173 protein-coding genes, 3 tRNA genes and 6 pseudogenes (2 of these 182 only partly in view) are annotated in these 230,686 nt (G+C 45.0%); 82 read left to right on the top strand and 100 right to left on the bottom strand.

From position 1 onward, the window contains the following. Together mobB and NQ518_RS10240 are read right to left on the bottom strand one after the other, a co-directional pair. On the bottom strand, window positions 1–220 hold the 5' portion of the coding sequence (mobB, locus tag NQ518_RS10245) for a conjugal transfer protein MobB (protein ID WP_007173294.1). The gene continues 1,061 nt to the left of window position 1, outside the view; only the first 220 of its 1,281 coding nucleotides appear in the window; it begins with the start codon at window positions 218–220; its stop codon lies off the left edge, out of view. 6 nt (window positions 221–226) lie between these two features. Continuing rightward, window positions 227–640 (bottom strand): plasmid mobilization protein, encoded by a 414-nt coding sequence (locus NQ518_RS10240; RefSeq protein ID WP_227962009.1) that lies wholly within the window; start codon window positions 638–640, stop codon window positions 227–229. Between the two features lie 590 nt (window positions 641–1,230). On the opposite strand from NQ518_RS10240, the gene NQ518_RS10235 reads away from it, so the two are divergent. The 16 genes from NQ518_RS10235 (at window position 1,231) to NQ518_RS10160 (ending at window position 14,366) form a co-directional block, all read left to right on the top strand. Continuing rightward, window positions 1,231–2,034, top strand: a complete 804-nt coding sequence (locus NQ518_RS10235; RefSeq protein ID WP_004358273.1) for a nucleotide-binding protein — start codon at window positions 1,231–1,233, stop codon at window positions 2,032–2,034. Continuing rightward, on the top strand, window positions 2,021–2,545 hold the full coding sequence (locus tag NQ518_RS10230; RefSeq protein WP_004339329.1) for a DUF3408 domain-containing protein: 525 nt from the start codon (window positions 2,021–2,023) through the stop codon (window positions 2,543–2,545). The genes NQ518_RS10235 and NQ518_RS10230 overlap by 14 nt, the downstream gene beginning before the upstream one ends. Next, window positions 2,542–3,315, top strand: coding sequence for a hypothetical protein (locus tag NQ518_RS10225; RefSeq protein WP_227962011.1), 774 nt, complete (start codon window positions 2,542–2,544; stop codon window positions 3,313–3,315). The genes NQ518_RS10230 and NQ518_RS10225 overlap by 4 nt, the downstream gene beginning before the upstream one ends. A gap of 163 nt (window positions 3,316–3,478) precedes the next feature. After that, complete coding sequence (locus NQ518_RS10220) at window positions 3,479–3,781, top strand: DUF4134 domain-containing protein (protein ID WP_004354999.1); 303 nt, start codon at window positions 3,479–3,481, stop codon at window positions 3,779–3,781. Between the two features lie 2 nt (window positions 3,782–3,783). Beyond that, window positions 3,784–4,119: a DUF4133 domain-containing protein gene (locus NQ518_RS10215; RefSeq protein WP_227962012.1), complete on the top strand. Its 336-nt coding sequence runs from the start codon at window positions 3,784–3,786 to the stop codon at window positions 4,117–4,119. Continuing rightward, complete coding sequence (locus NQ518_RS10210) at window positions 4,116–6,629, top strand: TraG family conjugative transposon ATPase (RefSeq protein WP_227962014.1); 2,514 nt, start codon at window positions 4,116–4,118, stop codon at window positions 6,627–6,629. The genes NQ518_RS10215 and NQ518_RS10210 overlap by 4 nt, the downstream gene beginning before the upstream one ends. A 28-nt stretch (window positions 6,630–6,657) precedes the next feature. Further along, on the top strand, window positions 6,658–7,287 hold the full coding sequence (locus NQ518_RS10205) for a DUF4141 domain-containing protein (protein ID WP_036926146.1): 630 nt from the start codon (window positions 6,658–6,660) through the stop codon (window positions 7,285–7,287). A 51-nt stretch (window positions 7,288–7,338) separates the two neighbouring features. Next, window positions 7,339–8,376: a conjugative transposon protein TraJ gene (gene traJ / locus NQ518_RS10200; protein ID WP_004358249.1), complete on the top strand. Its 1,038-nt coding sequence runs from the start codon at window positions 7,339–7,341 to the stop codon at window positions 8,374–8,376. A gap of 50 nt (window positions 8,377–8,426) precedes the next feature. Beyond that, a complete protein-coding gene (gene traK / locus NQ518_RS10195; protein ID WP_036900544.1) occupies window positions 8,427–9,050 on the top strand; it encodes a conjugative transposon protein TraK in 624 nt (207 codons plus the stop codon). A gap of 4 nt (window positions 9,051–9,054) precedes the next feature. Beyond that, window positions 9,055–9,357: a hypothetical protein gene (locus NQ518_RS10190; RefSeq protein ID WP_227962020.1), complete on the top strand. Its 303-nt coding sequence runs from the start codon at window positions 9,055–9,057 to the stop codon at window positions 9,355–9,357. After that, window positions 9,350–10,615: a conjugative transposon protein TraM gene (gene traM / locus NQ518_RS10185; protein WP_227962021.1), complete on the top strand. Its 1,266-nt coding sequence runs from the start codon at window positions 9,350–9,352 to the stop codon at window positions 10,613–10,615. Before NQ518_RS10190 ends, traM begins: the two co-directional genes overlap by 8 nt. A 48-nt stretch (window positions 10,616–10,663) precedes the next feature. Continuing rightward, a complete protein-coding gene (gene traN, locus NQ518_RS10180) occupies window positions 10,664–11,614 on the top strand; it encodes a conjugative transposon protein TraN (RefSeq protein WP_227962023.1) in 951 nt (316 codons plus the stop codon). A gap of 5 nt (window positions 11,615–11,619) precedes the next feature. Further along, entirely contained in the window at window positions 11,620–12,201 is a 582-nt protein-coding gene (locus tag NQ518_RS10175; protein ID WP_227962025.1) for a conjugal transfer protein TraO, read from the top strand. Between the two features lie 12 nt (window positions 12,202–12,213). Beyond that, on the top strand, window positions 12,214–12,699 hold the full coding sequence (locus NQ518_RS10170; RefSeq protein ID WP_227962027.1) for a DUF3872 domain-containing protein: 486 nt from the start codon (window positions 12,214–12,216) through the stop codon (window positions 12,697–12,699). Further along, a complete protein-coding gene (locus NQ518_RS10165) occupies window positions 12,686–13,192 on the top strand; it encodes a glycoside hydrolase family protein (RefSeq protein ID WP_036900558.1) in 507 nt (168 codons plus the stop codon). Before NQ518_RS10170 ends, NQ518_RS10165 begins: the two co-directional genes overlap by 14 nt. Window positions 13,193–13,310: 118 nt before the next feature. Further along, window positions 13,311–14,366, top strand: a complete 1,056-nt coding sequence (locus NQ518_RS10160; protein WP_007173308.1) for a hypothetical protein — start codon at window positions 13,311–13,313, stop codon at window positions 14,364–14,366. A 122-nt stretch (window positions 14,367–14,488) separates the two neighbouring features. Here the strand turns inward: NQ518_RS10160 and NQ518_RS10155 are convergent, their stop codons facing one another. From NQ518_RS10155 to NQ518_RS10120, 8 genes are all read right to left on the bottom strand, one after another. Beyond that, window positions 14,489–14,725: a hypothetical protein gene (locus NQ518_RS10155; protein WP_036864491.1), complete on the bottom strand. Its 237-nt coding sequence runs from the start codon at window positions 14,723–14,725 to the stop codon at window positions 14,489–14,491. Between the two features lie 4 nt (window positions 14,726–14,729). Beyond that, window positions 14,730–14,984, bottom strand: coding sequence for a hypothetical protein (locus NQ518_RS10150; protein ID WP_036864488.1), 255 nt, complete (start codon window positions 14,982–14,984; stop codon window positions 14,730–14,732). A 27-nt stretch (window positions 14,985–15,011) separates the two neighbouring features. Next, on the bottom strand, window positions 15,012–16,286 hold the full coding sequence (locus NQ518_RS10145) for a PcfJ domain-containing protein (RefSeq protein ID WP_227962029.1): 1,275 nt from the start codon (window positions 16,284–16,286) through the stop codon (window positions 15,012–15,014). Between the two features lie 4 nt (window positions 16,287–16,290). Next, entirely contained in the window at window positions 16,291–16,710 is a 420-nt protein-coding gene (locus NQ518_RS10140) for a PcfK-like family protein (protein ID WP_227962031.1), read from the bottom strand. 22 nt (window positions 16,711–16,732) lie between these two features. Then, window positions 16,733–17,164, bottom strand: a complete 432-nt coding sequence (locus NQ518_RS10135) for a hypothetical protein (protein WP_260107736.1) — start codon at window positions 17,162–17,164, stop codon at window positions 16,733–16,735. Window positions 17,165–17,516: 352 nt separating this feature from the next. Next, the gene (locus tag NQ518_RS10130) at window positions 17,517–17,864 is read right to left on the bottom strand and encodes a hypothetical protein (RefSeq protein WP_227962034.1); all 348 of its coding nucleotides are present in this window, start codon (window positions 17,862–17,864) and stop codon (window positions 17,517–17,519) included. 141 nt (window positions 17,865–18,005) lie between these two features. Beyond that, complete coding sequence (locus NQ518_RS10125; protein ID WP_227962036.1) at window positions 18,006–18,473, bottom strand: DUF1896 domain-containing protein; 468 nt, start codon at window positions 18,471–18,473, stop codon at window positions 18,006–18,008. Window positions 18,474–18,498: 25 nt separating this feature from the next. Beyond that, window positions 18,499–19,731, bottom strand: a complete 1,233-nt coding sequence (locus NQ518_RS10120; RefSeq protein ID WP_227962038.1) for a site-specific integrase — start codon at window positions 19,729–19,731, stop codon at window positions 18,499–18,501. Between the two features lie 370 nt (window positions 19,732–20,101). On the opposite strand from NQ518_RS10120, the gene NQ518_RS10115 reads away from it, so the two are divergent. The 4 genes from NQ518_RS10115 (at window position 20,102) to NQ518_RS10100 (ending at window position 23,754) form a co-directional block, all read left to right on the top strand. After that, window positions 20,102–20,518 carry a hypothetical protein gene (locus NQ518_RS10115; protein ID WP_004335668.1) on the top strand — a complete coding sequence of 139 codons (417 nt, stop codon included), beginning with the start codon at window positions 20,102–20,104 and terminating at the stop codon, window positions 20,516–20,518. A 292-nt stretch (window positions 20,519–20,810) separates the two neighbouring features. Continuing rightward, complete coding sequence (locus NQ518_RS10110) at window positions 20,811–22,052, top strand: hypothetical protein (RefSeq protein ID WP_004335666.1); 1,242 nt, start codon at window positions 20,811–20,813, stop codon at window positions 22,050–22,052. Continuing rightward, the gene (locus tag NQ518_RS10105) at window positions 22,049–22,510 is read left to right on the top strand and encodes a hypothetical protein (protein WP_004339658.1); all 462 of its coding nucleotides are present in this window, start codon (window positions 22,049–22,051) and stop codon (window positions 22,508–22,510) included. The genes NQ518_RS10110 and NQ518_RS10105 overlap by 4 nt, the downstream gene beginning before the upstream one ends. Before the next feature lie 8 nt (window positions 22,511–22,518). Next, complete coding sequence (locus NQ518_RS10100) at window positions 22,519–23,754, top strand: C10 family peptidase (RefSeq protein ID WP_227962040.1); 1,236 nt, start codon at window positions 22,519–22,521, stop codon at window positions 23,752–23,754. A 298-nt stretch (window positions 23,755–24,052) separates the two neighbouring features. Here NQ518_RS10100 and NQ518_RS10095 read toward each other — a convergent pair whose 3' ends face one another. Both NQ518_RS10095 and NQ518_RS10090 read right to left on the bottom strand, forming a co-directional pair. Next, the gene (locus NQ518_RS10095) at window positions 24,053–24,334 is read right to left on the bottom strand and encodes a helix-turn-helix domain-containing protein (RefSeq protein ID WP_004339656.1); all 282 of its coding nucleotides are present in this window, start codon (window positions 24,332–24,334) and stop codon (window positions 24,053–24,055) included. A 12-nt stretch (window positions 24,335–24,346) separates the two neighbouring features. Further along, complete coding sequence (locus NQ518_RS10090) at window positions 24,347–24,634, bottom strand: helix-turn-helix domain-containing protein (protein ID WP_004335658.1); 288 nt, start codon at window positions 24,632–24,634, stop codon at window positions 24,347–24,349. Window positions 24,635–25,010: 376 nt separating this feature from the next. On the opposite strand from NQ518_RS10090, the gene NQ518_RS10085 reads away from it, so the two are divergent. From NQ518_RS10085 to NQ518_RS10065, 5 genes are all read left to right on the top strand, one after another. After that, window positions 25,011–26,441 (top strand): virulence-associated E family protein, encoded by a 1,431-nt coding sequence (locus NQ518_RS10085; RefSeq protein ID WP_036875542.1) that lies wholly within the window; start codon window positions 25,011–25,013, stop codon window positions 26,439–26,441. A gap of 193 nt (window positions 26,442–26,634) precedes the next feature. Next, the gene (locus tag NQ518_RS10080) at window positions 26,635–27,639 is read left to right on the top strand and encodes a toprim domain-containing protein (RefSeq protein ID WP_227962042.1); all 1,005 of its coding nucleotides are present in this window, start codon (window positions 26,635–26,637) and stop codon (window positions 27,637–27,639) included. Between the two features lie 4 nt (window positions 27,640–27,643). Further along, window positions 27,644–28,102: a DUF3408 domain-containing protein gene (locus NQ518_RS10075; RefSeq protein WP_004335652.1), complete on the top strand. Its 459-nt coding sequence runs from the start codon at window positions 27,644–27,646 to the stop codon at window positions 28,100–28,102. Between the two features lie 362 nt (window positions 28,103–28,464). Next, complete coding sequence (locus NQ518_RS10070; RefSeq protein WP_004339651.1) at window positions 28,465–28,890, top strand: plasmid mobilization protein; 426 nt, start codon at window positions 28,465–28,467, stop codon at window positions 28,888–28,890. Next, complete coding sequence (locus NQ518_RS10065) at window positions 28,880–29,947, top strand: relaxase/mobilization nuclease domain-containing protein (RefSeq protein WP_227962044.1); 1,068 nt, start codon at window positions 28,880–28,882, stop codon at window positions 29,945–29,947. The genes NQ518_RS10070 and NQ518_RS10065 overlap by 11 nt, the downstream gene beginning before the upstream one ends. Window positions 29,948–30,433: 486 nt before the next feature. Here the strand turns inward: NQ518_RS10065 and upp are convergent, their stop codons facing one another. Continuing rightward, complete coding sequence (gene upp / locus NQ518_RS10060; RefSeq protein ID WP_023057823.1) at window positions 30,434–31,093, bottom strand: uracil phosphoribosyltransferase; 660 nt, start codon at window positions 31,091–31,093, stop codon at window positions 30,434–30,436. Between the two features lie 245 nt (window positions 31,094–31,338). Here upp and pckA point away from each other — a divergent pair, with 245 nt between their 5' ends. The 3 genes from pckA (at window position 31,339) to NQ518_RS10045 (ending at window position 35,815) form a co-directional block, all read left to right on the top strand. Further along, entirely contained in the window at window positions 31,339–32,952 is a 1,614-nt protein-coding gene (gene pckA, locus NQ518_RS10055) for a phosphoenolpyruvate carboxykinase (ATP) (RefSeq protein WP_102696344.1), read from the top strand. A 134-nt stretch (window positions 32,953–33,086) separates the two neighbouring features. After that, window positions 33,087–33,362 (top strand): putative quinol monooxygenase, encoded by a 276-nt coding sequence (locus NQ518_RS10050; RefSeq protein ID WP_004347859.1) that lies wholly within the window; start codon window positions 33,087–33,089, stop codon window positions 33,360–33,362. A 263-nt stretch (window positions 33,363–33,625) separates the two neighbouring features. Continuing rightward, window positions 33,626–35,815, top strand: coding sequence for a glutamine synthetase III family protein (locus tag NQ518_RS10045; RefSeq protein WP_227962051.1), 2,190 nt, complete (start codon window positions 33,626–33,628; stop codon window positions 35,813–35,815). A 131-nt stretch (window positions 35,816–35,946) separates the two neighbouring features. On the opposite strand, the gene NQ518_RS10040 is transcribed toward NQ518_RS10045, so the two are convergent. The 3 genes from NQ518_RS10040 to NQ518_RS10030 all read right to left on the bottom strand — a co-directional run bounded on the left by NQ518_RS10040 (window position 35,947) and on the right by NQ518_RS10030 (window position 40,435). Further along, a complete protein-coding gene (locus NQ518_RS10040; protein WP_227206502.1) occupies window positions 35,947–36,759 on the bottom strand; it encodes a DUF3108 domain-containing protein in 813 nt (270 codons plus the stop codon). A gap of 79 nt (window positions 36,760–36,838) precedes the next feature. Next, window positions 36,839–38,881 carry an Ig-like domain-containing protein gene (locus NQ518_RS10035; RefSeq protein ID WP_374211111.1) on the bottom strand — a complete coding sequence of 681 codons (2,043 nt, stop codon included), beginning with the start codon at window positions 38,879–38,881 and terminating at the stop codon, window positions 36,839–36,841. Window positions 38,882–38,902: 21 nt separating this feature from the next. Beyond that, a complete protein-coding gene (locus NQ518_RS10030) occupies window positions 38,903–40,435 on the bottom strand; it encodes a GH3 auxin-responsive promoter family protein (protein WP_227206497.1) in 1,533 nt (510 codons plus the stop codon). 556 nt (window positions 40,436–40,991) lie between these two features. On the opposite strand from NQ518_RS10030, the gene NQ518_RS10025 reads away from it, so the two are divergent. Then, complete coding sequence (locus NQ518_RS10025; protein ID WP_004347870.1) at window positions 40,992–41,651, top strand: HAD family hydrolase; 660 nt, start codon at window positions 40,992–40,994, stop codon at window positions 41,649–41,651. Window positions 41,652–42,471: 820 nt separating this feature from the next. After that, a tRNA-Leu gene (locus tag NQ518_RS10020) sits at window positions 42,472–42,553 on the top strand. A 181-nt stretch (window positions 42,554–42,734) separates the two neighbouring features. Here the strand turns inward: NQ518_RS10020 and NQ518_RS10015 are convergent. From NQ518_RS10015 to NQ518_RS09955, 14 genes and pseudogenes are all read right to left on the bottom strand, one after another. Next, window positions 42,735–43,166: a hypothetical protein gene (locus NQ518_RS10015; RefSeq protein ID WP_260107735.1), complete on the bottom strand. Its 432-nt coding sequence runs from the start codon at window positions 43,164–43,166 to the stop codon at window positions 42,735–42,737. Window positions 43,167–43,183: 17 nt separating this feature from the next. After that, window positions 43,184–44,221, bottom strand: a complete 1,038-nt coding sequence (locus NQ518_RS10010; protein WP_227208414.1) for a virulence RhuM family protein — start codon at window positions 44,219–44,221, stop codon at window positions 43,184–43,186. A 76-nt stretch (window positions 44,222–44,297) separates the two neighbouring features. Next, window positions 44,298–44,981 carry a DUF4145 domain-containing protein gene (locus tag NQ518_RS10005; protein ID WP_260107734.1) on the bottom strand — a complete coding sequence of 228 codons (684 nt, stop codon included), beginning with the start codon at window positions 44,979–44,981 and terminating at the stop codon, window positions 44,298–44,300. A gap of 15 nt (window positions 44,982–44,996) precedes the next feature. Continuing rightward, window positions 44,997–45,914, bottom strand: a complete 918-nt coding sequence (locus tag NQ518_RS10000) for a toll/interleukin-1 receptor domain-containing protein (protein WP_227208409.1) — start codon at window positions 45,912–45,914, stop codon at window positions 44,997–44,999. Window positions 45,915–45,925: 11 nt separating this feature from the next. Beyond that, the gene (locus tag NQ518_RS09995) at window positions 45,926–46,138 is read right to left on the bottom strand and encodes a hypothetical protein (protein ID WP_227208410.1); all 213 of its coding nucleotides are present in this window, start codon (window positions 46,136–46,138) and stop codon (window positions 45,926–45,928) included. 188 nt (window positions 46,139–46,326) lie between these two features. Then, complete coding sequence (locus NQ518_RS09990; protein WP_004348027.1) at window positions 46,327–46,536, bottom strand: helix-turn-helix transcriptional regulator; 210 nt, start codon at window positions 46,534–46,536, stop codon at window positions 46,327–46,329. Window positions 46,537–46,662: 126 nt separating this feature from the next. Beyond that, window positions 46,663–46,827 (bottom strand): annotated as a pseudogene (locus tag NQ518_RS13645) (site-specific integrase); the annotation flags it as partial. Between the two features lie 69 nt (window positions 46,828–46,896). Continuing rightward, the gene (locus tag NQ518_RS09985) at window positions 46,897–50,850 is read right to left on the bottom strand and encodes a hybrid sensor histidine kinase/response regulator transcription factor (RefSeq protein ID WP_227962055.1); all 3,954 of its coding nucleotides are present in this window, start codon (window positions 50,848–50,850) and stop codon (window positions 46,897–46,899) included. 514 nt (window positions 50,851–51,364) lie between these two features. After that, the gene (locus NQ518_RS09980) at window positions 51,365–53,278 is read right to left on the bottom strand and encodes a RagB/SusD family nutrient uptake outer membrane protein (RefSeq protein WP_227208528.1); all 1,914 of its coding nucleotides are present in this window, start codon (window positions 53,276–53,278) and stop codon (window positions 51,365–51,367) included. Between the two features lie 18 nt (window positions 53,279–53,296). Beyond that, a complete protein-coding gene (locus tag NQ518_RS09975) occupies window positions 53,297–56,470 on the bottom strand; it encodes a SusC/RagA family TonB-linked outer membrane protein (protein ID WP_227208530.1) in 3,174 nt (1,057 codons plus the stop codon). 81 nt (window positions 56,471–56,551) lie between these two features. After that, on the bottom strand, window positions 56,552–57,724 hold the full coding sequence (locus tag NQ518_RS09970; protein ID WP_459554062.1) for a transposase: 1,173 nt from the start codon (window positions 57,722–57,724) through the stop codon (window positions 56,552–56,554). A gap of 352 nt (window positions 57,725–58,076) precedes the next feature. Further along, a complete protein-coding gene (locus NQ518_RS09965; RefSeq protein ID WP_227208619.1) occupies window positions 58,077–58,406 on the bottom strand; it encodes a hypothetical protein in 330 nt (109 codons plus the stop codon). Window positions 58,407–58,499: 93 nt separating this feature from the next. Beyond that, window positions 58,500–58,652: pseudogene (locus tag NQ518_RS09960) on the bottom strand (hypothetical protein); the annotation flags it as partial. Window positions 58,653–58,952: 300 nt separating this feature from the next. After that, window positions 58,953–60,113: pseudogene (locus NQ518_RS09955) on the bottom strand (IS4 family transposase). 1,164 nt (window positions 60,114–61,277) lie between these two features. On the opposite strand from NQ518_RS09955, the gene NQ518_RS09950 reads away from it, so the two are divergent. Next, a complete protein-coding gene (locus NQ518_RS09950; protein ID WP_227962380.1) occupies window positions 61,278–62,441 on the top strand; it encodes an IS4 family transposase in 1,164 nt (387 codons plus the stop codon). A 133-nt stretch (window positions 62,442–62,574) separates the two neighbouring features. On the opposite strand, the gene NQ518_RS09945 is transcribed toward NQ518_RS09950, so the two are convergent. From NQ518_RS09945 to ychF, 19 genes are all read right to left on the bottom strand, one after another. Continuing rightward, on the bottom strand, window positions 62,575–63,090 hold the full coding sequence (locus tag NQ518_RS09945; protein WP_227962057.1) for a GNAT family N-acetyltransferase: 516 nt from the start codon (window positions 63,088–63,090) through the stop codon (window positions 62,575–62,577). Between the two features lie 5 nt (window positions 63,091–63,095). Further along, a complete protein-coding gene (locus tag NQ518_RS09940; RefSeq protein WP_227206051.1) occupies window positions 63,096–65,024 on the bottom strand; it encodes a glycoside hydrolase family 172 protein in 1,929 nt (642 codons plus the stop codon). A 141-nt stretch (window positions 65,025–65,165) separates the two neighbouring features. Then, window positions 65,166–66,866 carry a DUF4886 domain-containing protein gene (locus NQ518_RS09935; protein ID WP_227962059.1) on the bottom strand — a complete coding sequence of 567 codons (1,701 nt, stop codon included), beginning with the start codon at window positions 66,864–66,866 and terminating at the stop codon, window positions 65,166–65,168. An 18-nt stretch (window positions 66,867–66,884) separates the two neighbouring features. Further along, window positions 66,885–68,807, bottom strand: coding sequence for a RagB/SusD family nutrient uptake outer membrane protein (locus NQ518_RS09930; RefSeq protein ID WP_227962061.1), 1,923 nt, complete (start codon window positions 68,805–68,807; stop codon window positions 66,885–66,887). An 18-nt stretch (window positions 68,808–68,825) separates the two neighbouring features. Next, entirely contained in the window at window positions 68,826–71,852 is a 3,027-nt protein-coding gene (locus NQ518_RS09925; protein WP_227962381.1) for a SusC/RagA family TonB-linked outer membrane protein, read from the bottom strand. A 166-nt stretch (window positions 71,853–72,018) separates the two neighbouring features. Beyond that, on the bottom strand, window positions 72,019–73,200 hold the full coding sequence (locus NQ518_RS09920; protein ID WP_374211110.1) for a glycoside hydrolase family 172 protein: 1,182 nt from the start codon (window positions 73,198–73,200) through the stop codon (window positions 72,019–72,021). 34 nt (window positions 73,201–73,234) lie between these two features. After that, the gene (locus NQ518_RS09915) at window positions 73,235–74,881 is read right to left on the bottom strand and encodes a ribulokinase (RefSeq protein ID WP_227962062.1); all 1,647 of its coding nucleotides are present in this window, start codon (window positions 74,879–74,881) and stop codon (window positions 73,235–73,237) included. Next, window positions 74,878–76,323, bottom strand: coding sequence for an L-fucose:H+ symporter permease (fucP, locus tag NQ518_RS09910; RefSeq protein WP_004348042.1), 1,446 nt, complete (start codon window positions 76,321–76,323; stop codon window positions 74,878–74,880). The genes NQ518_RS09915 and fucP overlap by 4 nt, the downstream gene beginning before the upstream one ends. Before the next feature lie 4 nt (window positions 76,324–76,327). Further along, entirely contained in the window at window positions 76,328–79,321 is a 2,994-nt protein-coding gene (locus NQ518_RS09905; protein ID WP_227962063.1) for a GH116 family glycosyl hydrolase, read from the bottom strand. Window positions 79,322–79,349: 28 nt separating this feature from the next. After that, complete coding sequence (locus NQ518_RS09900; protein WP_227962064.1) at window positions 79,350–80,750, bottom strand: DUF4185 domain-containing protein; 1,401 nt, start codon at window positions 80,748–80,750, stop codon at window positions 79,350–79,352. A gap of 120 nt (window positions 80,751–80,870) precedes the next feature. After that, window positions 80,871–81,284, bottom strand: coding sequence for a DUF4945 domain-containing protein (locus NQ518_RS09895; RefSeq protein ID WP_227962065.1), 414 nt, complete (start codon window positions 81,282–81,284; stop codon window positions 80,871–80,873). 16 nt (window positions 81,285–81,300) lie between these two features. Next, on the bottom strand, window positions 81,301–83,109 hold the full coding sequence (locus NQ518_RS09890) for a RagB/SusD family nutrient uptake outer membrane protein (RefSeq protein WP_227962066.1): 1,809 nt from the start codon (window positions 83,107–83,109) through the stop codon (window positions 81,301–81,303). A gap of 9 nt (window positions 83,110–83,118) precedes the next feature. Continuing rightward, a complete protein-coding gene (locus tag NQ518_RS09885) occupies window positions 83,119–86,310 on the bottom strand; it encodes a SusC/RagA family TonB-linked outer membrane protein (protein ID WP_227962068.1) in 3,192 nt (1,063 codons plus the stop codon). Between the two features lie 78 nt (window positions 86,311–86,388). Continuing rightward, window positions 86,389–87,525, bottom strand: coding sequence for a DUF6786 family protein (locus NQ518_RS09880; protein WP_227962069.1), 1,137 nt, complete (start codon window positions 87,523–87,525; stop codon window positions 86,389–86,391). Between the two features lie 135 nt (window positions 87,526–87,660). Continuing rightward, window positions 87,661–89,448: an L-fucose isomerase gene (locus tag NQ518_RS09875; RefSeq protein ID WP_227206073.1), complete on the bottom strand. Its 1,788-nt coding sequence runs from the start codon at window positions 89,446–89,448 to the stop codon at window positions 87,661–87,663. Between the two features lie 85 nt (window positions 89,449–89,533). Beyond that, window positions 89,534–90,568 carry a LacI family DNA-binding transcriptional regulator gene (locus NQ518_RS09870; protein ID WP_227206075.1) on the bottom strand — a complete coding sequence of 345 codons (1,035 nt, stop codon included), beginning with the start codon at window positions 90,566–90,568 and terminating at the stop codon, window positions 89,534–89,536. Between the two features lie 467 nt (window positions 90,569–91,035). After that, a complete protein-coding gene (locus tag NQ518_RS09865) occupies window positions 91,036–93,423 on the bottom strand; it encodes a DUF4982 domain-containing protein (RefSeq protein ID WP_227206077.1) in 2,388 nt (795 codons plus the stop codon). Between the two features lie 103 nt (window positions 93,424–93,526). Continuing rightward, window positions 93,527–94,375, bottom strand: coding sequence for a prolipoprotein diacylglyceryl transferase (gene lgt / locus NQ518_RS09860; RefSeq protein ID WP_227962071.1), 849 nt, complete (start codon window positions 94,373–94,375; stop codon window positions 93,527–93,529). A 67-nt stretch (window positions 94,376–94,442) separates the two neighbouring features. After that, window positions 94,443–95,546 carry a redox-regulated ATPase YchF gene (ychF, locus tag NQ518_RS09855; RefSeq protein WP_023057184.1) on the bottom strand — a complete coding sequence of 368 codons (1,104 nt, stop codon included), beginning with the start codon at window positions 95,544–95,546 and terminating at the stop codon, window positions 94,443–94,445. Window positions 95,547–95,772: 226 nt separating this feature from the next. On the opposite strand from ychF, the gene NQ518_RS09850 reads away from it, so the two are divergent. Together NQ518_RS09850 and NQ518_RS09845 are read left to right on the top strand one after the other, a co-directional pair. Next, window positions 95,773–96,699 (top strand): hypothetical protein, encoded by a 927-nt coding sequence (locus tag NQ518_RS09850; RefSeq protein WP_227962073.1) that lies wholly within the window; start codon window positions 95,773–95,775, stop codon window positions 96,697–96,699. Continuing rightward, complete coding sequence (locus NQ518_RS09845) at window positions 96,674–98,950, top strand: hypothetical protein (protein ID WP_227962074.1); 2,277 nt, start codon at window positions 96,674–96,676, stop codon at window positions 98,948–98,950. Before NQ518_RS09850 ends, NQ518_RS09845 begins: the two co-directional genes overlap by 26 nt. Before the next feature lie 294 nt (window positions 98,951–99,244). On the opposite strand, the gene NQ518_RS09840 is transcribed toward NQ518_RS09845, so the two are convergent. Next, window positions 99,245–100,765 carry a DUF285 domain-containing protein gene (locus NQ518_RS09840; protein WP_227962076.1) on the bottom strand — a complete coding sequence of 507 codons (1,521 nt, stop codon included), beginning with the start codon at window positions 100,763–100,765 and terminating at the stop codon, window positions 99,245–99,247. A gap of 406 nt (window positions 100,766–101,171) precedes the next feature. Between NQ518_RS09840 and NQ518_RS09835 the strand changes: the two genes are divergently transcribed. Further along, window positions 101,172–102,140: a cation diffusion facilitator family transporter gene (locus NQ518_RS09835; RefSeq protein WP_227206087.1), complete on the top strand. Its 969-nt coding sequence runs from the start codon at window positions 101,172–101,174 to the stop codon at window positions 102,138–102,140. A 317-nt stretch (window positions 102,141–102,457) separates the two neighbouring features. On the opposite strand, the gene nadC is transcribed toward NQ518_RS09835, so the two are convergent. From nadC to ruvB, 6 genes are all read right to left on the bottom strand, one after another. After that, window positions 102,458–103,330: a carboxylating nicotinate-nucleotide diphosphorylase gene (gene nadC, locus NQ518_RS09830; RefSeq protein ID WP_227206089.1), complete on the bottom strand. Its 873-nt coding sequence runs from the start codon at window positions 103,328–103,330 to the stop codon at window positions 102,458–102,460. Between the two features lie 65 nt (window positions 103,331–103,395). Beyond that, on the bottom strand, window positions 103,396–104,388 hold the full coding sequence (nadA, locus tag NQ518_RS09825) for a quinolinate synthase NadA (protein WP_227206091.1): 993 nt from the start codon (window positions 104,386–104,388) through the stop codon (window positions 103,396–103,398). A gap of 21 nt (window positions 104,389–104,409) precedes the next feature. Then, window positions 104,410–105,996 carry an L-aspartate oxidase gene (gene nadB, locus NQ518_RS09820; RefSeq protein WP_227206093.1) on the bottom strand — a complete coding sequence of 529 codons (1,587 nt, stop codon included), beginning with the start codon at window positions 105,994–105,996 and terminating at the stop codon, window positions 104,410–104,412. 187 nt (window positions 105,997–106,183) lie between these two features. Next, window positions 106,184–106,609, bottom strand: coding sequence for an rRNA maturation RNase YbeY (gene ybeY, locus NQ518_RS09815; RefSeq protein WP_227206095.1), 426 nt, complete (start codon window positions 106,607–106,609; stop codon window positions 106,184–106,186). Window positions 106,610–106,657: 48 nt separating this feature from the next. After that, window positions 106,658–107,131 carry a pantetheine-phosphate adenylyltransferase gene (coaD, locus tag NQ518_RS09810; protein ID WP_227206097.1) on the bottom strand — a complete coding sequence of 158 codons (474 nt, stop codon included), beginning with the start codon at window positions 107,129–107,131 and terminating at the stop codon, window positions 106,658–106,660. A gap of 16 nt (window positions 107,132–107,147) precedes the next feature. Further along, window positions 107,148–108,182 carry a Holliday junction branch migration DNA helicase RuvB gene (ruvB, locus tag NQ518_RS09805; RefSeq protein ID WP_227206100.1) on the bottom strand — a complete coding sequence of 345 codons (1,035 nt, stop codon included), beginning with the start codon at window positions 108,180–108,182 and terminating at the stop codon, window positions 107,148–107,150. 273 nt (window positions 108,183–108,455) lie between these two features. Here ruvB and NQ518_RS09800 point away from each other — a divergent pair, with 273 nt between their 5' ends. After that, a complete protein-coding gene (locus NQ518_RS09800) occupies window positions 108,456–110,306 on the top strand; it encodes a heavy metal translocating P-type ATPase (protein ID WP_227206102.1) in 1,851 nt (616 codons plus the stop codon). 154 nt (window positions 110,307–110,460) lie between these two features. Here the strand turns inward: NQ518_RS09800 and NQ518_RS09795 are convergent, their stop codons facing one another. Further along, the gene (locus tag NQ518_RS09795) at window positions 110,461–111,258 is read right to left on the bottom strand and encodes an ADP-ribosylglycohydrolase family protein (RefSeq protein WP_227206104.1); all 798 of its coding nucleotides are present in this window, start codon (window positions 111,256–111,258) and stop codon (window positions 110,461–110,463) included. Window positions 111,259–112,198: 940 nt separating this feature from the next. Here NQ518_RS09795 and NQ518_RS09790 point away from each other — a divergent pair. From NQ518_RS09790 to NQ518_RS09780, 3 genes are all read left to right on the top strand, one after another. After that, window positions 112,199–113,185 carry a DNA adenine methylase gene (locus NQ518_RS09790; RefSeq protein ID WP_227962078.1) on the top strand — a complete coding sequence of 329 codons (987 nt, stop codon included), beginning with the start codon at window positions 112,199–112,201 and terminating at the stop codon, window positions 113,183–113,185. 18 nt (window positions 113,186–113,203) lie between these two features. Continuing rightward, entirely contained in the window at window positions 113,204–114,043 is an 840-nt protein-coding gene (locus NQ518_RS09785) for a type II restriction endonuclease (RefSeq protein ID WP_227962085.1), read from the top strand. Window positions 114,044–114,133: 90 nt separating this feature from the next. Beyond that, a complete protein-coding gene (locus tag NQ518_RS09780; protein WP_227962086.1) occupies window positions 114,134–115,012 on the top strand; it encodes a DNA-methyltransferase in 879 nt (292 codons plus the stop codon). Between the two features lie 218 nt (window positions 115,013–115,230). Here NQ518_RS09780 and NQ518_RS09775 read toward each other — a convergent pair whose 3' ends face one another. Continuing rightward, complete coding sequence (locus NQ518_RS09775; RefSeq protein WP_227962087.1) at window positions 115,231–116,088, bottom strand: hypothetical protein; 858 nt, start codon at window positions 116,086–116,088, stop codon at window positions 115,231–115,233. Between the two features lie 197 nt (window positions 116,089–116,285). On the opposite strand from NQ518_RS09775, the gene crcB reads away from it, so the two are divergent. Beyond that, a complete protein-coding gene (crcB, locus tag NQ518_RS09770) occupies window positions 116,286–116,684 on the top strand; it encodes a fluoride efflux transporter CrcB (protein ID WP_227962088.1) in 399 nt (132 codons plus the stop codon). Between the two features lie 161 nt (window positions 116,685–116,845). After that, window positions 116,846–116,919, top strand: a tRNA-Ile gene (locus NQ518_RS09765). 156 nt (window positions 116,920–117,075) lie between these two features. Here NQ518_RS09765 and NQ518_RS09760 read toward each other — a convergent pair. Further along, window positions 117,076–117,981: pseudogene (locus NQ518_RS09760) on the bottom strand (IS982 family transposase). Between the two features lie 466 nt (window positions 117,982–118,447). Between NQ518_RS09760 and NQ518_RS09755 the strand changes: the two are divergent. The 12 genes and pseudogenes from NQ518_RS09755 (at window position 118,448) to NQ518_RS09705 (ending at window position 133,653) form a co-directional block, all read left to right on the top strand. Continuing rightward, entirely contained in the window at window positions 118,448–120,703 is a 2,256-nt protein-coding gene (locus NQ518_RS09755; protein ID WP_227962090.1) for a TonB-dependent receptor family protein, read from the top strand. Between the two features lie 36 nt (window positions 120,704–120,739). Continuing rightward, entirely contained in the window at window positions 120,740–124,129 is a 3,390-nt protein-coding gene (locus tag NQ518_RS09750) for a SusC/RagA family TonB-linked outer membrane protein (RefSeq protein ID WP_374211107.1), read from the top strand. A 1-nt stretch (window position 124,130) separates the two neighbouring features. Then, on the top strand, window positions 124,131–125,660 hold the full coding sequence (locus NQ518_RS09745; protein WP_227206113.1) for a RagB/SusD family nutrient uptake outer membrane protein: 1,530 nt from the start codon (window positions 124,131–124,133) through the stop codon (window positions 125,658–125,660). A 30-nt stretch (window positions 125,661–125,690) separates the two neighbouring features. After that, window positions 125,691–126,644, top strand: coding sequence for a putative zinc-binding metallopeptidase (locus tag NQ518_RS09740; RefSeq protein ID WP_227206115.1), 954 nt, complete (start codon window positions 125,691–125,693; stop codon window positions 126,642–126,644). 1 nt (window position 126,645) lies between these two features. Continuing rightward, window positions 126,646–127,674 carry a DUF4302 domain-containing protein gene (locus tag NQ518_RS09735; RefSeq protein WP_227206117.1) on the top strand — a complete coding sequence of 343 codons (1,029 nt, stop codon included), beginning with the start codon at window positions 126,646–126,648 and terminating at the stop codon, window positions 127,672–127,674. A gap of 19 nt (window positions 127,675–127,693) precedes the next feature. Beyond that, window positions 127,694–128,326: a hypothetical protein gene (locus NQ518_RS09730; protein WP_007173231.1), complete on the top strand. Its 633-nt coding sequence runs from the start codon at window positions 127,694–127,696 to the stop codon at window positions 128,324–128,326. Window positions 128,327–128,344: 18 nt separating this feature from the next. Beyond that, complete coding sequence (locus NQ518_RS09725; protein ID WP_227206137.1) at window positions 128,345–129,520, top strand: DUF4856 domain-containing protein; 1,176 nt, start codon at window positions 128,345–128,347, stop codon at window positions 129,518–129,520. Between the two features lie 41 nt (window positions 129,521–129,561). Next, window positions 129,562–130,665, top strand: coding sequence for a fibronectin type III domain-containing protein (locus tag NQ518_RS09720; RefSeq protein WP_227962091.1), 1,104 nt, complete (start codon window positions 129,562–129,564; stop codon window positions 130,663–130,665). Between the two features lie 10 nt (window positions 130,666–130,675). Continuing rightward, a complete protein-coding gene (locus NQ518_RS09715) occupies window positions 130,676–131,587 on the top strand; it encodes a hypothetical protein (RefSeq protein ID WP_227962093.1) in 912 nt (303 codons plus the stop codon). A gap of 97 nt (window positions 131,588–131,684) precedes the next feature. Beyond that, on the top strand, window positions 131,685–133,124 hold the full coding sequence (locus NQ518_RS09710) for a leucine-rich repeat domain-containing protein (protein WP_227962094.1): 1,440 nt from the start codon (window positions 131,685–131,687) through the stop codon (window positions 133,122–133,124). A gap of 94 nt (window positions 133,125–133,218) precedes the next feature. Further along, window positions 133,219–133,392 (top strand): annotated as a pseudogene (locus NQ518_RS13620) (PKD domain-containing protein); the annotation flags it as partial. A 21-nt stretch (window positions 133,393–133,413) separates the two neighbouring features. Continuing rightward, window positions 133,414–133,653: a PKD domain-containing protein gene (locus NQ518_RS09705; RefSeq protein ID WP_227962096.1), complete on the top strand. Its 240-nt coding sequence runs from the start codon at window positions 133,414–133,416 to the stop codon at window positions 133,651–133,653. 120 nt (window positions 133,654–133,773) lie between these two features. On the opposite strand, the gene NQ518_RS09700 is transcribed toward NQ518_RS09705, so the two are convergent. From NQ518_RS09700 to NQ518_RS09650, 10 genes are all read right to left on the bottom strand, one after another. Continuing rightward, window positions 133,774–134,955 carry an IS4 family transposase gene (locus tag NQ518_RS09700; protein WP_227962098.1) on the bottom strand — a complete coding sequence of 394 codons (1,182 nt, stop codon included), beginning with the start codon at window positions 134,953–134,955 and terminating at the stop codon, window positions 133,774–133,776. A 569-nt stretch (window positions 134,956–135,524) separates the two neighbouring features. After that, window positions 135,525–136,106: a P-loop NTPase family protein gene (locus NQ518_RS09690; protein ID WP_260107732.1), complete on the bottom strand. Its 582-nt coding sequence runs from the start codon at window positions 136,104–136,106 to the stop codon at window positions 135,525–135,527. A gap of 2 nt (window positions 136,107–136,108) precedes the next feature. Beyond that, on the bottom strand, window positions 136,109–136,807 hold the full coding sequence (locus NQ518_RS09685; protein WP_227206127.1) for a DUF6291 domain-containing protein: 699 nt from the start codon (window positions 136,805–136,807) through the stop codon (window positions 136,109–136,111). A gap of 7 nt (window positions 136,808–136,814) precedes the next feature. After that, on the bottom strand, window positions 136,815–137,126 hold the full coding sequence (locus NQ518_RS09680) for a helix-turn-helix transcriptional regulator (RefSeq protein ID WP_227206129.1): 312 nt from the start codon (window positions 137,124–137,126) through the stop codon (window positions 136,815–136,817). Window positions 137,127–137,473: 347 nt separating this feature from the next. Beyond that, window positions 137,474–138,880: a group II intron reverse transcriptase/maturase gene (gene ltrA, locus NQ518_RS09675; RefSeq protein WP_227206131.1), complete on the bottom strand. Its 1,407-nt coding sequence runs from the start codon at window positions 138,878–138,880 to the stop codon at window positions 137,474–137,476. Between the two features lie 482 nt (window positions 138,881–139,362). Beyond that, window positions 139,363–140,034, bottom strand: coding sequence for a hypothetical protein (locus NQ518_RS09670; protein ID WP_227208044.1), 672 nt, complete (start codon window positions 140,032–140,034; stop codon window positions 139,363–139,365). A gap of 263 nt (window positions 140,035–140,297) precedes the next feature. Further along, complete coding sequence (locus NQ518_RS09665) at window positions 140,298–141,860, bottom strand: RNA-binding domain-containing protein (RefSeq protein ID WP_227208043.1); 1,563 nt, start codon at window positions 141,858–141,860, stop codon at window positions 140,298–140,300. Window positions 141,861–141,940: 80 nt separating this feature from the next. Continuing rightward, complete coding sequence (locus tag NQ518_RS09660) at window positions 141,941–143,389, bottom strand: site-specific integrase (RefSeq protein ID WP_227208042.1); 1,449 nt, start codon at window positions 143,387–143,389, stop codon at window positions 141,941–141,943. A 468-nt stretch (window positions 143,390–143,857) separates the two neighbouring features. Beyond that, the gene (locus NQ518_RS09655; protein ID WP_227208040.1) at window positions 143,858–145,606 is read right to left on the bottom strand and encodes a PspC domain-containing protein; all 1,749 of its coding nucleotides are present in this window, start codon (window positions 145,604–145,606) and stop codon (window positions 143,858–143,860) included. 27 nt (window positions 145,607–145,633) lie between these two features. After that, window positions 145,634–145,963 carry a PadR family transcriptional regulator gene (locus NQ518_RS09650; RefSeq protein ID WP_227208038.1) on the bottom strand — a complete coding sequence of 110 codons (330 nt, stop codon included), beginning with the start codon at window positions 145,961–145,963 and terminating at the stop codon, window positions 145,634–145,636. A gap of 487 nt (window positions 145,964–146,450) precedes the next feature. Between NQ518_RS09650 and NQ518_RS09645 the strand changes: the two genes are divergently transcribed. The 3 genes from NQ518_RS09645 (at window position 146,451) to NQ518_RS09635 (ending at window position 152,431) form a co-directional block, all read left to right on the top strand. Further along, the gene (locus NQ518_RS09645) at window positions 146,451–146,867 is read left to right on the top strand and encodes a hypothetical protein (RefSeq protein WP_227962101.1); all 417 of its coding nucleotides are present in this window, start codon (window positions 146,451–146,453) and stop codon (window positions 146,865–146,867) included. Window positions 146,868–146,944: 77 nt separating this feature from the next. Then, window positions 146,945–151,267: a CusA/CzcA family heavy metal efflux RND transporter gene (locus tag NQ518_RS09640; RefSeq protein WP_227962103.1), complete on the top strand. Its 4,323-nt coding sequence runs from the start codon at window positions 146,945–146,947 to the stop codon at window positions 151,265–151,267. A gap of 3 nt (window positions 151,268–151,270) precedes the next feature. Beyond that, complete coding sequence (locus NQ518_RS09635; RefSeq protein ID WP_227962105.1) at window positions 151,271–152,431, top strand: efflux RND transporter periplasmic adaptor subunit; 1,161 nt, start codon at window positions 151,271–151,273, stop codon at window positions 152,429–152,431. Window positions 152,432–152,534: 103 nt separating this feature from the next. On the opposite strand, the gene NQ518_RS09630 is transcribed toward NQ518_RS09635, so the two are convergent. The 5 genes from NQ518_RS09630 to NQ518_RS09610 all read right to left on the bottom strand — a co-directional run bounded on the left by NQ518_RS09630 (window position 152,535) and on the right by NQ518_RS09610 (window position 163,603). Next, window positions 152,535–154,688 (bottom strand): GH92 family glycosyl hydrolase, encoded by a 2,154-nt coding sequence (locus NQ518_RS09630; RefSeq protein ID WP_227962106.1) that lies wholly within the window; start codon window positions 154,686–154,688, stop codon window positions 152,535–152,537. Between the two features lie 82 nt (window positions 154,689–154,770). Then, on the bottom strand, window positions 154,771–156,636 hold the full coding sequence (locus NQ518_RS09625) for a family 43 glycosylhydrolase (protein ID WP_374211105.1): 1,866 nt from the start codon (window positions 156,634–156,636) through the stop codon (window positions 154,771–154,773). Window positions 156,637–156,649: 13 nt separating this feature from the next. Then, window positions 156,650–158,659: a hypothetical protein gene (locus tag NQ518_RS09620; RefSeq protein WP_227962108.1), complete on the bottom strand. Its 2,010-nt coding sequence runs from the start codon at window positions 158,657–158,659 to the stop codon at window positions 156,650–156,652. A 145-nt stretch (window positions 158,660–158,804) separates the two neighbouring features. Continuing rightward, window positions 158,805–160,379, bottom strand: a complete 1,575-nt coding sequence (locus tag NQ518_RS09615; RefSeq protein ID WP_227962110.1) for a RagB/SusD family nutrient uptake outer membrane protein — start codon at window positions 160,377–160,379, stop codon at window positions 158,805–158,807. Window positions 160,380–160,408: 29 nt separating this feature from the next. Continuing rightward, window positions 160,409–163,603, bottom strand: coding sequence for a SusC/RagA family TonB-linked outer membrane protein (locus tag NQ518_RS09610; protein WP_227962112.1), 3,195 nt, complete (start codon window positions 163,601–163,603; stop codon window positions 160,409–160,411). Window positions 163,604–164,041: 438 nt separating this feature from the next. On the opposite strand from NQ518_RS09610, the gene NQ518_RS09605 reads away from it, so the two are divergent. From NQ518_RS09605 to NQ518_RS09595, 3 genes are all read left to right on the top strand, one after another. Further along, a tRNA-Arg gene (locus NQ518_RS09605) sits at window positions 164,042–164,113 on the top strand. 292 nt (window positions 164,114–164,405) lie between these two features. Continuing rightward, window positions 164,406–166,718 (top strand): hypothetical protein, encoded by a 2,313-nt coding sequence (locus NQ518_RS09600; protein ID WP_227962114.1) that lies wholly within the window; start codon window positions 164,406–164,408, stop codon window positions 166,716–166,718. An 8-nt stretch (window positions 166,719–166,726) separates the two neighbouring features. Continuing rightward, complete coding sequence (locus NQ518_RS09595) at window positions 166,727–166,903, top strand: hypothetical protein (protein WP_227962116.1); 177 nt, start codon at window positions 166,727–166,729, stop codon at window positions 166,901–166,903. A gap of 352 nt (window positions 166,904–167,255) precedes the next feature. On the opposite strand, the gene NQ518_RS09590 is transcribed toward NQ518_RS09595, so the two are convergent. From NQ518_RS09590 to NQ518_RS09570, 5 genes are all read right to left on the bottom strand, one after another. Continuing rightward, the gene (locus tag NQ518_RS09590) at window positions 167,256–168,578 is read right to left on the bottom strand and encodes an alpha-L-fucosidase (RefSeq protein ID WP_227962118.1); all 1,323 of its coding nucleotides are present in this window, start codon (window positions 168,576–168,578) and stop codon (window positions 167,256–167,258) included. A 19-nt stretch (window positions 168,579–168,597) separates the two neighbouring features. Beyond that, window positions 168,598–171,261, bottom strand: a complete 2,664-nt coding sequence (gene mutS / locus NQ518_RS09585) for a DNA mismatch repair protein MutS (RefSeq protein ID WP_227962120.1) — start codon at window positions 171,259–171,261, stop codon at window positions 168,598–168,600. 199 nt (window positions 171,262–171,460) lie between these two features. Next, window positions 171,461–172,612 carry a PDDEXK nuclease domain-containing protein gene (locus tag NQ518_RS09580; protein ID WP_227962122.1) on the bottom strand — a complete coding sequence of 384 codons (1,152 nt, stop codon included), beginning with the start codon at window positions 172,610–172,612 and terminating at the stop codon, window positions 171,461–171,463. Window positions 172,613–173,318: 706 nt separating this feature from the next. Continuing rightward, window positions 173,319–175,292 (bottom strand): LTA synthase family protein, encoded by a 1,974-nt coding sequence (locus tag NQ518_RS09575; protein WP_227962386.1) that lies wholly within the window; start codon window positions 175,290–175,292, stop codon window positions 173,319–173,321. Between the two features lie 7 nt (window positions 175,293–175,299). After that, entirely contained in the window at window positions 175,300–177,132 is a 1,833-nt protein-coding gene (locus tag NQ518_RS09570) for an ABC transporter ATP-binding protein (protein WP_227962124.1), read from the bottom strand. A 298-nt stretch (window positions 177,133–177,430) separates the two neighbouring features. Here NQ518_RS09570 and NQ518_RS09565 point away from each other — a divergent pair, with 298 nt between their 5' ends. Together NQ518_RS09565 and NQ518_RS09560 are read left to right on the top strand one after the other, a co-directional pair. Further along, window positions 177,431–177,895, top strand: coding sequence for a MaoC family dehydratase (locus tag NQ518_RS09565; RefSeq protein ID WP_227962126.1), 465 nt, complete (start codon window positions 177,431–177,433; stop codon window positions 177,893–177,895). A gap of 123 nt (window positions 177,896–178,018) precedes the next feature. Then, a complete protein-coding gene (locus NQ518_RS09560; protein WP_336512781.1) occupies window positions 178,019–179,689 on the top strand; it encodes an RluA family pseudouridine synthase in 1,671 nt (556 codons plus the stop codon). An 84-nt stretch (window positions 179,690–179,773) separates the two neighbouring features. Here NQ518_RS09560 and NQ518_RS09555 read toward each other — a convergent pair whose 3' ends face one another. From NQ518_RS09555 to NQ518_RS09535, 5 genes are all read right to left on the bottom strand, one after another. Beyond that, complete coding sequence (locus tag NQ518_RS09555; RefSeq protein ID WP_227962128.1) at window positions 179,774–181,657, bottom strand: LTA synthase family protein; 1,884 nt, start codon at window positions 181,655–181,657, stop codon at window positions 179,774–179,776. 8 nt (window positions 181,658–181,665) lie between these two features. Next, a complete protein-coding gene (locus NQ518_RS09550) occupies window positions 181,666–183,327 on the bottom strand; it encodes a putative transporter (protein WP_227962130.1) in 1,662 nt (553 codons plus the stop codon). Window positions 183,328–183,478: 151 nt separating this feature from the next. Further along, window positions 183,479–184,645: an acylneuraminate cytidylyltransferase gene (locus NQ518_RS09545; protein WP_227962133.1), complete on the bottom strand. Its 1,167-nt coding sequence runs from the start codon at window positions 184,643–184,645 to the stop codon at window positions 183,479–183,481. A 419-nt stretch (window positions 184,646–185,064) separates the two neighbouring features. Beyond that, window positions 185,065–185,898 (bottom strand): helix-turn-helix domain-containing protein, encoded by an 834-nt coding sequence (locus NQ518_RS09540; RefSeq protein WP_227962135.1) that lies wholly within the window; start codon window positions 185,896–185,898, stop codon window positions 185,065–185,067. A 58-nt stretch (window positions 185,899–185,956) separates the two neighbouring features. Further along, entirely contained in the window at window positions 185,957–187,120 is a 1,164-nt protein-coding gene (locus NQ518_RS09535) for an IS4 family transposase (RefSeq protein ID WP_227962380.1), read from the bottom strand. Between the two features lie 438 nt (window positions 187,121–187,558). Between NQ518_RS09535 and NQ518_RS09530 the strand changes: the two genes are divergently transcribed. Together NQ518_RS09530 and NQ518_RS09525 are read left to right on the top strand one after the other, a co-directional pair. Then, window positions 187,559–187,855, top strand: a complete 297-nt coding sequence (locus NQ518_RS09530) for a hypothetical protein (protein WP_227962137.1) — start codon at window positions 187,559–187,561, stop codon at window positions 187,853–187,855. A gap of 38 nt (window positions 187,856–187,893) precedes the next feature. Continuing rightward, window positions 187,894–189,642, top strand: a complete 1,749-nt coding sequence (locus NQ518_RS09525) for a hypothetical protein (protein ID WP_227962138.1) — start codon at window positions 187,894–187,896, stop codon at window positions 189,640–189,642. Window positions 189,643–189,839: 197 nt separating this feature from the next. Here NQ518_RS09525 and NQ518_RS09520 read toward each other — a convergent pair whose 3' ends face one another. From NQ518_RS09520 to NQ518_RS09510, 3 genes are all read right to left on the bottom strand, one after another. Continuing rightward, window positions 189,840–190,703, bottom strand: a complete 864-nt coding sequence (locus NQ518_RS09520) for a DUF559 domain-containing protein (RefSeq protein WP_227962142.1) — start codon at window positions 190,701–190,703, stop codon at window positions 189,840–189,842. A 172-nt stretch (window positions 190,704–190,875) separates the two neighbouring features. Then, window positions 190,876–192,696, bottom strand: a complete 1,821-nt coding sequence (gene argS / locus NQ518_RS09515) for an arginine--tRNA ligase (protein WP_227962143.1) — start codon at window positions 192,694–192,696, stop codon at window positions 190,876–190,878. Window positions 192,697–193,048: 352 nt separating this feature from the next. After that, a complete protein-coding gene (locus tag NQ518_RS09510; RefSeq protein WP_227962144.1) occupies window positions 193,049–193,564 on the bottom strand; it encodes a HutD/Ves family protein in 516 nt (171 codons plus the stop codon). Window positions 193,565–194,342: 778 nt separating this feature from the next. On the opposite strand from NQ518_RS09510, the gene NQ518_RS09505 reads away from it, so the two are divergent. From NQ518_RS09505 to NQ518_RS09495, 3 genes are all read left to right on the top strand, one after another. Beyond that, window positions 194,343–195,572 carry a site-specific integrase gene (locus NQ518_RS09505; RefSeq protein WP_227208543.1) on the top strand — a complete coding sequence of 410 codons (1,230 nt, stop codon included), beginning with the start codon at window positions 194,343–194,345 and terminating at the stop codon, window positions 195,570–195,572. A gap of 65 nt (window positions 195,573–195,637) precedes the next feature. Continuing rightward, a complete protein-coding gene (locus NQ518_RS09500; protein WP_227962388.1) occupies window positions 195,638–196,933 on the top strand; it encodes a site-specific integrase in 1,296 nt (431 codons plus the stop codon). A 23-nt stretch (window positions 196,934–196,956) separates the two neighbouring features. Beyond that, complete coding sequence (locus tag NQ518_RS09495) at window positions 196,957–197,346, top strand: hypothetical protein (protein WP_374211104.1); 390 nt, start codon at window positions 196,957–196,959, stop codon at window positions 197,344–197,346. Between the two features lie 175 nt (window positions 197,347–197,521). On the opposite strand, the gene NQ518_RS09490 is transcribed toward NQ518_RS09495, so the two are convergent. From NQ518_RS09490 to NQ518_RS09470, 5 genes are all read right to left on the bottom strand, one after another. Next, window positions 197,522–198,001: an HlyD family efflux transporter periplasmic adaptor subunit gene (locus tag NQ518_RS09490; protein WP_227208291.1), complete on the bottom strand. Its 480-nt coding sequence runs from the start codon at window positions 197,999–198,001 to the stop codon at window positions 197,522–197,524. A 17-nt stretch (window positions 198,002–198,018) separates the two neighbouring features. Beyond that, the gene (locus NQ518_RS09485; protein WP_374211148.1) at window positions 198,019–200,208 is read right to left on the bottom strand and encodes a peptidase domain-containing ABC transporter; all 2,190 of its coding nucleotides are present in this window, start codon (window positions 200,206–200,208) and stop codon (window positions 198,019–198,021) included. A 4-nt stretch (window positions 200,209–200,212) separates the two neighbouring features. Continuing rightward, window positions 200,213–202,471 (bottom strand): outer membrane beta-barrel protein, encoded by a 2,259-nt coding sequence (locus NQ518_RS09480; protein ID WP_227962146.1) that lies wholly within the window; start codon window positions 202,469–202,471, stop codon window positions 200,213–200,215. 50 nt (window positions 202,472–202,521) lie between these two features. After that, window positions 202,522–204,333: a YcaO-like family protein gene (locus NQ518_RS09475; protein WP_227962147.1), complete on the bottom strand. Its 1,812-nt coding sequence runs from the start codon at window positions 204,331–204,333 to the stop codon at window positions 202,522–202,524. 80 nt (window positions 204,334–204,413) lie between these two features. Further along, window positions 204,414–204,554 carry a hypothetical protein gene (locus NQ518_RS09470; protein WP_156099942.1) on the bottom strand — a complete coding sequence of 47 codons (141 nt, stop codon included), beginning with the start codon at window positions 204,552–204,554 and terminating at the stop codon, window positions 204,414–204,416. A gap of 282 nt (window positions 204,555–204,836) precedes the next feature. On the opposite strand from NQ518_RS09470, the gene NQ518_RS09465 reads away from it, so the two are divergent. The 4 genes and pseudogenes from NQ518_RS09465 (at window position 204,837) to NQ518_RS09450 (ending at window position 207,978) form a co-directional block, all read left to right on the top strand. After that, entirely contained in the window at window positions 204,837–205,229 is a 393-nt protein-coding gene (locus tag NQ518_RS09465; protein ID WP_036873632.1) for a LytTR family DNA-binding domain-containing protein, read from the top strand. A 134-nt stretch (window positions 205,230–205,363) separates the two neighbouring features. After that, window positions 205,364–205,741 (top strand): energy transducer TonB, encoded by a 378-nt coding sequence (locus NQ518_RS09460; protein ID WP_227208336.1) that lies wholly within the window; start codon window positions 205,364–205,366, stop codon window positions 205,739–205,741. An 8-nt stretch (window positions 205,742–205,749) separates the two neighbouring features. Further along, window positions 205,750–206,796, top strand: a complete 1,047-nt coding sequence (locus tag NQ518_RS09455; RefSeq protein WP_227962148.1) for a tetratricopeptide repeat protein — start codon at window positions 205,750–205,752, stop codon at window positions 206,794–206,796. Between the two features lie 253 nt (window positions 206,797–207,049). Then, a pseudogene (locus tag NQ518_RS09450) lies at window positions 207,050–207,978 on the top strand (IS982 family transposase). Between the two features lie 69 nt (window positions 207,979–208,047). On the opposite strand, the gene NQ518_RS09445 reads toward NQ518_RS09450, so the two are convergent. Together NQ518_RS09445 and NQ518_RS09440 are read right to left on the bottom strand one after the other, a co-directional pair. Continuing rightward, a complete protein-coding gene (locus tag NQ518_RS09445; RefSeq protein WP_036873681.1) occupies window positions 208,048–208,338 on the bottom strand; it encodes a helix-turn-helix domain-containing protein in 291 nt (96 codons plus the stop codon). 12 nt (window positions 208,339–208,350) lie between these two features. Continuing rightward, entirely contained in the window at window positions 208,351–208,653 is a 303-nt protein-coding gene (locus tag NQ518_RS09440; protein WP_227208342.1) for a helix-turn-helix domain-containing protein, read from the bottom strand. Between the two features lie 432 nt (window positions 208,654–209,085). Here NQ518_RS09440 and NQ518_RS09435 point away from each other — a divergent pair, with 432 nt between their 5' ends. The 5 genes from NQ518_RS09435 (at window position 209,086) to NQ518_RS09415 (ending at window position 213,968) form a co-directional block, all read left to right on the top strand. After that, complete coding sequence (locus NQ518_RS09435) at window positions 209,086–210,438, top strand: virulence-associated E family protein (RefSeq protein WP_227962149.1); 1,353 nt, start codon at window positions 209,086–209,088, stop codon at window positions 210,436–210,438. A gap of 217 nt (window positions 210,439–210,655) precedes the next feature. Further along, entirely contained in the window at window positions 210,656–211,657 is a 1,002-nt protein-coding gene (locus tag NQ518_RS09430) for a toprim domain-containing protein (protein WP_227208346.1), read from the top strand. Between the two features lie 4 nt (window positions 211,658–211,661). Next, window positions 211,662–212,132, top strand: a complete 471-nt coding sequence (locus NQ518_RS09425; protein ID WP_227208348.1) for a DUF3408 domain-containing protein — start codon at window positions 211,662–211,664, stop codon at window positions 212,130–212,132. 359 nt (window positions 212,133–212,491) lie between these two features. Continuing rightward, the gene (locus NQ518_RS09420) at window positions 212,492–212,917 is read left to right on the top strand and encodes a plasmid mobilization protein (protein WP_227962151.1); all 426 of its coding nucleotides are present in this window, start codon (window positions 212,492–212,494) and stop codon (window positions 212,915–212,917) included. Beyond that, on the top strand, window positions 212,907–213,968 hold the full coding sequence (locus tag NQ518_RS09415; RefSeq protein WP_227962158.1) for a relaxase/mobilization nuclease domain-containing protein: 1,062 nt from the start codon (window positions 212,907–212,909) through the stop codon (window positions 213,966–213,968). Before NQ518_RS09420 ends, NQ518_RS09415 begins: the two co-directional genes overlap by 11 nt. Before the next feature lie 668 nt (window positions 213,969–214,636). Here the strand turns inward: NQ518_RS09415 and NQ518_RS09410 are convergent. Both NQ518_RS09410 and NQ518_RS09405 read right to left on the bottom strand, forming a co-directional pair. Beyond that, window positions 214,637–215,089 carry a DIP1984 family protein gene (locus NQ518_RS09410; protein ID WP_023057791.1) on the bottom strand — a complete coding sequence of 151 codons (453 nt, stop codon included), beginning with the start codon at window positions 215,087–215,089 and terminating at the stop codon, window positions 214,637–214,639. 26 nt (window positions 215,090–215,115) lie between these two features. Further along, complete coding sequence (locus NQ518_RS09405) at window positions 215,116–215,676, bottom strand: NUDIX domain-containing protein (RefSeq protein WP_227962390.1); 561 nt, start codon at window positions 215,674–215,676, stop codon at window positions 215,116–215,118. Between the two features lie 187 nt (window positions 215,677–215,863). Between NQ518_RS09405 and NQ518_RS09400 the strand changes: the two genes are divergently transcribed. From NQ518_RS09400 to NQ518_RS09390, 3 genes are all read left to right on the top strand, one after another. Then, the gene (locus NQ518_RS09400) at window positions 215,864–217,096 is read left to right on the top strand and encodes a nucleoside recognition domain-containing protein (RefSeq protein ID WP_227962161.1); all 1,233 of its coding nucleotides are present in this window, start codon (window positions 215,864–215,866) and stop codon (window positions 217,094–217,096) included. 112 nt (window positions 217,097–217,208) lie between these two features. Beyond that, on the top strand, window positions 217,209–218,702 hold the full coding sequence (locus NQ518_RS09395; protein ID WP_227962163.1) for an oligosaccharide flippase family protein: 1,494 nt from the start codon (window positions 217,209–217,211) through the stop codon (window positions 218,700–218,702). Between the two features lie 15 nt (window positions 218,703–218,717). Then, window positions 218,718–220,829, top strand: coding sequence for a S46 family peptidase (locus tag NQ518_RS09390; protein WP_227962165.1), 2,112 nt, complete (start codon window positions 218,718–218,720; stop codon window positions 220,827–220,829). A gap of 29 nt (window positions 220,830–220,858) precedes the next feature. On the opposite strand, the gene NQ518_RS09385 is transcribed toward NQ518_RS09390, so the two are convergent. Further along, the gene (locus NQ518_RS09385; RefSeq protein ID WP_227207965.1) at window positions 220,859–221,047 is read right to left on the bottom strand and encodes a hypothetical protein; all 189 of its coding nucleotides are present in this window, start codon (window positions 221,045–221,047) and stop codon (window positions 220,859–220,861) included. Between the two features lie 123 nt (window positions 221,048–221,170). Between NQ518_RS09385 and NQ518_RS09380 the strand changes: the two genes are divergently transcribed. From NQ518_RS09380 to NQ518_RS09365, 4 genes are read left to right on the top strand one after another with little or no spacing between them, the layout of a single operon-like run. Then, a complete protein-coding gene (locus NQ518_RS09380) occupies window positions 221,171–221,650 on the top strand; it encodes a DUF4252 domain-containing protein (protein WP_227207963.1) in 480 nt (159 codons plus the stop codon). Window positions 221,651–221,684: 34 nt separating this feature from the next. Then, the gene (locus NQ518_RS09375) at window positions 221,685–222,197 is read left to right on the top strand and encodes an RNA polymerase sigma factor (RefSeq protein WP_227207961.1); all 513 of its coding nucleotides are present in this window, start codon (window positions 221,685–221,687) and stop codon (window positions 222,195–222,197) included. After that, window positions 222,184–222,657 (top strand): anti-sigma factor, encoded by a 474-nt coding sequence (locus tag NQ518_RS09370; RefSeq protein WP_227207959.1) that lies wholly within the window; start codon window positions 222,184–222,186, stop codon window positions 222,655–222,657. Before NQ518_RS09375 ends, NQ518_RS09370 begins: the two co-directional genes overlap by 14 nt. Then, window positions 222,641–223,123, top strand: a complete 483-nt coding sequence (locus NQ518_RS09365) for a DUF4252 domain-containing protein (RefSeq protein WP_227207956.1) — start codon at window positions 222,641–222,643, stop codon at window positions 223,121–223,123. The genes NQ518_RS09370 and NQ518_RS09365 overlap by 17 nt, the downstream gene beginning before the upstream one ends. Before the next feature lie 386 nt (window positions 223,124–223,509). Here the strand turns inward: NQ518_RS09365 and NQ518_RS09360 are convergent, their stop codons facing one another. Further along, entirely contained in the window at window positions 223,510–225,729 is a 2,220-nt protein-coding gene (locus tag NQ518_RS09360; RefSeq protein ID WP_227207954.1) for a putative Ig domain-containing protein, read from the bottom strand. A gap of 297 nt (window positions 225,730–226,026) precedes the next feature. Between NQ518_RS09360 and pnp the strand changes: the two genes are divergently transcribed. Beyond that, a complete protein-coding gene (gene pnp, locus NQ518_RS09355; RefSeq protein WP_227962167.1) occupies window positions 226,027–228,363 on the top strand; it encodes a polyribonucleotide nucleotidyltransferase in 2,337 nt (778 codons plus the stop codon). Window positions 228,364–228,507: 144 nt separating this feature from the next. Here the strand turns inward: pnp and NQ518_RS09350 are convergent, their stop codons facing one another. Further along, the gene (locus tag NQ518_RS09350) at window positions 228,508–229,680 is read right to left on the bottom strand and encodes a GH25 family lysozyme (RefSeq protein ID WP_227962168.1); all 1,173 of its coding nucleotides are present in this window, start codon (window positions 229,678–229,680) and stop codon (window positions 228,508–228,510) included. A gap of 35 nt (window positions 229,681–229,715) precedes the next feature. Next, window positions 229,716–230,686 carry the 3' portion of a hypothetical protein gene (locus NQ518_RS09345; RefSeq protein WP_227962169.1) on the bottom strand. Its footprint extends 40 nt past the window's final position, so 971 of the gene's 1,011 nt are visible here — the last part of the coding sequence; its start codon lies off the right edge, out of view; its stop codon occupies window positions 229,716–229,718.

Raw genomic sequence — 230,686 nt, 5'->3', positions numbered from 1 at the left:
GCGGATTGAGGGAGCAGTGAAAAACCGTTTTCTTTGTCCTGCATTGCTCTGGTATCGTCTTTTGCATATCGGCAAGTACCTTATCCATTTGAAAAGTGCCATCGAAGCCTTTCCGAAGTTCGTTCACGCAGAGGACTACCGCTTCGTTGTGCTGCATCTTTTTGAAGTTATACCCCAATGCTCCTCCAAGGTTCTCGGTAGAAGAAATCTTTGCAATCATATTCCTTTATCGACTATCAAATTGTTCCGTCAGTTGGATGGCTTTCTGTTGTAGCGTGATGATTTGACCAGAGATTTTTTCCAATTTTTCAAGTAAAATCTGTGCAGTTTTCACGCTGTGATAAGAGTTTATTGCGCGTACTGTTTGGTTGTAGAGTACGCCTATCCGATGATTTTCGGCAATCAATTCCGAGAGTTTACGATAATAATCCACAGCGGATTTATCTACTGTTATCACCTTGAACTTCTCCCCAAGAATACAGCCACGCACAAAATCAGACTTCGATTTTGCACCGGATTTATGGAAAAGTTCAATGACTTTTTGCTGGTCTTTGGGGTTGGGCAACCGTACATGCCAGTTGTCCCAACGTGGCTTTTCTGCCGTCTTTTGTTCTGAACCGCGTTCCGTTTCCTTTTTCATATTCGTTTTGGCTTCTAATTACGACTTTGGAGTAATTCATCTCCCCTTCGGGGCAAGGGTATTTGTGGTACAAACGTCGGTTTGTGTTACAAAGACACACCTTGCCAATATCAAGAGATGATGCAATAGAAGCATCCACCTTTCAGGGTGTCTGTTTCAAAGAATACATCTCTATATCTTCTATCTGCCTGCAAAGTTACGGCAGATTTTCAAATATCTCATTATCAGCGACATTCACTCTTTTTCCTTTCATTTCCCTGCATTTCACAGGCGTCATAAAATCAGCCGAAATATCATTTATTTTGCAGTCAGAACGAGCGAACAATGGTATGATGTCACAAGCAAAAGACATATCATATTACTGTCTGCTTGCACCAAAGATAATAAGAAGGAACAATACATATTCATAACAATTTATTGTCATGACAAACTATTGTCAGTACAACAGATTGTAAGAACTCGAAATCGTTCTTTAGGACTATCGTATGAACCAAATGTAGTCAAAACAAACTGTCTGCTAATAACTCTTAAGAATAAAAGAACATCCAAACATCAAATAGACAAATAATATAAACTAAGAAATTATCATTATGGAGAACAAACAACAACACCCCCTCTTTCTGGGGTTCTCCTCGCAAAAGGGAGGAGTGGGAAAAAGTACGCTTGCCGAAATCATAAGTAGCATCCTTTTCTATGAGAAGGATGTCAATCTCTTCGTGGTGGACTGCGACTTGTCACAGGATTCCTTTTACAAGCTCAGGGAGCGAGAGAAGAGTGTCATTCAGAAAAGCGAGGAACTGTCAAGGTCGATGGAAGCGTATTTTCAGACATTCGGTAAACAAGCATACCGAATTTACAAGTCCGCCCCCCGTGATGCGGTCAAAACAGCCAGTAACCATATCGAGAGACTCCATGACGAGGAGTTTCAGGTGGTCGTGTTCGACTTCCCCGGTCATGCAGGAACCTCTGAGCTGATGGAGCTGTCCCTTCAGATGGACTATATCCTTTCTCCGCTTGAAGCCGACATCCAGTCCTTGGTCTCATGTCTGGCATACGCCAAGACTATCACGGACATTGGAGTTTCTATGTCCGATTCCCGGATAAAGGACATCATACTGTTTTGGAACAAGGTGGACAGAAGGGTAAGGAACGTCATCATCGACGAATATACTAAGTTCATCAACGAGCAGCAAATCACGCTCCTTCCCGGCTATGTATATGCCATGCACCGCTTCTCCCACGAACTTTCCACATACGGGCTACGAGGAGTGTTTCGCTCCACCTATCAGCCTCCCGCAAAGGGGTTGAGAAGAGGCACAGGAGTGGATGAGCTCATATCAGATTTGATACAACGTCTCAAACTAAAAACGAAATCAGAAAATGGCAACGATTGAGGAAAGAAAGCAACAGCTGGAAACCAAGCTGAAGAAAATGGCAGAGGACAACGTCGTTGTGGAACCAGCAACGACTCCCAACTCCTTCGACCCGACCGATGAAGCTGCGCCTTTGCCTGAAACATCACGAGAGGAGGAAAGAGTCCCGAAAGAGGCAAAGACGTTAAAAGAGAAATTTGCAGAAGAAACTGAGGAGGAAACTGGGAAGACAAGGGATAAGGAAACAAGAAGAGAAAGTAATCCGAGAATGGAAAAGCCCATCAGGCTATCCCTTTCCATCGAGGAGTACCGTTCCCTGTACTTTCGTCCCGTCCGTTCCCAAATGCGGACAGCCTTCTCCATTAATCTGGAAACGCTGCAGAACCTGCGCAACGTGTTGCAGGACTTGGGGGAGCGTGTTTCCATAGCCGCATATATAGACAACATTCTTCGGGAACACCTGCGTGAACATTTGGAATTGCTCAACAGTGCGGCAGCAAAACAAAGACGCAAGACAACAATAACACTATGATGGAAACAATACTTTTCAGTTTTATACTGATACTCATCATCATTTGGATAATGCTGGGTATCCTGTACTTCTATATGCGGTATGTATCTCCGTATGGCATCCTTATCAAGAAAAATAAAAAGGGCAATGAGCAGACTAAGGAGAATGAAGCGACGAAGAAAAAAGACGGACAAAAAGGAGAAGGAACAGAGGAGCAAGCCGAGTTTGTACTGATTGGCAAAAGCCGTTCCATTTCCCCTATTATCCCACAAGCTCCCTCTGCTTCATCATTAGAAAATTCAAAGCAGAATAGTAATAATTTTGTACCGCAAAACTCCGAAAATAAAGATGATATGAAGGAAGAGGATAACGAGATGGAGGTTAGCTATGAGATGGAAAGAGAGGACGAAAACGAGGTTGCTCGCGAGGAGCTGAGTCTGCCCATTGAGTCCGCATCTGAAGATGGCGAGATATCCAGTCAATCTATCCTCGTACGTGACTTAGGTCGCATGAGAAAGTGGCGTAAGAACAGTGATGAGGTAGATGATGCCGAAGTCAAGGAAATTGTCGGTCAACTTAAAGGCACTGACTTTATGGAGAAATACAAGGAGTATGTCGCCAAAATGCAAGGTGAGCAGTCCATCCTGCTGGATAAAATCCGAAGAGCAGAGGAAGGAGAAGAGCAGACAGATGAATTGTCCACTTTCGATGACTCCAGAAAGAACTCTTCTGACAATATGATGACGGAAACTGACGATATGGGTGATCGTCCACTGTCATATTATCTGTAAACTAATGTTCTTACTCTTATTATAAAATTGTAAAGTGATGCGGGGGTGGCTCAAAAGTAAAACAATCTGCCAATATCTGTCATACGATAAAACCGAGCTACCCCTTGCCACTTTCACCCTAAAAAGAAAATAATTTGTTTAACAACTTAAAATAAAAACAGCAATGAACAACAAAAAAAAAATCACAATGCTGCTCCTGATGGCTGCCGCCACCGTAGGAGCTTATGCGCAGGGCAATGGAATGGCGGGTATCAATGAAGCCACCAAAATGGTAACCTCCTACTTTGACCCGGGTACAAAACTCATCTATGCCATCGGTGCCGTGGTGGGCTTGATAGGAGGAATAAAAGTCTATAACAAGTTCTCTAGTGGCGACCCCGATACGAGCAAGACCGCAGCCTCTTGGTTCGGTGCGTGTATCTTCCTCATCGTGGCTGCCACCATCCTACGTTCTTTCTTCCTGTAACAATGGCTGAGTGGGAAATCAACAAAGGTGTAGGTCGGACGGTGGAGTTCAAGGGCTTGAAGGCGCAGTATCTCTTCCTCTTTGCGGGAGGGTTGCTGGCTGTCTTCATTCTCGTGGTCGTGCTCTATCTCTGTGGAGTCAGCCAAATTACCTGTCTTGTCATAGGTGTAGTGGGTGCCAGCCTTGTGGTATGGCAAACGTTCACCATGAATAGAAAGTACGGGCAATATGGGCTGATGAAAAAGGGAGCCGTGAGAATGCACCCACGCTACCTCGTGAACCGCCGGACGGTCTATCACCTTATCTGTAACCTTCAACCCAAAAGAAAGAAGCAATGAGAAACAACAGTAAGATAAGTACCTTGGAGTCGAAGTTTCCACTGCTCTCCGTAGAGCAGGGGTGCATGGTGAGCAAAGATGCTGACATCACGGTGGCTTTCCGTGTGGAGCTGCCCGAACTCTTTACCGTTACCTCAACAGAATACGAAGCAATGCACTCTGCTTGGCATAAGGCAATCAAGGTACTACCCAATTACAGCATCGTACACAAGCAGGACTGGTTCATCAAGGAGGACTATCAAGGCAAACTCTCCGATGGCGGACTGAGTTTCCTTGCCCGTTCCTCTGAACGGCATTTTAACGAGCGTCCGTATCTATACCACTCGGTCTATCTCTTCCTTACTAAGACGAACAAGCAGCGTATGGCGCAGCAGAGCAACTTCTCTTCACTCTGCCGTGGACACCTCATTCCCAAAGAAATCACCAACAAAGACGAGGTGATGAAGTTTATGGAAGCCGTCGATCAGTTCGAGCGTATCATCAACGATACCGAACAGATAAGGATCATCCGCATGTCAGAAGATGAGTTAGTTGGCACAAATGAAAAGGGTGGCCTGCTTGACAGGTATTTCTCTTTATCTGAAGAAGGGCATGCGTCTTTGGAGGACATCCGTCTGGGCGCAGACCTTGTGCGTGTGGGCGACAATATGCTCTGCTTACATACATTAAGCGATACAGATGATTTGCCCACAAGTGTGAGTACGGATAGCCGATATGAACGGTTATCCACCGACAGGAGCGACTGCCGTCTTTCCTTTGCCGCTCCCGTGGGTCTGATGTTGCCGTGTAACCACATCTATAACCAGTATATCTTCATTGAGGACAGCGATGCCAATCTGGAACGCTTCGAGAAACAGGCACGGAATATGCACTCGCTGGCACGCTACAGCCGTAGCAACCAAATCAACGAGGAGTGGATACAGGAGTATCTCAATATTGCCCATTCACAGGGACTGACCTCCATCCGTGCTCACTTCAACGTATTGGCATGGAGTAGCGATAAGGAAGAACTGCGCCAAATCAAGAATGACGTGGGCTCTGCCCTTGCTTTGATGGAATGCCACCCTCGCCACAATACCATTGATGCGGCAACGCTCTATTGGGCGGGCATTCCCGGCAATGCAGCCGATTTTCCTTCGGAAGAGTCGTTCTATACATTTATAGAGCCTGCGCTCTGCTTTTTTAACGCTGAGACGAACTACAAGGATTCGCTCTCTCCCTTTGGTATCAAGATGGCAGACCGCCTTTCGGGAAAACCAGTTCATCTGGACATATCGGATTTGCCGATGAAAAAGGGAGTCATCACCAACCGTAACAAATTTATCTTGGGTCCTTCGGGTAGTGGTAAGTCTTTCTTTACCAACCACATGGTACGCCAGTATTACGAGCAAGGGGCTCACGTCCTCTTGGTTGATACGGGTAACTCGTATCAAGGCTTGTGTGAACTCATCCACCGCAAAACCAAGGGTGAGGACGGGGTCTATTTCACCTATACTGATGCACATCCTATCTCTTTTAATCCTTTCTATACCGATGACAATTTCTTCGATGTAGAGAAAAGGGAGAGTATCTGCACATTATTACTTACACTTTGGAAAAGTGCTGATGAACATATCACCAAGACCGAAGCAGGCGAACTCGGTTCTGCCGTGAATGCCTATATAGAGTTGATACGCTCGGACAGGAGCATTACTCCCTGCTTCAACACTTTCTATGAGTATCTGCGAGATGTGTACCGCAAGGATATGGAAAAGCGTGACATCAAGGTAACGCTCTCGGACTTCAACATCAACAACCTCTTAACTACATTGAAGCAATACTATCGTGGCGGTCGTTATGATTTCCTGCTGAACTCGGACAAGAACATCGACCTGCTCTCCAAACGCTTCATCGTCTTTGAAATCGATCAAGTGAAGGATAATAAAGACCTTTTCCCAGTGGTAACGATTATCATCATGGAAGCCTTCATCAACAAGATGCGTCGATTAAAGGGTATCCGCAAGATGATACTCATCGAGGAAGCGTGGAAAGCCATCGCTTCGGCAAACATGGCAGATTACATCAAGTATCTCTATAAGACGGTGAGAAAGTATTTCGGGGAAGCCATTGTCGTGACTCAGGAGGTGGACGATATCATCCAGTCGCCCATTGTCAAGGAGAGCATCATCAATAACTCCGACTGCAAGATACTGCTCGACCAGCGCAAGTATATGACCAAGTTCGATGGTATACAGGCGATGCTCGGTCTTTCGGAAAAGGAAAAGAGCCAGATACTCTCCATCAATCAAAACAATGACCCGAACCGACTCTACAAGGAGGTGTGGATAGGTCTGGGCGGTATGCAGAGTGCAGTCTATGCCACAGAAGTGAGCATGGAGGAATACCTGACCTACACCACGGAGGAAACCGAGAAGGTAGAGGTCATGCAGCGTGCGGAACAGATCGGTGGCGACATCGAGACCGCTATCCGACAACTTGCCAACGAGAAAAGAAACAATAAAAAGAAATAAGTAATAAACCATCAAAACTATAGCAACAATGAAAAAGTACATTTTCATGGCTCTCTTAGGATTGAGCCTTTCAGTTCCCAAAGCTCACGCACAGTGGACGGTCTATGATCCCGGTAACTTTGCCGGCAACATTGCCAATACGGTCAAGGAGATAGCAACAGCCTCCAAGACGGTGAAGAACACCTTGGATGGATTCAAGGAAGTAGAAAAACTCTACAACGACACCAAGAAGTATTACGATGCCTTGAAGAAAGTGAATAACCTTATTGGCGATGCCTATAAGGTCAAGGAGTGTATTCTCATGGTGGGCGACATCTCGGAGATTTATGTCACCTCGTATAAGAAGATGCTCTCGGATAAGAACTTCCGCCCGACAGAACTCGCCGCAATAGCTTCGGGCTACACCAAGCTACTCGAGCAAAGTGGTGAAAGCCTGAAGGAACTCAAGTCCATCGTCAAGAGTAATGTCTTCTCCATGAACGACCACGAGCGCATGCAACAGATAGACCGTATCTATACAACACTACGTGAATACCGCTCCTTGGTGTCGTACTATACAAGGAAGAATATCTCCGTGAGTTATGTGCGTGCTCGTGAGAAGAACGACCTTGCCTCTGTCAAGGCACTCTACGGCAACACGGCAAGCAGGTACTGGTAATTCCACAGACTAAAAAGAACTTGAAAAAACTTTCATAAAACACTTTTGCTTATGGATTTTGCCAGTTTACATGAGCTGCTACGCTCCACCTACGATGAGATGATGCCCCTCTGTGCCCAGATGACAGGCATTGCCAAGGGTATTGCGGGTTTGGGTGCACTCTTTTATATTGCTCTTCGGGTATGGGCTTCCATTGCCCGTGCCGAGGCAATAGATGTTTTTCCGCTTCTCCGACCTTTCGTGCTGGGCTTCTGCATCATGTTCTTCCCGACAGTCGTACTGGGTACGATGAATGCCGTTCTCTCGCCTGTAGTGCAGGGAACGGAGATGATGGTACACCAGCAGGAGGGGAACCTTGCAGAACTTACTGCCAAGCGGGACAAGTTGCAGGAGGAAGCCTACCTGCGCAATCCCGAAACGGCCTACTTGGTGTCCAACGAGAAGTTTGACCAGAAGATAGAGGAAATGGGCATTATCGGTCCAGAGGATGCCGTGACGATAGCGGGTATGTATGCCGAGCGTGCCGCCTATCAGACCAAGCAATGGGTCATGAAATTGGTACACGATTTTTTAGAATTGCTGTTCCATGCTTCGGGACTCATCATCGACACGCTTCGCACCTTTATTCTGATTGTCCTTTCGATACTCGGACCTATCGTGTTCGGCATAGCCGTATGGGATGGTCTTGCAGGCTCACTTACGGCATGGTTCTCACGCTATATCTCTGTCTACCTGTGGCTGCCTGTCAGTTCTATCCTCACGGCACTACTCACCAAGATACAGGTGCTAATGATGCAGAAGGACATCGATGCGCTCAGCGACCCTAACTATCTGCCTGATTCAGGAACGTGGTACTACATCGTCTTCTTCCTTATCGGTATTGTAGGCTACTTCTGTGTACCTACCGTGGCAGGGTGGATTATTGAAGCTGGTGGCGGTATCGGCTCCTACGGACGCAATGTCAACCAGACCGCACAGCGTGGCGCTCAAGGTGCATATACTGGTGGCAAGGCTGCAATGGCAGGCGCAGGTGCTGCTGTGGGAAATGTCGGTGGGCGTATCAAAGGTGCACTGCTCAAAGGAAAATAGAAATGGAGCAACTATACTTAATAAATCAACAGATATAAAAGAAAAAAGAAATGGAATTCAAATCACTTGGTAATATCGAGACCTCATTCAGACAGATAAGACTCTATGCCTTTGTCTTTGCTATCGTCTGCGTGGCGGTAAGCGGTTATACCGTCTATGCCTCGTACAGCTTCGCCAAGGAGCAGCGGGAGAAAATCTATGTGCTTGACCAGGGAAAGTCGCTCATGCTGGCTCTCAGTCAGGATGCAAGTCGTAATCGTCCCGTAGAGGCAAGAGAGCATGTGCGTCGTTTTCATGAGCTGTTCTTCACCATTGCACCTGACAAGGACGCCATCGAGAGGAACATGGAGCGTGCCTTCCTGCTATGCGACAAGTCGGCTTTCAATTATTATAAGGACTTGGCGGAGAAAGGCTATTATAACCGTGCCATATCGGGTAATATCAATCAGCGCATAGAGGTGGACTCTATCCGTTGCAACTTTAATACTTACCCCTATGCGGTAACGACCTATGCACGGCAGTTTATCGTCCGTCAGAGTAACATTACAGAGCGCAGTCTTGTTACGACCTGCACGCTACAGAACTCTGTCCGCTCAGACAATAATCCGCAAGGATTTCTAATGGAACACTTCCTCGTCAAGGAGAACAGAGACATACAGACTTATAAACGATAAGGCTATGGCAAGGAAAAGAAACTTTTTACTCTCACGTCACTATCTGCGCTTTCACCTGTGGCTCCGCCATCTGTGTGAAAGGCTCACGATAAGGCAGCGCAAGGCTATCGTCTATGGGCTGAGCTTCATCTATCTGCTCTGCTCGCTTTGGATGATAGCGCAGTTCTTCCTTCCTCCAAAGAAGGAGAAACTGATCATCCCCAAAGGAAAGTTGGTGGACAGTCCGATAGGGACAAACAGCACATTGCATGAGTTACACGACAATTATTACCTACAACATCATCAAAAAATCAACAACAATGGATAATAAACAGAAAGAACAAATGAAGAAAGGCTTAGTCTTCGGAGGATTAGGACTGCTGTTTGCCCTTTCAATGTGGTTTATCTTCGCACCGTCGGATAAGGATAAGACTGCTGCCGAGCAGGGCTTGAACGACAGTATTCCGCAGGCAACGCCCGAGCAGCTTACGGGCAACAAGCTAAAAGCCTACGAATTAGGCGACAAGGCACACGAGGAAGAACAAACCCGTGAAGAGATGGGCAAGCTGTCGGACTACTTCGCACAGAGCACAGCCCCCTCGGAAGCGGAGCGTGCACAAGTGGCTGCATCGACGGCAAAGATAGAAAACTCGATGCACCGCTATGAGGAGAATAATCGGCTGTTGAACTCTTTTTACGCTCCCGACCCGCACGAGCAGGAGCGTGAAGCAATGAGACAGGAGATTGACAACCTCAAAAAGGAATTGGCTTCCAAAGACAGCAGGGAGGACAATGAAGAGAAACGACAGCTTGCCCTGATGGAAAAGAGCTATCAGATGGCAGCAAAGTATCTGCCCAAGACATCATCTGTCCCTCCGTCATTGGAGAATGCTTTTGCGAATGATAAAGGAAACACATCCACAATCACCGATATTGGAACAGAAAAGGGGCAGATGCAAGCAAACGCTCCAGTTATGGAGGTCTTGGCGGAACGTAAACAGGTGGTGTCTTCGCTCGGTCAGCCGATGAGCGATGCAGATTTCATCAAGGAATACGGCACGAAAGCACGCAACATGGGCTTCCATTCGCTAACAAGTACGGCTGCACCCACGATGCGCAACACGCTCAAAGTGGTGGTGGACAGAACGACCACGCTCAAGGAGGGCGACAATGTGGTGCTTCGTCTGCTGGAGACTGCCAAGGTGCAGGGACTGCGCATTCCACGTCAAAGCCGACTCATAGCCATTGCTAAGATTGAGGGCAACCGTATGCACCTGCTCATTAAGAGTATTGAGGTTGGTGGGCATATCATAGCCGTCAAGCTCTCGGCATACGACACGGACGGACAGGAGGGTGTGTATATACCCGGTTCGGAGGACATCAATGCGCTTAAGGAAGTTGGGGCGAACATCGGCGGTTCAATGGGCACATCCTTTACCTTCGCTTCCTCTGCCAAAGACCAAATTATCTCCGAGGCTGCCCGTGGGGTGATGCAAGGTGCAAGTCAGCTGCTTCAGAAGAAACTGCGCACCATCAAGGTAACGCTCAAAGGGGGCTATCGCCTCTTCTTGGTGCAGACAAAATAAACAATCAAGAATAACAAGTAAAACAATAACATCAAATCAACAGCAACAATGAAGAAACTTATTTTATCAATGGCTATGCTTGCCATGGTGGGAGCAACAGCCACAGCACAGGAAAACAATGATGGTCTGACACCAAGCCGTCCGCTTACTTCGGGAGAGCTTTTTCAAGGTATGAGCCGTGCCATACCAACGGGGCGTGTCGTACTGCCGTATGGTCTGGACGTAACCTTTGACAAGACCGTACACCTTATCTTCCCTTCTGCCATTCGCTATGTAGACTTAGGTTCGCAGAACATCATCGCAGGCAAAGCGGAGGATGCAGAGAACGTACTGCGTGTAAAGGCTTCGGTGAAGGACTTTGAGACGGAAACCAATATGAGTGTCATCTGTGAGGACGGCTCTTTCTATGCTTTCAACGTAAAGTATGCTGATGAGCCAGAGAAGCTCAGCATAGAGATGAAAGACTTCTTGTCACCAGCGGACGGAAGACTGCCAAGTAATCGCTCTGACATTTACTTCAAGGAACTCGGTAATGAGTCGCCCGTATTAGTAAAGCTGATGATGCAGACCATCTATCAGAATGACAAGCGTACCATCAAACACATCGGTGCACACCAGTTCGGCATGAAATTCCTGCTTCGTGGCTTGTATGCCCATAACGGCTTGCTGTATTTCCACACTCGTATGGAAAACGGCACGAATATGCCATACTCGGTGGACTTCATCACCTTCAAGGTGGTTGATAAGAAGATGGCAAAGCGTACCGCCATACAAGAACAGGTATTGCAGCCACTTCGTGCCTATCATCAGGTAATGCAGGTGCGTGGCATGGGCAGTGAATACACTGTGTTTGCGCTCGAACAGTTTTCTCTTGCAGAAGACAAGCAGCTTGAAGTGACGCTCTATGAAAGAAATGGCGGTCGTACGCTGACCTTTTATGTAACGGCAGAAGACCTGCAGATAGCAAAGAAGATTGATAACCTCAAACTGAAATGGTAGGCTTTATGAAGAAGAACCTTATTTTATCGGCTTGCGTGGCGGTGGCAATGACTTTCAGTCTGCCGTCGCACGCACAGCGACTCATTCCTAAGCAGAAAGGGATAGAAGTCGTTGGAAGTCTTCCCCTTATCAAAGGCGAGAAACTCTTAGCCAAGGATAACTTCGGCGTTGGCGTATCACTTACCCGCTACTTGAAACGAGAGAACTACTCCTTTGTAGGAGTTGAGTATGAACAGCAGAATATGCCGTATAGGGACTATGGCGTAAAACTCAAAGATGCGCTCCTGCACTTGGGCTATATGCACCCGATACTCTCCGACAATGGCAAGAACGTGCTTCTCTATGGTGGCATATCCGCATTAGGTGGTTATGAGGAAATCAACGAGGATCAGAAACTACTGCCCGATGGGGCTACGCTGCTCGACCGCTCACACTTCGTCTATGGCGGTGCCGTGCATAGCTCGTTGGAAGTATTCCTTACGGACAGGCTTCTGTTTCTTGTCAAGGCACAAGGGCGGTTGCTCTTCGGCTCTGACGTACATCGTTTCCGTCCTGCGCTATCAGCAGGACTTAGGTTTAATATTTAATAGAAAAGAAACATGAAAAAGAAGATATTAAGTTCAATATGGGTAATGGGCGTACTTTCCCTTGCCGTGTTTTGTTTATCTGCTTGTGATAGGGATTTGGATGTTCAGCAGTCTTATCCGTTCACTGTCGAGACGATGCCCGTTCAGAAGGACATTGTCAAGGGACAGACGGCAGAGATACGCTGCACGCTCAAGCGAGGGGGCGACTTTGCTGACACACGCTACACCATCCGATACTTCCAGCCCGACGGCAAGGGAACACTGAAAATGGACGATAGAATAGTGTTCAAGCCCAACGACCGCTATCCGCTCACAAAGGACGTTTTCCGCCTTTATTACACCTCGCTCTCCACCGACCGCCAGACGATTGACGTGTACGTGGAGGACAGTTTCGGTAAGATGCAGCAACTGACTTTCAGTTTCAACAACGAAAAGGCGGAAGAAAAGGGAAAGACCAACGCAGCAGTAACCAAAGCCTCGAACGATGCGAACAGCTAAACGCTTTGCTTTATTCTGTATAATGTGCTTGCTCTGCCAGCCGATCCTTGCCCAGCGCAGGGTACGGTTGGCAGACTTGCCTCCTTTTGAGCGCGCCGTGGTGGTCGTGAAATACTTCGAGGGACTACACAGAGAGAGTTGCTATCCATACGTCGGCTATGGTCATCAACTGCAACCGGGCGAACGTTTCACGGCAGATATGACGGAACGGCAGGCGGACTCGCTCCTCCGTGCCGACCTTTGGAAATGCTTTGAACACTTCAAAGGATATGGCAAGGATGCCCTGCTGCTCAGCCTCCTTGCCTATAATGTGGGCGTGGGGCGATTGCTGGGGTATGGCAAACATCCCAAGAGTAGGCTACTCAAAAAAATAGAAGCTGGAGACAGAAGCTTCTATCGGGAGTATGTTTCATTCTGTCGATATAAGGGCAAGGTTTTGAAAGGTTTGGTCAAGCGCAGACAGGTAGAGTTTGCCTTGTTCTTTCTTCCTTAACCATAGACTGCTATTTTTACTCTTGAATATTATACATTTTAATTTGGTTGTGTAAAATGAAATTAATATCTTTGTAATAATAGCATATTATTAATTAATTTAAATAAAAATCATAATCATGGATAAAACAGATGTAATTTTGCGAGAGCTGACAGAAAAAGAGGTTCTGGAAAGAAAACCTTTTTCACATTTTGGGTGGGAAGGAAATGGAGCATTTTCATTCGTTTCGATATCAGATGGGTATTGGGATTCTGCAAAAATATTACTGGGAAAGATGATTTCTGATAGCCGTAAGATAGCAGTAATTGATACGCTGATATATCCTCTATTTTTCAATTACAGACATTCCATAGAGGCATACTTAAAGGCACTTTTTTTTAACCATGGCAACCATACGGAAGAGGAAAGGCAAAAGTTCTTAAAATGTGGACATAATCTTCAATCTCTATGGAGTAATTTGCGACCGACTTTGGATGCAGGGAAAAAGCATGTAGGAAGCTCTGTCAATTTAGATGCAATAGAACATTATATAAAAGAAATTAATAAATTTGATCCTGACTCTATGGTGATGCGGTATCCTATTAGAAAAGATTTAAAGAATAATAAAGGACGTCAATACCGCGTTGATTTCATTCATTTTGGAGAACGTATGGATGAATTGTGTAATTCTCTGCGACAAATAGATTACGATATCTCTAATCAAATGGATGAATTAGCTACTCCAGAAGAATTAAGCAAATACCTTGAAGTATTCACAAAGTACAAGGATGAAATAGATGAATTTTTATTGCTTTTGGAGAAGGAGTTGAAAGATGAATATAAGGAAGTTGCCATAGACTTTTTCGATTTAGGAACATTGTCAAGTGATGACGAAATGTCAGATGTCGACAAATTCATCCAAGATTGTGCCCCAGATTTGCTAATTCTCCTAAATAATCTATATTATGGTGGACGTTTGGTCAATGAACAAGCTGTTCGATTATCAACCTCTCCAGTTAGAAAGCAGAAAGAATTTGTTCGTTTCTGTAACGAACTATTGAAAAAAGATGGACTCTCTTTTGGAACGGAGCCTTCTGAGGGGCAAATAAATATAGAAGGTAAACTAGCCTCATCCTTGATAGCAGGTATCTCAACATCTATTTCCATTCTAAATTTAGCAGATAAGATACAATAAGAAAGATAGAGTATAAGTCAGATATATTCCTGCGACTTTCTTTTGCTTCTTTTCTTTGGTCGCCTACTCGTTCAAAGAGAAAGAAAAGAAGCCACGCAAACCAAAAATTTGCGTGGCTTTTGCTAGTATTCAGAAGGATATTTTTGCACTTTCGTTATTCTGTCTATTCGTTTGTTGGGATGTCTGTCAAAAGCCCAATTTATTTCATCATCGGGCAGGGTGCTGTGAATGCTTCCACCCATAATCAACCCACAATTTTGCAGGACTTTTTGTCGTGCGTCTTCCTTGCTCTCCGCAACCACATCAAACACTCCATCGAAGATGTATTGTGTCCGAACTCTGTAAACTTTCTTCTTCATAATCTTAAAATTCAACCTTTAATAATCTGTATTCCTTTGGCTCTCCATTGGATAATTTGCGGTGTTTAAGCCAAAAATGATGTGCGCCATAGCCGTATGCAAAGAACTTATCAAGTTCTGTTTCTTCGGCTATTTTGTTGATAGCCGACCTTAACTCCTCTTTGTTGTCGGATAGGGTTATTGCATTAATAACCCTTATGAGAATATGCGGTATCTCATCCACATAGTTGTAGATAATGTTTTCAATCTCTGTTTTCATATCTCTGATAATTTAATGGTTTATACTTTATGCAGTCGCTTTCATTCTTCGACTTATAAGATCTCGATTGGCATTCACAAGGTTTACTATCTGGTCGTGATATTCCGTGTTCTTGTTGCACACGCCACGACTTTGCACCACCTCCAATGATTTCAGTGATACTTCTATTGTTTCTATCCGCTTGCCCTCAATGGTTGCCGATAGGATTAGTGAGTCCTCTTTAAGATAATATTCGTTGGAGAATACGCAATGGTGCATGGTCGCTCCCTCCTCCAAATGTTCCTGCACGCTCTCCAATACATGGACTTGGATAGTGCCGTCCGTGAAATGGATACCGAAAAATTTGGATTTAAGTTCTTTGAAACGCTTTTCATCTTCCATTGCCTTCTTTTGTTTCTGTTCTATTTCCTCCCTTTCACGCAATCTGAGAAGTTCCTCGTGGCTGCGGTCGTGTTCGCCTTTAAGGTCTGTTGGGCAAAGAAATTTTGGGTTGTGAATATCCTTGCCCAACCTGCGGAGTGTGTCTGCATAGTCACTCCAAAGAGAAATGTCTGCTATCTCATAGCCATTACGGACTGCAATCTTGTAGGACTGCCATAGTTCCTCAAAAGTCCTCCTGTTGCCAAGAAAGTAACGTAAATGGTCTGTTCGACCTGCCTTTAGCAATGTTTCCACACGGCTGTCTGTAAGCAATGCAGGAATAAGCTGGGTAGGCACGATGCCATAGAAATTATCCTTAAAACCATTTCTGCGAAGTATGTCTGTAACCTTGAACTTCGGATATATCGGTGAGTAGGCAATATGCTGATAGGCTTCATTATCGTTGCGGATTGCCATAGGACTATAATAGGAAAAGGTATCAACATAGTGTCCCAATACCCTCTGTATGGCAACCACAGCTTTTCGTCCCTGCATATTCCACCAATATTGCCCAATCTCAATTATAGAAGTCTGTGCTTTGTAACCTTTCTCCATACCCACAACAAGTAGGAACATACGCAATACTTGAAACTCTCCACAAGTGGTAAGTATGGTGAAATACTGCTTCTCCTGCAACTTGCGCTCGTAGGTTTCCTTGACCTGCAACTTTGCCCTACAACGAGGGCAAGTGCAAGTTTCTCTATGTTTGTCCATTACCCAATTATGCCCACAATCCATACAAGTGGTGCGACCTTTTGGCAAGCGATAGGCGAAGTGGTCAATACACTCACGGAATGCCCACTTACTTTGTTGCTTGGTTATCGGGCGAAGATGCTTGCTTTGTTCCAAAACCGCTTTTTCAAATTTGTTTCTTGGTTTCATAGGCTTAAAAATCGAATAGTGATGGTTGTACTTGGGTTGCTATGTTCTCAGTCTTTTTAACTCGTGCGTTACGGCTCTGTATCTTGGCAAGTTCCTCACGCTGATATTGCTTAATGGCTTCTTGCCTTGCTTCGGCTTTTTCTTCCTCTGTGAGTTCTACCATGTGATTGACCATTACTTGGCAATTGGTAGGCTTGCCAATCTCTATATTGTCCTCATCATAGTAGTGAACAGCCATAGAGAAGATTTCATCATCATCAAAGCCGTTGCAACCACTTTTCTGCACTTCATTAAGAATGTAGGTGATGCACTCCTCGATATTCTTGTTCGGTTTTATCAAGTTAGGGGCAAATAATGGGTCTGTCATAGCACGCTGATTAAGATACTCGGCTATTGTCCGTGTGAAATGTTCTGTTCCTTTCATTGTCGTATATGTTTTGATGTTGTTAATACTTGGAAATTTCTACTATTTGATTGATACGCCCATATAGGTAGGCTCTTAGGCTTGTTCTGTCGGGTGCGTAATACTCTGTCCATTGTCCGTACTGATTGACAAGGTATTTCTTCAGCACGTCAACGAAGTCAAAGCGATAGCCTTGCAGGGGTACGGCTGTTCGGAAATAGGTGTTTGAGTTCACCGCCTCACATAGCCAATTCTTTTCCTCACGGCTCATACACTCACCACGATTGAGTTTCATACGTAGGAGATATACTTTGCTATTACAAAGGCTCTCCAAAGGGGGAACGTCCCATTGTACAAACTTAATTGCCAACACTTGCTCACTTTTTTCAGCCACAGGGTTAATGCGGTAATGAGAGGAGGAGCTATATCCTTTTCTGTTCATCGAAGATGTTGTATTTATTTTTTGCTTATCCATAGCGACATTTTTTTTATGCGTCCAAAGATCGGAGTATGCTGATTCCTTTTTGTAGCAAAATAGAGGTAGCGGGGCGGGCTTGCACAAGGTTTTGGCGGAAAATACTACCCGTAGGTGTGGAGATTTTCCTGACAAACCAAACGGCACAGACCTTTTGAAAGCCACAAGCCCAGTACTACCTTTGCGGATAAAAAGGGAACAGCATCCGTCTTCTTGTCATCGCATATCGTGGAGCATTGGAAAAGAAGCAAAAGTGCAACGCTCGTAGTGGGAAATAGAAAAGGTGGCTATCTTAAAATGCGAGATAACCACCTAATGAAATAATATGAAAGGTTTTACAGAGCTGTGCTTCTCAAAGCACGCAGAGCAGGATGGCACAGAGAATCGCCAACCAGAAGAGAATGCTCAGCAGCGTAAATGCCACTTTCAGAATTACCCTGACTATAAAGCGTAGTATCAGAAAACCTGCAATAACTGACACGACAGTTGCGACCTGTGGTGTTATTATCTTTGAGATAAGCCAAATGGCGCCGATAACGATGGAAAGCAGGATTGCGAGTTCGATGAAGCGTGTCCAACCGAAGCGGCGGACTTGCTTGGGCAAAGTCGGCTGCTGCTTATCCTTATCGGTTTTGTTCGATGCGTCTGCCTTGATGAAGGCAGGTGTGTGAACGTCTTGATTCATGATGATTGTATTCATAATCGGAGCTTTTAATAGTTTCAAGAGCAGTTACAAGATGCGCAGACTACACAAAGACAAGTGTTTGAAAAAACTCTTGGCGTGTGGAGTGGAGCGTTTATCTTGGCTCTTGAAACTACAAAAACTCCGAATAGTGCTACATCAAGTCATATTCTCACCGCCTATCGTTGGCAGACCATTGACCTCTATGAGCAGAACGATGGTACCTGTCAGTTCGGTGTAGAGTTTCTCATACTCTGGAGTTGCGCCAAAGTCGTCTATCAGTTCATACTTGTCGAAAACGCTTTGCACAGCCTTATTCTTCAGAAGCATTGGTGTTAGTCTTTCGGGGAGCGGAGAGGGCAGTTCTTTCTCGAACTCATTCTCTAAGACAGACACAAGTGTATCATACTTTGAAAAATGCAATCCTCGATGCAACACTTCGCTTGCCATTACCTCTGCTTCGGGATGAGAAAAGCCTTGTGCTATAGCATCGCAGTAAGTTGTCAATGCTTCGTCTGCGCGAGCAGTTATAAACGTATTTTCATTCACTCTCTCTGGAAAATGCTCTCCGAGATACGCTTCCAACTTCAAACGGAAGTAAGAAAGTTCTTTCTTTGTTGTTGTCATAATCTTCCTGGTTTAGGGTTGTACATTATTTTGAGTTGATGCCCATAGCAACATTGAACTTGTCTAACTTGCCAGCCAACTGTTCCATATCGTGTTCTATCTTCTTATTGGTTATACGGGCATAAATTTGTGTAGTTTTAATGTTTGTATGCCCCAACATCTTCGATACACTTTCCATAGGAACACCCTTGCTGAGCGACATGGTTGCAAACGTATGTCGGGCAAGATGGAAGGTCAGATTCTTCTTGATGCCACAAAGATCGGCAATTTCTTTCAAATATGCGTTGGTTTTCTGATTAGTTAAGATGGGAAACAGCTTGCCATTCCGATAGGTCTTATGACTGTATTTGGCGATGATACTCTTGGGAATGTCAAGAAGCAACACATTTGTTTCCACGCTTGTTTTCTGCCTTTTGGTCATAATCCACTGCTTGTCATCAAGCGTAACTATGTTGTCTGGTGTAAGGTTGGATACGTCGATATATGCCAGGCCTGTGAAGCATGAAAAGATGAAAACATCCCTTACTAACTCCAAGCGTTGAATAGCAAAATCCTTGTTGGCTATCTTCATAATTTCCTCATCCGTAAGGAAGCCACGGTTTACCGGCTCCAAGTGAAAACGATGATTGAGGAAGGGGTCGTGAAGAAGATAGCCACGCTTTTGTGCATAGATGGTCACGGTTTTCAGTGCCTTCAATTTCTTGACTGATGTGTTATAGGCACACCCAGCCGCCGTACTCAGGTACAGCTCAAAGTCCTGTACTACGGATGGCGTGAATTCTACCAGTCCAATATCTTTCTTCCCATACTTATAGATAAGGAATTCTGCGAAATGCCTTCTTAAAACGCTGTACTTTTGCAGGCTGTCCTTGCTGATGGTATGTCCGACACGCTGTCTGACATCTTCGTTGAACTTGTCGAATATAGGGAGAAAGGTCGTGTACTCCCTGTCTTTCCCGACAAAGAATGAGCGGATTTTATCCAATGACAAGGATTCATCATCCTCGAATTTGTGGTAAATGTTATTCAGCATTGTGGAAATGGAGTCCAATGCGGCATTAGCGGATAAGGCTTCTGCCGTCCGACCTTTGAGCCTGCTGGTAGTGTTATTCCACAGCGATTTGTCCACGAATATTTTCGTAGATCCGAAATTAGCCATCTCTCCGTTAAGGAATACTCGGAGCATTACAGGCGACTTTCCTTCTTTGTTCTCATAGTTTGAGCGTAGGTAGAAGGACACCTTGAAAGTTGTTCTCATAATGCATCATTCTTTTGTGTAGCACTCGGCTGCAAAGTTAATATATAACACTCTGAAAAAGAAAGAATTAATGCCGTCAATATGGTATTCAAAATCCAGTCACTGCTACATTTTTTACTGCTACAATTTTTGTGTAGCAGTTTATGTAGCAGAATTTGACCGAAAGATGATTGTCAAAACATAGGATTATGCCGTCAGGCGATAGAGGTATATACAAAGAAAAATCGTTGTAAAACCTTGATTTTACAACGATTAGCAAATTTTTGAAGGCTAAATTGACAACCCTTGTGAAGTCCTTTTGAAGCCTATTAGCGGAGAGAGAGGCTTGTGAACCTTCGGATATTGTAATCTGTAAAATGGAGAAAACGGCATGAAGACAAACAACAATCCAAAAATAAGAACAAACACTTCCAATCAGCGTAGTTATTTTGATTGGGGCAGCAAAATGCAAGTCATTCGCAAAGGAAACGGAGAGATAGCCATGACAGAGAGTGAACTTGTGAAGTTCTTCGGGGTAACATGGAGGAAACTCAACCACAGGTTGCAAACGATAATAAAATCCTCCAACCTGCATCCTGAAGAAAGGAGTACAGTTGAGAGGGTAACAGTCAGAGATAAGGAGTTGGCAGGTTATGCATCGCTTTATCCACTCCCAATCATTATTGCCCTGTCTTTCCAATTGGATAGCACAGGAGCCCACTTCTTCAGAAAGTATATCATCAATGAACTACAGCGACCGACAACAACTTTAACACCGGTATTTCTTTTTGGAGATACACAGCATTAAATTATCTATATCTTTTTTCTTTCACCGATATTATCCTACTACATAACTACAAATAGGGTAAAACGGTGAAAGAGAAGATGTTGTGGGACCGTTATTATGTTGCGAATTATCTTACTACCAATCTACTACTAACTATGGTAAAATAGGACTGATTGTTCATTTTGGAAATATTTCAAAGACTTCTTTGCTGGTTAGCTAGATAAAATACCCACTATTGAGTATTTTGTGTATCTTTCTTTTTATGTAACTTTGGTGAAAAATTATAACCTATAAACATTTAACACATAAGGACATGAAAAAAATTTTATTATTACTATCTGTTATTGCTTTCTTCTCTTGCAGTAATGAGGAAATCTACAATGAAAAAGAGAATGTGAGTCAAAAATTGTCCGAAGAAAATTTCAATGTCACACAAAGTGATATTGAGAAGGTTGTCGTTGATTATTTTTATTCGACACGGACAAGGGCAAAAGGAATTTCTTGCGAAATTGCAGAAATTGACACTATTAGTAACGATGCTAACAGTGCAACCAGAGCAACAATTGACAGCCCACATAACTTGTTGTACATTGTGAGAATGTCAGACGGATCAACCGTGGTAGTAGGTGGCGACAAAAGAGCAGAGCCTGTTTATGCACATTTTGACAATCTCAATTTGAAAATAAATGAAAAGGGAGAATTTGTAGGTGATAGTATCCCTGAAATTATTGGTAATCTAATGGAAAATTATATAGTTGATGTAAAAAATAAAACAACAAATAATAACCAAGTAAACAGCTATTACAGTAATAGGCAACAATTAAATACCCGAGCTGGAGATTCCAATGACGAAGTTCTCCCTAAATTAGCCTATAGATTTACAGATGCATATAAATACAACGAGAACCACAAGAACTACAATACTTTTTCTTCACAAGATATAAGACCTTGGACTATTCATGCTCTTTGTATTGCAATACCTGATGGAAAAGAAATTAGAAGTTTTGACAAATACCAACTAAAGGCTTCATGGAAACGAGCAAAGAAATTAGATGTTACGCAATTAAAAGGAGATATGTATACAGATTTCGTTGAGATGTCTAATAGAATTCCACAATTTAAATTAATGCCGAACTCTGAAATATCAGGACTTATGGCTTTTGAAGCTGTAAAGAATTTCTTTTCGGGTGCAGATGGAATTCCAAGTTTGTCTTATGATACAGACTGGTTTAATATGCTTAATAACTTAAGATTGGAAACAGGCATTTCATATATATATGGGTATCGTGATAGAAAACATCCTACCTTTTTTAGGCACACTTCTTACTATAATTTTAGTTTCTTTTTAGCTGACGGATACAAAAAAATCAATGGAGATTATTATATCCATGTAGTAGGTCCCATTGGTAATTATGGAATTGTATCTGGTTATGTATTGGATTTTAACAGGAAAAATGCAGGTCGCTTCCAAGATACACATTGGACAGAATGGTATGGAGCCCCATATAAGACAAGAACTCTTAATATTCACACGACTAAATATTTACCGCAATGATGATAAAAAGGATTCTGCTATTCATAGCCGTTATTATAATGGTTTCCTGCTCTGACGAAGATAGGAATAGAATTCCAAATATTACCCCAAGTAAGATAGAACTATCCACTGCACATCCAGAAGGCTTTTTCCAGTTTATGGAAGGTGATTATGCGATGTATGAGTTTAGGATTGATTATGGGAAGAATGACACTGAAGTATCAAAAAGAATAACCAAAGAGATTTTATCAAAGGAACAGACTGTCGTAGAACTTTCTGATGGGAATAAAGCCACAATTTATTGTAAAAATGGCATACTCCAGAAAATAGAATTTGACTTTATGACAATAAGCAAGGTACAGACAGGAAAATATAAAGTCCAATTGAACAAAAATAGCATCCAGCAAGTACCTGTAGCAATTTCCTTTGGATTTAGTGTTCCTGATGGAATATCCACTATTGGAATAACTTTTAAATAGCAAAAGATATGAAAAAAATATTTTTATTTTTATCCTTAGCACTTCTTGTTTCATGCAATCAAGAAGAGCTTCCTCAAAAACAGACAACTCCGATTGTTAAAGAAAATAGTTTTAAGGTCGGGAAAAGTGATATAGAAAAAGTAGTTAATGGCTATTTACAAGCGGGTAACACAAGATCTACAAATAATGCTTGTATGATTGTTGGTATTGACTCTATTAATGCGCAAGATAATACGACAAGAGGAATACAGAAAGAGAGTAATCCACAGAACTTATTGTATTTTGTCAAAATCTCAGACGGCTCTACTATCGTTATTGCAGGTGACAAGAGAGCCGAACCTATTTATGCGCATTTTAATAACATCGAGTTAAAGTTTCTTCATGGAAAGTTGATAGAGCAAGAAAAATTACCAGAATCTTTTCTTTTTATGCTTGGGACGGCAGCTACATCAGTTTACAACCGAATGACTCCGGATGCGCCCATAAATTCTCATTGGGACCAGCCTGAAACAAGAAGCTCAAAAAGATATGAGGAATCCGTGCCCCAAAAATGTAATGTAAGGTGGGGACAGGGTAATCCTTTCAATTTACAGTCACCTTCATCAAATGGGAAATATGCTTCTAATGGACGAGCTGCTGCGGGCTGTGTACCTATTGCAGTTGTCCAAGCACTGACAGTGCTAAAGAATGATTTTGGTGTATTCAAAGGGTATGGATTAAAGACTTCTTGGAGCAAACTGAAGACAAAGGAGTATGGTTATTACTTTACTTCTCAAAGTGAAAAAGACGACATTTCAAATATTATAAAAAGAATAGCAGAAAATATTGGTACATCATACGATAAGGATGGCTCTGCGGGGACTGACACTAAAAAAGCTATGAAATTCTTAGGCGATTATTTAGGTGGAATGTTCAGCTATGATACTGATTGGAATAATATTAGTAACAATATGAAAAATAATACCTATGGTCTTTCGTTCTTATCGGGCAAAAAGCGCAGTAATGGCTGGTTATGGAAAAAACTGGGAATTGATATGCCAAGTTCTGGACATTGCATGCTTTTGGATGGGTACAAAATAATGAATGGGCAGACCCTATACTATATAAATTTTGGCTGGAACGGATCTGCAAATGGCTATTATCTATATGATGATAAGACATGGAAAGAAGATTCTCCCAGGCAATATGACCTTATGATGAAAGTTTATAATTTCCATATAGATACGGATTATGATGATTTTTAAGTTGTAAAAATATTTATACTGTATTATCGAAAGATTAAGACATATAGTTTCTTATGTTACGACAAATATAGCTTCTTTGATAGATGAGGAAGGATATATCAAGATAAAAATCACCTCATAAATAGTTACAGGTAGTAATGCTAAATCTAACAGAGCCGTATCAAACTTTATAAAAAATATGATACGGCTCTGTTCCCATATTTTGGAGTACTCTCATTTAAGATTAGAGGATTATCCTTTTAAAAGTGGAGTTTTGGCATATATTTATATTATATAGTCATCGTGATATTCCATATAGTTATTTCCTTAATAATATTTTCTCCAAATCCGAAGACTTATAGAGTATCTTCCCAGCAAACTGCGTATAGGGGATAATCTTCCTGTCCCGATAGTCCTGCAAGGTGCGAGGGCTGATGTACAGCCGCTCACACACCTCCTTGCCTGTGAGGAAGTGTTCACCGCCAAACAAGGGTTTGTGTGTCTGTGCTACTTCCTTTATTCGTTTGTTCACACTTCTTATGGCGGACAGCACCACCTGCATCTCGTCCGCATCCATGTTCAAATCTCTTACTGATTCCATTGTCCTCTTATTTTATTTGTTGTTCTTTGATTTCTCCGATTTTGTCTGCAACAACCGCTCCACGTCCTCACGCCTGTAATAGCACTTGTGCCCGATTTGTGTAAACGGTAGCACGCCCGTATCACGGTAGTGCTGCAAGGTGCGCTTGCTGATGTTGAGTAGCTGACATACATCCCCATTGTGCAGCCAATCGGTGTGCTGACTCTGTTCTCCGAAAGCTTTGTGGCAGGTCTGAGCAAGATTGAGTATCTCATCCCTCAGTCTTGCCCAATTTGAATCCGTAATGATAAAATATCCCATAGTTTTATTATTGTTTTGTTTGTATTTCTGTCTTGTTGGTTTAATAAAACCTTTGTCCGTTTTGCGTTTCACCGCATATTTCTGCCTGCAAAAGTAGAGAGTGTTTGCCATACTTCAAAGCACGAGGGAACAGCAGGGAAATAGAGGGAAAAACATGGAAATGGCAAAAGGATTGTCGCTCTCTTTCTTTGTCTCTTTACTCCATTTTATCATATCCTTTTAGCCAACGCAATACGATGCGTATTGTAGCAAATTACCACCTGCCTTTCTTGCATTCTTTACACACTTGTCCTCTTGTTTGGGGCTTAAATCCATACTTTCCAACAGTTTCTTGTCAAAAATCCGTGAGAAATTCATTGCCAATTTGCGCAACATTATGCAAGCACTCTCCGAATGCTTGGAACTTTCCAGTTCTCTTCATAACTTCACTCTCGGAAACCAAACCAAGCATATAATGAAACGAAACGCAGATAAAGGCAATTCAGTGGACGAAAATAATACGCCCAAGCAAAGGAAGACTTCCTCCAAAAATGGTGAGATAGAAACTTATCTCTCCTCTTATTATGAGTTCAGATACAACACGGTGTTGGGGCGAACCGAATACCGAAGCAAGGAAGATGCTCACTTCTCAAAAGTGGGTCGCTATGAAATCAATACACTCCGCAGGGAACTTGACAACGATGTGGGGATTATCACATCTTCCGACAACCTCTATTCCATTATAGAGAGCAGTTTCTCTCCACGTGTCAATCCCATACAGGAATATTTCAATGGATTGCCCTTGGTGGATATTGGTAATAGCAGAGGTAATTATAGTGGCAATAGCGATAGTTGTATTCATGGCAGTAGTGGTAATGGTAATAATGAACACAATAACCATTGTGATACTTCTTCCTTTTCACTGAAAGTCATTCCCGAACTGGCAAGTTGCGTAGTTGTGCGCAACTCTGACAAGTGGCTGCCATACCTTACCAAATGGCTCGTGGCAGTGGTCGCCAACGCCATGGACGACCGTGAATGCCGTAACCATACCTGTCTTGTACTGACAGGCGAGCAGGGCAAGTTCAAGACAACTTTCCTTGACTTGCTCTGCCCACCTGCCCTGCATGGTTACAGCTACACGGGAAAGATATATCCGCAAGAGAAGGACACGCTTACTTATATAGGGCAAAACCTCATCGTAAACATTGACGACCAGCTCAAAGCCCTCAACAAGCGTGATGAGAACGAACTGAAAAACCTCATCACCTGTCCGATGGTCAAGTACCGTATGCCTTACGACAAGTATGTGGAGGAACACCCACACTTGGCGAGTTTCGTTGCATCGGTAAATGGTAACGATTTCCTTACCGACCCCACAGGCAGTAGGCGGTTTCTGCCCTTTGAAGTATTGTCTATTGACATAGAACGAGCAAAGGCAATCTCAATGGATAGTGTCTATACCGAAGCAAAAGCCCTGTTAAAATCTGGTTTCCGCTATTGGTTTGACGATAATGAGATAGTAGAGCTTTACAAAGAGAGTGAGGATTTCCAAGTGCAGACCGCAGAAATGGAACTACTGCTACGCTGCTTTGAGAAGCCAACGGAGGATGAAAACTATTCGTTAATGACCACTACGGAGATACTCACTTATTTGGGAATTTATACTCACCAGCCACTTGTTGCCAAGCGTATGGGTGAAGCCTTGAAGAAAGCAGGATACATAAAGGTGAGCAAACGAAGAAACGGTAGTAGCCCCATCTATGTCTATAAGATTAGGAAAATCTTGCCCTGCCCGCTCCTTCAAACTTGTAGTAGCCAAATGTAGTAGAATGTGTAGTATTGTCTTATACTACAAAGTAACACTGATTATCAATCACTTATCACAAAATAGTATGTAGTAAGAAGAAAGATGAAAAAGTTTGGAGGGGAAAAAGTTAGGAAAAGGGAAATTCATTCAAATGTAATCAAATATAATTCAGACAATCGATTATAACTCAATCACTTAAATTATTCAAGCAATGAAAGAAGAAGATTTATCACTCATCAAGCGATACTCCATCGTAGAGTATCTTGAAAGGAAAGGTATCAAACCCTTGCGCAGAACACCTTCCTATGCGCTGTACCGCTCACCACTCAGAGAGGAAACGCATCCGAGTTTTAAGGTGGACACACAGAAGAACCTCTGGATAGACTATGCCGAAGGTAGGGGCGGAAGTATCATTGACCTCTGTATGCGCTTGGAAGGCTGCACGCTATCGGAAGCCATTTGCCGTTTGGGACAAAACGCTACCGATAATATAACATATAGTTCTCACAAAGACTTCTCACAAAACAATCTCCAACCAACGATGGCTGCAAACGAGACAAGGAAGCTGATAAGTATATCAGACACCCTACTGCCACATTTGCAGGAGTATCTTACAAAGGTACGCTGCATTGATTTGGAAAAGGCAAAGCCTTTCCTCAAATGTATCAGCTATGAGGTAAGGGGCAGGCGCTATCAATCCATCGGCTTTGCCAATCAATCAGGAGGGTATGAACTTCGGGACAATGGCACGTTCAAGGGTACGATAGCACCGAAGGACATTACTCTCATATTCACAGACAAGCAAACAGAATACGCAACAGACAAGACACAGTCCGTATGCATATTTGAGGGCTTTATGGATTTTCTCTCCTTTCTTTCAATGAAAGATGAAATAACGAGTGTCTGTCTTGTGCTAAACTCGGTAAGCAATGTGGCAAGGGCTATTCGATATCTGAGTGACCACAACCTAACGCATATCCGTACCTTCCTTGACAATGACGATGCAGGGCGGAGAACCGTGCAAGAATTTGTAAAGGTAGGTTTCAAGGTGGAGGATATGTCCGTACATTACAAAGGCTTCAAAGACCTCAACGAGTTTCATGTTTACCGTGTCCGTGAGCGACAGAAGCATAAAGGGCAGATACAGATACGGATGTCGGTTACAGAACAAAATCAAAACATGAAATCAAAACAAGTCAAACATAAAATGAGATAAAAACATGGAAAAGCAAAAAGTCAGTAACGAGGGAATGAAGAATACAATCCATTCCGACAAGCAGTATTTTGGACTAAATCAGATAGAAAATTCGTCTGAACATATCATTGCCGAACTTCGGGCAAGGAAAGCAAGACTTATTCAAGAGCCTAACGAACAGGACACAGAGAACACTACGCACTCTGAACCTGCACAGCATACAGAGAATGCAACTGTTCAAAGGCGCATCAGTGCCAAAATGAGAAAGGAAACGCTCGAATCCTACAAGCAGGCCTACCTTGTTCCAACAAAACTAAGCAACCGAAAAGCGGTCTATCTGAGCCGAGAAACGCAGGAGCGTGCCGACTTCATCGTGCGCAGATTGGGCGACAGGGGCAGCAACCTTTCAAGTTTCGTGGAGAACATCGTGCGCATTCATTTGGAGGAGTATGGTGAGGACATAGAGAAGTGGAGAAAGCTGTGAGGCACAGGAAAAGGGGGCGAGGACTTTTGGGAAAAGAGGCTATTATTCCACTCAAAACCCTCAACCCTTTTTTAGAGAACATAACAACAGACATTTGTCAAACATACTGAATGATGGGAACACCACGAACGCAGTTAAACACAGAATGCACGGCATTCACTTTTCGGCAGCAAAACGCCTTGTGCGTAAACGTTTCGTTAGCTGATATTGCAAGACGTCAGTTTGTACCCACAAACTGCTCTTGCTCCCCTCGTCTATCTATCGGGGAGATAAGACCGTAATCACTCCGTTCTCATCGGTCAGTATTCAGGAATTAAGCAACAACAAATCATCTATAATGATAAACTTTCAAAGAAACTTATATGAGCAGATACAAGGGAAAAGCTGCCCGATGGCAGCAACAGGATAAGGAAGAACAGAAGATGAACAAGACAGAGTTCATCAAAGTAAGATGTACCTTAGAGGAAAAACAGCGTATCAAGTCAAGGGCGGAAAGCACGGGACGGAAATTCTCCGATTATTGTCGGGAAATACTCCTTAACGGAGAAGTAACAGCCGTTCCCAAGATGACAGACAATGAGAGGGAAGCCATTGCCATTCTCCAACATACAGGAAGGTACTATGGGCAGATTTCCAATCTCATCAAGCTCAAGGACGAGGATTGGCTACTAATCACCAAGAACCTTTCGCTATGTGCCAAAGAGGCATTTAAGCGGTTTTACGACCCGCATTTTCGGGTAGATGATGAAATATATAAGGTCTTAAATCTAACAAGAAATGATAGGTAAATGCAAGGCGATAGCGCACGGAAGCACAGCTTTGGACTATATTTTCAGGGAAGGCAAACTCGGTAGTCGGCTTGCATTCCACAATCTTTGCAGCAGAGATCCAAAGACTATCTATGAGGAAATGAAAGTGGTCAGTAACTACAACAGCCGTTGCAGGAACAAGTTTCTCCGTATCGAAATTGGCATCGCACCGCAGGACGAGAAAAAGCTGTCTGTGTCCGAATATATGTGGATAGCACATTTGTTTGCCAAACGAATAGGACTTGACAACCACCAATGGGTAGCAGTAACGCACAAGGACACCGACAACAGACACATTCACATCATCGCCAACCGCATCAGTCTGTATGGAGAAGTCTTTGATACCACCTTTGTGAGCAATAGGGCTGCAAGGGTGGCGGAGGAAATAAGCAGAGAGAAAGGCTTGACCATCGCAAAGGAGATTAAGGCGGAAAGGAAATACCAAAAGGCAAAAGTCAGCCAGACGAGAGAGCAAGCAAAGAAAGTGGTGCAACAAATCTGTTATTCCATGCTTGACAAGTACAGAGATACAGGCATCACAGGGCATTCCATGTTCCTTTATGAATTGAACAAAAACGGCATTACCATAGAGCGTATGAAGAATAAGCAGGGCAAGGTATATGGCTTGAAGTTCTCCTTCAATGGACAAAGCTTCAAAGCTTCCGAAATCGGCAGGGAGTTCGGCTACCATTCCTTGCAGAAGAACTTTGAAACAACTAACAAGGAAGAATCAAGGAAACCACATCTAACAGTACAAGAGCCTACAGAAAAGAAAGAACAATCTGATACAGGCTACCAACTTGTACCTCCAAGCCGCTCCTCTATCTCACGAGACAATGATACCTCACAAGTGCAGAATCCCATTGGTGCAGTGGCAGACACCATCGTTAGCGCAGCCGATGAAGCGGTGGAAGGGTTAGGCGATTTAATTACACCAAGTACACAAGGCAATGACTTAACCGAAGCTGCATGGCAGCGCAAACTCAGATACCAAGCTAACAGAAAGAAGAAACGTGGAAGGGGAATATATACATAGCATACAAAAAGTGCATAATAAAGAATATCTCATCAAAAACGCTTGCTATTCGGTAACAAAGTATTATCTTTGCAAACAGAATAACAAGCGTTCTTTGTTAGGCAGAAAACAGCGAAGCCAGGTAGCTCGCTCGTTTCTAAATCGTTACCAGTTTAGTCTTATCAACAAGGTAACTTATTTATTTTCAATCAGTTGTAGTTTAAGAATTATCTTAGGCTGCAAAAGCATGTATATTGCGGGATAAAAGCAATGCTATTGGCTTGAAAAAGATAACAAAAACGTTGCTTCATACATGGATGAAGATGCAATGTATTGAAGCTGAATGAGATACGAAAAACGCTCATTTTTGGCGTATTTGCAACCTTGTGTGATGTTGTTTGCAAATACGCCAAATATAATGAAGTATGTTGTCAATAAAATTCATCATCATTTTGATGTGTGATGATGCCTTTCATCGACGAGTACCATCTTGTGATAGGAGTGTGGTTACAGCTTTTCGCCGTAGCAAAGGTCACCGGCATCCCCGAATCCCGGTACGATGTATTGGTGCTCGTTCAGTCCCGGATCGATGGCAGCGCACCAGATAGTGGTTTTCTCCTCGGGGAAAGTCTTCTTGATGTGTTCGATACCTTCCGGACTGGCGATGACGCATGCTACGTGAATACGCTTGGGCGTGCCCTTGGTGAGGAAAGCCTTGTAGCCCAATTCCATTGAGGCACCGGTGGCCAACATGGGGTCGGCAATAATCAACGTCTTACCATCGATGCTTGGTGTAGCCAAATATTCAACATGAACCCCAATGTTGTGGTGTTCCTCGTCGGTATATTCGCGGTAAGCAGAAACGAAGGCGTTGCCCGCATGGTCGAAGATATTGAGGAATCCGTTGTGAAAGGGAAGACCGGCGCGGAAGATGGTTGCCAAGACAATCTTGTCGGCAGGTACGTTTACTTGTGAAATACCCAATGGGGTAGTAACATCCTTGGTTTCGTAATCCAATTGCTTGGAAATCTCGTAAGCCTCCAGTTCGCCAATTCTCTGGATGTTGTTACGAAACAGCAAGCGGTTCTTTTGGTAGTCTACATCTCTCGTCTCAGCCAAATATTGATTGATGATAGAGTTAGACTCACTTAGGTTGATAATTTTCATTGCGTAGCGTATGTTATGTTTTCACCGTGCAAAAATAGGCATTTTCCGTTTATTTTTGCAAAGTGAAAATTGCAAATATCAGTGCCATGCGTTCTTTTTTCATTTCTTTAACCTAATGAGTACAGCCTATATACATTTTTTACAAGCTAAAATTTGTCAACCTATTTATTTTAGTTAATTTTGTAGTCGTCAAAGAAATGACGTAAAACAGAATAATTATTCACACTTAAATACATTTAAATATAATGGCAAAGTTTGATAAATCGGTACTGGAAAAGTACGGAATTACAGGTACAACAGAAGTTGTTTACAATCCTTCATACGAAGTGTTGTTTGAAGAAGAGACCAAAGAAGGTCTGGAAGGCTTTGAGAAAGGCCAAGAAACCGAACTGGGTGCAGTTTGTGTTCAAACAGGTATTTACACCGGTCGTTCACCTAAGGACAAATTTATCGTTGACGATGCAAACTCTCACGACACTGTTTGGTGGACCTCAGATGAATATAAGAACGACAACCACAAGATGACAGAAGACGCTTGGAAGGTTGTTAATGAGTTGGCTAAAAAAGAACTTTCCAACAAGCGTTTGTTCGTAGTTGACGGTTTCTGCGGTGCCAATAAGGACACTCGCATGAAGATTCGCTTCATCGTTGAGGTGGCATGGCAGGCTCACTTTGTGACCAACATGTTCATCCGTCCTATCAACCAGGAAGAACTCGACCAGGAGCCCGATTTCATTGTTTACAATGCTTCTAAGGCTAAGGTAGAGAACTACAAGGAACTGGGCTTGAACTCTGAAACTTGCGTTGCTTTCAACGTAACGACCAAAGAGCAGGTTATCTTGAACACTTGGTACGGTGGTGAAATGAAGAAGGGTATGTTCTCTATGATGAACTACTACTTGCCATTGAAGGGTATTGCTTCGATGCACTGCTCTGCCAACACTGACATGAACGGTGAGAACACCGCTATCTTCTTTGGATTGTCTGGAACAGGTAAGACAACCTTGTCTACCGACCCCAAACGTTTGTTGATTGGTGACGACGAGCACGGATGGGACGATAAAGGTATCTTCAACTTTGAAGGTGGTTGCTATGCTAAGGTAATCAACCTTGACAAAGAATCAGAGCCTGATATCTACAACGCCATCAAGCGCGACGCTCTGTTGGAGAACGTAATCGTAAACGAGAATGGTAAGATTGACTTTACAGACAAGAGCCGCACCGAGAATACGCGTGTATCTTATCCTATCTACCACATTAAGAACATCGTGAAGCCTATCTCTGCTGGTCCTGCTGCTAAGCAAGTGATCTTCTTGAGTGCTGACGCTTTCGGTGTATTGCCTCCAGTATCTATCTTGAACGAGGAGCAAACTAAGTACTACTTCCTCTCTGGCTTCACCGCTAAATTGGCAGGTACAGAGCGTGGTATTACAGAGCCTACTCCTACATTCTCAGCTTGTTTCGGTCAGGCATTCCTTGAATTGCACCCAACAAAATATGCTGAAGAGTTGGTGAAGAAGATGAAGAAAAATGGCGCTAAGGCTTACTTGGTGAACACAGGTTGGAACGGTACGGGCAAACGTATCTCTATCCGTGACACTCGTGGTATCATCGATGCTATCTTGAACCACTCTATCGACGAGGCTCCTACCAAGACTATCCCTTACTTCAACTTCGTAGTTCCTACCAAGTTGGAAGGTGTTGCTACAGAGATTCTCGATCCTCGTGACACTTACAGTGACGCATCACAGTGGGATGAGAAGGCTAAAGACTTGGCTGCTCGCTTCCAGAAGAACTTCGTGAAGTACACAACTAACGAAGCTGGTAAGGCTCTTGTAGCTGCTGGTCCTCAGCTCTAAATCTGATTAAGACACGATTCATATAGACTGGGGCTTATTCATTGGATATTGATGAATAAGCCCCTTTTTACCTTTGTGTACATAACCTTTTAAAAAAAATCATAATTATAACCATTTAAAACCAAAATTCAATCATGATCAGACTAAACGCATTCTTGAAAGTAAATGAGAAGGATCGTCAACGAGTACTATCACTTGCAAACCAACTCGTAGACAAGTCGCGTCAAGACGAGGGTTGTATCAGTTACGACTTCTTTGAAAGTACAACCATTCCTGGTGTATTTATGTTTTGTGAAACATGGAAAGACCAAGAATCTTTGGACAAACATGCCAATGCTCCACATTTCTTGCATCTGGTACCTGAGATAGAGACTTTTGGCAAGATGAAGTTGGAAAAATTCATGTTCTAAAGCTTATTCATAGAACCACACCATCTATTATTAATAGGTAAGAAGCTTATTATTCATAGATAAGAAGCGACACAAGTCCTAAGAATCGTGGGAGTTGTGTCGCTCTTTTTATCCCTTGTGATTTGAATTACTTACCCCCATTGGATGAAAAGTTAACAATTGGTGTCACTATGCACAAGTTTCATTTCTTTATTGTACCTTTGTAAGGCCTTTCATTGGGGTGATATTAGGCCAATAAAAGCAAAATATAAGTAAGATAGACAATGGAAAATTTCAGATTTCAAGCAGTTACTGAGGCTTCAAAGAAAGCCCCATTGGCTGTGAAGGCTCCTAAGGAACGGCCTTCAGAGTACTTTGGTAAATACGTCTTTAACCGTGCAAAAATGCAGAAATACTTGCCGGAAGACGTGTTCCAGCAACTCACTGATGTGATTGACAATGGTGCCCATTTCAATCGTTCCATTGCAGATGCCGTGGCAACGGGTATGAAACACTGGGCACAAGAAAACGGAGTGACGCATTACACGCACTGGTTTCAACCTTTGACGGAAGGAACTGCAGAGAAACATGACGCCTTTGTGGAGTTTGACGGTAAGGGTGGCATCATTGAAGAGTTTAGTGGAAAGTTATTAGTTCAGCAAGAAGCCGACTCATCTTCGTTTCCCAACGGTGGCATTCGCAACACCTTTGAGGCGCGAGGTTATTCGGCTTGGGATCCAACGTCACCGGTTTTCATCATTGATGATACGCTGTGTATTCCCACTATCTTTATATCGTATACGGGTGAGGCCCTCGATTACAAGGCTCCTCTGTTGCGTTCGCTCCATGCAGTGGATGTGGCAGCAACGCAAGTTTGTCGCTATTTCGATCCCAATGTGAAGAAAGTGCGGGCCAATCTGGGCTGGGAACAGGAATATTTCCTGGTAGACGAGGATTTATACCATGCGCGTCCCGACCTGATGTTGACGGGACGTACGCTCATGGGGCATGATTCTGCCAAGAATCAGCAAATGGATGACCATTATTTGGGTACCATTCCAGATCGTGTGCAGGCGTTCATGAAAGACTTGGAGATACAGGCTCTCGAGCTTGGCATACCGTGTAAGACCCGGCATAACGAGGTGGCACCCAACCAATTTGAGCTAGCTCCCATCTTCGAGGAGTGTAACTTGGCCATTGACCACAACATGTTGCTCATGTCACTGATGAAACGTGTGGCACGCAGACATGGTTTTCGTGTGCTGTTACACGAGAAACCTTTTGCCGGAGTGAACGGCAGTGGCAAGCACAACAACTGGAGCTTGTGCACCGATACGGGCGTGTTGCTTCATGCACCTGGCAAGACAGCCGAGGACAACCTGCGCTTCGTGGTGTTCTTGGTGGAAACGTTGATGAGTGTATACAAACATAACGGACTGCTCAAGGCATCTATTATGAGTGCCACCAACGCACATCGATTGGGCGCAAACGAGGCACCACCCGCCATCATTTCATCGTTCTTGGGTACGCAACTCACCGAGTTGTTGAACCATATTGAGGTGGCTGACAAAGAAGATTTGTTCACCTTGCACGGTAAACAGGGGATGATGTTGGACATTCCAGAGATTCCTGAGCTGTTCATAGACAATACAGACCGCAACAGAACCAGTCCGTTTGCCTTCACAGGTAATCGCTTTGAGTTCCGCGCCGTAGGTTCAGAAGCCAACTGTGCCTGTTCCATGCTGGTGCTCAATGCGGCCATGGCGGAGGCTTTGACTAGCTTCAAGAAGCGCGTGGATGCGCTGATTGAGCAAGGTGAAGACCAAACATCGGCAATCATTGATGTCCTTCGTGAGGACATCAAGACCTGTAAGCCCATCCATTTTGATGGCAATGGGTACAGTGAAGAATGGGTAGAAGAAGCTAAGCGACGTGGTCTTGACTGTGAAAACAGCTGTCCAGTCATCTTTGACCGTTATCTTGACGAAGACAGCATCAAGATGTTTGAAAGCACAGGTGTGATGACACGAAGCGAATTGGTGGCGCGCAATGAGGTGAAATGGGAAATGTACACCAAGAAAATACAGATTGAAGCACGCGTCATGGGTGACCTCACGATGAACCATATCATTCCGGTTGCGACCTATTATCAAAGTCAATTGGCTAACAATGTGGCGCGTATGTTTGAGATTTTTAACCGTGAGGAGGCGGAAAAGCTCATCTGTCGCAATGAAAAACTCATTCTGGAAATAGCTGAACGCACAAAGACAATCGAAACAGGAGTGGAAGAATTGATTAATGCGCGCAAGGTTGCCAACAAGATAGAGAACGAGAGAGAGAAGGCCATCGCCTACCATGATAACGTTGAACCAATGATAGAAACCATACGCTATCATATAGATAAACTCGAACTGATAGTCAGTGATGAGCTTTGGACGTTGCCCAAATACCGCGAACTGATGTTCATCAGATAAGCAAGTATGTCGGCATGTGAACCCAGGCCAAACTTATTGATGTGGAATCGTAGTTTGCTTCAGAACGAAAACAGGCTGACTTGATGTGCAAGGCAGCCTGTTTTCGTTATTTTGTGGATAGTACCTCTTGTTTATCTTACTTGTGAAGCCATGTTATTTCTCACTCCTTTCATACCCACCAAGAATGCTTTGGCCGATCCAAACTTAAGAAACATGTCCAAACGTACAGGCACATGATTGGTGTCATCGCTCACGTAGAAGTCGACAATTCGTTTGTATTTGCCACCATCCTGTTCCATGTACGACAGGTGCAGACATCTATATTTCCTCCCATTGTCGGCCTTAATGGTTGTTTTCCCTCTGTATTTCAGTAGGGCGGGCCTTGACTTATTCCCATCTATCATCGTGAAGTTATAGGCATGTCCTTTCTTCCATTTGGACGGATCGAACGACCTGGCCCGCATGAAGATGTTCAACATATCGTAAACACAGTCTTTTACGTCAGACTGTTTCCACTCGTGAGTGCCTTTGCTGGATATCTGATGTTGCTTGACATGAACGCGTCCGTTGGGATAGGAATAGAATACTTCGTCGACATAGTATCGACCTCCCTCATTGGCAGCCTTGCGATAGTATTGTGGAACGAGATTTAATGAGGTGTATGCTTGTAGGGTATCGCGCAGAATAAACAGGTTGTCGGCCTTGCTATTGCCGCGTGTGATGAGTGAACCACGATAGGCTGGTTGGTTGTTGTACCTCGTCTGTACCACCGACATGGTGGCCGAACCTACCCTGACCCATACAAATTTCCAATTGAAATATAGGTTGTATGACAAGTACTCGCCCGATTTGAAGGCGGTATTGGTCATGTTACACTGTGCATGGGATGTGGTAAACACCCCTAAAAGAAGCGAAAGAATGGCTAAGTTTCTGAATAATTTCATTTTCATGTTCTCGTTTTTATCTCCCAGAAACGCCTGCATGTAGAAGGTTCGCCAGCACTATTTAGCTGGCAACATAGGCTTATTTCATCATTCCGGGAATGTATTCTTTACCCAGGTCGAGTGCGCGTTTCGCATTTCGGCTTTGTATTTTGCGCTGTTTCTCGCCTTTCTGTTTAGTTATTTCTGTTGGTTTCTGTCTGTAAATGGGCGTGCTCGTCAGATTCCATGTCTCGTTAAAGTCCCACTTCGCCCTGCAAGTTATCTTCTTGGGATAATAATACACCTCTTCGGGCTGCACACCCTTGTCGTAATCGCCCGTGTCCCATTTGCCGTTATTGTTAGCGTCTATAAACAGGCGGACATAGTATTCGCGCGGTTCAACGTAGAAGAATTGAGCCATACCATTGGAAGTACGAACCTGTTTGACGGGCTTATCCGAATTGTCCAGCAACTGAACAACCAGCGGTTTGCCATCAGCTCCCGTAATGGTAAGCAAGATGGTGCTGAACTCATCGTTTGACTTCACCTTGAAACCTTGTTTGATTTTGTTCGATGCCTTGCCATAGATGTCCACAAATGCAGCACTGTCCAGTTCAAGACTGTATTCGATGTTGGGACGCCATTCGCCCCTCAACACATAGTTTCTCGTGTTTTTGATGTAGGCATCATTGAACGGTACAATGGATGTGTCGCGTTGTTGCTCTATTTCGAAAGGCGAAACATACCACAGCGTGTCTTGCTTGGAGTAAAGATGTACTTTGGATGTGTCGAGCACGGCCAATGGCGTGGTAAAGCTGAACCCTACATTCTGGTCGGGTGCGAGAGCCGAACTGACACTCAACTTGGCCTCAAGAGCCTCTTTTGGCATGATAGAATCGTAAGGCTCCCCCCGCTTCTTTGCCCGTTCTTGTTTCTTGTTCCATTCTTCCAATCGTTTCTGCGCTTGCTTGAGCCGTTTGGCATAAGGCTGTTTGGCCAGCATCATGAGGGTGTCTGTTTGCAGGTGCAGCTGACCAGTAGAATCGCTGGCTTGGTATTTTAGCTCAATTTCAAGCGAGTCTTGGTTGATGAGTGTGGTGTCACGCAGCCAATAAGTGAGGGTGTCCCCGCGCGGATTCGACTCCATGATGAAGGCGTCTTTGGCATCAAAGTTGAGGCCTTTGATCTGCGGGACCTCTTTGCTGCCATAGCTGAAAAACAGCGAAAAGTTGTTTGGCTCTTTACGTTCGGTCTTGATGAGGTATCGGTCAGATTGTATTTCTGTAAAGGCTCTGAGCGTGATGTCATCGGGCAGAAAGTGCGTGTACTTCACCTGATTGATGGCTTTGATGTGCAACGAGTCGGCCCAAATGGTGTCTTGCCGTACGTCTGGTTTAGAGGTTGTCGTGACAAGTTCGCGCGAGAAGGCCACCTTCTCACTCTTCTGGTTGAAGACATAGTCACCATCGGCATCTTGCAAGGCAAACACTCGGTAGCTTCCGTTGGCGATACCGCGGATGGTGAAGCGCCCTCTGCTGTCGGTTCGTGATACGCGCAGCATGGGTTGCTTGCGGAAGATGCTGTCACTCTGGTCGGCATACAGCCCCACGAGGATTCCCTTGATGGGCTCAAGGTTCTCGGCTTCAAGCACATATCCACTTACTTCCATTGTGTCTATCTTATCGCCTGTGGAGAAACTGTAAGTGTAATTGCCCAGTGGGTTGCCCTCATTGTTGTCAGAGATGGCATCACTGAAGTCGATGGTATAGGTGGCATTGGGCTTTAAGCTGTCTTTCAGTTCCACGAGAATTCGCTTTCCTTGCGATTTTATCTCAGGCGCTTCCAGTTGTGGAGGCGATACTACCACCTTCTCGGTGGCATTCTCCAGCTTGATGAACTCATTGAAATTGATGTAAATTTTCTTGCTCGTCACCTGTGTGGTACCTTCTTTTGGCGAGGTACTGATGACCTTAGGCGGTGTTTCATCATACCATCCGCCATCGGGTTGACCCATTCGAGCGCACGAAACTAATAAAAGAACCAGCATCAACAGGGCAGTCAACTGCATGCCGCGGACATTGTTCGTGGCATGACGAGCCATGAGCGTGTACCTTTTGAAGCGTTTCTGTTGATTGATATTCATATACTTGTGTTTGTTAGCGGGTTATGCCTGTTGGGTTTCCGCAGGCTCTTGGTTCAGCTCGAGCAGCTCTTCAATAACCTTACGACTGTTCGATAGTCGTGGAATCTTATGTTGTCCGCCCAGTTTACCCTTCATCTTCAGCCAGTCGTTGAATAAGTTTGGGCGTGCCACAACAATCTCCAAATGCTGTAACGTGATGTCATGAAAGCGTTTAGCCTCATAGTCACTGTTCAGTTCTTGCAGTCGTTTGTCCAGAATGTTGGCAAACTTTTTTAGGTCATTTGGTGCCTTGGCAAACTCAATGAGCCATTGATGACGACATTTGGCCTTACTGTCCATGTATACAGGTGCGGCCGTGTATTCCTTAATTTCGGCCACTGTCTGCTCGCAAGCGTAGGCCAATCCCTTCTCGGCATTGTCCATGATGAGCTCTTCACCAAAGGCATTGATGAAGTATTTGGTGCGGCCTGTGATGATGAACTTATAGGGTTGGCGCGATGTAAACTTCACCGTGTCGCCAATCATGTATCGCCATAGTCCGCATGAGGTTGAAATGAGCACCGCATAATTCTTGTCCAACTCCACGTCGGCCAGTGGCAATACCGTTGGATGCTCCGTTCCATACTCGTCCATGGGGATGAACTCGTAGAAAACGTCATAGTCGGTCATGAGCAACATCGACGCGTCACCGGGGTCGCTCTGTATGCCGAAGAATCCCTCACTGGCGTTGTAGGTCTCCATGTAGTGCATGTTTGGCGACGTGATAAGCTGCTCATATTGTGGGCGATAGGGCGTGAAAGCGATGCCACCATGGAAGAATACTTCCAGGTTAGGCCACACTTCTTCGAGGTGTTTCTTGCCACTCAGTTCCATGACGCGCACCAACACCGACAGCATCCATGACGGAACGCCAGAGAGGTTGGTGACGTTTTGGTTCAATGTCTCGCGGGCTATGCGGTCACGCTTCACCTCAAAATCCTGCAACAGTGCGGTTGATTTCTTGGGAACGCGCACCAAGTTGACCAATGGGTTGATGTTTTCGATGAGAATGGCGCTCAAATCACCCACCAAAGAGTTGTGCAGATTATAATTAGGAGAGTGGCTTCCGCCCAATATCAGACCCTTTCCGTCGAACATCCTACTGTCGGGATTGTTGCGAAGGTAAAGCGCCACGGTGTCTTTTCCACCTTGGTAATGAATTCGGTTGAGCCCCTCGTTGGAAACAGGAATAAACTTACTCTTGTCGTTGGTTGTTCCCGATGACTTGGCATACCATTTCACTTGCCCCGGCCAAAGCACGTTTTCTTCGCCGTGGCGCATGCGGTCGATGTCACCTTTCAGTTCTTCGTAGGTGTTAACAGGTACGTTTTTGGCAAAATCTTCGTAGGTTTTGGTGCTGCCAAAGAGATGATTTCGGCCATATTCCGTGTCCTTCGCCCGTTCAAGAAGATGCTGCAGCACCTGCTGTTGCGTTAAGTCAGCTTGTTTGGCGTGTCGCTCAATCTCCTTTTGTCGTGATGAAAAGAAGTGAGCCGCGATACGTGTTAACCCCATTTTTTATTCCTGTCGTTTATCTATTTTATGTGAAAGATAGTGCGAGCCGAAAGCAAAGGAAGTTTACTTACTTTGCTAAGGCGATGCCTATCTTATGCAAAGATAGTGCAAGCCGAATGCAATCAAGCTTGTTTGTAATTGCTAAGGCGCAGCCTGTTTCATGCAAAGATAGTGCGAGCCGAATGCAAAGGAAGTTTACTTTCTTTGCTAAGACGATGCCTATCTTATGCAAAATTAGCCTAAACTTTTGTAACACAGGCATAATTTACTAATTTTAATAAACAAGAATGCGGGGATGTTACCTCCCTGAAAATCTCCACATACCATCGTAGAAAGCGTATCTTGCAACGCGCAACACGATGAATCCAGTGGGTATGGCAGCTGATGAAAAGGCGTACCATCAATAAAATACAACAAACAAGCTAACTACTCCCCTCCCTTTCGGGGAGGGGATGGGGGAGGGGCTATTCTTATTATTCATCGAAAAGTAACAGGTAGGCAAGGTCTGTTTGTTTCTTTTTCGTTACCTTTGCAACTCGATAAAAAAGATAACTCAATGAAAATCAAAGCAATTATCCTGGATTTTGACGGCACGTTGGCTGATACACAAACTCTCATTACCAATACCATGCTCGAGGTAATCAACCGATTGGGACTTGAGCAGCGCAGTCGTGAGGAGTGCAGTCGAATGATTGGCTTGCCCTTGAAGCAGACGTTTACAGACTTGATACCCATGACTGACGAGATGGGCGACCGCTGTGTGGAAGCCTATAATCAAGTGTTTCATGAGAACAACGTCCCGGGGGCGGTTCCATTGTTTCCCCATGTATTGGAAACCATGCGTGAGTTACATCGTTTGGGGTATGTGCTCACCATTGCCAGCAGTCGTTCCCGCCACTCGCTGATGGACTTTGTGGAGACGTTTGGTTTAGAGGAAATCATCACGCATGTGGTCAGTGCCAACGACGTGACGCATGCAAAGCCACATCCCGAGGCGGTGAATCAAACGCTTGAGCATTTAGGCATTCAGCCAGGGGAGGCACTTGTCGTGGGCGACACGGTGTATGATATCGAGATGGGGCAGAATGCCAGCATCCATACCTGTGGCGTGACGTATGGCAATGGCACACGTTGCCAACTGGAAGAGATTCATACCGAGTTCATCATAGACGATTTCAGTCAGCTTCTCCAAGTTGTCAAAACGCTTGAGGCATGATGCCCTGACCAAGCTGGTAGCACCAAACATCGAAGGGTGGGGTGGACTTGATTATCTTTCTGTCGTCCAGACAGACGCCAATGAGTTTATCCTAAGTTTTTTTATAATTGTACATATTTTTGGTATTTTCAAAACAATCATTTTAGAAAAAATCAGCTCTTTTTGGATGCTTTTTGGCACCTTGTTTTGCAATTGAAAGTCAGTTTTAATTCAATAGCATGCAGTTTACCATTCTATAACATGTGGTTTGCCCTTCAAAGTCAAGGCCTTGATACCCCAATCTCAATGCCTTTGCAGCCTTAAAGCATTGCTTTTGCAAGTGCACCGATGCGCCTATGTGATGTAAGTAGTTGAAAAATGGATAGATAGAAAAATCGCCTATTTTCGACCAATCACTCGTTTGGTTGCAAATATGCGAGTATTTGGCACGGTTGTCAAAATATTTCGTATGCCAAACACCGTGTTTTCAACCATTGAGTTTTCTGTTTTCACTCGTTCTGTCTTTTGTTTTCATCCGTTCGATTTTCTGTTTTCATCCGTTGAGCCTTTTGTTTTCATCCGTTCAGTTTGCTGATTTCACCAACTGTTTGATGTCGTTTTCCTTTTGCAGCATCATTTTTTTGCTTTTGACGATATGGATGTCAGGCTGTGTGATGCTGGTAACGGCCTATCCTCATCGCCTCAACTCCCTTTTGGCTTGTTGTGATAGGTCATGTCAGTGTGGAGAAAATTGTTTTCTCCGAGTACGCTGCGTGAGCAACTTTTTTGTAAAATGTTTGGCGCATTAGAAAAAACACCGTATCTTTGCATCCGCAATTAAGCCCAGATGGCGGAATAGGTAGACGCGCTGGTCTCAAACACCAGTGGGGCAACCCATCCCGGTTCGAGCCCGGGTCTGGGTACGCATAACGGTTGATAACTCATTGAGTATCAACCGTTATTATTTTCTAGGTAGAAACAGGGTAGCAAAAAGCAACAGTACCCCTTTAGTTATCCCCTCTCTTTGAATACTTTTGCAATCAAATGTCTGCTTCCTAATGGGTTATTCTATCTTGTAGGGTCATTGTGAATTTAATAATGTAATCATTTTTGTTTATAATCAAGATTAGTTTTAAATGCATAAAGGCTGCTACGTTCGGTTACGCCAACAAACAAAATTCTGTCTGATTTTTGGCAAACCCATTTATTCCTCATCATTGCTGTGTCCTTTGACTGACGTGCTGCATTGCTTACAGAAACTATCAATAATCGGTTTTGGGCTAACGCTTCTTGTAATTCCTTGGGGATAACTTTATACATTCGTCGGGCAAGAACAAGAATAATCGGTTGGTTGCCTTTCAGCAGGAAGTGAAGCACGTCTTGTTCCAATTTACTGTTAAATCCACTGATGACACACTCTCCCCGACTACGCATCTCTGTAGCCCAATCATACACCCGCAACACCTCCTCGGAAGCGATATTGCCCGATGCGAGGAATGCTGTCTTTTGTAGTTTCAACAATTCCTGATTTCCCAAATATTGTGTATGGACTATCATTGATTATTCTCTTCGTTGTCTTCCTTCTTTTTATTGTTCTTTCGTGGTGCGATACGCTTCAGGTCTTGGTCGAGCTGCTTAATACTTTCAAGACGTTCAATTTTCCGTTGTTGTTCTTTGTAAGCAATATATTCCTTTGTAGCTTTGGCTACTGCCGCTTCGTGAGAAATGGTGCCAGCATGCTCAAGAATGTTCTTCTCGTTCATGGTGAGTACAAGTCGAAGTTTCTGCACCCAGTCGCTCATGTACATTGGTTTTTCGGCTAATGCCTGCGCCTCAGCATAGGCAAGGAACTGTTCTACGATAAGTTTTAGTTGACCAATCTCTTTCTCATTCAGGTAGTTTTTACCTATCAAGACATCATTCTTGGTAACTTTTCCTTCTTTTTCCGTGGAAGTAAGTCCCATCATTGGCAGTGAGGCATTGGCACGATAGTACATGAGTTCTGCGGCTGTCTTTCCGCTGACAGCCCAGAGCAGTTTGTTCTGTACTTCCTTGAAGAAAGCCAATGTCACCTCAGCCGATGGATTATAGTCGATACTTGTTGCATATATATCCTTTATCTGCTGATAAAAAACCTTCTCAGATAGACGTATCTCACGAATGCGGTCTAAGAGTTCCTTGAAATAATTGTAGGAAGACCCCGTTTTGAATCGTTCATCGTTTAATGCAAAGCCTTTGATAATATATTCTCTTAGCCGCTGGGTAGCCCAGATGCGAAACTGTGTGCCTTGTTGTGACTTAACCCGATAGCCTACCGAGATGATTACGTCAAGGTTATAATAATCCACCTGATAAGTCTTTCCATCCATTGCAGTTGTTGCATAATTTGCAACAACTGAAGGAGCTTGCAATTCTCCTTCCTCAAATATATTCTTAATATGTCGTGAAATGGTAGATTTGTCACGTCCAAATAAGATTGCCATTTGGTCTAATGACAGCCACACCGTCTCGTTTTCAAATCTGACATCTATCTTTATCTTCCCATCTTCCGACTGATAGATGAGCATGTTATCGTTGTTGCTTGCTTCCATCATTCTACATTTAATTTATCGTATTATACAATACGCATCTTGTACTCCTTAAACAGTTTTATTGCTAACGTTTTAGTCATATTATCCTATTATTTTTTCTGTGTGGCATATCGTTCAGTAGGTTTTCTGTTTTAACATTATATTCAATCCACGAGATTGTTAGGTCTATTGTTTGAACTAGATCCAAAATATCTTTATCTGACCATTCCTTCAAGTAGTGTGTTTCATCGTTTCCTAACCAAGTAGCTCTTCTTGCAACTTCTTTAATTTGAGGATTTTCGATATTATCATTAATACATTGGGCTAATAACTTCTTCTTAATAGAATCACGTTGACTTTCATCTATCTTTGACATTATATAGTCTTTAATAAGAAACTCAAGTGATTTACGATATCCAGGACCACATATCTGTGTTAACTCTAATTGTTGTGCTTTATATGCTTGATTATAAATTTCACAAAATGCGGGTGACAGTGTTTTAATAATAGGACTAAACTCAATATTATCCAGTTTGGAGTTGGGTTCAATTCCTGAAAAAGAAAGATTGCGATATCCCCTATATGAAACAAATCTACTAATAAAGGTGCGTTTACATTGTGGATTTGTGCATTGGCAAAAGACATGAGCATCTAATGTGTTATCTATACTTGCAGCATATAGATATTGAGGAATCATTTGTATTTTACAAAGAGGGCAAATAATTGATGTATTTTCTATATATGTAATAGAATCTTTCATTTGTACTTGTATTAGATCCATGCTTTATACAATTTATTAAACGTCTTCAAATTCTTTATATATTTTGTACTCAAACTCTAAAAGATGATTGATGTCTTCTTTTTGTCTGATAACTTTAGTAACCTTAAGTGCCGCAAACTTGTGGCTATAATTTTCCAGTAAGACTACTTCACCAACATTTACAGACTTTGTCCGTGAACTAAAATCAAAATTAATAAATTCACTTGGGGAAGGGAAGTGATTATATTTTGGATTATAACCTAATCTATACACATAGTCTCTATAACAATGGATAGAATTATATCCACATTCACTCCAAAGAGTAACAAACTCATGGTTTCCTTCGCCAATAACATACGACCCACTATTTCGTTTATAGTCGAAACTCACCTTTCCTGCCATACCTGGATTCTGAAATTCTATCTTCTCTACATTTAGTTTTGTCATTATTCGATCAGATATGGCTGTAGAAACAAATGGATTTTTCCCCAATGGCGGCTTTTTCTTTTTGTCTTCATCGTATATACGTTCGAGAAGTTCTTGATAACAATCAAAATATTCTCCATTGTCAAAATCAACATACTTTAATCCTGATAAAAATAGAGGTACTTTTCGTGCCTGGTTACAATCTTTAATTATAGGAATGATAAAACGTTTATCCCCATCATTCAATATTTCTGCAGCCAATATTCGTTTCTCATATCCGGCACCACCTGAACCACCATCCGCTTTTGCAATATATTTATCGCTGCATACACATATAACAAGGTGAGACTCTGTCAATCCTTGCTCCATAAAGAATGGGAGGTCGTCACCTAATCTCACATCCCATTGATCTAATATTGCATCTACACCATGATGACGTAGATTTGTTGCGAGTTTCAAAACCCACTTCTTATGCTCTTCATTATTCCAAGCATATGAAACGAATATTTTTTTAGTTACAGATTCCATATTTTGCACATCTATTTTTCTTCGTTTAACTCGTCCCCCATACGATATTTGATGTCGTAGTTGATGATAAAATCCAACTCTTCTTCGGTGAAGCCATAATGGCGGGCAAGGACTTTGTCTATCTCGTCAATGATGGGTTTAGAAAGTTTCTTCTTGTAAACATACGATTCAACAATTCCTCTTGTTTTGCTATTGACAACTAATATGTTCTTCTTTTTATTCATATCCTCCTCGAGGGATAATGACAATTCTATTAATGACTTGTTAATATCATATGTCAATCTAAAAGAGAATATCATATAATCTTTTAAATTAAACATATCAAAATTCAGAGAATAATACCACCAAAATAGGTTAGAGCTTTCTATATTATCATAAATTTTTGCCATAATATCATTCTTTCAATAGGAAATTACAATTCGTCTGTCCACAATAAATCATCTACTCTCACTCCCAATATCTTTGCCAACAGAATGAACATTTCAAAATTGGGCTGTGCGACATTCGTTACCCACTTTGATATAACGGCAAGGTCTTTATCAAGGATTTCTACCAATTGTTTATTTGTCATTCCTTTCTCGGCGAGAACCACTTTCAGGCGATTGATTTTCTTACGTCGCATGCTTATGTAACTTGATTACGCTATAAAATTACTCATTATTTCTTAAAGCACATGTTTTTCCAAGCATAAATACTATCCTGTTGAGTCAAAAAATAGTTTTTTCAATTCATTTTTCATCTTAAAGTTTCAATTCGGAAAAGTATTTATTGCTACAAACTTCAACTTATCCACGTCACGAGTATATTTCTTGGTGTGCTTCAATCCACTTGGTTACAACAAGTAGGTGTCGGTATTGTTGTTGGTTCCGTTATCGAGGATATTCACAGCAAAGCAGTGACGAACAAAATGCCAGACCCTAGTCAACCTGTTTTAGGGAAAGACAAGATTGAATAAATAGATTTAAAGTTGAGATGTTATTTTTTAAAGTGCGACGATAAATTCAGTGGGGCTTTTTCCATAAAACTTTTTAAAGACTTTGGAGAAATAGTTGGGGTCTGAAAACCCGGAACGGTAAGCAGTCTCGGAAACAGAAAATCCTTTCATGAGCAATTCGGAGGCCAGCGCAAGTCTTTTGTGACGGATGTATTCACCAATAGACATGTTCAGAAGGTTTTTCATCTTGGTGTGCAGCAGACTTCGACTGATAGCCATTGCTTGCGTGATGTCGGTCACAGCGAACTCGTTGTTGCCGATATTCTTGTCAATCAGTTGGTTGATTTGCAAGATAAATTTTTTGTCGATGTCATTGAGTGAGCTGGCTTCAATGTCTTCGGTCTTGGTATTTTGAATCTCGGTCTGACGTGTCTTGACCAGTTGGATGATGTTCTTAACTTGCAGATCGAGCACCTGTGGGTCGAAGGGTTTGGACACATAGGCTTCAGCTCCGCTCTTGTAGCCCGCCACCACATCTTCCTGCTCGTTTTTGGCCGTCAGGAGAATAACGGGAATGTGAGATGTGGTGACGTCCGATTTGAGCTTGGAGCAGAAAGTGACTCCGTCCATGATGGGCATCATCACATCGCTGATGACGAGTTGGATAGATTCGTTTTGAGCAACTTCAATTCCTTCTTTTCCGTTGGTAGCAATGTAAACGTTGTATTTGGGAGAAAAGTAATTGGTAAGGAAAGTAAGCATGTCGGTGTTGTCTTCGACGATTAAGATAGACATTTTGCTGTCTTCTTCCATCACAATATCTTTTGAGGCATTGTTGATGTCTGTCATCGAAGGTGAGAAATGATAGTCGGTCAGCGGAACAATGACTTTGTCATCGGTGATGAGAGATTGCCGGTCGAAAGCCTTAGCGTCTACATTCAGCAATATCCGGAAGGTGGATCCGTGCTGCAGCTCGCTCTTCAACTTTATGGTTCCCTTGTGTATGGTTACCAGTCGTTGGACAAGAGAAAGTCCGATGCCCCATCCCTTGTTGTTGGTATTGTATCCTTGTTTGGTTTGATAGAACTTCTGAAAGATTTTTTTCTGTTCTTCCTGAGCAATGCCTATGCCCGTGTCGGCCACTCTCACGTCGAGATAGGTGTAGTTGTCTTCTTGTCCTGTGATGATAGAGGCCTTGACCTTTACCTCTCCATTTTCTGGAGTGAACTTGATGGCATTGGACAACAGATTGTTCATGATGCGTTCAAGATAGGAAGGTGAAAACCATACGATTTCATCGTTGTTTTCACAATCAACGCTCAAGTTTAAATGTTTTTCAGCAGCACTTCTGCGGAACAGGTTTGTGAGAATTTTGATGAACTCCAAGGGGTTGCCTTGCTGAATGTAGAACGGGAAATTATCCGACTCGACCTTGTTGAACGTTACCAGTTCGTTGATAAGTTCCTCCATCTTGTTGGTATTCTTGAGAGCTGTTTCCAGATGACGTTGCTCCGTTTTGTTCAATTTATCTTTATGGATACTTTTAAGCGGTGCAATGATTAGAGAAAGTGGTGTTTTCAGTTCATGGGACACGGTGGTAAAGAAGTCGAATTTGGCACGGTTTACCTCTTCTATCTTGTTCTTCTCCATCATGGCCATCTTGACTTTGTTCTTTTCGTTCAGTCTTATTTTATAGTAATGCTGAATGTAGTAAACGATGATAGCGACGAGCAAGAGGTAGAACAGATAAGCCCAAGTAGAGCGATAGAAAGGTGGTGCAACGATAATTTTAATTGCTTTTTCAGGTTGGTTTTCCCAACCGGTATTTGAATTATTGGCTCGTATTCGCAGTATGTAGGTGCCGGGTTCCATGTTGTAGCTCACAAAGGTATGGCCGTTGCCCATCTCTTGCCATTGATTGTCTATACCGTCTACTTTGGTTTTGTAAATGATAGACTCTGTTTGTCCTGGAGAAATAACACCATAATCAATCATGATGGAATGTCCCTGACGATAGGAGAGCCTGATTTCGTGTGTGGCATCCAGCTCTTTTGTAAGTGGCGAGTTTTCAGATGCAGCGTTGATATCCTCGCCGTTGATCCTCAAGGATTTGAGATGAACGTTTAGATTGGTGCTTTTGCAAACCATGTCTTCAGAACGAAACATAATCAGTCCGTTCACCGTTCCAAAATACATTCTGCCATCTTGTGTCAACAGCGTTGAAGAGAAGTTAAACTGGTTGGTGGGCAAGCCGTCGTCGGTGGTGTATCGGTTAATGGTCCGGGTCTTGGGAATATATTGGAATAACCCTTGACTTGTGCTAATCCAGACACGGCCTTGTGTATCGGCATTGATGCCGCATATCGTGCTTCTGGATAAGGTTATGCCGTTCTGAATCTCAGAAAACTTACCAGTTTTGGGATTGAGCACCTGCAATCCGTTGTTGTTGGTCCCCACCCATACCTTACCATCCTGGGCAGGATAAATGTATGTGATGTTGTTGTCTTTCAGCCCTTGTGCCTGTTGGGTGGCTTTCCAATGAATGAGTTGATTTGTTTTGGTGTTGAGCTTATAAACTCCGTAGGCTACAGTACCAATCCACAGATTGTCTTCATGATCGACAGCGAGCGCATAGATGAAGGCATGATTGAGCGAGGAGTGGTTTATCCTCCTGAATTTTTGGGCTTGCGGATCGTACCAATGGAGGCCTTGCGTGGTCCCTACCCAAAGTTTTCCGGAGCTTTGCCGGGCAAAGTCAAAGATGGACACGGCAGACAGATTCATTGATAGTTCAAACCGTTTGACACTTCCGGAATTCAGATTATATCGGAACAACCCGTTTCTAAAGGTCCCAATCCAAATAATGCCGGCGGACTTGTCATGTAACAGACAATGCACGTTGGAGCCGAGTTGAGGAATGGAATTGAAAGGAGAGAATGTTCCCCGCATGGGATTATAGATATTCAGTCCGCCATCTTCGGTTGCTATCCAGAGTTCATTAGGATTTCTTTCAATGATTTGCCGCACAACCTTTCCCTGTAGTTTGTTGGGGCTGTAACTCGGTCCTTCCCATGAGAAGGGGCTGCTATTCTTTATCATATCTACGCCACCAAAATAGGATCCAATCCAAATGTTATGGTTGGAGTCTGACAGGATGGAATAAATAGCATTGTCGGACAACTGATTGATATTGCCAAATTGTTGTTTCAGCGTTTTGATACTCCCGTCCTGCCCAATAATGGTTACGCCTTGTTCGGTGCCCAACCATATATTGTGTTTGTGGTCTTCGGTGATCACTCTCACCGTTCCGTCAGAAAGCTGATTGGCCTCATACACGCGCGTATTGCCTGTTTTCACGTCCAACGCCATAACTCCCTTCCCGTTCCGTCCTATCCATAGCCTGCCGGCATGGTCGAAAGTCATGGGCATGATGCCGTCGGAACTGGTGATGAAGTCCTTGTAGATACTGGAGTCTAACTTGGAGATTTGGTTGAGCTTGGTGTTGTAGGTATAGATGCAGGAATTGGTAGCGACGTAGAGTTGGTCATCCTGGTCTATGGCGAGTGAAAGAATGAAGCCTCCGCCTAACGAAGGGAGAGGCGTGAACTTCCTGGCTTTCTCATCAAAGACACACAATTTCATGCCACCACTGATAATTTTTCCATCGGATGTTTCGACAATTGATTCTATATAATATCCCGGCAGAATGAAGTTTTCAAAGTCGTCTGTAGCCGGTCTGTATATGCTGACGCCCTTCGAATGGGCCACCCAGACTCTGTGTTTTCGGTCGAGAAAAAGCGATTTCACAAAATTGTGGCTCAGCGAGGAGGGTTTGTGGGGTTCGTTAAAATAGTTTTTAATGGAATAGCCGTCGTAGCGGGCAAGTCCGTTTCGCGTTCCCATCCAGATGTTTCCATGGTAGTCCTGTACCAATGCTTGTACCTGTTGATGTGGCAGTCCCTGCTGACTGGAAATGTGGAAAAACTTGTAATTGTTCGCCATTCCTGTACATAGAAATAGAAGCGATAAAATGAGACAGTGGATTATTCTTGCCATAATGATGTTGCGGATGTTGTAGGGCCATAATGAAGTATGCGTTTCCGCATGGCAACACTATGGACGGATTTGATATGTAAGTGCAAAGTTATACTATTTTTGCCTTAATCGTGTCTCTTGGCTTTATAAATGCTGTTTCCTCTGATAGTGAGTTATTCTATTTCTGGATAATGCTCTTGATGTACGTTCTTGACATTCCCGTTGCATAGGCTTGGGGCTATATATCACCTGATGACTCTATTCATATTTTCTATAGTTCCCTTTTACACGAATGGTATATATGGGCAAAGTAAAACATATCCATATTGGCTGTTTCCATTATTATGGGGGCTGCCCAAAGCAATATTTGTAGAATACAACTATTCAGCCTCCAAATGTTTAGTAAAAACAATATCTCCCCACACCTTTAAGCAAAGGAGTGGGGAGATAGAGCTGTAACTATATATTAATTCTATAGAAATTAATATCCTGGATTTTGTACCAAGTTGGGGTCTATCTGAATTTGGTCAATCGGAATAGCAAGCCAGTAGCACTTGGGTGCTTCGATGGTAGAGCGATCAACGTAATCACCATCATTCATCTCGGTGAGTCGGTAATATTCTTTTGCTGTCCTTCCGGCAGTATTCCAAGACTTTTCCTTAGGTCTCAACACCTTCTCGAGAATCTTCCAACGGCGAATGTCGTGAAATCTTCTACCCTCCATGGCCAATTCGTTAGAGCGTTCGTCTCGAATCACTTGTCTCAGCTTGGCTATGTCTGTCGGTATGCCTCCAGCGTAGCTCCACGACTCCTGGAATGTGGGAAGTCCGCTACGCGTGCGCACCTTGTTGAGGTATTCCAAACTCTTGGCACTCAACTTGTGATTATATTCCATATCTGCTTCCACGTAGCTCAGGTACAACTCGGCCAAGCGCAGGTAAGGGAAGACCCAATTATTAAACGTGAATTTATTAGTTCTGGGATTGTAAGTATCTTTGGTGGACACCCATTTTTGGCAAAAATAGCCGTTGTCGCTTTGATACTCGTTGCCCCTTATGCCATCTTCCTGTTGAGGCTCACCCCTGCGACACTTCAGCATAATCGTGCCATTGTTGACTTCAAACGGTCCACGGTCGAATCCGATAGAAGCATAGAATCTCGGCTCTCTAAACGCATGGTAGGCAGAGGTCTGCTCTTTGGGAAAGAAAGGAGACTGCACAATGTCAGTGGGCTTAAGGTTTTTTGTGTCTGGGTCGTCTTCCCAGGGCAAACCCTTCAATGTAAAGTATCGGGTTACGCAACTCCATGTGGGGAATACATATCCTCTAAAACCATTGCGGTTGTATTTGTCAAAGCCTACTCGCGGTGCGAAATTCTTGATGCAATAGCTAATCTCTCCTTGATTGGCTATGCCGAAGAGTATCTCGTCCCAGTTGTTAAAGCTACCCGTCTTTGGACCAACAAAGGCCTCGTGATAGTTTGTGCCGCCCTTAAACCAGTCGGTTGTGCTACCGCCATACAACTTGTAACCATTAGCCTCGCATAGTTTGATAGCATCCTCAGCTGCATCCATGGCTTTCTTCCACTTCTCTCGGTCGTATGTCAAATTCATCAATGGCTTACCATCTGGATTTTTGAAATTGGCATAAAACTCTGTGTTGCCATTGACCAATGGTGATGCAGCATATAAAAGCAAGCGTGCTTTGAAACCAAGTGCGGTGGCTGAGGTTGCTCTGTTTTTCTCGCCATTGGTTCGAATGGCAGGAAGCAACTTGGCAGCCTCATCGTATTTCTCGGCAATAAATTCCACGCACTCATCGTATGGTACGCGCATTTGATTGTTTTCAACATTCTGCGAGTACTCCTCTTTGGCCAAGAATATTGGGCCATAAAACTCCAACAAAATCTGATGGTAATAACCTATGAGGAAGAGCGCCTCACCTTTCCATAGATTTATGTTCTCTTTGGTGATGTCCGGCACCTTGTCAAGGTTGTTCAACACGTTGTAGCACTTGCGAATGGCACCCCAAATATCTTTCTTCTGTGCGTCTACCGGATAGCTGTTCGCTGTATTGCTCCACAGCGCAAAGTAGGTGCTGGACGACGATTCATCACCGTTCATCAAGCTCTTATAGTGGAACCAGCGTGTCGTTCCGCGGTGTCCCACGACCATTTCATCCGATCCCATCAAGCCGGGAAACCCCTTTTGCGGTTGCATGAAATCGGGTATCTCGCTATAACAGCCCACCACCATACGCTCTGCTTGGGTTTGTGTCTTGTAAATATCGGCTTCGGTGGCGTTGCCTGTAGGCACCACGTCAAGGAAATCGCATGCCGACAGCGTTCCCGCCAGAATGGTGGCGAGCATTATTTTAATATATGATTTAGTTTTCATTGTTCTGTATTTTTTCAATTAATAATGAAATTGTACGCCAATCTTGAATGTTCGCTGCAATGGGTAGCTCAAACCGCTACCACTTCCCATTTCCGGATCCCACGTCTTGAATGGTGAGAAGGTGAGAAGGTTGGTTCCGGCTACATAAACTCGCATCCACTTTGTAGGCGTGAATCCCACTTCCATCGTTTTGAGTCGCAGGTAGCTGCCATCCCGCAGGTAGAATGTACTGGGCTCCACATTGTTGTTCACAAATGATTGAGTTAGGCGTGGATAGGCCGCATTGGCGTTGTTGTTGGCCTCTGACCAGTGGTTGTCTACGATATATTGGGCTATACCCAGTCCGTCTCCATCCTTGTCTACAAAGGGGTGAATGTTTCTCATCATCAGGCTCACGCGCCCAGCTCCTTGGAACATCATAGACATATCCCACTTCTTGTAGGTGATGGTGGTTCCAAAACCATAGATTATTTCGGGCAATTCTGGATTGCCGATGGTTGTCACATCGTTTTGGTCTATCTTGTTGTCTCCGTTGAGATCCTTATATTTGATGTCACCCACAGTGTATGCGCTTAGCTCTTGTTTGGGCGAGTTATCGATTTCCTCTTGTGAGGTAAACAATCCTTCGGCCACGAAACCGCGAATACTATTGATGGGATGCCCCAAACGAGAGTAGTAGGCGGGCACGTTTTGTGGCTCATCTACATCGGTCATTTCGTTGTGGGCGTATGTCAGGCTACCGTTTGCTTTGACAGTAAAGTCGCGGTTAAACACCTTTGTATAGGCCAGGCTCATATCAAAGCCCTTGTTTTTAACTGCTCCGATGTTGGCCCAAGGTTTGTTTCTTCCAAATCCTGACATTGAAATCACGGAGTTTCTCTGCATGAAGATACCTGTACGCGACTCGTTGAAATAGTCGAAGGTGATATCCAGACAGCCCATCAGGTTCATATCCACACCCACATTGAGCTTCTTCGATTTTTCCCATGTTGCCAATGGGTTACCATAGGTAGTGATATTGGGTACACTGATGTTTTCGTAGCCATTGCCTATCCACCAACCACCTCTGGAGAACATGTTCACCGTGGTGATGTATGGGAAACGGTTTCGCAAGGCATCGTTACCCACAAGGCCATACGATCCACGTACCTTCAAGTTGTGAATATAGGCTTTGGCTGGTTTAAAGAAGGCTTCATTAGAGATGGTCCAACCCGCTGCGACAGCTGGGAAGAAACCAAACCGCTTGCCACTCATAAAGTTTTCCGAACCGTTGTAGCCAAATGTGGCCTCCAACAGATAGCGGTGGTCGTAGTTATAAGCAAATCTACCAGCTAAGCCTTGCTCTCTGTAAGGCAACAGATCGTATTCACCGCCGCCGTTTTTAACTTTCTTGGTTTCTTTCATGTGGTACACCAAAGTGGCGTTCACGTCGTGCTTGCCAAACAGTCTTTGGTAATCCACTTTTCCTTGCAATGACCATACAGTTGTGGTAGGGTCTCTGCCAGAGTTGGATTGCAGGTAAGGCTGGCCTGGATCGCCAATGGTGGTGCTGTCAAAAATGTATTGTCCGTTCTCGTCCACTGTGTAATCATCGGACACTTTGTAGTAAAACGGTACTGTCCAATGATCCAACCAGTTGAAACTGTAATTATAGAACGATGCCAATCCGCTGGCTTTAAGTCCTGGTGTTACAAAGTCCAAATCTTGGTCTATATTGAATGCCGTTGTGGAATACACATAGTTGCGGTCAGTATAACCTGAGCTCAAGCGAGCGTATGGGTTAATTTGCAAACCGCCTACACCTTGACGGGCATTCATACCATAGCGCACGAAAGTGTCACCTTCTTGTGCGGGGAGCACGGGTGGGAAACTAACGGGTGACACGCGCATAGTGTAATAAAACAGGTCGTTGACCTGCTCTTTGGGTGCATGATAGTAGAACAGCTGCGTATTCATGTTCAAACCAATCTTTGTCGTACGTGTAAGGCGGGCCGTAACGTTGCTTTGGAACAAGTATTTACGGCTTCGCATGCCTACATCTAATGCTTGTGTCTCCTTGGGCTGACGTATGATACCGTTCTCATAGAATATGCCGGCATTCAGGAAGTATGTCAGTATCTTGCTACCGCCCCTAACATTGAGGTTCAAGTTCTGGTTCATGGTCATCTTCTTGAACAACAGATCATGCCAGTCGTTGTTCGGGAACAGGTATGGGTTGGCTCCCTCGCGTGTCTTGGCAATGCGGTCTTCGCTGTAATAAGGGGTATATGCGTTGCCCACAGCCTTAGCCTCGTTGTAGGCTGCTTCATTGAACATTTGCATATAAGTAGGTCCGTCAGCCATTGGCTGTACTATTGTGGGAGAAGAGAACGTGTTGTCCAACCGAACTTTCACCTGCATCTTCTCCGACAGCTCACCTTGCTTAGTGTTCACTATGATAACGCCATTGGCACCGCGCGAACCATATAAGGAAGTTGCAGTAGCGTCCTTGAGCACAGAGAACGACTCGATTGACTCTGGCGGAATGTTGTTCAACATGGTTGTGTTGATTTCTACACCATCAAGAATCACCAAAGGACTCTTGTTCACACCAAAGGTTGAGATGCCACGAATGTAGAATTCGGCATTATCGTAACCAGGCTCACCGCTCTGTTGACGAGCGATGATACCAGGAATGTTTCCTGCAAATGATGTCGTCAAGCTGCTCGATGTCATTTTTAGGTCTTCCGGCTTTACAGCCTGTACAGCACCAACTAGTGATTCTTTCTTCTGCTTTCCGAATCCCACAACAACCACCTCGTCCAACTCATTGTGTGCTGGATACAGTGAGATAGCAATGAACGTGCGGTTTTTCAGGCTGATTTCCTTTTCCTGATATCCGATGTAGGCGATGTCAAGAATAGCGTTTGGTACGGCATGTATAATAAATGTACCGTCGCTGTTTGTAATGGCTGCGTCCGAAGTGCCACGCACCCGAACAGTTGCACCAATGATAGGTTCACCATTCTCATCACCGATGAATCCTTTAACTTCTCGTTTGTCGTTTTGTCCTAAGCTGCTGGCATTATGTGCATGTGCTGTTCGCGGTAAGGCACCATTAGATGCCAAAGCAGATAGCGACATCAGATTTGTCCCTAATAGGAACAATGACGCCAAAAGCAACCTTGGTTTAAGACCTTGATTCCTTTTCATTTGTTATAAGTGTTTAGAAGGTTAAAAATATTTATACTACAATTTGAAAGATCAATAGTTCGTTAAAATTTGCGTATATGGCTACGCAGCCTTAGGCTGCCAGCCAATGAGTTCTTTGACAATCTTACTAATTAAAGTTCGGTTCGGTCGGCATCGGGATATGTCGAAAATTAATTTCGTATAGTTCGCATTGAACATCAACGACTTAACTTTTGCCATGGAATTGTCCATACCATTGTCTTTCATGAAGACCTTGGCGGCATTCAGTGAGGCGAACGATGCGTTGAACGCAAAGTCCAACTGTCTCTTGTGTCTTGCCTGACAATCTATAAGTCCCGTAAACTGCTTGCTGTCGCGATAGCAGAACTCTATCTGGAAACGAGTGCGGTATGTCTTCAATACTTCCTCACCCGTCATTGAGAGTTTTGTCGAGAAGAACAACTTGCACTTTCCACCGGGCATTCGCCAGATGACAAGTCGCACCCTCTTCTTCAGAGCCTTGGCATAAGCCTCGAGGGTGTACACCTTTCCGTTCAGTCCATCAATGTGCAGTTCTTCCATGCATGAGAGGTTGAGGTTTGCCAAGTCAATCTTGTCTCCCTTGACTCTTGGTCGTCCACGCCTCTTTTCCTTCTTGGGAATGTAATGCAGACAAGCGTTGTCACGGAAGCGGCTGACCAGATAGAAGCCAAGCTCCGACATGCCCTTCTCGAACGTGGATGTAGAGAAGAATGCATCAGCCACTACTATATCAGTGATACTTAGCAGTTTCTTTGAATACCGCTTCATAACACTGATGTAATATTCGACGAGTGTCTTGTTCCTCATCTTCAGCGCGGAGTTCCCTATTGTCTGATGGGCACGCAGCATCATGCACTTGTTGTTGGCAACATCCAGCAAGCCGACGCCCATGATTTCAAGTCCGTGCTTCACCGCCCCTGCACATCCCGACCAGAACCGTCCGATATGAGGAGTCTTCTTCCCAGCCTTGCTGATATAGCATGGGTCTATGGCAATGGCAAGTAAGCCATCCATGTCCAACACATGCTCTGCAAGAGACAGGTTCAACAGAAACCAATCGATGCAGTCTTTCTTCTTGCGGTTGAAATTCTGACGATAGGTCTGCTCGCCGTGCTTGCCGTAGCGAGCCATCTGTGTGAAGTTTATCTTTCTAGGTAGAATCATATATAAAGTCAGTATCTCGATGAGCAGAGTCTGGAAAGTTTTTGCTAACTTTGCACCAGATTCTTTCATTGATGTACGGATTGCATCCTTGAGGATCTCCTCATATTGGCTAAGTGGCTCTGAAATCATCATACTTTTAAAGTCTTGTATCAACTATAAAGGTACTGAAAATCAGACACTTAGCCAAATTTATTTAGTTATGTTTTGTTAATCAACTCGCTCATTTTCAAACAATTATGTGATTATTAACAGAGTATTGAAAGATAATTCATTTCTATATTTTTATGTTCTTTAAGTAAAGCAAACATTCAGATCATTTATAATAAGGTAGGTTTTTATCATTCGTCCTTGCCTACAAGGCAAATCTTTGCGGTGGTTTTCTCTTTTTTCTACACGGTAAGATTTGCATTTCTAATTGGAATTAGTGTTTTTTCAGCATGTCGGCAACTTCCTTTTTGGCCTGTTCGCGGCTCTTGGAGAAGATGTTTTTGATGCGGTCCATGTCAAATTTCCGTTCCCAGTCGTAGGTGTAGATACCGTTTTTTCCAATTCCTTTGGAGTTGAACAGCTTGTTTTCCATTCCGCTTTTTCCAAAATCAAATTGATAGGTCCATGCGTCACCATTGAGGTTGATCCATTCCGTCCGCTCAAACTGTGGGCGTGGGTATTCCGGTCTTGGCTGTATTGCGGCACTAAGATTTAGTGAAAGGATAAGTGCCAAAGATGACAGGTAGAATTTTGTCTTTCTCATAAATTCAGGCTTTCGGCTTATTTGCATCATGCAAAGTTAGAGTATTATTCAGGCTTGTATGGGTAATATTGTGTTTTTGTTCTGTAATATTGTTTATAACTGACAAATTTCAAAAATCACATGAGTACTACGTAGTAGACCCTTAAATAGACGAGATAGCATTTTTGAGGTTCGACTAAGTATAAGTGTTTCCTGCAAATGATACAGTGTACCATACTGGTTCTGTGTGTATGGAGGATCAAGATATAAAACATCACATTTAACATCTTAAATGATATTTTCAATTTTATCGTTTTGGCTTTCTATTCTTTCGAAGATACCATTATTGGAATCATTCCTGCTGAAAATTATACACTTTAGGGCTTGTTTATCCCAATGCTTATGAAAAGTGCCATATACACCTACGGTATTTGACACATCAGAAACAGATTCTAATAAACATGCTAATAACCTGAGTTCGGGATAAATCAGAATAGAGTTTTGAACGTATGACATTATGCTACTATTACTTTTATATATACCCAAACACTACTGTCCGGTTAAATTTCACCAAAGCGAAAGTTGGCGGTCATTTTCTGGATTTTGATTAATAATTGTTTTATCAAAGGGTTCATTCAACGGAGTCCTCTCAAAGAGAACTTGTCCGATGACGCTAGAGAATATGTAAAGATTTTGCTTAATATGATACATCTTCAAAGCAATAATAAGAAGCAGATAATCGCAGATGGCTATCCATATTTGCGTAAAGACTGCATTCTGGGTTGTTCCATAGAACGACTTGATATGCAAGTGCTGCTTGATCCATTTGAAGAACGTCTCTATAGTCTAACGCTCTCGGTAGAGTTCTGCAATGGTAATTGCTGGAAGGATGAAATCATTAGTCAAGAATCGATACACAACGTTCTGAGCATAGTCTTCATATGTAACCAATCGCAACACGTCTGGATATTTCTTGGCAGTCAAGAGACCAGTGAGACTGATAGTTTCATCAGAGATGACACCAGTCTGCCTATCAACCACTCTTGTCTCGAAAACATTGTACTTCATATTATCCTTTGCTCGGGTAACAAAGTATGCATGTTGTTGTTGAAAGATTCGGAACAGCCGATCAAAATCGACATATCCTTTATCCATAAGGTAATAGGCGCCTGTTTCGATTGGCAGCATATCCATAGCTTGGCTATCATGTACATTGCCGGGAGTAAGGAGAACAAAGTTAGGTATACTGTTCTTAACATCAACCAAGGTATGCATTTTGAACGCCCCTTTATCATGATGGAATTTTGCCCAAGGACAAAGCTGCAGACAAAGATTAATGGTACTACTGTCAAAAGCATAGACCATGTTGTCGATGTTCAGACGGTAATAATTATCCTTATAAAGGGTCTTAGCTCTATCGACAAGTATCATTGCATAGTCTTGATAAATACGCCAGTTTTTCTTTTCGTTCATATCAGCAAGAGTAGATTTTGGCATGATTTTCAACCCCGCATGGTACAATTTGGAGTTGAATGCGGTAAGTTGAGCTTCTATACTTCGAAGACTTGCACTGCTAGTAAATTGAGCATAACTCATGACAAGAAACTGATCACGGCAAGTGAAACGTCTTGCATGAAAATCCCCTCGATATTTGTCAACACATTTCCTGAGCTCGTAATCAGGGATGAGAGACATCAGTTGCGAGAGTACAGTGTTTCCGACATTCATATCCTGTGCTATCTTATATATGAGACAGTACAAAGATAAGAAATCAAATCGGAAAATTTTTAAATCGATGTATCTCATTGAATATTAACGAAATAAATGATAGTCTGGAAATTTTAACCGGACACTAGTGATACCCAAATATTAAAATGTACATCGATTTATAAAAATAGATTTTGAATCTTCAGGCGATACAAAGAAAGATAAATTCACGTTGATGAAGCGTTATGGTACCATTGTAAGCAGAGATACACAACGAATTTCAATCGCAGCCAGGCATGTGCATCAACTGGGTTAGTCTGCGGGCTTTTGGGTTGCCAGCCTGTGGCAAAGTGCCGTGCTTGCTGTGCTTGCTGCAACTCAAAAGGTTTACACTGGCACGCCAATCTGTTGAATATTTTATCAAAAAATGGCCCCAAAAACGGCACTTCAAAACTTTCAATATAGAAAAAAACAATAGGCAAACGTACCGCAAACAAGCGGTTATTTTATACGTAATCTCGATTATTTACACAAAAAAGAGGTTTTCAAGCGATAAAAGCCATCATTTTGCCTGCTTACCAACATGCCTTTGACCCGTAAAGGCATACACATTAGGCACTTTAAGCAATGCTTTTGGCAAAGAAAGACGTCATAAAAGATTGAAAAACAACGAAGGAGATTTATAAAAACCTGTTTATCAATCACATGCAAAAATCCTTTATATTTGGCGTATTTGCGCCCAAGATCAAGGTTGTTCACAAATACGCCAAGGAGAGAGGGGTATGTTGTCAAGAAAATTCTTTATATCTGATTGGCAGTAACTCCATATCATCTACAAAACAGATAGGACAAATTATAGTGCATCAGGTTTGTTAATAAAGCGCAAAAACAAATCTACTTCATTATTGATAGATAAAAGTATGAGAAGTATTTCATATATTGGATTCCATCTTTTTAAATTTCAGTAATTCCTTTTTATCTTGCATTATGTTTAACAAAATGGCATCACGATTTATCTTTGTTTTCCCACACATATCTTTCCTAATCAACAACATGACATCACTAATGTCCCGTTAAGGTGGGCTAATCGCTCTTTGAATTAATTGAAATACAGTCTATTAGGTGGTGTTTTGAAATGAAACGGACTTGATTTCGTAACTTTGCAGTCAAATTTAAATGACTGTTATGTTCCAAGACAAATACGTTTTTGCCCAGCTCACCGCTTTTTTGAACAGAACTCAGTTTAACAACTATGTTCGCAAGTATGATGGAAACCGCTATGTGAAGCATTTCACTTGTTGGAATCAGTTGCTTGCTATGATGTTTGGTCAACTGAGTAATCGAGAGAGTTTGCGAGATTTGATAGTTGCTTTTGAAGCACATAGAGCAAAGCAATACCATCTTGGATTAGGGCGTAAGCCTATTGCGAAAACGACATTTGCTTCAGCCAATCAGAATCGTGACTACCGTATCTTTGAAGACTTTGCTTTCTATATGATGGAGCAAGCCAGAAAGAAACGGGTAACGGATATCTTCAAGTTGAAAGGCAATGTGTATGCCTTCGACTCAACGACAATTCCTTTGTGTTTGTCAGTCTTCTGGTGGGCAAAGTTCCGTAAGAAGAAGGGAGGGATAAAAGCACATGTGTTATATGACCTCGAATCTCAGGTTCCTGCTTTCTTCCATATCTCTACAGCATCCGTTTACGACTCAAATTCCATGAAGGAAATTCCTTATGAATCAGGTTCTTACTATGTATTCGACCGTGGATATAATGCATTCAAGGAACTTTTCAAAATACATCAGCAGGAATCGTTCTTTGTTGTGCGAGCCAAGAAGAATCTGCAATACAAATGCTGTAAATGGAGGCGCAGGTTGCCAAAGAATATATTGACAGATGCTGTGATTGAATTCACTGAATACAATTCATACCGAAAGTATCCGGAGAAACTCAGACTCGTCAAATTCTATGATGAAGAACAAGACAGGGAGTTTGCTTTCCTAACCAATGCCTTTCATCTTACAGCACCTGAAATCGCCAATCTTTACAAGAATAGATGGCAGATAGAGCTGTTCTTCAAATGGCTAAAGCAGCACCTCAAGATCAAGAAGTTTTGGGGTACAACAGAGAATGCTGTGAGAATCCAAATTTCATCGGCAATCATAGCCTATTGCCTTGTTGCTATCATACAACATGATTTTCAACTTAAGCGATCGACTTATGAGGTTCTTCAGATTCTAAGTATTTCGCTTATGGATAAGACACCACTCGTAGATCTCTTCGAAAGGACTGATTTCAATAATGTCAAAGAACTCGATTGTCCCCTCTTTCCGGGGTTATTTGATTAATATTTAACTGGTCCCGATTTTAACGGGACACTAATGACATGACATCTAAAAAACAATCCAATTGCCTATATGTATTTGCTCCTGTAAGGGAACTTTAGTAATTGTTATATCCTAGTTTGTTGCTACAGTTTGTTCAGATTAGTTTCTCAAAAGCCTTTCTGTCGCCTTTGGCACCATAGTGTATTTGACCACAATAGGTGTAGCCCAGGTGTGGAAGGATGTTCAGCATCTCAACGTTGTCATAGTTGGTATCTACCTTGATGCTGTGAACGCCTTGCGAGGCAGCCCATTTCTCCGCTTCGTGGAAGAGGCGTTTGGACAATCCATGTCCTCGGTGACGGGGGCTAACGGCAAGCCTGTGAATCACCACATAGTCTTGTTCGCTGAGCCAAGAACCTTCGAGATGAGAATATTCGGGTTCGCCGTTCACGGCAAGTTTGGCGTATGCGGCTACCTCTCCATCGACGGTAAGAATGTAAGCGTCTCCTCCGATGATGTCATCCTCAATCAGTTCTCGTGAGGGATAGTCCTTTGTCCACTGTTTCCTGCCGTTGGTCAGCATGAGGTTGCGAGCTGTGTCCAAGAGCGTCCACGCCTCTTCCAAATCTGCGGTTGTAGCTTTTCGGAATGCAATTTGTGTGGTATGCATGTTTGTTAATTTACTCGCTCGAGCGTAATCAATCTGAGACCGAACTTACTGGTTCCGCCATTCTTCCTCACGCGGAAGGTGATGGAGTTGGTTTGTTGTGTCAGATCGATGTCACCCACATGCAGGCGATTCTTTTCTTCACGTTCAGCAGTTTTGGCCGAAATCCAGTCAGAAAGCTGTTTCTGGCGTTGCCACACTTGGAAATCCGCACCATCGGGGAACGTAGTGTAATCGATTAAGACCTTGTATTTACCGTCTGGTACGTGCGAAAGCATGATGCGCGTTTCACCTTGGTTGTTGGTTGTCATCACAGTTCCGTGGTCGGACGAAATATTCATATCGCCTCCGATGGTCATCTCGAAGAGCTGCGGGAAATAGATGTGAGTGGTAGGTTTATATACCTTCAGCAGTTCACCTTGCGGCTCTTGCTTCGTGGTGAGCGGACGGTCTGCGTAGAACATGGCCACCGATATATAGTCTACTGGAAAATCGTTATTCTGTCCACCATGTTCCATGCCATGATAGATTTCTTTCTCGAACGACATCTTGTCGCTGATGTGGAAACGGTATCCTCCTGTTCGAGCCATGGGCAGCGAATAGTCGAGCGAACCGTGAATTGGAAGGCTGATGCCACGATCCCACCTGTCGAGCAGTGCATACCAGCCACCGTTGAAATAGTCTTCAGAACCAGTTCCGTGCAAGCGCATCTTACCATCTACATGGGTGCTGTCGTCACCTTCGAAGAAGAGGGTCATGCCAGGTCTGAGTCCTTGTGACTGCAAGATGGTACCAACATAATGTCCCTTAGCCTTTGTATGCAAGAATGTGTGATAGGTTCCAATCGGTGTCTTTTGACGGCTCCAAACACTGTAGAACTTTCCTTCATCCTTGGCTCTGCCTTGTTGGTTGTAATGAATTTTGACCTTTGCGATAATGGTAGGTTGGTACTCGTTGCGTTTTTTGTATATCAAGTTCACCTTAGCCGAACGGTCAAAGGGCATGGGCAGGAAACAATAGTTGTTGTTACCTTGCTTACCCATGAGTAAGCTGCGCATGGCACCTCGTCCAAAGGCGTAGCCAAAGAAATCTTGCAAGGGTGAGTAGATGGCCTCGATGGATTCGCCGTCCCATGAAGCTGAGAGGATGACATCTTTGTTATCACCCTCTAAGGCTGTTCCGCCATCAATCTCCATGCCGACGATGCGGCCCGGCGTGTCAAGGGAGAAACAATTGACTGTTTCGCCTGGCTGGAGGGTAATTTCTTTCTCCATGGTCTTGATGTCAGACGATTTACCTTGTGTGAAAAGACTCATTTTGTATTCATTGGCATTCCATAGGTCGCAAACCTCTTGCAAGAGTTGTTTGTCCTGCTGTGTAAACTGACCGTTATAGGTTTCCACCTTCTTGGTTGTCAGGTTGCGGTAGCCTATCTGAATGAACTCCAGCTTGGGCCCGTCGTATACTATCTTGCACGATTTTTTGTATGTGATGGGTACGTAGCAATAATATCCACCCACCTCATTTCCGCAGACAGGCTTGACAAATGGATAAACCTTGCCAGAGAAGAGATCTGAGAATTTTATTTGAAGTCCAGGTTTCTTGTTGCCGTCAAAATAGAAATAAAGCATGGTCTCATTGGGCGTAGGAGTCCAAATGCGGTCAATGACTCCCGGTCCTTTCATCTCTGCAATAACCAGCTTGTCGCCCTCTTTGCGAAGAAACGAATAGGTTCCTGCAAATCCATCATCGTTTCCGTGGGTACGGTCGTAGCTGGAGAAGGATTCAACGTAAGATCCTGTGCGATATTGCGGTAGCTTATCGATGCTTTTTAACAAGGATAGTTCGTCCGCCCAGCGATATTTTTCCTGTGAGAAGACAGTCAATGGAGCGAACAATAGCCACGCAAGGCTGAATAGTTTGAATAATTTAGTCATGTTTTGAAATTATAAATCAATAATGTTATTTTGGAAAATAAAAACACCGTCGACATATATAAGCTTGTCGCTGTTACAAGAACGTAATCAGTGGCAAAATATTGCCGACGGTGCAACCAATCCTATCCAATCAATGAAGATTTAGTAGGAGCCTGAATAGCCTTCTGGAACAATAATCATAGCATTAACACCGAAGAATCCGCCCCACTGCGTATTGAATGGTGCCATGGTCAGTTCGATGTCTACCGTACCATCTTGTCTGGGCTGGATGTTCTCAATGATGGCCAGTTTATCCTTATTGTAGTCGTTAGACAAGTCCATCTGACCTTCATTGACGCCTCTCACTTTGAAGCGGGTACCTGTGTTCTTATCATTGATGGCACCATAGAAAACAAAGGTATACTTCTTGGTGGTATTCATGTTGCTTACTTTGAACGAACCTATTCCCTGTCCTGGTTTTCTGCCGTCACGGAAGAACATGTCCTGACATACACTTTCAGGGAATCCCAGCGTGTTAGAGATTTCTCTTCTGTTTAGCTTTCCGAAAGCGCTTGTCGCTTCGATGTTAAAATAGGTGCTATTTCCTGCTTTATCAATCAAGTTGCTCACTGGCTTTTCCGGATCAATAAAACTATTGAATGGTAATGGAGTAGCTTTCTCACCAAAGTCAATATAGATAGGATGATCCAAGATGAATGGGTTTGCCGACTTGAAGTCTACCATGTCTGTCACCTGCTTGTTGTGAATGATAGCATTGTGAGCAGACAACTTGTACAGGTTATTGACATATTCAGACATTTGGGGAATCATCAAAGGAGATGCACTCACGTCAATGCCAAATAACACTTCTATCCATGTCATGGCAGCAATGTATTGTCCAGAGGTAGCGTTTAACTCAATGTCGCCATTAATCACACTTTCTCCCAGATAGGTAGTTCGTGCGTTCTGGATAGCAGTTCCCACAGGAACAATCCGAGTGACTTGATTGGTTGCAGATTGGGTTGCTGTAACAATGCTGTTAAACATCTTCAATTGGTCATTATCAAACTGTTTGAATCCCGGAGTAGTGGCCGTAGAGCTGTAAGCCCAAGGTTGATGAATGAGAATCTTCAAATTTGGATTTGTTGACCACTCCTTGAGTTGCTTGATCAACTCTGGCAAAACCTCCTTGTAGCCTTTTTGAAATCCTGCTGAATCGGCACTTTCTTCAATGGCAATGTAATCCCAATTTTCATTGTTTACAACATCTCTTAGTGATTGATTGCGTTGATTGTTGGCATTGAGCCTTTCGTCAATACGTTTGTAGTCGTACGCATTGGCATTGTTGGCAATGTTTCTCAAGTGTTTGGATAAGGATGCTTTGTCTTCAAAGATATTGCATACCACCATAGGATGGCCTGCTGCTTTAGCCATCTGTACCAAGGCTTCGTTTGCAGATTGATTGGCAAGGCCACTTCCAATGGTCAAAAGTTTTAAGGAGGGTGCACCTTCCAAGACTGTCAAATCTGCAAAATACATCAATTTGTGATCGTCAGTTTCCACCTTGATGGTTGTCGTTCCAGGCTGAAGGCCTCTGATCAGACCCATTTGCTGGTCGCTTTTTTCTATCGACGCCAAACTGCTGTTGCCCACAGACCATACGAGTTGATAGTTTTTTCCTGCTAATGTATCTACGGATGCTTTGAGCAAATATTCCTCTCCGACATTGATCGTTATCGATGTGTGTTGCAGTCGGAGAAATCTGTCTACATTTGGCCTTACGTCCTCGCTGTCAGAGCAAGAGCTGAAGACTGCTATCAATAGCAAACAGATTGTTGTCAAATGATAATATAAATGTTTCATAACTGTTTTTCTAAAAGATTAATAACCAGGGGCTTGAACTAAGTTAGTATTGATGTCCATTTGTGTCTGTGGAACAGGCATCATGTACATCTTCTTGGTGAAGATACGTGGTTTCCAATACCAGCGTTTATAGTATGCCTTGGGATTGTTGGGGTCGTCACTTGCTACAGATCCCGTTCGGTTCATTCCGTAAACCGGTGCATTCAAATATTTTTCCGCTAATTTCCATCGACGCAAGTCTTCAATGCGTACGCCTTCACAGTTGAACTCTATGCGGCGCTCGTGCTGGATAGCCTCTCGCATCTGCTCCTTAGAAAGTCCTTCTTTCAAGCCTGGCAAACCAGCCCGTTCTCTGATGAGATTAACATACTTGTATACTTCTGCCGAAGGTTTGCCTTGGGTTTCGTTTAGGCATTCAGCGTAGCTGAGATAAGCATCAGCCATACGATAGAGAATTCCTGGCTGGTATCTGTGCTTGTTTTCTTTTGGGTAAATATCCAAAGGAATTTGTTTCCTGATATTATATCCTGTCCAAGGAGAATCGAAACTATTTGCTGCATCCTGACCTGCGCCCATCAAGTTGTTTACCTGACGGTTGATCACTCCCATCCATTCGTGGTTGAAAATGACGGATACATAGAATCGAGGTTCGCGGTTGCAGTACATATTGTAAGTACCAACCAAGGTCACAGGACTTTCGCCTGTATCAGCCTTGAACTTGTTTACCGGCCCTCCACCTGGCCATTTGGTACGGCGCATCTCATCTTTAGCCGAGAAGCCCCTTTCTGTATATCCTGATTTCTCGTTAATAATGGGAGATCCGTCCTCGTGGTAACCTAGGATTGGTTTTTCTCCATTCGCCATGAAGAAAGCATCGACCAGCTCTTGAGTAATATTCATGGCAGCATTGCCTCGAACGCCTTTGGGCAGATGGTGAGCCTGCCAACTATTGAGGTCTTTATTCTCTGGGCGCCCAAATACAATCTCTTTGTTACCGTCCGAGAATCGTTTGAGTGACATATTGTAGTATGACATGAAAGGATCAATAGAGCCACCGGCGTTGTATTCGTAATACAAGCCATATCCGCTTGCTTCTGCTAAGTCAATCATTTCTTTGAAAGCCTGAGCCGCACGCTGCCATTTTTCGGAAGAGTAAGTTTGGTTAATTAAATTCTCACCACTCTTATTTTTCCAGTCAGCATAGTCTGTATTTCCATTGAAAAGAGGACTAGCTGCAAACAGTAAAGTCTTGGCGCGCATGGCCAGAGCCATCACAGACGTGGCGCGTCCCCAATCTTGGTCACTTTCGTAAACGGCGGGTAGATGTTTAGAAACCTCTAAAAGTTCTTTGTCTATCCAATCTACAATGACGTCAGCTGGGGTTTGTTCGGTCATCATTTCCTCAGAAGGTGAGTATATAGAATAGAGTTTGTCTGGATTGAAAGGGACAGCACCATAGGTCTCAACCATTAACGAGTAGTAATAGGCAATGAGAAAACGCGCCTCGTACTTCAATTGGTTGACATAGTTCTCTGTCAATCCATCTGAGGGGATGACACGTACATTTTCCAGGAACTGCAAAGCTGTTCTGATACGTTTTGGCAGTTCTACCCAATAATTGGCATTCCAACCTGAAGTAGGACTCCAGTTTCCTGTTGTAAACGCATACACATTGGCCCACCCATAGGGAGTCCATTCATTTGGAATCACAATGTCATCGCCCATGATGTTGTAGCCTTGATCTTTCATGTACCCCCATATAGGGCTTGGTATCGATGAGTAAACACTGGCCAGCCAATCTTCTGTGCGGATCTTGTCCGAGAAAATCATATCCATTGTTAATTGATCGTCAGGTTGCTTGTCAAGATAATCACAGCTTGACGTTGCCAACAGACAAACCAAAACAACAGAAGCCTTGAAAATATATTTCTTTATATTCATAGTAACTATTCTGTTTGATTAATTGTTAAAGTTAAAGGTGATGCCCACAGATACGGCTTTCATCATTGGATACTTCAAACCGTCGGTGGTTCCTACTTCTGGATCCCACATCTTAAAACTAGAGAAGGTAAGAAGGTTGCTTCCTCTTAAGAAGATGCGGCAATCCTTCATGGCAATCTTTTCACTCCAATGGCGTGGGAGAGTATAACCCAATTCAACATTCTTTAGGCGGAGAAAACTCATATTTTTCAACCACCATGTTGATGCTTGCTTGTTGTTGTCTATGGTCAACTCGTTCATGCGCGGCCAGAATACATCCTGTCTGGGATTACTCTTGGTCCATCTGTCGTCTATATTTGACCAGATGTTGCCCGCACCGATGGAAGAAGCCGGCAACCAGGTCTCTCCCCCCAAAATACGATATTGTTTACCAACGCCAGAAAAGAAGCATCCGAAATCGAATTGTTTATATCTGAGTGTAGCTCCAAAACCGTATACGATTTGTGGGTCAATGGTTCCGCCAATCGCAGTCTGATCAATGGCAGTAATCTCACCATCACCATTCTGGTCTACATATTTGATGTCTCCAGGTCCGAGCGAACTCTCGGCACTGAATTTCTGTGTAGGAATACCTTCTTTCAGCTTTCCGTTCTCATCAAAATCGCTTTCTTCAAACAGACGTTCTGCCACAAGACCGAACAATTGGCCAACAGGTTTTCCTGTCCTGGCACGGTAAGTACCTTTCATGGCCTCTGGCTCGTCATATTCGGTAATTTTGTTGTGTGCATAGGTGAAGTTAGCCAACGCCGTCAGTTGAAAGTCTCTGTTGAACCGGTGGTTAATGTTCAGGGAACAATCAATACCACTGTTTTCTACCTTACCAAAGTTTGCCCACACCGCACGGTTGAATCCAGCAGATGCAGGGATGTTCTTTCGTTTCATGAAGATATCCTTGCGCCATTCCTTGAACACGTCGAAGCTTAAAGATATGCTGTTGTTGAAAAGACCGAGGTCTATACCAAGATTGGTTTTTGTCACTTTTTCCCAAGTCAAATCCGGCACACCAATATCACCTTCTGCTCTGCCCAAACGATGGAACTGCCCATCTGTTCCATAATAGTAATAACCTGTGTTTTCTATTGTTGAGATGTAAGCAAAGCGTCGGCCGCTGATATCGCTATTTCCAGCCTTACCCCAACTGGCTCTTAATTTCAAGAGGGATATCGTCTTGGAAAGAGATTCCATCCAGGGTTCCTGTGAGACAATCCAGCCAGTTGCGAGTGCCGGGAAGAATCCGAATCGCTTACCGGGGGCGAAGTTCTCAGAGCCGTTGTATCCAAAGTTGAATTCTGCAATATAGCGATCTTCGAATGTATAAGAAGCTCGTCCTGCAAAACCCTGTGTCCTGAATGGTAGAAAAGAACCATCATCGTAATTTTTTTGGTTGTACAGAGCCATGAGGTTGACAGCGTGTTTATTGTTGAATGTTCTGTTATAATTAAGCATGCCTTCCAAGTATGTACTTTGGTTGCCCCAGTCGGCCTTTTTTGAATAGCCTAAGAATTGCTCGCCATTTGATAAGATGCTTGTCACGATGTTTCCATTATAATCTCTACTGGAAGCAGGATTGTAGTAGTCGGGGTTCTTTGATCTGTCCACAGAGTTGCTTGCGAATTTGTCGAAAGAGAAGGTCAATCTTGCACTCAATCCTGGGGTGATAGCTTTCAAATCCTGTTCAACTGAGGTGAGTGCTTCAATTTTACTATGGTTTAGTTTTGCGAATCCTCTTTGTGTGGCCCAGGCCCAGGGATTCTGCTTGTATTGTACACGTGGAATGCGTCCGTCAGCATAGATGGCAGGGTGTACATACGGTGGAATGCGCATGGCTTGATAGAACATCTCAAAATCAGTGATGTCTCCGGGAGGTGCATTACGAGTTTGTAGGAATCCACCGATGTTGACCCGTACCACTGTTGTGTTCGTGACGTTAATGTCGACATTTGAGCGGACGGTGTATCGGTTTACTTTCAAAGAAGAGTCCCAGGCCTGTCTCTTGTCACGCTCCAGAATACCGTTTTCATTGAAGTAGCCTGCAACCAATGCATAGCGTAAAAGTTTGGATCCGCCCGAAATATTCAATGTGGCACGTGTGTTGTCTGCGTAGTCTTTTGCAATGGTATCCCACCAATTAACGTCTGGATACAACTCTGGGTCCGTGCGATTTCTGTAGTTTTCCAAAACAGCTTCGGATACCATTGGAGCCTTTCCTTCATCTCGATACATCTCGTTCATTAGTTCGAGGTATTTCACGCTCCCTACATATTCTGGTAGTTTGACGGGCTGTGTGAATGAGTGTTCAAATCGTAAGTTAACTTGCGGTTTGCCTATCTCACCGCGTTTGGTTTCAATCATGATCACACCATTGGCACCACGTACACCGTAAACAGCACTGGCAGCAGCGTCTTTCAAAATGGAGAACGACGCTACTTCATCAGGATCAATGTCATTGAGTGAGCGTTCGATACCATCAATCAGAACAAGAGGACGCGTGTTGCCAGCAAAACTACTGATACCTCTAATCCAGAAATCTGAGTTATTGTACCAAGGGTCACCGCTGCGCTGTACTGCTATTACGCCAGGACTTAAGCCGGCCAGACTGTTGCTGAGTGAACGGCTGGGCATCATGTTTAGTTTCTCGGGCTGAATGTTGGCAATGGAACCGACAACAGACGCTTTCTTCTGGGTACCATAGCCTACTACGACTACTTCTTCCAAAGAGGAAATGTCTTCTTCCAAGGCAACATCAATGACGTTGTCTGCTCCTACATTGACGGTCTTCTCCTTGAAGCCAATGTAGTTGAATTTCAAAATAGGTTTTGCCGTGGTGAGGCTGATACGGTAAGTACCTGTGACATCGGTCACGACAGAGTTGGTTGTATTTCCTTCTTCTGCTACAGTGACACCAATGAGGGTCTCTCCTTTTGTATCAAGGACTCGACCACTGACAAGTCGTGGCTTCTGTGCTAACGCTATTCCTTGCACCATGAAGAAGCCAAGGAGTAACACGAACAGCCGCTTGCAATAATGATTTAGATTTAAATGTCGCATATGACAGTTTAATTTATTATAAATAGATTATTATCTCCACTTTCTCTTAGCTGTGGAGCGTTAATGTTGGCATTTGTAATTGCTTGTTGATAGTAGCTTCCGATTATAGTGGTCCTGCTATTTCGAGACGGTTAGTAGCGGGAAGCGTTGGAAACTTAGCATGAGGTTCAGCTTGGTACCAGAAGGCCACGGTCGATATGAACGACTTCTGATCGAGATAGGTACCGTCGTTGCGCCACCCCAGGTCTTGGATGGTTACCTTTAGGTCTTTCTCAAAACGTATGGGGTCAAGGATGTGCCATCGGTACAAGCCGTAGCGTTGTTGCGAGATGTACACGCCGTTGGGACGAATCACCTGATGCATGCCCGCGTAGGGTGTGCAGAACTCCTCAAACTGGTGCGTCTTCTGGTTCTCGAAGTTGTACGAGCCGCAGAAATAGTCTTCAGTTCCGGTTCCGCAAATGGTGGGGTAGGTCTTGTCCCCGTCCATGAAGAACTTGATTTCTCCTTCTCCCCACCAGCCGTTGTTAGTGGGCTGTATGGCCATGTAGGTACCTACATATTGTCCACGTCCCTTGACGCCATCGAGGATTGTATGCTCTGCTTTAACTGTTGGGTCAGACAGACGATACTGTGCATGGAAGTAAGCCGCATCTTCAGGTACCTCTGTCAGCGTGTAGTTGATTTGATAGTAAAGGCGCATAGGCTTCTTATCCCGATTCTCCATTGTTATCTTGCAATGCTTTCTGAATGGCATCTGCCAATAACAGTTGAAAGCACTGCCTGGATTGACACAAACAGCCATAGATGATAGTGGCGCATACACTCCCCAACCAGCGCAGAAGAAATCACCAACTGGCACCTCTACAGAAGGGTTGTTCTCACCATCCCAATACATACGGATAATGGTTTTACGCCATTCACCAGTGGGTGTCATCCAAATCTGTTGGATAGCTCCGGGACCATCGATATCGGCAATAACCATTGTCTCACCAGCATCAATGTCAATGCATGGGTTTACCTTCCAGCCTTTTCCCAATGTTGATGCAGCATGGGCACTAACAGCCTTGTTGCGTACATCTCTGTCTTTAACGGGGTCAGCCATGCCACCAGCACCTTTCGCGCCATTAAAGTTCTCAGGACTCAGTGAGCGAGTTTTTGCCTTTGACATACGGAAGAGGTTGCCCATTCCCATGTTGAGGCCATTAAAATCTTGTGCACCAGCACTTATACAAAAAAGTAAAGTGAAAAGCAATGCTTTTGTTCTTGTGATGTTGGTTTTCATTTTGATTTAGTCTTTTATTATTGATAATATAATTCTAAATTAATTGTTCTGCTGTATGACCTAATTCTAAGTATTTTTGGTAGAGCTGGTCATAGATTGGTTTCAACATGGGATTCGGAGTATACTCATTCTCAACCTCAGACCTCATGTGTTTCTCTGCCTCTTCAATCGTTGGGTAAATGCCAGATACGACAGCTGCAAACATGGCAGAGCCAAGGGCACAGGCATTTTCTGACTTAATAATCTTGATGGGCATTTCTGTGACATCGGAGAGGATTTGCATGACAAATGGTGACTTCTTACTTATACCCCCGACAGCATTCATGGATTTGATATCAAGTCCTTGCTCGCGCATGTGTTCTATGATACGTTTCAGACCAAAAGCAGTAGATTCTACCAATGCGCGATAGATTTCAGGAGCCGATGTTCCTAAGGTAATGTTTGCTATAGCACCTTTGAGATTTTGGTCTGCGTTAGGTGTACGGCGTCCATTCATCCAGTCGAGTGCCACTAGTCCTGCAGCATGTGGTTTTATCTTAGCTGCTTCCTGGGTCAACCGAGTCAGAATCTGTCTTTTCATGCTTTCGGCTTCATTCTTATTAGATGCGGCTGAGAGTGTCCACGACATTATCGACTTGAACCAAGCAAATATGTCACCGAAAGCTGCTTGTCCCGCTTCAATACCAATATATCCTGGTAGTACGGAACCGTCTACCTGACCGCTGATGCCTTGAATGTAGGGATTTTTAAGTGATTCTTTCGGTGATACCATAATGTCGCATGTGGAAGTGCCAATGATGCTCACAAGCACTCCTGGCGCAACAGAAGCTCCAACTGCTCCCATGTGTGCATCAATAGTACCTACACCAATTGCAATACCAGGAGTTAGTCCTAAGCGGGTGGCCCATTCTTCTGTTAGTTTGCCTGCTATTTGTGCGCAAGTATAGGTGTTCTGATAAAGATGTTCACGCATCTCACCTAATTGAGGATGTAACTTCTTTAGATATTCTTTCGACGGTAGTCCCCAATCTTCATGCCACATGGCTTTGTGCCCCGCTGCACATCGGCTTCTAAGCATCATTTCTGGTTTTATGTGACCAGCAAGCAGTCCCGATATCCAATCACAATGTTCCACCCATGAGTAGGCGTCCTGGCAAAGTGGCGTTTCTTTTTTTAAAATATGTAGAACCTTGGCCCATACCCATTCAGATGAATAGGTACCACCAGAGTATTGATTGAAGTTTAGATTCAGCTTAGCAATTAGTTCATTAATTTGTTCCGCTTCCTTGACAGCAGTGTGGTCTTTCCATAGAATAAACATTGCATCAGGATTCTCGGCATACTGTTTTGATAGTGCCAGTGGCTGTCCTTGCTCATCGGTAATGGCAGGCGTACTGCCAGTAGTGTCGACGGTGATGCCAACGATAGCCTGACGTTCAGTCTCTGACAATCCTGCCGTGGCTTCATGAACAGCAGTTTCTAAGGATTCAATATAATCGAGTGGGTGCTGTCTGTATTGATTAAGTTTAGGCTGACAGTATAATCCCTGCTTCCATCTGGGATATTCTGCTACTCCTACAGCTATTTCTTTTCCATTGCTGGCATCTACCACGAGTGCCCTGCATGAGTCGGTACCAAAGTCGATACCTAGTACATATTGATATTTTTTGTTTTCCATCATCTTTGTGATATTTCTTGTTTGCGTGCAATAAAGTAACTATAATAAGCTATTACGGAAAAGGCTACAGCTGGTACAATATAGGCAGTCATAATGCTTCCTGTCTCATCAGAAATGATGCCCTGTATCTGTGTTAGTATGGCAGCACCTGCGATAGACATCACCATGCCAGATCCTCCAATTTTGGTATCTTCACCCAGACCTTTCAATCCATATCCATAGATAGTTGGGAACATGAGTGATAGACATCCAGATATCCCCATGAGACAATAGACACCAAAGCGACCTGTTCCTAAAATAGCTCCAAAACAGCATACAACCGCTGTGAGTGACATGAACAAAAGTATCTTGTAGGCCTTGAAATATCGCATGAGCCATGTGCAAACAAAGCGCATACATACAAATAGGATGAGAGACATAATATAATAGGTAGCCGCAGCCTGTTCAGCGGTATGTGGCAACAATCCGTCAAGTCCAACTGTTTCACAAATATTGTAGAAGCCTGCAGCGATAGGTTCTAATTCGCGCAATGCTTGACAAACCATATCAGCAGAAGGATTATTACCTAATGCCGCAATTACACCATCAAAATCGAGCTGCTGCATGGCATATCTAATAATGAAAGACCACACAGCGATTTGGGCACCAATATCAAAAAATTGTGCAACGACACCCCACACATAATTCTTGTTGTGAGACAACCGTTTAAGGGTTGCTTTAAGATCAACCTTTCCGTTGCCTTCAGATAGTTGGGGCATTTTTGTGAAGTAAATAGCCAAGAAAAAAGCAATCATGACGAAACCAAGAACAACGTATGCCATAGTTACAGCGTTCAGCTCACTATCTTGAATAGCTTGAAGGCTTTCTGCTGGAAGCTGAGCACGTTCTGAGGCAGTGAGTCCATTCAGTTGAGACAAAATGAATATCTGACTAAGAACTACGCCCGTAATTGCACCAAAGGGATTGAACGACTGTGAAAGGTTGAGCCTTCGTGTGGCCGTACTTTCTGGACCAAGTGCCAAGACGTACGAGTTGGTAGATGTTTCCAGTATCGAAAGACCAGCAAATAATACAAAAATGGCAAGTAGGTACATGTAGAAGCTAAACTCCATGTTGACAACGGAGGTAATTTTAGCAGGGTAGAACATTAGTGCACCAAATGCATACAGTCCCAGTCCAAGTAATACGCCAGACTTGTAGGTAAATCTCTTGATGAATAATGCGCCAGGAAGTGCGCAACAGCCATAGCCAAGTAAATAACAAACTACTTGAATCCACGCAGTTTTAGAATCAGAAAGACTCATGATGCGCTTAAAAGCGGCAAGCATGGTGTCTGTCAAGTTGTTAGGAATGGCCCATGCGAAAAAGAGCGTGGTCAGTAGTATATAGGGAAAGAGTATCCCTTTTCCCAATACTTTTTCTTTTTTTTGATTAGGTTGGTTCATTTTATTAGTGGTTGTTGTTATGTTCTATCTGATATTTTTTCACATCTATTTGTCCGTAAACTACATGTAATAAGGGTTGGTTGTTTTTCAGTTCTATGGTTCCAAAACCAGTATCAGTACTGATAAATGATTTGAAATCACCAATTTGTGAGTTAATGTACATGGTCTTAGTAACCGCATCGTACCTTACACCTGTTAAGGCTTGAAGTATGCTGTAGCTCGACATGGCGCGTGCATACCAGTGTCCACATTCTATTTCATCAAATGGGTTGCGACGTCTGCCATCGTATCTGTTGCGGCACAGCCTGACTATTTCGAGTCCTTTTTCTACTTCACCTTTCATGATCAGATGTGAAGCAACCTGATATTCAATACCCGTCCACACTTCGTTGCTGTATACGAAAGGTAATGTAGGTTTTGCGCCCTTGGGCCATGTGCAGAGTAGCAAGCCTCCGTCACCTCCCATGGCATAAGAGGGTCGTTGAGTATTATAGTGGTTGTACATGTTTTTGCGCAGGTTGTATTGGTATACGGCGTTCAAATGGCTTTTCACATGTGTTTGGTTCAGCGGTTCTGGTAGTCCGCAAACCGATGCCATCCACATGCCGAGGATGCCGTCAGAGAGACAACCGGTATCATATTGATATTTAGGTCCTTCAGTTTTCAACAACTCCTGGGCTTCTGCATGGCGGTAGTTACTTCCAAATGATGGAATCTCGGTGGGACTTTTAGCCTCCAACCCTGTCCATTGTGTTTTTTGGAAATAATATTCACCATTGAAAAGCTCTTTATCCATGCAAGAAATGCTTCTCTTCAAGAGCTTCTTGTACTTTCCTGCTTGTTTGTTAAGATGTTCACTCATATGTACAAATGCCTCCAAAGCTCCTGTATAAAAACTGGTGCACATGCCGTCGGCTCCCCAGAACTCTATGTCGTAAGTATTGTGATGAGGCTCTGTGAGGCTTCCCTTTTCATGGGGATCCCATGTCCGAATGCAATAGTCTAAACTGGCTTTTACAGCTGGGTACAAACTCTTGAGCCATTCATCATTGCCAGAGATGCGCCAATCACGATATACTTTCATGATACCTCCCAGTTGACCGTCGGCAGCTGCATGGAAGTCGTGTGACGGACGTGAAATAGGCATGTTCGTCCTGAAGTTCTGGTGTCCCTCCGCATTCTGGTTGACCAGGAATTCGGTTTCGCGCATGGTTCGTTCCATTGCAGGGAACAAGTGGGGCAGTGCCTGTGCATAATTCCATACATGCGTACAGCTGCCGTGACATGATCCTACCTCATCTTCAGATCCTTCCCAGGCCCAGAAGCGTCCGTCGTGCTGTCTCAACACGGTGGTAGACTTGAGGATTGACAGGTTACTCGATATAGCTTCGAGAACCTCAGCGGGTAGGGTGGAATCGAAGAAGGCATCACGGAAAAGTTCGGTCGAAGTCCTTAGCTGTTCTTTGTGTTGATTCCAGTAATGGATAACAGCCTGTAAATCCTTGAATTTGCTGGCGTACCATGGCCGGTAAGCGTAGATACCATCCGTTATTCCAGAGTCTTCAATAGGTTTGTTTGGCTTTTGAAAGGTCCAACCCTCTAAAGTTGGTTTTTCAAAATTTTCTAAGACGAACGCTTGACTTGAGGGTGACGAAAGGTTTTCATCTTTATTGTCTGTCAAGACAAATTGATCGACCATGATGTGTCCCCATGGGTAGGCACTCAAGTCAACGATCTTGATTTTTGCCGTCTTTCCTTGATAAGCCTGCAAATCCCATGTCCTCTCAGACATAGCTTCAGAGTTGATACCCGCCGCTGTTTCAATCGTCTTTCCATCAATAATCAAGTTGACGGATGTCTTTTCGGGTTGATTTCCACCTCCGACCAGAAATTTCAGAAAGCGTCTGTTGATTTTGAATTCGTCTGATACGAGTTCTCCAACAACAGCATCACCGCCGCCACGGAAAGAGTTGAGCAGTTGTCGGCCCATAAAACCTGTCACGTCGTTCTGATAGGGTTCGGTACCCTGAGAAGGCCCTTTTACAAAAGCCTCGCCAGTAACAGTTGCGACGCCTCGTGTCAGGTTAGAGTTGGGAAAGTACCAGCAAAAGTTGAGGCTGATGGTTCTTGTTTCTCCTGGTTGAAGCGTCATGGGAACAAAAATGGATGCACCTGGAGATACTCCTTCAATAGGCATGTTCGTTGTGATGTGGTCAGAAGAAACTCTGTCCCATGCAATCGACTGTGCGTCAAACCAATCGCCTCTGAACCAGCAATAGTCAACTTGTGCATTCGCATCATCTACATAGATGGCCATTCCATGATCTTCGTTGATGTCTCGGGGGACTAACTTAAAGCCTCCTTTTGTTGCTTTGATGTTACCTTTGGAATCAATAAAATTTTTTGCGTTATACGAAAATGTTGTTTCTAATATATTGGTAGATGTGTTGGTAAATTTATATTCTATCAATCCCAGCGGTAAACTTGAGTTGTCTTCATCTGTTGGGATGAAAGGACTCCAGCCTGTAATCTTGACAGCAAGAGGTATTTCATTGTCTTTCAATTGGATGGTAGAGAAAGGAAATTTTGCTTGAAAGGATGCGTGTTGAAACCTTGGCAAGCCGTATGTCTTATCTCCTTGTCCCATACCACTCTGTGTAGGTCCAAAAACTTTCCAAAAAGGAACTTGGCCCTCCAGCACCTTTGTCCCATGCTTCACTCCTTTGACGTGAATGGCAGCATAGGTATAAGGTGTGTTGTGAAAGTCGGGATGATTTTGAACAGATAGATGTGAAATAGAGCCTGTTCCATCCAGGCAAAACATTCCTGCTCCCATTCCCCCAATGGGAAATGCGATGTAATTGAGTACTTCTCCTGTATATACGCCATTGTATTCTTTCTCCTCCCAACTCAGATGTATAGCATATGTTGGGCCACTTTGAATGGCCAGAATGAACACAAAAGTGATGGAGTATAGATATTTTAATATCTTTAGCATTTTCCTTCCTGTCCTATAAATTATATTTCTAGTTGCCCATGCCTCCCAGTTCCACCTTCATGAGGAAGGTGTTGTACGGTAGCCACATAGACATGGTAAAATATAGATTGCGCCCTTTTGAAGAAAGAGGGTGAAAGAATGAACCATAGAGTTGAGCATAGTTTCTGCCGCTAGCTAGTTCGATAGGCTCTGTCCAAGGACCTGTGATATTGTCAGCAGATCTTAATGTAATGTTATAGAGTGCCTCATTGAAATATGCAATGATCCATTTCTTGAATGATTCGTTATAGATGAGTGAAGCTTCACCAACGGTTCCTGGAATCAATACGGTGGCACTACTCTCGTCACCACGGACCCATTGTTTGGTTTTACCATTCCAATATTCATATGCAGCCTGTGTTTCTATGTCAGTTTCTTTGAACCTGGCAAGATAAGCAGCATGATTCCTTCCTGTTTGAGTTCCAACCATGTACACATAGCCGTCTTTTTTGAAATAGGCAGCTTGTCCAAAGTTACTGTTTTCTGAAAATCGTACGCTAGTACACCTACGCCATGTTTGCCCGTTGTCGTTAGATTTGTAGAGACTGGAGTAATTGGTTATCCAACCAGCCCAGTTCTTAATATTCATGTAATGTACGTAGTCGGTTCCATTTGCCCTGATAGCAGCAGTAGGAATAGAGGTCCAGTCACCAAATCCAGACCCATCTTTACCTCCATATACAATTTCCCGGGCTCTACCGTTTCGATCGGCTGCCATACTACTGATTGTCAGCCCATCGTCGAGTTGGGTATCTTCAGAGAAAGCCAAAACGTTGCTTCGCCAAGATGTGCCATTCGGACCGGGAGCGGTCGGGTTCGGCTTAAAATCTGCACCGAAGGTGTCTCCAAAGAAAAGTCCGTATTTTCCAGGCGACATTTCCCAAATAATACCGAGGTCTGTCCCTCCTACATTCCACCTAGAAGAGGTCTTGTTGGGTGAAGGGAACGTCTCTCCAGACATGGGAGTGCCTGTCACACGTGCGATACGAGTGACGCTGTTGATAAACATTCCTTTCCTGTTGTCTATTTTTAGGAAAAGGGGATGTGTCCTACTCCCATCTTTAGAATAAGCTACTACAGCAAGAGAAAACTGTTCAGGGTCATTTTCTGTTAATTGGTACGTATACCGGAAAGGAGAAGTCAACTTGTGCCCCTCTATTCGATCTGTGTATGCGTCTGCACCCACTTTAGATATTTCCAGATAATCGATAGCGTCTGTTGGTTCGATCTGTATAGTAGCGGTAACTTCTTTTGTTTCGATGGAGGGTATAAGGGTGGACTCTACCGTTGATACTTTCACCTCAGACCATTTCAACGTGTCAAATTCAGAATTTCCGCACGAAACTAGAAAGAGGGCGATACCAAATGTAAGGTGTATGAATTTTTTCATATTCGTATAATCGTTTATATTTTAGTAAAAAAGATTTGGACAAATGTTTTTCTCTATAGTGGATAGCCTATCTCACGTCTAGGCTATCCACCTAACTCTGCACACGGCAATATTCGGTGATTATCTCGATACAATGACACCTTTTGAATAGATTTGATCTGATTCTCCTTTCACTCTATTTTCATTTTTGATAGAACTGACCATTTTAATGATGAAGCGGTATGGTTTTCCGGCTTCAACTTTGATGTCAGCATGGCTCGGATCCGTTTCACTCAAAGTGACCTTTTGTCTATAGATACCATTTTCAACTACTTGTATTTCAATTCTTGCTGGTCTTACAATGTCTTCTGGAATATCTTTAGGGACAGTCCATGAGAGCGTTACACTGTTGTCTGCATTTTGAAGGGTTACATTTTCAACAGGTGGCATAAAGTGATTAAATTCTTTACTGTCAATGATATCCCTGTCATAACAACTCGCCATCAGTAAGATTGCAAACAAGGCACACAGATATTTTATTATTTTATCTTTCATAATTTTACCTTTTAAATTAATAACCAGGATTTTGAACATAGTTCCCTTTTGCCCATTTCATTTGTGGTTGAGGGATAGGGAAGTATTCATCCCGACCAGCGGTGAATCTTGCATTTTGCATCCAAGAGAATCTGTTCTTCTCAATGGCAAAATATTTATTCATTGTACTTTCTAAGATTCCCCAACGCTGTAAGTCGAAAAATCTGCGTCCTTCACAAGCCATTTCTAGACGGTTTTCCCATTGCAAAGCTTTCCACGCAAAGTCTTTGTCCCAAGTGCAGTTCACCCCGGGCTTATATGTCTCACATTTGTAATTAAGAATGTATCTTCCATTTGCATCTTTCAAATGACTTGTACTGTTGGCTGCACGTGTTCTGATTTTGTTAATCAGGGGGAGTGCTTCATCCCATCTGTCTAGTTGAATCAGCACTTCTGCTTTCCATAGGATAATCTCGTCATATCTAATCATACGCTTGTTCATGGAATTGAACTGCCAGCCATCATACAGCAAGCATTCACATTTAGGATTTGGCAACTCTTTCAGTGATTTCAAATAGCCATATTCAGCTCCGTTTCTGATACCTTGACTCTTAAATATCAAGTTAGGATCATATTTCCAGGGCTGCCCTGGTGCACAGATTGTATGACTAAACCGAGGGTCGAAAGTATACTTGTCAAAGTAGGCTTTATTGCCACGGTCTATTTTGGTCTTGTCATCTTCACCGTTTGCCCCCTTGATGTAGTCACCATACGAGTCATTGTTGTAGGTATCAAACATGGGCAGACCATCAGACCCTGTCTTAAATGCATTGCCCATGGTATAGCTCACATGATGGAAATCACAACATTGGAATCCGCCCCATTGCCATGGATGGTTCAATCCTTCGCTGCGGTTAATCTTGCCTCCAGTTCTACTGTCATCATTGATGGAATATTGAATTTCCCAAATAGATTCTTTGGTTAAATTGTCAGATTCTGAAACAAAATTTGTTCCGAAGTCATTGCACAAGTCCAATGCCCCTCCTTCTTGGTCTGTCAATTTATTCAGATAGGTGAGTGCTTCTTGCAAACGTTCCTTGTTGATGTTAACGACCTGGTGTCTGTCGTCTTGCTCATAGGCCATAAACATCAAGATTCTAGCCACCATTGCCGTAGCTGCATTTTTGGTGATGCGCCCTTTGTCTTCTTGTGTCATTGGGAGCAGTTCTTCTGCTTTTTTGAAGTCCGTCAAGATATGTTCCCACAGGTATTGATCGTTTCCTTTTGCTTTGTCTCTGTTGGAAATGGCCTCAAAGTCTGCAGTGGTTCCTTTCACACTCTCATCGATATAAGGTATATACTTGAAGAATTCTTTTAGTCTGAAATAGACAAATGAGCGTAAGAATAACATTTCACCCCTACGGCTGTCTACAGCAGGAAAGACATCGGCAGTAACTCCTTCCAACTTCTGTAAAGCGGTGTTGCATCGCTGGATAATTTGATATGAGACATACCATGGATAATCGAGTGGCCACCCATTGGGCGTGAGGTTTACAAAGGTTTCCATGTATCCCCAGCCGTTTCCTCCGTCCCAAGTGCCGCCACCACCTTTGTAGGAGTCGTCAGAGCGCATGGAGCCAGACCACCATGGGGCAAAAGGAGAGTCCCAAGAAGGAATATCCGTTATTCTGGCGTAGGCAGCGGTTACAAAACCATCGACATCTTCGGGCTTGTTTAGCAGGTTGTCGTCCAATACCTGTTTGGGATTGACATCCAGATAATCGGTACAACTACAGAGTCCAATTATGCAGGGTATCATTGCTATCATGAAGATTATTTTTTTCATATTGCTTTATTAGAATTTTAAGTTAATGCCAAATGTAAGAGAAAATGGCTGTAGATAGCCATAGCCAGGCATCTCTGGGTCAAAGCTGGTATAACGATCATTTCCCCAAGATTTCTTCAATGTAAAGACATTCCGTGCATTGGCATAAAGTCTCAGTTCTTTGACGAAAAGTTTTTGTAATGCATGACGAGGTATTGTATATCCCATTTCTATATTCCTTAATTTGAGATACGACCCATTTTCAACGTAATAGGTAGAAAATCTGTTCTCGTTGTTTACCGTTTGGTTGGTGATGGCTGGTATATCTGAGTCTGGATTGTCGAATGACCATGCGTCCAGTAGCCTTACAGGATGGTTCTTTCCCTTAGGTACTGAGATATTCCAAAGGTCGCTCTCTCGTTTCCAAACGTTGTCTACCATGTTACCGAATACGCCTTGGAAGAACACGTTCAGGTCAAAGCCGTGGTAACGCAGGTCAACATTCAGCCCACCGAAGAAGTCTGGGTCTGCAATGCCGATATAGGTTCTGTCATAGAGTTCGTTGATGACACCATCACCATCTAAATCCTTGTATCTAATTCTACCAATGGCTTTTCCTGGTTGTTCGGCATGTCTGTCAACTTCTTCCTGTGTCTTGAATATACCATCGGCTACCATACCGTAGAAGATGTTGGGAGTCTTGTCCAATACGAAATCTCTCATGCCGTCACCAGGATACTTGTTGATAACATTTGATGGAAGGCTTGTGAGCTTTGTTTTATAGGTGCCTATGTTGGCAGAAATCTCGTATTCGAAAGCAGAACCTTGTTTGTTTCTGAACGTGAGCTCCATTTCTATTCCTTGGTTGTTCATGCTGGCACCGTTAATCCATGGCTCACCGCCTTCTCCCATTGCTGCAATATAGGGAGTCTGAACCAAGATATCCTTCGTTTTCTTGAAATAGTATTCCAGCGACCCCGTTAACCTTTGATTGAAAAACCCGAAATCAATGCCCAGATCAGTCTGCGTAGTGGTTTCCCATTTTAAGTCAGGATTACCTAACCAAAGTCTCCTGTAACCCGATTCCAAATGTCCGTTCTCATTTCCTTTGATTGGATAAGAGGTATCAAAATAGTCGGGTGTGAACGGTGTTGTCGTATATCCTCTAGGAAGTCCTTGCACGCTACCATTGGTACCATAACTGGCACGAAGTTTCAGGTTAGAAACAAACGTTGCGTTTTCCATGAACTTTTCGTCTTTCAGTCGCCATCCCAAAGAGAATGCTGGGAAGGTTCCCCAACGATTTGACGCACCGAACAAGGAAGAACCGTCACGACGAATAGTGGCAGAAGCGAGATATTTGCCTGCATAGACGTAGTTGATTTTACCAAAATAAGATAGGTAGGTATATTCGTCTGCCGAACTTCCTAGTGAATATTTTTTGCCAGTTGTCACACCGATATGCGCAAAGTCACGGTCCTCTAGATAAACGCCTTCTCGGCGAGCCGAAAATCCCTCTTGTACGTATCTTGTGCTTTCCTGTCCTAAAAGAACTGTCAAATCGTGTTGATTGTTGGCATAGTTATATGTCAGCGTGTTGGTCCACACATAGTTGAGTGGATGCGACTGGCTATTGCCCACATAGTTCTCGCCATTGCTACTTCTTCCACCTGTCTCCGACCAGATACCATCAATGGTCCTGCTGTAAGCGTTACCATAGTCTATGCCAAACTGAGTCCTGGCAGACAAGCCTTTCCATAGATTGAGGTCAAGGAAAATGTTTCCGATAATTTTGACGTAGTTGTTGACGTTGTTTTTGTTCATTTCCAATAAGCGAACGGGATTGCTGAAATCGTCAAAGCCAGCAGCTCCAGCCCAGTTTCCGTCTTTGTCATAGACTGGGACTGCAGGGGGATTGATCATAGCCCAGCGTGTCTCGTTTTGGCCTCGGTACTGTAGATACGACACCGCCAGATTTTCTCCAATCTTCAAACGGTTTTGCAATAAGTTATATTCAGAGTTGGCTCTGATAGAATATTTCTTGAAGAATGTATGAATTTGTGTTCCCTGGTTATTAAAATAACCCAATGAGAACAAGCTGCGACTCTTGTCGTTACCTGATGAAATGGTCAGTTGATGGTTTGTTGAAACTGCAGTCCTAAAAATTTCATTCATCCAGTCCGTATTTGCGCCGGCTACTTTCTTGTTGGGCGTGAGCCATTCTGCCGGTGTAGCAGCATCGAGACAGGCATAACCGTTCGCATCTCTGTGCCATAGAAAGTCATAAGTTGTAGGTAACGACATGGCGGTTCCGTACACTTTCTCGTCGTAGGCCTGTGCCCTGAATTCGGCTGTACCATATTCTACAGCATTCATCAGCTTTGGTTTGTTGATGACGGTGTTGGAAGAAACACTTCCATGATATTCTATCGTTGTTTTGCCTTGCTTGCCTTTCTTGGTTTGAATCAGAACAACACCGCCAGAAGCTCTTGCCCCATAGATGCTGGCTGAAGCTGCATCTTTTAATACTTGAATAGACTCAATGTCACCTGCATTAATGTCACGAAGGTTTAGCCCCTCTGTTGGCATTCCGTCCAAGACGATGAGGGGCTTGATACCTCCCGACAGTGACGAAAGTCCTCTGATCTGGATGTTGACACTTTCAGCAGGATTGCCACCATTGGTCGTAATCTGTACGCCAGCCATTTTCCCCTGAAGTCCTTTCATGGCATTCGCTGAGTTTCCTCTAGCAATATCAGCTTGATTGGCAATGGCTACAGACCCCGTCAAATCGGCTTTCTTCTGGGTTAGATATCCCGTGTAAATTACGACATCAGAGAGTGTATTTTCATCATTCTCCATCACTACATCCAACCTTGCCCTGCCATTGGTGCGTATCTCAACTGTTTTTTTTCCGATATAGGAGAAGATCAAGATGTCTTGGCTTGTTCGAAGTTGTATCTGGTAATGCCCGTTTGCGTCAGTGATTGCAGCGATGTTCGTTCCTTTTATTTTGATGCTAACGCCAATGAGAGGTTCTTGTGTTTCTGCATCTGTTACGTTTCCGCTAACAAATTTTTGTTGTTGGTTCGTCTGCTGGCTCGCATTTCCTGGTTGAGAACCATCTAGTGTGCCGGTAGCCCCCACTGTCATACTGTTTGGCAGGAACAAACCTGTCAAAATAAGAATTGCAATGACTCCGCTTCTTTTTATATATCTCATATTGTGTTGGTATTATTTGATTTGATGAAGCTTTTTAGAGAAGGACTCTTTGTCCGGAAGAGCCCTTCTATAACATAGTTATTGAAATTGACTTTTGATGGTTTCCAGATTGACACCAAAGAGCTTTTCGACAATCGGGTTAAGGATGTCTTCTTCTGCTTGGATGTGGAAGGTTTCCTGCTTGTGAAGAAGCGATTCGTTCACAGCCAGTTCTGCACCAGGCGATGAGGTCTCAATTTCGTAGAAGGGCCCCATGATAGAACCATCTTCTACAGGACCGTCGTTATAAGCATTCAGCATGTCTCCAGCAAAGGGGTCGTCTTGTTTTCCCCACTGTCCGTTGAGATAGGCTCCTGGCTTTTCTGGCATGTTGCAACGCAAGATGGTCAGCACTTTCTTTTCTGAGTCGTAACTGCAGCACAAACCCTTTGAGCGCATCGGGGGAATGCCCAGCTTCGAGCGCAACTTGCCGTCTATTTTAAAATAGAGTATGCCATCTTGTGTTTTCAAACGGTCGGCCGGAATCTTACCAAAATATTCATCGTTGACAATCTTGCCTTCGGCATTTTCATGGTATGGAATGAATACCGTTGTTGTTGGGGTTGGATTGAAGTGACTTAACATCCAGATGGATATCAATCCATTCTTCTTCGTCCATGCTTCCTTGCCGGTATTGGTAATCTTATTCAGACTCTCGTATGCTACAAGTTTGGCATCAGTCGGAAACGTAATACCCAACCGTTGTTCGATTGATGTTTTGGATAACAGCGAAACTTTTCGGTTGATGTCTAGGTCAAAAACAGCCCCAGAAGCATTCTTGACCGACGTACTTTTCTTGAACTGAATGACCGTATCATTGCTCTCTACGACGTCAAAGGTTTCGGTGTCGATGACGGCAGGAACTTTCCAGTTGTCATAAACCTGCTCTTTGCCATTCGCAAAATACAGGGAGTATGGTCCGCCTTCAGGACCCAGCCAGAAGCGTTCTTCACCACCCACAGGGTTGAACTGGTCGCTTTGTTTCCCAGCCTCAATGAAACGGTAGTTGATCCAACCGTAACTGTTGCCTTCATCACCAGCAGCAGACGTGGTTACCACACGGCCTTGCCAAGAGGGAACGACCATTACTTTTGCACTTCCATCTTTTGATTTTAACTCCACGTATTTGATGCCGTGATCTTTTAAGAACTGGGCATCGTATGCATAGCTTCCCATCTTTATTTCTTTTTGTTCATTGCATGCTGTTAATCCTGTAAGGATCATGCACGCCAGCAATATGTGTTTTTTCATCATGCATGTATTTAGGTAGACAAGTGCTTGCCCTGTCAAACAAGCACTTGTCCAGGTGTTTTATTTGTATAAGGGTCCGAAGTTTTTGCATGCACGGAAGTCGCTGCCTTCCATGTCTTCACCAAATGCAGTCCAAGTACTGGGTCGGAAAATCTGTTCTTCGGGAACATTGTGCATGCATACGGGGATGCGCAGCATCGACGCCAATGTAATGAGGTCGGCACCGATGTGTCCGTAGCTGATGGCTCCATGGTTAGCTCCCCAATTATTCATGACGGAGTATACATCTTTAAAGTATCCCTTGCCTGTCAGGCGTGGAGCGAAGAAGGTAGATGGCCAAATGGCGTCAGTACGCTCGTTGATGGCGGCAAAGGATTTGTCGTTTAATTCCACACTCCATCCCTCGGCTATCTGTAAAACAGGTCCCTGACCTTTAATCAGGTTCAGACGGCACATAGTGAGCGGCATTCCACCTTTGGTTTGGAACTGTGCAGAAAAACCGCCACCCCGCATATAGTCACGGTTTGATGGATACCATGTTGTAGCTTGGAGGCATGCCTCAGCTTCTTTTTCCTGGATTTCCCAGAAAGGTTTCATGGCAGGCTTGCCGTTTTCTGTTTGTCTTCCAGAACCGTCGAGTGTGCAAGAGCCGGAATTGATCAGGTGGATGAATCCGTTGGCTGCATCGCCTTCCAACTTCTGGCCCGTCACGCGCTCGTAGGCAGCGGGACTCCAGTATGTCCTGACGTCCGCAAAGATCTGTGCGCGGTTGCTCAATAGCTTGTTGAACAGCATTGAAACACCATTCAGCGTGTCATTTTCGGTAGCGAACGTAAAGGCCTCACGAATACCATTCCAGTCGAAAGAACTATTCAAGATGGTTTCTGAAAAATCACCGTCTGGCTTGAAGTCCGTCCATTGTCTCTGTCCTTGGAATCCACCCACCAAAGCGTAGTGACCGTTGGACTCTTCTTTGAATCCCATTTCAGCCAACTTGGGGTTACCAATCATCAGGTCACGGAAAATCATGGTCATCTTGACAACATATTCCCAAACTGCATCTTTTTCTTCCCGTGAATAGATAAGGTGTTTGGGGTTGTGATCCTTTCCTTCGTTAGTTTTGCAATACTTCTCGGTCCAAGCCATGGCTTTGTCAAATTCCTCGTGGTCGTAGATGCCGAGTTTGATACGTCGTTCAATTTCGCTGGCATCGACATATTCGTTGCGCATGCCGAGATAATCCTGGAAGAAATCTGGGTTGGGAATAGAGCCACCGATACCCATTGACACGCTTCCGATGGATAAGTATGCTTTTCCGCGCATGGTGGCAACTGCCAAACCTGCCTTTGCGAAACGCAGCAACTTTTCTTTCACATCTTCGGGAATCTCCTCGCTATCCACATCCTGTACGTCACGACCGTAGATGCCGAATGTAGGCAGACCTTTCTGATTGTGAACGGCTAGTGCCGCTGCAAGGTAAACAGCTCCTGGCCGTTCTGTACCATTGAAGCCCCAAATGGCTCTTGGCAAATCCCCGTCCATGTTGATGGTCTCAAAACCATAGCACCAGCAGGGAGAAACCGATAAAATTACACCAACTCCCTGTTTTTTCAATTGTTCGTCAACACGTGCTGCTTCTGCCACACCGCCAATGGTAGTGTCTGCAATAACACATTCCACAGGGTCACCGTTACTGTAGCGCAATGACGATGCGTACAGGTCGGCCACTCGTTTGGCCATGTTCATGGTCATGTCTTCCAATGATTCTCGGATGCCACCTCGGCGACCGTCAATGATAGGACGAATTCCAATTTTTGGATTCTCACTATTCAATCTTGTTTTTCCCATAGTTATATTTTTATGTTAGGTAATTAAATATTAGCTGAAACCTTTTAGTTTTTTGTTTTGCATCCAACGACACCTCCTATTTGGTTTACGTTATAACGTCTTCTGCATGAGGCAATCCTTTGCCACCTGTTACAGCGAGTTTTCCATCAATCAACATGGACGGTGCCTCTTTTCCGTTAATCTTATCCATTAGCGCCTCTAGCGTGTATTTCACCAGTTGATCCATGGGTTGTTTAACATAGGCTATAGGTCGCTCATAAAAGTCGAATACTGGGTTGCCGTCGAACCCCACCAGTCCTATCTTACTCGTTTCATTTTCGTTGAGTGTCCGAATGGCATACAGGCACGAAAGTGAAATGAGGTTTGTGGCGAACATAAGTGAGTCGAAACCTGCTGATAACACGCGTTTCATCAGTTCGTTAGCCTGGTCTACTACAACTTTTTGTTGTAGATAGAACACTTTGCTCACCGATTCCTTCCCTGCGTTCTTCATACTTTCGCAGTATCCACGTGTACGTTCTTTCATGTGGATCAGGTTTAGGTCGTAGGCAATAAACGCTGGCCTCTGGTAGCCTGAATTGAGCAGATAGTTGGTTGCGTCGTAGGTAGCTTTGTAATTGTTCAATCCCACATAACTAATGTCTGTATCAGGGAAGTAGCGGTCTATGAGTACCAACGGGACATCATTTTTGGCCACGTTGACAAGGTAGCTTTCCGTATCTTCACAGGGGGCTACAATCAGACCGTCCACGCCGCGGTTGATTAGGTTTCCAACTGTTTTCCGCATGCGGTCTGGACGTTCGTCTGAACTACCGAAAAAGACAGTGTAGCCAAAATTGGCAGACATGTCTTCAAACAGACGTGCCAAAGAAGAGAAGAAAGGGTTGGATATGTCTGGTAATACGATACCGACGACACGCGAACGCCCACCGCGCAGGCTCTGTGCCACAATGTTGGGTCGATAGCGCATGCTCTCGGCCGTATCCATGATGCGTTTCGCCGTGTCAGCGTTGATGCGGTATTCCTCAGCTTTTCCGTTGAGTACGAACGAAACCAGGGTCGTGGAAACGCCCGCAGCCTCTGCAATATCTTTGATCGATACTTTCTTAATCAGTGGCATTAGCTATAACGATTTAGGTGGTAATTATACTTTTGCAAAAATATGAAAAATAATCGATATTATTGAAATATATTTTGAAAATCAAACTAATATTTACGATTTATTAACACAAATCCCCTTCATGTCGGATTCCAAAAGTAAGTGTGATTGCCATGATTGCAGGTCTGTGTTTCAAGGAAGTTGCACAACCAGATTGCAATCTACCGATATGAGAAGTTCTCTTGTCAGACTTGATGAGGTAGCTCAAATCAGTGGTTATGGCTATAATGGAACCATATTCGAAGGATTAAAGACTGAAGGCTGCGAGAATGATTAGCGTTCAATATTACCAAAAGATATGGCCCTTGTTTTTATGTAGTAAGGTTAAGCATAATGACGCAGTGCGTCCAAAACGCACTGCGTCATCTTAAATATAGGGGAAATATGTTGAAGTGTGGTGAACCACTTTAACAATCTCTCTCTTCCATTTACAGCGTGTGTCGTGCGCCGTATCCTAATTTAGGGGCTTTGACGGTTAAATGCACTTGTCCTTTCAGTCCGTTGCTTTGCACTGTTACCACCAATTTGCCGTGGAAAAGGTGCATATTGGGGAGGTGGAACGGCTCTAATGACGTGGCGTCGCCATTGCAGACAGCCTTGAAACGGGCAGCGCCAGACACTTCGAAGAGCAACAGGTCGTTGGCATCGGGACAGAGGTTGCCGTCTTTGTCTACCATACTAATAGTGTAATACAGCAAGTCCTTGCCGTCGTTTGCGAGCTGTTGCTTATCTACTTCAATCTTGAGTGCATGAGGCGCACCAGCGGTGTGAACGGTTTGTTGAGCCACTTCCTTGCCCTTCTCGTCGTATGCCACCACCTTCAGTTCGCCCGGCTCATACACCACGTTGTTCCAGCGCAAGCGGTAGCGGTCTAATTTGGATGCCTTGTTCTTCTTGATGCGTCCTTGACTCTTGCCATTAACAAAGAGTTCAGCCTCGGGATAACTCGTATAACAGTACACGGGTGTTACCTTTCCCTCACGTCCATGCCATGTCCAATGTGGCAAAAGGTGTAGGGTGGGAGAGGAAGTGTTCCACACCGAGCGATATAGGTAATAGCGATCTTTGGGCAAGCCTGCCAAGTCGACTGGCGCAAAGTAGCTGCTTCGTGAGGGCCAATAACTGTAATAAGGAGTGGGTTCACCGATGTAATCGATGCCTGTCCACACGAATTGACCGATAGAGTAGGGCAGGTCGTCTTGTTTGGCAAAGTCTTCATCGGGGTAACTGCCCCAGCTCACCTTCTCCACGTCGTACGATGAGCATTGTCCGTCATCGTAAGTCGCCATGTTTTTCTCTTCTACAGGGAATTTATATACCCCCCTTGAACTCACTGCTGACGATGTTTCAGAACCCAACAAGAACCCTTGTGGCAGCTTGTCAATGAGTTTTTCGTAAAGGAACACACGATAATTAAAGCCCGGCACGTCTGTGGCAGCATAGAAACCGCAATCGACGCTGCCCTCTGGATTGTCCACACCGCAAGTGACGGTGCGTGTAGAATCGAGGCTATGGCAAAACTTTACCATGGCTTTGGCGCGCTCCGTACCCTGCTGGTTGGCTTGTTCGGGTATCTCGTTGCCAATGCTCCACATCACGATAGATGGGTGATTGCGATGCCCTAAAATCAGATTTGTAAGGTCTTTGCGCCACCATTCATCGTAAAACCGGTTGTAACCATTCTTTACCTTTGGTTCTTTCCATGCGTCAAAACTCTCTGCCATGACCATCATCCCCATGGAGTCGCACACCTGCATCTGCATTTGCGAAGGCATGTTGTGCGCAGTACGGATGGCATCTACACCCATATCTTTCATGATGCGTATCTGCCGAATCATGGCAGCCTTGTTGGCAGCCGCACCAAGAGGTCCTAAATCGTGGTGCAGACATACGCCCTTGAACTTTCGTGTGATGCCATTGAGCTGAAAACCGTGTTCTTTCGTAATGGCTATGGTGCGGATTCCCACCTGTTGTGAGGTGGCATCCAAAGTTTTGCTGCCTCGTTTCACGCAGATTTGTAACGTGTAGAGATAGGGATGTTCGGGACTCCAAAGTTGTGGATTCTTGATGTTGAACGTCGTTGCCACATCACCTTTCGCATCGTTTTCCACCGTATTCTGTGCCACTGTCCTACCGTCTTTGTCTTTTAGGATAATGTGCGTCTTGAGCTTGTCGTTCTCTCTGAGTCCCTTTGCTTGTGCATTCACGGCAATTTCCGCTCCTTGTTGCGAAACGGAGAGGGTGCGGAAATACGTTTGCCAAGGGTCTATATAGGTTTTGTTGGTCGTAATCAGCGTCACTGGGCGATATAGTCCAGCTCCCGGATACCACCTGCTGCTCTCCTCCAAGTTGTTCAGTTTGACCAGTATCTTATTGTCCCCCCGTTTTAAGTAGGGCGTGATATCAATGCGAAAAGCGTTGTATCCATACGCCCACCGACCCGCTTCAGTGCCATTGACATAGACAACAGGTTCGCTCATGGCACCATCGAAATAAAGTTCGGTGCGTGCATCGAGGTTGTTTACGTTGATGGTGGTGCGATATTCGCCACGTCCCAACCAAGGCAGTCCACCCGAACGTCCAGTATGCCATATTGGGGTGCGCTGTCCGTCTTGCGTGATACCCAAGAATTGGCGATCCCACTGCTTGTCAAATGGTCCCTTGATTGCCCAGTCGTGTGGCACTGTTACTGGTTGCCACGCATCGCCATTGCGAGAGAATTGCCATGAGGAAAGTTCTTTTTCCACTCTTTTTTGTGCCATACAAGCACCACTCAAGGCTAAGAAAGCCAATAAAGTAAAGGTTTTGTTAGTCATGAATAAAAGGTATGTTGATTGTTATTTTGTTCATCAGCATCCACCTTCCTTCTTTCAAAGTAGGGTGGATGCCGCAGTAAGTCTTAGCGTAGGGGAGAAAATATCATTTCGCTCCCAACTTTTTCATCCATTTTCCACCCCTCATGCAAGCAATGCCAAGGATGATGAAAGGAATGCTCAGCAGTTGTCCCATGTTGAAAATCATGCCCGACTCGAAGTCAACTTGTATATCCTTGGTGTATTCTATGAAGAAGCGGAACGTGAAAATGAGGGTCAGGCACAAGCCGAAATAGAAGCCAGTACCCACCTTTTTGGAGGTTCGCTTGTAGAAATGCAGCATGACGAAGAAGAAGAAAAAGTAGGCAATCGCTTCGTACAACTGTCCTGGGTGGCGTGGCGTCATGTCTACCCGCTCAAAGATAAAAGCCCAAGGCACATTGGTTGGTGTGCCGATAATCTCGCTGTTCATGAGGTTGCCCAAGCGGATAAAGCACGCAGTGATAGGAGTGGCGATAGCAATGTCGTCGAGTACATGCCACAAGTTCATGCCTGTTTTGCGATTGTATAGATAGAGTGCCACCATGAGTCCTATCGTACCACCGTGCGAAGCCAATCCCTCGTACCCCGTAAACTTCCATGAACCGTCCGCCATCTGGTGAATAGGCAGGAACATTTCGACGACATGCGTCCACGAAGACAAAAAGTATTCGGGCTGATAGAACAAGCAGTGTCCCAATCGGGCACCGATTAAAATGCCCAAAAAACAATATATAAACAGCGGATCGAAATACGCATCCTTCACCTTTTGGTCCTTATAGAGCCATTTCACGATGAAGTATGCCAAGGCAAGTCCTATCAACCAGCAGGTTGAATACCAACGAATGGCAAAATTGCCGATGCGGAATATCTCTAAATCAGGATTCCACAAAATGTAAAGTAGATGGTCTATCATATTGTTTTGTTATTGGGCTTATTGGGCTAATTCGCCTAATCAGGCTTATTAGCCCAATTGTCGATTGTTAAACATTAAATCTAAAGTGCATGATGTCACCGTCTTGCACCACATATTCCTTGCCCTCAATACCTAATTTTCCAGCTTCACGGACGGCACTCTCGCTGCCATATTTGATGTAATCATCGTATTTGATGACCTCTGCTCGGATAAAACCTTTCTCGAAATCGGTATGGATGACGCCAGCACATTGTGGTGCTTTCCAACCTTTGTGGTATGTCCACGCCTTTACTTCCATTTCGCCAGCCGTGATGAAGGTTTGCAGATTGAGCAGCGAATAAGCCTTTTTGATGAGGCGGTTCACGCCACTTTCGGTCAATCCCAACTCTTCTAAAAACATTTGCTTGTCCTCGTAGGTCTCCAAAGACGCAATATCTTCTTCTGTCTTGGCGGCAATCACCATGGCTTCGGCGCCCTCTTCTTGGGCAATTTTCTCTATTTGGGCACTATAAGCGTTGCCCTCTTTGGCACTTGCCTCGTCCACATTGCACACATACAGTACGGGCTTGGTGGTCAGCAGAAACAAGTTGTGCGCTGCCTCCTCTTCCTCTTTGGTGTCGAACGAAACCGTCCGTGCGTTCTTTCCTTGCTCCAGCACCTCTTTGTAGGCTTCTAATACGGTAACAAGCGTCTTGGCTTCCTTGTTGCCCGAAGCAGCTATTTTTTGCTGTTTGGATAGTTGTGCCTCAATGGTTTCCAAGTCTTTGAGTTGCAATTCGGTGTCAATCACCTCTTTGTCGCTGACGGGATTCACCGCCATACCGCCTTCTCGTACCACGTTGTCATCGTCGAAACAGCGGATAACGTGTATCAGCGCATCACATTCGCGTATGTTTCCCAAGAATTTGTTGCCCAAGCCTTCGCCTTTGGACGCCCCCTTTACCAATCCTGCAATATCTACTATCTCGCATGTGGCAGGCACAATGCGCCCCGGATGCACAATCTCTGCCAGTTTGGTGAGCCGTTCATCGGGTACTGTTATCACGCCCACGTTGGGCTCAATCGTACAAAAAGGAAAATTTGCTGCCTGTGCCTTGGCACTCGACAAGCAGTTGAATAGGGTAGACTTGCCCACGTTTGGCAACCCTACAATACCACATTTTAATGACATGTCGTTATGATAAACGTTTATATTATAATGTGCAAATTTACGAAAAAGATTGGGAAACGAGCGAGGAAAAGTGTATAAAAGTGCTGGCCGAAAAGGAATCCATCATGCCGCGACTCGTGTGTTCTGGCTCGAATATGGTGTTTTTTTGCCTTCCTTGCCAATATTTGTTCTCATTGTTTTTGTTGTTAGTCAATATTTTTATAATTTTATTCAAAAATTCCGGAGAATGACTAAACTTTGGATATCACTCTTTTGTACTTTGCTCCTTGCAGCTTGTGGTGGCAGGCAACCAAACGAAGTTGCCACCCGCAGCATATATTACTGGCGCACCACTTTCCGACTTGATTCTTCCGAGCGTGCCTTCCTTCGCATGCACCATGTGAAAAAACTCTACGTCAGATATTTCGACGTGACACCAGACGACGAGATGCACCCCATGCCCAATGCCACAATCACCTTTGCCGACACCCTGCCGCAAGGTGTCGAGATTGTGCCCGTAGTGTTTATCGTCAATCGTTTCCAAGCGGGAAGCATTGATGACATAGCCGACCAAGTGTTTCGCCGTATTCTACAGATGAACGAAACGCACGACATCAAGGGCATCAGGGAAATCCAAATAGACTGCGACTGGACCATGAGCACGCAGAAACGCTATTTCAGTATGCTCCGACGTATGCGCGATCTCTGCCACGAGCATAAGTTGACACTGTCGGCTACCATCCGTCTGCATCAGTTGTCGCTCGAAGTTCCGCCTGTGGACAAGGGCACCTTGATGATGTACAACACCGGTGATTTTACCCAACTCTCTGTCCATAAGCCCATTCTCGACATGAAAGACGTGAGACCTTATCTGCACAGTTTGTCCCGATACAAATTGCCTCTCAATGTCGCTTACCCGCTATTCACGTGGCGTGTGCTGTTCCGCGATGGCAAATATGTGGGTATTATGCATGGTGATGACGATTTTCCCGTGTTGCAGGGCGACAGCGTAGCCACGCGCCAGCCTGAACTTGATGACATCATGGCTGCCCGGCGGGCTGTTGACAGTCTGCGTCCGGATGCCAACAGTGAGGTGATACTCTATCATCTCAACAATAAGAATATCAACCGTTTTACTCCCAACGACTATGAAAATATCTATCAGCAGCATTAATTTTCGGACAGGATTAGTTACCCTGATCCTGGCCCTGATGCCCTGTCTCGGTGCAATGGCATGCGCATTTGAGGGGCCTACCCACAACTATTACCTTTTCAGCGTGTTTCATCGCAGCTTGATGGGAGATCGTTTCGCAACCGAGACCGACGTGTTTTGGAACAAATACGTTGACAACGATCCCCGTTTTTCTTCCTATCGATGGAGCAGGGAGGTGGTGATGGATGTGGCCAAGCGCAGGGGAGACACCGAGATGATGGGCTACCTGAGGCTGCTCAATTCCTACATCGATGCCTCTGTCTTTTACGACGCTTGGGAATATCCGTCGAAGGAGAAAATTGCCCAGAGCCAGGTCACCATGCGAGAACTTCAGGCTGAGGCCCGAAAATACAAGGGAAGAAGGTTTCGGGCGCAGTATATGCTGATGGTAATGCGCACGCATTTCGCCCTGAAACAATATCGCGAGGCCATGAACTGTTGGACGCGGCAGGGACAAAAACTGCCACAAAGCGTCTACCGAGACCTGATGCAAAACCTCTATGCGGGTTGTCTCCTGCGCCTTGGGCAACGTCGTGAGGCAGTGGAAATCTATGCTGCGCAGGAAGACTTTGCAAGTTTGCAATACAGCGTGCGCAACTATCGCAACCTTGCCGGTATCAGCAAGGTGTTTGCCGAAAATCCCAATTCGCCCACGTTGCTCTATCTTGTGCAGGACTTTGTGAACAACTTACAGGAAACGCAGGATGTCTACGCCAACGAATGGCTCTCGAAAGAAGTTTATCCGGAGGATTCCGACAAGGTGAACTGGATTAAGGAGATAGGTGCGCAGCCCATTTATAAGCCCGAAGCTCGGCAGTTTATCGATTTTGCCCGTAAGGTGCTGGCCGGTGGAAAGAGCCGTACGCCCTGCCTCTGGATGTCGGCCATAGGTTGTCTGGAGCACCAAATGGGCGACTATCAACAGGCTAAAATCGACCTCGCCAAAGCGCTTACCCTCAACGGAACGCCCCGCATGAAGGACAATGCGCGCGCCATCTACGCGGCCAACTCTGTGTTTGTGGAGCCGATGAAAAGGAAGTATCGCCAATGGATGGCGGCCGAATTGCAGTGGCTCGATGCTAAGTCGAAGCAGGATATAACCGACAGTGTGCTGACCGACGACCACTATCGCGACGTGAAAGAACGCATCGTGTACAACGGATTGGTGCCCCGCTATTTCAAATCGGGCGACCGCACGATGGCCATGGCAATGCTCTGCATGATGAATAACGAGTCCAATCACATTTGGGGTATGCCCAACTGGCGACATCCTGACTTCAAGGCCGCCTACAAGCCATGGAACTCAGACTATTTGGGCGAGTATTTCGAGGCTCTCGACAGCGTTAATGTGGAGCAGCTCAAGCATTATGCGCATTTTCTCAGCAAGAAGCCCAAGGATGCTTTGCAACGCTATGTGTGGGGTAAATGCTATCGCGATGCCGATTATTACAACGACCTTATCGGCACCAAACTCATGGTACGAGGGAGGTTTTCCGAGGCTATTCCCTATCTTGAAAAGGTGAGTATGGCCTTTCTCAATACCCAGAACATCGTGCCTTATGTCCGTCATCGCAGCTATGAGACGGAGCGGTGGCTGACCAAACAGAAAGCGGAGGACGAGTTTGAGGGTTACATGCCCCTGCTTACCACAAACCGGAAAGTAGAGTTTTGCCGTCGTATTCTTGCTGTGCAGCATCTCTATCGCAACATGCGGCCATCGGAGCAGCGTCTCGAAAAGGCCTACGAACTGGCCTCGCTCTATTATCAGGCCAGTTATTTGGGCGACTGCTGGTGGCTCACGCAGTATGGTCTCAGCTCTGCGCAAGACAGCACTAAGACCAGCAACATGGACTTCGTGGGCCATGCCATCAACCTGTTGGAAGAGAGTGCGCGCTCGTCAGACTTCTCGTTGAAGCAGAAAAGCCTTTACGCCCTAGCTTTTATCCCGCAGGATTCGTGGTATGAGAAAGGGTGGGACGGCACCATCGGGGTATATCACGACCTTAGCAACCCTTCCGTGCGTCCTGCTTCGCGACAATACCGAGCCATGATGCGACTCGCGGAATTTGCACACGACAATGCCGAGCGCATCGCCCCATACATCTCCCGTTGTGAGGAACTCAAAGCTTTCGAGAGAACCAGACTGATGACACCCTTCGCATTTCTCCCCTACGATGGTTGTTTCTTAGAAGAATTTACTTACCCCTACTGAATTAAGGATAATCGGTGTCACCCGTAGGGGCGAGATTTATCACGCTCCGAAACATATTTGGAAAATGGTGTGATGCTCCTGAAATTTATCTCCAGTCGTTGTTTGAACCATTCGAAGCACTCCACTCCGTCTCTCCTATAGGAGGGTGGAGTGGAGTGTTTTGTTAGGTTGGGATAAAACTTCTATTTCTGAATATATTTCTTTCCGTTTTTAATGACAATGCCTTTATAGCTCTCGTTCACACGACTGCCACTGAGGTCGTATATTTTCCCTCGACTTCCTGGTTGTAAGTCTTCAATGGTCAATACCTGTGGTTTTGCTTGTGAAGTAACCCGTGGTGGGGTTAGCCATCTCAATGCCGATTTTGTTTGCGTTGAACGAAGTGTAGGTACCTTTCAGCTTCGTACAGTTTTCAAACATAGATTTATCATTAACAGGACGACCAACATTCCAGTTACTGTTGCAGAAAATAGTGGTCAGGGACTCGCAGTCATAGAACATCCATCTCATGTCGGTGACGTTTTCTGCTTTGAATTTGCTCAGGTCGAGCGATGTCAATGCCTTGCAACCAATGAACATCCATCTCATGTCGGTGACGTTTTCTGTTTTGAATTTGCTTACATCGAGCGATGTCAATGCCTCGCAGCCAGAGAACATCCACGCCATGTTGGTGACGTTTTCGGTGTTGAATTTACTCACATCGAGCGATGTCAATGCCTTGCAGCCAGAGAACATGCTGCCCATGCTGGTGACGTTTTCGGTGTTAAAGTTGCTTAGGTCGAGTGATGTCAATGCCTCGCAGTGAGAGAACATCCACGCCATGTTGGTGACGTTTTCGGTGTTGAATTTACTCACATCGAGCGATGTCAATGCCTTGCAGCCAGAGAATATACTGCCCATGCTGGTGACGTTTTGGGTGTTAAAGTTGCTTAGGTCGAGCGATATCAATGCCTCGCATCTAGAGAACATGCTGCCCATGTCAGTGACGTTTTGGGTATTGAATTTGCTCACATCGAGCGATGTCAATGCCTCGCAGCCTTCGAACATGCCGCTCATGCTGGTTACGTTTTGGGTATTGAATTTGCTCACATCAAGCGATGTCAATGCCTCGCAACCAGAGAACATCAACGCCATGTTGGTGACATTTTGGGTTTTGAAGTTGCTCACATTGAGTGATGTCAATGCCTTGCAGAAAGAGAACATGAAGCCCATGTTGGTGACATTTTGGGTTTTGAAGTTGCTCACATCAAGCGATGCCAATTCCTCGCAACCAGAGAACATCAACGCCATGTTGGTGACATTTTGGGTTTTGAATTTGCTCACATCGAGCGATGTCAATGCCTTGCAGAAAGAGAACATGAAGCTCATGTTGGTGACGTTTTTGGTATTGAAGTTGCTCACATCGAGCGATGCCAATGCCTCGCAGCCAGTGAACATGCGGCTCATGTCAGTGACGTTTTCGGTATTAAGGTTCCGTATGCCCTCGATGTCCTGCAAATTGATGCAATATGCGAACCAAGAGCGGGTGCTGATGGGACGGTACTCGGAAAAGGAAATGTCGAACACAACATGCTTGATATTTTCCTGGTATAGGCGTGCATAATTATCACCTGCCCAAATGGGTTTCTCCCCGGGTTTGGGCATATCGTAGATGCGTTCGTGATTCTGAAGGAAGTGGGTGTACTGATTGTCATAATAGAAAGTGAGCGTCCCGTCGTCAGGTGTTAATACGGCATAAGCCTCTTGTGCTGCCACAGGCAGGCTACCCGTGACCGCCAAAAGAGCAACGAGGAGTGAAAGTAGATAATTTCTCATGATGATGGTTTTGAATGAATAAGAAGGTCTTGTTTCCCAAAGGGAGGGGCTTGGGCAAACTCGTGACCGTGAATAACTATCAATTGCGGATTGCAGTACACATTCATCTTTTCGTGAACAGATGATGTTCCTGCATCGAAAATCTCACCTCAGCCATACCAGTTGCGTGTCGCAGAAGGTGAATACGAATACAAAATTAAATATAAAAACCAGAAAAACAACGGGTTACCCTAAAAAAAAATAAACGATCAATCGTTTAAAGTGAGTTTCAAGTGAGTGAGCCTCCACCTACATCAGAACATAAGATTGAGCATCATGTTATTTTGCAGATATTCTAAAGGTGTACACAGCGTGTAGTTAAAAATCACTATATTTGCCGGAGCAACCCTTTATTTTTAAAACATTGATGGAAAAATCCGATTCCGACCGTCAGCGAGAACAGTCCATTTACCGTGTCACCATTGCCGGCAGCATCATCAATGCTGTGTTGCTGGCGCTCAAGTTCACGGCTGGAATCTTGGGCGGATCGGCTGCCATGATAGCTGATGCCGTGCACTCGCTGTCTGACTTCATGACCGACATCGTGGTGTTGCTGTTCGTTAAGCTCGGCAACAAGCCGCAAGACGAGGACCACGACTATGGGCATGGCAAATACGAGACGCTGGCCACCGCCCTCATCGGCATAGCCTTGATGGGCGTGGGGGCGATGATTTGCTACAACGGCTTAACCAAAACGTGGGCTGTCATCAACGGTGAGCAACTGAAGTCGCCGGGAATGATAGCCTTCATTGCGGCCATCGTGAGTATCGCGCTGAAGGAGTGGGCCTATCGGTTTACCGAAAAGATAGGGCGCGAGGTAGGCTCCCAGGCCGTGCGGGCCAATGCCTGGCACCATCGGTCGGATGCCCTGTCGTCCATCGGAACGGCCTTCGGTATTGGTGGCGCCATTCTCTTGGGTGCGCAGTGGGCGGTACTAGACCCGCTCGCGGCCATCATCGTGAGCTTCTTCATCTTGAAAGCGGCCTACGGACTAATTGTTCAGGCCACCAATGAACTGTTGGAGAGTAGTTTGCCCGAAGACGTTGAGGCGCAAATGGTGGCACTGGCGGCCGAGGAGGAGGGTGTGGCGGACATCCACAACCTGCGCACGCGCCGGCTTGGTAACAAGATAGCCATTGAGATGCACGTGCGAATGCCGGGCGAGATGTCGCTCTATGAGGCGCATGAGAAGGCCACCCGCATCGAAAAACGGTTGCGCGAGCAATTTGGTGAGCATACCCACATCGCTTTGCATCTGGAGCCTTTAAAGGTGAATGGCTGTTATGTGAGTCCGAAAGAAATGAACCAACACAGCCGCACGTCAACACTGTCTTGAATGCGGGTGTAATGAATTATGAGTCAAAATATTAAGAAAAGCCTTTCAAAGGCAATGCCATTGAGTGGAAAAGTCATTGACTTTGAAAGGCAAAAGCCATGTGGATTGGATGTCAAAGTGATTGAGATCGAAAATCAAAGGGTGCGGTCGTTGATTTTACCGGCTGCGCCCTTTGGTTTCTGCAATTGAGGTGTTTGGTTTCAACAGCTGGGATATTTGATTTCATCAGCTGCGAAACCAATCGGCTTCCACCAGTGTTTTTAGATACAAATCATCAGCTCAAAATCTGCTGAGGCTGGCGCTTCAAGTCAGTTTTGTTAGATTTTGAGCTTGTCACTTCCAGCGGCTTTCAGGCTCATGTCCAGTCCCTTCACGCTGTGAGTGAGTGCGCCAAAGGAGATGAAGTCAACCCCCGCTTTGGCGTATGGAATCATGGTGTCGAACGTGATGCCGCCACTCGATTCGGTTTCGCAGCGTCCGTTGACCTTTTCTACGGCCTGGCGGGTCTGCTCGGGCGTGAAGTTGTCGAACATGATGCGGTCGCATCCCTCGGCTAATGCCTCGTCCAACTCTTGGAAATTGCGCACCTCACACTCTATCTTCAGGTCCTTTCCATGCTCTTTGCAGTACTTCTTGGCACGCGAGATGGCGTTGCGAACGCCCCCACAAAAGTCAATATGGTTGTCTTTGAGCAGAATCATGTCGAACAGTCCGATACGATGATTCATGCCCCCGCCTATCTTCACCGCCTCTTTCTCGAGCATGCGCATGCCCGGTGTGGTTTTTCTTGTATCCAGCACGCGTGTCTTTGTGCCAGCCTCAATCAAGGCTTGCTGGTAGCGGTGCGTCATGGTGGCGATGCCGCTCATGCGTTGCAGGATGTTCAACACCAATCGCTCGGTCTGCAAGAGGCTCCGCTCGCGCCCTTTAACCGTCAGCACGATGTCGCCAGGGTGGACGTGCGAGCCATCCGGAATGTGTATCTCGACCTCCAAGTTGGGATCAAAACGATGGAACACCTCTTGGGCTATGTCTGCGCCAGCCAATATTCCTTCCTCTTTGATGAGTAGCTTACATTCGCCCATGGCATCGGCGGGGATGCAGCACAGCGTGGTGTGATCGCCGTCACCAATGTCTTCACTGAAGGCGAGGTCAAACAATTTGTCGTTCAATTCTTGTACGGAGAGCATGATTTCTTGATTTTGTGATGATGAAAAATGATGAGTTGACTGGCATATAGTCGTGTGAAAAACGGTCAGAGTCCCAACTTCTTGGATATCTCCAACATGCGGTTGATGGGGCGAATGGCCTTTCGGGCCACGTCAGCGGGAACCTCTATGGTGGGCCATTCATACTTCAAACAGTTGTATAGCTTGCGCATGTTGATGAGTTTCATGTAGTTGCACTCGTTGCAAGCGCAGGTGCTGTCGTTGGGAGGAGCTGGTATGAATGTTTTCTGCGGAGCCGATTTCTGCATCTCATGCAGGATTCCGCTCTCGGTGGCCACGATAAATTCTTTCGCATCATCGGTGATGCTGTATTTCAACAAGGCCGCCGTGCTGCCCACTTTGTCGGCCAATTTAACCACAGGTCCTTTGCATTCGGGGTGTGCTAAGATTTTGGCACCGGGATGTTCGGCCTTGAGTTGGAGAATCTTTTCCACCGAAAACTTCTCGTGCACATGGCAGGCACCCTTCCAAAGCAGCATGTTACGGCCGGTCAGACTGTTGATGTATCCGCCCAAATTCTCGTCGGGACCGAAGATAATCGGGGTGTCTTTGGGGAATGATTCAACGATTTGGCGTGCGTTGCTGCTGGTTACCACTACGTCGGTGACGGCCTTTGTGGCAGCGGTGGTGTTGACATAACTAATCACGGTGTGGTCGGGATGCGCCTCAACAAACTGCTTGAACTCGTCGGCCGGACAACTCTCGGCCAGTGAACACGAGGCGTTGAGGTCGGGAACCAGCACTTTCTTGTCGGGACAGAGTATCTTATTGGTCTCGCCCATGAAGTGAACGCCGCACATGACGATAATCTCAGCATCAGTGGTGGCAGCCTTTTGCGCCAGTGCCAAGCTGTCTCCCACGAAGTCGGCGATGTCTTGAACGTCGCTCTCTGTGTAATAGTGCGCCATGATGATGGCATTCTTTTCTTTGCACATCCGGCGTATCTCAGCCTTGATGTCTGTTCCTTCTGGGATAGGCTCGTTGACAAAGCCTTTTTCCTTCCATTCTTGTTTAATCATAATGTATTGTATAAGTGCCTATCAGAGGTCGTAGGCATGTTTGGGATAGTCTACCGTATAGTGCAGTCCTCGGCTCTCTTTGCGCTCGATGGCCTGCCGTGTAATGAGGTAACCCACGTTGATGATGTTGCGCAGCTCGCAGATATCTCTGGTGGCTTTGACGCGTTTGAACAGCTCTTCGGTCTCCTCGTAGAGCAGGTCGAGGCGTTTCCAAGCACGATGTAGGCGCAGGTCGCTCCGCACGATGCCCACATAGTTGGACATGATTTGTCCCACTTCGCGCTCGTCTTGGGCGATAAGCACCTTCTCTTCGTTGCTCATTGTGCCTTCATCATTCCATTCTGGCACCTTGTCGTTGAACTGATAGTCGTCGATGACACGCACGGCATGCTCGGCAGCCGACTTAGCATAGACCACAGCCTCGATGAGTGAGTTGCTGGCCAAGCGGTTTCCACCATGCAAACCGGTGCATGAGCATTCGCCTACTGCATAGAGCCGGTGTATGGAACTCTCGCCGTTGAGGTCAACCTTGATGCCTCCACACATGTAATGTGCGCTGGGACAGACGGGGATGTACTCCTTGGTGATGTCGACACCTATGGTGAGACACTTGGCATAGATGTGCGGAAAGTGCTTTTTGGTCTCCTCCGCATCTTTGTGAGTGACGTCCAAACAAACGTGATTAAGGCCGTGAAGCTTCATCTCTCTGTCAATGGCGCGGGCCACAATGTCACGCGGAGCCAGTGACAATCGTTTGTCGTACTTCTGCATAAACTCCTCACCATTGGGCAAACGCAGCACGCCACCGTAACCTCGCATGGCCTCGGTGATGAGAAAGGCGGGGTGAGTTTCGGCCGGATTGTAAAGCACCGTGGGGTGAAACTGCACGAACTCCATGTCCTTGACCGTTCCCTTGGCCCGATAAACCATGGCAATGCCATCGCCCGTGGCGATGTTTGGATTGGACGTGGTGGCATACACGGCGCCCGTTCCGCCCGTTGCCATCAAGGTGACGCGGCTCAAGAAGGTGTCTATCTTATGGGTGTCGGGATCCAAGACGTATGCGCCGTAGCACTCGATGTCGGGCGTTTTGCGCGTCACCTCAATGCCCAAATGGTGCTGGGTGATGATTTCAACAGCGAAATGGTTTTCCAACACGGTGATATTCTTGTTGGCTCTCACGGCATCCATCAATCCTCTTTGAATTTCAAAGCCCGTGTCATCCTTGTGGTGTAATATTCTGAATTCGCTGTGTCCGCCCTCCCGATGCAAGTCGAATTGGCCTTCTGGGGTCTTGTCGAAGTTGACTCCCCACTTCACCAAGTCGTCAATGGCCTTGGGAGCGTTGCGCACAACATGTTCAACCGCCTTGCGGTCGGAGATGAAATCGCCTGCAATCATCGTGTCCTCGATGTGTTTGTCGAAGTTGTCTACCTTCAAATTGGTCACCGAAGCGATGCCACCTTGTGCTTTGGACGTGTTGGTTTCGTCCAGCGTAGTCTTGCATACCAAGGCCACTTTACCTTTCCCACTGTTGGCAACTTTAAGTGCAAAGCTCATGCCTGCTACTCCGCCGCCTATAATGAGGAAATCAAATTTGCGTATCATGATGTGCTATATGATGTTCATTTACCGTTTGATGCAAAGATAGTGCAAACCGAAAATAGAGAAAGTTTACTTTCTATATTGAGGTGCCGCCTATCTTATGCAAAAGTACTGAAAAACTTTTATATTTGTTACCTGCGTTACAAAAAGCCAAAGAGAGAGACCGTAGCCTACCTCCTGATAGCTCATTTTATGTCGTTTTCTGCTTTCTCATGGCCAAAGCCTTATCTTCCGCAGCCTCCATAATCTCGCGTTCGCCCGGTCCTTTGTCGTTGATGCCGCAGAGATGCAGGATGCCATGGATAATCACGCGATAGAGTTCTTCCTCGTAAGGCTTGCCGAAACGTTCTGCGTTGGTGCGCACCGTGTCCAGACTGATGACGATGTCACCGTTGATGATGTCGCCCTCGTCGTAATCAAAGGTGATGATATCGGTGTAATAGTCGTGTCCCAAGTACTCGTTGTTCACTTCCAGAATCTTCTCGTCGTCAACGAACATATAGCCCACCTCTCCTATTTTGCGTCCGTAGGTGGCTGCCACGGCCTTGATCCAAGCGGATGTTTCGCGCTTTTTAATCTTCGGCATCTTCACGCCGTCTGTGTTATAGGTAATCATATAAAAACCATTTTTCGGTTTCCACTCGCATGAGTGTGTCTGTTAGATCTATTTTGTATGATCTGTTTTTCGTTGGGGAAGAAACATGGATGCATCGGCACCATAGTGTAAAAGCTCGCGCACGAGGGACGAACTCACGCTGGCCATCCCTGGGTCGGCAAAGAGCAGGATTGTGTCGATGCCGCCGATTTGCCGATTGATGTCGGCTTGTTCGCGCTCGTACTCAAAGTCTTTCACCGATCGTACGCCTTTGATGAGATATTTGGCACCCTCTCGTTTGGCGAAATCCACGGCCAAGTCGTGATACGACTTCACGCTGATGCGCGGCTCATCGGCATACAAATCGCCAATGGCCTTGATGCGTTCTTCCTCGCTGTATCTATATTTTTTTTGCATGTTCACACCCACACCGATGACCAAGCGGTCAAACAGGGGCAAGATGCGACGCACGATGGAGTCGTGTCCGATGGTGTAGGGATCGAAACTGCCTACGAAAATGCCGATTCTGGGATTGCTGTCCATGTTTTCTTCCTTGTCGTTAAGTAAACAGTCCGGGTTCCATCAAGTTGCCTTTGTAAAGATCTCTGCCCAGATGTTCGTAGGCCAAATGAGTGGCCATGCGCCCTCTTGGCGTTCGCTTGATGAATCCTTCCATGATGAGGAAAGGCTCGTACACCTCTTCCACCGTACCCGTATCTTCGCCAATGGCGGTCGCAATGGTGCTTAGTCCTACGGGACCGCCCCGGAACTTGTCGATGATGGTGAGCAAGATTTTGTTGTCTATCTCGTCCAGGCCATATTGGTCGATGTTCAATGCCTGCAAGGCAAACTGTGCGATGCGGGTGTTGATGCTGCCATTTCCCTTGACTTGTGCGAAATCGCGCACCCTTCTCAGCAGTGCGTTGGCGATACGAGGCGTTCCTCTGGAGCGGCGTGCAATCTCGTAAGCGGCGTCCTCGTCAATGGGTACGTTTAGGATGTTTGCGCTGCGCCTGATGATTTTCTGCAATGTTTCGGGCGCATAGTACTCCAAGTGCATGTTGATGCCGAAACGAGCACGCAGCGGTGCCGTGAGCAGTCCGCTTCTCGTGGTGGCTCCCACCAAGGTAAACGGGTTCAAGTCTATTTGGATAGAGCGCGCCGACGGGCCCTTGTCGATCATGATGTCGATGCGATAGTCTTCCATGGCCGAGTACAGATACTCTTCGACTACTGCCGACAGACGGTGGATCTCATCAATGAACAGCACGTCGTTTGGCTCGAGCGAGGTCAAGATGCCAGCCAAGTCGCCTGGTTTGTCGAGCACTGGTCCGCTGGTCAGTTTGAACCCTACGCCCAGTTCGTTGGCAATAATGTTGCTCAAGGTGGTCTTTCCCAGTCCGGGAGGCCCGTGCAAGAGGGTGTGATCGAGCGGTTCGCCACGGTATTTGGCAGCCTCTACGAAGATCTGAAGATTCTCCACAACCTTAGGCTGCCCGCTGAAATCGTTGAATTTCAGGGGCCTCAACGCATTCTCAAACTCTTTTTCTGCCGATGAAATGCGTTCATCTCTGATGTCGAAATCTTCTTCCATACTTGTCGGGACAGTCGTTTTTAATTTATGCAAAGATAGTGCAAACCGAATACAAAGCAAACTTGTTTGTTTTGTTGAGGTGCCGCCTATCTTATGCAAAGATAATCATTTTTAATTGATAATGCTTGCAACAGATGTTATTTAACGCATGCCGAGACAAAGAATGGCGTGTGACAAGTGGCTCTTTTCCTTGATGCAAGGTGTACTTTGCAACCCGGTTGCATCTTCTTTTTCGTACTTTTGCACCAGTAAAATTTTAATATATACAAAGATATGGAAGACATTCATGAAGAAGAGCAGATGGCTTGGTGGAAGATTATCCTGTCGGGCGTGATGCTTGTTGTGGGCATAGCAGCCCCATATATTGGGTTAACGATTCTCGATGACCAATGGATATCCTTGGCATGGTACGTTGTTGCGTTTGCCTTTGTGGGCCTGCCGGTGATGAAAGAAGCGTGGGAATGCGCCGCGAAAGGCGACGTATTCAGTGAGTTCATGCTCATGACGATAGCTTGTATCGGTGCTTTCGCCATCGGTGAATATCCCGAAGCGGTTGCCGTGATGCTGTTGTACTGCATTGGTGAGGCGTTGCAAGACCGTGCTGTAGACCGTGCCAGAGACAACATTCGCGCGCTGGTGGCTTTCAGACCAACCCTGGCTCGCGTGGTCGTTGATGGCACAACCGTGGAGAAACAGCCCGCTGAAGTGGCCGTGGGCGATGTGATAGAGGTGAAGGCTGGCGAGCGAGTGCCACTTGATGGAACGCTGTTGTCAGATTCAGCCTCACTGAACACCGCAGCTCTGACGGGCGAATCGATGCCCCGAACGATGGAGAAAGGCGAGGAAGTGATGGCGGGCATGATAGCCGTTGACCAAGTTTTACGCCTCAAGGTGACCCGTCCTGAAAGCCAATCAGCCATCTCGCGCATCTTGAAAATGGTGGAAGATGCTGCCGATCGCAAGGCTCCTACCGAACTGTTCATTCGTCGCTTCGCCCGCATTTATACCCCCATTGTCGTCATGCTGGCGGCCTTGACCATTCTGCTACCTTATCTATATAGTTTGTTCGACGCCAACTTTACCTACGTTTTCAGCGAGTGGTTCCGCCGTGCGTTGGTCTTCCTGGTTATCTCTTGCCCCTGTGCACTGGTCATCAGCGTGCCGCTGGGCTATTTTGCCGGCATCGGTTCGGCCTCCAAGCGGGGCATTCTGTTCAAGGGGAGCAACTACCTGGATGCCATTACCGAGGTTGATTTGGTGATGTTCGACAAGACCGGCACGCTCACTACGGGCGAATTTGCCGTGCAAAGTGTGGAGGGACTGGATGAGGAAGCACTCAAAACGGTGTCGGCTATCGAGAAGTCGAGCAATCATCCCATCGCTAAAGCCATCGTGCGTTATTGTCCGACGGACGAGAAGATCGATGCTAAAGACATTGCCGGGCATGGCTTGCAGACCGATGAGTGGCTGGTGGGCAACCTGAAACTGCTGGAACGTGAAAACGTGTTCTTTCCTGATGCGTTGCGCAATATTCCCGAAACTGTGGTTTGTGTGGCCCATCTCGGTCGCTATGTGGGGCATATCATCCTGGCTGACAAGGTGAAAGATGATGCCAAACAGGCTGTTGAATCGCTGCCCGTGCGTGTGGAGATGCTGTCGGGCGATCGTCAAGAGCTGGTTTCAAAGGTGGCTTCGAGCCTCGGCATACGCAAGGCTTACGGTGACTTGCTGCCCGAAGGCAAGGTGAAACACATAGAGCAGGCCAAACACATGGGTCAGCGAGTGGCCTTTGTGGGCGATGGTATCAACGACGCACCGGTGCTGGCACTGAGCGATGTGGGCATTGCCATGGGTGGTTTGGGTTCTGACATGGCCATCGAAACCGCCGATATCATCATCCAGACCGATCAACCTTCGAAGGTGGCCGATGCCATCCGTATCGGTAAATACACGCGCCGAATCGTCAATCAGAACATCTGGCTGGCCCTCATCATCAAGGCTCTGGTGATGCTGTTGGGCTTGTTGGGCCTGGCTAACCTGTGGATGGCCGTGTTTGCCGATTCGGGTGTGGCACTATTGGCGGTGCTCAATTCGTCACGCATCTTCTTGAAGAACAACAAATAGCAAGCGTCCCATCATGACATCCGTAGGCCTGATGCCCGTCTGTCATGGTCATGGAGCATGATTGTAAATTCAACATCAATCGAAACGGCCACCTATCGTATGAAGATCGATGGGTGGCCGTGTCGTTGTTGTTTGTGGGTTATGCTGCGTGATGCTACGAATCGATCCTCCTTCCCACGTGATCGTAGAAACGATCAATGACGCGTAGCATGTCGCTGGGCAGGTATTCGTAAGCCTGTTCAATCAGTTCTTCCGGCACTTCATAATATGCCTCGGCAATGCTCCCGCAGATGGCAGCCTTGGTGTCGGTATCGCCACCAGCCCCAACGGCAATTCGAATGGCGTCTTCAAAGCTCTCACTTTCCAAGAAACAGCGGATGGCCCATGGAACCGTTTCTTGACATGTGCTGTCAAAGTGTCCCTGACTGCCTATTCTGTAGATGTCTTTCAAGGGTGGAATGTCATACCCGAATTTGCTTTTGACGGCGCTTTCTATTTCGTCTTTCGTGATGCGACAGGTGCGTAGCCAATACACCAGCGTGGCGATGCACTGCGCTCCCCTGATGCCTTCGCTGTGGCAATGGCTTACCTCGGTGCAGCGTTTGCTTTCGCGAAGCACGTCGTGAAAGTCGTCGAAGAGCCATCCTATCGGACTAACGCGCATGGCTGCGCCATTGCCAAACGAACTTTGTGGGAGTGGGTTCTTCTCTTGTAGCCAAGTTTGATACATGTTGCCATACCCGTTCATGGGGTTGGGATAGCGGTGACACCAGTCGAGGAGCGACTCTTGATAAGGGCGCATCCGGAGTATGGCATCGGCTATGGCCACCGTACAGATGGTGTCGTCGGTGTAACTGCATTCTTCCGCAAAGAGGGTAAAACCTGCTTTTGGCGCAGATTGCTCAAATTCGTATGGCGAACCTACAATGTCGCCGATGATGGCTCCTAACATATAACAATATAATAGAATTTAAGGTGTTTGACAAATTTATAAAATACTTTTCATACTTTTATCTATCAATCATAAAGTAGGTTCTTTTTTTACGCTTTATTAACAAACTGGATGCGCTAAAATTTGTCCTATCTGTTTTGTAGATGATGTGGAGTGACTGCCAATCAGACATAAAGAATTTTCTTGACAGCATACCCTTCTCTCCTTGGCGTATTTGCGAACAACCTTGATCTTGGACACAAATACGCCAAGCATGAGCTACTTTTGTATCTCATTAATACGCACAGCGTTACGAATTTTCACCAATAATTGGCTCTCGAAAGTCATGCGCTTTTCTGCCAAAAGCATTGCTTGAAGTGCCTAATGTGTATGCTTTTGCGGGGCAAAGGCATGTTGGTAAGCAGGCAAAATGATGCCTTTTATCGTTTAAAACCCGCTTTTTTGTGTAAATAATCGACATGACGCACCAAATAACCGCTTGTTTGCAGTACGTTTGCCTATTGTTTTTTTCTAGATTGAAAGTTTTGAAGAGCCGTTTTTGGGGCCATTTTTTGATAAAATATTCAACAAATTGGCGTGCTGGTGGATAGTTCCTGATTATGAATTGGTTATGAAAGAATGACGGTGTAGAGAGAATGTAAAAAAGATGTAAAATAATTTGAGGCGTGAAACTTGGTCTACATTTGTGTATATTCAAATGTAAAATTTGGGTAATCAGAGTTTTTTATGTACTTTCGCAAGAGAGATCGAAAGATGTTAGACAAGGCTAATCTGAGACGAGTAAGAGGCGTATCACGCAATTGCTCCTTGAAAACTGTGAGAGGCTTGATGTGTCACCCTATAAAAAGGTTTTAATTTTCTTTCAAACCAAAAATAACGACTACTATCCTTGCATTTAATCACTCTTTGCAGAAAGGAAGATCGCTTGTAAAAACAGTATATGATAAGTAAATCCCTAAAGGCAAAACCTTTTATCAAATGGGTTGGAGGTAAAACTCAATTGATAGACCAAATAGATAAGCAACTCCCTGTTGATTTTGACAGTTGGGCTCATGTAACGTACATAGAACCTTTTATAGGTGGAGGGGCTATGCTTTTTTTTATGCTTCAACGTTATCCAAATATTGAGCGTGCGGTTATCAATGACATCAACTCAGATTTGTGCAAATGCTATCAGGCGGTGAGAGACATGCCTGAACAGTTGATAGACTCATTGCGAGCTATGGAAAGAAACTATCAAAGCCTTGGAACAGAAGAAGAAAGAAAATCTTTTTTTATGAAAGTGCGCGAGCATTACAACGAAAAAAGCATGGACATTGTTGAAAATACTACACTATTTATATTTCTTAATAAAACCTGTTTTAATGGATTGTATCGCGTAAATAAAAAAGGTAAGTTTAATGTTCCCTTTGGAAAATATACAAACCCAACCATTTGTGATGCCGAGACCATTCGTTTGGATAGTAAATTGTTGCAAGGAGTGGAAATCCTTAATGGTGACTTTGAATCAACTTTTGATTATGCACATGGTAATACGCTTTTTTATTTTGATCCGCCATATCGCCCATTAAGTGATACGTCAAGTTTCAATGATTATACAAAAGAGGCTTTTAATGATAATTCGCAGATAAGATTGAAAAACTACTGTGACAAAATTCATAAGGCAGGTTATAAGTTGATGCTTAGCAATTCTGACGGTAAGGGAAAAAATGAAAGCGACAATTTCTTTGATCAGCTTTATAGTTCGTATCATATAGAACGTTTATGGGCTTCGCGAAGCGTTAATTCTAATCCACAAAAGAGGGGTAAGCTAACAGAAATATTGATGCGAAATTATCGGGCAACCAAAGCAAATGCAGTGAGAGAAAATTTGCTATTTACTCCTGTTGCTATTTCAGAAGAAAATGTATTGACACGTATGGTTTGATTAAAATGTGAGATAGAAATGAAAACTAATTTTGAAATATTTATGTCTCAATTGCAAGAGACAAATCAAACATTGGATTTCTTCTGCAATTTTGGGAAAATCTCGAAGAATGTCGAAGACATAAAGTTAAGCCTTTGTATTTTGAATAGTCTTATAGGTTCTACAAACCTTCGCAAGAGTGTAGAGACTATTTGGCTTCGTGACAAAACAGCCTTTAGTATCATGGATGTTCTTATTGCAGTGCGAGGTGGAGGGCAGAAGAAAGTTCTTAATTCCAAGGGCGAAACCACAGTCCTGAATAGATTTTTTGAAAGCGTTGATGGAGTTGTTGAATACTTGGAGACCACTGGACTTGCGGACATCCTTACAAATGGAAAAATTAAAAATCTTGTTGATTATGTTTTTGGTATAGAGACAGGTCTTGATAGTAATGCTCGTAAGAATAGAAGTGGATATATAATGGAAAATATGGTATCAAGAATTTTTGATGAAAACCATATCGCTTATAAAAGAGAAGTCAAATCTGCCACATGGAGCGAAATTAAAACTGTTTTAGGAGATGACGAAAAACGTTTTGATTTCGTTGTAGAGACACAGAACACAATTTATCTTATAGAGGTTAACTTTTATAGTGGGGGAGGTTCGAAACTCAATGAAGTTGCGCGTTCATATTCAGATATCGCACCAAAGGTAAACTCTGTTTCAGGATTTGAGTTTGTGTGGATTACTGACGGACTTGGTTGGAAGAGTGCAAAAAATAAACTTCAAGAAGCCTACAACATTATTCCCCACATTTATAATTTAACCAGTATAGACGAATTTATTGGTCTTGTAAAAAGCAAGGAGCATCAACTGTGAACATAGCTTTCATATAGCTGTAAACTTGATAATGATTCATCGGAACAGTTAGAATAATTGCATTAGATAAGCACCAAAAACTTGTTCAAAATGATACCCTCATATTACAAGTCTTCATCAAAGGATTTTACTCTTATTCAAGGAGATTGTGTTGAAACGCTATCGAAGTTTAAGTTTGGCTTCGATATGGTTTTTGCAGATCCTCCTTACTTCTTATCTGGAGGAGGCATTAGCTACCAAAGTGGAAAAGTAGTGTGTGTGAATAAGGGAGATTGGGACAAGCCTGTTACTTCTGAAGAGTTAGATGCATTTAATTTGCGTTGGTTGACGGCTGTCCGTGAACACATGAAAGACAATGCTACCATCTGGATTTCTGGAACTCACCATAATATTTTCAGTGTGCAGCAGCAATTGTTAAAATTGGGCTTCAAGGTGTTGAATATCATTACATGGGCGAAAACAAATCCGCCGCCCAACATTTCTTGCCGTTACTTTACATTCTCAACAGAGTTTATTATTTGGGCTCGCAAATCTCCTAAGGTACCCCATTATTTTAATTATGCCTTGATGAAAAAGTTGAATGGCGACAAACAGATGACTGACGTGTGGCAACTACCTTCTATAGGAAAGTGGGAAAAATCGTGCGGTAAGCATCCTACTCAGAAGCCTTTGGGTGTATTGGCTAGAATTATTCAGGCGAGCTCTGAGCCTAATTCGTGGATTCTCGATCCGTTTAGTGGTAGTGGTACTACGGGTATTGCTGCAAATCTATTGGGGAGAAACTATCTTGGTTTGGAAAAGGATAAAGACTTTTTGCTCATGAGTAAAAAACGAAGAGAAGAATTGGAAAATCCGAGTGTCCGAATTAATTATCTAAAGCATTTAGAGAAAAATGGAATGATATCTCAATCAGAAGATTCTTTTTTGTCGGACAGTTTTGTATTACAATATGGAATCCCTTGGCTATAAAAAGGCTCTATTCCAAGTTTCACTCCTTATTTTTTACAATCCCTTTGCTGTCGCCGTTTCAGCATATTGATGATGGACTTTGTGCCCTATATTTTTTTTTATTTTCTTGAATGGTTCATGTTTCAAGTATAATTTGTCATATATTTCCATGGTCTGCTTGGAAGGCCTGAATAGTGAGTCTAATAGTATGTGAAGAATCAGGACTAATTGGTACCTGTCTAACTTTCTTTCACACTCACGGTGATGGTAACATGCAGGCCATCGCTGTTCTCAAGTTTGTAGATTAATTGTCCTGAGGCATCCTTTGGAATTCCTAGTTGTAGCCAATCGTATAGATAAGTGCTGTCGTCATTTGTTCCTTTTGGTATCAGGACGTTGAAAGGTGTTTCAACAGCTGCCGACACCAGTTTCCATCCACCGTTACCATATTTGATTAAGAAATTCAGCAGTTCACCTTGTTGACATTCTACATCAAGTGTACTACCAGTAACGTCCCAGCCTTTGTTGACGCTCACGTTGACGTAGCGGACGACACCTCGGGTATCGGCGAGCTGGAATGAATGTCTTCCCGGCTTGATGCTTTCGATGACCAGCACGCCATCTGGGTCGATGCCAACTTTGGCCACACCATTTTCCTGGGTGTCACGCAGTATCTTTATCTTTCCTGTTCCGAACTTGAGGCTTGGATATCTCTGTCTCACCCCATACGATTGGTGCAGGTCGTAGATAGTGGGAGTTAAGTCAGGGTGTGTGGATTGTATTTTGATGTGTTGTGACAATCCACTCTCGTCCGTAACCTTCAGAAAGGTATAGTCAGCGATGAGTTCTACTGTCACATGGTGGTCTTTGATGGTGATTTTGGGTGCAGTAGGTGATTGGGTATCCGCACTTTCTACTGTGAACTTGCCCTTGCATTTGATTACGTCAAACGAAAATGTGAGCTGGTCTGTTGTTACCTCCTCGGCTACAGAAATCTCTGGTGGTGTAGGGTCGCCTTCCTCAAAAGTGTCGCTGCAAGCGGCGAGGCATGCCACCACGCATCCGATGAGGAACATTCTAAATATCTTCTGGTTCATATCTCGTGATTTATGGGTTCAGTGTATTTTTTGCTTCTTTGATGATTGCCAGGCATTCTTGACATCGGTTGGTGATGTCAGTCTTACTTTACAAAGTTAGTATTTTTGACTAAACCAGACAAATTATCAACCTAAAAACCATTTGAAGTTGAATCTACCCAATGATATTTGTCTTTGCCCGTGAAGGGACATTCAAAATGATTTCATATCTTTGCACCATGAATTTTCTACGCAGTATGTTGATGGTAGCCATGGGTGGAGCTGTGGGTTCGGCCATGAGGTATCTTACGTCTAAAGTCATACAAGATTGGCTACCCAATGCCTTTCCCTATGGTACGTTTGTAGTCAATCTTTTGGGTTGTCTGGTCATTGGAATCCTCTATGGCCTGGTCGACCAGAACATACTTGGTAACAGCCATCTCAAACTACTCTTGATAACAGGTTTTTGTGGAGGCTTTACCACCTTTTCCACTTTCTCTCATGAGAGTTTGTTTCTCGTACAACAAGGTCACCTTTCGTATGCCGTTCTGTATGTGGGAGGGAGTGTTTGCCTCGGAATGATCATGGTATTGATTGGTATCAAACTGGCAGGCTAGCCTCCGTGGCGTCTTTTTCTGTAGTTCCTGCCATGCAGTGTCTGGATGAGGTTTTTGTGAAAAAATGCGTTAAATAAAAGTTTTTCTCATATCTTCCTCCGATTATCAATTTTATTTTTTACCTTTGCAGCCATAAACTTATTCGCTTTCTGCAATAAGTCGGACTTGTAGCTCAGTTGGTTAGAGCAACAGACTCATAATCTGGAGGTCCCTGGTTCAAGCCCAGGCTGGTCCACATTGAAAATCAAGGAGTTACGCCATTAGCGCAACTCCTTTTTCTTTTGCTTGCGAACACATTGCGAACACGGGATATCACAGAATACATGCAATTCTAATTATCCATTATCTATTTGTCCTTTGTTTTTCCTATTTTAACGTGAGTTCGACGAATTTAGAACAGAGCAAGCTGTGTGTCAATAGTCCTTTGTACATTGATACACGGCTTCTTGGGGAACAGGCAATAGCCTGCAATAGCGCCTAATAAATTGACGATAAAATTGTCAAAGCATCTATGTCTGGAATGCTCCACTTGTGCAATATTCTTAAGCTCATCATTCACAGTTTCTATAATGGCTCTTTTTCTGAGTAAGTGTCTGTCAGAAACGCTCATCAAAGCTCCTTTCATGCTGCTTTTCAGCTTGGTAATAAGTTGTATTCCATCTACAAACAGCCTTTGGAAGAGATTCTTGCCGATGTACCCCTTGTCTCCTACCAGCTTGCCATATATGAAATCTACAAATGCTTTGTACTCCAATGGCTTACGATCATCAACATCTCCCGGTGTTATCATAAAGTTGAGAAGTTCTCCTTTCTCATTACAAATCAAATGTAATTTGAAACCGAAGAACCTACCCATGGAGCATTTTCCTCTTTGGGCTATACCTTTGAAAACCTTATGAATATGTATTCTTTGGTTCTTGCAGACACGCAGTGATGTGCTGTCAACAAAACTTATGCCCGTGCATTTTTCCAACAAGACTTTCTTGATAAACAAAGCAAGCGTAATGGCAACCTCCTTTTCCAATTCTACCATACGGTTGTATGAGACAACTTTAGGAAACAAATGACGCAGATGCTTACATACTTTTTCAAGATAGAAATGTTTAAAGCAGCGATAACCAGAGTCGTGAAAAAGAATCATTATTAGCATGACTTCTGCCTTTGACATCGTGGAATCTCGATGATACTTTCATTTTCCTGTAGGCTTTAGCGTATATTTTGCCACCATTGCATCAAAAAACTTGCAGAAATCATCTGCCATACAAAACATTTCAGTAACTTTGTCCTCGGTGATCATAGCAATTTTTTGTTTGTAATTGTTTATAAATCACCACCTTAAAGTTACAACAAATTTTGCTAATCACCAAATTTATAGACACTTATAATTCGTCGAACTCACGTTATTTATAAATTTCCTAAAATTGCAGATTTAGATTTGATAGTTTGATAGTTGATTCTTTCGTAAAAAAATTGGGTTTTTCTATATATCAAGGAAAACGAATAAGTTAGATGTGATAAGAATATTATTGGAACCTCTAAAACCATGTGCAAGAATACGATCTGAAGTCCAAGATCTTCCTAAGAGAGGATGACAGCAACTTTATATACAAAAAATACCCAATAATAGGTATTGCGTGATATTTTTTAACATTGTAATTTTGCATCCGAAAATACCCAATATAAGAAATAAATCTCACATATCATTTATATACAGGTATTTGAAGAGGAAAATTAGTATAATAAAAGTTTAGATTTATCCCCACATGTATGTTAAAATAAAAATGCTGTCTCTGCTGCTTGTCACACTGACTCCATGGATTGGGTATGCCCAAAAAAACGAAGGCACACCTAAAACGTCTAATGCCATGACCGACTCTTTACATCAGATTAATGAAGTAGTAGTAAGAGCCAACCAGATGTTAGGCAGTCAGTTTGAAGCACGTAACCGTACTGGCTCGGCTTATTACCTTTCACCCAAAGAATTGGGAAAATTTGATTATACCGATATAAATCGTATGCTGAAAAGTGTACCTGGCGTAAATATTTATGAAGAAGATGGTTTTGGATTGCGCCCCAATATCAGTTTACGCGGAACACAAGCTGAGCGTAGTGAACGTATCACGCTAATGGAAGATGGTATATTGGCTGCTCCTGCACCATACGCAGCCCCTGCAGCCTATTACTTTCCTAATGCGGCACGTATGTATGCCATAGAAGTATTAAAGGGTAGCAGTCAGGTACAATATGGGCCATTTACAACAGGAGGTGCCATTAACTTAGTGTCAACCCCCATCCCGCAGGACCGATTAATAAAGTGCAGCATGTCGGCAGGTAGTTTTGGTAGTCTAAAACTACAAACGGCTATAGGTAAAAGCTTTAAGCATACGGGCTTTCTCATAGAATATTTGCGCTATCAGGCTCGCGGTTTCAGACATGATGACGCCGACGAGCGTACAGGATTTAAGCGCAATGACGTAATAGCTAAGTGGATGGTACGCACAAACAAAGAAGATGGCATAAATCACAGATTAGAATTAAAGTATGGATTTGCTAACGAAACTTCCGACGAAACATATCTTGGGCTTACTGATCAGGACTTTAACGCTAAACCATATTTTAGATATGCAGGAGCGCAAAAAGATAATTTGGTGACACGCCACTCCCAGTTTTCTGCTACATACATCATGAAAGGTGTTCGCTCATGGGATATAACCACGCAAGCCTATTACAATTATTTTTTCAGAAACTGGTACAAGCTTAACGAGGTGCGTACCGGCTACACCAAGGCTGAACGTCGTTCGATAGGCGATGTACTTGCCGACCCTATGACCAATCAATCGTACTTCGATATTGTTTCAGGTAAGGCTAACTATATAGGAGAGGCACTAATGCTGCGTGCTAACCACCGTAAGTACCATTCGCGTGGTATTCAGATAAAAGGGGAATATAAAACAATGCTATACGGTGGATACTTCACTGCAGAGGCTGGCATGCGTTACCATGCCGACAGCGAGGATCGCTACCAGCAGGACGATGGATACTCTATGAATAATGGTCGCATGGAGCTTTTTTCAAGAGGACTCCCAGGCAGTCAGGCCAACCGCATTACTACAGCGCATGCCTTATCGGCTTATACTTTGGCAAAATGGGCAAAAGGTATGTTTACCCTTACTGCAGGAATGCGTTATGAAGATGTAAAGCTATTAAATCGCGATTATACTAAAGCTGATTGGCGACGTACGGGTATGGTGCGTATAGAAGTGCCAAATAGTGCAAGAGCAATTATGCCAGGAATAGGGATCAACTGTAAGTTGATGCCCCAGCTGTCATTATTCTCAGGAATACATAAAGGTTTTGCACCGCCCAGTGCTTCCCTTGGACAAAAAGCCGAGAGCAGTATCAATATAGAGGCTGGTTTGCGCTATGCTAATCAATGGTTCAAAGGAGAACTGATAGGTTTCAACAACAACTATTCAAACATGTTGGGCAGCGACCTTGCCGCACAAGGCGGATTAGGCACCTTAGACCAGTTTAACGTAGGACGGGCATTGGTACGAGGTGTAGAACTGCTTTTACAATGCCAGCCATTACCTACCCATTGGAAAATCCAACTTCCCATGCAACTATCTTATACCTTTACAGATACAAAGATGAAAAACTCGTTTACAAGTGCATCGTGGGGACATGTTTTATATGGCGATGAAATCCCTTATATCTTTCGTCATGCACTTAATGGTCAGATAGGTGTGGAAAGCAAATGGGCTGACATAAACTTTAACATGCGATACAATGGCAACATGCGTACGGTTCCGGGACAAGGCAAGATAGCTCAACGCGAAAAAATTCCAGCCAACTTTATTATAGATGTTACCACCAAGGTGCATGTAATTAAAAATGTAGACCTTACTATGAACATGGTCAACCTTACCAACAAAGTGTATATGGTTTCACGGCACCCATCTGGTGTCAGAGCAGGCTTACCTTTTGGTATTTATGGGGGGATACAGTGGAAACTTTGATAAAATGGCATATCGCTAATAATATATAATATGAAAATGAGAAAATCTGTATATATACAATCCATAGCTATCAAAAGAATGCTATGCCTATTGATCATGCTATGCACTTTACCAAGGCTCATGGCACAAGAAAATGGGTGGATAACAGGCTCTGTTACAGATACACAAGGTGAACCCATTGTAGGGGCAGTTGTTGGTATTGTAGAAAACAAGCAAAAGACGGTTACGGACATAGATGGTAATTTTAAGATAGAGGGCACCAAGGGGCAAACCATTACTGTCTCGTTTATAGGCATGCATGACTATAGGGGAAGTATTAAGGCAACATCCTTAAAAATAGAGTTGCAGAGTAATAGCAGCATGATTGACGAAGTTGTCGTAACAGGATACCAAAACATAAGAAACCGTGTTTACACGGGTGCTGCCACAGCTGTGAAAATGACCGACATCAAACTTGAAGGTATTGGCGATGTTTCGCGTATGCTGGAGGGTCGCGTGCCTGGATTGTCCATTCAAAACATATCCGGAACATTTGGTGCTGCACCACGCATCAATATTCGTGGGGGTGCTTCCATCATGGGAAATGTTCAGCCATTGTGGGTAATCGACGGTGCTGTTTACGAGGACATGGTACATGTTTCTCCTGAAGCCTTGGCGTCTGGTGATGCCGTTACGCTCATTAGTTCGGCAGTTGCTGGGCTAAATCCTGCTGACATACAAGACATTCAAGTACTAAAAGATGCCTCAGCCACATCAGTATACGGCGCACGGGCTGCCAATGGCGTTATTGTCATTACGACAAAAAGTGGTAAAAGGGAAACGCCATTGCAAATTAATTATTCAACAGAAAACACATGGCGCCCACGTCCAGATTACAGTCACTTCGACTTGCTGAACTCTCAAGAGACGATGGCTCTGTATCAGGAAATGCAAGAGAAAGGATATTTTGATCCAGCTACATCGTTATATGGACGTAGAGGCGGGGTTTATCATCAAATGTACAAACAGCTCACCACTTATGATGACAAATCACACAACTGGATATTGCCAAACACTTATGAAGCCCGACAAAACTTCTTACGACAAAGAGAATATGCCAATACGGATTGGTTTAGGCTTTTGTTTACAAACAACCTGATGACAAACCATACAGTAAGTTTGTCGGCAGGTGGAAAGAATGTAGCATCTTATGCCTCAATAGGCTATTATCACGATGCTGGTTGGACTATTGCCGATCAGGTACAGCGACTGACAACCAACATTAAGAACACATTTTACATCAACAACCGCCTTACTGCCAAATTATCGTTACAGGCCAATATGCGCATGCAAAATGCGCCAGGCACCTTGCCACAGAAAAAGAACACCATATCGGGAGCATTTGAACGTGATTTTGACATCAACCCGTTTGCATACGCTTTAGGAACAAGCCGAACGCTTCGCCCCTATGATGAGCATGGGCAACGCGAATATTATCGTAATAACTGGGCTCCTTTTAACATATTGAACGAGTATGATAACAATCAATTAAAAATACAGGTGGTCGACTTTAAGTTGCAAACCGAAGCGACCTATAAGTTTACTGATGCTCTTAACCTTAAAGCAATGTTTTCATACAGAAGAGCACATACAAGCAGACGACATGAAATAGGTGAAAAATCCAACATGATAGGAGCTTACCGTGCTTGTGAAACACCATGGGTAGCAAAACAAAATATATACCTTGTAAAAGACATCTATCATCCAGAACTCCTGCCTAAACCTGGCATACAACAAGGTGGTGTACTTTTCCTAAACAATGCCAACATGCAAAGTATGCTGGCACGCATAGCTGTTGATTACGACAAGCAAATAGGAGCACATGACCTGAAAGGATTTGCTTTTGGTGAAATAAGGACTCTGCAGCAAACTACAAATTCTTTTCAAGGATATGGCATTAGTTATCAACGCGGTAATGAGGTGCAAAGCGCACCTGGTATTTTTGAGAAAATGTTTCAAGAAAACACCCCTTACTTTGCATTGCGTAATAGAAACGAAAGAGGCATAACGTTCTCAGGCAATGCCACCTATGGCTATCAGGGCAAGTACATTTTTAATACAGTGGTGAATATTGAAGGCTCTAACGCAGCAGGAAAGGGGGCTACTGCTTTATGGTTGCCGACATGGAATGTTGGAGCAAAATGGAACGTGGATAAGGAGAATTTTATGCAAGGTAATGATGTCATTTCAAAATTAGCATTTCGTATAAGTTATGGATTAACAGCCAAAATGAACGAAGCGGCAGCTAATGCATCGGCTATCTATAGAGGTGGTATAGTCCATAGGTTAAATCTAAATGACAGAGAAAACAAATTAAATTTGCTTTCGTTGGAAAACAGAGATCTTACCTGGGAAAAAATGTACGAGCTGAATATTGGTGCAGAGGTGGCGTTCCTGAAAAATCGCATTTCGGCCACAGTAGATGTATACCAACGCAACACATTCGATTTGATAGACTTGGTGCGCACATCTGGAGTTGGTGGACAATATTATAAATACGCCAACTTTGGCGACATGGTTGCTCGTGGTATTGAATTCGGATTGCATACCATCAACGTGAATACCAACGCATGGAAATGGACAACAGATCTTACATTCAGTGCCATTCATCAACAAATAACCCGCATGCTCAATTCACCAAACGCATTTGACATGGTGGCAGGTAGAGGTCGTGGCAACGTTGTTGGTTATCCTAAAGGCTCGCTGTTCTCGTTTAATTTCCAACGATTGGACAAAAATGGGCTGCCAAACTTTAATTTTGGGCGATATCCATTACCACAAAACGAGTTGAAAGATATCGTGGGAGCTGACTTCAACGATACACAATACACTAAAACTTATTTATTGTATCACGGTCCTATTGAGCCTAATATAATGGGCGGACTGGCAAATACCGTGAAATGGCGCAACTGGGAATTGTCTTGCTTCATAACCATGCAGGCAGGCAACAAGATTAGGCTAAATCCAACATTTGACACCCAGTTTGCCGATTTGAATGTATTTTCCAAAAATTATCTCAATCGTTGGCTAAATCCTGGCGATGAATATCATACTGACGTACCCACACTGCCTTCGAAGGAGATAATAGACGTGATAGGAATGGAAAATATAGAAAAAGCATACAACACCTACAACTACTCGCAATTGCGTGTGGCCGACGGAAGCTTTGTCAGACTAAAAAATATTGCTCTATCCTATTATTTAAAACCAAGTTGGATGAAAGCAGTAGGCCTAAAAAGTGGAAGTGTTCGCTTAAATGTTACAAATCCACTATTGATTTATGCCGATTCCAAACTACATGGACAAGATCCTGAATATTATCAAACTGGAGGCGTTTCACTGCCTACGCCTCGACAATATACTTTTACTTTAAATGTGGGCTTTTAATATGAAATACTATCTATATAAATATGTCTTAGTTTTTGCCACTTTAGCTCTATGTGGCTGTAACGACTATTTGGACAAAATTCCCGATTCGGACATTGATGTAAACATAGACAATGAAGAAGGAATTGCCCAATTACTTGCAGGAGCTTATCCAGAGGCAAGCTACATTCCTTTTTTAGAGCCTCGTACTGATAATGTAGACATCAGAGCAAATGGCACACATACACAACTGAACGAAGAAATGTTTTATTGGGAGGATGATACCCAAGAAGACATTGACACACCCTTAAATTATTGGAATAGTTGTTATAAAGGGATTGCGCAGGCCAACAAGGCTTTGGAGCTGCTCAAAAAATATCCTAAGACTGAACGTGTCAAGGCTCTATATGGCGAAGCTTTTTTGTTAAGGGCTTACCTCCACTTCATGCTGGTCAATATCTGGGCAGAGCCTTATGGCAATGCAGAGCAATCTCCTGGTATACCTTATGTTAACAAACCCGAGAAACATGCGTTGACAAATTATAACAGAGGTACTGTCAACGAAGTATACGACAGCATTGAAAGCGACTTGAAGCGTGGTGTCACCTTGGTCACTGACAGATATTATAAGCAACCTAAATATCATTTCAACAAAAAAGCGGCTTACACGTTCGCCTCACGTTTTTATCTGATGAAAGGTGAATGGCAACAAGTAGTGGAATATGCTAATTATGTGTTAGGTGCTGACCCCAAAACTATGCTAAGGAATTGGATAGGATATTCACGGCAGTTTGAGTTTAAACGTCAGCGTTTGTTTACACGCTACACATCTCCCGATGAGGCTTCCAACTTATTGATCTGTACCACCGAGTCTCGGTGGGCGAGACAAATGCCTACAGATCGTTATGGGGCTACCAAACAAACTGTTGACGAAATATTCAATAAAAGGGGCATCGAAGGTGGAGGCGATTTCTCCAAAATGACTTTTGACGGTACATATCCTTTTGTTTATTCACCTTCACCTATAGTAAGTGGTAAATATATCGCCAAGTTTGACGAATTGTCTACCACTGAAAGCATTGGATTAAGACCTCGAGGAATTTACGTGAGCAATGTGTTGTTTACTGCAGACGAAGCTTTGCTTAATCGGATGGAAGCCTATGCGATGCTAAAACAATATGATAAAGCCATTAATGATTACCTGCAATATATGCAGGGTAAGTTTGGCTTTATGCCTACTGTTGAAAGGGATATTTATATGCGTACAAGTGAGAATAATTATGATGTATACACCCCCTTCTATGGCATGACATTAAAACAGCTTGCATTGGTAAAGTTGTTTGCCGATTTCAGGCAAAAAGAGTTTTTTGCTGAGGGGCTACGCTGGTTAGACATTAGAAGGTTTCATTTGAGTGTGAAGCGTAACACAAAGTCTAAATATTATTTCCCCTTAGAGAAAGACGACCCACGAAAAGTATTGCAAATTCCCATAGAAGCACAAAACAGAGGACTGGCTCCTAATCCCCGTGAACGCAAAGAACCCATTAGATAAAACATGGTAGGTAATTTATAACGCAACAAAATGAACATACAGAAATATTTTTTAGCATATATAGGCCTATGGGCATTACTGGCAACGTCTTGCCAACATGACACGCTATCAGATGACAGTGTTGTGGACAGCAATGCCACTCAAACGCAAACGGCACAATGGATAGAACAGCATTTTACCAAGGTGTATGGTCCAGAGGTGGTATATCAGTGGCAAAAAAATAATAGTCAGAAAGGAGTCTATGTGTATCCTCCTGACACTACAAACATAAAGCAAGTTCTTAACGCTATTAGCTCTTTATGCTTTGATACCTTTAGGGATATTCAAATAGAAGGCAAAGGCAGCCTGCTTAACTACTGTTTGCCAGTACGCATTACATTATATGGTGGTGGAAACCCAGACAAAAATGGTGTTGAACGCATGTACAACATTGCGTCACAGCCGGTAGAGATGAGTATATACCATGTTAATGATTTTGATGCAAACGACAAGCAGAAAGTTCATAGACTTGTTCGCAGCGTATATCACCAGATGATGAAACGAGTGTTAGAGCAGATGCCCTACAATAGAGCTAAATTTGCCGCCATCAGTGAAGGAAAATATATCACCGACACTCAACTCCTCTCCGAGATAAATGGTGCGAACAACGATATTGGGTTAGTGGGATATGCCAACAAGCGTGGATTCTATACCTATCTTTCCATGCTAAATCCTGAGGACGACATGGCAGAGATGTTAAGCGTTATCTTGACATCTACACCTGCAAGACTTAAGCAAGCAGAAGATGAAGCACGTACACCAGACGAAGACTCTGACCCCGAGGTGAATAAACGCTATGAACAAGAGGCCGATCGTGCCTATCATGATTTTATGGCAAAAAAAATGTTTGTCGAGCAGTATGCTTGGAATAACTGGCACGTTAAATTGCTCACATTGCAACTTAAAAGTGTCAGGACCTTGAATAAATATCTAAATACAAAATAAGATGAAGTATCTTTCATATATACTCCTCACTATACTTGGTTGCGTTTTCTACAGCTGCCATGATGAAGATAGAGAATTTGTGAACACGCCTACCCAACGCAAGAGGCAAGCCATTGAGGCGTTGAACACTGAGCTGGTTAACAACAAAGCTGGATGGTTGGTTATGTATTTCCCTAAAACAGACTCTTTGTTGTTTTCTAACATCAGTGATAAAATAAAAGCCGAATACCAATACAGTACTGACAGATATGGTTATGGAGGTGTTTGTTTTACCATGCGTTTTTTACAACATGGGAAAGTAGAGATGCGTGCCGACTTTGACCCCCAAAGTGTTACTACTTCCATAATGGGCGAATACAAAATAGGGGCGAACAGTTGCACCCAACTTACTTTTCTTACCACAAACTATATACACAAGCTGGTTAATGATAGTTATGGAGGCGCATGCGACTGGTTATACCAAGGACGTGATGAAGACGGATTACTGGTATTCAAAACAGCCTCGTACCTTAAGCCAGCATGCGAATATATTTTGATGAAGCCCTTGCAAGATGTGCATGAGTTTACCGATGCAGTAAAACAAGCATACGATAACAGGCGAGTGTTTGAGCAAATGAAAAATCCACAGTTATATATACACAGAGGCGGCCGTGTTTATTTTCAGAGCGATTACTATCTTGGCAGAAACGGTGGACGCGTGGCCACTACCGAGAAACAGAGATATTATCTGTTTATGGAGGTGACGAAACCTAATCCTATCCCAGACTATCCACCTAAAGAATTTTCCGTGTTGGGTTCTGGATATTGTGGCACGCCTAAAGGTATTACTTTTAGAGCAGGTCTGCGATTGAACAACAAACAGGTGTTTGCCGATTTTCAGCGTGTTGACAACCATTTCGAAGCCGAATTGGTAGAAGTGTATCATCCCGAATGGAGAAGCATTAGGTTAGTAAGTAAGCATTTGCACCCAGAAGGAAAAATAACAGGCTTAAAAGCGGTTATTCAAGACGTTCCTACCAATGAAATATAAACAGATAACAACAAGCAGTATGAAAATGAAATTATATATAACACTCTCTGCCTTTGCCATGATATTATTCTCAGCATGTTCGCCTGCCGTAAACGACGATGCCGATGAAGACTACGACAAATTATTTCCATTTAAGGGAATAGAAAAGCCAATGATATCGTACGATGATCAAGCCTTGCAATTGGCAAGCATCGATATGAATGAGCATAGCTACGTCTACCCGGGGGTGGAGATTAGCGGTGAGAAGCGTACTTATACGGTAACCCTGATCTGTTCTTTTTTTGAAAAGGAATTACAAGGCAGCTTAGTGCCTGATGGTGAACTTTCCTCAACTTATACTATCAGATACATTGATGCTGACAAGACGTTGAAAACCATTTTCACCAAAAGCTATGGTTTTGATGATAGCGAGGTAAAATTGCTTAAAAATGGAGAGGAGCAAAAAATTACTTTTCAAGCCATGTCAGGCTTCCCCATGTTTTTGCAAGTAAAGGGCGGAGGTCCAAGCAACTCATCTGTGCGCGCCACCATTTCGGCAGTATCCAATGATGGACTTACCATTGTGCGTCCTTTACATGTAGAGCAATTTCAAAATGAAGAGGGTATCAATTTAATTAAAAATCCATTTTGTGGATATATCATATTGCCATAAAGAAAAAGGGATAAAATGATGAAGAATAAACGTAACAAACCTTTTTGTATGCTCATGCTGTGGTTGACACTGTGTTCCTCCATAACATCATGCACAACATGGCAAGACGAAACCATTGAGTCATCGTACATCATGCCTACATGGCCCGACCCAGAATATAAGTTTGTCAGGAATGATGAAAGCAGTGTTAATACATTAGAGTGTGAGCTGTTAAAAGAGCCTGCTGATATTGTATATCACTCGTTCATGAAAGAAGCTCGTATATCAAGTTTCGTACAGCAAGAGCGGATGAACGAATATTTCAAGCAAGGAGTGTATGGTAAAGCGCCATTTGATGAAATAGCTACATCTATGGTTCACCGTGTTGACAGGGAGCGCATCCTCGCAGTCTTTCAACAATTATTCGATGAGTCGAGAGCATTGAGTGGTTATGGCTACCCTCGTCCTGCCGATATTCGCAACACCAAGGCACAAATGGGCCAAGGAGGATATTTAGGCTATAATATTGGCGATGAAAACTTAGCGTTTGTTAATGCCAAAGGTGTAGCCGTGGCCGAAGTGTACAATGAGATGATTAGGGGAAGCATTTATTTGGATAAAATCCTGAATGTACACCTTAACCCTGAGTTATACAGCGACCAACAGCTTTTGAAAGATCAGGCAGCTTCTAATCTGGTAAACGGACATAATTACACAGAGCTGGAACATCATTGGGACTTGGCCTATGGTTATTACCAATACTGGTTGCCCATTGTGCAAAAAAATGAACGCAGTGCGCTAAAGGGAAGTCGTATTAAACTTTACAACGCCTTTGCGGCAGGACGATTGGCCATGACCGAGTATAGGTTTGACGAGGTGAGAACATGTCTTCATACCATTAGGCAAGAACTGTCTAAAGTGGTCGCTGTACATGCCATACAGTTATTGTCAGGCGAAGTGACAAATGCGAATTTACACGAGGACATAAGCAATGCCTTGGTATTCCTGTCACGTGCCTATGGTGCCGTGTTCTCGTTGCAGTTTGCCGTGAATTCAGAAGGTAAACCATTATATACCTTTGATGAGGTACAAACGCTTTTAGATGCACTTACCCAAAACTCTGGGTTGTGGGATAAGCAGCGACTGGAAGGCGATTCCACTACCCCTGGATCCATTGCCTATACTGTAGCACAAATCAAGCAGCGCATAAAATGATAAGCATATATGCAATAATCGTTAAAAGAAAAAAGGAAACTATGAACTTATATAAATTATTATTGTTGGCGTTCCTATGTTGTACGTTAGACGTAACAGCTCAAACACATCCCAACTTGATATTGAACGGTGGGTTTGAAGAGTGGCGCACCGCCGGTATCTATGAGAAACCTGTGTGTTGGTATTTTTCAGTGGGTAGTATTGAAAAGTCAAATCAATCGCATGGTGGCAGTCACGCTGTCAAGTTAGTAGCAATCCCGCATACGCTATCTATAATTGACCGAGCAAATAACTATTATTATATGAACATTGAGGGCGGAGCAACTTATCGCCTTACCTATTGGTATAAAGGGACGTTACAGCGTGCCAATTGTGTTTCCACCGTGATATGGTGCAAAGAAAAGCGCAAAGTTAAAACGACTGCAAAGAGAACTTCAAGGGATATGGTCACAGATGCATCCCCTACTGAATGGAAACAAAAAACTATAGATTTTGTTGCTCCGCAAGGAGTGGATTGCGCGGGATTTTGTTTTGAAATGAAAGAAGAAAATTCCGATGCCAATAACTATCTATTGATTGACGATGTGGTTTTTAAGAAAATAAAAAGTAGCACTATTACCGAGGATGTACCGAAGCCTTATGATGTGAAAGTTTCTGCACAACAACGCGAAATTTTTATGTCGTGGCATCCTGTGCAAGGCAGTGGCATCAAATACAATATTTTGCTCAATGGAAGACAGGTGTCTACAATAAGCACCACCGACTATATCTTGCAAAAACTGCAGCCTAACACTACTTACGAAATAGGCGTGCAGACGATTATGCCTGACGGAAAGAAGTCGAAAGTGACTAAAAAAAACATTACCACAGAATTAATGATGACAGGCAGGGAGGATGAAAATCGCATTCCGTACATCTATCAAATCAAGAACTATGGCGATTGCCCACGAAGCATAGAGCTGTTTTTCAACGATTTGTATGATGTCAACGCTCAAATTAAATATACGCTTGACGGCATTCCCTTCGTCCCTGTCGACGGATATAAATTAGATTTCAACAAAACGGGTAAACACATATTGGTTGTGGACATCATTGAGAGTGATGGCAAGGCTTGGACCTTGGAATATAACTTAAATGTGAAATAAGCTAATCAACATGAAGCATATATATATTTGGCTATCAGTGATAATACTTGGCATGTCGTTAACCGCATGCCACAATGAGTCGGATTTAGAACCGTCTAAAATATTGATAGGGGATAACAATTTATCATCTATTGATGTGTTTACGCACACGACACGCATATTAATCTTAAAGGGTGGGACTGGTAAATACAAGTGCAATGTCAACAACTCAAAATTGGCTGCCGTCAGCATCAACGAAGATACATTACGTGTTACAGGTATATTGGAGGGTGAAACGTATGCCTCTGTTTGGTCGGGCGATGAGTGTCGCAAGTTGAATATAAATGTTACAGTGCCCAACATTACCTCTACCGAGGATGTCATACGATTGTTCCCTCGGGATGAGAGCCGATCAGTAAGCGTCAATGGTGGAGGCGGCATGGCACAAATGAGCGTGGAAGACCCTATGCGTGTTCTGAAGAAGGTTAAGTGGAACGCCAAGACCAACATCATAGAAATAGATACCTATTGCGAGGGCGACGCTTATCTCCACATCACAGGGCAGGATCATCAAACCAAAACAATAAAAGTAGAAGTGCGATGCAAGGGCGAGGCTGATGAGTCGGGAGTATACAGCACCACTTCAAGAAGTCTAAGCGTTTTGATGCGCAACACGTTGGTGGTACATCGCAAAGGTGTGGGTGTATGGATATTTAATGAGGCCAACCCAACAGCCTCCAAGAAAACCATCAAGATTACGCCTGCTATCATAAATCCCCAGCAAGGTACCTATGTTGATGTTGAGCTCGGTTTTCGCTATCCGGACGAATTCAGTTCTCTAAAAGAGGGCAAGTGCAAATTATACGTCCAAGAAGTCAGGGCGAACCATGTAGTACTTGCTGGGCGTGGATTTAAATTTTTAATACCTTACGAGAAAAAATAATACATCTAATTTTCAATATATGTTTGCCATCTATCCTATATAACTGTTGGCAATAGAAAGACGTATTCAAATTATTAATTAAATATAACAATACAACATGCAAATCTCAACAATTAGAAAAAGCATAACAACCTTGGCGTTGTTACTGGTGTTTAGTGTGTCTCATGCGCAGAAAGTAATAAAAGTTGAAAAGCCCGGTGAACTTTCAAAACAAATCACCTCGTCCGAAAAGTTCTCCATTACAGATCTTACCATATCGGGTAGTATTAATGGTGCCGATATCTTGTGCCTTCGCGAGATGGCTGGCAGGGACATAGAGGGGAAACCTACAGAGGGGAAACTTTCCACACTTGACCTCTCTGGGGCTAAAATTGTTGCTAACGGTGGCAATTATTATCAGGTAAAGAGAGGTATGTTTACCAAATACTACGCACCTGCCTATGATGACGAGGTGAGTGCCTACATGTTCTACCAATGCCAGGCACTGATAACACTAAAATTGCCTACAACGACAAAGAGTATTGAGCAAAACGCTTTCAGCGGTTGCACTTCGCTTACTGAATGCGTCATTCCGCAAAGCGTTGCTATCATGAGGGAGAATGCCTTTAAGGATTGTGGCAAATTAGCGTCAATTGCACTTCCCAACTCGCTCAAGGAAATAAGCAAGTGTGCCTTTGCTGGATGCAAATCACTTACTTCGGTGACTTTTCCATCACAGTTGGAGAAAATAGGTGCACAAGCTTTTGAGAATTGCACCTCGCTTGCTACCCTTTCCGAACTTCCATCATTATTGTCCGAAATAGAGGAAAAAGCTTTTTACAATACTGCTGTTACGGCATACACGGTGGCAGAAGATAATGACTATTATTGTGCCAGCAATGGAGTGCTTTACGATGCCGATAAAATATCAATACAACTGTATCCTGCAGGCAGCAGTGCGACTTCGTTTGAGATACCTGGAAGTGTTGGAGAAATAGACGAGTATGCCTTTGCTTATGCCAAAAACCTGAAGAACATCAGTCTTCCGGAAGGACTCACCAACGTAAGCAAATATGCTTTTGAGCATGCTGGACTTGAGCAATTTACTTCACTTGCCTCTAATCTTTCTATCGGAGAGTCGGCATTCAGCGACTGTGTCGAGTTGCAAACTGTTGACTTCAAAGGGGCAATTGGTGGAATAGGAAGTTATGCATTCAAAAACAACAAAAAACTTTCTGTCGTGCAGTTTACTGGTTCAGCCATGCCTGAGTTTGGCCAGTATGTATTTACACCTAAGGCCGTAAAACTTAAAGTCTATGTAGAAAAAAACTTGATTGACAAATTTAAAGATGCTTTTACCTCAAAAAAAGTAGCGTTAGGTACAATGTACGAAATCTTTGACATCACAACCTCTGGAATTGCGAAGCAGTCTGTCTATGAGTCGAACATAGATAAAGTACACTTCGACGTATGTGGTAGAAAGATAAGCAAGTATGACAAAGGACTTCACATTATTCAGTATTCTGATGGACGTGTTGTCAAGCGTATGGTAAAATAAGTTTAGAACCCGAACGCTGCCACTCGGCAGATTAAAGTAATTTTATTGGAAATAACTGCCATAAAAACCTGGAATTATTTAGTAGACCCTAACTATTCAACTAAAAAACAAGAGTTATGGGGCAAATGAGTATGAATGGACATTTGAAGGAGGACAGCCTGGTAGTTCTACGGACAAAAGTCCGGGTAAGGTTATATTCACACAGGCAGGTGAGCACAAAATAATCTTGCGAGTCAGGAATACTGTAGAGGAAAGAACAAGTCAGCAAACCATAAGGGTTGATTCCGCCATGACTATAGACTTAGATTTTTCAATCGCCCTCAACGACATTGCCCCGGGCGTGGTATCCATTACCAATAAGAGTAAGGGCGGAAGTCAATACGAGTGGACCTTTGAAGGTGGAATCCCCTCTACATCCAGCCTACAGCATCCAGGCACGATAACCTTTGCGGACGGTGGTGAGCATAAGATTCGCCTAAGAGTATTCAATGGCAGTTATTGCTGTCCGGTAAAACTCAAAAGAGCATAAATATCCTCCCCGAAGCCCAGTAAAATTGCACTTCGGGGTTTATTTTTTCAAAAGTAAGCCCCCTCTTAATCGAAAAGACTTGGTTCTGGCGGCGCTTTTTGCATCTCCTTTGCAAGGAAATCATTCCAAGTTTTTTCGGGATTTTCCATAAATGCGATAAAATCGACGTAGTACATAAGCATAAGCCGTACCATGGTAACAACTTGCGAAAATGCACAATGCCTCTTGATGCTTCTTGACAGGACTGTTATCAGCAAATTCGCAATCAAGACTACCCCATGTCTGTATTTGTATGGCATTGACGCTGTCCCCATAGAAGAAATGAAGCGGGAAGTTCTGTTTAAGCTGTTTGTACAACGACTCGATAGCCCATCTTAGGCGGTAGATTTCAGCAATGTCCTCAACAGTAAAGTCAAAGTTGTTGGTCAATAGTACAACAGGTCTCTTTGTCTCGTAAAATATCTCCACCCTTTGTGTCTCGTGGGTGAGCTCTCCTCTTGTAAAAAGCACTTTCTGATCAATATGCGTTACGAGGCCCTCTGCATTGACATACGTAACGGATGCAAGTACCTCATACTTAAGGTTTTTCTTCATTTTTGTCACGTAGCAAACGCCTTCTTCTGTAAGACGTTGGAATTGTGCTATGTCGACATAACCACGATCCATTGCCAAAGTGGAGTCTTTTGGCAGATGCACCTCTTTTAGCAGGTAATGGTCGTGTTTAGCGGCGGATGTGAGCTGCACCACCATCGGCACGCCGACATGATACTTCATAACCGTATGCACTTTCATGCCACCTTTCTTCTTGCCTGATTTCGGATGCCGCCCAACCCCTTTGAGTATGTTGTCGAAGAGCGTTATTGTGGTGGAATCCATCATGTAAAGCAGCTTCTCCCAGTCTTTAGGCTCGTGCGTCTGCCCCTTATAACTCTTGGCAGGGCGGCTGTCCGCTAAAAACTTGGCATACTTCTCCAGTAGATATGCATAGACACTTGCAAAGAACTCCTGAGGACGGCGTATATTGGCCTCAGCAAGCGTGCTGCGACGAACCAAATAGCTCATTCCGAGGTGTGCGAGCTTGTGAGCCTCCGCCTTCATGCCTATCTCAAGTTCGCGCAGAGAATCAAAGTGTTTGAGGATGCCGAACAACATTACGACAAGATGTTGGTAACCGTCAAAACGCTTCACATAAGCCTCGCTTCCTTTCGTTTCGCGGCTTATTTGAAGAATTTTCTCCTTGTCGAGTAACTTTAATACTTGACTATAGACCGGCTGTCCGGTAAAATGACTATCTTTGCTCATGGTTATGTTTTATTTTAGTAAAAACAAAGATAACCAAAAGGGCTGACACCTCGTGAGAAGTGTCAGCCCTAAATTATTTTGTTTAATAAAGTTTTACCGGACAGCAATAATTTCAAATCGTTGGTTTTCAACAGTTTGCTTGTCACTACTTACTCTAATGTAACCGTAAATCATATTCAGATAGAATTAAAAATACTTTGAAATTTAAGAATATATCGTATTTTCTAATAACACCAAATATGGTCCAAATCTGAGTTTGATCTGTTTTATTTATCTTGTCTACCTTTTGGCGATATTGTGCCGCTCATTTTTCCATGGATTTTGATAATACGAGTTGCGAGCATTATCCTCCAGCAGGAACCGCTGGCAAGTCACTTTTGCAGGATAGGGCGTTTCCCAGAAACGATTTGTCCGCACAAAAGTACAACTTGCTAATCAAATTCTGTAAGAGTAACATGCTCCTCAGTATGTAAAAATCGTGATTTTACAAAATAATGATTTACTAATCTTTATTTCACTAAATCGGTATTTCACTATCTCTCGGACTTGTGAATTCTCGTTCTAGTAACTTACCGACGTAGGCTTTCACCCTCAAAGTGCACGACATGTGTAATAGCTTTTAAGCGGTCGAGCGTCCTTGCACCATACTTTGCCGACAGTTCTGCCGTAGTGAGATTGGTAGTAATCAGCAATAACTTCCCTTTCTTCTCTGCCAAGTCAACCAATTCTGCAAATGGCACTTTCCGTTCACCATACCTGATAGCCTCATTTTCCACGCCTACATCATCAATGCAAAGGATATGGCGTTGTTTCAACTCCTCATGTTTTACGTTGAATTCGGTGGCATCTGCCACATTAACTATTAGATGGCAGTAGTAATTGAGGATCACTGGAAGAATTTTAGCACAGATTACCGTTTTTCCACGTCCTACATGGCCAATACAAAGCAATCCTCTGCCATGATTATCTGACAGCCAATCTGCTATCAAATCGTATTCCGGCAGCCATTGTGGATTTGCAACAAAACGTTTTAATCCAATAGCCAATGCCTGCTTTGCCTCTGGGATATGGAAATACACGTTTGAGGCATCCGGGCTGAATCCCGTATTGCGTAACCTTTCCACTGTCGCATTAAAAGTATCTATATTCATTGTTACCATGATTCATCGTTTTGGTATTTATTGGGGGCATTGTCTTGCAGCACAATACCCACTTTTATGTTAGCATTTCGGATAGGCTCGGTTTCCCATATTCTTTGGGAGAGAAAGTTCTCAAAGTTCTTGCGGTATTGCACTTCTGGGCGGGAAGCTACATACTGCGGGACATACTGCATGATTTTCGTCCTGTCATCATCAGTTAGCTGCATCCACTTTTCCCTCAAGGCCAAAATATTTCCCACAGGCTTACCATACATCTTCCATATCATCTCAAACGAGTCCATCATATCACCAACATTGATGACAGAAGTTACAGCTTCTTCATCAATGTTATTCATATCCTTACTCTTAGTCTTATTCTTATCCTGCGACGGATTGCCATCGCTAACGATGGCCGACGATGGTTGTATTTGGTTCTCTACCTTACTTGTAACCAGTCGAGACGCCTGACGTTTCAGGGCATTGGCCCTATTCGCCCGACATCTCTTCTCGTATGAGCTTTGGCTACGATCAATCTGAATACGAAGCATGCAAAAGAGGGACATCAAAGCCTTGTCCTCAAACGTTGGTCTTACCCCATTGGCAGCATAGCCATAAAGAGCCTTGAAGAGGATTCCTGCCTCTGCATCGTCCAAACAGCAGATGGCCTCCTTTTGGTCTGTAAACAGCATAAAGCCCTTGATTTCCTTTTCCATAGCTGTATTATTTGGATTCGTTCAATAGAGACAGAACCTCTGCATAGTTGTACATCACCCTGCGGGGGCCTACTTTTCTTGCGCATAAAACCTTTGTCTTGTTCCACCGCCACAAAGTACTCAAATCCACATGAAGAAGTCGGGAGGCTTCCTCACGTGTAATAAAGCGTTCCTCATTGGGTATAGCAGGTTCTTCTGCACCGTTGCTATCAGAAGATGGGTCTTCCGTTTTGTACGCAGCCTTATGAATTAACTCGTCTAAATCTGATTTTGTCATCACGATGAGCTGGGTACCAATAATCGAATTGTGATTTTCCATTGTTCTATCATTGAATAGTTTGACATGACCAACCTCACTGCTACCTTCCATAGCATTTGTTGGCATTGCATTTCAGATTACGGTGGAAGGTTCCGTCCCTTAAAGCACAATGCAAAATTATGCTATCCAATGACACAAAGGCTAAGATAAAAGGCTATAAATCAACTATTCACAATAAGGTTCTTAGACATTCCATCATGTTCTGCAAGATGTACCATATCGTCCCAAGCAGTTCTCCCTGATTCAATCGAGTAGGAGGTAAACACTAATCATAGGTGTTTATTTCCTACTTTCGTGTTCACCGACCTCTCACACCACCGTACATGCGGTTCCGCATACGGCGGTTCCTATTTTGGGTGCCATTCGAGATACGCCCCCATTAAAGTTGCATACCCTGCTGAGCGTAGTCTATAGTTATCTATCGCCCTTGTTAAAATAGGACTATCAGCTATTCGCCAATAACCCTTGCGAGTATTACCCCATTCGTATGCTTTGTATTTATCAATACCACATCTGATGAGGTTTGCCACTTTTGTCTCGACTTTCTTCCAAGCCTTCCATATACACATGCGTATTCTACGTCTTAACCATTCGTCTGTTTCAAGCATGAGACGTTTCATATTGGCAAGGTGATAATAACCTACCCAACCTCTTATATATTCTTTCAGCTTTTGCTTTCTCTTGGCATATCCCCATCCATTGCTGCGACTTGTCAATTCTTTTAGCCTTGACTTCAGCTTGGTTTTGGACTTTGGGTGTACCGTAAGTTGGCATTTGCCGTTCATTACATAAAAGGAATAGCCGAGGTATTTCACTCCTCGCACATACGACACTACGGTCTTTTCCTTGTTGACTTTGAGATATAGAGTATTCTCTATAAATCGGGTTATAGACTCCTTCACTCGCATTGCAGCCCTTTTGGACTTGCAGAATATCATCGAGTCATCGGCATAGCGTACAAAGGGGAGTCCTCTGCGTTCGAGTTCTTTGTCCAATTCATTGAGCATGATGTTACTCAACAACGGACTTAGCGGTCCTCCTTGGGGAGTTCCTTCTTCGCTCGCTTCAAACAAACCTTTGTTCATTACACCGCTTCGGAGATATTTGTGTATAAGACTGACCACTCTGCCGTCTTTTATCGTACGACTGAGAATTTCTATGAGTTTGCTATGGCTCACAGTGTCGAAGAAACGTTCGAGGTCAAGGTCAACTACATAAATGTAGCCTTCGTTGATTATCCTCTGCGCTCCACGAAGTGCGTCATGGCAGCCTCTTCTCGGACGGAAGCCGTAGCTTGTCTTGGAGAATTGGTTCTCATAAATAGGAGTCAGTACTTGGTTAATGGCTTGTTGCACCAAGCGGTCTACTACTGTAGGTATGCCCAAAAGGCGCATCTTGCCGTTGTCTTTGGGTATCTCTACCCTCTTGACTGGGTTCGGACGGTAAGAGCCGTCCAGCAAGGAACTCATGAGTTCATCCTTATTGGTCAAGAGCCATGGGAGCAGTTGCTCGCACGACATCTTGTCGATACCACCACATCCCTTGTTTCTCATCACTGCCTTGTAGGCTCGATTGAGATTTGCAGGACTAAGGATTTGCTCAAGGAGGTGTTCCTTGTCAAATGGTACTTCCACGATGTTGTCTTCACACATCCACATGAAGGTCTGCACTCCCCCATACCATTCGGTTTCCGACCTATTTCTTTGGGGACAGCCATTAACTTGGGATAATGTTTTCTGCATTCTTTCCTTCATAAGGTATGTTTCAATTACTATCGCTTGATATATAGGTTCAGCCCTTCATGGAGCGTTATCGAGTACTCCACTACTATGGCGTCTGCTGACTTCTCACGGCAAGCTTTACTCCGCTTCTTTCGTAAAAACAACTATTTGAAACGTCCGTGAGACCTCCTCGGATAAGAACATTATCTTTCCATCTTATACCTACTTCATTTACACCAACCATTCCGAATAGCTATAGGACTTTGATTTGTTATGCAATCTTATCCATGGTTATATGCCTTATATGAAGTTTCTGTTCGTTAGGTCAGATGTTTGCCGCCAGCTTCCTTCAGATTTCATCTCACGATGAACACCCTTGCTCTTGGCTATGTAATTCCCGCTATTAGGGCTTACTCGGGACTTCTACCCGTTAGATAATGCTCATGCCGAGCGTACATCAAAAAACCTCCAGCAGAACAAACTGTTGGAGGTTATTTTTCTTATCTTCTGTAGTCTTACGCTTGCTCTTGCAAGTCTGCCAATATCTTTTTCATCAATAGCTTCATGGCCCTTATTTCTGAGAGTTTCTTATCATCAAGATTTCCAGGAGTGAAATTACCTTTCTGCACACTATAATTATTCTTGCTACCAACTGTCTCTTCCCCGAATATCCTAACAGCTTCGGCATGGGTCGGGATGGATATTAACCAATTCATATTTGTATCTGCACCGCAATAGAAAGCCAGGACAACATTCTTTCCTCCGTTCTTTTCCTTAAACAACTCCTGATAGGTTTCAAAAACAGGCTGATTAACATAATCCTTATTGACAAATTGTCGAACAAAGTATGATTTCAAGGGATTTTCTTCCTTAATCTTCTCACTGGTTGAAATCTTGTGATCTTCTATTTCTTTCTTGTCTAAGGCAGCTTGAACTTCCGAAGTGTGATGATAAGTTCTTATTTTATTCGCCAGTCTATCTACTGGTAAGAAATCACATAAAATCCGAATCAAAGCCATAACCATTATGATTAAGGAAACCAAAGCTACCAACCACAACCAGAACTTAGCCTCTGTAGATATATGATATCCGGCGAGCAGCATGCCAAGCGTCACCACCAGAATAGGGCAGGCCACACCAAACCCTGAATACACAAACACCTTAAAGGCTTTGTCGCTTATCTTCATAACTTTTATTGCTTTATTTCTTGGTTACTTCCCTTATTATCTTGATTACTTACTTGGTTACTTTTAATTGCATCTTGGTTACTTTCCGTCCATCCTCGATCACTTCTTCAACATCTTGGTTACTTTTAAGCATGAACTATATGGGCTTTATTATCCTACCGAACAACGCATAAAGCCACTATCTTGCTAAAGAATTTATAATCATTAATTATCAGCTAATTGCTAACAGGCGTTGCTGAATTTTTGCTAAAAATCTGCTGAATTTATAAACATTCAGCAATGGGCAAAGTGGGATTGTCGCCAGACCTTATCTTACGATACTTCTGATTCTTATCGTTCGGGTGTTCTGGAATGGTCATTTCCAGCATCCCCATCTCCAAGAGGGGAGTGATATGCTTCTTTCTATTCCTTGTTTGATTGGTAATTCGCAGCCTGTCCATTATTTCCTGAGCTGTACGGGGTACGCTGCAGAAGTTGAGTAAATCAATTTGTTTCTTGGTTAGTTTTCCATAACTCCTTTGAACTGAATGATCGGCTTCTTGGTTACTTTTCGCCTTATCTTGGTTACTTTTATCTATTTCTTGGCTACTTTCCAGATTAGTATGACGATAAATTGTGACCAGGAACTCCCGTGATTTCTCATTATTCTCAAACTGCACATCAAGTCCCGTTTCCAAAGAACGCTGAATACCACTACCAACACCTGTGTAGGGTAGTAAGTAATTCGCATTATTAAAAAGGAACACGTTTCGAGGCATAGAGGTACCTGCTTTGATGTCATCTACAGTCAGCCCATCAGGAAGTGTTCCGGGACTATGGATTTCCAATCTGTCATCAAAGATAAAGATACGGATAGGAGCTCTCCAGTTAAGTGAACGGTGTACCAGAGCATTAACGGTAAATTCTACAAGACTAACATAAGGAATTTCCAGTTCACCTTTAGAATTAAACTCATCATTAGTTTGTACTGTGCGGAGATTACGTGTATAGAATGCCATGATGGTATCAAACTGATGGAGCAAGTTTCCTTCCATATCAGCATCATCTACCTTGTCACGAAACTGTGTTCCACCAACAGAATTGCCTACGAAACAGATACATTTTGCTGTTATCACTGGCAACCATCGTTGAGTATATGAGGCAAACAGAAGAACTGCAGCCACCGTAAGCCTACCGGTAGGCAGTATAAAATGTAGATTACGCAGCAACTGACTAATATCATGATTTTTGGCTATGGCATTAGCTATCTCATCGAGCGAGGCCTTCTTGTATTTATCACCAACAAACCCTTTCAGACCTAACACTTTTGTAAAACGGTTCTGAAGATAAATCTTCAGCGTCCTCTCGTCAAGGTCATCAACGGTTATATCATTGACAGCTGCCACATCGGGAAAGAATGCTCCACAACCTGTCATCATCTCTGCAATTTCAGCATTATCAAAGATCTTTCGCCTATCGGTACCATTCTTTACCCAAATAACCCCTTTGTTATCATGGTAGGGCTTATTCTTTCCTTCAGGGATTGTAGCCACGACAACAGCACCGCCTTTTACCGGGACATTCTCTATATCAATAAGTATGCCAGGGAGAACATTCTCTGAAGCCATACTGGTCAACATATTTGTTGTCTCCTGAAGTTCCTTGTAAGACAAAGCATTGATATTGCCCGTCTTATCATTGATACCAATGACCAATCGACCACCATGGCTATTGCTAAAAGCAACAAGTTCGCAGCCTATATCGTATTTATCATTGATTCGCTCCTTAAACTGGGCACTTCCAACCTCAGCCAGATCACGCAATGCAATCACGTCTTGTTCTGTCATAACCTTTAATATTGATGCTACAAATTTAGTAAAAAAGAAAGAATTTCATTTGTTCTTGAAGAATATTCGCATTAGCTGTACTATTTCTGTCCTAATATTGCCTTCAGCATCTCCTTTGCTTGCTCTGGCGTCATACTATCAATATCAACAGCCTGAGGACTCGGTACAAGATTCAGCAACTTTGAGTTATTATCGAATCTGGTCTCCAATGGATACATATCCTGATACCCGGCCGTAATATTATTACCCATAGAATGTCCCATGCTCTCCGATATGTACAACTCTTCCACTCCCGCCAACTTGAGATTCGTGGCAAAAGAATGCCTCGCCCATGTTCCCGAAGGCTCTTTGTCCCACTTCAACACTTCCTTGCAAACTCTGATTACCCGATCTTTAATATTTGAATTCTCTTGTACTGTGAGCTTTCTTCGTTTCAACTCATCCTCTTCACCTTGAAATATCTGTGGAAACACATATGCATCTTTCTTAGGCTTGGCTGCTATCCCGTCCAAGATGAATTGCAAAGGCTGAATAATAGGCACTACTACCACCGACATACTATTACTTCGTGCCGATGTTTTCTTTCGCATAAATTCAAAAGCCCTACCGCCCTCAGCAAAATAGGTTCGATTATAAGTTAGTCTACCTGCGTCGGCAAGATTGAAGCCATTGCACAAATATTGCGCAAGAAACAATCCTAAGGAAACGTGTACACGTTTCGTATATTCTTTGTCCCACATTTCTGGGTATCGTTTCTCCTCAAAGACATGATAGAGTTCCGTCATTTCAGCGATTGACAAGTAGGATTGTTGTCTTCTTTTCCCTCTTGGAATGGAAATGAGGTCATTGTCTTTATTTGAGAATGGGTATTTGTCAGCCGGAAGAAAGCCTCGTTTAATACATTCATTCCAAACAACACGACAAGTTCTTAAATACATTCCCCGTGTTGCATCAGCTATTTTCCCAACCAGCATACCATCAATCATTATGCCGTTCTTCATTCCATCATTCCACTTGGCTATAACATCCTTGTCCACCTTGAAGCCTTCTGTCCGACCAACTATCTTCAGAAAAGAGTTAAGAGCCCACTGGTAATTTTCGGCACAGCCCACTCTATTATCATCCCGATACCTTGCAATAAGCCCTTCCCACATGCCGATAAACGACAAAGAATGCTCGTCTTGATATTCCACTCCAGAAAGCATTGTCTTAATCAGCCCAATAGTCAGTTCATGCGACTTACTAAGTTTCACGACCTTATCACGAAAGTCCTCTAATATCCCTTGCCATTCTTTATAAACATCCATAAGAGAACTTCGAGAACTTGTTACACTACAAACACTATTGAAGTACTTTTCCGTTTGAAATGGCATATCGGTCAGCTTATGATAGTACCGCTTTCGTTCTATGGTGAAGCAGATAGCCATTGGATATTCCATCGTCTCTTTATTAGTACGCTTATCCAACACAAGAGTAAGAGAACAGTTACCCACCCGATTACAGTTGATTGATGTTTTTGAAGTCTTCATTTTTCCTCAGCTATTTCATGTAATCTTGCGAACATTTTGCGAACACCGTGCGAACACCGTGCGAACACCAACGCTTATTTAATACCATTTCGCAAGATTTCATATTTTTGAAGCAAAGATAGCAAATAGTTGAATATCAAGCAAATATATCAAAAATAAAAATTTTATAAAATCTTATAAAACTATATTTCAACAGACTCATAATCTGGAGGTCCCTGGTTCAAGCCCAGGCTGGTCCACAATCAAAATAAAGGAGTTACGAAGTTCGTAACTCCTTTATTTGTTTGCATTTCAATTAAAATCTTCGCCTAACAAAAACAGCCTGCTATATGAGCCATACACGCTAATTGGTGCATGCTTATTCCATTACGCTCAATGCCCATCAGTCATCATAGGGTGGGGATGAACCGCGATAGCCGTTGTGTGCTGATACCATGTCGTTCGTCAAAACAGGCTTGATTGCCCTGTCTATTTCAGGTTAAAGTCTGCTGCTGACACCCATTGTCCTGCGAACGTAGTGCCGGTGAAGCTCGATTTTGTGGAAATGCCGTAGCGAACGGTGCCTTTGGTGCTGCGTATGTTGTTGATTTCTATGCGGTTCCATCCGTATCCATTGCCGTCGTTAGCGTCAACGATATTCTGATAATAGGTCCTGTCCGGATCGGATGACAGCGAGTCTGCGATGCTCAAACTGCGTTTCGCCTCTGCCCAGATATCCCCGCCCGTATTGCCATTGGCTGGTATCTCCACCAAATATTTACGTCCATCCGCAATGGCATATACATAAGCTCCCTTGCCATTGGTGCGAGCGGCCACGCTCAAGGTATATGTGCCAGGTGTAACATCAGTTTTCTCACGCTCCACCTGATAGCCCAACCCCCATTCAGAGTATCCGCTCAGATAGCGCATACCCTGGTTGCCAGTATAATATTCTCCACTTGAGGTGTAGTGGTTCTCACGATTTGACGGAGCAACCAGCAGATACCATCCGCCCTGATTCAGGAAATCCCAATCGGTTTCGTTGATGAATACGCCATTGTGGGTGTTCTCCTTGATGTAGGCTTCGTGCCTTATATCATCCATTTTCCTCTCGGCAATAGTCATTCTTGCGCCAATGGCGATACCACTGACGATGGCCACAATGAGGCTCACGGTCCACAGTCCCGCCCACATCAGGCGTTGCGGAGTACCCATTGGCGTGAGTTTTTGGGTGTTGCTAAGTATTGCGTGGATGCCGCAATAAAGGGGAATGAAAAGCACTCCTGCCATACCCACAACACATACGATGCCCAATGCCGGACTAACCGCGTGTGAATAAAGCTTAGCAAACTCAACATCGCCAAATAGATCGGGCATGGTCAGCAGCACGATGAGGGTGGCCAATGCAGCCACCAAAACCAGTCCGGCAACAATACAGGCAAGAATAAAGACGCCTTTTATCAACAGCAGGATAATCTTGAAAAAGCCAGCTACGCATCCCGACACTCCAGTCCGGCGAGGTTGAGTGGTGTCGGCCTGAACGTGTTCTTCGGTCACTTCCTGCGCCAAGTTTTGTGGTGTCACATCCTTGCCTTTCATTTTCAGTCGGTCTTCGGGATTCTGTGCCACGGGTGTGATGATTGAGACCATGAAATAGATGAGCACGAGCCAAAGCGGTGTCCACGTGAATGGCGTTACATGGAAGAACCTGCCAGAAGACAATGATGTATTAAAAGTGATAAATACGAGTAACACGCAAGCCAGTCGCCACCACAAGGGGTCGCCACCAAAGTAGCGGGCACATCCAGCCAGCAGTCCGGTTATCTTCTTGTCGGTGGGATCTCGGTATAGACGTTTGCCCGATTTTCTCAATCGTTCGATATAAGCCACAACTTCTTCCTTCAGTCGGTTGCCCATACTCTTTTCTTCTGCCTGCTCCTCCTCTTGCACCGCCGTCTCCTCGTCTAAGGGTTCTTCCTCGACCATCTCTTTGGGATCTCCGATTCGTGTGATGATGTTCTGCACGTGCTGAATGTTAATCGCCTCGATGCCTTGTGTCTTGAGGTCGTCAAACAGTTCCGCAATGCGAGCCTCAATGTCGTCGGCAATCTCTTTTCCATCGGGCTTATGCGCAAAATAGCTGCGCAGCGTGTCGATATATTGTTGCAACAGTCCGTAGGCGTCTTCATCAATGGCGTAAAGCCTGCCTAACATATTGATGGTGATATTCTTTTTCATAATGACTGGTTGAATAATAAATAGAACTTACTTAGGTTGTTTCAGATAGTTGACGGTGGCGGCAATCTCACTCCACGCCTTGTCCAATTCGCGGAGGAAGACTGCTCCTTTCTCAGTGAGCATATAGTATTTTCGCGGAGGCCCCTGCGTACTTTCCTTCCATTTGTAACTCAGCAAATGGTCGTTTTTCAGTCGCGTAAGCAGCGGGTACAACGTTCCCTCCACCACCAGCAGTTCGGCCTCCTTGAGCCGCTGAATGATGTCCGACGTGTAGGCCGACTGCTTTTCCAGCAGCAACAGAATGCAGTATTCCAGCATTCCCTTGCGCATTTGCGATTTTACATTGTCTACATTCATAATCATCAATTTTTCAAGTTGATGTCACAAAAGTAGGTAAAATATAAGTACCTTGCAAAACATAGTACTATAAGTAATTACTATATTAACTTTATTTAACTGAAAAGGCGTAGTGAATATTTATTCAGAGGTCACAGCTCTTCCACTCAAGCGGTTGCTTTTTAGCAAAAAAAATCATTTGCTGCTCAATACAAGAACCCTTAAATGAAATGGCCATGTTATGCGAATGTGCTGGTGGCAAAGCCTATTTTTTTATTCGAGAACACGGTTAGTGTGTTGACAATCAGTACGTTCTATGAATATCTGTATAAGAGAGTGCTCAAGCGCATCTACTTTGAAAACCAAAGTCAATGATATTGGCACCCAAAGTCATTGACTTTGGTGTCCAATTCACATGACTTTGGCGTTCAAAGTCAATGCTATTGAAAAACAGTGTAAATGAGCACTTTGCAACTGAGTTGCAACAATCTTTCGCTACCTTTGCATCATGATACGGGGAAAAGCGCTCATAGCAAGTCTTTGGCTGGCAATGCTCATGGTGTTGCTGGTGTTGGCCGTGCCCCATTATCACCACCTGGGCAAGGTTTGTTTCGTGGAAGAGAGGTGCGAGACTGACGGTCAAATCAATGACCGCCACACGCACCATCATTCTTCCGGACAGGAATCGCAGGCAGACAACTGTCCCGTAGAGCAAATCAGGCACATTGTTAAGGGCGACGAGCATGCGCAGCCCATCATCCAAGTGGCGCAGCAGCAACCTCATTGGCTGTGCGCCCACGCTGCCGACGCATACCCGCACGTGCAGATAGTCTCGCCAGTTGGCGAAACGCCCGAATCCATCGCCCGGTTGCTTGAGGCACATGTAACCTCGAGTGGACGAAGGGGACCTCCCACCTTATCATAACCCATTGTTTTTATCGAGTGGCAGAGCAGTTGTTAACAACTGTTCCGCTGTAAGTCGTACATGTTCATACCAAGGTTATGATTAACAAGATTATCTATTTTTCCATTCAACATAAATTTCTGGTGGTACTCCTGTTGGCGGCCATCATCGGCGGCGGAGTGTATTCATTGCGAACCATTAACGTAGACTCCACGCCCGACATCACGAACAACCAGGTGCAGGTCATCACGGTTTCTGAAAATCTCTCGACGGCCGACATCGAGCAGTTTGTCACCTATCCCGTAGAGTTGGCCATGTCCAACCTGCCCGGCGTTGAAGACATCCGTTCCATCTCACGCTTCGGCCTGTCTGTGGTCACCATCGTTTTCAAAGAGGATATGGGCACTTACCTGCCCCGCCAGCTGGTGCAAGAGAAGCTCGAAGAGGTGCGCGAGGACATTCCAGAGGGATTCGGAACGCCCGCGATGGGTCCCATCAGCACGGGACTGGGCGAGATTTTACAGTACACCCTTGTTCCCAAAGACACCGCCCGTTACAGTACGCAGGAGCTGCGCACCATTCAAGACTGGATTGTGAAGCGCCAGCTGTCCATGATTCCGGGCGTGGTGGAGGTCAACTCGTTCGGCGGAAGCATCAAGCAATACGAGGTGGCCCTCAACCCCCAGCGGCTCAACGCCATGCGCGTGAGCGTGGGCGAGGTGTACGAAGCCCTGAAAAAGAATAACGTCAACACGGGCGGCGCCTACATAGAGCGCGACCACATGGCCAGCTTCATCCGGGGCGAAGGACTGGTGAAGTCGGTTGACGACATTGAGAACATCGTGGTGAAGAATGTCAGCGGCACCCCTGTTCTTGTGCGCGACGTCGCCGACAAGGTGGGCTTTGGCTCGCAAGTGAGGTACGGCGCTTTCACGCAAGACGGTCATGAGGCCGTCGGGGGCATGATCATGATGCTTAAGGGTGCCAACTCTGACAAGGTGGTCAGGGCGGTGAAGGAGCGCATGGAGAGTGTCAGAAAATCGCTGCCCGACGGCATCGACATCAAACCTTTTCTCGATCGGTCCGACCTTATCGAGCGTACAACGAGCACCATCGCACGCAATTTGACAGAAGGCGCGCTCATCGTGATATTCGTGTTGGTGCTGTTGTTGGGAAGTTTGCGCGGAGGTGTCATCGCCGCATCGGTCATTCCACTGTCCTTGCTGTTCGCCCTCATCATGATGCGGCTCTTCGGCGTGAGCGCCAACTTGATGAGCCTGGGGGCCATCGATTTTGGAATTATCGTCGATGGGGCGGTGATTATCGTAGAAGGAACGGTGTTCGAAATGGAGAAAAGAATCAAGAAGCACAATCAACTGGGACGAGGCGGCATGAACGCCGTTGCCTTCGAGGCCGCCTCTTCGATGATGCATTCGGCCTTCTTCGGTCAGCTGATTATCCTCATCGTGTTCACCCCCATCATCTTTCTGTCTGGTGTCAGCGGAAAAATGTTCTCCCCCATGGCCTACACTTTCTCGTTCGCCGTACTGGGAGCCATCATTCTGTGTCTGACGTATGTGCCGATGATTTCATCTTTGCTCATTCGTCCACTGAGCAACCAGGGTGGAAGGATGGCGCGGATGGAACGCCGCTTGCAGCGCGTGGGCTACCGTGTGACGAGCCGCATCATACATGTTTATCACCCGCTGCTGCTGTATGCCCTGCGTCATAAAAAGATGGTACTTGCTTCTGCCGCTGCCCTGTTTCTGGCTGCCGCATTCGCTTTCACGCGGATGGGAGGCGAATTTGTGCCTGAACTCGATGAGGGCGACATCGCCATGCAAACCTTCCTCCGCCCCGGTAGTTCGCTCTCGGAAACCATCAAGCGCGAGGGAGAGGTGGAACGCCTGCTGCTTCAGAGCTTTCCGGAAATCAAAACCGTGTGCGCACGCATTGGGGTGGCCGACATACCCACCGACCCGATGGGGTTCGACTACACGGACAGCTTCATCATCCTGGAAAAGGATCGCAGCAAATGGACATCGGCCAAGACCAAAGAAGAATTGATAGAAAAGATTAAAGACAAATTGCAAATCCTGCCGGGGCTCAACTTCTCGTTCTCACAACCGGTGGCCCTCCGTTTCAACGAGCTGCTCACGGGTGTGCGCGAGGATGTGGCCGTGAAACTTTATGGCGACGATCTCGACAAACTCGGCGAACTGGGTGAGCGGATGGTGAGCATCATCAGTAGGATAGAGGGAGCCGAGGACGTAACCCTTGAGCGCACAGACGGACTGCCGCAGATTACGGTGAAGTACGACAGGCAGCGGGTGGCGCAATACGGTTTGCACATAGATGACCTCAATGCCTATGTCAGCAGCGCATTTGCCGGAAGTTCGGCAGGGTCGGTGTTTGAGGGTGAGAAACGTTTTGACCTGGTCATCAGGCTCTCTGACGCTTACCGGAAGAGTATCAACGACCTGCGCCAACTTTACATACCGCTGCCCAGCGGGGCACAGATACCCTTGAGCGAGGTGGCACAAATTGATTATGAGTCGGGGCCCATGCAGATTTCCCGCGAGCAAACCTCGCGCAACATCTATGTCGGCGTGAACGTCAGAGGGCGGGATGTGCAGTCGGTTGTGGATGAGATACAGGACAAACTCGATCAGCAACTGCGCCTGCCGGCTGGCTATCGGTTGGCGTATGGCGGTGAATTCCAGAAACTTCAGGAGGCCAAGAATCGCTTGATGATTGTCTTGCCCATCGCCCTGCTCCTGATCTTCGTGCTACTTTATTTCGCCTTGAAATCGCTCAAGCAGAGTCTTATGATTTACATGGCGGTTCCGCTGGCCACGGTCGGCGGCGTATTGGCCTTGCTGTTGCGTGGCATGCCCTTCTCCATCTCGGCCGGAGTGGGCTTCATCGTCCTCTTCGGAGTGGCCGTACTCAACGGTCTGGTACTCATCAATCGTTTCAACTCGTTAAAGAAAGAAGGTATGAACAACATCAACCGCAGAATCATCAAGGGTACGCAAGAGCGCATCCGCCCCATCCTTCTCACGGCCACGGCTGCCATGTTGGGTTTCCTGCCCATGGCAGTGTCGGGGTCGGCAGGTGCTGAAGTGCAGCGACCTTTGGCCACTGTGGTCATCGGCGGACTGTTCACGGCCACGCTGCTTACCTTGCTTGTCGTTCCTTTATTGTACGCCTTGGAAGAGAAAGCGCAGCGAAAAACGGCCAATAGGTTACCCAAAGCGGCCTTTGCCCTGATGCTGACGCTGCTGGCACCATGCGGTATGCAGGCCCAACAGCCAGTGAGTTTGCAACAAGCCCTGCAACTGGCTGAGCAATATCATCCAAGCATTCGTCTGGCGCGGATGGGTGTCAGTCGTGAAGAGACCATGGTCAAAGGCGTGAGCGAGGTGGGGCTTACTGAGCTGTCGGCCGGGGTAGAAGAGCTTGGAAGAGGCAATGATGCCACCTTTACCCTGTTGTCTGTCAGGCAAAACATTGACGTGCTGGGGAACAGACAGCGCGTGCGCACCCAGCACCAAATGGTGAATGTGGCTCGTGCGGAGATGAATCTCACCGAACATCAATTGCGCAAAGCCGTTTACCGCGATTATGCGCAAGCTTATATTCTAAGGCAAAGGATGAACGTACATGCCATGATAGACTCTATCTATCAGAACTTTGAGCATGCGGCGAAAGTGCGTTATGAGGCCAGGGAAACGTCGAAGTTGGCTTATCTGGCCGCCAAGAAGAAGGCTGTTGAAACCAAAGAAAACTTCAAGCAGTCGGTGTTTGATTACCAAGTGGCACTGAAAGCCTTGTCACGGTGGCTGGGAGAGGGACTCTATGAACCCACTACGGCTCCAGACGAGACGCTTGGAGAGGCAGCAGGCAGTGCAAGTCCCGTATTGATTTGTCAGTCGGAGAGGGTTAAATTGGCCGAAGAAAACATCCGACTGGAAAGGTCCAAAGGGCTTCCGGCATTCTTCGTGGAGGGTGGTACACAGCGCATTGGCGACAAAAACGGCTACTGGACATTCGACGTTGGCGTGAGTGTTCCGCTGTTCAGACGTTCGTACAAGGCCCGACAAAAGGCTGCCGCCCTGGACAGGGACATCGAAAACACGCAGCTTGACTTGCTGAAAAAGCAACTGGGTGACAACCAAGCACGCTTGCAGACGGCGTATCAGAAGTGGCGTCACAAACTGCAATATTACCGAGAAACAGCTCTTCCCACGGCCAGGGCGCAGCAACGTGGCGCGTCTTCTGCGTACAAACTGGGCGCAACCGATTACATTGGGTTCATTCAGACCATGGGTGATGCCGTGCAAACCGAGCTTGATTATTGGGAAGCATACGAACAATTCATCGACACAATCATCAATTTACAATATCCAACCATTTAAAAAATGAAAACAAAAGCATATCTCATCCTTTCGCTCATCGTCTTTCTGGCAGCTTGTGGCAAGCAAAATAAGGACGCTGGCGAACAAGAAAAACAGTCATCGGACAGCATGACAAAGGTGGAACTCACCGATGAACAGGTGAAAAAGTTAGGCATCAAGGTGGGGAACATCGCCGACACGATGCTCATCAGCAGCGTGGATGTCAATGGAAAGCTGGCCGTTGACCCCCAGAGCGAGGCAACCATAACCCCGCAAATGGGCGGTAACGTCAAACAAATATTGGTTCATGAAGGGCAATCTGTGTCCAAAGGGATGGTGGTGGCCTATCTGTCTCATCCTGATTTGGTAAATCTTCAGACGGATTATTTCTCGGCATTGAACCGACAGAGATACCTGAAAAAGGAGTTTGACCGCCAGACCATGATGCTGAACGAAGGCGTAGGAGCTGGCAAAGACTACGACCGCACGAAGTCGGAGCTGCAAACTGTGAGCGGTCAGGTGCAGATGCTTGCCGCACAACTCAAACAACTGGGCATCAGTACGTCTGCCCTTCGCAAGGGAAAACCAATGCTGGCCATTGCATTGAGAAGTCCCATCAACGGCACGGTGGAACAAATCAACGTGCAAACGGGGCAATATGTTTCGCCCGAGATGGCCATGATGAAGATTGCCAACACAAGTAATATGTATGCAGAATTGCAGGTCTTTCAACGCGACGTGCCGAAAATTAAGGTGGGACAGGATGTAGCACTGAAGATTGTTCATGCTGACGGAACCGCCTGCAAGGGAAAAGTGTACTCCATAGGCAAGACTTTCAGAGCCGAAACACAAACGGTTGACGTGCGTGTTCGTTTGGATGGGCAGCACACGGGACTGATTGTAGGGATGTATGTTCAGGCGAAGATTGCGACAAGCAGCGAAAGGACGAGAGCCGTTTCGTCTGATGCTATCGTTGAAGTGGATGGAAAATCCTATATCTTCACGGCGGAAAAGGAAGGGAACAACTGGCATTTTGTCCCAACGATGGTCAAGAAGGTGAAGGAAGAAGGCGACCTCGTGGCCATAGAGACCAAGGAGTCGGCAGACCGTCTTTCACGCATTGTGCAGTCGGGTGCTTACTATCTGCTTTCAGAGATGAAGAAAGACGAGACGGGAGAGGAATAAAACACGACCGAAACATAATGGATGTTTGGCAGGCGGGAAATTGCCACGCTACCAAACATCCATCACGTTTTCAATATCAAAAGAACAAGAATGCAGTTGAATTTTATGGACGACGGTCGGTCATGAAGAACTCCAGCGTGCCGCCGGCCATGATATCTTTGTAATCAATGTACAGCTTGTTGTAGAGTTTGCCGTTGAGCTTGATATGGCTGACATACATGTTCTTCGGACTGTTGCCATGCGCCAGGATGGTAAACGTCTTGCCATGGCCCACATTCACCTCAGCCTTGTCAAACAAAGGCGAGCCAAACATATACTTTCCGCCAGAGGGTTCCACCTGATAGATGCCCATGGACGAAAGAATATACCAGGCCGACATCTGTCCAACATCCTCGTTTCCGCTCAGACCATCGAAGTCGTTATGGTACATAGTTTTCAGTACCTCACGCACCTTCTCAGCCGTTTTGTAGTGCTGGTTCACGTAGTTGTACATATATATAATGTGGTGGCTGGGTTCGTTGCCATGCGCATACTGGCCAATGAGTCCCGAGATGTCAGGCGAGGCATCGGCACCGAGGTCGCCAACGACCGTGAACAGCGAGTCAAGTTTAGTGACAAACTTCCGCTTACCGCCGAAAAGTTTGATCAAACCAGGCACGTCATGAGGCACGAGCCATGTGTATTGCCAGGCATTTCCCTCGGTATAGTCGTCGTTGCGGTGGGAGGAATGGAACGGATTGAACGGCTCGCGGAACTTACCATTGGCCACGCCACGCATGAAACCGGTCTTCTTGTCAAAGTAATATTTATACGATTGGCTTCGTTTCAGGAAGTAGCGATAATCTTTCTTGGCACCAACCAGCTTGGCTACCTTGGCCACAGAGGCGTCTGCCAAGGCGTATTCCAGCCCTTTGGCGACCGTTTCGTAGGTAGAATCGCTGTTCCATGGAATGTAACCATACTTCTTCAGGTTGTCCAGGGAGCGTTCATCGAGCAGGGCAGAGGTACGCATGGCCTTGAAAGCGGCCTGCTTGTCCACGTCAAATCCTTTGAGAACGATGTCGGCCAACACGGGAATGCCTGGGTTGCCCACCATACAGTCGGTCTCGTTGCCAACGAGATGCCACACGGGCAGCTTGCCTTGCTGTTCAAAGATGTGCAGGAAGGTCTGCGCGATGTCACGCTGTTTCTCGGGATGGATGATGGTCATCAGTGGATGAGCCGCACGATAGGTGTCCCAAAGCGATAGAGTGGTGTAGTTGGTAAAATTGCCTTTGTAAATCTTACCATCACTGCCCCGGTACTCACCATTGACATCCGAGAAGACGGAAGGAGCCGTCATGGTGTGAAAGAGCGCCGTGTAGAAAATGGTTTTGTCATTGAGATCGGCGGTTTCTACCTTGATTTTGCCAAGTTCTTTGTTCCAGGCAGCATCGGCATTGTCGACAACTCGGTCAAAATCCCAGTCCTTGATTTCGGCACGCAGGTTGGCTTTGGCATTGTCAATGCTCACGGCCGAGATGCCAACGCGCGCCAACAGTGGCTTCATGTTCTGCCCTACGGAGAAGACGCCCACGCTGTCGCCCTGCATTTCCTTGAGCTTCAAAGGCTGCGAAAACTCGGCAAAGAAATAAATGCGCTGGTCTTTTGCCCAGCCTTCTGAGTAACGATAACCACTCACCGTCGTGCTGTTTTCCTGCGTCAACTGGCATTTGGTCATTTTATCCCAACCAATGCCTTGTTTAAGATTAATCTTCAAGAGAGGCTCTTTACCGCTGAGCGGGAAGGTATAACGATGCATACCGGCACGCTGGGTAGCCGTCAATTCGACCAGTATCTTGCTGTCGGCCAGGCGAACGGTGTAATAACCGGGGCGCACATACTCGCCATCGTGCGAGAAACGCTCGGTGTAGGTCTTGGCATCGAATGTTGGCAAGAAGGCAATGTCGCCCAAATCGCCAATGCCGGTACCACTCAAATGGGTGTGACCAAAGCCAATGATGAGCGAGTCGCTGTAATGATAGCCCGAGCACCAGTCCCACCCGCGTGTGATTTGCGTGGGGCCTAACTGCACGGCACCAAAGGGAACATTAGCACCGAGGAACACATGTCCGTGTCCACCCGTGCCGATGTAAGGATTGACATAGCGCGTCAATTGCGCTGAAACGTCTTGAGACTGAGCCATCATGCCATGGGCAGGTAACAACAAAAACGCCGTGGCAACGATGAAAGATTTGAACAATTTAGTATAGGTCATAAGATTTATGGATTAAAGTTTCTATGAATGTACTCCGTGCTATCTTGCGATGGAGCGAAGATGATAATGAGAATTTTAGGCGTTACCGTTTATCTTGTTTCAGGAAATGGAACGAACCGTTGACCAAACTGAAACCACGATCGGTATGACGGAGCTTCACCAAAGCTACCTTTCGGGGTGTTGGCTGGGTAGTACTGCGGTGAGTATGCAAGACATACTGCCACTCGCCGGCCGCATTCTTGAATAAATCGCCATGGCCAGTGCCGTTATAACCCGTCAGACGCGGACTGATAAGAGGTTCTTTGTGCTTGGTCCAAGGTCCCAAAGGCGAGCTGGCCGTGGCATAACCAACAGCATAATCGGGATTACGGAAATCGTTACAGGAGAAGAACAGGTAATAGGTTCCGTCTATCTTGACAACCGTTGGCCCTTCACATACTTTCCAATCGGCATTCCAAGTATCCTCCCATCCCTTCTCGGCTGCAACACATTCGCGTGCAGTATTCTCCTTGACCGACTTGAGGTTCTTATTCATCTCGGTCACAAAGATGCGGTTGCCGTTGATGAGGCGTACATGGTAGAGGTAAATCTTGCCATCATCGTCGAAGAACACGAAGGGGTCAATCTGACGCATCTTGGCGGGAAGCATTTGTTTTTTCTTTTGTTTGAAAGGTCCCAGTGGGCTATCAGCCTCGGCAATGGCCATTTGCTCATCGGCCGTATAGGCCATGTAATACTTGCTGCCACGCTTGAATACCTGTGGAGCCCAAAAGCCCTTGGTGCCAAATACGTCGCCCTTAGATAGAGCCATGCCATCGTCGTTTGCACCGACAGGGCCTGTCCACGTTTCCAAATCCTTTGAGGTGTAGACATCGAACCCTTCGCCAGGCGATGTACCATAGAGGTAATAGGTACCGTTATCAAAGAAGATGGTAGGATCGGCCAGCGTGATTTCGTCGAAAACAGGACGCGCTGCGACTTTCGAAGGTTGACTGCCTTGCATGTGCGGCCAGCCATCTATCCACTCCACCTTGTCGAGCCACACCTTACGTCCGGCATCGGGATCGTTGCGACTGAAGCCGTGATACAGCATCCAGTCGTCTCCGTTGTCATCGGTAACCAGCTCGGCATGGTGTCCAGGTCCTGCCACCAGCTCATTGCCATGCAGCACTTCCTCGTAGTGATTGTCCAATAACGACCGTCCTTGCTTGTCGACATACGGCCCCAAAAGATTCTTAGAGCGGCCAACCGTGACATGATAGGTGCTGCGATTGCCTTCGCAACAGCTGCCTGCGGAGCCAAACAAATAGTAATAGTCGCCACGCTTATGAACGTAAACCGCTTCCATGAACGTGCCAGCCACTTGCTGTTTGCGTGCGCCTTCCTTGATTTTCAGACCGTCATCGGTCAGCTCGATGGCATAAATGCCGCGGAAACTTCCCCAGAAGAGGTACTTGTGCCCTCCGTCTTCGTAGTAGAATGGGTCGATGCTGTTTTGCACACCTATTTCTTTACTGATGAGAATGGCGCCATGGTCGCTGAAAGGTCCTTCGGGTTTGTCGGCAGTTGCCACGCCAACACCGCAGGTCCACTCGCCTCCCCACTCTGATTTGGCGTAGTGGAGGACATACTTGTCTTGTATAAAACTAATGTCGGGTGCCCAAATGTTCCCTTTCGGATTCCACTGCGGACGCGTCTCGTCCGTGAAAGCCGTACCCACGAATGACCAATCTACAAGGTTGGATGAGCGGTAGATAGGCAGATTGCGGATGTTTTCAGTACCATAAAGATAGAAATAACCATCCTTTGCACGAATAACAGTGGGGTCGGGTACGCTGACATCGATAATGGGATTGCGGTATACTTGCGCATCATTCTGTGCAGCATGGATGGGCATGACCGCTGCCATGCACAACCATAACCATAAAATTGTTTTTATCTTCATCATAAACGGGATGGAATTACTTTTTCAACAAGAAATCAGATGTTCGGGTAGGAGAATACAGTTCCCAGAGAGAAGCCACGGTCCAGCCCGGTGCGAAGATGTCGTTGTAGAAACCTTTGCCATTGCGTCCGTAATCCCATGCGGTGTGCTGAACCACTTCAGGATAAAAGCCCTCCATGCCAATGCCGCACATACGGTTGGTGGTTGGCAAGAGTTGGTTCAGTGAAGAATAGATTACGTCGTACATGCTACCAAACCGAGGCTCGTTGATTTGTGTGCCCAGCCATTTCATGATGTGCGGGAACTCGAAGACGAAGACATCGATATGATTGTTCTCTGCCGACACATTGCCCCATCCGCGACTGCGGAAACCTAAGTCGCCGAGCATCTGACCTTCGGCAAATGGCACGTCCCAAAGATAATACCACGACAAGGCGAAATAGGTAGCCTTGCGACATAGGTCGATATAATGCTGGCGTTCTTTGCCTTTGGTCACCATGGCCAGGTAGTAAGTAGAGGTAACTGCGGCGATAGCAGCTTCCTTATCTTCACAGTTGGCATCGAGGGTTGATGAGAAATAGTCAGCGGGGGCGATGATGTTCTTTTCCACATAATCCACCGTCCGCTTGGCTGATTTGAGATAGTTCTTGTTGCCGAAATATCGATATCCCATGACCAACGTTGACGTAGCTGATGGTGTGCTGCCGCCACTGGCATCTACGTCAGAACCATCGTCGTTGAATTTGCGGGCAAAGTGACCGTCCGTCTTCTGCAACTTGATAAGGTTGTCGAGCAGCGCGCGCGTCTTCGTTTCCCAAGTCTTGTGCTTGCGTCCTTGGCTCTTTTCGTATTTCAGATAATGAAGAATGGCATAAACCGCCTCAGACTGTTGACGAATGGAGTGCACCTCCTGGGCGTTAAGTCCCTCGCGATCGAAGTTAACGAAGTCGCGCAGATAGCCATTTTGCGTAAAGCCATGCTCGAGATAACTGTCAAAGATGGCCTGTCCCTGCCGAACCAAATCACTCTGTCCATTCTTTTCACCATATTCTATCTGGTTGAACGCATTCAACAGCACGCGACCCACGAAGCCCAACTGAACCTCACCTACCGGTGTACAACGGTCGATGTGCAGCGTCATGCCTGAATTAAACTTCAAAGGATATTTGGAAACATACGACCTGCGGAAGTAATTGCACAGGGTCGACTTCATTTCTTCAGCGGTATATAAGGCACGAAGCGGCTTCGGTTGCATGCGGTCGAACGTACTTGTCCATGTGTTGGCCAAGAACTCACTGAAGTCGGCGGCCTGCTCCTTGCGCACAACCCATGTCAGGGTGCGGCTTTCACCTTTCTCCAACTTCATGAAAGCCTCGATGGCAGGTGCCAAGGTCAATTTACGAATATAGCGTTTCGGCGTTTCCACGTATGGGAAACCAAAGGTCAACTTGGCCACGCCGCTCTCGTTATCAAAGCCAACATAGCCGATAGAGGTCTTACCCGACACGATAACCTCACCTTCTTGTGCCGTGGTCAGTGCTTCGGCAGGCTCATCCAACTGGCGCAAGATGGTCATTCCGTGGCCTGATTTCAGGTTGAAAGCACCACTCAGTGGCGACGACAAGCGGTCTTCCCGAACGTTCCAACTCTTCGAAGTGTGGAAGGATGGAGCCTCCTTGGGCGACCGCAAATTCTTATGATACCAAAATCCTGGCAGGTAGAAGTCGCAGTCGTTGGTGTTGAATCCCGTACTAACCGCCCCGCCAAAGTTGAAGTACACTTTCTCGTTGGCACGGATGGTCACGGCAATCACCTCATCTTCTCCATGACGACTCACCGTCTTGGTGAGGGTTAAAGGCAATGGAGCGGAGGCTTCGAGCTTCCCATTGCGATCGATTAAGGTATAAGTAACGGCCTTGTTTCCCGGTTGTTTCAAACTGATATGGCTCTCCACATCAGTAGCATAGGTCATTTGTGATGCCAAAAGGACACAGGTCAAGAGTAAACTCTTCAATGATTTCTTCATAAAAATTATTAGTAATAGTTTAATAACCAGTTTAACTTTTTGCAAAGTTAATCATTTCAGCGCATTTATAAGAATTTAAAAAACAAAAAAGGAGGGTTTCTTACTCCCTCCTTTCTCAATGATGATAAATTCCTTCAACCACAGGTTAGTATTGATACCCCTCTGTTGGTTTCAATTTAGGATTACGCTGAATCTCGTTTTCAGAGATGGGCCATACCAAGTCTGATTGCTTGAATGTTTTACCCGAACCGTTGGTAGCCCCGATAAGGTCAACATAGGTAACTTGTCTCTTAGTGCTTGAAATGACAGGGAACTTCATGGTACGGACGCAATCGTCCCAAATCTTGAACTCTAAGGGGAACTCTCGCAGCCGCTCTGTCCAACAAGCCTCGATAAACTTCTCTTTGGAAAGGGCTTGCAAAACAGTGGTTAATTCAGCAACGGTCTTACCTAATGCGCGACTTTGCACTTGTGCAAGATAACCCGCAGCCTCAGCATTTACGCCCGAACTCTGTGCAATAGCTTCGGCAGCATCAAGCAAGGTTTCTGCGTAGCGATAAACATTCCAGTCTTTCGTTCCACGACCTGTAACCTCCATGGCTTCTTGGTCGAAATAGTACCACGCGCCAAATTCATCTGCCGACGCAGCTTTCCATGTCTTATTATCCACTTGGTTGGTGTATTCCCACACGAAGAACTGCTGATTTTCCGCACGAAGATCTCCTTCATCATAAATGTTTAAGAAGGAAGCTTTCAATGGACCAAACACGCGTTCGAAAATAGAATACTTGCTGAACACGCTGGTGGCACTACCGCTAAAGGCATAGGTTGGCCACCAACCGCTGGTCGAAACCGTGTTATCATACTCTTGTGCATAAATCACCTCATCCAGGTCGTCCGTGGTACGCAGCTTGTTGTATGCGCTACCAAGGGCCAGGTCGTCGTTCGTTGTCAACGAATAACCACCATTGTTGATGATGTCTCTCGCGGTAGAGGCTGCCTCAGCATACTTTCCCAGATACATGTAGACATCTGTCAAAGCCATTTCTGCCACATATTTGGTAATGCGGTGATTCGCATCTTGCCACTTGTTTGCTACCAATGAGGCTACAGCGTCTTTCAAATCGTTTACAACCAGCTCCATAATCGTTGCTTTGGCAGTTCGTTCATAATTCATATTTGCCGCACCGTCGGTAAAAGGTTCTGTTGACAAAGGCACGTCACCGAAGGTTTTGACTAGGAAGAAATAGTTGAATCCACGAAAGAACTTGGCTTCACCTACATATTGTTTTTTATTTGCTGCCGAAAGGGTTACGCCTTCACCATCGACACCTTTTATCACGCTGTTGGCAACATTAATCGCATCGTAGCATCCATCCCATACGCCATCAACAACACCCGACACCGTGTTCACTTGGCTCTGGCGTGTCAATTCGCGCGCATATTGGCAGGTTCGCTCCTGTCCTTCGTATGAATTTCTAAAGTATCCAGTCAGCATGCTGTTCAAGGTTGCGAACGAACCTATATAGGCACTGTTGGCCGATGCAATCTGGCGGATAGCGCCACTACGGTACAAATAGTTTACTTGTCCCAGAAAATGAGCATCCGTTTTGTTGAAGTCTTGGTTCGTGAGAATAGAGCCGGGACTCTCTTTCAGGAAGTCTTCGCAAGAAGTTAGCGTCAGCCCGGCACAAGCCAAAATAATAAATATCTTTTTCATATTTCAATTTTTCTTTGAGTATTGTTTAATTAGAAAGTTACATTCATGCCAAGTGTAAAGGTCCGGGCTCTCGGATAGGAGAAGAAAGTCATGTTTTGTCCGAAGTGATTGCCTTGCGAAGTCGCTTCAGGATCATAGCCCTTGAAATCTTTCGAGCAAAGCAACCAAAGATTCTGACCACTTACATACAGTCTCAACGCATCAATGCCCAGCTTGCCACATGCTTCTTTACCAAAGGTATAACCTAACTGCAACATGTTCAGGCGCAGGTAAGAACCATCCGTAATCCATGCCGAGTCAATGGTGGTATCTTGTCCAGCATGACCGTTGTTAGCCATACGAATCATTTGTTGCATCGTTTCTGGATTCGTTCCGTCGTAAGCACCATACAGGATATCCTTTAACCCATTGGTCAATCCAAAGCGGTCGTACGTAGAGTGGAAGAACTGTTGCATGGTCTCAACGCCAGCCACAAACTGCCAATCCATCGTAAAGTCCCAGTTACGGTATTTCAGGTTGTTAATCCAGCTGCCTGTCCAGTTGGGGAATCCCTTACCCAACACCTCTTTCTTGGCCGAACGGTTGGGGCGTCCAATCTGATCTACCGAATAGCGTTTCTTGCCCACGGCATCTTTCGAGCATAGATTGTTATTGAAGTCTTCGGCGGTCCATACCACGTTCTCTTGCATCTCTTTCGTTATCATGCCATAGCGACGGTAACCATAGAAGCTTCCCATACTTTCGCCTACACGAAGAATCGACTCTGATCCGCCTACCCAGTACATCAACTCGATATCCTCGTCATTGTCTCCGAGGTGGAGTATCTTGTTCTTGTTGTAGTTCGTGTTGAGGGTGGTCTGCCATGTGAAGTCATTCGTGCGGACAGGATAAGCAGAAATCATGATGTCGAGTCCGGAGTTCTTTACAGAACCGATGTTCTTGTAGATTGATGAGAAACCCGTGAAATGAGGAACTGGGCAATCCAACAACAAGTTTGTCGTCTTCTTGGTATACCATGATAAATCAAGATTCAGCGCATTGTTGAACAAACCTAATTCGAAACCAATGTCAAACTGTGCTGTCTTCTCCCATTTCAACTCAGTATTGGCCATCGAACTCAGTCGATAGTAGGAGGAACGGGCACCGTTCAGGAGTAGTGTTCCTGCATTAGTACGAGCCAACGAACGGTACGTACCAATCTCAGAGTTACCGGTCAATCCATAACTTGTATGGAATTTCAAGTTGCTCACGGCTGTGACGTCTTTTAAGAAGTCTTCCTCAGAGGCAATCCATGCTAAACCGGCAGAGGGGAAGAAAGCGTATTTGTTGTTCTCACCGAATTTGGACGAACCATCATAACGCCCCGTCACCGTTGCTGAATAACGATCCATGTAGGTATAAGCCAAACGGAGGAAATACGAGTTCATGGCCCACTCATCAATGTTCGATCTTGGTGACTCTGGGTTGGTTCCAACGCCCATGTTGTTATCTTCAAAGAAGTCGTCGGTGAAACCTTCTGTTACCGCACCGTTGGCCCGCGAGGTGTAGCCAGTCCAAGAAAGACCCAGCATACCGTTGAAACGATGACGGTCAACGGTCTTGTTGTAGGTTAGGTATGTTTCCTCCTGCCAGTACAGGTTGCTGTAATGTGAGTATTCAGCTCGGCCATTAGGCATGGAGATATTGTTCAGCGTTGTGGCGGCATAGCGACGGTAGTCAATGCCGTGCCAGTCGATACCCAACTGTGTTTTCAAATCCAGGTTAGGCAACAGATGGAATGTTAAAGCCGCATTGCCAAAGATTTGTGTGTTATAGTACATACGTTTTTGCTGTTCCAGAATCATGGCAGGGTTTGACATTCCTTCAAATCCATAGTTCATCTTAGGTGACGTGGCCGTGGTATAGTTGCCCGTGTCAGGTTCTCTTAACGGCAGCCACGGCAGCATTTCAATCATGGTGCGGCGCGCTTCCTGACCACCACCGTATGCATCGGTGAAACGACCCCACATGTGGTTCACCAACAAGTTGACACCTGTGGTCAGCCAATTGGTAGGATTGGCATCATAAGCCATCTTGGCGCTCACACGCTTGTTCCATGTATTGTTCATGATGCCTTGATAATCAGAGTAGTTCAGGAATGCACCCATCGACGATTTGGCCCCAGCTTGCTGAATGTTCACCTGGTGGTTGTGCGAAATGGTCGTGCGGGTGGCTTCGTCCTGCCAATCGGTATCATACAACGGATTACCATTGGCGTCGAAATAGTTGCGGTCGGTAAACCAGTCGGTACGATTCAGTGACCACTTCTTGCCATTGTAAGTGTTTTCGTTCTCCAGACCTTTCATCCAAGCGTCGGTCCACTCTTGAGCATTCAGCAAGTCCATCTTGCGTGCGATGCTGCGCATGCTTACCGAGCCCTGGTAACTAATCTTCGTACCGGTATCGCCTTTCAGGCCTCGCTTGGTGGTCACCATAATCACGCCATTAGCACCACGCGCACCGTAAATGGCGGTGGCCGAAGCATCTTTCAGTACTTCCATCGACTCGATGTCGTTAGGGTTTACCAGGGCGAAGTCGCTCATCACCACGCCATCAACCACATACAACGGGTCCGAACTGGCATTGATGGTGGCCATGCCTCGGATAATCACGCGGGGCTTGGAGGTAGCTATGTCTTCTGAATTGGAGAACACGTTCACACCAGAGGCCTTGCCGCGAAGGTTGTCCAATGCAGAGAAATTCTGCGACTTGGTGAGCTCTTCACCCTTTGCAACAGCGATGGAGCCCGTCACGTCCGACTTCTTCATCACGCCATAGCCTACCACAACAACATCGTCCAGCATCTGACGGTCTTCCACCAGTACCACGCGGAGAGTAGAAGATTGACCCGCATTGATGGTTTGTGTCTGATAACCAATGTATGACACTTGTATCTGGCTTCCTGCAGGTACATCCACAACACATTGACCATTGATGTCAGTAGACCCGCCCGACTTGGTTTCCATCACCAATACACTGGCACCGATGATAGGTTCGTTGGCGTCATCGACTACCGATACCGTCACCTTTCGCATGTTTTGCTGTAACAGAGAAGCGTTGCCGCTTGGGGTGTCAGCGGCAGACACGGTCTCAAATGGCACGGCACAGATTGAAAGCGTGCAGACTGAGAATAAGATCAGCGAACGATACTTCGCTTTTCTTAAGATTCTGTTTTCTTTAATCATTGTAAATTTAGGTTTTAGTTTTTAATATAGGCCGCATATCCATTCAAGTAACCTGCTGAGCACGTACATGCCTCACATGAAGAAAAGTTTGAATGGGGCTGTTTGGGTGTAGCATGATTTACTGTAATAGATGAATTAGCCAAAGCAAAATTAACGAATAATCTCATCAATAGCGCTGGATATAGTCATTTCTTGAATAAATTTTACTTAAATTAACTAGTTGGTTGCGTATTTCAGCATGCCACACCGGTATGAATGTTCTTGATAACCTACCGCTTCTTTTTTTTTCGCTTATTTCACCGAATACCTATTGTATAACGAACGCAATGCTGGTATGGCCATTGCCTGTCAAATAGAAAAGTGGGGCTTTTATTTGGGTCGAACTAATAAAATGTTTATCTTTGCACACCCACACAATGCTGCGGCAGACGCAGATTCGCTCCCATAGTTAAATGGATAGAACGTAGGTTTCCTAAACCTTTGATCCGGGTTCGATTCCCGGTGGGAGTACTTTTCTCATGTCATCAACGCCAACCCGCCGTGCGTGTAACCTTTTTTCGCCTTGCTAAAAGTTACAATTTGATAGCTTGGTTGTTCAAAATAGCGGCACACCTGCTGGCATTTCTTGCAATTTATTAGTTTTCTTTTATTTCAATAAGGATGTTACGCCTGTCTTTTCAAAAGCTTGTTATTCATCCAGGCACCCAAACTGTTAAACTTTCTTAATAAATAGGGGGGGGGGTAAAAATGTTACATAAATTCTCAATACTTTTGTAAAGTTTATAAACTAAAACAAGACCCGATGATGACAAGAAAACATTTTTACACATTATTAATTATGTGCATCGCTCTGCTGTCCTGTGTCACGGCCAAGGCTGGCGACAACAAGTGGACGTTAAACGCGGACGAAACCGAGTGGCTGTACACCTACACCACCGAGAAGTATTACAAAAATGAATATGGTAATCAATATTATTTGACAGCATCTAATGGATATAGCTACGAAATTTATTATCAAGGCCAAATCACGTTTTCATTTCGAAACACCATTGATGCCACAAAAAAAATCAATGATCGCTGGAAGGATTACCACATGCGAATTGGCAACCCTAATGATGGCGTTAAATCTTCTGGTCGAGTGAGCGTGAAAGCCTACTACTCTTCTAATGGAGCCGTAGCAAACCAAGATGCCTCGAATTCTTTTAGTTTTGTATATTATAATTCAAATATCGACGACAATGGCCTTTTAACAACACCTAACGAGTGGGTTACAAACTGGGGTTTCTGGTGGGACATGGACACCCAAAGCAGTATCAAACTGTTCTTACAGCGCAAAAGTGATGGTGCTAACGTAGAGATTCTTCGTATTCCTCGCCCCGATGACACGGGTGCCACATGCTACAGCACCACAGAGGGCATACAGCGTCACTATCGCACAAACCTCTACAATCGATATGATCGTAACCAGCGTCATCTGAGCAAAGGTGTGATGTATATGAAGAAGTACGGCGACGGAACCTACCTCTTTAGTCCAGTTTGGGATCAATTCATCACAACTTCAGGTACTCAGACAAAGGCTAAAAATACATATGTCACTGCCCTTGGTTGGACTGGAGTGGTGAGCAACGACAAGGTAGTAGAGGCTCCGAAGAATAAAAAAACAGGCAAATACGAGCTGAGTATAGATGCATTGATGCCCCTTGCAGCCAAAGAAGAGAGGGACAACGACCAGATGCACGCACTGTTTCAGGCCATCGTAAGAGCTCCCGAAGGTAAGCAAGTGGAGATGCGTTTGCAATATCACGACTATGGTGAAAACACAGACAAGATTATAACATGGCAGCAAGCCAAGGTAACAGGTGTAGGTATGGATGATAGTGAAACAGACAATAAAGCCTTCGGAACCGTGTATCGCACTGGCCGTGTCGACTATCTAAAGCGCATAGGTAACGGCGGATGGCTGAAACTGGAAATGCCGGCCAAGATGACCGAAATCAATAAAAGCGGCAAAGATTTGGAAACGCGTGGTAAAATGATACTCACTTCGGATGCTCCTTTCCAAGTGAGCGACATCTTTATGCTGTGGAGACCCAATCAGCCAGGCTTCTACCAAACATCGGCCAACAGCAACAATGCTCTTGTGGACAAAGATATTGACGTTTCTTGGATAGACCTATCAGATGAAACCAAGTTCAGTTTATTTGATCGTGGAGCCAATCTCAACCGTGTGGTGAAGGTGAGTCCACGGTCAACATTGGCCATGCCCGGACACGTACATCCATGCAACGTGGTGGTGAACGGAAAGATGCCACTGCTCTATCTCACCGATCGTGGCGTTTTATCCTACGACAAAGACAAGTTGAGAGTGTACACTGGCATTTGGAATGACAAAGATAAAAACAATGACCAGTATATGCAGAGCGGCTATACTTTTGGTGTAAAGGAAGGCTTTACGGCTGATAAGGTATGGTTCGACCGCAACTTTGAGCGTAGACAAGATGCTAACGGCAATTATCATAGCATGTCCACCATTTGCCTACCCTTCGCCATGAACGCAACAGAATTGTCCAAATTCAACGTATCAAAAGCATACGAGTTCACGAGTGCCAATGACAACGAGGCTACCTTCAAGGAAGTGGCAGCAACAGAGGCCGACAAGCCTTATCTGATAGAACCACAGGCAGCTATCACGACAGCGCATGAAACACCACTGGAATTCTCCAAAAAGCAGATACCAGCCAGCAAGATTGCTGATGGCGATTTCATCGGTACCTATAAATACCGTAACTTGCCTGCAACAGAGAATGGATATGGCAATTACATTTTTGGCTTCAATACACAGAAATTCAATTACGTGAAGTCTACCGGTGCTTCGTTTAAGCCTTTCCGCGCCTACCTGCGCTCCAAGCAATCAGCTGGCAGCTTGGCGAAGAGTATCGAATTCAAGATTTGGGATGGCTCGGTTACGGGTATTGAGCAAATCGATGCTAAGGATAACACACCATCACATGCACCCATCTACACCATCGACGGACGCATGGTTAGCCCAACGGGAAATCTACAATTCCTCCCTCAAGGCATCTACATTCAGAACGGAAAGAAAATCATTAAATAAGCAAACAAATGAAGAAGATATATCAACAGCCCCTCATCAACATACTCAAAATCAATGCCGAAGACCTATTGAAGGATGTTGTAGCGTCGGAGGAAGACGATGCAGCAGGAGCCAAGAAGGCCGACTTCGACTACTTGGAAGACGAAGACTGGGAGCAAGATCGCTGGTTTGACGGCGGAAGATAAATACGTGCGTGGTGCCTGACAGAAGGTAAATCCACACACATCCATCAAGTAGGAGGTAAACGTTAATCATCAGCGTTTACCTCCTACTTTCATTTTTACCCAGCAATCTCTTTTTGTGTTATCAACATGCTGCGTAGAAAATTCATGTTGCACATTTAAATAAAAATCACGATATATAACCAATGAGAATAAAAAACGGGAAATTTAAAATGAGAGTGTACCATAAAGAAAAATTGTGACACACCCTCCTACAATATTTCTGCACAGGAAACTTATGGAAGAACCGCTCCTGTGAAAGAATGAATCAAGGAAAATGCGCTACAAGTTCAGTAGCGACTCAACCTCAACTTGCTTAAAATTGTACCTCTATAATCTTATCAATGCAATCCTTCGGCAATGCTGTTGGCAAGGTAAGCACCACACCTGTCTGACATCTTTCCACCTTTACTGGCTGTTTAGTGTCATAGACAAAGGCTTTTTTAATGCGCTGTTTGCCGATAGACAAAAGCAAACTACGGTCGTGCAGATTTAGGATATGCACAAAAAGACGATTGCCTTTCTGCGTGGTAACACCCCAATCGTGAGGCTTCACCATGCCCCCTCGAGTGCCATATATCGTTTCTCCATACACTTTCATCCACTGTCCCACCTTCTGCAAGCGTTCCAAAGCAACGGCAGGGAGTTCACCATCGGGCTGTGGCCCAATGTTCATCAATAGGTTAGCGCTCATGCCAGCTGCCTTGACGATGTAACGTATCAAGGTAGTGTCCGACTTATAGTCCTGGTCGGTAATCTTATATCCCCACATACCATTCATGGTCTCGCACGTTTCCAACGGCAACCTACTGATGTCTTGCCCCGACAAACCAGCATTGTTCTCACCAGGTAAATCCCGTTCGAATATCTGGATGTCCTCGCCTTGGAAAGGAGTGGTGTGATGATTGTTACCCACCAAGCACGCAGGTTGCAAGCGATGAATGAGCTGATATTGCCCTTCCAGTTGCCAATCGAAATCGGGTTGCTGGTCCCACCAACCGTCAAACCATATCGCACCAATCTTTCCATAGTTGGTTAATAGTTCAGTAAGTTGGTTGTTCATAAACGCATAATAACGCTGCCAATTGCCTTGAGGGTTGGGACGCCCTGTTCCTCGTCCTGTTCTTCCCCACACTGCATCCTCTCTGTACCAGTCGATATGCGAATAATACAGATGCAGTCGGATGCCTTGTTTGTGACATTCGTCTGCCAACTCCTTCAAGATGTCACGCTTGAAAGGGGTTGCATCCACGATATTATAGTCAGAATACCGAGTCTTGAACATAGAGAATCCCTCATGATGACGGGTAGTAAAGCAAATATACTTCGCCCCCGATGCCTTAATAGCCGATACCCAAGCAGCTGCATTGAACCGAGAAGGATAAAAACCTCCTGCCAGTTTAGCATACTCTTTGTAGTTCAAATTCTTGTTAGTCATGGTCCACTCGCCCGTTGCCAACATGCTATACAAGCCCCAATGCAGGAAAATACCAAACTTAGCGTCTTGAAACGCTTGGCGCGAAGCCATATTCTCTGCCGTAGGTTGATAATCATGAGCTTTCTTTGTCGTAGCTACCGATTGTGCAAAAGCTGACACTGACAAGCACAAAGCCAGTGCCAAGGAAAATAATTGATTCATATATTAGAATTTCACCTGGTTATTCTGCCCCAATGATTTTCTTGATTTCGTTGAGTTTGTTCAATGCCTCCATGGGCGTAAGGTTGTTGATGTCAAGGCCGAGTATTTCGTCGCGCACCTGACACAGCACGGGGTCGTCCAGCTGAAAGAAGCTCAACTGCATGCCTTCCCTGCTCTCTTCCAAGCGTTTCACGCTGGGTTTGCCCACCGAACCCACCTCGCTGTTATCGGCTTCCAGCTGTTTTAAGATTACATTAGAGCGTTTAACGATGCTTCGGGGCATGCCCGCAATCTCTGCCACATGAATACCAAAGCTGTGTTCTGAGCCGCCACGTTCCAACTTACGCATAAAAATCACCTTGCCATCTGCCTCTTTCACACTCACGTTGTAATTGTGAATCCTCGGGAAATGTTTCTCCATTTCGTTCAATTCATGGTAGTGTGTGGCAAAAAGCGTGCGCGCCCGTGCCCGCGGTTGCTCGTGCAAGTACTCCACAATCGCCCAAGCAATGGAGATACCATCATAGGTTGACGTTCCTCTCCCCAACTCATCGAAGAGCACCAGCGACCTGTTGGTCACGTTGTTCAGGATATTTGCCGCCTCTGTCATCTCCACCATGAAGGTTGATTCACCTAAGGAAATATTGTCAGAAGCCCCCACGCGCGTGAAAATCTTATCCACCAAACCTATCTTCGCACGCTCCGCAGGTACGAAACATCCTATCTGCGCCAATAGTACAATCAACGCCGTTTGGCGCAACAGCGCCGACTTTCCAGCCATATTGGGTCCTGTAATCATCATGACCTGCTGCTTCTCCGTATCCAAGTAGATGTCGTTAGGCACATATGTCTCGCCTAAGGGCAGCTGCATCTCAATGACTGGGTGACGACCTTGCTTGATGTCAAGTACGTCGGTGGCGTCTATTTGCGGACGCACATACTGGTTTTCCTCCGCCACCTGCGCAAAGCCAAGCAGACAATCCAAATGGGCTATCAGGTTGGCATCAAGCTGTATCTGCGGAATGTACGGCTGCATGTCGACGATGAGTTCACGAAACAGCTTGTCTTCCAACATCATGATGCGCTCGTCCGCCCCCAATATTTTCTCCTCATAAGCCTTCAGTTCCTCGGTAATGTAGCGTTCTGCCTGTGCCAATGTTTGTTTGCGAACCCAGTTCTCCGGCACTTTATCCTTATACATGTTGCGCACCTCGAGGTAATACCCAAACACGTTGTTGTATCCCACCTTCAGCGATGCGATGCCCGTTTGCTCTACCTCACGCTCCTGTATCTGTATCAGATAATCCTTACCATTGCGCGATATTTCTCGCAGCTCGTCGAGTTCGGTATCATAGCCATCGGCTATCACCCCACCCTTGTTCACCAACAGGGGCGGATCGGGTTGTATCTCGTGTTCAATGCGGTCGCGAATCGTCTCACAAAGCTGCAACTGTTCGCCAATTCTCCGCAAGCTCTCGTTCGACGCTTTCATGCAGGCAGCCTTCACGGGTTGCAGGGCTTGCAACGCATTCTTCAGCTGTACCACCTCTCGGGGCGACACTCTGCCCACAGCCACCTTTGAGATAATGCGCTCAAGGTCGCCAATGCGCTGAAACTGCTCACTCACCAACTGTCGGAAATCGGGGTCTTTGAAGAAATAATCCACCACATCCAAGCGTTGTTGAATGGGCGTTACGTCCTTCAACGGAAACACCATCCAGCGGCGAAGCATACGTCCTCCCATGGGTGTGTTGGTCTTATCGATGATATTCAGCAACGACCGTCCTCCCTCTTGCATGGTGTCAATCAGCTCGAGCGAATGAATGGTAAACTTGTCCAACCGCACATAGCGTTCTTCTTCGATGCGGGCAAGCGACGTGATGTGCCCGATATTGGTATGCTGGGTAATCTCCAAATACTGCAAAATGGCACCCGAAGCCACGATACCGCTTTTCATTTGCTCTACACCAAAGCCTTTCAGCGACTTGGTGCCAAAGTGTTTCAGCAGTCGCTGGCGTGCGCTCTGCTCGGTAAACACCCAGTCTTCCAATTCAAAAACACAGTATTTGGTGCCAAAATGGGTATCAAAATCGCGCTTGTTGTTGCGGTCGTACAACACCTCCTTGGGCGCAAAACTGCCCAATAATTTCTCCACATAATCATAAGTACCCTCACCTGTGAGAAATTCGCCCGTCGAAATGTCCAAAAAACTCACGCCACAAGCCGCCTTACCAAAATGCACCGCTGCCAAGAAGTTGTTTTCCTTGTAGTTCAACACGTTATCCCCCATCGCCACACCCGGTGTCACCAACTCGGTAATACCCCGCTTCACCATCTTGTCGGTGGCGGAAAGTCCCTTCTTGCCCTTCAGTTCCTCTCGCTTTTTCTTCGGGTCTTCCAGCTGGTCGCAAATAGCCACACGCTTGCCAGCTCTAATCAGTTTGGGCAGATATGTATCAAGAGCGTGGTGCGGAAAACCAGCCATAGCCGTTTCGCCACTATTGCCTCCATTGTTTCTTTTCGTGAGCGTGATACCCAAGATGCGCGAACCCTCAATGGCATCATCGCCATACGTCTCATAAAAGTCGCCACACCGAAAGAGCAACAGCGCATCGGGATGCTGCCGCTTCATGCTGAAAAACTGCTTCATCATTGGTGTAAGACCTTTATCTTTCTGTGCCATAGGGGAATATTTCTATTGAATTTACAAAGTTATCAAAAAACGGTTGGTAGGCAAAATAATTGAGTCATTTTTAGAATGTCAGCCGTCTTGGCGGGCAACCGACAATTCTACCAATATTAACCAAGATTAAATATACAGTAAGGAGCCCAACTCCTAAGTTTATCAGAAGATAGTTGTTTTCCTTAACATAATCATTAATTTACTTTCTATTCCTTTTCAAACCCATTTCCAATTCCTCAATAGTCGGCATGGAAGACTTGAAGTCTTTTGGGAAGAGTTTGGACAACTGATATTCTGATATTCCCATTGGTTCCTTGTATGATTCCAAGGCGTATTTTGCCACCACATTATCTTTGTCCTTGCAGATGAGTAAACCGATGGTAGGGTTGTCGACGTCGGTCTTGAACTGATGGTTGATGGCTGAGACATAGAAACTCAACTGCCCCAAGAATGATGGATGGAACGATTGGGCTTTTAGCTCTATGACGACATACGCATGGAGGTGGGCATTGTAAAACAGCAGGTCGGGGAAGAACTCCTGTTGTCCTACCTCTAAACGAAACTGTCTGCCCATATAGGAGAATCCCTTTCCAAGTTCCAAAAGGAAACGAGTAACGTTGTTCACCAATTCATCCTCAATGTCTCGCTCGTCATATTTCTCCCTTAGGTGAAGGAAGTCTAATTGATAAGGGTCTTTGGTTATCTGTTGCGCCAAGTCGCTTTGTACAGCAGGAAGCGTAGATTGAAAGTTGGTGATAGCCTTGCCGTCACGCTCATACAAGTCAGTATCAAGCCAGTTGAGAAGTGTGTCACGTCCCCAATTGTTCTCCCAAGTCTTTCTTATAAAGAATATAGCTTTATCCATGTCGTCCCTGCATTTTTCTAAGATACGGCAATGATGTCCCCAAGGAATCAGAAACAACAAACTGAAATCGTCAACAGGTTGTTGACGTTTTCGTTTGTAGTCTGAAACTCGCTGAATATCCGCATTATATGTATCTTTCACAAAATCGCCAGCAACTTGCGGACGATTTGCAACCAATGGAGCATAGAGCTTGTAGAAGTAGCTCATGTATTTCAAGTTGGTTGGTGAGAATCCCTTTGTACCAGGCATTTCATTCTTCAAGTCCTGACTAAGATTCTTGTAGAACCCTGAGCCATAAGTATTGGTATATTGCTTGGCTTCGATGTCTCGTCCTAACTTCCAATAGAAGTCCAACAAGTAGCCATTGGTGGCACATGACGCTTTGAAGCGATGGCTGTAGAAACGTTCTTTGAGTTCTACAAGCCAGTTCTTATAGTCACTGTCGTCATGGAGGACTATAGATAAGTCTATATTTTTCTTTGCCATTGTTACATTTTTATTTATGGCATAAATATACTATTTTATCGTGATAAATCATTATTAGCAAAAGACTTTTTGAATAAGATGGCAACTATTTAGGGAATTTCAGCTAATTCCCTGCAATAGTTCGTTAATTCTAATGTAATCAACAGCCACTGCGCCATGAGGGAAAAGGCAGTCCATGATGATGAATTTTCTTGACAACGCACCGCTTTATATTTCGCTTATTTCAAAACAACTTTGGTTGTTGGTGCAAATTCGCCCAAAATGGGCCGTATTCTTATTTGGTTGATTATTAACGCATTACGTTAGCGTGGTGATAGCATGTGTCCATCTTTCATGCGTTTTTACGCTAAAAGCATTGCTATTAGGGTGAAATATGCATGCTTTTGCCTGCTTAGACCATACAGATTAACGGTCAAAATGATGCTGTTAATGGTGTAAAAACAAAGATTTGAGGGTGAAAATCGATTTTTCTTGCCGCAATAACTGCTTGTATGCATCCTCCAAGCCTATTGATTTTTTCCAGAATGAAAATAGGGAAGGGCTGTTTTAAGGCTGTTTTTTGGATAAAAAATTAAACAAATTTTGGCGTGCAAATGCGCTCGTTCGGTCAAATGCGCATGTGTTTTGTGAAGCTCGTAAAGAACGGTCAAGGCGGGCAGATGCGATGACCTGCCCCGTTAAACTGCCGGCCGTGCGCCTGCGAGGGTCAGGGCATCAGCTGGTCGTTCTCCATCCTGTACATATATTGTTGGATGATGGCTTTCAGTTCTTGCTCCATCTTGTGCTGTTCCTTCACCTTCCCTTTCAGGTTGTGGCGCATCAGCAGGTCGTCCAAGGCATAAATGCCGCGCGTTTGTTGACCGTCGAACTGCAACACATAGCCATACTTGCAATACTGATAGATGCCGTTGAGGTAGTTTACGGCGTAGGTTTCCGATGCGGGAGTGGTCATCAGGTCGCAGCCGAACGACAAGAACGGCTTGTCGTAGCCCAACAGACTCAGCACGGTGGGCAGGATGTCTATCTGCTGTGCGATGCCGTCGTGCATGCCCACGGGCACCTCTCCGCTGGGATCAAAGATGATGAGCGGTGCCGAAAATCCGCCGATGTCGGTCTGATACTGCGCATGGTCGCTCAGGTTGGTGTGGTCGCTGGTCAGCACAAAGAGGGTGTTCTTGTACCACGGTTGCTGCTTGGCCGCTTCGAAAAACTTGCCGATGGCCATGTCGGTATAGCGTATGCACTTGTGGATGGGCAGCCCCTCTTCGGGATACACGTCCTTGTATTTTTCCGGAATGACGTAGGGCGTGTGGCTCGACACGGTGAAACAGGCCGTCATGAAGGGTTCTTTCATCTCGCCAATTTTCGTACACCAGTATTGCAGGAAAGGCTCATCCCAGATACCCCAGTGCCCATCAAAGTCGGCATCGCCGCCAAATCGGTGGTCGGCGGCATAGTCTTGTCGGCCATAGTACGCTTGGAAGCCCACCTTGTTGGCAAAGGCCAGAAATCCCATGCTGCCCCGGTTGGCACCGTGGAAGAACGCCGTGTGGTAGCCCTCGCGCGCCAACAGGCCGGCCATGCTGGTGTAATCGTTCATCGAGGCGTTGGTGAGCACGAACGGTTCTTTAAACATAGGAATGCCACAAAGCACGGATGGCATGCCGTCAATGCTCTTCCGTCCGTTGCAGAACGAGTATTTGTAGGTGGCACTTTGGCTGATAAGCTGGTCAACGTATGGGGTGTAGCCCTTGTATCGGCCGTTTTCGAGCTGTTGGTTGAAAGATCCGATATACTCGCGGCCAAAACTTTCGACGATCAGCACCACCACGTTCTTCTTTTGGAACGCATGCGTGGGCTTTGGATGGTGTATCGGCGTGAACACTTTGGCGGCTGCCTCGAGGTTGGGATAGTAGGTGGGAACGTCGAAAACGTTCTTCCCGATGGTTCTGATCAATGAGAACGGCGTGTTGAGCACCAGCGCACACTCGGTTGGACGGCGCACGTATTGGTTGGCATTGTTGACGGTGATGGGGCGTATGCCCGACGCCAGGCCGCCCCGGCAGGCACCGATGATGAGAGGAGTGAGCAAGGCCAGCAGCACAAACTGGATGAGACCGAACTTCCATCGCTGTGTGGCGGTGGCGTAATGTGTGTGTGCGGTGCGGGGCATGACGTAGAGTTTCCACAGCAGGGTGATGACTACGATGGCCAACAGCACGAGATACCAGTGGCCCACAAACTCGCCCCAAAACACGTCGGCGAGGTTGTTTTCGTTACGAAATTCGCTGAATACGCTCGTCGTGGTGCGCCGCAGGGTGTAAGGAAAGTACACCGAGTCGCACAAGTTGATGATCAGTGTCAGCGCATTGATGACCACAAACACCCATTTGCACATCAGATGATAGCCTCTGCGCTCCTTGATCCACAGCGGAAAGAGCATCAGCAGGATGTACAGGGCATTGGTGTAGGCGATGGCGGAGCGGTCGAAGATGTAGCCACCGTAGAACAATTCGGTCAGATGGGATGCCGACAGGTTGCCGGAGAAATAGCTGTAATTCTCGAAAAGGAATTCCACGCGGGCAATGAAGTATACCACGAATGCCATCAACAGGTTGAGAATCATGGCGCCGAAAGGCCCGAAAGAAGTGTGTAGGAATGTTGCTTTTGCTTGTTTCATCATTGTGTTAAACCTCTTGCATGTCATGCAGTTTTTTGTAATAGCCCTCTTTGGCGATAAGTTCTTCGTGCGTACCTCGCTCCACGATGCGTCCTTCGTGCAGTACACAGATTTCGTCAGCGTGCTTGATGGTGGACAGGCGGTGAGCGATGGCCACCGTGGTGCGGGTGTCCATGAGCCGTTCCAGCGCATCTTGCACCAAGCGTTCGCTCTCGGTGTCGAGCGCACTGGTGGCCTCATCGAGTATCAGGATGGGTGGATTTTTGAGGATGGCGCGGGCAATGGAGATACGCTGACGCTGTCCGCCGCTTAACTTGCTGCCCCGATCTCCGATGTTTGTGTCGAATCCTTCCTCTGACTCCATAATGAATTCGTAAGCGTTGGCGATGCGAGCGGCCTGGTCTACCTCTTCTTGCGTGGCGTGATCAACGCCGAAGGTGATGTTGTTGAAGAACGTGTCGTTGAACAAAATGGCTTCTTGGTTGACGTTTCCGATGAGGTGCCGCAAGCTGCGTACGCCCAAGTCACGCACGTTGATGCCGTCGATGAGCACCTCACCTTCCTGCACGTCATAGTAGCGCGGAATCAAGTCGACCAAGGTAGACTTGCCACTGCCGCTCTGTCCCACCAACGCTACGGTCTTTCCTTTGGGAATCACCAGATTGATGTCGCGCAACACCCATTGCTCCGCATACCTGAACGATACATGGCGGAATTCGATTTGATGTTCAAAGCTGTTGAGGTGAATCGGTTTTTCGGGCTCTTTAATGGCTACTTCGGCCTTCAGTATCTTGTCTACCCGCTCGATGGATGCCAGTCCTTTCATGATGGCATAGCTCGCCTTTGACAGTTCTTTCAACGGGTTGATGATGCTGTAGAGCATCACGAGGTAATAAATAAACGTGGGTCCGCTGAGTACTTGCTCGTTCAAGACCAGCGTACCACCGAACCATAACACGATGACAATCATCAACGTACCCAGAAACTCGCTCATGGGGTGGGCCAATTGCTGCCGTATGGTGACCTTGAGGATACTGTCTCGGTAGTTGGAATTAATCTTGTCAAAGCGCGCATTCATCTTTTCTTCGGCCGAGAAGGCCTTGATGATGCGCAGTCCGCCTAACGTTTCTTCCACCTGACTCATGGTGTCGCTCCACAGGTTTTGCGCCTTCACGCTGTTTTGTTTCAGCTTTCGTCCAACCAATCCCATGAACCAGCCGAAGAGAGGAACGAAGAGAATGGTGAACAGGGTGAGCTGCCACGAGATGATGAGCAGCGTGGTGAAGTAGGCAATGACGAGGATGGGATTCTTGAACAGCATGTCCAGCGAGGCCATGATGGAGTTTTCTATCTCCTGAACGTCACCACTCATGCGGGCGATGATGTCACCTTTGCGTTCCTCAGAGAAGAATCCAAGCGACAGACTCGTAATCTTTTGGTACAATTGGTTGCGTATGTCGCGCACCACACCCGTGCGGATGGGCATCACACTGGCAGAGGCAAGAAAGTAAGAACCTGTCTTGAGAAACGTCATGAAGGCCAAAAACAAGCCGATGAACAGCAGGGTGGTGGTGGCTCCGTAATGGTCAATCATCATCTGTACATAGTAATTGGCGTTGTTGCTCAGTACGTCGGGCAGTTCATTCATCGACGAAGGCCATGGCATCAGCGTGGTTATGCGCTCCTGTCCAATATTGAAAAGGATGTTAAGAATGGGGATGAGGGCTGCGAAAGAGAAAATGTTCAATACCGCAGACAGGATGTTGAACAGTACGGAAAACCCTAAATAACGCTTGTAGGGAGCTACAAAGCGTCGCAAAACCTGTATGAATTCTTTCATGTAATAACAGAATGATGCGGAAAGCAGAAAGCCGCAACCTCTCTTTCCGAATGCTGGAACGTAGTTTATGCACTGCAAAGATAAACCAATTATTTAGAAATGACAACTTTGCCCTTATATTTTTGGTACACAGCAGCATGGCACACAGCGTGTTGCCGGCAAACGTTTTCTTTGTTTGTGCATGTCGTTTGGTTTGTTTATCTTTGTCGTTTGAACGAACAACATAAAGCCTTTCGCGCCTGATTGCGGGCAGATGATGAAAGGCATCCATAGGTGTTGAACGTAAAAAGAGATAAGTATGAGTAAATTAGTAGTCAACTCTTACGACGAGTTTGCAGCCTTTGAGGGCAAAGAATTGGGTGCATCCGACTGGTTGCTGATTGACCAGGATCGTATTAATCTATTTGCTGACGCAACATTGGATCATCAATGGATTCATGTGGACACTGACCGTGCCAAGAAAGAGAGTCCGTATCAAAGCACCATCGCACATGGCTATCTGACGTTGTCGCTGCTGCCTTACCTCTGGTCACAGATTATCGAGGTGAACAACATCAAGATGTTGGTTAACTATGGCATGGACAAGATGCGCTTTGGACAGGCGGTTGTCACGGGAAGTAGGGTGCGCATGGTGACCAAGCTGCATGCCATCAGCAACCTACGCGGCATCTGCAAGACCGAAATCAACTTCAAAATAGAGATTGAAGGACAGCGCAAACCGGCCTTGGAAGGTATCGCTACCTTCTTGTATTATTTCGAATAGCGTGCCATGGTCAGGCTTGTGCGCAGTTGAGAGGGTGGCGAAAGCCTGCTTTTCTCTTCCCCTTATTGGGAGCATGGCGTGTATCATGCTTGCCCCTTAGCGCATGTTTTCAAATCAAGTAGTATGTCCTGTCATTCCCAGTCGCATCCCTCATCCTTCACAACCTCGTGTTTTCACCCATTGATCACGGACGTGGAGCGACCGTTGAGGCTGAACAATCCCTTCCATTATCAGCCCCATCCTTTGGCTTTGTTGGCCATGAAGCACGTTCAAGCGTACATTCAGGGCATGCAGACGTGGCAGCAAGAGGTGGCAAAAGGGAAGATGTTCGGGGTTTTGGTTGTTGAAGATCAGCAGCAACAGCTGGGCTTTTTGGCGGCTTATTCAGGACAAATCGAGGGCAAGAGCGATTGGTCGGGCTTCGTTCCCGCCGTGTTTGATTACCTACAGCCGCAAGGTTATTTCAAAAAACATGAAGAACAGATCACGCATATCAATGCACTGGTAGAGCAAGAGGAAACGGATGCTGGCTGTTTGGCGATGAAACAAGAACTCAAACGCTTGGAAGAAGAGGCGCAACAAGCACTTGCAGCGTTTCAAAACCGCATGAAAGAGGCTAAACGGAATCGTGACCATCTGCGGAAAACCTCCTCACTTTCGGTAGAAAAAGAGGCCGAACTCATTCGGGAAAGCCAGTTCATGAAAGCCGAACTGCGTCGCATCAAGCACCGTTGGGAAGCTGTTTTGGCGGACAAACGAGCCGGGCTGGCGCAGCATGATGACCGCATTGGGCGACTGAAAGACCAGCGCAAGCAGCGTTCAGACGCACTGCAACGGTGGTTGTTTACTCATTTTGTGATGCTCAACGCACGGGGTGAGCAGCGCAATCTCTTGGACATTTTCGCTGAAACGCCACAACATGTTCCGCCTGCGGGGGCGGGAGAGTGCTGCGCTCCCAAGCTGTTGCAGTACGCTTACCAGCACCATTACAAACCAATCGCCATGGCAGAGTTCTGGTGGGGAGCCTCACCGAAGGCCACCATACGGCACCATGGCGAATGTTATCCAGCCTGTCGAGGCAAATGCCTGCCCATCCTTCGCTTCATGTTGCAAGGTCTTGAGGTGGACGATGAATATCCAGATGATGCCGAACCCATGCAGCTTCAAATGGTATATGAGGATGATGACCTGGTTGTTGTGAACAAACCAGCCGGATTACTCTCCGTTCCAGGACGATCAAGTCGCCCCTCTGTCCTGACCATCTTGCAGGAAATGATGCCTCAAGACATGCCGTTGCATGCCGTACATCGTTTGGACATGGCTACGTCTGGACTGCTCATCGTGGCCAAGAACATGAAGGTTTACCACCATTTGCAAGCCCAATTCAAGGCTCACACCATCCAAAAAGAATACATAGCCGTACTGGATGGCAAGGTAACACAGACAGAAGGTTCCATTGAATTGCCACTTCGCCCCGACTTTCTCGACCGTCCAAGACAAACAGTCGACCACGTTCATGGCAAACCGGCCATCACTTTCTACCGTGTTCTGTCAGTATATCAGGGAAAAACGCTGCTTACTCTCTCGCCCATGACAGGCCGTACGCATCAGTTGCGCATGCACTGTGCCCATCAAGAGGGACTGAATTGTCCCATCCTTGGTGATGAACTTTACGGCCATCAGGCTGATAGACTCTACCTACATGCAGCTTCCATCACCTTTATTCATCCCACCTCGGGCAAGCACATGACGCTGAAAGCCCCCATACCCGACTGCTTTAATAACGTAAAATAGGCTGCTTCAGACAGCAAACCATTTGTTTTTGCCAACTAAAACAGCCCATGTCGCAGGTGACGTGAAAGGCTATTGCCTACGAACTCAATGCCTGTTACCCTCTTTCACTGGCTCTGTAGACAACCGATCGATGGTGTCATAGATCTTTTGCAGGTAGGCTTTCCCTCGCTTGAGATTCTTTCCAGGCCGCTTACCCCGGTCCAAAACAACCTTCTTCGACTCGTTATTGAAGACCACCTGATTGTCCTCATCCACTAAACCAAAGGCATCCGGGAAGGTAAAGAACGCAAAATGAGGGGATGACGGATTGAAAATATCCTTGCTATAAGTAAACTCGTGATGCGCAATTCCCATCTGCCCCAACAGCGTGGCGGCAATGTCAGTCTGCGAACCATGGATGTCTACCGTGCCTGGCTCTTTGAGTGCGCCACCCAAGAAGATGAGCGGAATTTGATAACGCTCTACGGATAGGTTGTCAATGTCCTGGGGATAGCAGCCCAAATGGTCGGGAACCAGTACTACAAGCGTGTTCTTCCACAGCGGCAGTTTCTTCAATTCGTCCACAAAGTGACCCACGCAACTGTCGGTATAAGCAAACGCATTGAGTATTTTGTCATTCAAACGGTGGTAAGGAACATCGAAGGGTTCGTGGCTGCTCAATGTCTGTACCACCTTGAACCACGGCTTTTGGCGCTTGTTTTGCCGCAAGTTCGAGAGCACCTTTTCGAACAATAGATGGTCGGGGACTCCCCATTTACTAAGCCTGTCTGACAAGGGAAAGTCTTCATCACACACAATCGTCTCAAATCCTGTACCCTTCAAGTACGACCGCATGTTGGTAAAATCGGCATCGCCACCATAATAATAATCGGCCGTATAGCCCACCTTGCGTAAACTTGCGGCAATGGAAGGCAAACTTTGAGACACTTTTGGCATCTTCATGATGCTGTTGGTGGGCAGCGAGGGGAATCCGCTGAGGATGGAAACAAGTCCTCTGTCGGTTCGAAAACTCGTGGCATAGAAGTAGCGGAACAGCAATCCTTCGGCCGAAAGTCGGTCCAGATTGACCGCCACATTGCGTTCTCCGCCCAGTGACGCCATGAGTTTGGAGGAGAAACTCTCCATCACCACGAACAGAATGTTAGGCCGAGCGGTGGTCAATATCCATTGTTGGGGTGCCTGATATGACCGATGTACAACATCCTGGTCGTACATCTGTGCAACCAACTTGTTGGCTTCGTCATCCTTCATGAAGCGATATTGCTGCTTAAAGTTTTCTTGTTTGATCAATGAAACCAGCAGACTGAACAGTGGATTGGTCGCAGCGTGGTTCAAACGCATGTTCTCACTGAAATATACTTTGCCGATATTCATGGTCGATGCCTTGAATCCGCCACGGATAGGGATGAACAAGGCCGCCCAAAGCAGCACGAAAAGGAAGGTGAAGAATGGTCGGTTGAGGGGCAAGAGCTTCTTTTCGAGCACGTCATCTCTCAGCAACAAATAAAACAGGGCATAGAGGAGGACGGTCATCAGCAGCAAAGTCACGATGCCACCGATGAGTTCCCATGCGCTGGCACTGGCCAATGCATCCCCCGGAGAGGAGCAGAAATAGAACAAGGGCGTGGCGTCTAATCGGAATCCCCAATACCGATAGAGGCCCAGGTCGATGACAAAGACGGCCGACAGAACGATGGTAATAACGGCAAAATAGGCCATTGCCAGTCGTCTCCACAAACGTTTGCGCGACCAGATGGTGCAAATCAATAACAATCCGGGTATGATGGTGAGGTAGCCGGCCAACGAAAAATCCAGCGGCAAGCCATGGTAAGGCACCAAAAACCAATCTTTCCACGTTGCCTCTTTGAACAAAGACAGGTGGTAAAGCATGAACAGAGGTTTCTGAATGATAAAGATTAGGACAAAGAAAACGTAGGTAAGAAAGAAATACTTAAAACGAGTTTTCATCACTTTTGTCACACAAAGAACATGATTAATACTTGGGCTATGATGACCCGAACGAACATTCCGATGGGGTAAACCGTAGCATAGCTGATGCTGGGTGTGTCCCCTTCGATGGTGTCGTTGGCATACGAAAGCGCCATCGGGTTGGCCATGGCTCCGCAAAGGATGCCGCAAATGGTTCCGTAGTCAAGTTTCTTGGTTCGCAAGGCAATGCAACCAACGATTAAAACGGGTGCGATGGTGAGCAGTGCACCGATGCCTACCCACAGCAATCCCTCAGGACGGAACACCGTACTGAAGAAATCTTTGCCCGCATCAAGCCCCAGACAGGCCAGATACATCGCCAATCCCAACCTGCGGAGCATGAGAGAGGCTGAGCGAGTGGTGTAAGAAATGAAGTGCATGTGTGGCCCCAACGCCCCTACGAGGATACCCATGATGATGGGACCGCCGGCAATTCCCAGTCGAATGGGCGAGTCCATGCCAGGGAAACTGATGGGGATGGCGCCCAAGGCCAGTCCTAAGATCATGCCAAAGAAGATACTTCCCACGTTCGGTTCGTTGAGTGTCTTGACCGAATTGCCCAAGAAATGCTCGGCACTATCAACTCTTTTCGGCTCGCCAACAACCGTCAGGCGGTCACCATACTGCAACCTGAGGTCTTTGGTGGCCAGCAATTTGACATCACCACGAGTGATACGGCTGACATTGACACCAAAACTTTCGCGCAAGTGGATTCTTCCCAGTAGCTTACCATTGAGGGCTGTACGGGTTAATACGATGACACGCGACTCCACTTTGCGGTCGATATGATTCCAGTCTATCTCCTCATTGTTCCAATCACGTTCCACTCTTTGGCCGAAAAGAATCTCCAGGCCAGACACATCTTCACGGTTGGTCACCACCATGAGGTTGTCGCCCGTGTGCAGTTGCGTTGAGGCACCCGGCACCAACACTTCATCCTGTCGCCAAACGCGTGAGACAATGAACCTCAAAGGGGTGCTCATGGCCAGCTCACCGATGGTTCGACCTTCAATAGCTGGGTTGACAATGAGAAACTGACACACAAACGTCTGGTCTTCGTCCACAGGAGATTTGGGCACCAAATCTGCCGGCTTGACAAATAACTTGCGCATGATGAGTATGCCCAGGATAACGCCTACGACACCCAGCGGATAGGTTACGGCAGTAGCCAGGGCCACACCGCCGGTTGGAAGGCTCATGTGTTCCAATGCTTGTTGGGCCGCACCGAGTGCCGGTGTGTTGGTGGTGGCACCGCACAACAAGCCTACCATCGTGGGAAGGGAGATGCCTGTCAGCGGACACAGTGCCACCGCCAGCACCGTTCCCAAGACGACGACGGCCAGTCCCCATAGGTTAAAGCTGGTCCCCTCGTGGCGGAAAGCACCGAAAAAGTTGGGACCCACGTACAATCCAAGCGTGTATACGAACAAGACCAAACCAAAGGTTTCGGCATAGTTGAGAGCCGCTGAATCAACGGAAAGCCCCATGTTTCCGGCGATGATGCCGATGAAGAAAACAAACGACACACCAAGAGAAACTCCCATGAACTTGATCTTGCTCAATGCCGTGCCAACAGCGATGATCAGAGAGATGACCACCACTGCCTGTACTGGGGACGGAATTGTAAAAAGAGCGTTAATCCAATCCAACGTTATCAACTTTTATGATACATCAAACACAAGTGTTATGTATCTACTTATCAACTGGTTTGCTATTGATGGGCAAAGGTACTGTAAATAAAAGAACCAGCAAAACAATTGGTGCCAATTGTTGACTGGTGAGGGTGTGCAAGGTTTCATTTTACCGTCTGCCCAGCAGATATTGGTCAATAAACTCACGCACACATCCCTCGCCGCCGGCCTTCTGCATGATAATGATGCCCGGAATTTCCTGAATAGGGCGCATCGCATCGGCCGGACAGGCGCAAATTCCAACGGCACTCAGCAGTTGTTGGCAGTTGACGTCATCGCCGATGTAAGCCACGTCGCACAACGTGATGCCCATCTGGTCGCAAATTTCCTGAGCCGCCTCAAGTTTCCCACCATGTCGTTTGCCCTGAACGAGAAAATCGACTTTCAGTTTTTTAGCCCTGTTCTCTACCAACTTGGTGTTTTCAGAGGTGATGATGCCCACCTTGACGCCTTGCGCCTGCAAGAGTTGTAGCCCCATTCCGTCGCGTGTGTTAAACTTCTTCAGCTCGTCACCGCTTTCCGCATAATACATGCCGCCATCGGTCAGCGTGCCGTCAACGTCGCACAAAAAGAGCTTTACGGATTTCTTCAGACTGTCCACCGCATGGTTCAAAACATGCTTTCGCATGAGATGTTCCAGGAATGCCCAATCGTCTGGTTCAGCAATCTCCATGGCCGTGTAAGCCGGCATCTCATAGATACCGATGTGACCACATAGCCTGTTGCCCGATGATAGGATGTTTTCTACCTTATTAATATAGAGCGCACCGTTCTCCATGAGCGTTCCTTCGAAATTATTTCGGGGCGGGCGGTGTGTGTAGTCGTAGTTCATGCTGGTGCCATCGGCGTTCCAAAAGAACCTGTAATTGCGCACGCAGGAGAGGATGGAGTCGTATCGGGCGGTGTTGTACAGTGCCAAGGCCTCACTAAAATGTTTCGTTTGCGTCATGGGCGACGTGGCTTGCACCAACATGAAGCAAGCCTCGGGTGCCGGATTGGCGGCATGGATGTACGCTATCATCACGCTCTCGGCAGTGGAGGTGTCGCTGGTTTCCTTAGCAGTGAGGCGATAAATCTCGGTCTTTTTGTATGAGCGGGAAGCCACGATCCGCTCTATCTCGTCCGAATCGGCGGCCACTATCACCTTGTCCACCTCGCGGCAGGCCTCCAAAGCCTCGATGCTCCAACACACAAGGGGCTTTCCGCAAAAGGGTTTGATGTTCTTCTGGGGGATTGACTTGCTGCCACCCTGCACAGGAATGAATGCTATGACCATCTTAACTTGATACTTTTAAAGTTTGTCGCACTGCACGTTTTGATATCCAGAACAATCCACACAATTTCCTGTTGAGCTCATCGGCCAACGGCATCTTCATCATCAGAGGCCTCAATGTGCGGTTTTCTGCTTGCAAGCCTTCATGCTACAAGGCTTTGTCTGCAAATATATAAAATAATCACTCATTGACGGAATGAAACGACATGTTTTTTTTATTGCGTGCGCCTACAATGGGGGATGAACGGGCAAGAATCAACCTGTTTGAACATAGAGGATAACGTGTGCATTTCAATAGCATTGACTTTGCACGCCAAAGTCATGTGAATTGGCCTTCAAAGTCATTGACTTTAGCGTCTAAAGTCAATGACTTTGTAAGGCATTCATTAACAGTATGTTACGACATGATTTTCAGCTTCGCATCACAAGGCTTGTTCGGGCTTTACTACGCCGTTTCTTATTTCACTCGGTGTGCCGCCAAGTGTCTCTTTACAGAATGTGGAAAGGCGCTGTACGGAGGAGAACTTGAACTGGTTGGCTATCTGCTCCATGGTGTCGCTAGTGTTGAGCAAAGCCTTGAACAGCGCCTCGCCTTTCACCTTGCTTACCCAAGCTTTGGGCGTTTCGCCAAAGCATCGTTTGAAATGACGTATAAATGTGGGGCGACTCATGCACACCTTTTCTGCCATTTCGTCTATAGAAGGATAGGTGTGCGACATCGCAATGATGGTGTCCTGGAATGACAAATCCACCCCATAGAGCGGAGCTAAAAACGGCGCCAAGTCGTCCTTGGAATAATAGGCCTGCATGACGGCTGTGAACTCGCGCTGCTTGCTCAGCTGAATGTCACAACAGAGCAGTCCGTCCATGACATAGTCGGCCGTCTGTCGAGCGAGCACTACCATCGGCTTAATCATGTCCAAGGCAAACAGCCAGTCATCACGCTTGGGCGCATTCTTAATCATCTCATCCGTGATGATGTTATGGCAAAACTTGAATTTGCTGTCAATAAAATAAAGCACCAATACCAAACTGTCCTCTACAAAGCTAATGGAGTTGTCTACACCTGCTGGCATGGGAAACATCTGGCTGCCATGAACGGTGAAGCCAGGAAATCGTTTGCCTTCCACACGCAAGGTTCCCTCCAATAGAAAGAGCATGGCCGTACGCGAGGGAGCCGTGTGTCTCACCGCGCCTTTCTTTTCTCTTACAACCCTGAAACCTACAGGGGAGTTGCCTTGATAATGCTCGCACATGAGGTGCTTGTTCAGATAATATCATTAGTGTCCCGTTAAAATCGGGACCAGTTAAATATTAATCAAATAACCCCGGAAAGAGGGGACAATCGAGTTCTTTGACATTATTGAAATCAGTCCTTTCGAAGAGATCTACGAGTGGTGTCTTATCCATAAGCGAAATACTTAGAATCTGAAGAACCTCATAAGTCGATCGCTTAAGTTGAAAATCATGTTGTATGATAGCAACAAGGCAATAGGCTATGATTGCCGATGAAATTTGGATTCTCACAGCATTCTCTGTTGTACCCCAAAACTTCTTGATCTTGAGGTGCTGCTTTAGCCATTTGAAGAACAGCTCTATCTGCCATCTATTCTTGTAAAGATTGGCGATTTCAGGTGCTGTAAGATGAAAGGCATTGGTTAGGAAAGCAAACTCCCTGTCTTGTTCTTCATCATAGAATTTGACGAGTCTGAGTTTCTCCGGATACTTTCGGTATGAATTGTATTCAGTGAATTCAATCACAGCATCTGTCAATATATTCTTTGGCAACCTGCGCCTCCATTTACAGCATTTGTATTGCAGATTCTTCTTGGCTCGCACAACAAAGAACGATTCCTGCTGATGTATTTTGAAAAGTTCCTTGAATGCATTATATCCACGGTCGAATACATAGTAAGAACCTGATTCATAAGGAATTTCCTTCATGGAATTTGAGTCGTAAACGGATGCTGTAGAGATATGGAAGAAAGCAGGAACCTGAGATTCGAGGTCATATAACACATGTGCTTTTATCCCTCCCTTCTTCTTACGGAACTTTGCCCACCAGAAGACTGACAAACACAAAGGAATTGTCGTTGAGTCGAAGGCATACACATTGCCTTTCAACTTGAAGATATCCGTTACCCGTTTCTTTCTGGCTTGCTCCATCATATAGAAAGCAAAGTCTTCAAAGATACGGTAGTCACGATTCTGATTGGCTGAAGCAAATGTCGTTTTCGCAATAGGCTTACGCCCTAATCCAAGATGGTATTGCTTTGCTCTATGTGCTTCAAAAGCAACTATCAAATCTCGCAAACTCTCTCGATTACTCAGTTGACCAAACATCATAGCAAGCAACTGATTCCAACAAGTGAAATGCTTCACATAGCGGTTTCCATCATACTTGCGAACATAGTTGTTAAACTGAGTTCTGTTCAAAAAAGCGGTGAGCTGGGCAAAAACGTATTTGTCTTGGAACATAACAGTCATTTAAATTTGACTGCAAAGTTACGAAATCAAGTCCGTTTCATTTCAAAACACCACCTAATAGACTGTATTTCAATTAATTCAAAGAGCGATTAGCCCACCTTAACGGGACATTAGTGAGATAATATACTTTCATAAGCTGATTACATTCATTGATAGATGCTGTAAATATATGAAATTTTTACAAAACTAAACAAAAATATGAAAGAAAGTTACTAATTGTGTCATAAATTTAAAACAAATGAATCGTTTTACCCACTTAATTGTTCTTAAATCCTATAATTTTCACCTATTATATGTTATTTCTTAAAAGACTATTCGATAGGCATGTTATACTGAAATTATCAGAAAGGAAGAATTGTGAAGATTGAAACAAAAGGATAATTTTTTGAATCAATTTGTTAGGTGGTGCAATCCTAAAGATGTCTAATTTTGCAAACAGAAGAAAGACAGAATATCTTTACCGAAGAAAATAACAGATACAAAGTACGTAAACACAAATATAAAAAAGCAACGAATCAAATTGAAAAGAGGTGCAAGTATATGAAAAAGAAGTATATAAGTCCAAAGGTGGATGTAATTAAAACAAGATTAGAAAGCGAGATACTGGCAGGATCTAATATAGGAGGTGGCATTGATGAAGGAAGCAATGCTAAAACTCATGACTTTGACTTAGACGATTTCACAGATGAATCCATGTGGGGTGATGAAACAGATGGAAATAACTAATAACAAACTATTTAAAACGATTAAATATGAAAACCGAAATGAAAAAGAACATTTTTACGTTCATAGCCATTAGTTTGCTGGGCTTCTTGACTGGTTGTTCGGAGAACGATGTGCTGAACGACGTGCAAAAAGCTGCAGCCGACCAGGCTTCGAGTGTCATATCTGGGACAGCATCATTGGATCTCGATGAAATGAACGGTGTGTTAAACGCCACTCCAACGACGCGAACAACAGTAATATACAATAGCAACAAAAAGCTGAGCTATCGTTTGAAAAAGGGGGATAGAATACCTGTATTCGTATACTACAAACAAGATAATAGACAGAAAATTGTCGAAGATGAGGTATATGTAGTAGAGGGAAATAGATTAAGATTTGACACAAAAATACCTGCTGACTTCGACCGAAGGAAGGGAAACCTCTATATGGGAGCTGTCATGGGTAAACAACCTGGCGTGAACAACGGCGCATGGGCAAGTGGTATGACGGCTGACGGCAAGTTAAGGATTGAGGTCTCTCACACTGTAGATGCTGCATCACAGCAATTCAACTTGCCTTTCTGTGCTCCACTAAAGCTTATTAAACCTAGTGGTGATATTTATCTTCACTTCAAAGCTCTCGGTAGTTGGTTTGCTGTGACTTTGAATGTGCAGAAGGATATCAATCCCGATTTCATGGTGGTAAACTCTGATGTGGTGGCCACCAATGGCACACTCGACCTGTTCTCCTCTAAGAATGGTGAGTTTATTTGGCAGCCAGAAGTTACGACGCAGAAGAACATCAGGTATGATGTGAAAAACTTTGAGGTGAAGGCTAAGCAAGAGAGCAAGCCATTGATTGTGTGGTTCATGCCCATTCTTAACAAAGAATCACAACAGCCTACTACATTGAGTCTTCAAACAAAGGCTACCTACTCAAGCAAAATGCTTCAATATTCTAAAAAAGTCTTTGACAAAAACGAACAATTAAAGAATAACAAGACTTATAATGTGAATATTACTGAGGATGCACCCGTTTGTGACAAAGGCTTGGTGATTACACAATTCTGGTCAACACGAAAGAATAGATGCTGCAACCGCAACGTTCTTCAGATTACTAATATCAGTGATCACGACATCAGCTTAGAGGGTTATTATCTTGTTCGCTCTGTATTTGGTAGTGCTGAAACGCCTTCTGGCGTGATTGACTTGGGTAACCTGGAGGAAAACAACGCACAGTTCTTGTACAATGATCGCCAAAAGAAAGTACTTCCCAGTGGTGCCTCGCTGCTGATAACCGGCTTTAACAGAAGAGTTGCCGAAGGTACTTTCGATTACTGCGACGACGAAATTTATCAAATAGCACTCCTTGGAGAAGATGAAAACCTGCTGCAACAGTTTGTTCCAGAGGGTAATCGTGACCGCTGGGGACGAGAGTCGAACTGCCATTTCTGCAACGCTTATTTCTTGACTTTTAACGGTACAGATATCTCTTTGTCAAAGCCAAACGACATTGTAGATAACTTTGGACGCGATGCTTGTGGCAGAATCTACAACTTCCAGTTCTTGAACCGCACCTACTATCGTGTACCTTATTGTTATATCTATATGGGCGAGCAAGGCCTTGGTGGCGAAGCTACTCATCTCTATAAGCCAGAAAGGCGAGTATATTATCCTGGTTCGTACTGGGGACCGATGGAGAACTTTAGCACATGTTCCTGGAGATTTGAAAACGAGAACAAGATTACATCATTAGGTTTCTGGGGAAAATACGGTGATATTTTCATGTTCAGAAATAATATGTACTAATTGTCATTGATGATTTCAATGAAGGAATATTAAACAAGTGGGGTGATAAAGACACCCCACTTATGTAAAACCGTTGGCGAAAAGGATGATGCCATCATTCTTTTCGCCAACGGTTTTTTATATCATGTGCCGCATGTAGACGTGGAAAATGCACAACCTCATGGGTGCAAGGGATAAAAAGCAGGGTGTAAATGGATTTACTTTCTGCCGAAATCGGCGGGAATTTCCCCCCATTCGGCTGTCTCCCATTTCACGATAGGATTGCGATAAGCGTGCGTTTTCAGCCATTGTTCGGCGCGCGAGATAATCTGATAGAGTTGCTCTGTTTGTGGTGTTCGCTTCAACTTTGTTTTACATTGCTTCTTCTTCACCCACAAAATGGCGTTGTAGCTATCCGAATAAATGGTTTTTTGCGTATCGCCCTGTTTCCATAACAAGGCCAACGCATGCACGATAGCCAAGAACTCACCTACATTATTGGTGCCATGTACGGGGCCGAAGTGAAAGATTTCCGCTCCTGTCGCCAAGTCGATTCCCCGATATTCCATAGGTCCTGGGTTGCCTGAACATGCCGCATCAACCGCCCATGCCGAAGCCCCCCTCTGTCCCCCCGATAGGGGGGAAGAAGCTAACGGCGTAACTAAGTTGGTTTCTTGTGAATTGTTTTTTATCTGTTCTGCTTGATCCATGTGGTCTAATGATTTGAGTATTTGAGAGATGACGGATGAAAGACGGTGAAGTACTTGTTCGTTTGTGAAACGTAAAACGGTAAAGCCGCGACTTTTTAAATCAGCTGTACGTTCGGCATCCATGAGTGGTTGATTGCCTTGTTGATGATAACTACCATCTATTTCAACCACCAGTTTGAAACGAATGCAAGCAAAATCAGCAATATAGTTGCCGATGATATGTTGTCGTCTGAACTTACATCCTAATTGGTTTCCACGTAATGCCTCCCACAACATGCTTTCCGCCTGAGTTGAATGCGTTCTACTTCTCTTTGCAAATGCTTTCAATAACTCGTAATTCGCACAATCTGCCGTTTCATGTTTCCGTTTCATATCATACGGTAAATTTACATTAAAGCCGAAAATGTATCTCTCTCTATATATAATAAGGTGGATTATCGGCATCAACAAACGAGAGTTGAGCAATCAACATCCGTCAAGAAGATGGGCAAACAAGGTAATTTCCTTCTCCCTCCCCTGCTGGGGAGGGCGGGGAGGGGCTTCCCTACATCCTCTCTGGAACCTCTATACCAAGCAGCAGCATGCCGTTCTTGATAATCTTTGCCACGTTGTTGGCAAGCACCAACCGGGTGAGTTTCTCCTCTTGCGTGTCGGCGTTCAGAATACTGTAGTCGTGGTAGAACTGGTTGAAGTCTTTGGTCAACTCGTAGCAATAGTTGGCAATGCCGCTCGGACTGTAATCCGTTGCAGCCTGTTCTATCACCACACCGAAGTCGTTCATCTTCTGTATCAATGCAATTTCCTTGTCGTTCAGTGGCGCATCGCTAGGCAGTTGTGCGGGCAATGCCATGCCCTCTGCAGCCGCTTTACGCATGATGGAACGGATGCGGGCGTAAGTATATTGGATGAACGGCCCCGTGTTGCCATTGAAGTCGATAGACTCTTCTGGATTGAACAGCATGTTTTTGCGGGCATCTACCTTCAAGATGAAGTATTTCAGTGCGCCCAATCCAACCATGCGGGCAATCTCACGCTTCTCTTCCTCGCTCATATCCTTGAACTTACCCAGCTCATCACTGGTCTTGCGGGCATCGTCTATCATGGTTGCTATCAACTCATCAGCATCCACCACCGTGCCTTCGCGGCTCTTCATCTTACCGTTTGGCAATTCAACCATACCGTAGGAGAAGTGTACCAACTCCTTACCCCACTTGAATCCCAAGCGGTCGAGCAAGATGGAAAGTACCTGAAAATGATAATTCTGCTCGTTGCCAACCACATATATCATTTTGTCGATGGGGAAATCCTTGAACCGCATGTCTGCCGTACCAATGTCTTGCGTCATGTACACGCTGGTGCCGTCAGAACGAAGCAACAGCTTTTGGTCCAAACCCTCTTGTGTCAAGTCTGCCCATACGCTGTTGTCATCCTTTCGGAAGAAAAGACCTTTCTCCAGTCCTTCTTCTACCTTAGCCTTTCCCTCGAGGTAAGTATCTGATTCATAATATATCTTGTCAAAGCTCACGCCTAACGTCTTGTACGTTTCATCAAAGCCGGCGTAAACCCAATTGTTCATTTTTTGCCACAAGGCGCGCACCTCTTCGTCGCCCTGCTCCCACTTCACGAGCATTTGGCGCGCCTCTTTCATCAGCGGAGCCTCTTCTTTTGCCTTGTTCTCGGCGGCCTCTTCGTCCAGTCCCTCGTCTGTCATGAATTTGTTTTTCAGCTCTGCCACCTCGGCTCTGTAGTGCTTGTCAAACGCCACATAGTAATCGCCGATGAGGTGATCGCCTTTCTTTCCGCTCGATTCGGGTGTCTCCCCGTTTCCCCATTTCAGCCAAGCGAGCATCGATTTGCAAATATGAATGCCTCGGTCGTTCACGATATTGGTCTTCACCACCTTGTTGCCATTGGCTTGCATGATTTGCGCCAACGACCATCCCAACAAGTTGTTGCGCACATGACCCAAGTGAAGTGGCTTGTTGGTGTTGGGCGATGAATATTCTATCATCACCAAGGGTGATTGGTCTGTGACGGGTTTCTCTCCGAATTTCTCATCCGCATGCATGTCATTGAGCAATCCCACCCATGCCTCTTTGGCGATGTTGAGGTTCAAGAAACCCTTCACGACGTTGAAACCAGCTACGGCCGAACAGTCTCGCACCAGCAACTCGCCGATGGCTTGCGCCGTGTCTTCGGGTTTCTGGCGTGATATTTTCAGGAAGGGAAACACCACTAAGGTGAGGTTTCCTTCAAAGTTACTCTTTGTTTTTTGTAGTTGTACCATCGACATGGGTACATCTTGTCCGTAGAGTTCTTTCACTGAAGCAATGACAGAACTGGCTATTTGGTTCTCAATTTTCATGCTAATAAAAAATAAAATTTACTGACACTGAAACAATCTTCATGCTTAAAAAGCATACCTATCAAAGTTTTTGATGCTTTATCAATAGAAGATTTATGTGCTGCAAAGGTACAACATTTAATTCAAAACCACTGGGTAACCGCTGTTTTTTATCCCAGCTTCCACCCTCATCTCTTAAAATACAGTCAGTAGATGGTCGTACACCATGCGCTATAGGCCATGCATTCTTCTACCCAACGTTTGGCATGGCGAAGATACAAATAATCATCATCGAAACAATCCCTCCCTTTGGGAGAACATTCTGCTTCATGCAATAAGATTATTTTTTTCGTGTATCAGCCGTAACTACAGCTCAAGGAATTTCTACGACCACTGCTTTTCCTGTGAACTTGTATGGCTCGGTTGTGAGAACAGAATTGTATTTCTCCACTTTTCTGCCATTGATATCGAGGTCCTCGAGTGCAAAAATGAAGGTTGTGGTGGTCTTTTCGCTTTCTCCTTTGCAGGCGACAGTAACCTTTGTTTTGTAGTCTTTACGGCAGATGACATTGAAATCGATAGCCCCACTGCTGTTTACCGAACGAACATTTTTGCTCCCGTCGAACGCGAAAGGAAGGTCATTGCTCAGTTGATGCGCATGCCCATCTATATATAAGGTGATGTTTCCCTCAACAGGTAACAAGAAGCGTTGATAGTTTGAAAAGTCTGAAAAAGTACTTTCCGTGAGGTGAATCACCGCTGACGATATCCGCAGGTCGAAGTTTCGTTCTGCAAGACTACTGTCGTGAGGGTAGATGAACAGCTCTCTTGTGATGCCGCCGCTCCATTGGTTTACCTTATAATCTGACTGTTGAATAATTTTGAACATCTTTTGTTGGTTTTGGTGATAGAAGAATAGCTTTGTCCCAAAGTTGGAATAAAAGCCACTTTCGTAATGAAAGATAGGGCGAAGATACAAATAAAATGGAAAGGTTCGCACGCTTTTCAATGAATTTTATACGATGACGAAGAACTGCTTGTTGACGATGAGTTCCTCGATGCGCCATGAGGGTTCGGCGCAGAGGTGCTTTTTGTTTTTAAATCAAATCCAACATTCTTCCGTGAAATGTCTGCTCTCGCAACGTGTTTTTAACACAAATGCTGGGCGTTTTTTCAACCAACACGTTCGTGTGTTGTAAATATGCTCATTATGAGAGAGTTTTATTATTTATTTGATTGGTAACGACTTATATGTTTTTAAAAGCTAAGTCGAAATCAAAAAGCAATGAGTTTGTGCCGAAAAGCCCTTCAATATGCTGTAGATTGGGCGGCTAAAGCATGTCAATTGGGTGGTTAAGTCATGGATATTGGATGGCAACTAATCAATGAAAATGAAGAAATATCGAAGTTGGTGTAAACAGACTGAAAATGAGCAGGAAACGGAATAATTTGCATAGAAGTGCTCTGTTCATATAGGGCAGTAATATGCAGATTTGAGCAGAAGTTCAGTTACCAAATCGTTACCCGATTTTGCCATAGGTAACGATGGAGCAATATTCGGTAACTTAATTATTTTCGCTCGTGTGGTTGTTGCTGCGGTCGGCAGTTTTCTGCATAAATGAGGAACGCTTTGAATTTGGTAATTTTGCCACAAAACATCAAAGCGTATGAAAACAGAAAAAATGAAGGTGTTGCTCTACCTCAAAAAGAGCGGTCTGGACAAGTCGGGTAAGGCTCCGATTATGGGGCGGATAACCATCGGACGTTCTATCGCGCAGTTCAGTTGCAAGCTCTCCTGTAATCCTGAGCTGTGGAATCCCCGTGAGAGCAGAATGGACGGAAAAAGTCGTGAGGCGGTGGAAGTGAATGGCAGGTTGGAGAACTTGCTGCTGTCCATTCAGTCAGCTTATCAATCTTTGCTTACAAGAGGTTGCCCATTTGACGCAACCGACGTGAAGGAACTGTTTCAAGGCTGTGTGCAGACACGGTGCATGCTCATCGAAAGGCTTGATATGCTCATCAAAGAGAAAGAAAGTCATATTGGTGTAGACATCAGAAAAGAGTCAATGGCAAGCTATCACTCCACGAGAATCCACTTGCAGGAGTTCATCCAAAAGAAGTATAAGGTTTCAGACTTAGCTTTCTCACAACTGACAGAGAACTTCATCCATGAGTTTCAGCAGTACTTCTTGGGAGAGTGTGGATTTCAGGAAAGCTCATTCTACAATGTCGCTACCCATTTGAAAACAGTTTGCAGACTGGCTTATCGTGAGGGGGTGGCAGACATCCTGCTTTTTGACAAAGCCAAAATCAGCAAGGGTAACAAGAAACTCCCCAAAGCACTTGACAGAGGAGCATTTGAGAAGTTAAAGACTCTCCACTTTGAGGAATTGGAGGAGGAAATGGAAACGGCAAGGGATATTTTCCTCTTTGCCTGTTATACGGGTGCTGCGTATTGTGATTTGATGGAACTGGACAAGTCCCATCTTGTGCGTGATGACGAGGGTAGCCTTTGGCTGAAGTTCAACCGCCACAAGGCAGGTGTGCCTTGTCGTGTCAAACTGCTGCCCGAAGCCATACGGCTGATGGAAAAGCTCCACAGCGATGAAAGGGAAACATTGCTCCCTTTCATGGGATATGCCACTTACCAATCTTACTTGAAAGCCCTGCGGCTTCGTGCAGGCATCTCGTTTCCTTTTACCACACATACGGCAAGGCACACATTTGCCACGCTCATCACGCTTGAACAGGGTGTACCGATTGAGACCGTTAGTAAGATGCTGGGGCATTCCAACGTGAGCATGACCGAGCGTTATGCAAAGGTAACACCGCAGAAACTCTTTGAGGAATTTGACCGTTTCCTTTCTTTCACTGAAGATATGCAGTTGGCTATCTGACCATTTCTTTCATTCAACATTGTTTTATCGTTAAATAAAACATGAACAATTCAATCAAGACCATTATGAGAAGTACATTCAAGATACTGTTCTATATTAACAGACAGAAAACAAAGGCAGACGGCAATACCGCCATTCTCTGCCGTATCACCATCGACGGAAAGAATACAGCCATTACCACAGGAGAAGAGTGTAAAGTCTGCGAGTGGAACACCAAGCAGAGTTTGACAACAAACAAGAAGACAAACCAAAGAATCAAAGAATTCAGGGATTTGGTGGAAAAGACCTATCGGGACATTCTTGTAAAGGATGGAGTTGTAAGCGTGGAACTTATCAAGAACCGCTTGCAAGGTATTGCCACCAATCCGACCACGCTCCTTGCCATGAGCAGGGCGGAACTCCAAGCAGTCAAGGAAAGTGTTGGCAGATCAAGGGCAGAGGGAACTTACCTGAATCTGTTCTATTCTGACAGAAATCTCCGTGAATTTGTCGAAAACAAAGGAGTGCAGGACATACCCATCGGAACCATTACAGAGGACTTGTTCGAGGAATACCGTTTTTTTCTGAAAAAGCGTGGGCTGAGAGCATCCACCATCAACAGCAACCTCTGCTGGCTGAGCCGATTGATGTTCCGTGCGGTCAGCAAGAGGATTATCCGCTGCAATCCGTTTGAGAATGCCAAGTATGAAAAGGAGGAAAAGAAGATACGTTTTCTGCAAAAGGGCGATGTAATGAAACTTATGCCAATGAGGATGAACGACAAGGAAGCGGAGCTGGCAAGACAGATGTTCATCTTTTCCTGCTTCACAGGACTGGCAATCTCGGATATGGAAAATTTGGAATACAAGCATATCCAAACGACAGCGGAAGGACAGATGTATATAAGAAAGGAACGTCAGAAAACCAAGGTTGAGTTCATCGTGCCGTTACATCCCATAGCGGAAGCCATCATCAGTCATTGCCAGAAAGAGCCGGAAAGAAGCGAGGTACAGCAGACGGTGAAAGAAAAAGGCGACCACCTTGTTTTTCACCGTGATTGCAGCCGCAGTGTTATGGATGCCAAACTGAGTATTGTGGGAAAGGCTTGCGGTATCCGCCAAAGACTTTCCTTCCACATGGCAAGACATACATTCGGCACGATGAGCCTAAGCGCAGGTATTCCCATTGAGAGCATAGCCAAGATGATGGGGCATGCCTCCATATCAAGCACTCAAGTTTATGCGCAGGTGACGGACAAAAAGATATCAGAGGATATGGACAGGCTCATTGCCAAGCAATCGGCAAAAGAAAAGGAAACTTCGGAGAGAGAGGCTTGTGAACCTTCGGATACTATAACCTGTAAAATGGAGGAAACGGCATGAATACGAGCCATAAACCAAGAACAATGACCAGCACGGACAATCATCGTAGTTGTTTTGATTGGGGCAGTAATATGCAAGTCATTCGCAAAGGAAACGGAGAAATAGCCATGACAAAGAGCGAACTTGTGAGATTCTTCGGTGTGACGTGGAGACAACTCAATTATAGGCTTCAGACGATTATGAAATCTTCCAACCTGCATCCCGATGAAAGGGGTGCAGGTGAAGAACCTGTTTTCATCAACGGACAACTTAAAGGTTATGCACCGCTCTATCCTCTTTCAATTATCATTGCCCTGTCCTTTCTGTTAAGCAGCACCGAAGCGTATTTGTTCAGAAAGTACATCAGTAGAAAATTGCAGACAGAGGTTGCCATTGTAACGCCAATCTTCCTGTTGGGCAATACCAAGAACTGATGAATATATTTCCTTTTTCTTTCACTGATTATATCTTACTACATTACTACAATAAGAGTTAAAGCGGTGAAAGAAAAAAGGATTAACTTGTAGTAAAGTACTCGAAAATAATGGTACTACGCAGTAACTACATTTGCCTTTCTCTTTCATCGCTTTATTACGGATAAAAAGGAAATTATATGCTGTTTGTTATTTGCTTGACAATTCTTTGAAGCACGCTTTCATTGCTTACGAGTATGGATGTTGTGCCTGTCATTCCCTTGATAGTTTTATACCTGCAATCCGTTATCTTTACCTGTGCCGTGAACACACTACCTTTTGTTGTTTGTCGGGGTGTATGCGATGTGGCGGTTATCGTACCATTGGCTGTTCCGTATGTTTCGACATCGTAACCCTCAAATTCTATGTTTGCCGTCATTCCTTTTGTTACCCAATTCACATATTTATAGGGAATGTCTATTGTTCCTTGATGTTCGTCTGCCATCTCAATCCTTGCACTGATGGTCTCAGGATAAGGGATAAAGTATGCACCTACCAGCAGTCCCAATATCACAATGGTGATTATCGTGATACCATAACGGACTATCCTTGATGGTATCTCGCCAATGATATGCCTTACTTTCTCGCTGCGAAGTTCTATCTTTTTGTCTGCCATAATCTTCCTTTCTGCTGTTAGTTGCCCAATTCCAGCTGATTCTTTACAAGGTTATAGTATGCACCCCGCTTTGCCGTGAGTACTTCGTGGTTACCAATTTCTACCACCTTGCCTTTATCCAATACCACTAACTGGTCGGCATTCTTCACCGTACTTAGTCGGTGTGCCACTATAACTACCGTCTTGCCTTTGTAGAACTCATTAAGATGCTCTACAATCATACGTTCATTGTTAGCATCGAGCGAGTTGGTAGCTTCATCAAGGAAAATATAACAAGGGTTCTTGTATACGGCTCTCGCTATGAGTATGCGCTGTTTCTGCCCTTGGCTCAATCCCACGCCATCGCGCCCAATCTTTGTGTTATATTTTAAGGGCAGCCCCATCACATAATCGTGAATGCAGGCTATCTCGGCAGACTTCTGCAAACGCTCCTTGTCTATCTCTCCGTCATCTACGGCAATATTCCTTGCAATGCTCTCGGAAAAGATTACACCATCTTGCATCACCACACCACATTGCCTGCGCCACCACTTCTTGTTGAGTGTGTTTACATCCGTTCCGCCAATAGTGATTTGTCCGCCCAATACAGGATAATAGCCTAACATGAGCTTGATGAGCGTGGTCTTTCCGCTACCCGAAGCTCCCACAATGGCTGTTATCTTGCCTTTGGGGATAGTGAGGCTAACATCATCAATGATAGTTTTTAGTGCGTGTGGGTCGTACTTAAAGTTTACGTTTTCAAGGTCTATGCCTTGATTTTCTTCTTTCAGTGCCATTTCCAATCCTTGCTTTCCGTTCTCATCATCCATGCGGTGGATTTCATTGATACGCTCAAGGCTTATCTTTACATCTTGCACGGAGTAGAAGAAACTCATCAACTGCTCCACTGGCGAGTTGAGTTGCCCTATGATGTACTGCACGGCGAGCATCATGCCCAGCGTTAGTTGTCCGTGAATAACGGCTGTTGCTGCCACCACGGTGATGACGATGTTTTTCAGTTCGTTGATAAAAATGCTGCCTGCCTCTTGTATCTGTTGGAGTTTCAGCGATTTCATCTGCACTCCAAAGAGGTCTGCCTGCACGTCCTCCCATTCCCAGCGACGACGCTGTTCACAGTCTTGCAGTTTTATCTCCTGCATGGAGGTGATAAATTCGTAAGTCTTGTTGTTATTGATGGCTTGCTGCTCAAAGAGTTCATAGTCGAGAACCTTTCTGCGCCTTAGGAAGAGCGCAAGCCAACCGCCATAAAGGAGACTGCCGAGCATGAAGATGGCAAAGACGAGCCAATTATAGGATAACAATACAATGCTGAATACCACAAAGGTAAAGAGCGAGAACACAATACTGAGTGTTTGTTGTGTCAGGAACGAGTTTACACGGTTGTGGTCGCCCATACGCTGCATAAGGTCGCCCATTAGTTTAGTATCGAAGAACGACATGGGTAGCTTCAGGAGCTTGATAAAGAAGTCGCTTACCAATGAAATGTTTATGCGCAAAGAGATGTGTAGCAAGAGCCAACGACGGATAAAGTCGATGGCAGTACGGCTAACCGTAAGCATCAGCTGTCCCAAGAGTATCAGCCAGATAAAGCCGATATTCTGATTCTTGATGCCTACATCCACAATAGACTGTGTGAGGAATGGTAAGATTAACTGGAGCAGACTACCAAGCAGCAACCCCAGCAATATCTGACCGAAGTAGCGGCTGAATCTGTTGATGTAACCAAAAAGGAATTTAAAGGAATGACTATTTTCGAGTAAACTATTATCATTACCTAATAAGTAGAACTTTTTCGTTGGATAAAAATACATCACTATGCCATTAGCATTATTAGATATTTCTTTACTTGTCCAATGAGTTTCGAGTTCTTTTTCTCCACACACCAAGCGTCCCTTAGCAGGATCTGCAATGAAAAATCTTTTATTATTGACTATTTTGTATAAAACAACAAAATGATTCTGATTCCAATGTAAGATACATGGAGTTTGAATCTTGCTTAAGTCGCTTAATGATATTTTATAACAAACAGCATTCAAACCAATTTTACTTGCTGTTTCAGATATGCTGAGTAAAGAAGTTCCTTCACTTGTAGAACAGCACATTTTGGAAAGAAAGTTCAGTGATACTTTCTTTCCAAAATGTTGGCATATCATTGTAAGACAAGCTATGCCACACTGCATTGTGTCATGCTGAAATACGACCTGCATATTACTAAAATCCCAACCTCTCATTTGAGACACTCTTCACCTCTTTCGCTTTATATCCATTGAATACGTAGCGTAGAGTGAAACTGAAATTGCGACTATCCCCATAACTGCGGAAAGAAAAGCGCTTTTGAGTTACGTTCGAGCGAACTTGACTCTTGAGCGTATTAAACAGATCTTCAGCCTTTATGGAAACCGACAATCCTCTGATTGGAGTTTTCCAGCTCATTTTTGAATTTATAGTCCACATGGCTTTAACGTCGTAAATTCCTTGAATGACTGGCAACTGCACCCATCCTCCAAGTTCTGCCATCATGTTGTTGCCAAACAAATGGATGGTATTAGAAATACTTGTCCTTCCCGAAAACGTTGTCTTGTTCAGTGGAATATCATCGATACATCCTTTTTGGTGCATATAAAACCCCATAAATGTACACTTGGTATCAAAGCTGCGCATCCAGTTTATCGGTACTATTGCCATAACACCCAAGCGTTGACTCTTATGAATGTTGAAATATTTGTACACTGCAGCAATCTCATCGTTTTGCAGCTTTAACAGTTGCGTGAAGTAGTTCTGATGACTTTCACCAAATAGTCCGAAGATATACTTGCTCTTAAGAATATAGTTTACGTTGAGCGCATATTTTCTTGATGGACTCAGCTGTGGATTGCCTTCTATCCTGCTGTAGTTATCAATATATGAACTATAGCTTGCATTGGCCCAATATGAAGGGTAGTATTTTGTGGATGTCAAGCTGGCTTGAATGATATGCAACGGAGTGAACTTGTACATCAATGTAAAAGTGGGATATATGTCAAAATCTCTCCACAATTTCTCTTTATGTCCATACTCTCGCTTATATGTCGAATTGATAAACTCACCCTGTATGGACGTGTTAAAGAAACCACTCTTGCCAAGCGGAAATCGAACTCCTAGATAAGCTGTTGTTTCGAATTCTTTTTGTGTCAGTGTCAACGTAGAAGATTTGTTTTCACCCACGTAATTGGTGGTGCTTCTCATTGTTCCATCAACACCGTATTCTATTGTGCGATTGAATAACACTGACTCACCATTGAGATATACATTCAATCCATTATACAATTGATTGTGGTCGTTGTTACCAGTTTGATTTTTATTGAACTCGATAATTTGGTTTGCATCCTCTTGGAAATGCTCATACTCTCCACCTATCTCAACATCCTTATACGTCAATGATGCTCTTACATTGTGGGCATCAGAGCTGTACCGACTGAGAGTATTACCATTAAAAGATTGCTGATTCATCCTCGAATTAAAATCAACGGTGTTTCGGGGCGACTTATGCAAGTAGACGTAGTCGACATCCATTGTAACATTGTCATTCGGGCTGACCGTCAAATTCATAACAGCCGTCTTATCCTTTGAGATGGAGGATGTTTGAGTCGTCTGTAGGACAAGATGTTCCACACCATCAAGTGTATGCACGGCCTCGAGCGTTTGATGGCGAAGTTTAGAGACGTTGCTTTCTGTGTATCCAGCATTCAGTGACCATTTCTTTGATGACAAACTAAAGTTTGTACCTCCATCCATTTTCATACTGTTCCCATGATTTACAGACACAAACCCTTCGCCACGAAAATGCAGGTCTTCGTGTTTGGGCGCAGACATAACTATGTTGACCGAAGCACCTCGCACACCAAATTTAGAAGGCGTGCTATAGTACACATCCAGCGACCGAACCTCCGATACTGGTATGGTTTTTAGGTAGTTTATCAGCTGCTCATCCGACAACATTTTCTTTTTTCCGTTGATAAGAATTGACGTTTCGGTGGCTCCCATGAGCATAAAGCCTTCTCCATTTTTTTCCATCATTGGAAGTGCTTCAATCATCTCAAGAGCCGTTTCAACAGACCTGTGTTGTCGCATTTGCTCACCCGAAAATACTATTCCACCATCATCTCTTGTTGACACCATAGGGCGATTGCCTTTCACAAAAACCTCGCCTAATATATTCTCCTTCTCCTTTAATACGACACGCACATTCACCGAACTATCGCTCATCTGTGAATCAACATACGCCATATGTTGAATGGTCAGTTGATAAGGAAATGGAACAGAATGGAAAAAGAATTTTCCATCCGCATTGGTTACCGTAATCTGTACATTATGTTCAGCTGTATCTTTTGACTGAACAATCACTGATGCCGAAATAATAGGCTGTCCATTGGTGTCAACGACAAGGCCCGATAATTGTTTTTGAGCCTTACCACCGACAGCAATGAACATTGAAATAGTCAGTAGTGTTAATTTTATCGACAACTGACTAATCAGAGTTTCTAATCTGCGTTGTCCCATATGTCTGATTGAGTTTGTCTTTGATCTATAACGATACTAGAGGCTTTGACTTTCTCCGAAATTGCCAATATTGTATGCTGTCTGCATTCCTTGCGCAGTTTGCAGTTATTGCAATCTGGGCAATTCGGGAAACTATAGTGTTGTAGCACTCTATGTGGAACATCTAAATCACCACATACTTCTGTGGTCAACTCTATGCCATATAGCTGCTTCAGAATATCTTGGCTTTCACCTCTCAGTTTTAAGTAATCCAAACATGCATAATAGTATTGATACTCTATTTTATCTTTGTTTACAAGATACAACTCGAGATATTTGATTGCGGTTGCTCTGTCGTTTACATATAATGCTAGCAATGTAGCCAACATCTCTACGCTAAGCTCGTTGAGGTCCTCGTTCGTGTTGTGAACAAATACGTTCTTCAAAGCAAATGAATTAGACTTCATTGCCTCGTAGTTCTCATTTATTGAGTGCAGAATCTTGCCAGCAATATCTTCTGTCACTCTTCCCAATTGGTTTATTAGTGACATGTCAATAAATGATGGCTTGTAAACAGAAACAAACGGATTTTTAGCTATTATTTGGCTCATCCCAGGAACGACCACATAGTAGGCAGGAAATCCAAGGGTTGAATTATTTCTTATATATATATTATACCCAAGGATATGTATTAGGTTGATAGCTATACGGATGTCGTCAGAGTTACTAAGACCATATTTCTCGTTAAAGCCTTCAAAATCATATGATGGTGTTTCTCTAAGGATAGAAATTGGCCAAAATCCAGTTCCATCAATAAAGATTTTCATCAAGTTATCTTCCGCCTTTCTGACCTCAACATCATCTTTACTGCTCGTATCTATGAAAGAATACGGCAGACCTCCAAAGATGTCTCGACCTTGATGTATCTCTGTAAAACATCTTTCAAGTTCAACCTCAGGAACAAAATCAACCCCTATCTTGAAATTGTACTTGTTGTTTTTTTTATCAATAATCAGAAGTCCTACTGCTGGTATTCCCAGTCCGAGTGAGCAATCTTTTACAGCAACAGTATAGTCTTCATTTTCTTCTATATATCTAATTATCACATCTTTTATATGCCCATCAGAGAACGAAGAAAGAGGAATTGTTGGAGGTGTCACCCCCTTCCAATATAACTCACTGATTACGAATCTCTCAAAGATTTCGCAAATTGATTGTAAAATAGCTTCTTTGGGAGTATTTCCCGAGGCCATTCCATTTGAACCGGTCAATAGAAGAAGAATCTCTATTGGGAAAAGACGCTCTATATTACTCTGCACATCGTAGAAAGGTACGCAAAGGCTTTTATTTCCTTGCTTAAACATCTTAAGTTCATTTATAAACTGCTGTGAGCAAGAAAATCCACTCATCCTTGCTAATTCCTCACATACCATAGGATCTAGCATAGATGTTTCAATATATTGCTCATCTAGTGAGTACGTAGCCTTACATATACTGCTGTCATCCGAGGAAGCGACACTATATACATTAAAGGTTTTAGACGTGAGCATCTTCTTTGAATTTAGGAGCAACTGATTCTGAAGGCGCTCCATGAACTCTGCGTACCCACTTGCAAGTGAATACTCAAAAGACCGTCCCTTACCGTTAGTCCCTATATTTAATGGTAATAAGTCTTTATTTCCTAAAATAACACGGCATGAGTAGAAGTCCCTATGCAAAATGTGACTTTCATGTAACAATAATCCCAATTTATGTAGGGCTGTTCTAATGTTTGCGATTGTAGTTTCAGGTGGAAACGCTTTGTATTTTTTCATAACTGTATAACTAGATACGGTGATTCAACATAAGAGGGTAATGGGGTGTGCATTTATACACCTCATTACCCTCCAAATAATTAGGGCTTAGGAGTTACAATAATCTCTTGAAGCGTGCCACCATCATACGTTTTGGTAGCTTGACGCTTTCCGCCCAACACGGACTCAAGCTCTGTTGAACTGAGAGCCTGTTTCTTGAAAACTTGACTTTTTGTTTTCATTGTTCTTCTTTTTATGTTAATACTAAACCACTCGAACTTTTCGAGTTTGATGTAAAGTTATGTGATATTTTTATCGTAGTTTTATAATAAATTACTTGTTGTATGAAACCTATGTTTGATTTTATTAAATGCTCGTTTTTGCAGAAAAAAACAGAATAATAGAGAAATAATATCAATAATCGACATTACGTAAAATAAAACCGCTATTTCATAAAACATCTAGTAGGATATGAATCTCGAAATGAAAAATGTATTATCTTTGCATTAAACAATAGTATGTCAATGAGCCAATATAACCATAACATCATTATAGCAAATGCTAATCAAATGACTAAAATCCCATTAGATTGTTTACTATGTGTAACGTCTGATGGTAGCTATTCAAATATAAATTTGATTGATGGAGCTAAATATACTTTTTCGTTCAATTTGCATACCTTTGAGAAAATATTAGAGGCGCAATTAGGATTGGAGGCGGAACGATTTATAAGGGTTGGAAAAAGCTTAATTATTAATCGAGATTTTGTATCTATGATTGATATTCAACGAAAAGAAATCACTTTGGCTGACAGTGAACTAAGATGCAAAGTTACAATTGGAGCATCAAAGGAGGCTGTAAAGGGTCTAAAGGATCTCATGGAGAAATACTTTAACTTTAAACGAATTCGGTTATGATACATAAGATAAACAATGATGATAGTGTGTATGTTATAGGACAACGCACTAAGTATACAAAAAAAAATTTAAAATTGACAGGCTTTTGGCTAGTAGGTGTATGCATTCTAATAGTGGGTATATATTTATACAATATGCGAACTATTACCACAACGTCCTCGCAAGGTAAATCATTGGATGAAGTGGAAGTGATTTCTAAGGATGCCATTGCACCTAAATTTATGGGCAATCAGGATTTCGGCGCATTTCTCATGTGGATTGGTAACCATCTGGAATACCCAAGTGGACACGAGAATGAGGATGCTAGAGTGGTGGTGGCGTTTACCATTAGTAATGAGGGTACGATTACTGACATTCAGATATTGCAAGAACCTAGCAATCCTCAGTTTGGCCAACAGGTTGTCAAGCTGTTGAAACAATGCCCACGCTGGGCGCCAGGTAGATTAGCCAGCGGCAAGCCCACTGATATCAGATACACATTACCCATAAGATTCAGTAAAACAAGAAAATGATTTGCCATATGCGTTATTTCTTCTTCTTATTCATTTGGCTCTCTGCTTATGGAGTTCATGGGCAAACAAAGCTGCGACACGAGGCCGACAGCCTCTTGTCGGCCTTCAACTATTCGGCCGCTGCAACTCTCTATTCTCAGTTGCAAAGTAGCAACGATTCTGTGGCTGCTTTTCGTCATTTGGCCCAATGCCTTCATAAGCAGGGCAACTATCTGGGGGAGAGTCGCACCCTATTGCGCATACCTTGCGACAGTTTGACTCACAACGATATGCGGCAACTATATTATTCCTATTCCAACACTCAAGACTCAGTTGGCATGGATACATGGGGACGACGCATTCTTCAACTATTTCCCTACGATGCTGATATCATAACTTCGGTGGTAGCTGACCTAATACAGAAGAATGATGTTGATTCCGCCCGATTGCTTGCGATGCATTATTTGGAAAAAGACACCACCAATCTCAATGTGTTGCGACAATATGCCTATTCGTGCTACTTGCTTGGCGATTATGCCGAGGCACAACGTTCCTATGTTAGCCTATACCGCAATGGATGGAATGGCTATGAGATAAACCTAATTCTTGGCATTTGCTATGGCGAAATGGGAGATGCCAACAATGCATACAATCATCTGTTCATTGCCAACCAACTAAAGAGAGGTAAAGATATTCTTGTTCTCAAGATGTTAGCTAAGAATAGTCTTAAGATAGGAATGGTAAAGGAGGCCGTAAGTTATATGGAGCAAGCCATAAAGCTTGCAGTTCCCGACAGCGTCACAGTGTTTGGTATGTATAATAGTTTAGCTGAAGCACATTTCTATCTTCACGATTATGAACAAGCAATTATAGCCTTTACAAATGCACTAAAATATAATCCAACTAACGCACTCACCTATTATAACATTGCACAAATGTACAATGGCTTGAAGGACGAGGTGAGGATGACTAAGTATTACAAACTTTTTCTAAGCTATTCTTCAACCCTTAAAAACACTGATGATAACAAGGAAATGATAGAAAGGGTTAAAGCCTTCTTAGCAGAAAAAAAATAGTGTATTCACAATTGTTCAACTCCCTTCCATAACTGATTATTTTTTCTATGAGGTAAACTTACAGTTCGTCACACACTCTCTGTGAATTATACTCTATATTCTAATAACAAACAAGTACTACTTCCCCTTGTTTGTCCCTACATCTTCGGATACGCGAGTTCGGGATAAGAAAAGGCTTGTAAAAGTTGGTAATTTCGTTAAAAAATTTGTATCTTTATAGTTGAAAATCAATAGATTACAGGATTTTTGAACGATGATTGCCAAGGACAAAGTTACTGAAATTTTCTGTATAAACGACGAGTTTGATAAGAATTTGAGTGCCGAATTTGCGAAAAACCTGCGTCTACCGTCCCATAACAGTGACGGTAAACGCTACCGAAACCGCAAGGGCAGGCTCTCGGAAAGTGAGATTATGACCATTTTGGTATGCTATCATTTCGGCGCATATCGCAATTTCAAGGAGTATTATTTGAATTGGGTCAAAGGGGTGATGCGTCAGGATTTCCCCGACACGGTTTCCTATAACCGCTTCGTTGAACTCATGCCAAGAGTGTTCTTTAAGATGATGCTGTTCATGAAGCTCTATGCCTTCGGCAAGTGTACGGGTATAACGTTTGTTGACAGCACAATGATACCCGTATGTCACAATGTACGACGATATTACAACAAAGTCTTTGCCGGCCTTGCCAAGGACGGAAAAAGTACCATGGGTTGGTGCCCTGGATTCAAGCTGCACCTGCTATGCAATGATTTTGGTGAAGTGATAACGTTCTGTCTTACAGGAGCAAATGTGGATGACAGGGATAGCAGAGTATGGACGGTGTTTGCAAAGGTCTTGTTTGGGAAGGTCTTCGCTGATAGAGGATACATCAAGCAGGAACTCGTTGAGAGCCTGTTCAGTCAAGATATCCAACTCGTTCATGGGTTCAAGGCTAAGATGAATAACGAACTGATGCCTATGTGGGACAAGATTATGCTGAGGAAAAGATACATCATCGAGTCTATTAACGAACTGCTCAAAAACAAGGCCAACCTTGTTCACTCAAGACACCACTCGACACACAACTTTATCATGAACTTGTGTTCTGCCCTTACAGCATACTGCTTCTTTGAGAACAAGCCAGAGGTACTGCCGGTGTATGTGGAAAAAAAACAAGGCAGTTGGAACTTTTTTCATGCTAAACTTATCCCGAACTCACGTAATTAATTAATGGAAGAAACCTTTGAGCCGTCATAGATTTACAAATCCAACTATTTATTATAGTTATCCTCCAACAACGTTTCCAAATCCGACTCCTTATAAAGTATCTTCCCTGCAAACTGCGTATAGGGAATAATCCTCCTGTCCCGATAGTCCTGCAGGGTACGGGGGCTGATATACAGCCGCTCGCACACCTCCTTGCCTGTCAGGAAATGCTCACCGCCAAACAGCGGTTTGTGTGTCTGTGCTACTTCCTTTATCCGTCTGTTCACTCTTTCAAGTGCGGACAGCACCACCTGCATATCATTCGCTTCCATATTCAAGTCCTTTATTGACTCCATTGTCATCTTGTTTTATGTGTTATTCTTAGATTTAACTGTTTTAGGCTTCTCCGATTTAGTCTGCAGCAGCCGCTCCACGTCCTCACGCTTGTAATAGCACTTATGCCCGATTTGGGCAAAGGGCAACACACCCGTATCACGATAGTGTTGCAAAGTGCGCTTGCTGATGTTGAGCAACCTGCACACATCACCATTGTGCAGCCAGTCCGTGTGTCTGATTCGTTCCCCGAATGCCTTGTGGCAGGTCTCGGCAAGGCTGAGAATCTCGTTCCTCAGCTTTGCCCAGTTTGAATCCGTAATGATAAAATATCCCATTGTTCTATTATTGTTTTGTTTGTAATTCCTATTCTTGTTTTGCGGTTTGTCGCATGTTTCTGCCTGCAAAAGTAGGGAGTGTTTGTCATACTTCAAAGCACAAGGGAACAGTAGGGAAATACAAGGAAAAACAATGAAAGGATAAAATGATTGTCGCTCTCTTTCTTTGTCTCTTTACTCCATTTTATCATATCCTTTTAGCCAACGCAATACGATGCGTATTGTAGCAAATTAGCACCTGCCTTTCTTGCATTCTTTACACACTTGTCCTCTTGTTTGGGGCTTAAATCCATACTTTCCAACAGTTTCTTGTCAAAAATCCGTGAGAAATTCATTGCCAATTTGCGCAACATTATGCAAGCACTCTCCGAATGCTTGGAACTTTCATCTTCTCGTAATAACTTCACTCACTGAAACCAAACCAAGCATATAATGAAAAAGAATGCAGATAAAGGCAAATCGGAGGGCGATAACGATATGCCCAAGCAAAGGAAGACTTCCTCAAAAAACGGTGAGATAGAAACCTATCTTTCCTCTCGCTATGAGTTCAGATACAACACGGTGCTGGAAAGAACTGAATACAGGAACAAGGACGATGCTCACTTCTCAAAAGTGGGTCGCTATGAAATCAACACGCTCCGCAGGGAACTTGACAACGATGTGGGGATTAACACATCTTCCGACAACCTCTATTCCATTATAGAGAGCAGCTTCTCTCCACGTATCAACCCTATACAGGAGTATTTCAAGGGATTGCCCTTGAGGGATATTGGTAATATCTGTGGTAATAATAGTGGCAATAGCGATAGTTGTAATCATGACAGTAGTGGCAATAATGAAAACAATTGCTGTTGTGATATTTCTTCCCTTTCACTGAAAGCCATTCCTGACTTGGCAAGTTGCGTTGTGGTGCGTAACTCTGACAAGTGGCTGCCGTACCTCACCAAATGGCTCGTGGCAGTGGTCGCCAATGCCATGGACGACCGTGAGTGCCGAAACCACACCTGTCTTGTGCTGACAGGCGAGCAGGGCAAGTTCAAAACTACATTCTTGGATTTGCTCTGCCCACCTGCATTGCATGGCTATAGCTACACAGGCAAGATATATCCGCAGGAGAAGGACACGCTTACCTATATAGGGCAAAATCTCATCGTAAACATTGACGACCAGCTCAAAGCCCTCAACAAGCGTGACGAGAACGAGCTGAAAAATCTCATCACCTGCCCGATGGTCAAATACCGTATGCCCTACGACAAGTACGTGGAAGAGCATCCCCACTTGGCAAGCTTTGTGGCATCAGTGAACGGCAATGACTTTCTTACAGACCCTACAGGAAGCAGACGCTTCCTGCCCTTTGAAGTGCTTTCCATAGATATTGAGAGAGCAAAACGTATTTCAATGGACAGCGTATATGCGGAATCGAAAGCCTTGTTGAGCATAGGTTTCCGCTATTGGTTTGACGATGAAGAGATAACGGAACTATACAGGGAGAGCGAGGATTTCCAAGTGCAGACCGCAGAAATGGAACTACTGCTACGCTGCTTTGAGAAGCCAACGGAGGATAATCCCTATTGTACCTATATGACCACCACCGAGATAATCACCTACTTGAGACTTTACACGCATCATCCCTTATCCTTGAAGCACATGGGCGAAGCCCTTAGGAAGGCAGGCTTTGAGAAAGTAAGCCGAAGGCGTGACGGCGGCAGCCCTATCTATGTATATAAGGTAAGGAAGATTCTGCCGTGTCCTTTGCTGAATAGTTGCAGCAGTCAGATGCCATAAACTATGTGTAGTAGGCAAATGTAGTTGGATGTGTAGTTTCTTCAAAAATCATAATATATGACTGATTAACAACAACTTAGAGCAGAGTAGTTTGTAGTAAGAAGAAAGATGAAAAAGTTTGGAGGGGAAAAACTTAGGAAAAGGGAAATTCATTCAAATGCAATCAAATATAATTCAGACAATCCATAATAATTCAAATGTTTAAAGTATCATGACAATGAAAGAAGAAGATTTATCACTCATCAAGCGATACCCCATCGTGGAGTATCTTGAAAGGAAAGGCATCAAGCCTGTACGTAGGACACCTTCCTATACGCTGTACCGCTCACCACTCAGAGAGGAAACGCATCCGAGTTTTAAGGTGGACACACAGAAGAACCTCTGGATAGACTATGCCGAAGGTAGGGGCGGAAGTATCATCGACCTCTGTATGCGATTGGAGGGCTGCACGCTATCGGAAGCCATTTGCCATTTGGGACAACAGACCACTTCCGCTGATGAAACGTACAGCCTTCCAAGCAGCGAACCTCGTATCGGTTTCAATCAGACATCCACAAAACAAGCAAGCGAGACAAGGAGACTGATAAGCATATCAGACACCCTACCGCCACATTTGCAGGAGTATCTTACAAAGGTACGCTGCATTGATTTGGAAAAGGCAAAGCCTTTCCTTAAATGTATCAGCTATGAGATAAGGGGAAGGCGCTATCAAGCCATCGGCTTTGCCAACCTGTTGGGAGGATATGAGCTCCGAGACAATCACTCGTTCAAGGGAACGATAGCTCCGAAGGACATTACTCCTATATTCACCGACAAGATAATAAACCAAATACAGCCAACTTGCGTGTTCGAGGGATTTATGGACTTCCTCTCTTTCCTTTCAATGAAAGAAGAAGTAACAAATGCCTGTATTGTGCTAAACTCCGTGAGCAATACCGCCAAAGCAATTCGGTATATGAATGCGCAGGGAATATCTTTCATTCGTACCTTTCTTGATAATGACGATGCAGGGCGGAGAGCTGTACAGGAGTTTGCAGGGGCAGGCTTTCATGTTGAGGACATGAGCATACACTACAAGGATTTCAAAGACCTCAACGAGTTTCATGTCAGTCGTGTCCGTGAGCGACAGAAGCATAAAGGGCAGATACAGGCACACATGTCGGTTACAGACCAAAATCAAAACAAGGAACCAAAACAAGTCAAACATAAAATCAGATAGAGAAATGAAAAAGAAAACAATGATGAATGACAAAGACCTTTCGTGGTTCTTGAACAACCAAGATGATGAAATGGACAATGAGGTAATCCCACAGACGGAAGCACAACCCGTTCCTGTGGAGGAAACAACAACGGACGTAGAAATGAATGAGGACAGCATTACTCAAGGAGAAGCGGGTATCACTTCTGGGAAATCCGAGCATACACGGCATACTGAGAATATGGCTGTTCAAAGACGCATCAGCTCAAAAATGAGAAAGAAAACACTCGAAGCCTACAAGCAAGCCTACCTTGTTCCGACAAAACTGAGCAATCGAAAGGCGGTCTATCTGAGCCGAGAAACGCAGGAGCGTGCCGACTTCATCGTGCGCAGGTTGGGCGACAGGGGCAGCAACCTTTCAAGTTTCGTGGAAAACATCGTGCGCCTCCATCTGGAGGAGTACGGTGAAGACATAGAGAAATGGAGGAGATTGTAAATCACAGGAAAAGGGGCGAGGACTTTTGGGAAAAGGTGCTATTATTCCACTCAAAACCCTCAACCCTTTTTTAGAGAACATAGCAACAGACATTTGTCAAACATACTGAATGATGGGAACACCACGAACGCAGTTAAACACAGAATGCGCGGCATTCACTTTTCGGCAGCAAAACGCCTTGTGCGTAAACGTTTCGTTAGCTGATATTGCAAGACGTCAGTTTGTACCCACAAACTGCCCTTGCTCCCCTCGTCTATCTATCGGGGAGATAAGACCGTAATCACTCCGTTCTCATCGGTCAGTATTTAGGAATTAAGGTAATAAATCATCTACAATGATAAACTTTCAAGGAAACTTATATGAACAGATATAAAGGAAAAGCTGCCCGATGGCAGCAACAGGATAAAGAAGAACAGCGGATGAACAAAACGGAGTTCATCAAGGTAAGATGCACCTTAGAGGAAAAGCAACGCATCAAGTCAAGGGCGGAAAGCACAGGGCGGAAGTTCTCCGACTACTGCCGTGAGATACTCCTTAACGGAGAAGTAACAGCCGTTCCCAAGATGACAGACAATGAGAGGGAAGCCATTGCCATTCTCCAACATACAGGAAGGTTCTATGGGCAGATTTCCAATCTCATCAAGCTCAAGGACGAGGATTGGCTACATATCACCAAGAACCTTTCGCTATGTGCCAAAGAGGCATTTAAGCGGTTTTACGACCCGCATTTTCGGGTGGATGATGAAATATATAAGGTCTTAAATCTAACAAGAAATGATAGGTAAATGCAAGGCGATAGCGCACGGAAGCACAGCTTTGGACTATATTTTCAGGGAAGGCAAACTCGGTAGTCGGCTTGCATTCCACAATCTTTGCAGCAGAGATCCAAAGACTATCTATGAGGAAATGAAAGTGGTCAGTAACTACAACAGCCGTTGCAGGTACAAGTTTCTCCGTATCGAAATTGGCATCGCACCGCAGGACGAGAAAAAGCTGTCTGTGTCTGAATATATGTGGATAGCACATTTGTTTGCCAAGCGAATGGGACTTGACAACCACCAATGGGTGGCAGTAACGCACAAGGACACCGATAATAGACACATTCACATAATTGCTAACCGTATCAGTCTGTATGGAGAAGTCTATGATACCACCTTTGTGAGCAATAGGGCTGCAAGGGTGGCAGAGGAAATCAGCAGGGAGAAAGGCTTGACCATTGCAAAAGAGGTCAAGGCAGAAAGGAAACACCAAAAGGAAAAAGCCAGCCTTACAAGAGAGCAAACAAAGCAGCAGGTGCAGAAGATTTGCTACACCTTGCTTGACAAGTACAAAGGAACAGGCGTCACGGGGCATTCCATGTTCCTTTATGAATTGAACAAAAACGGCATTACTATAGAGCGTATGAAGAACAAGCAGGGCAAGGTATATGGTTTGAAGTTCTCATACGCAGGGCAATCCTTCAAGGCTTCCGAAATCGGCAGGGAGTTCGGCTACCATTCCTTGCAGAAGAACTTTGAAACAACCAGCAAGGAAGAATCAAGGAAACCACATCTAACAGTACAAGAGCCTACAGAAAAGAAAGAACAATCTGATACAGGCTACCAACTTGTACCTCCAAGCCGCTCCTCTATCTCACGAGACAATGATACCTCACAAGTGCAGAATCCCATTGGTGCAGTGGCAGACACCATCGTTAGCGCAGCCGATGAAGCGGTGGAAGGGTTAGGCGATTTAATTACACCAAGTACACAAGGCAATGACTTAACCGCAGCTGCATGGCAGCGCAAACTCAGATACCAAGCTAACAGAAAGAAGAAACGTGGAAGGGGAATATAAACATAGCATACAAAAAGTGCATAATAAAGAATATCTCATCAAAAACGCTTGCTATTCGGTAACAAAGTATTATCTTTGCAAACAGAATAACAAGCGTTCTTTGTTAGGCAGAAAACAGCGAAACCAAGTAGTTCGCTCGTTTCCAAATCGTTACCAGTTTAGTTGTACAAACAAGGTAACTTCTTTATTTTCAATGAGTTGTATTTTGAGAATTATCTTGCGCAGCAAAAGCATGCATATTGCCCATTTACTGCATGTGAATAGGGTACAAAGGGCTGAGTTTAAGGCTTTGAAAGCCTTCAAAATCTTCTCATTTTGTCTATTTCTCGATTTTATTTTGTCAAAGAAAATGAATTGGTTTAACAAACGAAAGGTTTGTTAACAAGGTAGAGCGTCGAAAGCCCTACGCATGTTAAAAATCCCACATCCCACCCTCATCTCAAAGAATACAGTCAGTTGACGGTCGTGCTACGTGCTCTTTGCGCCGTGCATTCGTATGCTGATGTGCTGAACCTGCACCGTGACTTGATTCATAATAGAATCATGCTGTTGGTTCCGAACAGCGCAAGTGATCATACTTTTCTTTTTCAACTCGCCCTGTATTGCGAGACTACGTCCATAAAATGTCATTGCGCAACCTGCGGGTTGCGTTTGTCGTTGGTGCGACCTTATACCAAGTCTACCTCAAAATTGGTGGCCTGAATTTGCATGTCCAGCTTGCGCAACTCCTGCGAAAAGTGGTCAATTTGCTTGTTCAGTGCCTTGATATCGATAGTTGAAACGTATTTAATCTCGGTACGCGAATAGCGGTCTTGAGTCTGAGTTGCAGCGTTAAAAGCCTCTCTGAGAATGCCAATGCGCTTGGTCAGCACGTCGCGTTCGGCCATCATGGCGGTCAGGGTGCGTCCATTGCGCTCTGTCTTCAGGTTGGTGATGTTGATTTTCAGAATCAGTTCTTCGAGCTGTTTCAAGCATTCGTCCAGCACTTTGAGCAGCTCTTCCGGCTGTTCAGCAGGCTCGTCGCCCTCCTGGATTTTCACGTTTTGCGTCAGTCGACTGCTCAATTGATCAATCTTTTTCTGCAAATCTTTTCTCAAACTTAATGCTTCTGCCAGTTTCATGATGATATATTTTTATTGATTTTTGTTCATTTGTTTGGTTTCTTGCCTACGTTTGTCCAACCCATTTCGCTGGCTCTTTCGAGGAAAATGCGCAAACCTTGGCGGATAGAACGCAGTCCGAACTGCTCGGTGTGAATCTCATTTAGCGGCAACCACAAGGCTTCATCGGCGTCGTCACCAGCTTTCAGACAGGATGTGTCGCTCACTTCGCAACGGAAAAACATGTCGAGTGTAGGGATATCCAGTCCGCTGTAGCGGTATTTGTTGGGCAAACTGAACACATATTCCGCGCGGTCTACCTGCAAATTTGTTTCCTCTTTCACCTCCCTGATGATGGCTTCTTCGCCCGTTTCGTTTGCATCGGTGAATCCACCGGGAAGGTCCAGCGTTCCTTTGCCGGGTTCGTTGCGCCGCTTCTCAACCAACAATTCCCCACGTTCGTTGAGGATGAAGGCCACGTTGGCGGCACTTGGGTTCATGAAATACACAAAGTCACAGTTCTCACATCGTTTGCTCTTCTCGTTCTTTTCCACGAAGTGTTGGCTCCCACACACTGGGCAGAACTTGAATTTTTCCAAAAAATGCATCATAGTTAGTCATTCTTGTCTTGTTGGACACTATCCAAATACAAATTTAAACAAAATATTTGAATTAAAAGTCTGTTTTGATGAAAATTTAGAAAGGACCTTGATTTACCCCCGTACATCGTGCATTGCTGGTAAAAAATATCCGTTTACTTGGGTGAACCGGCATTTTTATATAATTTTGCACCAAATGGTATTGAACTATATTTGGGTTTCATTTTTCATCCTTGCCTTTGTTATCGCTTTGGCAAGAATGGTTTTCATGGGTGACATGGAGGTGTTTCCAGCCATGATGAATTCTACGTTTGAATCATCCAAGACGGCTTTCGAGATTTCGTTGGGACTTACGGGCGTGCTTTCCTTGTGGCTCGGCATCATGAAGATTGGCGAGCGGGGAGGTGTCATCAATGTCTTGGCTCGTATGCTTTCACCTGTATTCTCTAAGGTGTTTCCCGACATACCGAAGGGACATCCAGTCACAGGGAGTATCTTTATGAATATGGCGGCCAACATGTTGGGGCTTGACAATGCCGCCACGCCGTTGGGACTGAAGGCCATGGAACAGCTACAGGAGCTGAACACGAGGAAGGATACCGCCACCAATCCGATGATTATGTTCCTGGTTCTCAACACTTCGGGACTGACCTTGATACCCGTGAGCATCATGGTGTACCGCTCACAGCTGGGAGCTGCGCAGCCCACCGACATCTTCATCCCCATTCTGCTGGCTACTTTTTTCTCTACCATTGCCGGTCTTATCATCACATCTATCTATCAGAAAATCAACCTGCTCAACAAGGTCATGGTGCTCACCCTTGGCGGGATGGCGGCCATCGTGTCGCTCATCATCTGGGGATTCGGGCAGATGAGCAAGGACACGATGAACGTGGTGAGCACCAGTGTGGCCAACATCTTGCTCATGACCATCATCGTGCTGTTCATCTTCGCTGGCTTACGCAAGAAAGTGAATGTCTACGACGCCTTCATCGAAGGGGCGAAAGACGGGTTTACCACAGCTGTGCGCATCATACCTTATTTAGTAGCCATCCTCGTGGGCATCGGCGTGTTCCGTGCATCGGGTGCCATGGACATGTTGGTCGACGGCATTGGATGGTGCGTGTCGGCGGTAGGAGGCGACAATCAGTTTGTGGGTGCCTTGCCAACCGCCCTCATGAAACCGCTCTCGGGCAGTGGTGCGCGCGGCATGATGGTTGATGCGATGACCACATACGGTGCCGACTCGTTCGTTGGTCGCTTGAGTTGCGTCTTCCAAGGCTCCACCGACACCACCTTTTATATATTGGCTGTCTACTTCGGTAGTGTCAACATCCGCTACACACGTCATGCCGTGGCGTGCGGATTGCTGGCCGATTTGGCGGGTGTTGTGGCGGCAATAGCCATCGCGTACATGTTTTTTGGATAGAAGCCTCTCCCCCTGCCCCTCCCCGAAAGGGAGGGGAGCGATTAGCTGTATGAGGTTGTAGGACTATCAACTTGTGAACTTGTCAACTCGTCTACTTGTAAACTCATAAACTATGTCGAATCTAAAGTCATTGGTCAAGGATACAGCCATTTATGGACTGAGTAGCATTGTAGGTCGTTTTCTAAACTACCTGCTCACTCCCCTGTACACCATCAAGCTGGCATCGGCCAGCGGCGAGTATGGCATCATGACCAACATGTATGCCGTGACGGCTCTGATACTCGTGATATTGACATTCGGATTGGAAACTACCTTTTTCCGTTTTGCCAACAAGTCGGGCGAAGATCCGCGCAAAGTTTATTCCACAACGCTGATTGCCGTTGGCTCCGGCGCACTGAGTTTCTTTCTGTTGGTGCTGATGTTCTTGTCGCCAATTGCCTCGTTCATGGGCTATGCCGACCATCCATCGTATATATGGGTTATGGCACTCACAGTGGCCATCGACTCGTTCCTATGCATTCCGTTCGATTACCTGCGTTTTAAGAACCGTCCTATCAAGTTTGCATCTCTCAAATTGTTCGCCATCGTGCTGAGCATAGCCTTGAACTTAGTTTATTATCTCTTGCTGCCAGCACTCTATGAGCGTCATCCAGAGGCGGTGGGAATGGTCTACAGTCCGTCTGTTGGCGTGGGCTATGCGTTCTACATCAACCTGGCCTGCTCGGCACTCACCGTTCCTTTGTTGTGGAAAGAGTTGACCTGCGTGAGCTATGTCTTCGATAAAAAGCTGATGAGGCGCATGCTTTCGTACAGTTGGCCCATCCTTGTGCTTGGGTTGGCGGGCATCCTGAACCAGACAGCCGATAAGATATTGTTTCCACATATCTATCAAGGTGCCGATAGTTTGGCCCAGCTTGGCATCTATGGAGCCGCCAGTAAGATAGCTATGATCATGGCCATGATTACACAAGCCTTTCGCTTTGCCTACGAACCCTTTGTCTTTGGCAAAGCAGAGGAACGAGATAACCGCGAAACCTACGCCAAAGCCATGAAATATTTCATTATTTTCACCCTGTTGGCCTTCCTTGTTGTGGTGGGCTATCTGGACATCTTGCGCTATCTCATCGGCAAGGATTACTGGGAAGGACTGCGTGTGGTGCCCATCGTTATGGCCGCCGAAATCATGATGGGCGTTTATTTCAACCTCTCATTCTGGTACAAACTCATTGACAAGACCATCTGGGGAGCGTATTTCTCGGGCATTGGTTGTGCCGTACTCATTGCCATCAACATCATCTTTGTGCCCAGTTACGGCTACATAGCCTGTGCGTGGGCTGGTTTTGCGGGCTACGGCGTGGCCATGATTCTGTCGTATATTGTCGGACAGAAGATGTATCCCATCCGCTATCCCATGCGCAGCATCCTCACCTATGTGGCGTTGGCAGTGGCTTGTTTCTTTGTTATGACAGCCTTTAATGATGTACTTACCACAGCTGGCGCACTGGTTGTCAACACATTGCTCATTGCGTTGTTTGTGGCCTACATCATCAAGTTCGACTTCCCATTGCGCCAATTGTCCATCATAGGCAAATATTTCAGAAAATAAATCAATTACAATTATATGAAAAAATCAACATTACTCCTTGCCGGATTGCTTGCTGCCAACGTAGCAAGTGCCGACGAAGGCATGTGGACCTTGTACAACTTGCCGCAAGCTGTGTACGAACAGATGCAGGCACAGGGCTTTCAGGTTCCTTACAACGACTTGTACTATGGCGATCAAGCCATGAAGAACGCAGTGGTTAACTTCTCCGGTTATTGTACCGGTGTGGTGGTTTCGCCCGACGGACTGGTGTTCACCAACCACCATTGTGGCTTCGAAGGCATCCGAAGTCACTCCACCGTGGAACACGATTACATGAAAAATGGCTTTTATGCCAAGAGCTATGAGGAGGAACTGCCTAACAAAGACATGTTCGTGAGCTTCATGGTTGAGCAGAAAGATATTACCGACAAGCTGAGAATGATGGACTTTGACAATCTCACTACCGAGCGACAAGACTCAATACTTGATTCGCTACAAAACGCTATGAGTGACTCCATCAAGCGCATTGACAAGACACTACACATCGGGATTGACGCTTTTTACGAGGGCAACACTTACTATGCCACTACCTATCGGCAGTTCAACGACCTGCGACTGGTGTTCGCCGTGCCCAAGTCGATGGGCAAATTCGGTGGCGAAACCGATAACTGGATGTGGCCACGGCAAACCTGCGACTTCTCCGTGTTCCGCATCTATGCCGACAAGAAGACCAACGGACCGGCCGAATATTCAAAGGATAATGTGCCTTACCATCCTAAGAAATGGGCACAGGTAAGCCTGCAGGGCTACAAGGATGGGGACTATTCTATGACGATTGGTTATCCCGGGTCGACCAGCCGCTACCTTTCGTCGTATGGTATTCGTGAGCGAAGGGATGCACTCAATGCTCCCCGTGCCCAAGTGCGTGGTGTGAAGCAAGCCATTATGACTCGACACATGCGGGCAGACGATGGCGTACGTATCAAGTATGATTCGAAGTTTGCGCAGAGTTCCAATTATTGGAAGAACTCCATCGGCATGAACAAGTGCATCGACTCCATCGGCATCATCAACCAAAAGCAGCAATACGAGCAGAAAATACGCCAATGGCAACAGCAGACAGGGTACCTGAAGGGCAAGCTCGACTTTGATACCATGGCCCGACTTTACAACCAACGCCTCGATGTTATGAAGGCTTTTATGTTCTTCCGTGAGACATTCGGCCGCACCAACGAGTTCACTACCCGTGCCATGCAGCTGAACAATAAGGAAATACTCGGTCCCAAAAACAATCCCAAGAAGCAGTACATCCTCTTCAAGGACAACAGTGACGAGTGGGATGAGGCATTGGATAAGGAGGTGATGGCTGCGCTGCTCAAGAACTATAAAGACAAGGTGGCGGCCAAATACCTACCTAAATTCTACCAAACCATCACCACCAAGTACGGCGGCGACTACACCCGCTATGTCAATGAGCTGTACAAAAAGTCGTTTTTGATGAAGAGCGGCAAGCGAATCTACGCCAACAAGAAAAGCTACCAGCGTGACCCAGGCGTTGTATATAGTCTTGATTTGCTGGAGACCATGGGTGAGTTTACAGCCGATTTGTCGGCATTCGAGGACAGTATCAAGCTCCAAGAGAAATATCTCTGTGCCGCCAAGCTGCGCATGGAGGAAGACATGCCCCACTATTCGGATGCCAACTTCACCATGCGATTGAGTTATGGGCAGGTAGGAGGCTTCATGCTGGGCGGTAAACCTTCGGGCTATTACACCACGGCAGAAAGCATGGTAGAGAAAATGAACCAAGCTGATAAGGTGTACGAGTACCAGGCAGAACCTGTGATGAAGGAGATTCTTAGTGCCAAGGACTTCGGTCCATACCAGGACAAGCTGACGGGTAAGATGCAACTTTGCTTCCTCACCAACAACGACATCACCGGTGGAAACAGCGGAAGTCCGATGTTCGACGGCCAAGGACGGCTCATCGGACTGGCTTTCGACGGCAACTGGGACAGTCTTTCGAGCGACATCAATTTCGATTCTCGCCTGGCTCGCTGCATCGGAGTGGACATCCGTTATGTGCTGTTGATGATGGATCGCTGGGGACATGCTGACCGTTTGCTCAAAGAAATCAACGCCCAGTAAAGCACTGCTTATATGATAGCGGTGACAAGTCACATGGGCAGGATGAAACGTGAAGCGGATTGCCTACCATGTTTCATTTCGCCTTGCACCCTATCTTCACACAAACTGTTTTCCTTGCTCAGCGAATTGCCTGAACGAGGAAGACAGTTTTTCTTGTTTTTCCATGGTTCGTCATGGGTGATATGACAGCCACTTAACTCCAAAGAAAGGTTCATCATCCTAAAAAAAGTGTTTGATATTTGTAACACAATCTGCGTTTTCTACGTCTGATGAAATAGAACACCACTATGATAGCGTGTTTTTGAAGTAACATAACATAATCCATTAAATAATAAAAACGTATGAAAAAAGTGATGATAATCGCAGCATTGGCATTCATGACCATGACTGTTCAGGCCCAAATGTCGGTAGATCGTTTGATGAGGAAGTACAAACATTCGCCCAAGGCTGAATATGTACATGTGCCGAAAATGATGATGTCGCTTGCCAAGGCAATAACGACCAACGATGCCGACGACTATTCGAAATACATCAAGCATATCAACAGTATCAAAGTCTTGGACATGGAGGATTGCTCAAAAGCTGTTAAACAGCAGTTTTTCAAGGATGTTGCTCGACTGAAAACAGTCGGTTACGAGGAGTTGATGACGGCTAAGGAAGCAGATGAGCAAACCGTAATCATGGTGAAGAGGAGCAAAACTGGGATTAAAGAGCTCGTCATCATCGATTCGGATGATGACGATGCCGCATTAATCCAAATCTTAGGAAACATCAAGAATTCAGAGATACAGAAGATTATTGCGGAGGAAAAGAAGAAATAATCTGCTCCCCAACCCACTCAATCTTACAAGCTGTATGGATGCCTCACAATTTAAACAGTGTTTCTTGCCATGTCATGAGCAAATGTACCGCATGGCATGGCGGCTCACAGGCAATGCGCAGGCGGCCGAAGACCTGGTGCAGGAGGCTCTCCTAAAGCTGTGGATCAAGCGCGATGGACTGCAAATTACCGACTCGGCTGAGGCTTTCTGCGTCACCACGGTGAAGAACTTGTACTATGACCAGGTGCGGAAGCGGCGTCCACAAACCACGGATCATACCCCGGAGGAGTTGCAGATACCCCACGATGACGATGCCGGCAGGGCGATTGAGCAGGCAGAAGACCGGCAGATGGCGTGGCAACTCATCAGCGGTCTGCCCGAGCAACAACGGCAAATCGTGATGATGAGGGACATCGGCGAGCTGGCGTATCGGGAGATTGAGCGGCAAACGGGCCTCACGGCGGTAAACATCAGGGTACTGTTAAGCCGCGCCCGCAAGCAGATGAGAGAACAACTAAAACAGATGAAAGACAATGGATACAGATAAAATCAGGCAACTTCTTGACCGCTACTATGACGGGCAGACCAACGAGCGCGAGGAACAAGTGCTGAAAGACTATTTCCTTCAGGATGACGTTCCGCCTCAGTGGGCGACCGACCAGCGGCTCTTTCGGCAGTTGTATGGCGCGAATATGCCAGCCATTGACGGTCTGGAGCAGCGGTTGTCGCGGCAGATTGACGGCTGGAACCGTGTGGAGAAGACGACCAGTCGGCGTTCCCGCACCGTCGGTCTGCGGTGGATGGCCGGCATTGCGGCCTCCCTGTTGTTGCTTTTCACCATCGGCCTACTGGTCGACAGACAGCAAAAACAGGCGCAATATGCCGTGCAGCAAGATACATTCGACGACCCGAGGGATGCGTATGCCGAAACACAGAAGGCCCTGATGATGTTTTCCAAGTCGATTAACAAAGGTTTAAATAAAGTAGAAAATGTTACACAAGAGTGATTTGACCGCATGGCTGAGAACATTGTCCCTGGCCATTTGCCTCGTATTGGGGTGTGTGTCGCTGTCGGCACAGGACCGTCTGTTCAAGCAGTTTGAGAACACCAAGGGTGTGTCCACGGTGTACATCTCGCCCGCGATGTTCAAGCTGATGCCCAAACTCGACGTGGGCGACAAGGATTTGGCCAAGCTGGCCTCCCGACTGTCGCGCTTGCAAATCTTGCAATGCGAGCGCCCATCGCTGATTCCTTCTATCAAGAAGCAAGCGCAGGCGTACTATGACAACAACCGCTATGAAGTGATTATGCGGGTGAAAGACGACGATGAGCGTACCACCATCTACCAGAAAGTGGTGGGAAAGGGCAACAATGAGTTTGTTCTTCTCAATGAGGAGAAAGACGAGTTGTCACTCATCCACCTCATTGGGAACATTAAATTGGAGGATATAAAAGACCTCTACGACCGATAGTTGGCGGATGTGTCATACAAAAGAAGGCTGGTTTGAATGGACAAACCAGCCTTCTTTTTTCGATAGAGGGTGAGTATGGATTTCACAGCTTGACGCATGATTGTAACTTACTGTCATCTACGGCTTTGCAAACTCATTGACATTGGACATCAAACCCATTGACATTGACTGCCAAACCCATTGAGTTTGACGACCAAAGTCAATGAGTTTGAAAACCGATAAGATGATGGTATGATGTATGGTCGTGATTTCTCACGCTCTGAATAGATTGTGGAGTGGGGTATGGTCGTGATTTCTCACGCTCCAATTAAATATAAATGGCCTGGAGGGTTGTGGTGGTATCACGCTCCTCCAGGCCATCGTGTTGTTGTGTAAAGGCTTAACTATCAGTATTTCACCTTGATATATTTCACGCCGTGAGTGGGCACAAAGTAATTAGTGTCGGTGGTCGACAAGTCTTTCTGCTGCCACAAGTCACGCACGGATTGCAACTGCCGAATGCCCAGTTGGCCGAAATATTTGGAAAGATCCACGCGCGCATCCTCGCTTCCTACATTAAAGATACCGATGGCATGACAGCCGTCGGCCAGTGGACGTTGCCATATTTGGATGTCACCGTCCAGCACGTCGCGCTTGGCTTGCTTGCCCAGTGCGTCTTGGTTGATGGCGTTTACCTCGTTGTTACACAACAAGCCGAAGGTGAAGTCGTCCATTTGACTGAGGTCTCCGCCCATAAGCATGTTGGCAGCCAGCAGAGTCCAGAGCGAGATGTGCGTGTACTGCTCGTCGGGTGTCAGGCGTGTGTCGTGGAGTTTTGGCCCCCATCCCACCTTACCTACTACAAGCATGTCGGGATCGTTCCAATGGCCTGGTCCGGCGTAGGGATAGAGTTCGGCCTGACGTACAAATCCAATGTAGTACAACGACTGCCATGTGTCGGTGATATCGCCGGTGGTTCTCCACGAATTGGCATCAACCGCATGGCCCCATTTCCACACGTCGGCCATGCCGTATTGACATAAACTGTAGAAAATGTCGCGTGGCTGTGCACGCAAGTATTCCTGCATTTTCAGGTAAGGGCGCACGTATGCGGCAACGGAAAGGTCGCCATCGGCATCAAACTTGCGGCTGTAGCCACACCAATCGTACTTGAGATAGTCAACACCCCACTCGTTGTAGGTCTTCGCATCCTGCTCCTCATGGTCGAGCGAGCCAAGGTAATGCCCGCATGTAAGGTCGCCTGGCGAGGAGTAGATGCCAAAGCGCAGTCCGTTGTTGTGCAGCCAGTCGCCCAGTCCTTTCATGTTCGGGAACTTTTCGTTCACGGCAATGGTTCCGTCGGCATTGCGCTTCTCGGCCTCCCAGGCATCGTCCACGTTGATGTAATTATAGCCATAGTCGGCCAATCCGCGGTCGATGAGCGCCTTGGCAGATGCCATTACTTTCTCTTGTGACACGCTGGTGCCCCAGCAGTTCCAGCTGTTCCAACCCATAGGCGGCGTCAAGGCAATCTGATGTCCAACGTGGATGCTGAAGTCTTTCTCATCTTTTCCCTTGCTGTTTTCGGCAACCAAGGTGAGTTTGTATTCGCCCCTCTCTTTCAAACTGCCGCTGATGACCCCGTTTTCGGCGTTGACAGAGAGGCCTGCCGGTAGGTTCTTCACACTGAACTTCATGGGTCTGTCGCCAGAAGCAGGGATGCGGAAGATTACTGGAGAACCCGGGCGCACACCCATCACTGCTGCACTGTTGATGCGGGGCGTGGCTGGAGCAATGGGCGTGAGAATGTATTTGGGCGCATAGTGGCGTGTGATGCTCTTCTTGCTTTTGGCATCTGTGTAAACACACTGGATGCGGACATAATTGTGGGGGTTATAAAAAACGGCGATGGCTGACTGCCCATTGGGTTTCAGGGAGAGCTTGCGTTGTTGCTGACTCAGAACCTTTCTGGTCTCGGGGTTCACCATATTGATTTGAAGGGTTCCTTTCTGTGCAAAATTGAAGATGTTCTTGAATTGAATCTTACACACGTCTTTGCCTTTCACCCGGGTCTCGCCGAAGGTAATTTTGAGGCCATCCACCTTGTTGGGAACGTTCAGCTTTGGGGCACGGAAGTACATGCCACCGTCTCCTCCGCCATTATATACGCGCACGGCAATGACGTTTTCTTGTCCCCATTTCACGGCTTTGTGCTTAGCGGAGATGCTATATTCGCGCTCAACGTCGAACGCTTCCTTATAACCTTGTGGCGAATCGGGTAGGCTTCCCGTACCACCAATGCGCACGCCATTGAAGAATGCCTCATCGGCATCATCGATTTTGCCCAGGTAGATGTTGATGGCTTGTTTCAAATCAGAGTTGTCCAGCATCGATTGGGGCAAGATAAATTTGAAGCGATACCATCCGTAGGTGTTCGTCTTGGTGGGTCCTTGCTCTCCCCACTTCATGGTAGTTTTGAGGGTGTTCCAGCTGCTGTCGTCGAAATCGGCATTCTTCCATTCGGGATTGTCGCCCATCTGGAACTTCGCTTTGTCAAAAGTAAGTACTTGCGCATAGGTCATACTGGTCATGAAAAGCAGCAGTATGGCTAAGATTTCTTTTCTCATGTAAAATATTGTTTTTGGTTATTACGTTGGGTTTTAGTGCAAAGATAACGCTTTCAAGATAAACTCATGCCCCGAAAAAGAAGAAAAAAGAGAAATAAAGGCGTGTTTTTTCGTTCTTTTCTATTTATTTTCATACCTTTGCGAGGTTTTGGGATGGGAAGGTGAATGACCTAAACGATACAGGAAGATGTCAATAGGATATCTCCAATGAACAGAAAAGTAGCCTGAAAGAAAATCCCAAATTGGATGAAATATTAGATGATAGACAAGACAATAAGTATTATTTATTTTTTTTAGATGAACGTAATTACGAAAACAGTTCAATTGCCTGATGGCAGAACCATCAGCATTGAAACCGGGAAAGTTGCAAAACAGGCCGATGGCTCAGCGGTAGTTCGCTTGGGTAACACGGTGCTTCTCGCAACTGTTTGTGCAGCAAAGGATGCAGTTCCCGGAACAGATTTTATGCCTTTGCAAGTTGATTATCGCGAGCAGTACAGTGCCGCAGGCCGTTTTCCAGGTGGATTCACCAAGCGCGAAGGCAAGCCAAGTGATAATGAAATCTTAACTTCTCGATTGGTGGATCGCGCACTTCGTCCGCTTTTCCCGTCCAATTATCACGCCGAAGTGTATGTGCAAATCATGCTTCTTTCTGCCGATGGCGTAGATCAGCCCGATGCTTTGGCTGGGTTGGCAGCATCAGCAGCCATGGCATGTTCAGATATTCCTTTCGATTTCTATATCAGTGAGGTTCGTGTGGCACGCATCAATGGCGAATATGTCATCAACCCAACCTTCGAACAGATGAAACAAGCCGACATGGACTTGATGGTAGGTGCCACCAAGGACAACATCATGATGGTGGAAGGCGAAATGAAAGAAGTGTCTGAGCTTGACCTGATCAACGCTTTGAAGGCTGCACACGAGGCCATCAAGCCTATGTGTACCGTTCAAGATGAGCTGAACAAGGAGCTGGGTAAGGATGTGAAACGCGAGTATGATCACGAGGTGAACGATGAAGACTTGCGTGAAAAGATGAACAACGAGCTGTATCAGCCCGTGTATGACATCACCAAACAGGCTCTTCCTAAGCAAGAACGTCACGACGCTTTCGACAAAGTACTCACCGATTTCTTGGAGGAATACGACGCTGCTCACGCTGCTGATTTGACCGAAGAGGAACTGGAGGAGAAGCATGCAGAGGCTACACGCTACTATGATGACGTGTTGAAGAATGCCATGCGCCGTTGTGTTTTGGACGAAGGAAAGCGTTTGGACGGTCGTAAGACCGATGAGATTCGTCCTATCTGGTGCGAGGTTAGTCCGCTGCCCATGCCTCACGGAAGTGCAATCTTTACGCGTGGTGAGACGCAGTCGTTGTCAACTTGTACGTTAGGAACCAAACTTGACGAGAAAATGGTAGACGATGTCTTGGATAAGAGCTATCAACGTTTCTTGTTGCATTACAACTTTCCCCCATTCTCTACAGGTGAAGCCAAGGCTCAACGTGGCGTTGGTCGCCGCGAAATCGGTCATGGACACTTGGCATGGCGTGGCTTGAAGGGGCAATTACCTGATGACTTCCCCTACACAGTACGCTTGGTGAGCCAGATATTGGAAAGCAATGGCTCGTCTTCCATGGCCACTGTTTGTGCCGGTACGCTGGCTTTGATGGATGCAGGTGTACCCATGAAGAAGCCTGTCAGCGGCATTGCCATGGGCTTAATCAAGAATCCAGGTGAAGATAAATATGCCGTTTTGAGCGATATCCTTGGTGATGAGGATCATTTGGGCGACATGGATTTCAAGACAACAGGTACGCGCGATGGACTGACTGCTACGCAGATGGATATCAAGTGCGATGGCTTGAGCTTTGAAATCTTGGAGAAAGCGTTGTTGCAAGCAAAGGCAGGGCGCGAGCATATCTTGAACAAAATGCTCGAAACGATTGCTGAACCTCGCTCAGAGATGAAGCCTCAGGTGCCACGCATCGAAGCATTTGAAATACCAAAAGAGTTTATTGGAGCCGTTATCGGCCCTGGTGGAAAGATTATCCAGCAGATGCAGGAAGACACGGGGGCTACCATTACGATTGATGAGGTGGACAATGTGGGTAAAATACAAGTGAGTGCGCCCAACAAAGAGTCAATTGATGCGGCCATTGCCAAGATCAAATCCATCGTTGCTATCCCTGAAGTAGGCGAGATATACGAAGGAACAGTACGCTCTATCATGCCATACGGCTGCTTTGTAGAGATACTTCCGGGCAAAGACGGCTTGTTGCATATCTCTGAAATAGATTGGAAACGCCTTGAAACGGTTGAGGATGCCGGCATTCATGAGGGTGACAAGATCAGGGTGAAGTTGTTGGAAATCGATCCAAAGACGGGCAAGTACAAGCTCTCTCGTCGTGTTTTGTTAGAAAAACCCGAAGGCTATGTAGAGCGCGAACGTCGTCCTCGCCGCGAGAATGGTGGTGAGCGTCGCTCACGTCGCGATGACAATCGTGAGGGACGTCGTCATTATGAGAATGGTGACCGTCAACCTCGTCGCTTTGAACATCGTAACGAAGGCTCTGATCGTGCTTATAACAATGAGCCCAACGAGTTGAACGACACGTTTGATGCAGAATAAAAATCACACTTTGATCGTGCGCATCAAGCATTGATCATTGATGGTTCCAACGATTTGGGACGCTGAAATAAGGGGTGAATGGCAAGCATGCTATTCACCCCTTTTTAACTTTATAGGGTCGAATGGACGTTGACAAGGTGTGATTTACTTGATTCGTTCGTTCTGCAAGAAGTCTTCGTAATGGTCTTGATAGCCATTGAAAACATTGATGTCTACATCCCCTTTGATTCCACTCACTCGCCCATCAGGGCTCAATTGCCATATCACCAGGTGTACATCTGGTTTGTATTCGCCATAACGGGCTATCCATACGTTGTAGTTTTCCATGAGGTCGGGAGCCTCGGGCAAATACTTGTTCACAAAAGTTTGACTGATGTATAATATCGGTTTCACGCCCACACGCCTTTCTACTGCCTGGAGCCACGCTCTCACTTCGGTGAACAAGGCCTTGGTGCCACCCATCCTTTTGATTTGACTGGGGAAGGGTTCAACGTCGAGAACAGGTGGAAAATCGCCTTTTTCAAAGCGAGTGTGCCGCATGAAATAGGCTGCTTGCGCCTTACCACTGGATAAAGTGGAGAAGAAATGATAAGCTCCGCAATGGATGCCGTGTCGCTTTGCCGCCCGATAGTCACTCATGAAGTACCTGTTTCGGATGGTTGTTCCTTCGGTTGACTTGATGTAACAAAACGAAATGGGATAGCTCACGGTGCCTCGTATGCGTTTCTTACTGATGGTACCGAGGTGCGTAATGCGCAGTTTGTTCCAATGAATGGGGTAGTGTTTCTTGCCAATATCGTGCTGATGTCGAGAGATATCGATACCATAAATGCGCTGGTCGGTGTACACCAGTCGTTCACCCAAGTACCTGTCGGCTTTCCATTCGCCCAAACGTAGCTTCTTGGAAGACGACGAAAAGCCGAACCCCCAGCGCTGATTATCCCGCCAATAGCCATGATAATAAGCTCCGTCGTGCGATTGGTAAGTGCCTGCACCCTCGGCCAACCCTTCTTGATTCAGTTGCCCATGGTAGATTCCGTCAGCGTCGGTACGCGTTCCATGCATCAACGAGTCGGCCTTCCACTCGCCCACGATGCGCCGTCCATGTGCGTCGTAACTCACACCCATTCCCTCTCGCTTACCCGCTTTCCACTGACCTGCGTACACGATACTATCTTTGTACCGCATTTCACCGTACCCTTCGTATGCGCCATGCGCCACCGAACCCCTGTAAGTGTAATCTCCATGGCGCACCAACTCTTGTTCGTCTGGCTGAATCTTACAGCTAAAAAGGAACAGCGTTAATGTCGCTACCATGACATGAGCCCATTTCAAAACAAGTAGCTGGCGTTTCATGGTTGCTTCTCCTTTCTCAAAAGGTCGCGCAGTTGGCTTCGAGTGATGACCTCGTTCCCTTTGGTGATACCGATGAAATAACCGCGTTTGCTAAAGATAGGCGACCCATCACCGCCCAACACCGCCGGCAAATCGTGCCGGTTATCATGAAGTGTTGTTGGGATGATACTGCATGAAGCATCGCTGCTGGCCAGCTCCTTCACGCCAAGTCCGCCGTAGCCCACGGCAAGTGCTGCACCGTGCGACTTGCCATTTGCAAAGAAGATGGAAAACGGAGCCAGGCCCGTGGGTGTCTTTCGTCCAACCGTTTGCAGCAAGACCGTCTGGCACTGCTTGGAAGAGCCAACTTCACGCATGCGTACTTGCTGGCATTTACCATTCGGAAGACGGTAGTAAGCAGTATAAACCGCCTTGCGTATCAGCTGCGGACGGTCGGCTTGCCGCACCGTATCAAACAGCCGTGCTAGCCTCATACAATAAGCTTTTTCAGCTTCTTTTTCATAAGCGTATGCCGCCACCGTGTTGTATCCCTCGTCATGAACGTTATGAATGCGCAGGTAGTAATTCAATTCTTTAAGCTGAGCACGCAGCTGACGTATTCTTTTCTCGTTTCTCTCTTTTTCATTTTCAATCAGCTTCCGTGCGTCTTGCCGCTTGATTTCGTCTGGCTTTGCCATGACGGTAATCATTCTACCTCGGCATGAAGGAATGAAGGCGTATCTGTTCATCCACACGCCTGTCGAATAAGTGGTGCGTACGCATGAATCTTGTTGCAAGGAGGGACGCACCAAGGCGGTGTCGGCAGCGATGTCTGAAATATAGAGTATCGTCTTTCCTTTGCACACTATTTCGTACCACGACTGACAAGCGACAATGGCCACCGAGCGCTTCATCTGTCGTGCAGATGAAGGCCAAAAGCTCCATGCCACCCATGCGATGATGGCGGATAGCAGGATGACCAGGGTCA

This window comes from Hoylesella buccalis ATCC 35310, from assembly GCF_025151385.1.
GTDB classification, from domain to species: domain Bacteria; phylum Bacteroidota; class Bacteroidia; order Bacteroidales; family Bacteroidaceae; genus Prevotella; species Prevotella buccalis.
The sequence above is the reverse complement of the archived record's forward strand: the minus strand, read 5'-3'. Positions and strand labels throughout refer to the sequence as shown.

What these genes read in the sequence shown, in the direction of transcription:
- NQ518_RS10240 (WP_227962009.1), bottom strand. Translation starts at nt 640, where the DNA reads ATGAAAAAGGAAACGGAACGCGGTTCAGAACAAAAGACGGCAGAAAAG.
- NQ518_RS10235 (WP_004358273.1), top strand. Translation starts at nt 1,231, where the DNA reads ATGGAGAACAAACAACAACACCCCCTCTTTCTGGGGTTCTCCTCGCAA.
- NQ518_RS10230 (WP_004339329.1), top strand. Translation starts at nt 2,021, where the DNA reads ATGGCAACGATTGAGGAAAGAAAGCAACAGCTGGAAACCAAGCTGAAG.
- NQ518_RS10225 (WP_227962011.1), top strand. Translation starts at nt 2,542, where the DNA reads ATGATGGAAACAATACTTTTCAGTTTTATACTGATACTCATCATCATT.
- NQ518_RS10220 (WP_004354999.1), top strand. Translation starts at nt 3,479, where the DNA reads ATGAACAACAAAAAAAAAATCACAATGCTGCTCCTGATGGCTGCCGCC.
- NQ518_RS10215 (WP_227962012.1), top strand. Translation starts at nt 3,784, where the DNA reads ATGGCTGAGTGGGAAATCAACAAAGGTGTAGGTCGGACGGTGGAGTTC.
- NQ518_RS10210 (WP_227962014.1), top strand. Translation starts at nt 4,116, where the DNA reads ATGAGAAACAACAGTAAGATAAGTACCTTGGAGTCGAAGTTTCCACTG.
- NQ518_RS10205 (WP_036926146.1), top strand. Translation starts at nt 6,658, where the DNA reads ATGAAAAAGTACATTTTCATGGCTCTCTTAGGATTGAGCCTTTCAGTT.
- traJ (WP_004358249.1), top strand. Translation starts at nt 7,339, where the DNA reads ATGGATTTTGCCAGTTTACATGAGCTGCTACGCTCCACCTACGATGAG.
- traK (WP_036900544.1), top strand. Translation starts at nt 8,427, where the DNA reads ATGGAATTCAAATCACTTGGTAATATCGAGACCTCATTCAGACAGATA.
- NQ518_RS10190 (WP_227962020.1), top strand. Translation starts at nt 9,055, where the DNA reads ATGGCAAGGAAAAGAAACTTTTTACTCTCACGTCACTATCTGCGCTTT.
- traM (WP_227962021.1), top strand. Translation starts at nt 9,350, where the DNA reads ATGGATAATAAACAGAAAGAACAAATGAAGAAAGGCTTAGTCTTCGGA.
- traN (WP_227962023.1), top strand. Translation starts at nt 10,664, where the DNA reads ATGAAGAAACTTATTTTATCAATGGCTATGCTTGCCATGGTGGGAGCA.
- NQ518_RS10175 (WP_227962025.1), top strand. Translation starts at nt 11,620, where the DNA reads ATGAAGAAGAACCTTATTTTATCGGCTTGCGTGGCGGTGGCAATGACT.
- NQ518_RS10170 (WP_227962027.1), top strand. Translation starts at nt 12,214, where the DNA reads ATGAAAAAGAAGATATTAAGTTCAATATGGGTAATGGGCGTACTTTCC.
- NQ518_RS10165 (WP_036900558.1), top strand. Translation starts at nt 12,686, where the DNA reads ATGCGAACAGCTAAACGCTTTGCTTTATTCTGTATAATGTGCTTGCTC.
- NQ518_RS10160 (WP_007173308.1), top strand. Translation starts at nt 13,311, where the DNA reads ATGGATAAAACAGATGTAATTTTGCGAGAGCTGACAGAAAAAGAGGTT.
- NQ518_RS10155 (WP_036864491.1), bottom strand. Translation starts at nt 14,725, where the DNA reads ATGAAGAAGAAAGTTTACAGAGTTCGGACACAATACATCTTCGATGGA.
- NQ518_RS10150 (WP_036864488.1), bottom strand. Translation starts at nt 14,984, where the DNA reads ATGAAAACAGAGATTGAAAACATTATCTACAACTATGTGGATGAGATA.
- NQ518_RS10145 (WP_227962029.1), bottom strand. Translation starts at nt 16,286, where the DNA reads ATGAAACCAAGAAACAAATTTGAAAAAGCGGTTTTGGAACAAAGCAAG.
- NQ518_RS10140 (WP_227962031.1), bottom strand. Translation starts at nt 16,710, where the DNA reads ATGAAAGGAACAGAACATTTCACACGGACAATAGCCGAGTATCTTAAT.
- NQ518_RS10135 (WP_260107736.1), bottom strand. Translation starts at nt 17,164, where the DNA reads ATGGATAAGCAAAAAATAAATACAACATCTTCGATGAACAGAAAAGGA.
- NQ518_RS10130 (WP_227962034.1), bottom strand. Translation starts at nt 17,864, where the DNA reads ATGAATACAATCATCATGAATCAAGACGTTCACACACCTGCCTTCATC.
- NQ518_RS10125 (WP_227962036.1), bottom strand. Translation starts at nt 18,473, where the DNA reads ATGACAACAACAAAGAAAGAACTTTCTTACTTCCGTTTGAAGTTGGAA.
- NQ518_RS10120 (WP_227962038.1), bottom strand. Translation starts at nt 19,731, where the DNA reads ATGAGAACAACTTTCAAGGTGTCCTTCTACCTACGCTCAAACTATGAG.
- NQ518_RS10115 (WP_004335668.1), top strand. Translation starts at nt 20,102, where the DNA reads ATGAAGACAAACAACAATCCAAAAATAAGAACAAACACTTCCAATCAG.
- NQ518_RS10110 (WP_004335666.1), top strand. Translation starts at nt 20,811, where the DNA reads ATGAAAAAAATTTTATTATTACTATCTGTTATTGCTTTCTTCTCTTGC.
- NQ518_RS10105 (WP_004339658.1), top strand. Translation starts at nt 22,049, where the DNA reads ATGATGATAAAAAGGATTCTGCTATTCATAGCCGTTATTATAATGGTT.
- NQ518_RS10100 (WP_227962040.1), top strand. Translation starts at nt 22,519, where the DNA reads ATGAAAAAAATATTTTTATTTTTATCCTTAGCACTTCTTGTTTCATGC.
- NQ518_RS10095 (WP_004339656.1), bottom strand. Translation starts at nt 24,334, where the DNA reads ATGGAATCAGTAAGAGATTTGAACATGGATGCGGACGAGATGCAGGTG.
- NQ518_RS10090 (WP_004335658.1), bottom strand. Translation starts at nt 24,634, where the DNA reads ATGGGATATTTTATCATTACGGATTCAAATTGGGCAAGACTGAGGGAT.
- NQ518_RS10085 (WP_036875542.1), top strand. Translation starts at nt 25,011, where the DNA reads ATGCAAGCACTCTCCGAATGCTTGGAACTTTCCAGTTCTCTTCATAAC.
- NQ518_RS10080 (WP_227962042.1), top strand. Translation starts at nt 26,635, where the DNA reads ATGAAAGAAGAAGATTTATCACTCATCAAGCGATACTCCATCGTAGAG.
- NQ518_RS10075 (WP_004335652.1), top strand. Translation starts at nt 27,644, where the DNA reads ATGGAAAAGCAAAAAGTCAGTAACGAGGGAATGAAGAATACAATCCAT.
- NQ518_RS10070 (WP_004339651.1), top strand. Translation starts at nt 28,465, where the DNA reads ATGAGCAGATACAAGGGAAAAGCTGCCCGATGGCAGCAACAGGATAAG.
- NQ518_RS10065 (WP_227962044.1), top strand. Translation starts at nt 28,880, where the DNA reads ATGATAGGTAAATGCAAGGCGATAGCGCACGGAAGCACAGCTTTGGAC.
- upp (WP_023057823.1), bottom strand. Translation starts at nt 31,093, where the DNA reads ATGAAAATTATCAACCTAAGTGAGTCTAACTCTATCATCAATCAATAT.
- pckA (WP_102696344.1), top strand. Translation starts at nt 31,339, where the DNA reads ATGGCAAAGTTTGATAAATCGGTACTGGAAAAGTACGGAATTACAGGT.
- NQ518_RS10050 (WP_004347859.1), top strand. Translation starts at nt 33,087, where the DNA reads ATGATCAGACTAAACGCATTCTTGAAAGTAAATGAGAAGGATCGTCAA.
- NQ518_RS10045 (WP_227962051.1), top strand. Translation starts at nt 33,626, where the DNA reads ATGGAAAATTTCAGATTTCAAGCAGTTACTGAGGCTTCAAAGAAAGCC.
- NQ518_RS10040 (WP_227206502.1), bottom strand. Translation starts at nt 36,759, where the DNA reads ATGAAATTATTCAGAAACTTAGCCATTCTTTCGCTTCTTTTAGGGGTG.
- NQ518_RS10035 (WP_374211111.1), bottom strand. Translation starts at nt 38,881, where the DNA reads ATGAATATCAATCAACAGAAACGCTTCAAAAGGTACACGCTCATGGCT.
- NQ518_RS10030 (WP_227206497.1), bottom strand. Translation starts at nt 40,435, where the DNA reads ATGGGGTTAACACGTATCGCGGCTCACTTCTTTTCATCACGACAAAAG.
- NQ518_RS10025 (WP_004347870.1), top strand. Translation starts at nt 40,992, where the DNA reads ATGAAAATCAAAGCAATTATCCTGGATTTTGACGGCACGTTGGCTGAT.
- NQ518_RS10010 (WP_227208414.1), bottom strand. Translation starts at nt 44,221, where the DNA reads ATGGAAGCAAGCAACAACGATAACATGCTCATCTATCAGTCGGAAGAT.
- NQ518_RS10005 (WP_260107734.1), bottom strand. Translation starts at nt 44,981, where the DNA reads ATGGATCTAATACAAGTACAAATGAAAGATTCTATTACATATATAGAA.
- NQ518_RS10000 (WP_227208409.1), bottom strand. Translation starts at nt 45,914, where the DNA reads ATGGAATCTGTAACTAAAAAAATATTCGTTTCATATGCTTGGAATAAT.
- NQ518_RS09995 (WP_227208410.1), bottom strand. Translation starts at nt 46,138, where the DNA reads ATGAATAAAAAGAAGAACATATTAGTTGTCAATAGCAAAACAAGAGGA.
- NQ518_RS09990 (WP_004348027.1), bottom strand. Translation starts at nt 46,536, where the DNA reads ATGCGACGTAAGAAAATCAATCGCCTGAAAGTGGTTCTCGCCGAGAAA.
- NQ518_RS09985 (WP_227962055.1), bottom strand. Translation starts at nt 50,850, where the DNA reads ATGGCGAACAATTACAAGTTTTTCCACATTTCCAGTCAGCAGGGACTG.
- NQ518_RS09980 (WP_227208528.1), bottom strand. Translation starts at nt 53,278, where the DNA reads ATGAAAACTAAATCATATATTAAAATAATGCTCGCCACCATTCTGGCG.
- NQ518_RS09975 (WP_227208530.1), bottom strand. Translation starts at nt 56,470, where the DNA reads ATGAAAAGGAATCAAGGTCTTAAACCAAGGTTGCTTTTGGCGTCATTG.
- NQ518_RS09970 (WP_459554062.1), bottom strand. Translation starts at nt 57,724, where the DNA reads ATGAAAGAATCTGGTGCAAAGTTAGCAAAAACTTTCCAGACTCTGCTC.
- NQ518_RS09965 (WP_227208619.1), bottom strand. Translation starts at nt 58,406, where the DNA reads ATGAGAAAGACAAAATTCTACCTGTCATCTTTGGCACTTATCCTTTCA.
- NQ518_RS09950 (WP_227962380.1), top strand. Translation starts at nt 61,278, where the DNA reads ATGTTCCAAGACAAATACGTTTTTGCCCAGCTCACCGCTTTTTTGAAC.
- NQ518_RS09945 (WP_227962057.1), bottom strand. Translation starts at nt 63,090, where the DNA reads ATGCATACCACACAAATTGCATTCCGAAAAGCTACAACCGCAGATTTG.
- NQ518_RS09940 (WP_227206051.1), bottom strand. Translation starts at nt 65,024, where the DNA reads ATGACTAAATTATTCAAACTATTCAGCCTTGCGTGGCTATTGTTCGCT.
- NQ518_RS09935 (WP_227962059.1), bottom strand. Translation starts at nt 66,866, where the DNA reads ATGAAACATTTATATTATCATTTGACAACAATCTGTTTGCTATTGATA.
- NQ518_RS09930 (WP_227962061.1), bottom strand. Translation starts at nt 68,807, where the DNA reads ATGAATATAAAGAAATATATTTTCAAGGCTTCTGTTGTTTTGGTTTGT.
- NQ518_RS09925 (WP_227962381.1), bottom strand. Translation starts at nt 71,852, where the DNA reads ATGGTGCAAGGAATAGCGTTAGCACAGAAGCCACGACTTGTCAGTGGT.
- NQ518_RS09920 (WP_374211110.1), bottom strand. Translation starts at nt 73,200, where the DNA reads ATGAAAACCAACATCACAAGAACAAAAGCATTGCTTTTCACTTTACTT.
- NQ518_RS09915 (WP_227962062.1), bottom strand. Translation starts at nt 74,881, where the DNA reads ATGATGGAAAACAAAAAATATCAATATGTACTAGGTATCGACTTTGGT.
- fucP (WP_004348042.1), bottom strand. Translation starts at nt 76,323, where the DNA reads ATGAACCAACCTAATCAAAAAAAAGAAAAAGTATTGGGAAAAGGGATA.
- NQ518_RS09905 (WP_227962063.1), bottom strand. Translation starts at nt 79,321, where the DNA reads ATGCTAAAGATATTAAAATATCTATACTCCATCACTTTTGTGTTCATT.
- NQ518_RS09900 (WP_227962064.1), bottom strand. Translation starts at nt 80,750, where the DNA reads ATGAAAAAATTCATACACCTTACATTTGGTATCGCCCTCTTTCTAGTT.
- NQ518_RS09895 (WP_227962065.1), bottom strand. Translation starts at nt 81,284, where the DNA reads ATGAAAGATAAAATAATAAAATATCTGTGTGCCTTGTTTGCAATCTTA.
- NQ518_RS09890 (WP_227962066.1), bottom strand. Translation starts at nt 83,109, where the DNA reads ATGAAAAAAATAATCTTCATGATAGCAATGATACCCTGCATAATTGGA.
- NQ518_RS09885 (WP_227962068.1), bottom strand. Translation starts at nt 86,310, where the DNA reads ATGAGATATATAAAAAGAAGCGGAGTCATTGCAATTCTTATTTTGACA.
- NQ518_RS09880 (WP_227962069.1), bottom strand. Translation starts at nt 87,525, where the DNA reads ATGGGAAGCTATGCATACGATGCCCAGTTCTTAAAAGATCACGGCATC.
- NQ518_RS09875 (WP_227206073.1), bottom strand. Translation starts at nt 89,448, where the DNA reads ATGGGAAAAACAAGATTGAATAGTGAGAATCCAAAAATTGGAATTCGT.
- NQ518_RS09870 (WP_227206075.1), bottom strand. Translation starts at nt 90,568, where the DNA reads ATGCCACTGATTAAGAAAGTATCGATCAAAGATATTGCAGAGGCTGCG.
- NQ518_RS09865 (WP_227206077.1), bottom strand. Translation starts at nt 93,423, where the DNA reads ATGACTAACAAAACCTTTACTTTATTGGCTTTCTTAGCCTTGAGTGGT.
- lgt (WP_227962071.1), bottom strand. Translation starts at nt 94,375, where the DNA reads ATGATAGACCATCTACTTTACATTTTGTGGAATCCTGATTTAGAGATA.
- ychF (WP_023057184.1), bottom strand. Translation starts at nt 95,546, where the DNA reads ATGTCATTAAAATGTGGTATTGTAGGGTTGCCAAACGTGGGCAAGTCT.
- NQ518_RS09850 (WP_227962073.1), top strand. Translation starts at nt 95,773, where the DNA reads ATGACTAAACTTTGGATATCACTCTTTTGTACTTTGCTCCTTGCAGCT.
- NQ518_RS09845 (WP_227962074.1), top strand. Translation starts at nt 96,674, where the DNA reads ATGAAAATATCTATCAGCAGCATTAATTTTCGGACAGGATTAGTTACC.
- NQ518_RS09840 (WP_227962076.1), bottom strand. Translation starts at nt 100,765, where the DNA reads ATGAGAAATTATCTACTTTCACTCCTCGTTGCTCTTTTGGCGGTCACG.
- NQ518_RS09835 (WP_227206087.1), top strand. Translation starts at nt 101,172, where the DNA reads ATGGAAAAATCCGATTCCGACCGTCAGCGAGAACAGTCCATTTACCGT.
- nadC (WP_227206089.1), bottom strand. Translation starts at nt 103,330, where the DNA reads ATGCTCTCCGTACAAGAATTGAACGACAAATTGTTTGACCTCGCCTTC.
- nadA (WP_227206091.1), bottom strand. Translation starts at nt 104,388, where the DNA reads ATGATTAAACAAGAATGGAAGGAAAAAGGCTTTGTCAACGAGCCTATC.
- nadB (WP_227206093.1), bottom strand. Translation starts at nt 105,996, where the DNA reads ATGATACGCAAATTTGATTTCCTCATTATAGGCGGCGGAGTAGCAGGC.
- ybeY (WP_227206095.1), bottom strand. Translation starts at nt 106,609, where the DNA reads ATGATTACCTATAACACAGACGGCGTGAAGATGCCGAAGATTAAAAAG.
- coaD (WP_227206097.1), bottom strand. Translation starts at nt 107,131, where the DNA reads ATGGACAGCAATCCCAGAATCGGCATTTTCGTAGGCAGTTTCGATCCC.
- ruvB (WP_227206100.1), bottom strand. Translation starts at nt 108,182, where the DNA reads ATGGAAGAAGATTTCGACATCAGAGATGAACGCATTTCATCGGCAGAA.
- NQ518_RS09800 (WP_227206102.1), top strand. Translation starts at nt 108,456, where the DNA reads ATGGAAGACATTCATGAAGAAGAGCAGATGGCTTGGTGGAAGATTATC.
- NQ518_RS09795 (WP_227206104.1), bottom strand. Translation starts at nt 111,258, where the DNA reads ATGTTAGGAGCCATCATCGGCGACATTGTAGGTTCGCCATACGAATTT.
- NQ518_RS09790 (WP_227962078.1), top strand. Translation starts at nt 112,199, where the DNA reads ATGATAAGTAAATCCCTAAAGGCAAAACCTTTTATCAAATGGGTTGGA.
- NQ518_RS09785 (WP_227962085.1), top strand. Translation starts at nt 113,204, where the DNA reads ATGAAAACTAATTTTGAAATATTTATGTCTCAATTGCAAGAGACAAAT.
- NQ518_RS09780 (WP_227962086.1), top strand. Translation starts at nt 114,134, where the DNA reads ATGATACCCTCATATTACAAGTCTTCATCAAAGGATTTTACTCTTATT.
- NQ518_RS09775 (WP_227962087.1), bottom strand. Translation starts at nt 116,088, where the DNA reads ATGAACCAGAAGATATTTAGAATGTTCCTCATCGGATGCGTGGTGGCA.
- crcB (WP_227962088.1), top strand. Translation starts at nt 116,286, where the DNA reads ATGATTTCATATCTTTGCACCATGAATTTTCTACGCAGTATGTTGATG.
- NQ518_RS09755 (WP_227962090.1), top strand. Translation starts at nt 118,448, where the DNA reads ATGTATGTTAAAATAAAAATGCTGTCTCTGCTGCTTGTCACACTGACT.
- NQ518_RS09750 (WP_374211107.1), top strand. Translation starts at nt 120,740, where the DNA reads ATGAGAAAATCTGTATATATACAATCCATAGCTATCAAAAGAATGCTA.
- NQ518_RS09745 (WP_227206113.1), top strand. Translation starts at nt 124,131, where the DNA reads ATGAAATACTATCTATATAAATATGTCTTAGTTTTTGCCACTTTAGCT.
- NQ518_RS09740 (WP_227206115.1), top strand. Translation starts at nt 125,691, where the DNA reads ATGAACATACAGAAATATTTTTTAGCATATATAGGCCTATGGGCATTA.
- NQ518_RS09735 (WP_227206117.1), top strand. Translation starts at nt 126,646, where the DNA reads ATGAAGTATCTTTCATATATACTCCTCACTATACTTGGTTGCGTTTTC.
- NQ518_RS09730 (WP_007173231.1), top strand. Translation starts at nt 127,694, where the DNA reads ATGAAAATGAAATTATATATAACACTCTCTGCCTTTGCCATGATATTA.
- NQ518_RS09725 (WP_227206137.1), top strand. Translation starts at nt 128,345, where the DNA reads ATGAAGAATAAACGTAACAAACCTTTTTGTATGCTCATGCTGTGGTTG.
- NQ518_RS09720 (WP_227962091.1), top strand. Translation starts at nt 129,562, where the DNA reads ATGAACTTATATAAATTATTATTGTTGGCGTTCCTATGTTGTACGTTA.
- NQ518_RS09715 (WP_227962093.1), top strand. Translation starts at nt 130,676, where the DNA reads ATGAAGCATATATATATTTGGCTATCAGTGATAATACTTGGCATGTCG.
- NQ518_RS09710 (WP_227962094.1), top strand. Translation starts at nt 131,685, where the DNA reads ATGCAAATCTCAACAATTAGAAAAAGCATAACAACCTTGGCGTTGTTA.
- NQ518_RS09705 (WP_227962096.1), top strand. Translation starts at nt 133,414, where the DNA reads ATGACTATAGACTTAGATTTTTCAATCGCCCTCAACGACATTGCCCCG.
- NQ518_RS09700 (WP_227962098.1), bottom strand. Translation starts at nt 134,955, where the DNA reads ATGAGCAAAGATAGTCATTTTACCGGACAGCCGGTCTATAGTCAAGTA.
- NQ518_RS09690 (WP_260107732.1), bottom strand. Translation starts at nt 136,106, where the DNA reads ATGAATATAGATACTTTTAATGCGACAGTGGAAAGGTTACGCAATACG.
- NQ518_RS09685 (WP_227206127.1), bottom strand. Translation starts at nt 136,807, where the DNA reads ATGGAAAAGGAAATCAAGGGCTTTATGCTGTTTACAGACCAAAAGGAG.
- NQ518_RS09680 (WP_227206129.1), bottom strand. Translation starts at nt 137,126, where the DNA reads ATGGAAAATCACAATTCGATTATTGGTACCCAGCTCATCGTGATGACA.
- ltrA (WP_227206131.1), bottom strand. Translation starts at nt 138,880, where the DNA reads ATGAAGGAAAGAATGCAGAAAACATTATCCCAAGTTAATGGCTGTCCC.
- NQ518_RS09670 (WP_227208044.1), bottom strand. Translation starts at nt 140,034, where the DNA reads ATGAAGATAAGCGACAAAGCCTTTAAGGTGTTTGTGTATTCAGGGTTT.
- NQ518_RS09665 (WP_227208043.1), bottom strand. Translation starts at nt 141,860, where the DNA reads ATGACAGAACAAGACGTGATTGCATTGCGTGATCTGGCTGAGGTTGGA.
- NQ518_RS09660 (WP_227208042.1), bottom strand. Translation starts at nt 143,389, where the DNA reads ATGAAGACTTCAAAAACATCAATCAACTGTAATCGGGTGGGTAACTGT.
- NQ518_RS09655 (WP_227208040.1), bottom strand. Translation starts at nt 145,606, where the DNA reads ATGAAAAAGAATATCACCATCAATATGTTAGGCAGGCTTTACGCCATT.
- NQ518_RS09650 (WP_227208038.1), bottom strand. Translation starts at nt 145,963, where the DNA reads ATGAATGTAGACAATGTAAAATCGCAAATGCGCAAGGGAATGCTGGAA.
- NQ518_RS09645 (WP_227962101.1), top strand. Translation starts at nt 146,451, where the DNA reads ATGATACGGGGAAAAGCGCTCATAGCAAGTCTTTGGCTGGCAATGCTC.
- NQ518_RS09640 (WP_227962103.1), top strand. Translation starts at nt 146,945, where the DNA reads ATGATTAACAAGATTATCTATTTTTCCATTCAACATAAATTTCTGGTG.
- NQ518_RS09635 (WP_227962105.1), top strand. Translation starts at nt 151,271, where the DNA reads ATGAAAACAAAAGCATATCTCATCCTTTCGCTCATCGTCTTTCTGGCA.
- NQ518_RS09630 (WP_227962106.1), bottom strand. Translation starts at nt 154,688, where the DNA reads ATGACCTATACTAAATTGTTCAAATCTTTCATCGTTGCCACGGCGTTT.
- NQ518_RS09625 (WP_374211105.1), bottom strand. Translation starts at nt 156,636, where the DNA reads ATGATGAAGATAAAAACAATTTTATGGTTATGGTTGTGCATGGCAGCG.
- NQ518_RS09620 (WP_227962108.1), bottom strand. Translation starts at nt 158,659, where the DNA reads ATGAAGAAATCATTGAAGAGTTTACTCTTGACCTGTGTCCTTTTGGCA.
- NQ518_RS09615 (WP_227962110.1), bottom strand. Translation starts at nt 160,379, where the DNA reads ATGAAAAAGATATTTATTATTTTGGCTTGTGCCGGGCTGACGCTAACT.
- NQ518_RS09610 (WP_227962112.1), bottom strand. Translation starts at nt 163,603, where the DNA reads ATGATTAAAGAAAACAGAATCTTAAGAAAAGCGAAGTATCGTTCGCTG.
- NQ518_RS09600 (WP_227962114.1), top strand. Translation starts at nt 164,406, where the DNA reads ATGATGACAAGAAAACATTTTTACACATTATTAATTATGTGCATCGCT.
- NQ518_RS09595 (WP_227962116.1), top strand. Translation starts at nt 166,727, where the DNA reads ATGAAGAAGATATATCAACAGCCCCTCATCAACATACTCAAAATCAAT.
- NQ518_RS09590 (WP_227962118.1), bottom strand. Translation starts at nt 168,578, where the DNA reads ATGAATCAATTATTTTCCTTGGCACTGGCTTTGTGCTTGTCAGTGTCA.
- mutS (WP_227962120.1), bottom strand. Translation starts at nt 171,261, where the DNA reads ATGGCACAGAAAGATAAAGGTCTTACACCAATGATGAAGCAGTTTTTC.
- NQ518_RS09580 (WP_227962122.1), bottom strand. Translation starts at nt 172,612, where the DNA reads ATGGCAAAGAAAAATATAGACTTATCTATAGTCCTCCATGACGACAGT.
- NQ518_RS09575 (WP_227962386.1), bottom strand. Translation starts at nt 175,292, where the DNA reads ATGAAACAAGCAAAAGCAACATTCCTACACACTTCTTTCGGGCCTTTC.
- NQ518_RS09570 (WP_227962124.1), bottom strand. Translation starts at nt 177,132, where the DNA reads ATGAAAGAATTCATACAGGTTTTGCGACGCTTTGTAGCTCCCTACAAG.
- NQ518_RS09565 (WP_227962126.1), top strand. Translation starts at nt 177,431, where the DNA reads ATGAGTAAATTAGTAGTCAACTCTTACGACGAGTTTGCAGCCTTTGAG.
- NQ518_RS09560 (WP_336512781.1), top strand. Translation starts at nt 178,019, where the DNA reads ATGTCCTGTCATTCCCAGTCGCATCCCTCATCCTTCACAACCTCGTGT.
- NQ518_RS09555 (WP_227962128.1), bottom strand. Translation starts at nt 181,657, where the DNA reads ATGAAAACTCGTTTTAAGTATTTCTTTCTTACCTACGTTTTCTTTGTC.
- NQ518_RS09545 (WP_227962133.1), bottom strand. Translation starts at nt 184,645, where the DNA reads ATGGTCATAGCATTCATTCCTGTGCAGGGTGGCAGCAAGTCAATCCCC.
- NQ518_RS09540 (WP_227962135.1), bottom strand. Translation starts at nt 185,898, where the DNA reads ATGTGCGAGCATTATCAAGGCAACTCCCCTGTAGGTTTCAGGGTTGTA.
- NQ518_RS09535 (WP_227962380.1), bottom strand. Translation starts at nt 187,120, where the DNA reads ATGTTCCAAGACAAATACGTTTTTGCCCAGCTCACCGCTTTTTTGAAC.
- NQ518_RS09525 (WP_227962138.1), top strand. Translation starts at nt 187,894, where the DNA reads ATGAAAAAGAACATTTTTACGTTCATAGCCATTAGTTTGCTGGGCTTC.
- NQ518_RS09520 (WP_227962142.1), bottom strand. Translation starts at nt 190,703, where the DNA reads ATGAAACGGAAACATGAAACGGCAGATTGTGCGAATTACGAGTTATTG.
- argS (WP_227962143.1), bottom strand. Translation starts at nt 192,696, where the DNA reads ATGAAAATTGAGAACCAAATAGCCAGTTCTGTCATTGCTTCAGTGAAA.
- NQ518_RS09510 (WP_227962144.1), bottom strand. Translation starts at nt 193,564, where the DNA reads ATGTTCAAAATTATTCAACAGTCAGATTATAAGGTAAACCAATGGAGC.
- NQ518_RS09505 (WP_227208543.1), top strand. Translation starts at nt 194,343, where the DNA reads ATGAAAACAGAAAAAATGAAGGTGTTGCTCTACCTCAAAAAGAGCGGT.
- NQ518_RS09500 (WP_227962388.1), top strand. Translation starts at nt 195,638, where the DNA reads ATGAGAAGTACATTCAAGATACTGTTCTATATTAACAGACAGAAAACA.
- NQ518_RS09495 (WP_374211104.1), top strand. Translation starts at nt 196,957, where the DNA reads ATGACCAGCACGGACAATCATCGTAGTTGTTTTGATTGGGGCAGTAAT.
- NQ518_RS09490 (WP_227208291.1), bottom strand. Translation starts at nt 198,001, where the DNA reads ATGGCAGACAAAAAGATAGAACTTCGCAGCGAGAAAGTAAGGCATATC.
- NQ518_RS09485 (WP_374211148.1), bottom strand. Translation starts at nt 200,208, where the DNA reads ATGCAGGTCGTATTTCAGCATGACACAATGCAGTGTGGCATAGCTTGT.
- NQ518_RS09480 (WP_227962146.1), bottom strand. Translation starts at nt 202,471, where the DNA reads ATGTTCATTGCTGTCGGTGGTAAGGCTCAAAAACAATTATCGGGCCTT.
- NQ518_RS09475 (WP_227962147.1), bottom strand. Translation starts at nt 204,333, where the DNA reads ATGAAAAAATACAAAGCGTTTCCACCTGAAACTACAATCGCAAACATT.
- NQ518_RS09470 (WP_156099942.1), bottom strand. Translation starts at nt 204,554, where the DNA reads ATGAAAACAAAAAGTCAAGTTTTCAAGAAACAGGCTCTCAGTTCAACA.
- NQ518_RS09465 (WP_036873632.1), top strand. Translation starts at nt 204,837, where the DNA reads ATGAGCCAATATAACCATAACATCATTATAGCAAATGCTAATCAAATG.
- NQ518_RS09460 (WP_227208336.1), top strand. Translation starts at nt 205,364, where the DNA reads ATGCGAACTATTACCACAACGTCCTCGCAAGGTAAATCATTGGATGAA.
- NQ518_RS09455 (WP_227962148.1), top strand. Translation starts at nt 205,750, where the DNA reads ATGCGTTATTTCTTCTTCTTATTCATTTGGCTCTCTGCTTATGGAGTT.
- NQ518_RS09445 (WP_036873681.1), bottom strand. Translation starts at nt 208,338, where the DNA reads ATGGAGTCAATAAAGGACTTGAATATGGAAGCGAATGATATGCAGGTG.
- NQ518_RS09440 (WP_227208342.1), bottom strand. Translation starts at nt 208,653, where the DNA reads ATGGGATATTTTATCATTACGGATTCAAACTGGGCAAAGCTGAGGAAC.
- NQ518_RS09435 (WP_227962149.1), top strand. Translation starts at nt 209,086, where the DNA reads ATGAAAAAGAATGCAGATAAAGGCAAATCGGAGGGCGATAACGATATG.
- NQ518_RS09430 (WP_227208346.1), top strand. Translation starts at nt 210,656, where the DNA reads ATGAAAGAAGAAGATTTATCACTCATCAAGCGATACCCCATCGTGGAG.
- NQ518_RS09425 (WP_227208348.1), top strand. Translation starts at nt 211,662, where the DNA reads ATGAAAAAGAAAACAATGATGAATGACAAAGACCTTTCGTGGTTCTTG.
- NQ518_RS09420 (WP_227962151.1), top strand. Translation starts at nt 212,492, where the DNA reads ATGAACAGATATAAAGGAAAAGCTGCCCGATGGCAGCAACAGGATAAA.
- NQ518_RS09415 (WP_227962158.1), top strand. Translation starts at nt 212,907, where the DNA reads ATGATAGGTAAATGCAAGGCGATAGCGCACGGAAGCACAGCTTTGGAC.
- NQ518_RS09410 (WP_023057791.1), bottom strand. Translation starts at nt 215,089, where the DNA reads ATGAAACTGGCAGAAGCATTAAGTTTGAGAAAAGATTTGCAGAAAAAG.
- NQ518_RS09405 (WP_227962390.1), bottom strand. Translation starts at nt 215,676, where the DNA reads ATGCATTTTTTGGAAAAATTCAAGTTCTGCCCAGTGTGTGGGAGCCAA.
- NQ518_RS09400 (WP_227962161.1), top strand. Translation starts at nt 215,864, where the DNA reads ATGGTATTGAACTATATTTGGGTTTCATTTTTCATCCTTGCCTTTGTT.
- NQ518_RS09395 (WP_227962163.1), top strand. Translation starts at nt 217,209, where the DNA reads ATGTCGAATCTAAAGTCATTGGTCAAGGATACAGCCATTTATGGACTG.
- NQ518_RS09390 (WP_227962165.1), top strand. Translation starts at nt 218,718, where the DNA reads ATGAAAAAATCAACATTACTCCTTGCCGGATTGCTTGCTGCCAACGTA.
- NQ518_RS09385 (WP_227207965.1), bottom strand. Translation starts at nt 221,047, where the DNA reads ATGATGAACCTTTCTTTGGAGTTAAGTGGCTGTCATATCACCCATGAC.
- NQ518_RS09380 (WP_227207963.1), top strand. Translation starts at nt 221,171, where the DNA reads ATGAAAAAAGTGATGATAATCGCAGCATTGGCATTCATGACCATGACT.
- NQ518_RS09375 (WP_227207961.1), top strand. Translation starts at nt 221,685, where the DNA reads ATGGATGCCTCACAATTTAAACAGTGTTTCTTGCCATGTCATGAGCAA.
- NQ518_RS09370 (WP_227207959.1), top strand. Translation starts at nt 222,184, where the DNA reads ATGGATACAGATAAAATCAGGCAACTTCTTGACCGCTACTATGACGGG.
- NQ518_RS09365 (WP_227207956.1), top strand. Translation starts at nt 222,641, where the DNA reads ATGTTACACAAGAGTGATTTGACCGCATGGCTGAGAACATTGTCCCTG.
- NQ518_RS09360 (WP_227207954.1), bottom strand. Translation starts at nt 225,729, where the DNA reads ATGAGAAAAGAAATCTTAGCCATACTGCTGCTTTTCATGACCAGTATG.
- pnp (WP_227962167.1), top strand. Translation starts at nt 226,027, where the DNA reads ATGAACGTAATTACGAAAACAGTTCAATTGCCTGATGGCAGAACCATC.
- NQ518_RS09350 (WP_227962168.1), bottom strand. Translation starts at nt 229,680, where the DNA reads ATGGTAGCGACATTAACGCTGTTCCTTTTTAGCTGTAAGATTCAGCCA.